Origin of the sequence: Marinobacterium iners (genome assembly GCF_017310015.1) — a bacterium.
Lineage (GTDB): Bacteria > Pseudomonadota > Gammaproteobacteria > Pseudomonadales > Balneatricaceae > Marinobacterium > Marinobacterium iners.
Genome location: NZ_CP022297.1, coordinates 3,674,027 through 3,902,599, shown reverse-complemented (window position 1 = coordinate 3,902,599; position 228,573 = coordinate 3,674,027). Strand labels below are relative to the sequence as shown.

Annotated in this window: 213 protein-coding genes, 5 pseudogenes and 1 riboswitch (2 of these 219 only partly in view); of the genes and pseudogenes, 112 read left to right on the top strand and 106 right to left on the bottom strand. The window is 57.0% G+C overall.

Translation table 11 applies throughout. The annotated features are described in order from the left end of the window. On the bottom strand, nt 1-345 hold the start of the coding sequence (locus CFI10_RS18360; protein ID WP_091826065.1) for a substrate-binding domain-containing protein. The gene continues 699 nt to the left of window position 1, outside the view; only the first 345 of its 1,044 coding nucleotides appear in the window; the start codon lies at nt 343-345; its stop codon lies off the left edge, out of view. A gap of 203 nt (nt 346-548) precedes the next feature. Between CFI10_RS18360 and CFI10_RS18355 the strand changes: the two genes are divergently transcribed. Further along, a complete protein-coding gene (locus tag CFI10_RS18355) occupies nt 549-953 on the top strand; it encodes an acyl-CoA thioesterase (protein WP_091826062.1) in 405 nt (134 codons plus the stop codon). Nucleotides 954-995: 42 nt separating this feature from the next. Here the strand turns inward: CFI10_RS18355 and CFI10_RS18350 are convergent, their stop codons facing one another. From CFI10_RS18350 to ilvD, 4 genes are all read right to left on the bottom strand, one after another. Next, complete coding sequence (locus tag CFI10_RS18350; RefSeq protein WP_091826060.1) at nt 996-2,330, bottom strand: DASS family sodium-coupled anion symporter; 1,335 nt, start codon at nt 2,328-2,330, stop codon at nt 996-998. 100 nt (nt 2,331-2,430) lie between these two features. Continuing rightward, entirely contained in the window at nt 2,431-3,660 is a 1,230-nt protein-coding gene (locus tag CFI10_RS18345) for a nucleoside recognition domain-containing protein (protein ID WP_206837443.1), read from the bottom strand. A 70-nt stretch (nt 3,661-3,730) separates the two neighbouring features. Then, nucleotides 3,731-5,833 (bottom strand): 5-histidylcysteine sulfoxide synthase, encoded by a 2,103-nt coding sequence (gene ovoA / locus CFI10_RS18340; RefSeq protein WP_206837439.1) that lies wholly within the window; start codon nt 5,831-5,833, stop codon nt 3,731-3,733. Nucleotides 5,834-6,009: 176 nt separating this feature from the next. Then, entirely contained in the window at nt 6,010-7,842 is a 1,833-nt protein-coding gene (gene ilvD, locus CFI10_RS18335; protein WP_206837436.1) for a dihydroxy-acid dehydratase, read from the bottom strand. A gap of 135 nt (nt 7,843-7,977) precedes the next feature. Here ilvD and ald point away from each other — a divergent pair, with 135 nt between their 5' ends. The 6 genes from ald (at nt 7,978) to CFI10_RS18305 (ending at nt 12,114) form a co-directional block, all read left to right on the top strand. Further along, complete coding sequence (gene ald, locus CFI10_RS18330; RefSeq protein ID WP_091826048.1) at nt 7,978-9,099, top strand: alanine dehydrogenase; 1,122 nt, start codon at nt 7,978-7,980, stop codon at nt 9,097-9,099. A 49-nt stretch (nt 9,100-9,148) separates the two neighbouring features. Next, the gene (locus tag CFI10_RS18325) at nt 9,149-9,382 is read left to right on the top strand and encodes a hypothetical protein (protein ID WP_091826045.1); all 234 of its coding nucleotides are present in this window, start codon (nt 9,149-9,151) and stop codon (nt 9,380-9,382) included. 23 nt (nt 9,383-9,405) lie between these two features. Further along, the gene (locus tag CFI10_RS18320) at nt 9,406-9,597 is read left to right on the top strand and encodes a YgaP family membrane protein (protein ID WP_206837432.1); all 192 of its coding nucleotides are present in this window, start codon (nt 9,406-9,408) and stop codon (nt 9,595-9,597) included. A gap of 116 nt (nt 9,598-9,713) precedes the next feature. Beyond that, nucleotides 9,714-10,049, top strand: coding sequence for a PepSY domain-containing protein (locus tag CFI10_RS18315; RefSeq protein WP_206837429.1), 336 nt, complete (start codon nt 9,714-9,716; stop codon nt 10,047-10,049). Then, a complete protein-coding gene (locus CFI10_RS18310; RefSeq protein ID WP_091826037.1) occupies nt 10,049-10,735 on the top strand; it encodes a response regulator transcription factor in 687 nt (228 codons plus the stop codon). The genes CFI10_RS18315 and CFI10_RS18310 overlap by 1 nt, the downstream gene beginning before the upstream one ends. Further along, nucleotides 10,732-12,114 carry an ATP-binding protein gene (locus CFI10_RS18305; protein WP_206837427.1) on the top strand — a complete coding sequence of 461 codons (1,383 nt, stop codon included), beginning with the start codon at nt 10,732-10,734 and terminating at the stop codon, nt 12,112-12,114. Before CFI10_RS18310 ends, CFI10_RS18305 begins: the two co-directional genes overlap by 4 nt. Here CFI10_RS18305 and argA read toward each other — a convergent pair. The 5 genes from argA to CFI10_RS18280 form a co-directional block, all read right to left on the bottom strand. After that, nucleotides 12,098-13,438 carry an amino-acid N-acetyltransferase gene (gene argA, locus CFI10_RS18300; RefSeq protein WP_242530054.1) on the bottom strand — a complete coding sequence of 447 codons (1,341 nt, stop codon included), beginning with the start codon at nt 13,436-13,438 and terminating at the stop codon, nt 12,098-12,100. The two genes, CFI10_RS18305 and argA, sit on opposite strands and share 17 nt — an antisense overlap. A 22-nt stretch (nt 13,439-13,460) precedes the next feature. After that, a complete protein-coding gene (argE, locus tag CFI10_RS18295) occupies nt 13,461-14,624 on the bottom strand; it encodes an acetylornithine deacetylase (protein WP_206837425.1) in 1,164 nt (387 codons plus the stop codon). A 98-nt stretch (nt 14,625-14,722) separates the two neighbouring features. After that, nucleotides 14,723-15,988 carry an inorganic phosphate transporter gene (locus tag CFI10_RS18290; RefSeq protein ID WP_206837422.1) on the bottom strand — a complete coding sequence of 422 codons (1,266 nt, stop codon included), beginning with the start codon at nt 15,986-15,988 and terminating at the stop codon, nt 14,723-14,725. A gap of 27 nt (nt 15,989-16,015) precedes the next feature. Further along, the gene (locus tag CFI10_RS18285) at nt 16,016-16,669 is read right to left on the bottom strand and encodes a TIGR00153 family protein (protein WP_242530204.1); all 654 of its coding nucleotides are present in this window, start codon (nt 16,667-16,669) and stop codon (nt 16,016-16,018) included. A 347-nt stretch (nt 16,670-17,016) separates the two neighbouring features. Beyond that, nucleotides 17,017-18,213, bottom strand: coding sequence for an RNA-guided endonuclease InsQ/TnpB family protein (locus tag CFI10_RS18280; RefSeq protein ID WP_206837416.1), 1,197 nt, complete (start codon nt 18,211-18,213; stop codon nt 17,017-17,019). 110 nt (nt 18,214-18,323) lie between these two features. Here CFI10_RS18280 and CFI10_RS18275 point away from each other — a divergent pair, with 110 nt between their 5' ends. Both CFI10_RS18275 and glnE read left to right on the top strand, forming a co-directional pair. Then, a complete protein-coding gene (locus CFI10_RS18275) occupies nt 18,324-18,977 on the top strand; it encodes a CYTH domain-containing protein (protein ID WP_206837413.1) in 654 nt (217 codons plus the stop codon). Continuing rightward, nucleotides 18,978-21,890 (top strand): bifunctional [glutamate--ammonia ligase]-adenylyl-L-tyrosine phosphorylase/[glutamate--ammonia-ligase] adenylyltransferase, encoded by a 2,913-nt coding sequence (gene glnE, locus CFI10_RS18270; protein ID WP_206837409.1) that lies wholly within the window; start codon nt 18,978-18,980, stop codon nt 21,888-21,890. It begins immediately after the preceding gene. A gap of 69 nt (nt 21,891-21,959) precedes the next feature. On the opposite strand, the gene CFI10_RS18265 is transcribed toward glnE, so the two are convergent. Further along, a complete protein-coding gene (locus CFI10_RS18265; RefSeq protein WP_206837406.1) occupies nt 21,960-22,955 on the bottom strand; it encodes a branched-chain amino acid aminotransferase in 996 nt (331 codons plus the stop codon). A 241-nt stretch (nt 22,956-23,196) separates the two neighbouring features. Here CFI10_RS18265 and CFI10_RS18260 point away from each other — a divergent pair, with 241 nt between their 5' ends. From CFI10_RS18260 to CFI10_RS18240, 5 genes are read left to right on the top strand one after another with little or no spacing between them, the layout of a single operon-like run. Next, nucleotides 23,197-24,078, top strand: coding sequence for a mitochondrial fission ELM1 family protein (locus CFI10_RS18260; RefSeq protein ID WP_242530053.1), 882 nt, complete (start codon nt 23,197-23,199; stop codon nt 24,076-24,078). Next, nucleotides 24,075-25,169, top strand: a complete 1,095-nt coding sequence (locus tag CFI10_RS18255; RefSeq protein ID WP_206837398.1) for a glycosyltransferase family 4 protein — start codon at nt 24,075-24,077, stop codon at nt 25,167-25,169. Before CFI10_RS18260 ends, CFI10_RS18255 begins: the two co-directional genes overlap by 4 nt. After that, nucleotides 25,166-26,419 (top strand): O-antigen ligase family protein, encoded by a 1,254-nt coding sequence (locus CFI10_RS18250; RefSeq protein ID WP_206837396.1) that lies wholly within the window; start codon nt 25,166-25,168, stop codon nt 26,417-26,419. The genes CFI10_RS18255 and CFI10_RS18250 overlap by 4 nt, the downstream gene beginning before the upstream one ends. Continuing rightward, complete coding sequence (locus CFI10_RS18245; protein ID WP_206837393.1) at nt 26,403-27,239, top strand: glycosyltransferase family protein; 837 nt, start codon at nt 26,403-26,405, stop codon at nt 27,237-27,239. Before CFI10_RS18250 ends, CFI10_RS18245 begins: the two co-directional genes overlap by 17 nt. Further along, the gene (locus CFI10_RS18240; RefSeq protein ID WP_206837390.1) at nt 27,236-28,291 is read left to right on the top strand and encodes a glycosyltransferase family 4 protein; all 1,056 of its coding nucleotides are present in this window, start codon (nt 27,236-27,238) and stop codon (nt 28,289-28,291) included. Before CFI10_RS18245 ends, CFI10_RS18240 begins: the two co-directional genes overlap by 4 nt. Here the strand turns inward: CFI10_RS18240 and CFI10_RS18235 are convergent. Beyond that, nucleotides 28,288-29,055 carry a glycosyltransferase family 2 protein gene (locus tag CFI10_RS18235; protein ID WP_206837388.1) on the bottom strand — a complete coding sequence of 256 codons (768 nt, stop codon included), beginning with the start codon at nt 29,053-29,055 and terminating at the stop codon, nt 28,288-28,290. The genes CFI10_RS18240 and CFI10_RS18235 overlap by 4 nt on opposite strands. A gap of 104 nt (nt 29,056-29,159) precedes the next feature. On the opposite strand from CFI10_RS18235, the gene CFI10_RS18230 reads away from it, so the two are divergent. Together CFI10_RS18230 and asnB are read left to right on the top strand one after the other, a co-directional pair. Further along, a complete protein-coding gene (locus CFI10_RS18230) occupies nt 29,160-30,236 on the top strand; it encodes a glycosyltransferase (RefSeq protein ID WP_206837385.1) in 1,077 nt (358 codons plus the stop codon). After that, nucleotides 30,236-32,083, top strand: a complete 1,848-nt coding sequence (gene asnB / locus CFI10_RS18225; protein ID WP_206837382.1) for an asparagine synthase (glutamine-hydrolyzing) — start codon at nt 30,236-30,238, stop codon at nt 32,081-32,083. The genes CFI10_RS18230 and asnB overlap by 1 nt, the downstream gene beginning before the upstream one ends. Here the strand turns inward: asnB and lpxL are convergent, their stop codons facing one another. Further along, nucleotides 32,084-32,980: an LpxL/LpxP family Kdo(2)-lipid IV(A) lauroyl/palmitoleoyl acyltransferase gene (gene lpxL, locus CFI10_RS18220; RefSeq protein ID WP_206837379.1), complete on the bottom strand. Its 897-nt coding sequence runs from the start codon at nt 32,978-32,980 to the stop codon at nt 32,084-32,086. Between the two features lie 181 nt (nt 32,981-33,161). On the opposite strand from lpxL, the gene CFI10_RS18215 reads away from it, so the two are divergent. The 4 genes from CFI10_RS18215 to CFI10_RS18200 are packed head-to-tail and all read left to right on the top strand — an operon-like array spanning nt 33,162 to nt 38,600. Next, on the top strand, nt 33,162-34,331 hold the full coding sequence (locus CFI10_RS18215) for a nucleotide sugar dehydrogenase (protein WP_206837376.1): 1,170 nt from the start codon (nt 33,162-33,164) through the stop codon (nt 34,329-34,331). Between the two features lie 9 nt (nt 34,332-34,340). Then, nucleotides 34,341-35,363: an NAD-dependent epimerase gene (locus tag CFI10_RS18210; RefSeq protein WP_206837373.1), complete on the top strand. Its 1,023-nt coding sequence runs from the start codon at nt 34,341-34,343 to the stop codon at nt 35,361-35,363. Further along, nucleotides 35,353-37,125: a lipid A export permease/ATP-binding protein MsbA gene (gene msbA / locus CFI10_RS18205; RefSeq protein ID WP_206837371.1), complete on the top strand. Its 1,773-nt coding sequence runs from the start codon at nt 35,353-35,355 to the stop codon at nt 37,123-37,125. Before CFI10_RS18210 ends, msbA begins: the two co-directional genes overlap by 11 nt. 5 nt (nt 37,126-37,130) lie before the next feature. Continuing rightward, the gene (locus CFI10_RS18200; protein ID WP_206837368.1) at nt 37,131-38,600 is read left to right on the top strand and encodes a glycosyltransferase family 39 protein; all 1,470 of its coding nucleotides are present in this window, start codon (nt 37,131-37,133) and stop codon (nt 38,598-38,600) included. A gap of 25 nt (nt 38,601-38,625) precedes the next feature. Here the strand turns inward: CFI10_RS18200 and CFI10_RS18195 are convergent, their stop codons facing one another. From CFI10_RS18195 to CFI10_RS18185, 3 genes are read right to left on the bottom strand one after another with little or no spacing between them, the layout of a single operon-like run. Further along, on the bottom strand, nt 38,626-39,414 hold the full coding sequence (locus CFI10_RS18195; RefSeq protein ID WP_206837365.1) for a ChbG/HpnK family deacetylase: 789 nt from the start codon (nt 39,412-39,414) through the stop codon (nt 38,626-38,628). Next, entirely contained in the window at nt 39,411-39,782 is a 372-nt protein-coding gene (locus CFI10_RS18190) for a GtrA family protein (protein ID WP_091825977.1), read from the bottom strand. The genes CFI10_RS18195 and CFI10_RS18190 overlap by 4 nt, the downstream gene beginning before the upstream one ends. Next, nucleotides 39,772-40,779 (bottom strand): glycosyltransferase family 2 protein, encoded by a 1,008-nt coding sequence (locus CFI10_RS18185; RefSeq protein WP_091825975.1) that lies wholly within the window; start codon nt 40,777-40,779, stop codon nt 39,772-39,774. Before CFI10_RS18185 ends, CFI10_RS18190 begins: the two co-directional genes overlap by 11 nt. A gap of 126 nt (nt 40,780-40,905) precedes the next feature. On the opposite strand from CFI10_RS18185, the gene waaA reads away from it, so the two are divergent. Further along, nucleotides 40,906-42,171 (top strand): lipid IV(A) 3-deoxy-D-manno-octulosonic acid transferase, encoded by a 1,266-nt coding sequence (gene waaA, locus CFI10_RS18180; protein ID WP_206837361.1) that lies wholly within the window; start codon nt 40,906-40,908, stop codon nt 42,169-42,171. A gap of 86 nt (nt 42,172-42,257) precedes the next feature. Here waaA and cyaY read toward each other — a convergent pair whose 3' ends face one another. Then, nucleotides 42,258-42,578 (bottom strand): iron donor protein CyaY, encoded by a 321-nt coding sequence (gene cyaY / locus CFI10_RS18175; protein ID WP_206837359.1) that lies wholly within the window; start codon nt 42,576-42,578, stop codon nt 42,258-42,260. 139 nt (nt 42,579-42,717) lie between these two features. On the opposite strand from cyaY, the gene lptM reads away from it, so the two are divergent. Genes lptM through CFI10_RS18145 form a run of 6 tightly spaced genes read left to right on the top strand, consistent with a single transcriptional unit; the run spans nt 42,718 to nt 47,279 of the window. Then, the gene (gene lptM / locus CFI10_RS18170; RefSeq protein ID WP_206842283.1) at nt 42,718-42,852 is read left to right on the top strand and encodes an LPS translocon maturation chaperone LptM; all 135 of its coding nucleotides are present in this window, start codon (nt 42,718-42,720) and stop codon (nt 42,850-42,852) included. Continuing rightward, nucleotides 42,845-44,098: a diaminopimelate decarboxylase gene (gene lysA / locus CFI10_RS18165; protein ID WP_206837356.1), complete on the top strand. Its 1,254-nt coding sequence runs from the start codon at nt 42,845-42,847 to the stop codon at nt 44,096-44,098. The genes lptM and lysA overlap by 8 nt, the downstream gene beginning before the upstream one ends. Before the next feature lie 15 nt (nt 44,099-44,113). Beyond that, nucleotides 44,114-44,944 carry a diaminopimelate epimerase gene (dapF, locus tag CFI10_RS18160; RefSeq protein ID WP_206837355.1) on the top strand — a complete coding sequence of 277 codons (831 nt, stop codon included), beginning with the start codon at nt 44,114-44,116 and terminating at the stop codon, nt 44,942-44,944. Beyond that, nucleotides 44,941-45,639, top strand: a complete 699-nt coding sequence (locus CFI10_RS18155; RefSeq protein WP_091825958.1) for a DUF484 family protein — start codon at nt 44,941-44,943, stop codon at nt 45,637-45,639. Before dapF ends, CFI10_RS18155 begins: the two co-directional genes overlap by 4 nt. 1 nt (nt 45,640) lies before the next feature. After that, nucleotides 45,641-46,552: a tyrosine recombinase XerC gene (gene xerC / locus CFI10_RS18150; RefSeq protein ID WP_206837352.1), complete on the top strand. Its 912-nt coding sequence runs from the start codon at nt 45,641-45,643 to the stop codon at nt 46,550-46,552. Beyond that, entirely contained in the window at nt 46,545-47,279 is a 735-nt protein-coding gene (locus CFI10_RS18145; protein ID WP_206837349.1) for an HAD family hydrolase, read from the top strand. Before xerC ends, CFI10_RS18145 begins: the two co-directional genes overlap by 8 nt. Nucleotides 47,280-47,285: 6 nt before the next feature. Here the strand turns inward: CFI10_RS18145 and CFI10_RS18140 are convergent, their stop codons facing one another. From CFI10_RS18140 to CFI10_RS18100, 9 genes are all read right to left on the bottom strand, one after another. Next, entirely contained in the window at nt 47,286-49,142 is a 1,857-nt protein-coding gene (locus CFI10_RS18140; RefSeq protein WP_206837348.1) for a methyl-accepting chemotaxis protein, read from the bottom strand. Between the two features lie 63 nt (nt 49,143-49,205). Beyond that, nucleotides 49,206-50,348, bottom strand: a complete 1,143-nt coding sequence (gene hemW / locus CFI10_RS18135) for a radical SAM family heme chaperone HemW (protein ID WP_242530052.1) — start codon at nt 50,346-50,348, stop codon at nt 49,206-49,208. Then, complete coding sequence (locus CFI10_RS18130; protein WP_206837343.1) at nt 50,345-50,953, bottom strand: XTP/dITP diphosphatase; 609 nt, start codon at nt 50,951-50,953, stop codon at nt 50,345-50,347. The genes hemW and CFI10_RS18130 overlap by 4 nt, the downstream gene beginning before the upstream one ends. An 8-nt stretch (nt 50,954-50,961) precedes the next feature. Continuing rightward, nucleotides 50,962-51,414, bottom strand: a complete 453-nt coding sequence (locus tag CFI10_RS18125; RefSeq protein ID WP_206837340.1) for a DUF4426 domain-containing protein — start codon at nt 51,412-51,414, stop codon at nt 50,962-50,964. A gap of 13 nt (nt 51,415-51,427) precedes the next feature. Then, nucleotides 51,428-52,018 carry a methionine biosynthesis protein MetW gene (gene metW / locus CFI10_RS18120; protein ID WP_206837337.1) on the bottom strand — a complete coding sequence of 197 codons (591 nt, stop codon included), beginning with the start codon at nt 52,016-52,018 and terminating at the stop codon, nt 51,428-51,430. After that, nucleotides 52,008-53,180, bottom strand: coding sequence for a homoserine O-succinyltransferase MetX (gene metX / locus CFI10_RS18115; protein ID WP_091825939.1), 1,173 nt, complete (start codon nt 53,178-53,180; stop codon nt 52,008-52,010). Before metX ends, metW begins: the two co-directional genes overlap by 11 nt. 19 nt (nt 53,181-53,199) lie before the next feature. After that, the gene (locus CFI10_RS18110) at nt 53,200-53,757 is read right to left on the bottom strand and encodes a YggT family protein (RefSeq protein WP_206837334.1); all 558 of its coding nucleotides are present in this window, start codon (nt 53,755-53,757) and stop codon (nt 53,200-53,202) included. A gap of 20 nt (nt 53,758-53,777) precedes the next feature. Further along, entirely contained in the window at nt 53,778-54,605 is an 828-nt protein-coding gene (gene proC / locus CFI10_RS18105) for a pyrroline-5-carboxylate reductase (protein ID WP_206837331.1), read from the bottom strand. Nucleotides 54,606-54,632: 27 nt separating this feature from the next. After that, the gene (locus CFI10_RS18100) at nt 54,633-55,325 is read right to left on the bottom strand and encodes a YggS family pyridoxal phosphate-dependent enzyme (protein WP_206837328.1); all 693 of its coding nucleotides are present in this window, start codon (nt 55,323-55,325) and stop codon (nt 54,633-54,635) included. 97 nt (nt 55,326-55,422) lie between these two features. Between CFI10_RS18100 and CFI10_RS18095 the strand changes: the two genes are divergently transcribed. Both CFI10_RS18095 and CFI10_RS18090 read left to right on the top strand, forming a co-directional pair. Beyond that, nucleotides 55,423-56,457 carry a type IV pilus twitching motility protein PilT gene (locus tag CFI10_RS18095; protein ID WP_091825928.1) on the top strand — a complete coding sequence of 345 codons (1,035 nt, stop codon included), beginning with the start codon at nt 55,423-55,425 and terminating at the stop codon, nt 56,455-56,457. A 24-nt stretch (nt 56,458-56,481) separates the two neighbouring features. After that, on the top strand, nt 56,482-57,651 hold the full coding sequence (locus CFI10_RS18090; protein ID WP_206837326.1) for a PilT/PilU family type 4a pilus ATPase: 1,170 nt from the start codon (nt 56,482-56,484) through the stop codon (nt 57,649-57,651). 91 nt (nt 57,652-57,742) lie between these two features. On the opposite strand, the gene CFI10_RS18085 is transcribed toward CFI10_RS18090, so the two are convergent. The 9 genes from CFI10_RS18085 to metK form a co-directional block, all read right to left on the bottom strand. Further along, nucleotides 57,743-59,017 (bottom strand): dihydroorotase, encoded by a 1,275-nt coding sequence (locus CFI10_RS18085; RefSeq protein ID WP_206837323.1) that lies wholly within the window; start codon nt 59,015-59,017, stop codon nt 57,743-57,745. A 4-nt stretch (nt 59,018-59,021) separates the two neighbouring features. After that, on the bottom strand, nt 59,022-60,032 hold the full coding sequence (locus CFI10_RS18080) for an aspartate carbamoyltransferase catalytic subunit (RefSeq protein WP_206837321.1): 1,011 nt from the start codon (nt 60,030-60,032) through the stop codon (nt 59,022-59,024). 20 nt (nt 60,033-60,052) lie between these two features. Further along, complete coding sequence (pyrR, locus tag CFI10_RS18075; RefSeq protein ID WP_091825917.1) at nt 60,053-60,562, bottom strand: bifunctional pyr operon transcriptional regulator/uracil phosphoribosyltransferase PyrR; 510 nt, start codon at nt 60,560-60,562, stop codon at nt 60,053-60,055. Next, complete coding sequence (gene ruvX / locus CFI10_RS18070; RefSeq protein ID WP_206837318.1) at nt 60,537-61,019, bottom strand: Holliday junction resolvase RuvX; 483 nt, start codon at nt 61,017-61,019, stop codon at nt 60,537-60,539. Before ruvX ends, pyrR begins: the two co-directional genes overlap by 26 nt. 13 nt (nt 61,020-61,032) lie before the next feature. Continuing rightward, a complete protein-coding gene (locus tag CFI10_RS18065) occupies nt 61,033-61,605 on the bottom strand; it encodes a YqgE/AlgH family protein (protein ID WP_091825912.1) in 573 nt (190 codons plus the stop codon). Between the two features lie 37 nt (nt 61,606-61,642). Beyond that, nucleotides 61,643-62,551 carry an energy transducer TonB gene (locus tag CFI10_RS18060; protein WP_242530051.1) on the bottom strand — a complete coding sequence of 303 codons (909 nt, stop codon included), beginning with the start codon at nt 62,549-62,551 and terminating at the stop codon, nt 61,643-61,645. Nucleotides 62,552-62,586: 35 nt separating this feature from the next. After that, a complete protein-coding gene (gshB, locus tag CFI10_RS18055; protein ID WP_206837312.1) occupies nt 62,587-63,540 on the bottom strand; it encodes a glutathione synthase in 954 nt (317 codons plus the stop codon). Nucleotides 63,541-63,574: 34 nt separating this feature from the next. Next, nucleotides 63,575-64,303: a 16S rRNA (uracil(1498)-N(3))-methyltransferase gene (locus CFI10_RS18050; RefSeq protein WP_206837309.1), complete on the bottom strand. Its 729-nt coding sequence runs from the start codon at nt 64,301-64,303 to the stop codon at nt 63,575-63,577. A gap of 227 nt (nt 64,304-64,530) precedes the next feature. Beyond that, nucleotides 64,531-65,721, bottom strand: a complete 1,191-nt coding sequence (metK, locus tag CFI10_RS18045; RefSeq protein WP_206837307.1) for a methionine adenosyltransferase — start codon at nt 65,719-65,721, stop codon at nt 64,531-64,533. Between the two features lie 273 nt (nt 65,722-65,994). Here metK and tkt point away from each other — a divergent pair, with 273 nt between their 5' ends. From tkt to CFI10_RS18010, 7 genes are all read left to right on the top strand, one after another. Continuing rightward, nucleotides 65,995-67,989 (top strand): transketolase, encoded by a 1,995-nt coding sequence (gene tkt, locus CFI10_RS18040; RefSeq protein WP_206837304.1) that lies wholly within the window; start codon nt 65,995-65,997, stop codon nt 67,987-67,989. A gap of 78 nt (nt 67,990-68,067) precedes the next feature. Beyond that, on the top strand, nt 68,068-69,087 hold the full coding sequence (locus CFI10_RS18035) for a type I glyceraldehyde-3-phosphate dehydrogenase (RefSeq protein WP_206837301.1): 1,020 nt from the start codon (nt 68,068-68,070) through the stop codon (nt 69,085-69,087). A 34-nt stretch (nt 69,088-69,121) separates the two neighbouring features. Continuing rightward, a complete protein-coding gene (locus tag CFI10_RS18030; protein WP_206837298.1) occupies nt 69,122-70,288 on the top strand; it encodes a phosphoglycerate kinase in 1,167 nt (388 codons plus the stop codon). 34 nt (nt 70,289-70,322) lie between these two features. Next, nucleotides 70,323-71,387: a class II fructose-bisphosphate aldolase gene (gene fba / locus CFI10_RS18025; RefSeq protein ID WP_091825889.1), complete on the top strand. Its 1,065-nt coding sequence runs from the start codon at nt 70,323-70,325 to the stop codon at nt 71,385-71,387. Nucleotides 71,388-71,690: 303 nt separating this feature from the next. Continuing rightward, complete coding sequence (locus CFI10_RS18020; RefSeq protein WP_206837295.1) at nt 71,691-71,954, top strand: hypothetical protein; 264 nt, start codon at nt 71,691-71,693, stop codon at nt 71,952-71,954. 82 nt (nt 71,955-72,036) lie between these two features. Beyond that, complete coding sequence (locus CFI10_RS18015; RefSeq protein WP_206837292.1) at nt 72,037-72,915, top strand: EamA family transporter; 879 nt, start codon at nt 72,037-72,039, stop codon at nt 72,913-72,915. 56 nt (nt 72,916-72,971) lie between these two features. After that, complete coding sequence (locus CFI10_RS18010; RefSeq protein WP_206837290.1) at nt 72,972-74,357, top strand: HD-GYP domain-containing protein; 1,386 nt, start codon at nt 72,972-72,974, stop codon at nt 74,355-74,357. 23 nt (nt 74,358-74,380) lie between these two features. Here CFI10_RS18010 and CFI10_RS18005 read toward each other — a convergent pair whose 3' ends face one another. Then, nucleotides 74,381-74,566, bottom strand: a complete 186-nt coding sequence (locus tag CFI10_RS18005) for an RSP_7527 family protein (protein ID WP_091825876.1) — start codon at nt 74,564-74,566, stop codon at nt 74,381-74,383. Nucleotides 74,567-74,694: 128 nt separating this feature from the next. Between CFI10_RS18005 and gcvA the strand changes: the two genes are divergently transcribed. Beyond that, entirely contained in the window at nt 74,695-75,594 is a 900-nt protein-coding gene (gene gcvA / locus CFI10_RS18000) for a transcriptional regulator GcvA (RefSeq protein WP_091825873.1), read from the top strand. A 42-nt stretch (nt 75,595-75,636) separates the two neighbouring features. Here gcvA and CFI10_RS17995 read toward each other — a convergent pair whose 3' ends face one another. After that, complete coding sequence (locus tag CFI10_RS17995) at nt 75,637-76,110, bottom strand: YbjN domain-containing protein (RefSeq protein ID WP_206837287.1); 474 nt, start codon at nt 76,108-76,110, stop codon at nt 75,637-75,639. 246 nt (nt 76,111-76,356) lie between these two features. Between CFI10_RS17995 and CFI10_RS17990 the strand changes: the two genes are divergently transcribed. Further along, nucleotides 76,357-77,349 carry a serine/threonine protein kinase gene (locus tag CFI10_RS17990; RefSeq protein WP_206837285.1) on the top strand — a complete coding sequence of 331 codons (993 nt, stop codon included), beginning with the start codon at nt 76,357-76,359 and terminating at the stop codon, nt 77,347-77,349. Nucleotides 77,350-77,352: 3 nt separating this feature from the next. On the opposite strand, the gene CFI10_RS17985 is transcribed toward CFI10_RS17990, so the two are convergent. After that, nucleotides 77,353-78,030 carry a 2OG-Fe(II) oxygenase gene (locus CFI10_RS17985; protein WP_206837280.1) on the bottom strand — a complete coding sequence of 226 codons (678 nt, stop codon included), beginning with the start codon at nt 78,028-78,030 and terminating at the stop codon, nt 77,353-77,355. Nucleotides 78,031-78,098: 68 nt separating this feature from the next. On the opposite strand from CFI10_RS17985, the gene CFI10_RS17980 reads away from it, so the two are divergent. Further along, a complete protein-coding gene (locus tag CFI10_RS17980; RefSeq protein WP_091825864.1) occupies nt 78,099-78,503 on the top strand; it encodes a 3D domain-containing protein in 405 nt (134 codons plus the stop codon). Nucleotides 78,504-78,518: 15 nt separating this feature from the next. Here CFI10_RS17980 and CFI10_RS17975 read toward each other — a convergent pair whose 3' ends face one another. Both CFI10_RS17975 and CFI10_RS17970 read right to left on the bottom strand, forming a co-directional pair. Continuing rightward, entirely contained in the window at nt 78,519-79,280 is a 762-nt protein-coding gene (locus CFI10_RS17975) for an SDR family NAD(P)-dependent oxidoreductase (protein WP_206837277.1), read from the bottom strand. After that, complete coding sequence (locus CFI10_RS17970) at nt 79,277-80,620, bottom strand: ABC1 kinase family protein (protein ID WP_206837274.1); 1,344 nt, start codon at nt 80,618-80,620, stop codon at nt 79,277-79,279. Before CFI10_RS17970 ends, CFI10_RS17975 begins: the two co-directional genes overlap by 4 nt. A 95-nt stretch (nt 80,621-80,715) precedes the next feature. Here CFI10_RS17970 and CFI10_RS17965 point away from each other — a divergent pair, with 95 nt between their 5' ends. Both CFI10_RS17965 and CFI10_RS17960 read left to right on the top strand, forming a co-directional pair. Next, nucleotides 80,716-81,069, top strand: a complete 354-nt coding sequence (locus CFI10_RS17965; RefSeq protein ID WP_206837272.1) for a YacL family protein — start codon at nt 80,716-80,718, stop codon at nt 81,067-81,069. A 54-nt stretch (nt 81,070-81,123) separates the two neighbouring features. Next, the gene (locus CFI10_RS17960) at nt 81,124-81,600 is read left to right on the top strand and encodes a peroxiredoxin (RefSeq protein ID WP_206837269.1); all 477 of its coding nucleotides are present in this window, start codon (nt 81,124-81,126) and stop codon (nt 81,598-81,600) included. A 61-nt stretch (nt 81,601-81,661) separates the two neighbouring features. Here the strand turns inward: CFI10_RS17960 and fghA are convergent, their stop codons facing one another. Then, nucleotides 81,662-82,513 (bottom strand): S-formylglutathione hydrolase, encoded by an 852-nt coding sequence (gene fghA / locus CFI10_RS17955; RefSeq protein ID WP_206837265.1) that lies wholly within the window; start codon nt 82,511-82,513, stop codon nt 81,662-81,664. Between the two features lie 14 nt (nt 82,514-82,527). Beyond that, nucleotides 82,528-83,643, bottom strand: coding sequence for an S-(hydroxymethyl)glutathione dehydrogenase/class III alcohol dehydrogenase (locus CFI10_RS17950; protein WP_206837262.1), 1,116 nt, complete (start codon nt 83,641-83,643; stop codon nt 82,528-82,530). Nucleotides 83,644-83,803: 160 nt separating this feature from the next. On the opposite strand from CFI10_RS17950, the gene CFI10_RS17945 reads away from it, so the two are divergent. After that, the gene (locus CFI10_RS17945; protein WP_206837259.1) at nt 83,804-84,700 is read left to right on the top strand and encodes a LysR family transcriptional regulator; all 897 of its coding nucleotides are present in this window, start codon (nt 83,804-83,806) and stop codon (nt 84,698-84,700) included. A 161-nt stretch (nt 84,701-84,861) separates the two neighbouring features. Here the strand turns inward: CFI10_RS17945 and CFI10_RS17940 are convergent. Further along, nucleotides 84,862-85,897 (bottom strand): annotated as a pseudogene (locus CFI10_RS17940) (IS5 family transposase). Between the two features lie 229 nt (nt 85,898-86,126). On the opposite strand from CFI10_RS17940, the gene CFI10_RS17935 reads away from it, so the two are divergent. From CFI10_RS17935 to CFI10_RS17890, 10 genes and pseudogenes are all read left to right on the top strand, one after another. Then, nucleotides 86,127-87,545, top strand: a complete 1,419-nt coding sequence (locus CFI10_RS17935) for a purine-cytosine permease family protein (protein ID WP_206837257.1) — start codon at nt 86,127-86,129, stop codon at nt 87,543-87,545. After that, nucleotides 87,542-88,612, top strand: coding sequence for a porin (locus CFI10_RS17930; protein WP_206837254.1), 1,071 nt, complete (start codon nt 87,542-87,544; stop codon nt 88,610-88,612). Before CFI10_RS17935 ends, CFI10_RS17930 begins: the two co-directional genes overlap by 4 nt. 156 nt (nt 88,613-88,768) lie before the next feature. Beyond that, on the top strand, nt 88,769-90,298 hold the full coding sequence (locus CFI10_RS17925) for a flavin-containing monooxygenase (RefSeq protein ID WP_206837250.1): 1,530 nt from the start codon (nt 88,769-88,771) through the stop codon (nt 90,296-90,298). Continuing rightward, a complete protein-coding gene (locus tag CFI10_RS17920) occupies nt 90,279-91,058 on the top strand; it encodes an SDR family oxidoreductase (RefSeq protein ID WP_206837247.1) in 780 nt (259 codons plus the stop codon). Before CFI10_RS17925 ends, CFI10_RS17920 begins: the two co-directional genes overlap by 20 nt. Before the next feature lie 7 nt (nt 91,059-91,065). Then, complete coding sequence (locus CFI10_RS17915) at nt 91,066-91,329, top strand: SemiSWEET family sugar transporter (protein ID WP_206837244.1); 264 nt, start codon at nt 91,066-91,068, stop codon at nt 91,327-91,329. Between the two features lie 38 nt (nt 91,330-91,367). Next, nucleotides 91,368-91,973, top strand: coding sequence for a VOC family protein (locus CFI10_RS17910; RefSeq protein WP_206837241.1), 606 nt, complete (start codon nt 91,368-91,370; stop codon nt 91,971-91,973). A gap of 30 nt (nt 91,974-92,003) precedes the next feature. Next, entirely contained in the window at nt 92,004-92,321 is a 318-nt protein-coding gene (tnpA, locus tag CFI10_RS17905; protein ID WP_206834776.1) for an IS66 family insertion sequence element accessory protein TnpA, read from the top strand. A 32-nt stretch (nt 92,322-92,353) separates the two neighbouring features. Further along, a complete protein-coding gene (gene tnpB / locus CFI10_RS17900) occupies nt 92,354-92,689 on the top strand; it encodes an IS66 family insertion sequence element accessory protein TnpB (RefSeq protein WP_206834773.1) in 336 nt (111 codons plus the stop codon). A gap of 223 nt (nt 92,690-92,912) precedes the next feature. Continuing rightward, nucleotides 92,913-94,400, top strand: a pseudogene (tnpC, locus tag CFI10_RS17895) (IS66 family transposase); the annotation flags it as partial. A gap of 47 nt (nt 94,401-94,447) precedes the next feature. Then, nucleotides 94,448-94,810: a VOC family protein gene (locus CFI10_RS17890; protein WP_425270416.1), complete on the top strand. Its 363-nt coding sequence runs from the start codon at nt 94,448-94,450 to the stop codon at nt 94,808-94,810. 39 nt (nt 94,811-94,849) lie between these two features. On the opposite strand, the gene CFI10_RS17885 is transcribed toward CFI10_RS17890, so the two are convergent. Beyond that, nucleotides 94,850-96,355, bottom strand: a complete 1,506-nt coding sequence (locus tag CFI10_RS17885; protein ID WP_206837237.1) for a PAS domain S-box protein — start codon at nt 96,353-96,355, stop codon at nt 94,850-94,852. Beyond that, the gene (locus CFI10_RS17880) at nt 96,348-96,680 is read right to left on the bottom strand and encodes a response regulator transcription factor (RefSeq protein WP_206837232.1); all 333 of its coding nucleotides are present in this window, start codon (nt 96,678-96,680) and stop codon (nt 96,348-96,350) included. Before CFI10_RS17880 ends, CFI10_RS17885 begins: the two co-directional genes overlap by 8 nt. Nucleotides 96,681-96,835: 155 nt before the next feature. On the opposite strand from CFI10_RS17880, the gene CFI10_RS17875 reads away from it, so the two are divergent. Beyond that, nucleotides 96,836-98,140, top strand: coding sequence for an IS1380 family transposase (locus CFI10_RS17875; protein WP_206837229.1), 1,305 nt, complete (start codon nt 96,836-96,838; stop codon nt 98,138-98,140). A 481-nt stretch (nt 98,141-98,621) separates the two neighbouring features. On the opposite strand, the gene CFI10_RS17870 is transcribed toward CFI10_RS17875, so the two are convergent. From CFI10_RS17870 to CFI10_RS17815, 14 genes are all read right to left on the bottom strand, one after another. Continuing rightward, nucleotides 98,622-99,926 carry an IS1380 family transposase gene (locus CFI10_RS17870; RefSeq protein ID WP_206837226.1) on the bottom strand — a complete coding sequence of 435 codons (1,305 nt, stop codon included), beginning with the start codon at nt 99,924-99,926 and terminating at the stop codon, nt 98,622-98,624. Between the two features lie 107 nt (nt 99,927-100,033). After that, nucleotides 100,034-100,930: a 2Fe-2S iron-sulfur cluster-binding protein gene (locus CFI10_RS17865; RefSeq protein ID WP_206837223.1), complete on the bottom strand. Its 897-nt coding sequence runs from the start codon at nt 100,928-100,930 to the stop codon at nt 100,034-100,036. Then, nucleotides 100,923-101,261, bottom strand: a complete 339-nt coding sequence (locus CFI10_RS17860; protein WP_206837220.1) for a non-heme iron oxygenase ferredoxin subunit — start codon at nt 101,259-101,261, stop codon at nt 100,923-100,925. Before CFI10_RS17860 ends, CFI10_RS17865 begins: the two co-directional genes overlap by 8 nt. Then, the gene (locus tag CFI10_RS17855; RefSeq protein WP_242530203.1) at nt 101,258-101,704 is read right to left on the bottom strand and encodes a nuclear transport factor 2 family protein; all 447 of its coding nucleotides are present in this window, start codon (nt 101,702-101,704) and stop codon (nt 101,258-101,260) included. The genes CFI10_RS17860 and CFI10_RS17855 overlap by 4 nt, the downstream gene beginning before the upstream one ends. 51 nt (nt 101,705-101,755) lie before the next feature. Next, nucleotides 101,756-102,100 carry a hypothetical protein gene (locus tag CFI10_RS17850; protein WP_206837215.1) on the bottom strand — a complete coding sequence of 115 codons (345 nt, stop codon included), beginning with the start codon at nt 102,098-102,100 and terminating at the stop codon, nt 101,756-101,758. Between the two features lies 1 nt (nt 102,101). Continuing rightward, the gene (locus CFI10_RS17845; protein WP_206837212.1) at nt 102,102-103,310 is read right to left on the bottom strand and encodes an aromatic ring-hydroxylating oxygenase subunit alpha; all 1,209 of its coding nucleotides are present in this window, start codon (nt 103,308-103,310) and stop codon (nt 102,102-102,104) included. Nucleotides 103,311-103,323: 13 nt separating this feature from the next. Then, nucleotides 103,324-104,658 (bottom strand): acetamidase/formamidase family protein, encoded by a 1,335-nt coding sequence (locus CFI10_RS17840; protein ID WP_206837209.1) that lies wholly within the window; start codon nt 104,656-104,658, stop codon nt 103,324-103,326. Nucleotides 104,659-104,931: 273 nt separating this feature from the next. Further along, a complete protein-coding gene (gene ahpF / locus CFI10_RS17835; RefSeq protein WP_206837206.1) occupies nt 104,932-106,470 on the bottom strand; it encodes an alkyl hydroperoxide reductase subunit F in 1,539 nt (512 codons plus the stop codon). 281 nt (nt 106,471-106,751) lie between these two features. Beyond that, nucleotides 106,752-106,982 carry a DUF2798 domain-containing protein gene (locus CFI10_RS17830; protein ID WP_242530050.1) on the bottom strand — a complete coding sequence of 77 codons (231 nt, stop codon included), beginning with the start codon at nt 106,980-106,982 and terminating at the stop codon, nt 106,752-106,754. Between the two features lie 247 nt (nt 106,983-107,229). After that, nucleotides 107,230-107,394, bottom strand: a complete 165-nt coding sequence (locus tag CFI10_RS19480) for an integrase core domain-containing protein (protein ID WP_425270415.1) — start codon at nt 107,392-107,394, stop codon at nt 107,230-107,232. Next, nucleotides 107,391-107,708 carry a hypothetical protein gene (locus CFI10_RS19475; RefSeq protein ID WP_425270414.1) on the bottom strand — a complete coding sequence of 106 codons (318 nt, stop codon included), beginning with the start codon at nt 107,706-107,708 and terminating at the stop codon, nt 107,391-107,393. Before CFI10_RS19475 ends, CFI10_RS19480 begins: the two co-directional genes overlap by 4 nt. Nucleotides 107,709-107,729: 21 nt before the next feature. Beyond that, nucleotides 107,730-107,870: a helix-turn-helix domain-containing protein gene (locus CFI10_RS19470; RefSeq protein WP_425270413.1), complete on the bottom strand. Its 141-nt coding sequence runs from the start codon at nt 107,868-107,870 to the stop codon at nt 107,730-107,732. A gap of 169 nt (nt 107,871-108,039) precedes the next feature. Then, complete coding sequence (locus CFI10_RS17820) at nt 108,040-108,801, bottom strand: ankyrin repeat domain-containing protein (protein WP_206837203.1); 762 nt, start codon at nt 108,799-108,801, stop codon at nt 108,040-108,042. Nucleotides 108,802-108,968: 167 nt separating this feature from the next. After that, the gene (locus tag CFI10_RS17815; protein ID WP_206837201.1) at nt 108,969-109,745 is read right to left on the bottom strand and encodes an HNH endonuclease; all 777 of its coding nucleotides are present in this window, start codon (nt 109,743-109,745) and stop codon (nt 108,969-108,971) included. Between the two features lie 539 nt (nt 109,746-110,284). On the opposite strand from CFI10_RS17815, the gene CFI10_RS17810 reads away from it, so the two are divergent. The 4 genes from CFI10_RS17810 (at nt 110,285) to CFI10_RS17795 (ending at nt 112,130) form a co-directional block, all read left to right on the top strand. Further along, complete coding sequence (locus CFI10_RS17810; RefSeq protein ID WP_175527703.1) at nt 110,285-110,434, top strand: hypothetical protein; 150 nt, start codon at nt 110,285-110,287, stop codon at nt 110,432-110,434. Between the two features lie 271 nt (nt 110,435-110,705). Further along, a complete protein-coding gene (gene cspE / locus CFI10_RS17805; protein WP_091827726.1) occupies nt 110,706-110,915 on the top strand; it encodes a transcription antiterminator/RNA stability regulator CspE in 210 nt (69 codons plus the stop codon). A gap of 288 nt (nt 110,916-111,203) precedes the next feature. Further along, a complete protein-coding gene (locus CFI10_RS17800) occupies nt 111,204-111,410 on the top strand; it encodes a cold-shock protein (RefSeq protein ID WP_091827725.1) in 207 nt (68 codons plus the stop codon). Nucleotides 111,411-111,506: 96 nt separating this feature from the next. Then, on the top strand, nt 111,507-112,130 hold the full coding sequence (locus CFI10_RS17795; protein WP_206837198.1) for a 2'-5' RNA ligase family protein: 624 nt from the start codon (nt 111,507-111,509) through the stop codon (nt 112,128-112,130). 17 nt (nt 112,131-112,147) lie between these two features. On the opposite strand, the gene CFI10_RS17790 is transcribed toward CFI10_RS17795, so the two are convergent. Together CFI10_RS17790 and CFI10_RS17785 are read right to left on the bottom strand one after the other, a co-directional pair. Next, the gene (locus CFI10_RS17790) at nt 112,148-114,334 is read right to left on the bottom strand and encodes a diguanylate cyclase (RefSeq protein WP_206837194.1); all 2,187 of its coding nucleotides are present in this window, start codon (nt 114,332-114,334) and stop codon (nt 112,148-112,150) included. Nucleotides 114,335-114,459: 125 nt separating this feature from the next. Further along, on the bottom strand, nt 114,460-115,281 hold the full coding sequence (locus CFI10_RS17785; RefSeq protein ID WP_206837190.1) for an NAD-dependent protein deacetylase: 822 nt from the start codon (nt 115,279-115,281) through the stop codon (nt 114,460-114,462). Between the two features lie 375 nt (nt 115,282-115,656). Between CFI10_RS17785 and CFI10_RS17780 the strand changes: the two genes are divergently transcribed. Further along, the gene (locus CFI10_RS17780) at nt 115,657-117,471 is read left to right on the top strand and encodes a TonB-dependent receptor plug domain-containing protein (protein WP_206837184.1); all 1,815 of its coding nucleotides are present in this window, start codon (nt 115,657-115,659) and stop codon (nt 117,469-117,471) included. A gap of 66 nt (nt 117,472-117,537) precedes the next feature. Further along, nucleotides 117,538-119,133 carry an alpha/beta hydrolase-fold protein gene (locus tag CFI10_RS17775; RefSeq protein ID WP_206837181.1) on the top strand — a complete coding sequence of 532 codons (1,596 nt, stop codon included), beginning with the start codon at nt 117,538-117,540 and terminating at the stop codon, nt 119,131-119,133. A gap of 22 nt (nt 119,134-119,155) precedes the next feature. On the opposite strand, the gene CFI10_RS17770 is transcribed toward CFI10_RS17775, so the two are convergent. Beyond that, complete coding sequence (locus tag CFI10_RS17770) at nt 119,156-120,052, bottom strand: LysR family transcriptional regulator (RefSeq protein ID WP_206837178.1); 897 nt, start codon at nt 120,050-120,052, stop codon at nt 119,156-119,158. A gap of 102 nt (nt 120,053-120,154) precedes the next feature. Between CFI10_RS17770 and metE the strand changes: the two genes are divergently transcribed. Beyond that, nucleotides 120,155-122,485 (top strand): 5-methyltetrahydropteroyltriglutamate--homocysteine S-methyltransferase, encoded by a 2,331-nt coding sequence (gene metE, locus CFI10_RS17765; protein WP_206837175.1) that lies wholly within the window; start codon nt 120,155-120,157, stop codon nt 122,483-122,485. Nucleotides 122,486-122,538: 53 nt separating this feature from the next. On the opposite strand, the gene CFI10_RS17760 is transcribed toward metE, so the two are convergent. Then, entirely contained in the window at nt 122,539-123,051 is a 513-nt protein-coding gene (locus tag CFI10_RS17760) for a lipocalin family protein (RefSeq protein WP_206837172.1), read from the bottom strand. Nucleotides 123,052-123,121: 70 nt separating this feature from the next. On the opposite strand from CFI10_RS17760, the gene CFI10_RS17755 reads away from it, so the two are divergent. Continuing rightward, nucleotides 123,122-123,484: a gamma-glutamylcyclotransferase family protein gene (locus CFI10_RS17755; RefSeq protein ID WP_242530049.1), complete on the top strand. Its 363-nt coding sequence runs from the start codon at nt 123,122-123,124 to the stop codon at nt 123,482-123,484. Here CFI10_RS17755 and CFI10_RS17750 read toward each other — a convergent pair. Continuing rightward, nucleotides 123,474-124,139, bottom strand: a complete 666-nt coding sequence (locus CFI10_RS17750; RefSeq protein WP_206837167.1) for a hypothetical protein — start codon at nt 124,137-124,139, stop codon at nt 123,474-123,476. The genes CFI10_RS17755 and CFI10_RS17750 overlap by 11 nt on opposite strands. On the opposite strand from CFI10_RS17750, the gene CFI10_RS17745 reads away from it, so the two are divergent. Further along, nucleotides 124,138-125,493, top strand: a complete 1,356-nt coding sequence (locus tag CFI10_RS17745; RefSeq protein WP_206834794.1) for an IS1182 family transposase — start codon at nt 124,138-124,140, stop codon at nt 125,491-125,493. The genes CFI10_RS17750 and CFI10_RS17745 overlap by 2 nt on opposite strands. 92 nt (nt 125,494-125,585) lie before the next feature. Here the strand turns inward: CFI10_RS17745 and CFI10_RS17740 are convergent, their stop codons facing one another. Next, complete coding sequence (locus CFI10_RS17740; protein ID WP_206837164.1) at nt 125,586-126,896, bottom strand: cation:proton antiporter; 1,311 nt, start codon at nt 126,894-126,896, stop codon at nt 125,586-125,588. A 162-nt stretch (nt 126,897-127,058) separates the two neighbouring features. On the opposite strand from CFI10_RS17740, the gene CFI10_RS17735 reads away from it, so the two are divergent. The 15 genes from CFI10_RS17735 (at nt 127,059) to CFI10_RS17665 (ending at nt 144,033) form a co-directional block, all read left to right on the top strand. Further along, nucleotides 127,059-127,460: a hypothetical protein gene (locus CFI10_RS17735; RefSeq protein ID WP_206837161.1), complete on the top strand. Its 402-nt coding sequence runs from the start codon at nt 127,059-127,061 to the stop codon at nt 127,458-127,460. Between the two features lie 22 nt (nt 127,461-127,482). Continuing rightward, the gene (locus tag CFI10_RS17730; RefSeq protein ID WP_206837158.1) at nt 127,483-128,286 is read left to right on the top strand and encodes a DODA-type extradiol aromatic ring-opening family dioxygenase; all 804 of its coding nucleotides are present in this window, start codon (nt 127,483-127,485) and stop codon (nt 128,284-128,286) included. 187 nt (nt 128,287-128,473) lie between these two features. Next, a complete protein-coding gene (locus CFI10_RS17725) occupies nt 128,474-130,645 on the top strand; it encodes a TonB-dependent receptor family protein (protein ID WP_206837156.1) in 2,172 nt (723 codons plus the stop codon). Nucleotides 130,646-130,917: 272 nt separating this feature from the next. Continuing rightward, nucleotides 130,918-131,148, top strand: a riboswitch (cobalamin riboswitch). 22 nt (nt 131,149-131,170) lie between these two features. Beyond that, nucleotides 131,171-133,048, top strand: coding sequence for a TonB-dependent receptor domain-containing protein (locus CFI10_RS17720; RefSeq protein WP_206837153.1), 1,878 nt, complete (start codon nt 131,171-131,173; stop codon nt 133,046-133,048). A gap of 13 nt (nt 133,049-133,061) precedes the next feature. After that, the gene (locus CFI10_RS17715; RefSeq protein ID WP_242530048.1) at nt 133,062-133,859 is read left to right on the top strand and encodes an ABC transporter substrate-binding protein; all 798 of its coding nucleotides are present in this window, start codon (nt 133,062-133,064) and stop codon (nt 133,857-133,859) included. After that, nucleotides 133,856-134,830, top strand: coding sequence for a FecCD family ABC transporter permease (locus tag CFI10_RS17710; protein WP_206837150.1), 975 nt, complete (start codon nt 133,856-133,858; stop codon nt 134,828-134,830). The genes CFI10_RS17715 and CFI10_RS17710 overlap by 4 nt, the downstream gene beginning before the upstream one ends. Further along, a complete protein-coding gene (locus CFI10_RS17705) occupies nt 134,821-135,564 on the top strand; it encodes an ABC transporter ATP-binding protein (protein WP_091827710.1) in 744 nt (247 codons plus the stop codon). Before CFI10_RS17710 ends, CFI10_RS17705 begins: the two co-directional genes overlap by 10 nt. Further along, nucleotides 135,561-136,118: an ATP:cob(I)alamin adenosyltransferase gene (locus CFI10_RS17700; RefSeq protein ID WP_091827709.1), complete on the top strand. Its 558-nt coding sequence runs from the start codon at nt 135,561-135,563 to the stop codon at nt 136,116-136,118. Before CFI10_RS17705 ends, CFI10_RS17700 begins: the two co-directional genes overlap by 4 nt. Before the next feature lie 98 nt (nt 136,119-136,216). After that, nucleotides 136,217-137,203 carry a patatin-like phospholipase family protein gene (locus tag CFI10_RS17695; protein WP_206837147.1) on the top strand — a complete coding sequence of 329 codons (987 nt, stop codon included), beginning with the start codon at nt 136,217-136,219 and terminating at the stop codon, nt 137,201-137,203. 59 nt (nt 137,204-137,262) lie between these two features. Beyond that, nucleotides 137,263-137,790 carry a bifunctional adenosylcobinamide kinase/adenosylcobinamide-phosphate guanylyltransferase gene (cobU, locus tag CFI10_RS17690; protein ID WP_206837144.1) on the top strand — a complete coding sequence of 176 codons (528 nt, stop codon included), beginning with the start codon at nt 137,263-137,265 and terminating at the stop codon, nt 137,788-137,790. Then, the gene (gene cobT, locus CFI10_RS17685) at nt 137,787-138,836 is read left to right on the top strand and encodes a nicotinate-nucleotide--dimethylbenzimidazole phosphoribosyltransferase (protein WP_206837141.1); all 1,050 of its coding nucleotides are present in this window, start codon (nt 137,787-137,789) and stop codon (nt 138,834-138,836) included. Before cobU ends, cobT begins: the two co-directional genes overlap by 4 nt. Beyond that, nucleotides 138,833-139,387, top strand: coding sequence for a histidine phosphatase family protein (locus CFI10_RS17680; RefSeq protein ID WP_206837138.1), 555 nt, complete (start codon nt 138,833-138,835; stop codon nt 139,385-139,387). The genes cobT and CFI10_RS17680 overlap by 4 nt, the downstream gene beginning before the upstream one ends. Beyond that, complete coding sequence (gene cobS, locus CFI10_RS17675) at nt 139,384-140,133, top strand: adenosylcobinamide-GDP ribazoletransferase (RefSeq protein WP_206837134.1); 750 nt, start codon at nt 139,384-139,386, stop codon at nt 140,131-140,133. Before CFI10_RS17680 ends, cobS begins: the two co-directional genes overlap by 4 nt. Before the next feature lie 56 nt (nt 140,134-140,189). Then, nucleotides 140,190-142,766, top strand: a complete 2,577-nt coding sequence (locus tag CFI10_RS17670; protein WP_242530047.1) for an EAL domain-containing protein — start codon at nt 140,190-140,192, stop codon at nt 142,764-142,766. Then, complete coding sequence (locus tag CFI10_RS17665; RefSeq protein ID WP_206837131.1) at nt 142,753-144,033, top strand: sensor domain-containing diguanylate cyclase; 1,281 nt, start codon at nt 142,753-142,755, stop codon at nt 144,031-144,033. Before CFI10_RS17670 ends, CFI10_RS17665 begins: the two co-directional genes overlap by 14 nt. Before the next feature lie 36 nt (nt 144,034-144,069). Here the strand turns inward: CFI10_RS17665 and CFI10_RS17660 are convergent, their stop codons facing one another. Continuing rightward, complete coding sequence (locus CFI10_RS17660) at nt 144,070-144,387, bottom strand: cupin domain-containing protein (protein ID WP_242530046.1); 318 nt, start codon at nt 144,385-144,387, stop codon at nt 144,070-144,072. Between the two features lie 80 nt (nt 144,388-144,467). Between CFI10_RS17660 and CFI10_RS17655 the strand changes: the two are divergent. From CFI10_RS17655 to CFI10_RS17620, 8 genes and pseudogenes are all read left to right on the top strand, one after another. After that, a pseudogene (locus CFI10_RS17655) lies at nt 144,468-144,995 on the top strand (IS5 family transposase); the annotation flags it as partial. Nucleotides 144,996-145,602: 607 nt separating this feature from the next. Beyond that, nucleotides 145,603-147,099 (top strand): group II intron reverse transcriptase/maturase, encoded by a 1,497-nt coding sequence (gene ltrA / locus CFI10_RS17650; protein ID WP_206837128.1) that lies wholly within the window; start codon nt 145,603-145,605, stop codon nt 147,097-147,099. Nucleotides 147,100-147,190: 91 nt separating this feature from the next. Then, nucleotides 147,191-147,634: pseudogene (locus CFI10_RS17645) on the top strand (transposase); the annotation flags it as partial. Between the two features lie 144 nt (nt 147,635-147,778). After that, the gene (locus tag CFI10_RS17640) at nt 147,779-148,477 is read left to right on the top strand and encodes a phosphotransferase enzyme family protein (protein WP_341868556.1); all 699 of its coding nucleotides are present in this window, start codon (nt 147,779-147,781) and stop codon (nt 148,475-148,477) included. A 17-nt stretch (nt 148,478-148,494) separates the two neighbouring features. Continuing rightward, nucleotides 148,495-149,829, top strand: a complete 1,335-nt coding sequence (locus tag CFI10_RS17635; protein ID WP_206837123.1) for an aspartate aminotransferase family protein — start codon at nt 148,495-148,497, stop codon at nt 149,827-149,829. A gap of 5 nt (nt 149,830-149,834) precedes the next feature. Continuing rightward, complete coding sequence (locus CFI10_RS17630; RefSeq protein WP_206837120.1) at nt 149,835-151,220, top strand: ethanolamine ammonia-lyase subunit EutB; 1,386 nt, start codon at nt 149,835-149,837, stop codon at nt 151,218-151,220. A gap of 12 nt (nt 151,221-151,232) precedes the next feature. Next, a complete protein-coding gene (gene eutC, locus CFI10_RS17625; protein ID WP_242530044.1) occupies nt 151,233-152,048 on the top strand; it encodes an ethanolamine ammonia-lyase subunit EutC in 816 nt (271 codons plus the stop codon). Nucleotides 152,049-152,070: 22 nt separating this feature from the next. Further along, complete coding sequence (locus tag CFI10_RS17620; protein ID WP_206837117.1) at nt 152,071-152,247, top strand: hypothetical protein; 177 nt, start codon at nt 152,071-152,073, stop codon at nt 152,245-152,247. Nucleotides 152,248-152,263: 16 nt separating this feature from the next. On the opposite strand, the gene CFI10_RS17615 is transcribed toward CFI10_RS17620, so the two are convergent. The 3 genes from CFI10_RS17615 to CFI10_RS17605 all read right to left on the bottom strand — a co-directional run bounded on the left by CFI10_RS17615 (nt 152,264) and on the right by CFI10_RS17605 (nt 154,626). Then, nucleotides 152,264-152,734, bottom strand: a complete 471-nt coding sequence (locus CFI10_RS17615; RefSeq protein WP_091827172.1) for a DUF2269 family protein — start codon at nt 152,732-152,734, stop codon at nt 152,264-152,266. Next, complete coding sequence (locus CFI10_RS17610) at nt 152,731-154,008, bottom strand: SDR family oxidoreductase (protein ID WP_206837114.1); 1,278 nt, start codon at nt 154,006-154,008, stop codon at nt 152,731-152,733. The genes CFI10_RS17615 and CFI10_RS17610 overlap by 4 nt, the downstream gene beginning before the upstream one ends. 78 nt (nt 154,009-154,086) lie before the next feature. Continuing rightward, nucleotides 154,087-154,626, bottom strand: a complete 540-nt coding sequence (locus CFI10_RS17605; protein ID WP_206837111.1) for a GbsR/MarR family transcriptional regulator — start codon at nt 154,624-154,626, stop codon at nt 154,087-154,089. A 174-nt stretch (nt 154,627-154,800) separates the two neighbouring features. Here CFI10_RS17605 and acuI point away from each other — a divergent pair, with 174 nt between their 5' ends. From acuI to CFI10_RS17585, 4 genes are all read left to right on the top strand, one after another. After that, complete coding sequence (acuI, locus tag CFI10_RS17600) at nt 154,801-155,787, top strand: acrylyl-CoA reductase (NADPH) (RefSeq protein WP_206837108.1); 987 nt, start codon at nt 154,801-154,803, stop codon at nt 155,785-155,787. 53 nt (nt 155,788-155,840) lie between these two features. Next, nucleotides 155,841-156,428 (top strand): peroxidase-related enzyme, encoded by a 588-nt coding sequence (locus tag CFI10_RS17595; protein WP_091827175.1) that lies wholly within the window; start codon nt 155,841-155,843, stop codon nt 156,426-156,428. 231 nt (nt 156,429-156,659) lie between these two features. Next, complete coding sequence (locus CFI10_RS17590; protein WP_206837105.1) at nt 156,660-157,430, top strand: hypothetical protein; 771 nt, start codon at nt 156,660-156,662, stop codon at nt 157,428-157,430. Nucleotide 157,431: 1 nt separating this feature from the next. Further along, the gene (locus tag CFI10_RS17585) at nt 157,432-157,896 is read left to right on the top strand and encodes a hypothetical protein (protein ID WP_206837102.1); all 465 of its coding nucleotides are present in this window, start codon (nt 157,432-157,434) and stop codon (nt 157,894-157,896) included. A 4-nt stretch (nt 157,897-157,900) separates the two neighbouring features. Here CFI10_RS17585 and acuR read toward each other — a convergent pair whose 3' ends face one another. Continuing rightward, nucleotides 157,901-158,554 carry an acrylate utilization transcriptional regulator AcuR gene (gene acuR / locus CFI10_RS17580; RefSeq protein WP_206837099.1) on the bottom strand — a complete coding sequence of 218 codons (654 nt, stop codon included), beginning with the start codon at nt 158,552-158,554 and terminating at the stop codon, nt 157,901-157,903. A gap of 206 nt (nt 158,555-158,760) precedes the next feature. Between acuR and CFI10_RS17575 the strand changes: the two genes are divergently transcribed. Then, on the top strand, nt 158,761-160,011 hold the full coding sequence (locus tag CFI10_RS17575) for a DUF3422 domain-containing protein (protein ID WP_206837094.1): 1,251 nt from the start codon (nt 158,761-158,763) through the stop codon (nt 160,009-160,011). A gap of 46 nt (nt 160,012-160,057) precedes the next feature. On the opposite strand, the gene CFI10_RS17570 is transcribed toward CFI10_RS17575, so the two are convergent. The 5 genes from CFI10_RS17570 to pdxR all read right to left on the bottom strand — a co-directional run bounded on the left by CFI10_RS17570 (nt 160,058) and on the right by pdxR (nt 167,382). Further along, a complete protein-coding gene (locus tag CFI10_RS17570) occupies nt 160,058-160,228 on the bottom strand; it encodes a hypothetical protein (RefSeq protein ID WP_206837091.1) in 171 nt (56 codons plus the stop codon). Continuing rightward, complete coding sequence (locus tag CFI10_RS17565) at nt 160,225-161,364, bottom strand: PepSY-associated TM helix domain-containing protein (RefSeq protein ID WP_206837088.1); 1,140 nt, start codon at nt 161,362-161,364, stop codon at nt 160,225-160,227. Before CFI10_RS17565 ends, CFI10_RS17570 begins: the two co-directional genes overlap by 4 nt. Before the next feature lie 12 nt (nt 161,365-161,376). After that, nucleotides 161,377-163,584 carry a TonB-dependent receptor gene (locus CFI10_RS17560; protein ID WP_206837085.1) on the bottom strand — a complete coding sequence of 736 codons (2,208 nt, stop codon included), beginning with the start codon at nt 163,582-163,584 and terminating at the stop codon, nt 161,377-161,379. A 290-nt stretch (nt 163,585-163,874) separates the two neighbouring features. Then, nucleotides 163,875-165,578 (bottom strand): thiamine pyrophosphate-dependent enzyme, encoded by a 1,704-nt coding sequence (locus CFI10_RS17555; RefSeq protein ID WP_206837082.1) that lies wholly within the window; start codon nt 165,576-165,578, stop codon nt 163,875-163,877. A 307-nt stretch (nt 165,579-165,885) separates the two neighbouring features. Continuing rightward, complete coding sequence (pdxR, locus tag CFI10_RS17550; protein ID WP_206837080.1) at nt 165,886-167,382, bottom strand: MocR-like pyridoxine biosynthesis transcription factor PdxR; 1,497 nt, start codon at nt 167,380-167,382, stop codon at nt 165,886-165,888. A gap of 119 nt (nt 167,383-167,501) precedes the next feature. Between pdxR and CFI10_RS17545 the strand changes: the two genes are divergently transcribed. Continuing rightward, nucleotides 167,502-168,158, top strand: a complete 657-nt coding sequence (locus tag CFI10_RS17545) for a pyridoxamine 5'-phosphate oxidase family protein (RefSeq protein WP_206837076.1) — start codon at nt 167,502-167,504, stop codon at nt 168,156-168,158. 15 nt (nt 168,159-168,173) lie between these two features. On the opposite strand, the gene CFI10_RS17540 is transcribed toward CFI10_RS17545, so the two are convergent. The 9 genes from CFI10_RS17540 to CFI10_RS17500 all read right to left on the bottom strand — a co-directional run bounded on the left by CFI10_RS17540 (nt 168,174) and on the right by CFI10_RS17500 (nt 181,390). Beyond that, nucleotides 168,174-169,058 carry a transglutaminase family protein gene (locus CFI10_RS17540; protein WP_206837073.1) on the bottom strand — a complete coding sequence of 295 codons (885 nt, stop codon included), beginning with the start codon at nt 169,056-169,058 and terminating at the stop codon, nt 168,174-168,176. Continuing rightward, a complete protein-coding gene (locus CFI10_RS17535; protein WP_242530043.1) occupies nt 169,055-171,604 on the bottom strand; it encodes a circularly permuted type 2 ATP-grasp protein in 2,550 nt (849 codons plus the stop codon). The genes CFI10_RS17540 and CFI10_RS17535 overlap by 4 nt, the downstream gene beginning before the upstream one ends. Before the next feature lie 57 nt (nt 171,605-171,661). Further along, entirely contained in the window at nt 171,662-175,042 is a 3,381-nt protein-coding gene (locus CFI10_RS17530; protein WP_206837069.1) for a transglutaminase family protein, read from the bottom strand. Between the two features lie 21 nt (nt 175,043-175,063). Next, nucleotides 175,064-175,990, bottom strand: a complete 927-nt coding sequence (locus CFI10_RS17525; protein WP_091827184.1) for an alpha-E domain-containing protein — start codon at nt 175,988-175,990, stop codon at nt 175,064-175,066. Nucleotides 175,991-175,993: 3 nt separating this feature from the next. Further along, on the bottom strand, nt 175,994-177,448 hold the full coding sequence (locus CFI10_RS17520) for a circularly permuted type 2 ATP-grasp protein (protein WP_206837067.1): 1,455 nt from the start codon (nt 177,446-177,448) through the stop codon (nt 175,994-175,996). Between the two features lie 242 nt (nt 177,449-177,690). Beyond that, the gene (locus CFI10_RS17515) at nt 177,691-178,524 is read right to left on the bottom strand and encodes an aldo/keto reductase (RefSeq protein ID WP_206837063.1); all 834 of its coding nucleotides are present in this window, start codon (nt 178,522-178,524) and stop codon (nt 177,691-177,693) included. Between the two features lie 125 nt (nt 178,525-178,649). After that, the gene (locus CFI10_RS17510) at nt 178,650-179,411 is read right to left on the bottom strand and encodes an ABC transporter permease (RefSeq protein ID WP_206837060.1); all 762 of its coding nucleotides are present in this window, start codon (nt 179,409-179,411) and stop codon (nt 178,650-178,652) included. Then, the gene (locus CFI10_RS17505; protein ID WP_206837057.1) at nt 179,408-180,343 is read right to left on the bottom strand and encodes an ABC transporter ATP-binding protein; all 936 of its coding nucleotides are present in this window, start codon (nt 180,341-180,343) and stop codon (nt 179,408-179,410) included. The genes CFI10_RS17510 and CFI10_RS17505 overlap by 4 nt, the downstream gene beginning before the upstream one ends. 129 nt (nt 180,344-180,472) lie before the next feature. Beyond that, nucleotides 180,473-181,390 carry a MurR/RpiR family transcriptional regulator gene (locus CFI10_RS17500; protein WP_206837054.1) on the bottom strand — a complete coding sequence of 306 codons (918 nt, stop codon included), beginning with the start codon at nt 181,388-181,390 and terminating at the stop codon, nt 180,473-180,475. Nucleotides 181,391-181,547: 157 nt separating this feature from the next. Between CFI10_RS17500 and CFI10_RS17495 the strand changes: the two genes are divergently transcribed. From CFI10_RS17495 to CFI10_RS17470, 6 genes are all read left to right on the top strand, one after another. Further along, the gene (locus CFI10_RS17495) at nt 181,548-182,111 is read left to right on the top strand and encodes a TRAP transporter small permease (RefSeq protein WP_206837051.1); all 564 of its coding nucleotides are present in this window, start codon (nt 181,548-181,550) and stop codon (nt 182,109-182,111) included. Further along, complete coding sequence (locus CFI10_RS17490) at nt 182,111-183,391, top strand: TRAP transporter large permease (RefSeq protein WP_206837048.1); 1,281 nt, start codon at nt 182,111-182,113, stop codon at nt 183,389-183,391. The genes CFI10_RS17495 and CFI10_RS17490 overlap by 1 nt, the downstream gene beginning before the upstream one ends. 59 nt (nt 183,392-183,450) lie before the next feature. Next, nucleotides 183,451-184,485 carry a TRAP transporter substrate-binding protein gene (locus CFI10_RS17485; RefSeq protein ID WP_206837045.1) on the top strand — a complete coding sequence of 345 codons (1,035 nt, stop codon included), beginning with the start codon at nt 183,451-183,453 and terminating at the stop codon, nt 184,483-184,485. 76 nt (nt 184,486-184,561) lie between these two features. Next, on the top strand, nt 184,562-185,803 hold the full coding sequence (locus CFI10_RS17480; protein ID WP_242530042.1) for a diaminopropionate ammonia-lyase: 1,242 nt from the start codon (nt 184,562-184,564) through the stop codon (nt 185,801-185,803). After that, nucleotides 185,800-187,041, top strand: coding sequence for a Zn-dependent hydrolase (locus tag CFI10_RS17475; RefSeq protein WP_206837042.1), 1,242 nt, complete (start codon nt 185,800-185,802; stop codon nt 187,039-187,041). The genes CFI10_RS17480 and CFI10_RS17475 overlap by 4 nt, the downstream gene beginning before the upstream one ends. A gap of 13 nt (nt 187,042-187,054) precedes the next feature. Continuing rightward, entirely contained in the window at nt 187,055-187,984 is a 930-nt protein-coding gene (locus tag CFI10_RS17470) for an N-carbamoyl-D-amino-acid hydrolase (RefSeq protein ID WP_206837039.1), read from the top strand. A 37-nt stretch (nt 187,985-188,021) separates the two neighbouring features. Here the strand turns inward: CFI10_RS17470 and CFI10_RS17465 are convergent, their stop codons facing one another. Together CFI10_RS17465 and CFI10_RS17460 are read right to left on the bottom strand one after the other, a co-directional pair. After that, on the bottom strand, nt 188,022-188,684 hold the full coding sequence (locus tag CFI10_RS17465; RefSeq protein ID WP_206837036.1) for an anthranilate synthase component II: 663 nt from the start codon (nt 188,682-188,684) through the stop codon (nt 188,022-188,024). Next, nucleotides 188,681-190,072 (bottom strand): anthranilate synthase component I family protein, encoded by a 1,392-nt coding sequence (locus tag CFI10_RS17460; protein WP_206837033.1) that lies wholly within the window; start codon nt 190,070-190,072, stop codon nt 188,681-188,683. Before CFI10_RS17460 ends, CFI10_RS17465 begins: the two co-directional genes overlap by 4 nt. A 131-nt stretch (nt 190,073-190,203) precedes the next feature. Between CFI10_RS17460 and CFI10_RS17455 the strand changes: the two genes are divergently transcribed. Further along, on the top strand, nt 190,204-191,349 hold the full coding sequence (locus tag CFI10_RS17455) for an RNA-guided endonuclease InsQ/TnpB family protein (protein WP_206837028.1): 1,146 nt from the start codon (nt 190,204-190,206) through the stop codon (nt 191,347-191,349). A 52-nt stretch (nt 191,350-191,401) separates the two neighbouring features. On the opposite strand, the gene CFI10_RS17450 is transcribed toward CFI10_RS17455, so the two are convergent. After that, nucleotides 191,402-191,656 carry a Trp family transcriptional regulator gene (locus CFI10_RS17450; RefSeq protein ID WP_206837025.1) on the bottom strand — a complete coding sequence of 85 codons (255 nt, stop codon included), beginning with the start codon at nt 191,654-191,656 and terminating at the stop codon, nt 191,402-191,404. Nucleotides 191,657-191,716: 60 nt separating this feature from the next. Beyond that, nucleotides 191,717-191,977, bottom strand: a pseudogene (locus CFI10_RS17445) (transposase); the annotation flags it as partial. A 137-nt stretch (nt 191,978-192,114) separates the two neighbouring features. Here CFI10_RS17445 and CFI10_RS17440 point away from each other — a divergent pair. Further along, nucleotides 192,115-193,470 carry an IS1182 family transposase gene (locus CFI10_RS17440; protein ID WP_206837022.1) on the top strand — a complete coding sequence of 452 codons (1,356 nt, stop codon included), beginning with the start codon at nt 192,115-192,117 and terminating at the stop codon, nt 193,468-193,470. Between the two features lie 166 nt (nt 193,471-193,636). Here CFI10_RS17440 and CFI10_RS17435 read toward each other — a convergent pair whose 3' ends face one another. Beyond that, nucleotides 193,637-194,440, bottom strand: coding sequence for an AraC family transcriptional regulator (locus tag CFI10_RS17435; protein ID WP_206837018.1), 804 nt, complete (start codon nt 194,438-194,440; stop codon nt 193,637-193,639). Nucleotides 194,441-194,538: 98 nt separating this feature from the next. Here CFI10_RS17435 and CFI10_RS17430 point away from each other — a divergent pair, with 98 nt between their 5' ends. Next, complete coding sequence (locus tag CFI10_RS17430; RefSeq protein WP_206837016.1) at nt 194,539-195,924, top strand: SLC13 family permease; 1,386 nt, start codon at nt 194,539-194,541, stop codon at nt 195,922-195,924. Here CFI10_RS17430 and CFI10_RS17425 read toward each other — a convergent pair. Further along, nucleotides 195,921-196,580 (bottom strand): DUF2238 domain-containing protein, encoded by a 660-nt coding sequence (locus tag CFI10_RS17425; protein ID WP_206837011.1) that lies wholly within the window; start codon nt 196,578-196,580, stop codon nt 195,921-195,923. The genes CFI10_RS17430 and CFI10_RS17425 overlap by 4 nt on opposite strands. 91 nt (nt 196,581-196,671) lie before the next feature. On the opposite strand from CFI10_RS17425, the gene grxB reads away from it, so the two are divergent. Continuing rightward, on the top strand, nt 196,672-197,328 hold the full coding sequence (gene grxB / locus CFI10_RS17420; RefSeq protein WP_206837008.1) for a glutaredoxin 2: 657 nt from the start codon (nt 196,672-196,674) through the stop codon (nt 197,326-197,328). A 10-nt stretch (nt 197,329-197,338) separates the two neighbouring features. Beyond that, nucleotides 197,339-197,797, top strand: a complete 459-nt coding sequence (locus CFI10_RS17415) for a c-type cytochrome (protein ID WP_206837005.1) — start codon at nt 197,339-197,341, stop codon at nt 197,795-197,797. 83 nt (nt 197,798-197,880) lie between these two features. On the opposite strand, the gene CFI10_RS17410 is transcribed toward CFI10_RS17415, so the two are convergent. Together CFI10_RS17410 and CFI10_RS17405 are read right to left on the bottom strand one after the other, a co-directional pair. Further along, nucleotides 197,881-200,058: a malate synthase G gene (locus CFI10_RS17410; RefSeq protein ID WP_206842263.1), complete on the bottom strand. Its 2,178-nt coding sequence runs from the start codon at nt 200,056-200,058 to the stop codon at nt 197,881-197,883. Nucleotides 200,059-200,392: 334 nt separating this feature from the next. Beyond that, nucleotides 200,393-203,635 (bottom strand): mechanosensitive ion channel domain-containing protein, encoded by a 3,243-nt coding sequence (locus CFI10_RS17405; RefSeq protein WP_206837002.1) that lies wholly within the window; start codon nt 203,633-203,635, stop codon nt 200,393-200,395. A 629-nt stretch (nt 203,636-204,264) separates the two neighbouring features. Here CFI10_RS17405 and ltrA (CFI10_RS17400) point away from each other — a divergent pair. Beyond that, nucleotides 204,265-205,671, top strand: a complete 1,407-nt coding sequence (ltrA, locus tag CFI10_RS17400; protein WP_242530041.1) for a group II intron reverse transcriptase/maturase — start codon at nt 204,265-204,267, stop codon at nt 205,669-205,671. A gap of 84 nt (nt 205,672-205,755) precedes the next feature. Here ltrA (CFI10_RS17400) and serA read toward each other — a convergent pair whose 3' ends face one another. The 3 genes from serA to CFI10_RS17385 form a co-directional block, all read right to left on the bottom strand. Continuing rightward, entirely contained in the window at nt 205,756-206,988 is a 1,233-nt protein-coding gene (serA, locus tag CFI10_RS17395; RefSeq protein WP_206836999.1) for a phosphoglycerate dehydrogenase, read from the bottom strand. 180 nt (nt 206,989-207,168) lie between these two features. Further along, nucleotides 207,169-207,450, bottom strand: coding sequence for a pyrimidine/purine nucleoside phosphorylase (gene ppnP, locus CFI10_RS17390; protein ID WP_206836995.1), 282 nt, complete (start codon nt 207,448-207,450; stop codon nt 207,169-207,171). A 75-nt stretch (nt 207,451-207,525) separates the two neighbouring features. Then, nucleotides 207,526-208,404, bottom strand: coding sequence for a LysR family transcriptional regulator (locus tag CFI10_RS17385; RefSeq protein ID WP_206836993.1), 879 nt, complete (start codon nt 208,402-208,404; stop codon nt 207,526-207,528). A 96-nt stretch (nt 208,405-208,500) separates the two neighbouring features. Between CFI10_RS17385 and CFI10_RS17380 the strand changes: the two genes are divergently transcribed. Further along, nucleotides 208,501-209,754: an MFS transporter gene (locus tag CFI10_RS17380; protein WP_206836990.1), complete on the top strand. Its 1,254-nt coding sequence runs from the start codon at nt 208,501-208,503 to the stop codon at nt 209,752-209,754. Between the two features lie 19 nt (nt 209,755-209,773). Here the strand turns inward: CFI10_RS17380 and CFI10_RS17375 are convergent, their stop codons facing one another. Next, nucleotides 209,774-211,387 (bottom strand): IS1182 family transposase, encoded by a 1,614-nt coding sequence (locus tag CFI10_RS17375; protein WP_242530015.1) that lies wholly within the window; start codon nt 211,385-211,387, stop codon nt 209,774-209,776. Between the two features lie 346 nt (nt 211,388-211,733). On the opposite strand from CFI10_RS17375, the gene iscB reads away from it, so the two are divergent. From iscB to CFI10_RS17350, 5 genes are all read left to right on the top strand, one after another. Further along, nucleotides 211,734-212,450, top strand: a complete 717-nt coding sequence (gene iscB, locus CFI10_RS17370; protein ID WP_242530040.1) for an RNA-guided endonuclease IscB — start codon at nt 211,734-211,736, stop codon at nt 212,448-212,450. 60 nt (nt 212,451-212,510) lie between these two features. Further along, nucleotides 212,511-213,581, top strand: a complete 1,071-nt coding sequence (locus CFI10_RS19295; RefSeq protein ID WP_242530039.1) for an RNA-guided endonuclease InsQ/TnpB family protein — start codon at nt 212,511-212,513, stop codon at nt 213,579-213,581. Beyond that, nucleotides 213,538-214,278: a hypothetical protein gene (locus tag CFI10_RS17360; protein ID WP_242530038.1), complete on the top strand. Its 741-nt coding sequence runs from the start codon at nt 213,538-213,540 to the stop codon at nt 214,276-214,278. Before CFI10_RS19295 ends, CFI10_RS17360 begins: the two co-directional genes overlap by 44 nt. Before the next feature lie 72 nt (nt 214,279-214,350). Beyond that, nucleotides 214,351-215,019, top strand: a complete 669-nt coding sequence (locus tag CFI10_RS17355) for a fumarylacetoacetate hydrolase family protein (RefSeq protein ID WP_206836987.1) — start codon at nt 214,351-214,353, stop codon at nt 215,017-215,019. Nucleotides 215,020-215,076: 57 nt separating this feature from the next. Beyond that, nucleotides 215,077-215,490 (top strand): CopD family protein, encoded by a 414-nt coding sequence (locus tag CFI10_RS17350; protein ID WP_206836984.1) that lies wholly within the window; start codon nt 215,077-215,079, stop codon nt 215,488-215,490. A 1-nt stretch (nt 215,491) separates the two neighbouring features. On the opposite strand, the gene CFI10_RS17345 is transcribed toward CFI10_RS17350, so the two are convergent. The 9 genes from CFI10_RS17345 to CFI10_RS17305 all read right to left on the bottom strand — a co-directional run bounded on the left by CFI10_RS17345 (nt 215,492) and on the right by CFI10_RS17305 (nt 225,095). After that, nucleotides 215,492-216,532 (bottom strand): acyltransferase family protein, encoded by a 1,041-nt coding sequence (locus tag CFI10_RS17345; RefSeq protein WP_206836981.1) that lies wholly within the window; start codon nt 216,530-216,532, stop codon nt 215,492-215,494. A gap of 32 nt (nt 216,533-216,564) precedes the next feature. Continuing rightward, the gene (locus CFI10_RS17340; RefSeq protein ID WP_206836977.1) at nt 216,565-217,191 is read right to left on the bottom strand and encodes a ubiquinone biosynthesis accessory factor UbiJ; all 627 of its coding nucleotides are present in this window, start codon (nt 217,189-217,191) and stop codon (nt 216,565-216,567) included. A gap of 14 nt (nt 217,192-217,205) precedes the next feature. Beyond that, on the bottom strand, nt 217,206-217,964 hold the full coding sequence (ubiE, locus tag CFI10_RS17335; RefSeq protein WP_206836973.1) for a bifunctional demethylmenaquinone methyltransferase/2-methoxy-6-polyprenyl-1,4-benzoquinol methylase UbiE: 759 nt from the start codon (nt 217,962-217,964) through the stop codon (nt 217,206-217,208). A 77-nt stretch (nt 217,965-218,041) separates the two neighbouring features. Further along, complete coding sequence (locus CFI10_RS17330) at nt 218,042-218,422, bottom strand: gamma-butyrobetaine hydroxylase family protein (protein ID WP_206836971.1); 381 nt, start codon at nt 218,420-218,422, stop codon at nt 218,042-218,044. A 47-nt stretch (nt 218,423-218,469) separates the two neighbouring features. Continuing rightward, a complete protein-coding gene (hslU, locus tag CFI10_RS17325; RefSeq protein WP_206836967.1) occupies nt 218,470-219,807 on the bottom strand; it encodes an ATP-dependent protease ATPase subunit HslU in 1,338 nt (445 codons plus the stop codon). Nucleotides 219,808-219,809: 2 nt separating this feature from the next. After that, complete coding sequence (gene hslV / locus CFI10_RS17320; RefSeq protein WP_206836964.1) at nt 219,810-220,349, bottom strand: ATP-dependent protease subunit HslV; 540 nt, start codon at nt 220,347-220,349, stop codon at nt 219,810-219,812. A gap of 76 nt (nt 220,350-220,425) precedes the next feature. Then, nucleotides 220,426-221,055 (bottom strand): SPOR domain-containing protein, encoded by a 630-nt coding sequence (locus CFI10_RS17315; RefSeq protein WP_206836961.1) that lies wholly within the window; start codon nt 221,053-221,055, stop codon nt 220,426-220,428. Nucleotides 221,056-221,057: 2 nt separating this feature from the next. Next, the gene (argS, locus tag CFI10_RS17310; protein WP_206836958.1) at nt 221,058-222,815 is read right to left on the bottom strand and encodes an arginine--tRNA ligase; all 1,758 of its coding nucleotides are present in this window, start codon (nt 222,813-222,815) and stop codon (nt 221,058-221,060) included. An 81-nt stretch (nt 222,816-222,896) separates the two neighbouring features. Then, on the bottom strand, nt 222,897-225,095 hold the full coding sequence (locus CFI10_RS17305; RefSeq protein WP_425270412.1) for a primosomal protein N': 2,199 nt from the start codon (nt 225,093-225,095) through the stop codon (nt 222,897-222,899). Between the two features lie 256 nt (nt 225,096-225,351). Between CFI10_RS17305 and rpmE the strand changes: the two genes are divergently transcribed. The 3 genes from rpmE to CFI10_RS17290 all read left to right on the top strand — a co-directional run bounded on the left by rpmE (nt 225,352) and on the right by CFI10_RS17290 (nt 227,716). Then, nucleotides 225,352-225,567: a 50S ribosomal protein L31 gene (gene rpmE, locus CFI10_RS17300; RefSeq protein ID WP_206836955.1), complete on the top strand. Its 216-nt coding sequence runs from the start codon at nt 225,352-225,354 to the stop codon at nt 225,565-225,567. Next, nucleotides 225,551-226,354: a thermonuclease family protein gene (locus CFI10_RS17295; protein ID WP_206836952.1), complete on the top strand. Its 804-nt coding sequence runs from the start codon at nt 225,551-225,553 to the stop codon at nt 226,352-226,354. Before rpmE ends, CFI10_RS17295 begins: the two co-directional genes overlap by 17 nt. Before the next feature lie 99 nt (nt 226,355-226,453). After that, nucleotides 226,454-227,716: a malic enzyme-like NAD(P)-binding protein gene (locus tag CFI10_RS17290; RefSeq protein WP_206836949.1), complete on the top strand. Its 1,263-nt coding sequence runs from the start codon at nt 226,454-226,456 to the stop codon at nt 227,714-227,716. A 70-nt stretch (nt 227,717-227,786) separates the two neighbouring features. Here the strand turns inward: CFI10_RS17290 and CFI10_RS17285 are convergent, their stop codons facing one another. Next, nucleotides 227,787-228,573 carry the end of a penicillin-binding protein 1A gene (locus CFI10_RS17285; protein WP_206836946.1) on the bottom strand. The gene runs 1,664 nt beyond the window's last position, so the window shows 787 of its 2,451 coding nt (coding positions 1,665-2,451); the start codon falls outside the window, past its right edge; it ends in the stop codon at nt 227,787-227,789.

Genomic DNA, 228,573 nt, shown 5'->3' with positions numbered 1-228,573 from the left:
GCCGTCAGAACCGATGCGGAATTCAGTGATATCGGTCACGCCGTTCTTCTGGCACAACTCAAACTCGGAGGTTTTCATGCGACGTGAAGCGTTGGTGATGTCCGGGTGCTGGGTACCGATACCCTGACAGAACAGTTTCATGCCGCCACCAGAGCCGGTAGATTCCAGCTTCGGCGTGTTGAATTCGGTGTTACTGCCGAAACGTTCGGCAACTACGGTTGCGAACGGGTAAACAGTGGAAGAGCCCACGATGCTGATGGTGTCACGGGCGGCAGCCGGTGCGGCCAGGCTGATGCCGGCAGCGGCAGTCATGGCAAGTGCAAGAGCTTTGGTGCGCAATTTCATTGAGTTACCCTCTCTGAACTGATCGTTTTTTGATGTGGCCCACTATAGGGGGCAAAGATGACTGATTTATGACAGTTGTCACAAAGCGTAAAAAAGTTTTTCAGAGAGCTTGAGCTAGTGCCGTTTGCGGCCAGATTCTCTATTATGTGCACTGCAGCAAAGAGCGCGTCGTTCGCTCTACCGAATAATAAAAGGAGACAAGCATGAGTTGCAGTGATGACACAGAGGTGCTGAAACCCGCAGGAGAGCTGACACTGCAGCTGCCTGCCGGTCATGAGGCGGTCAACATGTTTGGTGATGTGTATGGCGGTTGGGTAGCCTCACAGCTGGTGCTCGCCAGTGAGATCCGTGCCGGTCAGGAGGCGCAGGGCCGCATTGCCACGGTATCGGTTGGACGCATGAGCTTCATGTCGCCGGTTATGTGCGGCACGGTGCTGAGTTTTTACACTCGGGTATTGGAGCGGGGTAACAGCTCGTTGCGGATTCAGGTTGAAGTCTGGGGGCGCTGCCCGGACGGCAGTGAGTTGCGCAAAGTGACCAGCACCGAATGTGTACAGGTCGCCATCGATCGTCAGGGGCATATCCGCAGCTTGCCCCAGCAGGACTGATGCAAGGTTCCGGCTGCCACTGCGACAGCCGGATCTGGCCGGTCAGATCAGGAGGCTGGCGCCGCCTGCGATGATCGCAATCATCATCACGTTGAGTACCATGCCTGCGCGCATCATTTGACCCTGAGGCAAAAATCCCGAGCCATACACGATGGCATTGGGGGGGGTTGCCACCGGAAGCATGAAGGCGCAGGACGCGGCCACGGCAATGACCACCGCCATGATTTCGGTGGAGAGGCCCATGGAGCCGGCAATACCGACAAAAATCGGCACCAGCAGTGCGGCACTGGCGGTATTGCTGGCTATCTCGGTCAGCATTACCACAAAAGCCGCGACGACCAGAATGAACAGCGGAGCCGATGCACCACTCATCAGACTGCTGACAGTCTCGGCCAGGAACAGGCTGGCACCGGTGGTCGACAGCATGGCCGACAGAGTCAGCCCTCCCCCGAACAGCAACAGTACGCCCCAGTCGGCCGTTTTCTCGATCTGCTTCCAGTTCACCAGCTGCAGCATGCACAACAGCAGAATGGCGAACATTGCCACGATCGAGTCAAAGCCGCCCTTGATGCCCAAGAAACCTGATACCGGCTTGCTGAACAGCCACAGTGTAACGGTCAGCGCAAATACACCCAGCGTCATCCACTGCTTGCTGGTGAGCGGCTCGTGGCGGTGGATCGCCGGGAAACGGTGGTTCAGTTCAGGCCGCAGCAGCGCCCAAAGCACCACAATCATCAGCGGCAGTGACAGTGCAACGGTCGGAATACCGAACCGGAGCCAGTCGGCAAAGCTCAGACCCACTTCAGCGGCGGCGATGGCGTTGGGGGGCGAGCCGACCAGCGTACCGATGCCGCCGATATTGGCGGAATAGGCCACGCCCAGCAGCACGAACCAGTAGGTACGCTCATGCCCTTCATAGGGCAGTTGGCGCAGCAGGCCCAGTGCCAGTGGCAGCATCATGGCAGCGGTTGCAGTGTTGGAGATCCACATGGACAGGCCCGCGGACGTCAGGAACAGCAACACGGCTGCCATCCCCAACTTGCCTTGCGCCAGACGGATCACATGACCGGCGATGTACTTGTCCAGCCCCTGTGCGCTGAGTGCCGCCGCGAGGCCGAAACCACCCAGGAACAGGAAGATGATCGGGTTGGCGAAACTCTTGAGCGCATCGGAGACGCTGAACACGCCCGCCACCACAGTCAGCACCGGAATCAGCAGTGCCGTTACGGTAATGTTGAAGGTCTCGGTCATCCATAGAATGGCAATAACGGCCAGAATGGCCAGGCCGGTACGCAGCTGAGGCTCAAGTGGCGCCAGCCACCAGATACCGGCACCTGCCAGTACCGCCAGCAGGAAGGTGATCCACTTTCCGGGCATGGGTGTCTCCAGGGTTGATTGCAAAAGAGCGCGGATTTTACACAGTTGTCTATCAGTGGGCTACTTTAGTCGCAGGGCCTTGTTGGAAGTGTAGAAAGGCTTAGCCAAAAAACCAGTAGCCACAGGCGATGGCAGCCGTCACCCCGGCCAGGTCAGCGCTCAAGCCACACAGCACGGCATGCCGTGTACGCCGGATGCCGACTGCACCGAAATAGACCGCCAGTACATAGAAAGTGGTTTCGGTAGAGCCCTGCACGATAGAGGCCACCTGAGCGGCGAAGGAATCAACGCCATGGGTGTTCATGGTTTCCAGCATCATGGCGCGGGCACCGGAGCCGGACAGGGGTTTCATCAGTGCCGTGGGCAAAGCATCGGCAAAACGGGTGTCCAGGCCGAGCAGGCCGATTCCTTCGCGCAGCAGCCAGATGAAGCCCTCCAGGGCACCGCTCTCGCGCAGTATGCCGATCGCCACCAGCATCGCCAGGAGGTAGGGGATGATCATGATGGCGGTTTCGAACCCCTGCTTCGCCCCCTCGATAAAGGTTTCATACACGTTGACGCCGCGTCGCTGCGCCAGCAACAGGAACAGGATGATGACGCTGAACAGCAGGAGGTTGCCGGTCAGTGCTGACTGGCGCTGCAGCTCTTCGGCACTGAGCGTGGCGAAATAGCCGACGAAGGCGAGCAACAGGGCTGAGCCGACCCCGAACCAGAGCAGCAGGGTGCGTTGCAGCAGGTTGATGCGCTGAATCCAGCAGGTGACCAGCAACCCCACCAGTGTTGAGCAGCTGGTGGCGATCAGGATCGGGATAAAAACGGCGGTTGGGTCGCTGGAGCCCTGCTGGGCGCGATACAGGAAAATGGTGATCGGGAACAGGGTGACCGCCGAGGTGTTGAGCACCAGAAACAGGATCTGGGCGTTGCTGGCGGTTTCCTTGTCAGGGTTGAGGCTCTGCAGATCCTGCATCGCCTTCAGCCCCAGCGGGGTGGCGGCGTTGTCGAGACCGAGAAAGTTGGCGGACAGGTTCATGGTCATGGAACCGATCGCCGGATGTCGCGGCGGCACCTCCGGCATCAGCCGGGTAAACAGAGGGCCGAGCAGACGAGCGATGCGATCTACCAATCCCGAGGCTTCGGCCAGTTTCATCATCCCCAGCCAGAACGCCAGCGTACCGATCAGGCCGATGGACAGCTCCACGGTGAGTTTCGACATGTCGAAACTGCTCTGGATCAGGCGTTGGAACACGGCAGAGTCACCCATGACCAGCCACTGCCAGAGTGCCGCGACAAAGGCGATCAGAAAGAAACCGAGCCAGATCCGGTGCAGCATGGAGGACGTCCTGTGGAAAACCTGCCTCGATTCTAGCGACCGAAAGCAGGTCTGGCCACAGGGTTAGTCATTAACCCCGTAACCGCCAGCAGGTAACCTCCGACAGCGTATGCTGGAACTTGCGCCGGGTTTCGCGAATTACGAACGGGACAGCCTCAGGTTCGCGGATCAGTTCGAAGTGCTCGTCCAGCACTTCATGCAGACCGTCCAGTGTGGTGACATTCTCACCGTCACGCTTGAAACCTCCCAGCCACTCCTCTTTGGGGGTGTGTTCCTCCAGCCAGGTGTAGGGCGAAGCGATCAGCAGCAGGCCGCCGGGGTTCAGACGGGTATGCACCTGTGACAGGAACTGACGCGGGCTGTAAAGACGGTCGATCAGGTTGGCGGCCAGAATCAGGTCATAGCCCTTCAGGATCGGCTTGAGGTTGCAAGCATCCCCCTGCATGAAACTGACGCGATCAGCCGTATCAGCCAGCCCCAGTGAAGTCAGGTCTCGCTCGTGATAGCTGACCAGTTCACCTTCGTCTGGCAATGTATAGCGCAATCGGCCCTGCTGCTGTAGCTGTACGCCCAGATTGATCAGGCGGGCAGAGAAATCGACACCGTCTACCTGCTCAAAATGGCGCGCCAGTTCGAAGCTTGCGCGCCCGGTGGCGCAGCCCAGGTCCAGAGCCTTGCCGCTGCGTTGGCCAACCAGCTCAATCGCCAGTCGGGCCAGCGCCTGCGGAAAGTTGGCAACACCGAACTGCTCGTCACCGTAGTGGAACTCGGCGTACTGGGACGCCAGTGCATCGCTTTCATACCGTGATGAGGGCACTGCCTTTGGAGGTGCGCCGGCCACATAGCGGAAACCGGCATGCTGAAAGAAGTGGCGTCGAAAGGCGTAACGGGCGCTGCGCAGGCTCTCGTTGCCACAGGAGATCCAGCTGCCGCCCTTGATCAGGTTATGGCGATCGTCAAAGGTGGGTGTGGTGAAATCATCGTAGCAGGGGTGCACTTCAAACCCCTCAAACGGGTAGATCGGTGTTTGCGTCCACTGCCAGACATTGCCGCTGACATCGTAAAAATCACCCTGGGCAAAACGATACACCGGGCAGGATGACGCGAAGTGGTCCAGATGCAAGTTGGCATTAACCGACGCTGTGCTGTCCGGCTCGGCCACGCGGGCCAAATCGTAGAGCCGATACCATTCATCCTCGCTGGGCAGACGGATCGACTCGCCGGTCTGCTCCGATTTCCAGCGGCAGAACGCCTCCGCCTCGTGACAGTTGACCTCGACTGGCCAGTCCCAGGGCATGTAAACCTGCTCGCACATGAGGCGCAGTTGCCAGCCGTCCTCCGATTCAACCCAGAAGGTCGGATATACGGCACCGGTGAAGTCACGCCAATTCCAGCCTTCCTCACTCCACCAGCGGCGTTCGGTGTAACCGCCTGCTTCTACAAAGGCCAGAAACTCCTGGTTGGAGGTCAACATCTGTGCCGCCTTGAAGCTGTCCAGCATGATTTCGCGATGGCCGTATTCGTTATCCCAGCCGTAGCGGGAGTCTTCACGTGACTTGCCCAAAACTGCCTTGCCGGCCGGCACTTCAATCAGCTGATTTGCAGGTGCTGGCCCTGAGTCGCGACACACTGGCCAGGCAGGGTGGGGCTGTACGTACCTGAGTTCGTGCTGGCGGATCAGCACGGATGAGGTTTCCAGGTGGATACGCTCGTGCTCGATCCCCATCACAATGGTCCACCAGGGATGGTTCCAGTTGATCGGGGATGTCAGCGGCGCTTCACGAATGATCCGATCCAGTGTCTGACGCACCTGGTCACGGTAGGCCTTTACCTCAGCGACTGACGGCCAGTTGTAGTGATCATCGTTCAAATCATCCCAGCTCATCTCATCGACGCCGATGGCGAAGATCGACTCGAAGTGAGGATTGATTCGCTGTTCCACCAGTCCGCTCAGCAGTAACTTGTTGATGAAAAAGGTGGCGGTATGGCCATAGTAGAATATCAGCGGATGGCGCAGGGCGATCGGCTTGACGAAGAAGGCTTCGTCACAGGTCAATACCTCGAACAGCTGCTCGTAGCGATCGAAGGTGGTATGAAAATAGTCCAGTATCTCGTGACGCAAGGTGTCACTGTCCGGGTTGTCCAGCCGAGGGGTACGGTTAAGGCGTTCCATGTGCAGTCCTGATCCGGTTAACGACGGTAACGTCAGTTCAGTATAGACAGCCGGATAAGGGAGGAGGACAGGTGCCGGCTGCAAAATATGGGTCTTGTTACTGCCGACAGAAGGATTTGGATCAGTGGAGGACGTCGGCAGGCGGGCGCCTGCCGACGGATACAGCGGGGTTGGGCTTAGTCGAGCATACTCAGGTCACGCACGGCACCCTTGTCGGCCGAAGTGGCCAGCAGGGCGTAGGCCTTAAGGGCTGCAGATACCTTGCGTGGTCGCTCTTCGGCCGGCTTCCAGCCCAGCTTGTCCTGCTCGGCGCGACGGATCGACAGCTCCTCATCGGACACCAGCACGTTGATGGTGCGGTTGGGGATGTCGATGCGGATGCGATCGCCGTTTTTCACCAGACCGATGGCACCGCCTGCAGCGGCTTCAGGCGAAGCGTGTCCAATGGACAGGCCGGAGGTACCGCCGGAGAAACGACCGTCGGTCAGCAGAGCACACTCCTTGCCCAGTCCCTTGGATTTCAGGTAGGAGGTCGGGTACAGCATCTCCTGCATGCCCGGGCCGCCTTTCGGGCCTTCGTAGCGAATTACAACGACATCACCGGCCTTCACCTCATCGTTGAGAATTTTCCGGACCGCCTCGTCTTGTGATTCCATCACGTTGGCGTTCCCTTCAAACACCAGAATTGACTCATCGACACCGGCACTTTTTACCACGCAGCCATCCAGAGCGATGTTGCCGTACAGCACGGCGAGGCCGCCTTCCTGAGAAAAGGCGTGATCGATGGAACGGATGCAGCCGTGCTCTCGGTCACCGTCCAGTGTTGGCCAGCGCGTGGCCTGACTGAACGCTTCCTGAGTCGGGATGCCGGCAGGACCTGCCTTGTAAAACTCGATCACCTCTGGCGTGGGGTTGCGCATGATATCCCACTGGTCCAGAGCGTCTTTCATTGTCGGGGCATGGACGGTGGGTACGTCTGTGTGAAGCTTGCCGGCACGGTCCAGTTCACCCAGGATCGCCATGATGCCGCCGGCGCGGTGTACGTCTTCAATGTGGTACTTCTGAGTATTGGGTGCCACCTTGCACAGCTGGGGAACGGTGCGAGAAAGCCGGTCGATATCTTTCATGGTGAAATCGATTTCAGCTTCCTGGGCGATGGCCAGCAGGTGCAGGATGGTGTTGGTGGAACCGCCCATGGCGATATCCAGAGTGATGGCGTTTTCGAACGCTTTCAGGCCTACGGCTCTGGGTAAAATTTGAGCATCATTCTGCTCGTAGTAGAGTTTGGCCATCTCAACGATAGAACGGCCGGCACGCAGGAACAGCTGCTTGCGATCCGCATGGGTCGCTACAACCGTGCCGTTACCCGGCAGCGCCAGACCCAGCGCTTCAGCCAGACAGTTCATGGAGTTGGCGGTGAACATGCCGGAGCAGGAACCGCAGGTCGGGCAGGCGGAGCGCTCGACAGCCTCGACCTCTTCGTCAGACGCATTCGGGTCCGCAGCCAGTACCATCGCATCGACCAGGTCCAGTTTGTGCTCGGCAAGTTTGGTCTTGCCGGCTTCCATCGGTCCGCCGGTCACAAAAATGACCGGGATGTTCAGGCGCATGGCGGCCATCAGCATCCCCGGGGTGATTTTGTCGCAGTTGGAGATGCACACCAGCGCATCGGCGCAGTGGGCATTGACCATGTATTCGACTGAGTCGGCGATGATGTCGCGGCTCGGCAGCGAGTAGAGCATGCCGTCGTGGCCCATGGCGATGCCGTCGTCCACGGCGATGGTGTTGAATTCCTTGGCTACGCCACCGGCTTTCTCGATCTCACGAGCAACCAGCTGGCCCATGTCCTTCAGGTGGACGTGGCCGGGAACGAACTGGGTGAAGGAGTTGGCCACGGCGACGATCGGCTTGTGGAAATCTTCATCCTTCATACCAGTGGCGCGCCACAGTGCGCGGGCACCCGCCATGTTGCGGCCGGCGGTGGAGGTCTTGGAACGATACTCAGGCATGGGGCTCCCCTCGGAATTCGGTTGTGCAAACAAGCCTGAGTATATCAGATAAACGCCTAGCGCCGAGGGGAGTAAAAGCCGAGTCTTTTCAGCTAGACTGAAGAGCAAAACTCAGTGCACAAAGGAGAGAAGACCATGCGAGTCGGTGTGCCTAAAGAGATCAAGAATCACGAGTACCGGGTGGGAATGACCCCCATGGGCGTGCGGGAGCTGACCGAGCAGGGCCATCAGGTGCAAGTGGAGCAGAATGCTGGTGCAGCCGTTGGTTTCAGCGATGCGGATTATGAGCAGGCCGGCGCCGTGATCGTGGATGATCCACGTGCCGTGTTTACCTGGGCCGACTTGATCGTCAAGGTGAAAGAGCCGCAACCCGATGAATGCAGTTGGCTCAGTGCCGATCAGGTGCTGTTTACCTACCTGCATCTTGCCGCAGATCGCCAGCTGACGGATGCCTTGTTGGCCAGTGGCTGTACCGCCATCGGATATGAAACCGTAGAAGATCAGCACGGAGGCCTGCCACTTCTGGCGCCGATGAGCGAGGTAGCCGGGCGAATGGCTGTGCAGGCGGGTGCTCACTGTCTCGAAAAGGCACAGGGCGGACGTGGTGTGTTGCTCGGCGGTGTACCGGGCGTGAGCCCGGGGCGGGTGATGATTATTGGCGGCGGAGTAGTGGGCGAAAACGCGGCCAGAATTGCGCTGGGTATGGGCGCACAGGTATGCCTGCTGGACAAGTCCATTGCCCGACTGCGGCAGCTGGATGAGCGTTTCAACGGAGAGCTGATCACCCTTTACTCTACGCAGGAAAATATTGAGCAGCAGCTGGCTCAGGCCGATCTGGTTATTGGGGCCGTGCTGCTGCCCGGTGCGGCAGCGCCGAAGCTGGTGACACGCGGTATGCTGGGGCTGATGCGGCCAGGTGCAGTATTGGTGGATGTGGCGATCGATCAGGGTGGGTGTTTCGAAACCAGCCGCCCGACAACCCATGCCGACCCGGTGTTCGAAGTGGATGGCATCATCCATTACTGTGTCGCCAACATGCCGGGGGCGGTTGCCCGTACCGCCACGCTGGCCTTGACCAATGCAACCCTGCCCTATATCGAAGCACTGGCACAGCATGAGTGGCGCCGGGCCTTGCAGGATATCCCGGGCTTTATTCACGGGCTGAACATCCATTCGGGTCGTGTTGCCTGTGCCGGGGTAGCCGCGGCCTTTGATATGCCCTTTAACCCGCCCCAGATTGAACTGGGCAGCGCTTGAACCAAACCGCCGGCGGCTCTATGCTCGACACAGATATAAGGAGTATCTGATGCAGGAAAATAACAGGATCGGCTCTGATATCTGGCTGCGACGGTTGATGAAAACCGGCATTCCATTGGCACTGATCTGTATTCTCAGCCTGTGGCTGGGGCAGACATTTGGTGTACCGGCGCTGGGTTGGCTGTTTGTGCTCAGTGCACCGCTGGTACTGCTGATCGGATTTGCCTATAACCTGAGGTATCTGCTGCTGGTACAACGTCGCAAGCGTACCCGGCAGAGCTGAAATATCATCGAGGAGACTGCAATATGGAACGCAATATCGGTGTACTGGATCAACTGGTGCGAATCCTGATTGGATTGGTGCTGATTGTACTGATCTTTTTTGGACCTCAGACATGGTGGGGGTTGATTGGCGTGCCGATCATCGCGATCGCCATCTCCGGAACCTGCCCTCTTTACAGCCTGCTGGGCATGCGCACCTGTCGTAAGTGCGGCTGACGTTCACGCGCGATTCAGATCAGGATCTTTAGCCTATGCATCCATTGACGGGTGAAATCGGTTGCGGTTCAGCCGCAACCGTTCGCCGACCATAGAAGGTCACATGAGGTAGAACCATGCCAGCCGAGCGTCATCACCGCTCTGTACATACCGCTGTGATTACAGCCCTGTTGATTACCCTGCAGCTTTGGAGTGTAAGCCCATTGCTGTCGGCGGAGCCTGTCGAGGGTTCCGGTGCTCGTACCCCTGTGGCGGTTAATTTACTGCAGGCTTCCAAGCGTGTACGCGATGAGCTGGGAGGGGAGGTGATCAAGGCGGAACTGATTGAACACGAGGGGGTGCCTGTTTATACCATCCGCCTGCTGGAACAGGGACGTATCCGTGAAGTACTGGTGGACGCCGCCAGTGGCAAGATGTTGTTACCTGATGAGATAGTGGAGGCAGCTGACTGATGAAGGCCCTGATAGTTGAAGATGATGCCGACCTGAGAAGGCAGTTGTGCAACCTGCTGGAGCAGCGGGGTTACACTATTGAGCAGACCGGCAGTGGTCGTGAAGCGCTTTATCTCGGTCAGGAGTATGAATACGATATCGCGGTGGTTGATATCGGCCTGCCGGAGATGTCCGGTCTGGACCTGATTCGGCAGTGGCGGGAAGAGGGACACACCATGCCCGTACTGGTTTTGACGGCGCGTGGTGATTGGCAGGACAAGGTCGAAGGTCTGGAAGCCGGTGCGGACGATTATCTGGCCAAACCCTTCCACACCGAAGAGCTGTTGGCGCGTCTGAATGCATTGGTGCGCCGTGCATCCGGCCATGCCAGTCCGATATTGCGCTATGGCCCTCTGGAACTGGATACCGCGGCTCGGGTGGTGAGCCTGAACGGCACTGAGGTCAGACTGACCAGCTACGAGTACCGCACGCTTGAGTATCTGATGCTCAACGCCGGCAAAACCATCTCCAAGGCAGAACTGACCGAACATCTTTATCATCAGGACTATGACCGAGACAGCAACGTGCTGGAGGTGTTCATCCGACGCCTGCGGCAAAAGCTGGATCCGGATCAAAGTCTGCAACCGATTACCACCGTGCGTGGCCTGGGCTATCGCTTTGCCCTTGGAGGCGGATCCGCCGCGTGAGTTCAGAAGCCGCCGTATCCCTGTCACTGCGTGCACGTTTGCTGCGGGCCTCGGCGGTTATACTGCCGCTTGTGATTATTTTGGCGGGGGTGGCGCTGCTTAAAGCCTTTCATGGCAGTCTTGAAAATGCTGAAGCGTCACAGGCGCGGCTGCATGTCTACCTCTTGCTGGGGGCTGTTGAAGTGGATGGCAACCAGCTCAAACTGCCCAGCACTGTGCTCGAACCAGGGTTCAGTCGTGATGGCTCGGGTGTCTATGGCTTTATTCATAACGCAGACGGCAGTCTGCTATGGCGCTCCCGCTCCAGTCAGAGCATCGATCCGGATGTGGTGCAGCGGCTGCCGAGTTCATTGCTGCAGCCGGGACAGGCACTGTTCAGTCACCTGCCACAGCAGGGGTTGTATCTGTTCCAGTATCCGGTGATCTGGGAAGCAGACGGTACTGATATTCGCTTTCTGGTGTCGGTATTGCGCAGCGATAGCCATGTAGTCTCCGAGATGAAAGCTTTCAGTCTGCAGCTTTTGGGGTGGCTCAGCGGGGTTGGGTTGGTGGCACTGTTGGCGCAATATTTCATCATGCGATGGGGGTTACGGCCACTGGATCAGCTGGCGGCTGACCTGCAACGCATCGAGGTGGGCACGACCGATCATCTGGATGGACGCTACCCGGAGGAAGTGCAGGGAGTGACGCAGAGCCTGAATCGGTTGATTGAGTCCGAGCGGCGTCAGCGCGAGCGCTACCGCAATACGCTGGCCGATCTAGCCCATAGTTTGAAGACCCCTCTGGCGGTGATACGCGGTGCAGGTGACGACTGCGCCGATCAACACAGCTATCGCCGGCTGGTGGAAGAGCAAACCCAGCGCATGCAGCAAATTGTACAGTACCAGCTGTCTCGAGCCGTCAAGAGTGAGGGGCGGGTGTTGGCACAGGCAGTGGCAGTCGCTCCTTTGCTGGAAAGACTGGTGCGGGTGATGGAGAAGGTATACGCCGCCCAGCCGGCAGAAGTCAGCCTGTCGTTGCAGCCGGATGCAGGGTTTGCCGGTGACGAACGCGACCTGATGGAGCTGTTGGGGAATTTACTGGATAACGCCTTCAAGTATGGCAATGGACAGGTGGCGGTTGAAGCGGGTCTGGAGGCGGACCAGCTGGTGATCAGCATCAGCGACAACGGTGCAGGTGTGGCACCGGCGCAGCGGCAGGTGATTCTGCAGCGTGGCGCCCGTCTGGACAGCCAAACCCCTGGACAGGGGATCGGGTTGGCCGTAGCGCTGGATATTGTTAGCAGCTATGACGGTGCGCTGGAGGTCAGCAGCTCAACGCTGGGTGGTGCCTGTTTCCGGGTTGAGCTGCCGGGTGGGCCGGTCAGCCAAGACGCTTGAAGAACACCTTGGAGTTGCGCTGGAAGTTGTAGAGCGCCTTTTTCTCGCCCGGCAGCTCATCCAGCGGTGCATTGCCAAAGCCCCGTTCAAGGAACCAGTGGGCTGTACGGGTTGTGAGTACGAACAGTCGCTTCAACCCCAGCGCAATGGCCTGATCCTCGATTGCTTCCAGCAGCATGTCACCACGCTGTCCGCCCCGGTAGGTCTGGTCGATGGCGACACAGGCCAGCTCTCCAATCGCTTCTTCCGGGAAGGGGTAGAGCGCGGCACAGCCGATGATGGCGCCATCACGTTCTACGACCGTGAAGCGCTCGATCTCGGCTTCCAGTCGCTCGCGGGAGCGACGCACCAGTACTCCTTTCTCTTCCAGTGGGGCGATCAGCTCCAGAATACCTCCCACATCTTCAATATTGGCGGGTCGCACCTGCTCATAGGAATGACTCACGACCATGGTGCCCTGGCCGTCGCGGGTGAAAAGCTCTGCCAGCAGTGCACCGTCGTCGTGGTAACTGATCAGGTGGCAGCGCGGTACGCCCTGCTGGCAGGCGGTCGCGGCGGCTTCCAGCAGGCAGGCGGTTTCACTGTAAGGCTGTTCGGGGTCATCCAGTTTGGCCAGATATTGCTGTACCAGGCGCGCGGCGGTTGACGCCAGCAGTTCGCTGCGCAGCTCACCCTGGCTGTCCTGAATGCCGGGGCGGGAACCGAACAGAATCAGTTTGTCGGCCTTGAGGGCGATCGCAGCCTGAGTGGCGACTTCCTCTACCGATAGATTGAATACTTCGCCGGTAGGCGAGTAGCCCAGATTGGACAGCAATACGATCTGATTCAGGTCCAGCAGGCGGCGCACACCTTCATGATCGATCCGCCGCAGCTCGCCGGTGTGGCCCATGTCTACGCCATCCAGTACACCCACCGGTCGGGCCGTGACAAAGTTGCCGCTGCAGACACGGATACGTGCCCCGTGCATCGGCGTGTTGGCCAGCCCCATTGACAGTTGGGCTTCGATTTCGGTTCTGAGGCTGCCTACGGCCTCGATCACGCACTCCAGTATTTCCGGTGTGGTGACGCGCAGGTCGTGGTGCAGTCGTGTTTCCACCCCGCGTGCCTGCAGCCGCTGCTCCGCCTGCGGACGAGCGCCGTGCACCAGCACCAGTCGTACGCCGAGGCTGTTGAGCAGAGCGATGTCATGCACCGTGTTGGCAAAGTTGGCATCGGCAATCGCCTCGCCACTGAGCATCAGTACGAAGGTCTTGCCCCGGTGCGCATTAATGTAGGGTGACGAGTGGCGAAACCAGTTAACGTATTCGGAAGTCACGGCGCTCAAGTCAGGCTCCTGCTGTTCTGTATTAAAGGCAGTAGTGGGCAATCAGGTTGCGTAACAACTCCACCGTGGGGCTGATCTGATCCAGTGCCAGGTATTCGTCCGGCTGGTGGGCCTGATCAATACTGCCTGGTCCCATCACTATGGTATCCATCCCCAGCGATTGCAGGAAGGGGGCTTCAGTGCCAAAAGCTACCGCTTCGGCGCGGTGGCCGGTCAAGCGTTCGGCCAGCCGTACCAGCTCCGAGTCGGCTGGTGTCTCGAAGGGTGGAATGCCCGGAAACTGGGAGTGGGTCTCGATTTTAACGCCAAAACGGTCATTCAGCGGTCGCAACCGCTCACTGATGGCGTTGCGCAACCCGTCAATGGACATGCCGGGCAGTGGCCGCAAATCATACTCCAGCTCACAGCGACCACAGATCCGGTTGGAGCTGTCGCCACCATGAATGCAGCCCAGGTTCAGGGTGGGTATGTCGACCCGGAACTGGGCATTGCGGTGTTTCTGTTGCAGCTCGCTGCGCAGGGTCAGCAGTTCGCTCATCACTGCATGCATCGCTTCCAGTGCGTTGGCACCCAGTGAAGGATCGGACGAGTGGCCTGATCGGCCCTGTATGCGCACTGACTCCATAATGATTCCCTTGTGCATTCGGATCGGCTGCAGGCGGGTGGGTTCGCCGATCACGGCGGCACGGGCCAGCGGGCGACCCGCTTCGGCCAGCGCGCGGGCACCGGACATGGAGCTTTCCTCGTCGGCGGTGGCCAGAATGATCAACGGCTGCTTCAGGGGTTGATCGAGGAAGTGCTTGGCGGCCTCAATGGCGAGGGCAAAAAAACCTTTCATGTCGCAGGTACCCAGCCCGTACAGCCGGTTGTCACGCTCGGTCAGGAAAAAAGGGTCCGAGCGCCACAACTCCGGATCACAGGGGACGGTATCGGTATGCCCTGACAGCACCAGCCCCCCCGGGCCGCTGCCCAGAGTGGCGATCAGGTTGGCCTTTTCAGGATGTCCCGGCACCGGCATCACTTCAGTGTTAAAGCCAAGCGCTTCAAGCCATTCATGCAGCTGTTCGATTACAACCAGGTTGCTCTGGTCATGGTGTACAGATGCAGAGCTGACGGAGGGCGCGGCGATAAGCCGGCGCATCATTTCAAGGGTACTGAGCGAGTGTCGGGTCGAGTGTGTGGTCATGATGGGCTCCACTGTTTGACCCATTTTGCTACCTTTGCGGTTGCGGGTCCATGAGTGTGAAGCGAGGGGTGGTCAGATTGACCACCCCGGGCGAGCTGTCAGGAGAACATGCCCTTGAGCATGAAGAAGAACATGATCGACAGGATGGCACCGGCCGGCAGTGTCACGATCCAGGATACAAAAATGGTGCCTACAACGCGCAGGTTGAGCGCAGCCATGCCACGGGCAAGGCCCACACCCAGCACCGCACCCACCAGCGTATGAGTGGTGGAGATCGGCAACCCTGTACCTGAAGCGACCACCACGGTGCTGGCGGCCGCCAGCGTGGCCGCAAAACCGCGGCTCGGGGTCAGCTCGGTAATGTTCTGGCCGACGGTGGCGATCACCTTATGACCATACATCACCAGGCCGGCAACAATGCCAGCACCACCGAGCAACAGAATCCAGGCGGGCATGGCCGCTTTTTGCGCCACCTCACCACCTGCATTGACAATGCCGACAATGGCGGCCAGCGGGCCGACGGCGTTGGCCACATCGTTGGAGCCGTGAGCAAAGGCCATGGCGCAGGCGGTGAACATCATCAGGACGCCAAATACCTTTTCCACGCTGGTGAAATGGAAGTCGCGATTGGCTTCGGGGTCAAGCTTGATGCCGCGCTGCATAAATATGCCGATACCCATGGTGACCAAGCCGATCAACACCGAAACCGCAGCGCTTTCGCCCCAGCTCAGGTGCAGGCCTACATGCTTGAGGCCCTTGGTGAAGGTCACCATGGCGATGATGAAGCCCACCAGGAAAATATACATGGGTACATAGCGTTTGGCATTGGCGAAGGGATTCTCGGTATCAAGAATCAGCTTTTGTACACTGCGGAACAGGAAGAAAGCGATGACGCCGGCCGTGACGGGCGATACTACCCAGCTGGCCACAATATTGCCGACCTTGTTCCAGTGTACGGCCTCCATGGAGATACCAACGGCTGCAAAGCCGACAATGGCGCCGACAATGGAGTGAGTGGTGGAAACTGGCCAGCCAAAGTGGGTCGCAATCAACAGCCAGATGCCCGCTGCCAGCAGCGAGGCCATCATGCCGAAGACCAGAAGTTCCGGGTTGGCACTGAGCATGGAGGGCTCGATAATACCTTTACGGATTGTGTCGGTTACGGCCCCGCCGGCAAGATAGGCACCAGCGAATTCGAACAGAATGGCGATCAGAATGGCCTGTTTCAGGGTCAGGGCGCGGGACCCGACAGAAGTCCCCATCGCGTTGGCTACATCGTTGGCACCTACACCCCAGGCCATGAAGAAGCCGAAGATACAGGCCATAACCACCATGATGGTGCCGTACTGAGCAATGATTTCCATAGGTTTAAGCCTTGGTCGTCTGTGTAGTTAACGGGCCAGCAGCAGCTGCAGTCGGCTGCCAACCTGCTGGGCACGGTTGGCAAGATCGCCAACCCACTGGATGATCTGATAGAGAAACATGACATCGATCGGCCAGAGGTCGCGTTCAACACGGAACAGTGATGCACGCAATTCGCGCTCATGTTCGTCGGTCTTGTGCTCCAGTCGGTCCAACTCGGTAATCAGGCGTTCAACGATATCCACTTCATGGCCGCGGAAACCCGCTGCCAACAGCTCGTCCAGCTCACTCAGTGCCAGTACGGCCTGTTCAATCGTTTGCAAAGCGGTGCGGAGCAGCTCGCGCAGCTCGTCCTGGATCGGTTCCGGGATCTGCATCTGGCGACCCAGCATCAAACCGGCAATATCCTTGGCTCGGTTGGCGATCTTGTCCTGCATGCGCAGAAGGTCGAGCAAATCGGTGCGGGGGACAGGCAGAAAAATGCTGGCAGGGAGACGCTGGCGGATATCTCGTTTCATGTCATCCGCTTCACCTTCAATGGCAGCGATACGGTGCTGACATTCGGATGCCGTGTTCCAGTCGTTCGCGATCACCGCATCGAAGAAGGGGATCAGTTCTGCGGCGCTTGCCTGCGCCTTGATGATGTGCTCCTGCATCGGCTTGAACGGGGAACGGGCGAACATCTGCATAATTGGGCTATTAACCATGTTGCGTTCCTGTTGCAGGTGGAAAAAACTGGGCGCAAGTATACGTGCTGCTGTCACAGATCTGTAGTGATAGTGTCATAAAAAGTGTCACAAAATTTGCGCGATTCTGATGATGATCAGTGCTCTGGATTGGGTACACTGGTGGCAGATCAACAAGGTGTTTGAATCAAGGTGTCTGAACGTTGACCTCCTCCTCTCCCTTCGCACCTGTAGGTGACTCAGGAAGGGGATTCCCGTTACCGGGTGCCACCTAATCGCTCAGGGGGCAGGTTCCTGCTGCTGGCGGCCTCACTGCACCGCTCACTGGGCCTGAGCCAGTATGCTCAGGCACTCACAGGCGACCCGGGCGATGTCCCGCCCTTGGCACAGGTTTTAATCCCCCGTGCGAGGATGTTCAAGGCACCGACTACGTCGGCATTATTTTGATAGCCGCAGTCGGTACAGGCAAATTGCGCCTGGCTCAGACGGTTGTCCCGCGAGACATGCGCACACGCGGGGCAGGTCTGGCTGGTGTGATGCGCCGGCACCGCCAGCACTTCACCGCCGGCCCAGCCGGCTTTGTATTCCAGCTGGCGCCGGAACTCGAACCAGCCCTGATCCAGTATCGACCGGTTCAGACCGCTTTTCTGGCGCACGTTGCGCCCGGGTGTATCGAGTGTGCCTTTTGCCGATGCCGACATATTGGTCACCTGCAGATCCTCAATCACCACCATCGCGTGGTTTTGGCTGATGCGGGTTGAGGTCTTGTGCAGATAGTCTCGGCGGACATTGGCGATCCGGCGCTGCAGCCGCTGGACACGGGCTTTAGCTTTGTACCAGTTGCTAGAGAATTTGACCTTGCGGCTCATCTGCTGCTGCGCCTTGGCTAGTGCTTGTTGATGTTGCTTGAAGCTGTCAAGCGGTGCGGTGAAGGTGCCATCGCTCAGGGTGGCGAAGCGGACAATGCCCAGATCAATCCCAATCCACGATGCCGGTTTTGGATGCACCGGTGCCGACACCTCGCGCTCGGTCTGGAAACTGATGTGCCAGTGGCCAGCCTCCCAGCTAACGGTACAGTTTTTGATTGTGCCGACGATTGGGCGGGATTGCCTGAATTTGATCCAGCCCAACTTGGAGGGCAGTTTTACCCGCCGCCCATCCAGTTGGCAGTATTTGGCGAAGTTGACGAAACGGATGCTGTCGCGGTCACGACCTTTTTTCTTGAAGCGAGGCCGCTGCGCCTGCAGCTTCGGATCGAAACAACGCTGCCAAGCCGCGTCCAGATCCTTCAGTTTCTGCTGCAAGTTATCGGTATAGGCCTCTTTCAGCCACTCCGTTTCTGGCTCCCGTTTCCACGCCGTGATCCACTTAGCCATTATCTCATAGCGCGGGACGCGCTGATTCTCAGCCTGATACGCGTCATTGCACCGTGCCAAGGCCTGGTTCCAGACGAACCGAGCATGCCCGACCAGCACGCGCAAGCGCGCATCCTGCCCAGGGCTGGCATCGAGACGGAACTTGAAGCCTTGGCGTATAATCATGAAAACAATATAGCACATAATGCTGTATAAAATGACAGTATCAGCCGTCTGGCGGCTGCATCACATTCACCCCGCATCTCCATCGATGTGGGTACCCTGCGGAGGGTAGGATGGCAACAGAAACAGAACTCAAGCTGCTGATCGAACCGGCAGCGATGGAACAGCTGAGCCGGCATCCACTGCTGAGCGATGCAGTCGGGCAGGCGCCCCGACTGCTGCATAACACTTACTATGATACAGCGGCCCTTGACCTGGCCCGGGCAAAGGTGGCACTGCGGGTTCGGCGTCAGGGGGAGCGGTTTATTCAGACGCTGAAAACACGGGGGCAGAGCATCGATGGACTGCACCAGCGGGGTGAATGGGAGTGGGATTTGGCCAGCGAACAGCTCGATCCCGCCCTGCTTGAAGCCGACATCTGGCCCGCCGAGCTGATTGCGCCGGATCAATTGGCACTGATACCGGTGTTTACCACTGACTTCATGCGACGTCTCTGGTGGCTGACTTTTGAGGGTGCCGAGATCGAAGTGGCACTGGATCTGGGTGAAGTGGTGTGCGACTGCGGGGATGGTCGTCACCTGACAGATCCGATCAGTGAGTTGGAGTTGGAGCTCAAATCAGGCCCTGCCGATGCTCTGTTTGCGCTGGCACATTGGTTGGCCGAACAGGCAGAACTGCAGCCTGGCGATATCAGTAAGGCACAGCGCGGCTATCGACTGTTCAGTCAGTGTAGCCAGCACTCAATGGATTGCAGGGGAGACGCATGAATGTCGATTGATGAACAGAAATTGCAGAACGTGCCGGAAAAATTGCAGCCTCTGCTGCAGGATAACCTTGCCCGCATCGAAGCCGCCCTCGGTGAGTTGCAGGGTCAGCCGGATTGGCTGACGGGCGAGTTGCAGCGCACCCTGATTGGCAGTGATTTTGTTGCCGAGCAGCTGCAGCGTCACCCTGACTGGCTGGCTCAGCTGATTCGTAGCGGAGACCTGCAACAGGCTTACGGCGAAACCGAGTATGCCGAACGACTGCAGGCGTTGCTGACACCGATTGAGGACGAGAAGGAGCTGTACCGCCAGTTGCGCCTGTTCCGTCAGCGCGAAATGATCCGCCTGATCTGGCGTGACCTCAACCGGCTCAGCGACATGCGCGGTACCACCCGTGAGTTGTCATGGCTGGCGGATGCCTGCATTGATCGCACGCTGGAGTGGTTGTACCAGCAGGCCTGCCAGCGCTGGGGCGTGCCGCACTCGTGCCCGGATGCCAGCGGGCAGCGATATCCACAGCGGATGGTGGTGCTCGGGATGGGCAAGCTGGGTGCGCATGAGTTGAACCTGTCATCCGATATTGATCTGATCTTTACCTTCCCGGCCAATGGCGAAACCGACGGCGAGCGCAAAAATCTGGAAAATCAGGACTTTTTCATCCGGCTGGGGCAAAAGCTGATCCAGGCGCTGGATAACCTGACCATCGATGGCTTTGTGTTTCGCGTCGACATGCGCCTGCGTCCATTCGGCTCGGCTGGCCCGCTGGCGTGCAGCTTTGGAGCCATGGAGAGCTATTACCAGGATCAGGGCCGTGACTGGGAGCGCTATGCCATGATCAAGGCACGCGTTGTAGCCGGTGATCAGGAGGCAGGAGAGGAGCTGATCCAGCTGTTGCGTCCGTTTGTGTATCGCAAGTATATCGACTTCAGCGCATTCGAATCACTGCGCGACATGAAGGGCATGATCAACCGTGAAGTGAGGCGCAAGGGGTTGAGCCATAACGTGAAGCTGGGAGCCGGTGGCATCCGCGAAGTGGAGTTTATTGCGCAAGCGTTCCAATTAATCCGGGGCGGTCGCGATCATGAGCTGCAGCAGCGTGAACTGCTCAATATCCTGCCGCAGCTGCCGGAAAAGGTGGGTATGCCTGAAGCGGCCGTGACTGACCTGACCGATGCCTACACCTTCCTGCGCAATGTGGAACATGGTATTCAGGCGATCGCCGACAAGCAGACGCAGGAGTTGCCGGAAGATGACGTGGGCCGGGAGCGTCTGGCCTTTGCCCAGGGCTTTGCCGATTGGGATGCGCTGGACCAGGCGTTGCAGAAATGTCGGGCGGATGTGTCGCGTCACTTTGCGGATGTGATCGCTCCGGTGGATGAGGGAGAAGAGCAACCTGATGACCTGCGTGGTGACTGGCTGGCGCTCTGGCAGGGGTTGATGGAGGATGCCAGTGCGCTGGAGTTTCTGGCCGAACAGGGCTATCAGGCTCCTGAGCAGGCATTGAAAGCGCTGCAGGATCTCAAGGGGTTGCGCACGGTACAGATGCTGCAGAAAGTGGCGCTGGAGCGACTGGAAGCGGTATTGCCGGCTCTGCTGGAGAATGTTGGCCAGTGCAGTAATCCAGAGATTACGCTGGAGCGGGTGCTGGTGTTGATTCAGGCGGTATTGCGCCGGTCCGCCTATCTGGTGTTGTTGAACGAAAACCCTGCTGCGTTGAAACAGCTGGTTCAGCTCTGTTCTGCCAGTGCCTGGTTTGCCGAGCAGCTGTCGAAACAGCCGGTTCTGCTGGATGAGTTGATCGATCCACGCACACTTTACACGCCGCCGAACCTGACGGCGCTGCGTACCGAGCTACGCCAGCAGTTGCTGCGTATACCGGAAGATGACATCGAGCAGTTGATGGAGACCCTGCGCTACTTCAAGCATGCACACATGTTGCGGGTGGCTGCGTCCGATATTACCGGAGTATTGCCGTTGATGCGGGTCAGTGATTACCTGACCTGGCTGGCGGAAGCCGTGCTTGAAGCGGTGCTGGATATCGCCTGGCGCAACCTCACCGAGAAACACGGCGTGCCACAGAAAAGCCCCGGCGTGCCCTGTGATCCCGATTTTATCATCATCGGTTATGGCAAGGTGGGTGGCATAGAGCTGTCCTATGGTTCTGATCTTGACCTGGTGTTCCTGCACGATGCGGCTGGTAACCTGGAAACCGATGGTGGCAAGCCCATCGCCAACAGCGTCTTCTTCAACCGGTTGGGGCAGAGGATCATCCATATCCTCAACACGTTCACCCCATCCGGGATTCTGTATGAAGTGGACATGCGCTTGCGCCCGTCCGGCAACTCCGGCCTGCTGGTCAGCTCACTGAACGCCTTCCGGGAGTATCAGCAGAAGGAAGCCTGGACCTGGGAACATCAGGCGTTGGTTCGGGCGCGTGTGGTGGCCGGCAGCCCGGCCCTGGCGGAGCGGTTCCAGTCCGTGCGCCGTGAAATATTGGGACAGCCTCGGGAAGAAGCAAAACTCAAAACGGATGTGACCACGATGCGCGAGAAGATGCGCGGGCATCTGGGCAGCAAACCTGCGGCCGATGAAGAAAGTCGTGTATTCCATCTGAAGCAGGACCGTGGCGGTATCGTCGATATCGAGTTCATGGTGCAATATCTGGTGCTGCGCCACGCAGCCGAGATGCCTGCTCTGATGCGTTGGACTGACAACATCCGCATTCTGGCCAGTGTTGAAGCCGAAGGGTTGCTGGCATCCGATGAGGTGGAATTGCTGCGGGAAGCCTACAAGGCCTATCGTGCCGCCGGCCACCGTCAGACGATGCAAAACCTCTCCGGTGTGCTGGGCGATCAGGAGATGGCCGCCTATCGTGAAGGTGTGGCCGAACTCTGGCAGAGGCTGCTGGCGTCGTAATTTGGCACGAAAAAGCCGACCCGGGGTATGCCGGGCCGGCTGTTCAGAATCAAGAGCCGTGTTGTTCGATCAGAGGCTGGTCAGCCAGCTGTGCTTGTCCTCGGCTCTGCCCCACTGAATATCGTTCAGAGCGCGGCGCAGGCGCAGGGTGGTTTCGCCAATGCCGCCGTTACCGACCTCATACTCCTTGCCTTTGTAAATGAACGTGCCTACCGCTGTCAGAACCGCAGCGGTACCGGACAGCGCGGCCTCGCATCCTGGGCGTGCACTGCGCTCAAGCAGCTCTTCAACGGTAAGCTGACGCTCGGACACGGTCATGCCCATGTCTCGAGCCAGTGTCAGGATGGAATCGCGGGTGACGCCATGCAGGAAAGTCGAATCCAGCGCCTTGGTGATGATCTCATCGCCATCGATCAGCAGGAAGTTGGCCGCACCGGTCTCCTGAACATCACCGCCCGGGCAGAACAGTACCTGATCGGCCTGATACTCCGCCCGCGCTTTCATGATTGGCTGCAGTGCGCTGGCATAGTTGCCGCCACTTTTGACCACGCCCATGTGCGGCGAACAGCGCATGCCTTCATCATCCAGCAGCAGGCGTAGCGCCTTGTCACCACCGGTAAAGTAATCACCTACCGGTGACAGCAATACATACAGGCATGAAGTCAGGGACGGCACGGCAGCCTTGCCGATGGCGGGCTCGGTACCGATATGAGTTGGGCGAATGTACATGGAGCCAGGCGCCTCAGGTACCTGATCGGCGAAGCGCGTGACGATATCAACAATCATCTGCTCCAGCTGTTCAGGTGCAAACTCCGGCAGTGCCAGAATGTCTGAGCTTTGCTGCAGGCGGGCGATATTACGGTCCATGCGGAAAATCTTGACCGAGCCATCCTCATGGCGAAATGCCTTCAAGCCCTCGAAGCAACTGCTGGAGTAGTGCAGTACGTGTGCCCCGGGGTGCAGCTGAATACTGTCGCTCGATACCACCTCGGCGTTGCTCCACTGTGAGCCGTCGAACCAGGAAATTGCCATTTCAGGCATGAAAACGGAACCAAAAGCAGACATATCATCTTCCTAACAAGCTGGGCTAAGACCGAAGGCTGGCGGGGCGGAGCCAGCAGACACGAGCGATCCGAGAAATTCAGACCCTTAGATTGTATGCATTCAGCGAAAAAATGGAATTGCCTGGCGGATAAATAGTGTTGCAGCCTTCGTTGCACAGCGGCTGCAATGGTATCATTTGACGCCTATGGCAAGCGTCTGGTCTGTTGGGCCGAGCGTATGGGAAACAGCAAAGTGGGTGCGCGTGAAACAGATTCTGATCATCAATGACGGCAAGCCAGGCCACCGCAACCAGTCACTGGGGCTGGCCGAAGCGCTTGCACGCAAGACGCCGGTCGAGATCAGTGAGCGTGAACCCATGGGGCGGTTTGAAGCACTCAGACTCAGCCTGGGTGGTATGTTGCCCGAGCTGGACGACCGGCCCGATCTATTGATCGGGGCAGGCCATGCCACGCACCTGACGTTGCTGGCGCTACGTCGCTTGTACCGTGTACCCGCTATTGTGCTGATGAAACCGTCTATACCGATGGGGTTCTTTGATCTCTGTCTGGTGCCTGAGCATGATCAGCCTCCGAAACGTCCCAATATCATTGTCACAAAAGGCGCTCTGAATCGGATGCGGCCGGGCACAAAACAACCGGGCACAGGCGTGGTACTGATCGGCGGGCCGTCAAAACATTACAACTGGGATGAAACCGGCATGCTTGCACAGGTGCGTGCACTGCTGGAACATGCGCCGCGCAACTGGCTGATCGGCTCGTCACGGCGTACGCCTGCCAGCACTGAACAGGCTTTGTCAGGGTTGTGTGGGGATCGTTTTGTACCTGCCGCCGCAACCGGCCCTGACTGGCTGCCGCAACAACTGGCACAGGCTGAGGTATGTTGGGTAACGGAAGACAGCGCATCCATGGTGTATGAAGCGCTGACGGCGGGCTGCCAGGTTGGCGTTTTGCCACTGAGTAGTGAAGCGGACAACCGGATCGGCAAGGGTGTTGAGCAGCTGACAGCGCAAGGGTTGGTGGTGCGTGCACCAGACTGGTCGATGACCGGGCTCGCTGCAGAGAGCATCGTATTGAATGAAGCAGAGCGCTGTGCCGAGGAAGTACTCAGGAGGGAGTGGCTGTGAAGGTTGTACAGGTATTGCCCGCCCTTGAACTGGGCGGTGTCGAGCGAGGTACGCTTGAAGTTGCCCGTGGACTGGTTGCTGCTGGCCATGAGTCAATTGTTGTGTCGGCCGGGGGGCGCCTTGTTGCACAGCTTGAATGTGAAGGCAGCCGCCATGTGCAATGGGAGTTGGGCAAGAAATCGTTGCTGACGCTGCTGCAGGTGCCCGGGCTGCGCCGTTGGCTGGCCGAAGAAAAACCGGATATCGTGCATGTGCGCTCGCGCATGCCCGCCTGGGTTGTATGGCTGGCCTGGCGCAAGATGGCCCCGGCGACTCGGCCGCGTTTCATTACCACCCTGCATGGTATGCACTCGGTTAACCGCTACAGCGCCATCATGGGTAAGGGGGAACGCGTTATTGCCGTATCCGAGACGGCGAAACGCTACCTGCTGGACAACTATCCGGAAGTGGACCCTGCCAAGGTAACCGTGATTCATCGGGGCATTGATCCGGAAGAGTTTCCGCGTGGATATCAGCCTACAGAGGAGTGGAAAGGACGCCTCTTTGATGACTGCCCTCAGGCCCGGAACAAACACCTGATCTGCTTTCCTGGCCGCATTACGCGCTGGAAAGGGCATCTTGATCTGGTCAAGGTAGTGGCAGAGCTCAGCCAGCAGCGGCAGGACTTTCATGTCCTGGTCGTGGGCAGTGACCCCAAGAACAAATTTATTCATGAGGTAAAAGCGGCCATTAATGCAGCGGGCCTGGGCCAGTACTTTTCCTTCCTCGGTACCCGCTCGGATATGAAAGAGCTGTACGCCATTTCAGATGTGATGTTGTCCCTTACATCAACAACCGCAGAAGCCTTTGGGCGAACGGTTGTGGAGTGTTTGTCGATAGGTACACCGGTGGTGGGGTATGCCCATGGGGCAGTGGCTGAAACCTTGGGGGCTATTTATTCGGAAGGAAAAGTGCCTACAGGTCAATATTCACTGGCTGCTAAAAAAGTGAGTTTCTGTTTGGATAAGAAGGGATGTGGTGACATGCTGGAAGGGCCGTACACACTTGATAAAATGATACAGAAAACTCTTTCTCTATATGAAAACATATGAACCAAAATCTGACAGATAAAACGTTAGCGGCTTTTTTATTTAAAATAATAGGCTGTTTTTTTATCATAAATTATTTTGTTTTGCCGGGGTTGTATAAAGATTTCGTCTACCTTGTGTCTATGTTCTGCATTATTGGATTTTTTTTTGGTTTTAAAATTGATCTTCGGTTCTCGGGGCTTTTTTCCATAAGTCTTTTGATTTTTGTTCTGCCTGATATTATTAACATGGCGAGAGGCTATTCTTCGTTAAGTGATATTGAAAAAATATCACGCAATTTACTTTTGGTATTGCCGGTTGGTGCAGTTTTATATTACAGAAATATATCGAGCGATCTTTTGGTGAAGGCGATTGTTCTGATGTTTTTCTATACATTGTTCTTTCTTTTTCTTCAGGAAGAAGGAATGTTTGCAAGTCAGTCTGACCACTATGACGGTGAGTATCCAGGCTTATGGTATAACAAGGGAACATTTTCAACAGCTGTCGTGTTTTTTTATTCTTTATTGGCAGGGATGTTTTTTGTTCCTGCGAAAAAGATGCCCTTTGTCTGGCTGCTGTCGGGATTCGTGGCGGTATCGGTTATTCTGGTCATGACTGAAGCCAGAGGACCCATTCTAGCCTTTACCATCATAAATATAATCATGGTTTTCATACATTACAGGTATAACCTGAAAAGTCTTTCAAATTTCAAGATGTTGTCATTTTTTGCTCTGGTAATATTGCTTGTTATTTATTTTTTGCTTTGGGATAGAATAACTCTTGCCTATATTGAGGCAAGTAATTATTTAGTGGCAGGTGACATATCTTTTGATAACTCTATAGCAGTCAGAATAGAGTCATGGCGGCTGGCATGGGATGTTTTTATGCGCAACCCTATTTTTGGATATGGTGTAAAAGAAGCTCTGGAAGTGAAAAAGGAAATCTTGGCGTCAGGAAATTATCCTGATTATATGTTGAGTTTCCATACTCACTCCGAGTATTTTTATATGCTGGAGAGGGGTGGTATATTTGGCTTGATCTGCCTTATTTTATTTGTGTTGTTCCCCTTTTATATACTTCGTTATTACGGGGTTTCGCTTGTTGAAGCAGCGCCAACTTTTTTTGTGACAGTGTCTTTTTTGGTTATTGGTTTGACCAGTGCGACATTACGTAACAATCTCGGTGCTAACTCTTACCTTTTATGCTTGGCGTTATCAATGGCTTACTCCATCATTTCAGCGAATGGGAAAATGAAAAATGAGATCGCCAGTTAGGCTTTATTATCAGAACTCTGAAGGTAACTTCGGCGATATCCTTTCCAGAGAAATTACACAGAAAGCATCTGGCGCTGATGTTGCGTTCAGTGATTTGAAATATGCTGATCTGGTCGCGATAGGAAGTCTTGCCGAGCGTGTTGTCAAAAAGCGTTTCAAACGTTGGCTAATCAATCTTGGTCGGCCTTTGCATCTTTGGGGTACAGGCTTTTTGGCACCTGGAGAGTCAACATCTGGCAGGTTTATTCGTGCGCATGCACTTAGAGGCAAGCTGTCGGCGGCTCGCTTTAATATGGATATTGATAGAGTCTGTTTGGGAGATCCAGGGCTGTTGTGCTCTCATTTCTTTCCGTCGGATCACCTGAGTAAAGGCCAGCACGTACTATGCCTCCCTCACCTTCATGACCACCACTCCGGTAAATGGATCGATACAATTCGTTGTAAATTTCCAAATGATAACGTTGTACAGATGAGTTTGGCTGATGATCATGTGACTATTATCGAGGCGATAATATCTGCCAAGTTAGTGGTTACGACAGCTATGCACCCTTATATAGTAGCCCACAGCTATGATGTCCCCACTGCTTATCTACAAACAGGCAGCAATATTCATGTTGGTGGCGACTATAAGATATATGACTATCTCTCGGTATTTGGTCGCGACGTACTGTACTCGGTTGACTGTTGGGAGCTTACAAAGGGGAGGGTCACCGCTGAGCAACTGTATGATGTCGCGGAGAGTGATCGAGTCTCTGTTGAGGTAGTCAAGCGTATACAAGAAGAGTTGTTGGGTTCTTTTCCGCAGGAATACAAGGCATGAAAATCGTACATGTGCTTTGCTCCAGCCAGAAAGGAGGGCTGGAAACAGCTTTTTTTAATATAAACAGGTTGCTGATAAGAATGGGCCACGAAGTTGAGGTGTGGCTACCGTTTGAATCGCCCTATCGTGATTGTTTGCAACGGGATAGCCACAGTTATTACGCATTTTCTCCCCGGGGCTATTATGATGTTTTTCGTATTATTCAGGCACACCTGCGCTTGAGGACAGTCAAGCCGGATTTAGTGCTAACGCACAACGCCCGTGCAACCAGTATTCTTGGTCTGGCCTTGAAAAGTCTGACGGCGCCACTTGTTGGATTCTCTCACAGCAATAAAATACGGCGAATGCTTAAGGCAGACTACCTGATTGGTCTTACTGAAGACATGTGTCAGCGCTTTTGGAACGCTGGATACGAAAAGGATAGAACAGCGATTTTGCCCAACTTTGTATTTGAACGACCACCTTTTGTTAAAAGTATCAAAAAAGACACAGGCAATGTTGGATTTGTCGGGCGTATGACAGCTGAAAAAGGGCTGGATACGCTATTAACGGCATTTTCTCAAGTGGTTGAAATAATGCCTGACACGCAGTTACATCTTGCTGGCAGCGGACCGGATAAAGAGGATATTCTTGCTCTTGCAGAGTCCCTTTCTATCCGTCACAAGGTTCATATTCATGGTTGGGTGGAAGATATTGGTGGATGGCTTCGTGACATTGATCTTTTAGTCGTGCCGTCTTTGAGTGAAACCTTTGGTATCGTTATATTGGAAGCGGCTGTCCATGGTTGCCCAGTCATAGCCAGTGATGTGTCGGGACCTGCCAGTCAGATCCAATCAGGCAGTGACGGCTGGCTGGTGCCCCCGGGTAATGCGCAGCAGTTGGCAGACGGTATTTGTGCTGCATTGCAGCATGCAGAGCATAGAGCATCTGTTGCCACAATGGCGTATAAACGCAGTGAAAGTTACACTGTAGAAGCAATTCAGCCCCGTTTGAAAGCTATACTGGAGCAGAGTATTTATCTAGGTCGAAAAAAACAATCGCAAAAGGATTAATTTTTTTGCTCAGACTCATAAAGTTTTATCTGCCTTAAAAACCGGCTATACGCAAAGTTAACTGCATAGATATAACCCATCAGCCCGCCACGCCAGTAGCCACGGAAAAAGTAACCCACGATAAAAGCGGTCCAAAATTCGGTCAGAATGCGAAAGGTCGATGGCTTGCGGCCGCGGGCCAGCAGGTCTTTTGCCTGCGCCTCGGTGTACTCGTTCATTTTTTCTATGCGATGGTGGAAAGACTTGAGCGAATCGTGTGCCATGCGACCCTTGAGTGTGGCGGTTTTCGCCCCTGCCTCCATCTGTACGCGATCATGTACCGGGCTGGTGCTGTAGCGTCCTTTTGACTTCCGATACAACCGTACCGGTTTGTAGGGTGTGTAAGCACTCAACCGGTCGGTGCAGTAAAGACGGTCGTGAATGGCAATGAAATAGCCATCGGCATCGGGTGCCTGAGTAAACATGGCGACTATTTCCGCCTGCAGCTCAGGCAGGATACGTTCGTCCGCATCAATGTTGAAGATCCAGTCATTGCGGGCCTGATCCTCTGCAAACCGCTTTTGCAGGCCATACCCGGGCCAGTCATGATGAACGACACGCGCCCCGAGTGATGCTGCGATCTCCTGGGTTCCGTCAGTGCTGCCCGAGTCCACCACGACAACCTCGTCGACCCAGTTCCGCACACTTTCGATCGCCATGCCGATGCGGTCCGCTTCGTCCTGAGCGATGATGGTGACACTGATGGGCAGGGTGGTGTCGGTCATGTGATGCCTGTTGGTTTCAAGGGTCTGGAGGTTGCTATAATCGCGCTCTATTGTCGGGGCAAACAGGTTCGCCTGGCAAGTTTCGCACAACGACAGGAGTTCCCGTGAGCCGGATTCAAACGCTTCAGATCATCGGCAGCAAGAAACTGGGTGGCGCCGAAAGCTTTTTTGTTCGCCTTCACCATGCGTTTAACCAGACGAGTGATTTGGGTTCAACCGCCATCGTGCCGCCTGGAAGTGAACTGCTCAGTAGCCTGTCTGCGCCTGTAGCGACCAGTGCCATGCGCAGTGTGTTCGACCCTCTGTCGCGTTTCAGTCTGGGGGCCTTGATCCGGCGTGAGCAGCCCGACATAGTCCAAACCTGGATGGGACGGGCGACGCGTCTGGTTCATCTGCGCCCAGGCAAGGGGCCGGTTCATGTGGCCCGGCTCGGAGGCTTCTACAATCCGGATCACTATCGGCATGTACATGCACTGGTTGGCAATACCCGGGGGATTTGTGATTACCTGATCAGGCATGGTTACCCTGCTGATCGCGTACACTACATCAGTAACTTTGTTCCTCGTCCTGAACCGGTTGAAGCTGAACAACTGCAGCAGTGGAAGATGCGGTTAAACCTGAAAGATGACTTGGTGATCTTTGCTCTTGGGCGGCTGCATACCAACAAGGCTTTTGACACGCTGCTGGATGCCTTTTCGGCCTTGCCGGAAGAGATCGGTGGGCGTCGTGTGCAGTTGCTGCTGGCGGGGGATGGTCCTCTGGCCGATCAGCTCAAGGATCAGGCGAGCAAAAGTACGGCCAGTAACCGCATCCATTTTCTGGGCTGGCAGTCGGATCCAGCTCCCTTTTTTGCCATGGCAGACCTGTTCGTCTGCCCCTCACGGCATGAGCCACTGGGCAATGTGATTCTTGAGGGGTGGGCGCATGGTGTACCCGTTGTTTCCACTCGCAGTGATGGTGCGTTGGAGCTGATGACGGATGGCATTGACGGTGTGCTGACAGAGGTCGATGCCTGTGAGGCGCTGACCGCCGCCATGCAGCAGGTACTGGCCGCTTCTGATGATCAGAAAGCCGCGATGATCAGTGCCGGGCGTTGTACGTTGGAGCAGCGTTTTGGCCAAGAGGCCATTGTATCGGCCTATCACGCCTTGTATGAGCAGCTCTTGGCGGGGGATCGCTGATGTGCGGAATAGCCGGCATCTACACGCCAGGGCGTGACATTGATGCTGAACTTCCTGCTCGGATGGCGGCTGCGCTGTCTCATCGCGGACCCGATGGACAAGGCATGTTTGCCGAGCAGGGTGTCGCCCTCATCCATACCCGACTTTCAATTATCGATCTGGAACACGGACAACAGCCGCTGTATTCACAAGACCGGCAGCGGGTCCTGGTCGCCAATGGGGAAATCTATAACCATGTGGAGCTGAGGCAGTCGCTGCAGGGGCGGGGTGAAAGATTCAATACCGGCTCTGACTGCGAAACCATTTTGCCACTGTCTGCATCGGACTCAGGCCCCGACGCAGACTTTGCCCATCAGCTGGAAGGCATGTTTGCCTTTGCGCTTTATAACCGCAGCAACGGTGAGCTGCTGCTGGTACGCGACCGCTTCGGTATCAAACCGCTTTATTACTGCGAATTGCCCGGCGGCATTGCTTTTGCTTCGGAAATCAAGGCGTTGGTCAGGGTGTTGCCGAACAAGCCGCAGCCCAATCTGGAAGCGGTAGGGCGATTCCTGCAGATCAACTTTGCGTCCGGTGATGAAACGGCGATCGAGGGGATTCACCGTATTCCACCGGGTGGGTTTCTCAAGGTTTTGCCGGATGGAAATATTGAGACAGGCATCTGGTGGTCGCTGGAACAGTCGCTTAAAGAACAGCCGGTATTCAAGGGTGACGAGCAGGCTGCCCTGGAGACCTTTGATGAGCTGCTGCAGGATGTGCTGCAAAAGCATCTGCGCTCCGATGTGCCGGTGGGGCTCTTTCTGTCCGGAGGTGTTGATTCATCAATATTGGCTACAGAGCTCAGTCGTTGCAGTTTTGGCAAACAACTGCCCAAAGCCTGGAGTCTGGCCTTTAACAGCACAACCGTGCATGACGAGTCAGAGGCCGCCGGTGCTGTGGCCCAGGCCTGTAGCCTTGAGCTTGAGTACGTTAAATCAGAGCCGATCAGGCTGTTTGACCAACTGGTATATGCGATTTGGGCCAGTGATGAGCTGATGGGTGACTTCGCGTCGCTGCCAACGCTGGTACTGGCTGACAGAGCCTCGCAGAGTCACAAAGTGGTATTGAGCGGCGAAGGAGGCGATGAAGTGTTTGCCGGTTACGGTCGTTATCGCATGCCCATGTTTCAGCGATGGTTAGCTCAGCTGAAGACTCCCGGCAGTGGTGGTTTTAGAACCAAAGGCCGGTTTAACCGGCCGCAGGCACTGGGTTTGATCAAGCCTTCACAGCAGGCAAGTCTGTTTGGCCATTGGCGAGTGCCCTTTATCCAGAACTGGAAACGGTTTGCAGGCCTTGATCGTTTGACACGCATGCAGGCGACCGATATCGCGACCTGGCTGGTGGATGATCTGCTGGTAAAGGCGGATCGGATGATGATGGTCAAGGGTGTAGAAGGCAGGGTGCCTTTTCTGGATCATCGACTGGTTTTGTTCGGACTGTCGCTGCCGCAGTCGTCACGACAGCGTGGGCGAACCGGTAAATATCTGCCGCGCAAATGGCTTCAGACGCACCTGCCTCAGGTTGAGCAGGGACGCAAGAAAGGATTTTCCGTGCCGGTTGCCGACTGGGTCAGATCACTGGATCCTGTCAGGCTTGAGCAGGCGCTTATGGGGTCCCCGTTGTTGGCCGAGATACTGGATAGAAAGGAGCTGCAGGGCCTGCTTGCCAAACTGCCACAACTGGACAGGAAACTGGTAGAACCTGTTGCTGCGCTGATTCAGCTGGCGATCTGGTATCGCCTGTTTGTTGAACAGGCGGGGGCCAGGCCGCCTGAAACCGTAGACCCGCTGGAGTGGCTGCAGAGCTGACTATGGCTGCCTGCGATACAGGTAATTCTTGCCCTGTGGGTGCGTTTTGAAGCGACGGTGCACCCACATGTACTGCGCTGGATCCTTGCGGATGGCGCGTTCAATTTCGGCATTGACCCGGGCTGCATCGGCCTCTTCATCACCAGTCGGGAAGGGGTCAATTGCAGGGAACAGTTCCAGTTCGTAGCCCGAGTCATCCGGCAGGCGGTGCTGTGCCAGCATCAAAATAGGTGAGTTGTTCAGATTCACCATGCGTGTGGTTGCGGTAATGGTTGCCGCAGGAACACCGAAAAAAGGTGCATACACCGACTGGTGGCTGCCAAAGTCCTGATCAGGCGCGTACCAGACAATGTGATTGTTGCGCAGAGCCTTTAAAACCTTACGAATTTCCGAGCGCTCAATCACCAGCTCGAAGCAGCGCTGACGGCAACGGGTGATAATCCGTTCCAGCAATGGATTGTTGTGGCGGCGATACATGGCATCGACCGGATAAAAGTCTGAAAACAGAAGTCCGCCCAGGTCGAGGGTCGAAAAATGTGCGCCCAATAAAATAACGCCCTTGCCCTTGGCGAGCGCAGCATCCAGATGCTCTTGCCCCTTGAGTGTAAAGTGCCCCTTCAGCTTTTCCCGTGGTGTCCACCAGGCCATGGCGGTCTCGAACAGTCCGATGCCGTTGTTGGCAAACACCGAACGGACCATTCTGGCTTGCTCCGCAGGTTTCAACTCCGGGAAGCACAGGCGGATGTTGACCTCTGTCACATGGCGTCGGCGCGGGCTCAGATAAAAAAGAATATGTCCCAATATACGACCGAGACGGATCTGCCAACGCCAGGGCAGGCGATTAAGTAGCCATAAAAGACCGATACCGATTCGGGCAGGCCAGAATCGAGGGCTCATAAAGCGGTTGTCAGGTGCGGTGTGTTGGCTCACGGGCTCTCTTGCAGCAGGTCATGACAGGGCTGATTGTAAAGTGGTGACACTCAAGCGGCAAACCGATACGGGCTGTAACATCCCTGCCCGATTTTCTCATGGTATGATGCACCACTTATCTTCGGACCCGATAGCTGAAAGGTTATAGATGAAAATAGCAGTTGCAGGCACAGGCTACGTAGGGCTTTCCAATGCGGTATTGCTGGCTCAGCACAACGAGGTAGTGGCGCTGGATATCCTGAGTCATAAGGTGGATCAGCTTAATCGAGGCGAGTCGCCAATCGAGGATGTCGAGATCAGCCAGTACCTGGCCTCCGGCAAGCTGCAATTGCGTGCAACACTGGACAAGCACGAGGCGTATGCCGGTGCCGAGTTTGTCATCATTGCCACGCCCACCGATTACGACCCACAGACCAACTACTTCAACACCCGCAGTGTTGAGGCCGTGGTGCAGGATGTACTGGCGATAAACCCACAGGCGGTGATGGTGATCAAGTCCACGGTGCCGGTGGGCTATACCCGTGAGCTGGCACAGCGTCTGGGCACACACAACCTGATTTTCTCGCCGGAGTTCCTGCGCGAAGGCAAGGCGTTGTATGACAACCTGTATCCTTCACGCATCGTCGTGGGCGAACAGTCCGAGAGAGCCGAGCGCTTTGCAAGCCTGCTCAGGCAAGGCGCGCTGAAGCAGGATGTGTCGGTTCTGTTCACTGACTCCACTGAAGCCGAAGCGATCAAACTGTTTGCCAATACCTATCTGGCGATGCGTGTTGCCTATTTCAACGAGCTTGACAGCTACGCTCAGTCGCATGGCCTGAGTACCCGCCAGATTATTGAAGGTGTTGGACTCGACCCACGTATTGGTAACCACTATAACAATCCTTCTTTTGGCTACGGCGGTTACTGCCTGCCCAAAGATACCAAGCAGTTGTTGGCCAACTATGATCAGGTACCCAACAACCTGATTCGCGCCATCGTGGATTCCAATACCACCCGCAAGGACTTTATCGCCAACTCCGTGATTGCGCGTAACCCGAAAGTGGTGGGAGTCTATCGTTTGGTGATGAAATCCGGCTCGGACAACTTCCGAGCCTCTGCCATACAAGGCGTGATGAAACGGATCAAGGCCAAGGGAATTGAAGTGGTGGTATATGAGCCTGTGTTGGATGAAGACTATTTCTTCAACTCCCGCGTGATTCGTGATCTGAACGAGTTCAAACAGATCAGTGATGTAATTCTGGCCAATCGGCTGGCGGACGAGATTCAGGATTGTGAAGCAAAGGTTTTCACACGAGATCTGTTTGGCAGCGACTCCTGAGGCGATATCATGAAAGTACTGGTCACCGGCAATGCCGGATTTATTGGTTTCCATACCGCGATGAAGCTGCTCCAGCGTGGTGATGAGGTGGTCGGTTTTGACAACGTCAACGACTACTATGACACCGGTCTGAAGGAGGCTCGCCTGAGCTGTCTGGAGCAGACGGCAGCAGATACCGGCTCAACCTACCAGTTTATCCGCGCCAATCTTGCAGATCGTGATGCGGTTGAATCCTGTTTTGCCGAACACCGGTTTGACCGAGTCATTCACCTGGCCGCTCAGGCGGGTGTGCGCTACTCAATTGAAAATCCTCATGCCTATGTGGAAAGCAATCTGGTCGGTTTTGTAAACGTACTGGAGGCGTGCCGACAGCATCAGGTCGGGCATCTGACCTATGCCAGCACCAGCAGTGTCTATGGTGCAAATACCCACATGCCTTTCAGTGAACATGACGGCGTCAACCATCCGGTACAGTTCTATGCGGCTACCAAGCGCTCCAATGAGTTGATGGCGCACAGTTACAGTCACCTGTTTGGCCTGCCCACCACGGGGCTGCGCTTTTTTACGGTATATGGCCCCTGGGGTCGCCCTGATATGGCGCCTCATCTGTTTACCAGCCGTATTCTGGCCGGCGAGCCGATCAAGGTGTTCAATAACGGCAATCACTCGCGTGATTTCACCTATATCGATGACATCGTTGAAGGTGTGGTTCGCGCCAGTGATCAACCGGCCCGTTCAAACCCGGACTGGGACAGCGATCATCCTGATCCGGCCACCAGCAAGGCACCCTTCAGGCTTTACAACATCGGCAACAGTGATGCGGTCAAGCTGGGTGATTTTATCGCTGCAATTGAAACGGCCACCGGCAAGAAAGCGCGCAAGGAAATGTTGCCACTTCAGCCGGGTGATGTGCCTGATACCTTCGCCGACAGCAGTGCGTTGCAGCAGAGTGTTGGTTACAAGCCGGCCACGTCTGTTGACGAGGGGGTGAATCGATTTGTGCAGTGGTATCGGGAGTACTATGCAGTCTGACCAGACCTTGAAAAGTGAAAGTCATCCGGAAGTAGACAGCGCCTGGCAAACGTACAAACGCTTGCTGGTCTATGTGCGTCCGCTTTGGCTGATATTTTTGGTCAGCTTTATCGGTTTTGCCATCTATGGTGCAGGCCAGGCGCTCTCAGCCAAATGGCTTGAAATGGTGGTCGATACAGTACAGCGCAATGACTATGACCAGCGCTGGTTTCTGGCCGCTGCCGTGATGGGGATTTTCATTCTGCGAGGCTTGGGGGCCTTTATTGGCAACTACAGCATCGCTTATGTAGGACGGGAGGTGATCCATCGCCTGCGTACCCAGGTTTTCGAACGCCTGTTGTTGCTGCCTTCTCATTACTACAGCCACAAATCCAGTGGCGAGCTGTTGGCAAAACTGACCTACAACGTCGAGCAGGTAACCGAGGCCGTAACCAATGCAATCAAGGTTCTGTTCCGTGAAGGCCTTACGGTTGCGGGGCTTTTGGGCTACATGTTTTACCTCAACTGGAAGTTGACCCTGATATTCATTGCCGCCGGGCCATTGATCGGATTAGTGGTATCCATGGCTGCCAAGCGGATGCGCAAGTTAAGCCGCCGCATTCAGAAATCGGTGGGTGATATCACCGAGTCGGCCTCCGAATCGATCAAGGGCTATCAGGTGGTGCGCATCTTTGGTGGTGCCGAAGCCGAGCGGGGGCGCTTTGAGCAGGCCAGCCTGCACAACAAGCGTCAGTTCATGAAGCTGGTGGTGACCCAGTCGCTCAATACTCCGATCATTCAGTTGCTGGTCGCGCTGGCATTGTCGGCGCTGCTGTTTCTGGCGATGCACCCGGATGTGATGGGCAGCATGAGCACCGGTGGCTTTGTAGCGTTTCTGACCGCAGCCGGCATGATCACCAAACCGCTGCGCCTGCTTACCGATATCACGTCTATCGTGCAGAAGGGGATCGCCGCAGCAGAAAGTCTGTTTGAAGTGCTGGATGAGCCGGTTGAACAGGATAGTGGCAGCCGCACGCTGGAGCGGATCGGGGATATCGAATTCCGCCACCTGCATTTTGCCTATCCCGGCACGGACAAGGAGGTGCTGCAGGATATTTGCCTGAGCCTGCCGCAGGGGAAAAGTGTTGCTCTGGTGGGGCGTTCCGGCAGCGGCAAGACCACGATGGCCAGCCTGTTGCCACGTTTCAATGATGGCTGGACGGGTGAGTTGCTGGTCAATGGCGAGCCACTGGAATCGTTTACGCTGGATAGCCTGCGTAGCCAGATATCACTGGTGAACCAGAATGTGGTGCTGTTCAACGGCACTATCGCCGAAAATATTGCCTATGGCGCCATGGCCGGTGCCAGTGAGACCGCCATTCTGGCGGCGGCAGAAGCTGCTCACGTAACCGAGTTTGTCGAACGTCTGCCGCAGGGAATTCATACCCGAGTGGGTGAAAATGGTGTGTTGCTCTCCGGCGGTCAACGTCAGCGCATCGCCATCGCCCGCGCCATTTTGAAGGATGCCCCGATTTTGATCCTGGATGAGGCGACATCGGCGCTGGACAGTGAGTCTGAGCGGCACATTCAGGATGCACTGGAAGAGGTGATGCGTGGTCGAACCACGCTGGTGATAGCACACCGCCTGTCCACCATTGAAAAAGCCGACATCATCGTGGTGATGGAGGACGGTCGCATCATTGAACAGGGTTCTCACTCCGAACTGCTGGAGCAGCAGGGGGCCTATTCCAAGTTCCATATTCTGCAGACCGATACGGAGTAGCAGGCATGAAAACCGCGCGGTCGATCTGTTACCGCGGGCTGCTGTGGCTGCTTGCACTGCAGTTGATCAGCTGGGCACTGCTGCCGGGTTTGCTGGTTGAGAGTCTGCCGCTCGATGTGGTGGAGGGTGTCTACTGGGGGCAGGAGTGGCAGTGGGGCTATTACAAGCATCCGCCGCTTCCGGCCTGGATTCTGTACCTGTTTGAGCGCGCCCTGGGTGATGTTGGTCCCTTCCTGCTGAGTCAGCTGTGCATCGGCCTGACTCTGCTCTGTGTCTGGCATCTTGGCTGCCGCACCCTGGATCGGGAACGTGCGGCCTTTGGCGTGTTGGCGCTGCTGGGCGTGTATTTCTTTACCTGGCCCACCATCGAATTCAACCACAATGTGGCACAGATGCCGATCTGGGCGGCGGCAGTGTTGTTTTTTCACCGCGCCATCAGCCAGGATCGCTGGCTGAACTGGCTGCTGCTCGGGTTGGTGTCCGGGCTTGGACTGCTCACCAAGTATTCCTACATCATGCTGCTGGCGCCCATGTTCCTGTGGCTGGTTGTACATCCACCGCTGAGGAAGAAGCTGCTGAAGCCGCAGCTCTGGCTCGGTGTGCTGGTAATGTGGCTGGTTTTTTTGCCGCACCTGCTCTGGCTGGTGGCGCATGATTTTCTGCCGTTCAGCTATGCCGCGGCACGCTCGGCTGCAGCGTCTGCTACCGAATCCCGCTGGCTGGGGCCGCTGAAGTTCCTGCTGGTACAGCTTGTAGACCATCTGCCGTTGCTGCTGTTGCTGTTGATGGCGGGCTTCTGGCGCCGGAGTTGCTGGCAGCGTCCCGTTGAAGGCGCCGCCTTTCTGTTCTGGATCGGGCTGATGCCGGCACTGCTGACGGCGCTGGGGGCCATGATCACAGGGGCTGGCACCCGTGACATGTGGGGCGCGCCCATGTGGAACCTGTCCGGCTTGATACTGGCATCGATAATTCCGCTGGAGGTGCTGCGAGAGCGCTGGAAGCGCCTGCTGTGGGCATTTGCCATTTTCCTGTTGCTGCTGAGCGTATTGATGCTGCTCTTTGTGGGCTTCAAGGATCAGATCCGTGACAAGCCGTCTCGCACCGGTTGGCCGGATCAGGCATTGGCCAACACCCTGCAGCAACACTGGCAGCAGCATACCGACTGTCCGTTGCAGCTGGTGGCCGGTGATTACTGGCTGGCAGAGACAGTGGCGATCAATCTGAGCCCGCGTGCCTCGGCCATTCCGGATGCGGATCTGGCACTTGCGCCCTGGGCGGATCTGGCACGCGTACAACGGCAGGGCGGGTTGCTGATCTGGGAAACGAAAGACAGCCGCTGGCAGTCAGCGCTGCCGGAAGCGGGGCAATGGGATGCCGAGGGTAAATTCAGTCTGCCTTGGCCTCGTTTGCCTGACCGGGCGCCACTGTCGATCAGCTGGAGACTTTGGTTGCCTGAGGCCGATTGCAGCCGATAGACGTTTCCAGCCAGTAAACAACGGCTCAATCCAGTGCAGGTTTTACCGTAAGTGAGCGCTGACTCTGTTCCAGGGCGGCGCCGAAGGCATCACCGGCGAGCCAGTTGTATTCCTGTTGCCGTGCACGGGCCAGTCCGGATTGGCCATCGGTGTGCCCCGGGTGGCACATGATCAACGCACCTTCGGGTAGCGTTTTCAGCCAGTGTTGCAGCATGCGTTCAAAACCGACATCTGGTTGCAGCGAGTACATGCCGGCGAAACTTCGATTGCCGGCAACGGCGTGCTGTCGTCGCTGCCGCTCAAACCCCAGTCCCATCAGTCGCAGCACCAACGCCTTGAAACCCGCGTCATGGCCGCCAATGGGCGGATTGGATACTCTTATCCAGGGGCGTTGCCGCTGATAACGCTGCTGCAGGGTCTGCAGCACAATATTGCGAATGCCCGGAAACATCTGAATGTGCTGGTGGCCGTCGACAAAGTCCGGTGGCCGTCCGGTCAGGGCCTCGAAACGATCCAGCTGTTGGTTCAGCGCCTGATGTACCCTGTCGGTATCCAGCTGTCCCAGCAGGCTCTGCTGCATCAGCTTACCCAGGGGGATGGGATTATCGCCTTCGGTCAGATTGAAGTGCAGGCCCAGCGCGGCGCGGTCATGTCGTGCAATCAAAGCGGCAGCGGCGCCTTCTGTCCAGGCCGGCATGGTGGTCATGCAGCTGGTGGCCGACAGGCGACCAAGGTCGATCAGCTCTAGGATGGCGCGATTGATGCCGTCAGCCAGGCCGAAATCATCGGCACACAGCACAAGTGATCGAGTCATGCGAACGCCCAGAACTTGCCCAGCAGATAGGTCAGCACGGCCACCGTACCCAGTACCAGCAGCATGGCGATATCGTAGCGCATTGGGGTGAGAGTCAGCAGCGCCCAGTACATCGCCTCATTCACCAGAAAGCTGCTGGCCGCGACAGCCGCAAAGCGCGGCAGTGTCTGTCGGTGTGAGCGGTCACTTGCGCGAAAGGTCAGGTGGCGATGGCCAAAGTAGCTGACATTGAATGCCACCAGAAAGGCGATCACGTTGGCGATCAGCGGGTGCAGGCCGGCCAGAGGGACCAATGCAATTACTACCAACCAGTGTACCAGCAGGGCACTGACCCCGACCGCGATAAAACTCAGGGCTTCACGCGTCATCGCTGTTATCCCGAGTTTCGGCACGGTCGCGGAAGGAAACCTGACGCCCAACCAGATACAGCGGACGCGCCTTCACTTCAGAGAAGATGCGGGCAATGTACTCGCCCAGAATCCCCACCGAAAACAGCTGAATACCGCCAAGAAAAGCGATTCCTGCCGCGATGGTGGGCCAGCCGGGTACGTCTGAACCGAAAATCAGTGTGCGCAGCACGATAATGAACGCATACAAGACTGACAGCACCGAGACCCCGGCTCCGATCAACATCCAGATGCGCAGCGGCGCACTGCTGAAGCTGGTGAAGCCGGTCAGGGCCAGGGACGACAAGTGACGCAGGCGGAAGTTGGTGCTGCCACCCATGCGCGGTGCGACTTGAAAGGTCACCGCCTTGCTGGGAAAGCCGACCCAGGCATACAACCCCTTCATCATGCGCGAGCGCTCGGGCAGTTGGCGCAACGCCTGCACCACCTTGCGATCGAGCAGGCGAAAATCACCGGCATCCGGGTGGATGTCGATCTCGGCACTGCGGCTGAGGATTTTGTAAAACAGATTGGTCAGATGACGTTTGGCATGGGACTCGTCCGAGCGGTCTTCACGCACGCCATAGACCATCTCCCAGCCCTGGTGCCAGTGATGAAAGAACTGATCGACCACGGCAAGCGGATGCTGACCATCGGAGTCCATAAGCAGAACAACGTCACCATCGGCATGGTCGATCCCTGCACTGAGCGCTGCCTCCTTGCCGAAATTGCGTGACAGCTGCAGCAGCGTGACGGGATATTCATGGGTCAGGGCACTGACCAGGGCAGCAGTATCATCCTGACTGCCATCGTCGACCACCAGCAGCTCAATCTCATCGGAGAATTTCTGCAGGTACTGGCTCAACTCCGGGATCAAGTGACGCAGGTTTTCCGCCTCATTGAAGGCCGGCAGTATGCAGGTCAGACTTGGTCGCTTCGGCCGAGAGTCGGCCTCGGGCAGATGTTGAGTGTTATCCATATTCAGATCCGCTGAACGGTGGCAGTTGCCTGCATTGTCCCCGATATGCGCCGGCTGTTCCAGCGTTCGGCTGTATGCTCCGGCAGTGTTACACTGCAGGCTTTATTCAACCATGTATCGGCGCCCATGCGACAGCTCTACACTCTCCTGTTCTACCTGCTGCTGCCCATCCTGCTGCTGCGCCTCTGGTGGCGTGGTCGCAAGGCACCCGGGTATCGACAAAACTGGTGTCAGCGGCTGGGGCTTGGGCCTGCCGTCGGCCAGCCGGTGATCTGGATCCACGCCGTATCAGTGGGTGAAACGGTGGCGATTGCGCCCCTGGTGAACCGCCTGCTGGCGCGTTATCCACAGCATCGGCTGTTGATCACCAATATGACACCCACCGGTGCGGCTCAGGTGCGCACGCTGTTCGGTGATCGAGTTGAACAGCGCTTCTGTCCCTGGGACCTGCCGCTGGCGCTGCGGGCTTTTTTGCGTCGAACTCATCCCGAGCTGTGCATCATTGTTGAAACCGAACTCTGGCCCAATCTGGTCAACCAATGTGCCCGCGCCGGTGTGTCGGTGCTGCTGGCCAATGCGCGACTGTCGGCGCGCTCGGCGCGTGGCTATCAGCGCTTTTCAGCTCTGGCAAAACCGATGCTGCAGCAGCTGAGCCTGATCGCCGCACAGGGGCAGACGGATGCGGATCGTTTTGTTGCGCTGGGCATGCCACCTGAACGAGTCGATGTGACCGGCAGTATCAAGTTCGATCTCGAGCCTGACGCCGGGCAAGTTGCGTCGGGGCGCACGTTGCGGGAACAGCTGGGCCTTGAGCGCCCGGTGCTGATCGCCGCCAGTACCCATCAGGGCGAGGACGAGATTCTGCTGCAGGCCTGGCAGCAACTCAAGGCGGTGCATCCCGAGCTGGCGCTGATCCTGGTGCCTCGTCACCCGGAACGCTTCGATGCCGTGGCGGAATTATGCTGTGGCTACAGCGACAGGCTGGTGCGGCGCAGTCGCGGCGAGCAGCCGGACGAACATACCGAATTGTATCTGGGCGACAGCATGGGCGAGCTGATGCTGTTCTACGCGGTGGCGGATATCGCCTTCGTCGGCGGCAGCTTCAGCGGTACCGGCGGGCATAATCCGCTGGAGCCGGCGGCACTGGGGCTGCCGGTGGTGATGGGACCGGACTGTTTCAACTTCCAGAGCATTACCGATGCGCTGAAGGAAGCGGGTGGACTGGTGAGGGTCACCGATGCGACTGGGTTGAAGGCGCAGCTGTCAGTCTGGCTTAAAGACGCGGACCAGCGGCGTGACGCAGGGCAGCAGGCGGCGGTCTTTGTCGCCGCCAATCGAGGCGCGCTGGATCGGCTGGAGCAGGCGGTATCACGCCTGCTCACTCAGGGCTGAAGGGCAGTGACCCGTTGAATCGGGTGGGGCGCTGGTGCCGGGTTCGCCCCGTCCCGCCCCTCAACTGAATCAAATTTCACTGAAAATCAGATGCCCTGAAAATCGAAGCTTTCACCTGCCTGTTCGGCAAAGGCGGCTGTCAGCACTTCGGTCAGGCTGGCGCCATCGGTATCACGCAGCCACTGTTCGCCATCATGATCAAAATGGAAGCCGCCATTGCGGGTGGCAACCCAGAGCTGTTTCACCGGTGGCTGGCGGGTAAAGATGATCTGGCTGCCGTTTTCGCATTTCACCGTCATCATGCCGCCCTGGCTTTCATAATCCAGATCGCTCTCGGCGTCGTCCAGGATCTCTTCGATCCGTTCCAGTGTTGCATCCACTCGGCTCATGAATTCGGATTCGGTCATTGGGTCACTCTCTGCAGGTGTGTATGGGCGATGAGTATAACTCAGCCTGCAGCGGTACTCAGCCCCCGTGGCTAAGGGTATAATTGTCGGTTAAACACTGCCCCTAGTGGGTGGTCAACCGATTAAAAAGGGATTGATGATGCTGAAACGCTGCTGGCCCGCACTCCTGCTGGGCGCTCTGCTGCTGTCGGGATGTGGTCAGAAGGGCCCGCTCTATCTGCCGGACGAGACGGCGGCTCACCACATCAGTCACAACGAGAGTGTCCATGGATAACTTTGAATACCGCAACGGCCGCCTGCATGCCGAAGAAGTGGCTCTGAGCCGCATCGCTGAAGAGTTCGGCACCCCCACCTACGTCTACTCCCGCGATGCGTTGGAGCGGGCCTATCTGGATTACGCCCAGGCACTTGAGGGGCGTGATGCGTTGGTGTGCTACGCCGTCAAGGCCAACTCCAACCTGGCGGTGCTGAACGTACTGGCGCGCCTGGGGGCCGGTTTCGATATCGTCTCTGCCGGCGAGCTGGAGCGCGTACTGCGTGCCGGTGGCGATCCGCGCAAGGTGGTGTTCTCCGGTGTCGGCAAGCAGCCCGCCGAGATTCGTCGTGCGCTTGAGGTCGGTATTCTCTGCTTCAACATCGAATCCGATGCCGAGCTGGATCGGGTCAATGCGGTGGCCGGGGAGATGGGCGTCAAGGCTCCGGTCTCCTTCCGCGTCAATCCGGATGTGGATGCGGGCACACATCCCTACATATCGACAGGCCTGAAAGAGAACAAGTTTGGCATCGATATCGATACGGCCGCTGATGTCTATCGCCGCGCTGCAGCGCTGGAGCATGTGGACGTGGTGGGTATGGATTGCCACATCGGCAGCCAGCTGACCGACGTCAGCCCCTTCCTTGATGCCATCGATCGCCTGTTGGCGCTGCTGGATACATTGGCGAAGGAAGGAATTCATATCCACCATCTGGATCTTGGGGGCGGGCTTGGGGTTTGCTATACCAATGAAACACCGCCGGCACCGGGTGAATACATTGCTGCAATACTGCAAAAGCTTGCAGGGCGTGATTACAAACTGATCTTCGAGCCGGGTCGTTCCATCGCTGCCAATGCCGGTGTCATGCTGACAAGGGTCGAATTCCTCAAGCAGACCGGTGACAAGAATTTTGCCATCATTGATGGTGCCATGAATGACCTGATCCGCCCGTCTCTGTACGGTGCCTATCAAGAGATCATTCCGGTCGAGCTGCGTGAAGAGGGCGAAAGCAAGCACTGGGATCTGGTGGGCCCCGTGTGTGAAACCGGTGACTTCCTCGGCAAGGATCGTCAGCTGAACCTGCAGCCAGGTGATCTTTTGGCGGTATGTTCCGCGGGCGCCTACGGTTTTGTGATGGCGTCCAACTACAATACGCGCCCGCGCCCGGCGGAGGTGATGGTGGATGACAATCAGGCCTGCCTGGTCCGTGCGCGCGAAACGCTTAATGATCTGATGCGCGGCGAACAGCTGTTGCCTGAAGCCTGACGGAGTCTAAGCATCATGCTGGTTCGCTTTACCAAAATGCACGGCTTGGGTAACGATTTCATGGTGATCGATGCGCTGTCACAGCGGGTTCGTCTGACACCCAAAATCGTGCGCAAACTCGCCGATCGCCATACCGGCATCGGCTTCGATCAGCTGCTGCTGGTGGAGCCGCCAAGCCGACCGGACATGGACTTCCGTTACCGCATTTACAATGCAGACGGTTCCGAGGTGGAACACTGCGGTAATGGCGCTCGTTGTTTCGGTCGTTTCGTGCGCGAGCGTCGGCTCACCGTGAAGGACGAAATCCATGTGGAGACGGCTCGCGGTCAGGCCATTCTGTATCTGCTGCCTGACCGTCAGGTGGATGTGGACATGGGTGTACCCGAGCTGCGTCCCGCCGAGGTGCCGTTCAGCGCCGAGCAGCAGGCGGTTGTCTATCCAGTTGGGGTTGATGGCGAGACGATTGAATTGAGCGTTGTCTCCATGGGGAACCCCCATGGTGTGCTGTTGGTGGATGATGTGGATACGGCGGCGGTGGAAACGCTGGGGCCGGCACTTGAAGCCCATCCGCGGTTCCCGAAAAAGGCCAATATCGGTTTCATGCAGGTGATCAATCGGGGCGAGATTCGCCTGCGCGTGTATGAGCGTGGCGCCGGGGAAACATTGGCCTGTGGTACGGGGGCCTGTGCCGCTGTGGTGGCTGGGCGTTTGCGTGGGCTGCTCGATGAAGAGGTATTGGTACACCTGCCTGGTGGTGAGCTTCGCATCCGCTGGCCGGGTGAAGGCTCGTCATTGCGCATGACCGGCCCGGCAGCAACCGTTTACGAAGGACAGATCTACTTATGAATGATGCAAGCAATGTGCTGGAGGCACCCACGCTGAGCGCCGAACAGGTCGCTGACTATCTGGCGAGTCATCCGGATTTCTTTACCGAACACACCTGGCTGCTGGAAAAGCTCTATGTCCCGCATCAGCGTGGGACGACGGTGTCTCTGGTGGAACGCCAGACCTCGTTGCTGCGTGAGCGCAACCAGCTGTTGCACGGTCATCTTGCCGATATGATCGATGCTGCACGTCACAACGATGTGCAGTTCGAGAAGACCAAGCGCATGGTGCTGGCGCTGCTGGAGGCCTGGACCCTGGATGATGTGGCTGTGGCGGTTGAAGAGAGTCTGTGCCACGATTTCTATGGTGATGAAACCGCACTGCTGCTGTTCAGTGAGCGTTCGCTGGAGAGCAACAGCATCCGTACCCTGGCACGAGCCGAAGACTCGCTGGTGCAGCCGCTGATCGAGACCAATCTGCCCAGCTGCGGTCAGCTGTCGGAGGCGATGAACCGTTTCCTGTTTCAGGACCGCGCGGTCAAGGTACAGTCTGCGGCAGTGGTACCGCTGGTTAAGGGTGATACCCTCGGCCTGCTGGCGATCGGAAGTTATGATCCCAATTACTTCCAGAGCAGTCAGGGTACCCTGTTTCTGAGTTATGTGGGGGAGGTCCTCAGCCGCATCATCTTTCGCATTCTTCAGGAACAGCGGGGCTGACATGGCGGCTCCGGGCGTACATGACTGGCCCGATACCTTTCTGCACTACCTGCGGGTGGAGCGTCAGCTCTCCCCGCACACCCTCAAGAATTACCGTCGCGACCTTGAAACCCTCCATGCCGAGCTGAGCCGCACCCACCACGAGTGCTGGGACCAGCTGACCGAGTCGGTGCTGCGCCGCGCCATTGCAGGATTGCATGGTCAGGGCCTGTCAGGCCGCAGCCTGCAGCGACTGCTGTCGGCAACCCGCAGCTTCTACCGTTTTCTGGCGCGTGAAGGTTGGGTACAGAGTAATCCGGCACTGGCTGTGCAGGCCCCTCGGGCAGGACGTCGTCTGCCGCAGACACTGGATACCGAACAGGTATCGGCACTGCTGGAGGTGGAAGGGGACGAACCGCTGGATATTCGCGATCGAGCCATGATGGAATTGATCTATTCGTCCGGCTTGCGTGTATCTGAACTGGTTAGCCTGAACATGCGCGATATCGATTTGGCTGATGCCAGCCTTGTGGTAACGGGCAAGGGTAACAAGATGCGCCAGCTTCCGATTGGTCGATTGGCGGTACAGGCGATACGCCAATGGCTGGGGGTGAGGCAGGGGCTGGCCGCGCCGGATGAAACGGCACTGTTTACAGGCCAGCGAGGCAAGCGCTTGACTACACGTGCGGTAGAGCAACGCCTGCGCAAGCGCGGTGAACAACAGGGCACGCAGGGGCGGGTCTATCCGCACCGTCTGCGTCACAGTTTTGCCAGTCACCTGCTGGAATCCAGCGGTGACCTGCGTGCGGTGCAGGAGCTGCTCGGGCATGCCAATATCAGCACCACCCAGATCTACACTCATCTCGACTTCCAGCATCTGATGGAGGTCTACGAACAGGCCCACCCGCGGGCAAGGCAGAAAACGGATGATTAAGTGCGTAACCTTCGACCTGGACGATACCCTCTGGGCGGTCGACCCGGTGATCCATCAGGCAAACCGTGAGCTCTGGGATTGGCTGGAACAGAATGCGCCGCTGTTTACTCAAAACCATGTGCTGGCCGATCTGGCCGAAGGTTCGGCCATGCGTCAGCGATTGCTGCAGCAGGAGCCGGATATTGCGCACAGCATGACTCAGGTGCGCCTGCGCCTGCTGGAACAGGGGTGCCTGAGTGCCGGTTATTCTGATGATCAGGCTCGGCAGGTGGCGGCAGCGGCCTTTGATGTGTTTATCCGTGCCCGCCATCAGGTTGAACTGTTTGAGCACGCCCAGGCGATGCTGGAACAACTGCGCAGGGATGGTTATGTGATCGGTGCGCTGAGCAACGGTAATGCCGATGTAGGTCAGACACTGATCGGCAGTTTGTTTGATTTCCAGTACAACGCCGATGGGGTCGGTTCGGCCAAGCCGCACCCAGGCATGTTCGATAAAGCGCTGGAACATACCGGGTTGCGGCCGGAGCAGGTGGTACATGTGGGTGATCACCCGATCAATGATGTGCAGGCGGCTCGGCAGGTAGGCATGTGGACAATTTGGGTGAATCTGCCAGGGCAAAACTGGCCACAGCCGGCTCGTGCGGATGCGTGTGTCAGCTGTCTGTCGAAGATTCCCTTTGAGGTGCAGCGGCTTGCGTCACAGGGCGAGAGCCGAGTGACGCTCTGAAACCGTTCAGGTGCGGAAGCGGGAAACGGCCGTCTTCAGCTCGCTGGCTTGCTCAGCCACCAAGTGACTGGCATCCGCATTCTGCCCCACCTGATCATTGGCTGCTGCCATAATGCCGCGGATATACTCAATGTTGCGTGTGATCTCGGCAGCCACCGCGGCCTGCTCCTCGGTGGCCGAGGCCACTTGAGTGGTCATGTCGACGATGCTGGCAGCGCCCGTAGTGATGGTATCCAGGGCGTCAATGGTGGCACTGGCTTCTGCTGCACTCTGCTCACTGTTGCTGACGCTTTCCTGCATTAACCGGCTGACGTTGTGGGTCTGCTCCTGCAGGCTGCGAATGCGCCTCTCAATGTCAGCGGCAGACTGCTGTGAGCGGGATGCAAGGGTGCGCACCTCATCGGCAACGACTGCAAAGCCACGGCCCTGCTCACCGGCCCGCGCTGCCTCAATGGAGGCGTTCAGCGCCAGCAGGTTGGTCTGCTCGGCAATATCCTTGATCACATCCAGCATGGTGCCGATGCTGTCGCTTTCGCAGCGCAGCTGATCGACGACGCCTGCGGTTTCACGTGCCTTTTCGGCCATCAGTTGCAGGGCACTGATGTTGCCGCGCACACGGATGGCACTGTCGCTGGCATCCTGTTGTGCCCGCGAGGCGGTTGCAGCCGTGTTTTCGGTGTTGCCGGCTATCTCCTGCATGGAGCTTTCCATTTCCTGTACGGCGGCGGCAACCTGCAGTACCTGTGCCTGCTGCTGGTTAAGTCCTGTCGAGGTGTCCCGGGTTGTCGCGGACAGTTGTTCGGCCGCCGTGGCCAGTTGCCCAGAGGTTCCGGCGACTCGTGCGATCAGTGCGCGGAAGCTGTCCATCATGCTGTTGAAATCCTGCGCCATCCGACCGACTTCGTCCTTGCCATCGGAGGCTATTCTCAATGTCAGGTCGTGCTCGTCACTGGCCCGCTTCATCGTGGCGGCCAACGTATTGATGGGACGCAGGATGCTGCGCCCCAACATTAGCGCCGGAATCACTGTCGCCAGGATGGCCAGTGTCATGGCAATCAATGCGGTGGTCATCAAGCGTTGCTGTTCACGCTCCATACGATGGTTGAGATGCTCTTCAAGTTTGATCTGCAGCTCATCGGTGCTTTTGACCGCTTGGCGCATCTGGCCCATCAGGCCGCTATCTACGGTCAAGCCCAGCTGGACGTAGGCATCGACCAGACGCTGAAACTGGTCACGGTACTGCACCAATAGTGGTTCCATGGAAGCACGCTGAGACGGCGGCATTAGCCGATCGATCTGTTGGTTGAACAGAGAGATTTCTTTCAGGAAACGATCAAGATATTTGGTGTCCAAACGTAGAAGAAAGTCCTTCTCATGGCGACGCAGCATCAGCAGGGTGCTGAGCAGTTCGCTGTTGTCAGCTGATCGGATTTCATCTTCAACAGCATGAATTGCCCCCCGAAGCTGACCGAGAAGGCCGGATTTTTCGTCCAGTCCTATTTCGGTTCGCAGCTCGCTGACCGCGGCGAAAGAGCGGTCGTAAATCTGCATGCGATTGGCGAGTGTGTCGAGTTTATCCTGCAGCTCCGGTTCTGGCAGCAATTGTCTCAACTGACTCAGTTGGGTTTTGAACTCACTGTAGGTGTTGCTGAAGTGCTCAAGATAGCGTGCGTCGTGTCGTGCTAGAAAATCCTTCTCGTAGCGTCGCAGATCCTGTTTGCGAGCCTCCACATGGGCCAGAGTCTCACTGATCAGTACAAGGTCACGGTATTGCCCCAATGTGTGGAAAATGATCGCGCCCATGCCGATAAAGCCAATCAGTATGAGTGCGATCAGGGTGCCCAATTTCTTTTTTATGGTCATATGCGCGGATTTCCAGTGTCAGGTGACAGGACTAACGCAGGGGGCAGTGTATTAGCGCAATCCTCAGTTCAGAAACAGGGACAGCAGGTCATTCAGGAACAGGCGTCCCAGGGGGGTTGGTGCCAGCCGGGTTGTGTCATTGATCAGAAGTTCGCGTTGCCGTGCCTGCTGTAACAGGGTCTCAACTGAAGACAGGCTAACGCCTGTTCGTGTTTTGAACAAGTCTGAAGATACTCCTTCGCTCAAGCGCAGGGCATTGAGCATAAACTCGAAGGGGCGGTCCTCCAGTGCAATGGGCTCGTTGCCCGCCAGACGGCGTGCCGGGTCGAGATAGGCCTTGGGCTGTCGCTGCTTGTGGCGGCGTTGAATCTGCAGCTGGCCCGTGGCATCGAAACGGCTGGTTTTTCCGTGGGCTCCGGCACCGATACCGATGTAGTCACCAAACTGCCAGTAATTCAGGTTGTGTCGAGCCTGCTGTCCAGGCCGAGCGTAGGCTGAGATCTCATACTGCCGGTAGCCGGTCTTTTCCAGTAGTGCCTGCCCCTGCTCCTGAATCTCCCACAGCGCTTCATCCAGTGGCAGGCTCGGTGGGCGGGCGTGAAACTCGGTATTGGGTTCGATGGTCAGCTGATACCAGGACAGGTGACCGGGGTTAATCTCCAGTGCCTGCTGCAGATCATCCATGGCTTCGGCCGGTGTCTGCTCCGGTAGTCCATGCATCAGATCCAGATTGACCCGCGGAAAAATTTCCACTGCGGCACGAGCCGCGGCAAGGGCCTCGATCGGATTGTGAATGCGTCCGAGGCGCTGCAGATGCTCGGCATTGAAGCTTTGCACGCCGATGGAAAGGCGGTTGACGCCAGCGTTCCGGAAACCCTCAAAGCGGGCCAGTTCAAAGGTGCCGGGGTTGGCTTCCAGAGTGATCTCGATATCGTCGGCAAACGGTATTCGGGCAGCAACACCCTGCAGGATCTGTCCGATGGCCTGTGCGCTGAACAGGCTGGGTGTACCGCCACCGATGAAGATGGACTGCAAGGGTCGCCCCTGTATCAGCGACAGTTCGCTGTCCAGATCATCCATCAGGGCCTGTACATAGGTGTCTTCCGGCAGTTGCTCCGGAGCGGCATGGGAATTGAAATCACAATAGGGACATTTGCGTACACACCAGGGGATGTGTATGTAGAGCGACAGAGGCGGCAGGCTCATGCGTGCTTGAGCCAGGGGCCGATCTGTTCGATGAACTGGCGCACCGCTTTGCCGCGGTGGCTGTATTTCTGTTTCTGCTCCGAGCTGAGCTCGGCGCTGGCGCAGTTGAGTTCGGGAACGAAAAACAGCGGGTCATAGCCGAAACCATTATGACCGCGTGGAGTATCCAGAATGACACCTTCCCAGCTTCCTTGACAGATCAGAGGGGTCGGGTCCTCTGCGTGACGCATGAACACCAGCACGCATTGGAAGCGGGCACTGCGCTGCTCGGCGGGCACTTGTTCAAGCGCCTGCAGCAGCTTACGGTTGTTCTCGTCATCGCCGCAGCCGGCGCCGGCGTAGCGCGCCGAGTAGATCCCCGGTGCACCATTCAGCGCATCCACTTCCAGCCCTGAGTCATCAGAGAGTGCCGGCAGGCCGGTAACCCGAGCGGCATGTCGTGCCTTGATGATGGCGTTCTCTACGAAACTGAGGCCTGTCTCATCGGCATCCTGCACCGCAAAGTCGGACTGGGGCATTACGTCGATCTGCAGCGGTGCAAAGATTTCGTTGAACTCTTTCAACTTGCCGCGATTACCGCTGGCCAGCACGATTTTGTTGATCATGTACTCATTCAATCCGTGTAAAAGGTCTGTTCAAATTCAATATTGTAGGGAGACTCATTCGGATCAGGCTGTACTTCCAGGCTGATTTTGAGACGCTCTTCCTCAGTAAAGCGGAAACTGCCGATGTAATACAGCGCATTGCCTTCGTCGATCTTCTGAAATTCCATCTGTTGAGCCTGCCCCAGTAGATTGGCGGCCTGCCCGTTCACGATAGCGGTGACCGGTGTCTTGCTGCCATCCTCCTCAAACTTCAGTACCGACACATTCACCAAAGCGCGGTATTTGCTTCGGGTAATATTGTTGAGCTGCGCCACTTCAGGGGTGATGAAGCTGGAGTTGAAGGCGTTGTAATGAATTTCATAACGGCCATCAGAGATCATCTGTTCCGCCAGAGCCGTCGTGCTCAGCAGCAGTGTGCTGCTCAATAGCAGCCGGGTCAGGTGGGTGGTAATCAGGTTCATGTCAGGCCTCCTGTCAGCGGGTAATGCGGTAGATGGCGATTTCGCCCAGCATGTTGGGCCACAGCTTGATCCACCAGCGATGGCGATGGGCGTGGTCAACCACGGTCCGCTCCAGGATTTCGATATTGCGGTCAACACACAGTTGCTCGAAATCCTTGAAAGTACAGAAATGAATGTTCGGTGTGTTGTACCAAGTGTAGGGCAGAAACTTTGAAACCGGCATCTTGCCCCTGAAGGTAAGATAGCCACGCGCACGCCAGTGTGCAAAGTTGGGGAAGGTTACAATGCACTCGCGTCCTATACGCAGCATCTCGTCGATGATGAGATCCGGGCGGTGCATGCTCTGCAATGCCTGGGTCATGATTACGTAGTCGAAACTGTTGTTGCGAATGCTGGTCAGGCCATCGTCGATATCCTTCTCGATCACGCTGACGCCGCGCTCGACACAGGTGGTCAGATTGTCGTGGTCGATCTCAAGGCCGTAGCCACTGACCTGTTTGTGCTGCACGAGGTGCGCCAGCAGCTCACCATCACCGCAGCCCAGGTCAAGCACCCGTGAGCCGGGCTGAATCCACTCGTCAATAATTTCCAGATCAGCGCGCATTCAGTTCTCCTTCGGCCGGTGTCAGACTGTTGGCGATGCGGTTCATGTAGCCACCGAACACCTCCATGTAGCGCGGAATCGGAATCAGGAAGGCGTCGTGCCCCTGTGGTGCGTCAATTTCGGCATAACTGACCGGCTTGCCGGCGGCGATAAGACCATCCACCAGCTCACGTGAGCGCTCTGGTGAAAAGCGCCAGTCGGTGGTAAAGGAAACCACCAGGTAGTTGCAGCGGGCCGGTGCCAGGGCCGCGGCCAGGTTGTCACCCTGTTCACCGGCTGGATCGAAGTAGTCCAGCGCCTTGGTCATCAACAGATAGGTGTTGGCATCGAAGGAGGATGAAAATCGCTCGCCCTGATATTGCAGGTATGACTCCACTTCAAACTGCGGGTTGAAGTCGAAACTGAGCTTACCGTCTTTCAGTTCACGGCCAAATTTTTCACGCATGCCATCGTCCGACAGATAGGTGATATGGCCCACCATGCGAGCCAGCATCAGCCCGGTACGCGGCACAACGCCTTCCTCATAATAGTGGCCGTTATGGAACTCCGGGTCCTTGCTGATGGCCTGCCGGGCAACCTCGTTGAACGCGATGTTCTGGGCACTCAATTTGGCAGCCGAAGCGATCACGACGCAGTGGCGCAGTCGCTCGGGGTAACTGATCGACCACTGCAGGGCCTGCATGCCACCCAAGCTGCCGCCGACCACAGCGGCCCACTGAGTGATGCCGAGCCGGTCCGCCAGCCGTGCCTGACTGTTGACCCAATCCAGAACCGTCATGATCGGGAAATCGGGGCCATAGGGTTTGCCGGTGTCAGGGTTGAGGCTGTTCGGGCCGGTGGAGCCGTGGCAGCCACCCAGGTTGTTAAGGCTGACCACAAAAAAACGGTTGGTGTCGATGGTTTTGCCGGGGCCAATGGCCGAATCCCACCAGCCGGGCTTGCGTTCATCCATGTCGTGGTAGCCGGCGGCATGGTGGTGGCCGGACAAGGCATGGCAGATCAGCACGGCGTTGGATGCATCGGCATTGAGTTCACCGTAGGTTTCCACCATCAGGTCCCACCGTTCAAGGCTGCGGCCGCAGCTCAGCGCCAGTGGCTGATCGAAATGGATTTTCCGAGGTGTAACCAGACCAACGGAATCTTCAGGGATTACAGCGGGCATTTTTGTCTCTCAATCGATTTCAGAACGCCAGCAGTCGACCCAGCTGGGACTGCAGGATCTGGATCACCAGAAAAATAAGAATCGGCGATAGATCCAGTCCGCCAATCGGCGGGATTACCTTGCGCGCCAGTGCAAACAGGGGCTCGGTCAGCTGCAGCAAAAGCTGTGGTGCTGGGTGATAGCTGTCAGGCGAGATCCAGCTGATGATGACGGCACCAATCACCGCCCAGAAATAAATTGTCAGAATGGTATCAATCACCCCGACGGCAGAGAAGATCAGTAGCTGCAATGGATTGATCGATGCCTGGGCCAGTGCGCCGGCGAGCTGGAAGATCAGCAGCAGCGTTACGGCCTTGACCACCAGTGCAACGATCAGTGGCGAGGCATCAAAGCGACCACGCGGGCGCAGCAGCATTTGCAACGGACGCACCGGTGGTTGTGTCAGGCGTACCACGGCCTGGGATATCGGATTGTAATAATCAGCTCTGGCCAGCTGCAGCAGAAAGCGCAGCACCAGCATGAAGACATAAATCTCACCCAGCGTGCGAATGATGAGGGTGATCGGGTCCTGTCCCATAATGGCTCCTGTCTCGGTAATCAGTCTTGGCACAGCTCACCGGCCAGCTCCACAGAGCGGTCACGGCAAGCGGTGAGTGCGTGTTCAACCAGTGCGTCGAAACCTTCGGCCTGGAACGTTTTGATGGCGCGTTCAGTCGTACCGTTGGGCGAGGTGACGCGGCGGCGCAGCTCGGTCGGGTTCACCTCACTGTTGCTGGCCATACGTGCGGCACCCAGGGCGGTCTGAAGAGTCAAGCCGCGCGCGGTCTCTTCGCTGAGACCCAGTTTGACACCGGCAGCGGTCATTGCTTCCATCATCAGGAAATAATAGGCCGGGCCTGATCCTGATATGGCGGTAACGGCATCCAGCTCAGCCTCACTTTGTACCCAAAGTGCGATGCCGACCGCTTCCAGCACGGTGGTGGCCTGCTGGCGTTGTTCGGCACTGACACGGCTGTTGGCAAACAGGCCACTGGCACCGGTTTGTACCAGTGATGGAGTGTTGGGCATGCAGCGCACCAATGCGATCTCGCCGCCAAGCCAGCGATCAAGCGCATCCAGGCTGATACCGGCGGCGATCGATACCATCAGCGGCTGACGAGACTGAACAGCGCTTGCCAGATCAGTGACAACGGCCTTCATCACCTGTGGCTTGACTGCCAGCACTACAATATCGGCGGCGGCAACCGCGGCACGGTTGTCGCTGGTCACATTAAGGCCACGCTCGGCCAGATCCTGCAACCGCTCGGTATCCGGCTCGGAGGCCCAGAGGTCAGCGGCAGCAAAGCCGTTTTCCAACAGTCCGCCGATGATGGCGCGTGCCATGTTGCCGGCGCCGATGAATGCAATTACGGGTGACTGGCTCATAATGTCTGTCTCAATCCTGTAGGTGGCTTAACGGGTTGAAGGCGGGTTGCGTGGACCAAACAAGGCGGTACCGACACGTACCATGGTCGAGCCTTCCAGTATGGCTGCCTCTATGTCAGCTGACATCCCCATCGACAATGTGTCCAGCGCAGGTTGAGTGTGCTGCAGCTGCTCCAGCAACTGCCTCACCTGTGCAAAGACCGCTCGCTGGCGCTGCGGATTATCTTCCGGTTTCGGGATTGCCATCAGACCACGCAGGCGCAGATTCGGCAACCGGGCAACGGCGTCGGCCAGTGCGGGCAACTCATCTGGTGTACAGCCGGACTTGCTTGCCTCATCACTGATATTCACCTGCAGGCAGATGTTCAGAGGTGGCAGCTGTACCGGACGCTGTTCTGAAAGGCGGCTGGCAATTTTGAGCCGATCCACGCTGTGTACCCAATCGAAGTGCTCGGCAATCGGGCGTGTCTTGTTGGACTGTATCGGGCCGATGAAGTGCCACTCGAGATCCAGGTCAGACAGGGCGTCAATCTTGTCCAGTGCTTCCTGCAGATAGTTCTCGCCAAAGGCACGCTGGCCACAGTGGCTCAGTTCGCGTACTTCATCGGCACTGCGCGTTTTGCTCACGGCCAGCAGTGATAAGCTGTCAGGGCTGCGTGCGGCATTTTCACATGCCAGCCTGATCTGCTGGCGTACGGCTGAATATTTGTCTGCTAACATAAGGCTGTATGAATACTGACGACTGTCATTGGCAGGCTGTACCTATTCTGCTAGAACAGTAAAGTTTAAAGGAAGCTGCTGCGGATCTCGACTGATTATGGATATTACAGAACTTTTGTCATTTGCCGTACAACAGGGCGCATCCGACTTGCACCTGACCTCCGGCATGCCGCCCATGATCCGTGTAGACGGTGATGTGCGCCGAATCAAGTTGCCGGCACTGGAGCACAAACAGGTGCACACGCTGGTGTACGACATCATGAACGACAAACAGCGTAAGGAATATGAAGAGAATCTGGAAGTGGATTTCTCGTTCGAAGTTCCCAAGCTGTCCCGTTTTCGTGTCAACGCCTTCAACCAGCACCGGGGCGCGGCTGCGGTATTCCGAACCGTACCCAGCAAAGTGCTCACACTGGATGATCTGGGTATGGGCAAGGTGTTTCAGGATCTGGCGGAACAGGCGCGCGGCCTGGTACTGGTCACCGGCCCCACCGGCTCCGGTAAGAGTACCACCTTGGCGGCGATGATCGATTACGTCAACGATACCCGCTCCGACCACATTCTGACCATTGAAGACCCTATCGAGTTTGTCCACGAAAGCAAGAAGTGCCTGATCAACCAGCGTGAGGTCCATCGTGATACTCACAGTTTTGCCAACGCGCTGCGTTCGGCGCTGCGTGAAGACCCGGACGTGATCCTGGTGGGTGAGATGCGAGACCTGGAAACCATCCGCCTGGCGTTGACCGCAGCGGAAACCGGTCACCTGGTGTTCGGCACCCTGCACACCACTTCGGCGGCCAAGACCATCGACCGTATCATTGACGTGTTCCCGGCGGCGGAAAAGGACATGGTGCGTTCCATGCTGTCGGAGTCACTGCAGGGGGTTATCTCTCAGACTCTGCTGAAAAAACCGAAGGGTGGACGTGTCGCGGCGCACGAAATCATGATCGGTACTGCTGCAGTACGTAACCTGATCCGTGAAGACAAAGTGGCGCAGATGTACTCGGCGATTCAGACAGGTGCCGCCTACGGCATGAAAACGCTGGATCAGTCGTTGCTTGAACTGGTTCAGAAGGGCCTGATCTCGCGTGAAACGGCCCGTGAAAAGGCGAAGACCCCCAGCTCATTCTGAGCCTGATTCAACAGGAGCAATACAGTGGATTTTACTCAACTGCTGAAGGTAATGGTGGACCGGGGGGCATCGGATCTGTTTGTCACTGCAGGTGCCGCCCCATCGATCAAGGTAGACGGCACCATCCGGCCGCTGACCAAGGAAACACTCAAACCCAGCCAGACACGCGCTCTGGTGTACAGCACCATGAACGACAAACAGCTGGCCGAATTTGAAGGCACCAACGAGTGTAACTTCGCCATCAGTGCGCCCGGCATTGGCCGTTTCCGTGTCAGTGCATTCATGCAGCGCAATACGCCGGGGATGGTGCTGCGTGCCATCAACAACCATATTCCCACCATGGATGAACTGAAGCTGCCGAACGTGCTGCGTGAGCTCTCCATGACCAAGCGTGGACTGATTCTGTTCGTGGGTGGTACCTCGACCGGTAAGTCTACCTCTCTGGCGTCGATGATCGACTATCGTAACGATAATCACGCTGGTCACATCATCACCATCGAAGACCCAATCGAATATATCCACAATCACAAAAAGAGCATTGTCACTCAGCGTGAAGTGGGGATCGATACAGAATCCTTTGACGTGGCACTGAAAAACACGCTGCGTCAGGCACCTGACGTGATTTTGATGGGTGAAATTCGCTCGGCTGAAACCATGAAATTCGGCCTGCAGTTCGCCGAAACTGGCCACCTGTGCATGGCAACCCTGCACGCCAACAACGCCAACCAGGCGCTGGATCGCATCATCTCCTTCTTTGGGCCCGAGCATCATGACCAGATCTGGATGGACATGTCACTTAACCTGAAGGCGATTGTGGCGCAGCAGTTGCTGCCGACCGTGGATGGCAAGGGGCGTCGTGCGGCAATTGAAGTAATGATCAACTCGCCGCTGATCCAGGATCATATCCGCAAGGGTCAGGTGCACGAGATCAAGGATGTGATCAAGAAGTCTACCAACCTGGGTATGCGCACCTTCGACCAGGCGCTGTTCGAGCTGTACCGCGATGGTATCATCACCTACGAAGCGGCATTGGCTCACGCCGACTCGGCCAACGACCTGCGCCTGATGATCAAGCTGGATGAAGAAACCAGTGGCAAGGCCGATGGTGCGGCGGACGATATGCCAAGTTTCACGCTGCAGGATGAAGATGACAGTCTGAATTTGAAGGGCAATGTGGACGTGAAGGGGATGTAATCTCTTACAGATACATGATGGTTGGGCAGTCAAAAAAAGGGAGCAGCCGTATGGGCGTGCTCCTTTTTTGTTTTCAGAGTGCCTGGCGGCCTCAACGCCGGAACACGATGCGACCATCCATCAGGGTGGCTTTGACCTGTCCCTTGAGTGTCTGACCGAGGAATGGCGTATTCTTGCCGGCGGACCTCAGGCTGTCCTCGCTCACAGTCCATTCGGTTGCAGGATCAAACACGCAAATATCGGCCTGAGACCCCACTTCCAGTGTGCCGGCATCCAGACCCAGAATGCGGGCAGGGGCAATCGTCAGTGACTCAATCAGCTGCGGCAGCTCCAGCAACTGCTGTTCCACCAGTCGAAGACTCAGCGGCAACAGGGTTTCCAGCCCGCTCATGCCCGGCTCGGTCGCGGCAAAGGGTGCCTGCTTGGCGATGGGGTCATGCGGCTGATGGTCGGAGCAGATGGCGCTGATGGTGCCGGTGACCAGTCCCTGGCGTAACCCGGCCCGGTCAAGCTGGCTGCGCAGCGGCGGCTGCACATGATAGGCCGAGTTGAAGCCGTTGACGCTTTCATCGGTCAGCAACAGGTTCTGGATCGCCACATCGGCGCTGACCTGCAGACCGCGCTCACGGGCGGCTTCGATCATCCGTACCGAGCGTTCGCAGGAAAGCTGACCGAAGTGTGCGCGCACACCGGTCTGCTCCACCAGCAGCAGGCAGCGTGATACCTCGATGGTTTCGGCCGCTTCGGGAATGCCGTTCAGGCCCAGTCGGGTACTGGTGGTATCGTCATGCATGCAACCGTTCGCAGCCAGTGCAGCATCCTGTGCCTGAAACACCACCAGCAGGTCGTGGGTGGCCGCATATTCAAGGCAGCGAAGCAGGATCTGGCTGTTGCCGAAGGGACGGCGCAGGTTGGTAAAGGCGATGCAGCCGGAGCTGGCCAGACCATGCAGAGGGGCGAGCTGTTCGCCTTGCAGGCCCTGGGTCAGTGCTCCCATGGGCAGAACACGGGCAAAGCCGATATCGGCGGCGCGATCCTGAATCAGTTCGGCCACGGCGGCGGTTTCCACTATCGGGCTGGTGTCGGGCGTCACGACCAGCGTGGTGATGCCACCGGCCGCGGCCGCGGCGGTTTCGCTGGCGATGGTGCCCTTGCGGGTCTGTCCCGGCTCGCGCAGGGTAGTGCACAGGTCGATCAGGCCGGGGCAGACGATCTGACCGTCAGCATTGATCACTTCATCGGCATGAAAACCTTCGGGAGCGGCGCCAATGGCGCAAATTTCACCCTGGCTGATATACAGGTCGGTGATCTGGTCAAGCGATTGAGCCGGATCGATCACGCGGCCACCGGAAATCAGAATATTCATCAACTCAGGCCTCCCGTGATGCATTGTCAGTGGCGGCTCGCTGGGACAGCTGACCGCTCATCGCTTTGGACATGACAGCCATACGTACAGCGATGCCATTGGTTACCTGATCCAGAATCAGCGAGCGCGGGCCATCGGCGACCTCGGAGTCGATCTCGACGCCGCGATTGATCGGGCCGGGGTGCATCACCACCGCATCCGGCTTGGCATAGGCCAGTTTGTCGCGGTTCAGGCCGTAGAGCTTGTAGAACTCGGCTTCACTCGGCAGCAGGGCGCTCTGCATGCGTTCCTTCTGCAAACGCAGCATCATGATGACATCCACATCGCGCAGCCCTGATGCCATCTCGGTATACACCTTAACGCCCAGTGCCTCAATGTGGCGCGGCAGAAGGGTTTTGGGCGCGATGACGCGTATCTCGTGTACGCCCAAGGTGCGCAGGGCATGGATCTGCGAGCGGGCTACGCGGGAGTGCAGAATATCACCCACAATAGCGACCTTCAGCGGGGCGAATTCCCCTTTGTGACGACGGATGGTAAGCATGTCCAGCATCGCTTGAGTCGGGTGGGCGTGACGGCCATCACCGGCGTTGATCACGGCAACATTGGGTGTCACGTGCTGAGCGATGAAATGGGCGGCGCCGCTGTCGGCATGGCGAACAACAAACATGTCGGAGTGCATCGCCTGCAGGGTCATCAACGTGTCCTTCAGGGTTTCCCCTTTCTTGGTGGACGAAGTGTTGATGTTCAGGTTCAGCACGTCCGCCGACAGGCGTTTGGCGGCCAGTTCAAAGGTGGACAGGGTACGGGTGCTGTTTTCGAAAAAAAGGTTGGCAACGGTTTTGCCACGCAGCAGCGGGACTTTCTTCACCTGCTGCTCGCCCATGTCGACGAAGGAATCCGCTGTGTCGAGAATCTCGATCAACAGCTCTCGCGGCAGCCCCTCGGTGGTGAGGAAGTGCCGCAGCTGACCGTCAGCGGTCAGCTGAATGGAGTTCGGGTCATTGGCCTCAAACATGGATGCAGTCTCTTGTCGGTTCAGTCACGCTGACGGATGGTCAGGGTAAGGGGTTCCGGGCCGTTCAGCTTGACCAGCTGGTCCGGTCCCAGTGCCAGAGTGCCGCCGATCACATCGGCCTGAATCGGCAGCTCACGGCGCTGCAGATCCAGCAGGGTAATCAGGCTGACGGAAGCGGGACGGCCATAGTCAAACAGTTCGTTCAAGGCGGCGCGAATGGTACGACCGCTCATGATGACATCGTCCACCAGCAGAATGTCCCGGCCTTCGGTGGCGCAGGGCAGTTGGCTGGGCTGTACTTTCGGGTTGATGCCTACCTGAGTGAAATCGTCACGGTAGAAGCTGATATCCAGTACGCCCAGCGGACTGGTCAGTTCCAGCTGTCGGTGCAGGCGCTCTGCCAGCCAGACACCGCCGGTACGGATGCCGATCATCAGCGGGTCCTTGAGATCGCGACGGGTGATCAGGGCGCGGGTTTCGCTCGCCATCTTGTCGAGCAGTGCATCAACACTCAGTGTTCCCGATACCATAGAGGTCCTCCAGTCGGGTGTGGCTGGGAATGCGGTCGGGACTGTTGAACCAGTCCTCCAGAATCAGGCGGGCGGCGATACCGTCGACCGATTCCTGCTTGAAGTTGGTGCCGCCGCCGGCGTCCAGGTGAATGCGTTTGGCTTCTGCAGTGGTCAGGCGTTCGTCACAGAGATAACAGGGCAGCTGGTAGCGATCCTGAATCCGGTTGGCGAACTTGCGTGCGCGGCGTGCCATCTCTGAGATGGTGCCGTCCATGTTGAGTGGAATGCCCACTACCAGTGCGTCAGGCTGCCACTCGGCAATGGCAGCATCCAGTTGTGACCAGTCAGGCATGCCGTCGCGAGCCCGCACTGGCTCAATCGGGGTGGCAGTGGCGGTCAGGCTCTGGCCGATGGCCAGACCTATGCGTGTGGTGCCGAAGTCAAACCCCAGCACCTGTTGGGTGTCGCTGCTCATCAAGTCCGTTCAGTCAGGCGTGTCCGGCATGGGCCGGCAACAGGTTCAGGTTGATACCCAGAGTCGCGGCAGCCGCCTGCAGGCGGTCTTCCAGCGGCAGATGGAAAAGTATATCTGAATTTGCCGGACAGCTTAACCAGAGGTTGTCGCACATTTCCTGCTCCAGTTGCTCTGGCCCCCAGCCTGCGTAGCCCAAGGCTACCAGAAAAGTATCAGGGCCCTCGTTGCGTGCGATCGCCTCCAGAATATCAAGTGAAGTGGTCAGACTGATTTCGTCATTGATGGGATGGCTGGATAGCCACTGCTGCTGCGGTTCGGTGCGGTGCAGTACAAAGCCGCGATCATCCCGTACAGGACCGCCATTGAACACCGGGCGTTCGGACCAGAGTCCGGTGTTGTCTTCTAGCTCCAGGTGTGACAGTAGGTCACACAGGCGAATACCGCTGGGACGGTTGACGACAATCCCCATGGCGCCGTACTCGCTGTGGTCGCAGATGTAGACAACGGTTTGGGTGAAGGTCTCATCATGCAGATGCGGCATGGAGATCAGGAAATGATCACGAAGTGAGGTAAGTGTGTGGGACATGGTGAATCTCTCTTCGCCGCTTGGGTATGGTTAAGGCTTAGTACACCCGTGTCTGTTTCTCAAATTTCCAGGTACGAATGATTTCAAGTCGATCCACTTCCTTACGCAGCTCAATGGGAAAACTCTGGAACGGGGAGGCCAGCTGTACGATGCGAATGGCACCCTCATCAAGTGCTCGGTGGCCGGAGGACTGCAGAATTTCGATGTTTTCGACACTGCCGTCAGGGCGCAGTGCCACCAGCAGTCGCAGTTTGCCCTGCAGCCCCTGATTGCGGGCCTGCTCCGGGTAGTTCAGGTTGCCCACGGTCTCGACTCGGCGACGCCAGTTATCCAGATAGCTGGCATAGGAATGTGCCTGGGTAGAGGCTGATGTCAGGCGCAGGACACGAGGCTTTCTGGCACGCGATTCACGCTCCAGATCCAGTTGCGTCTGCAGACTGGCCATTTCCAAAGCCCGGTTTAGCAATGAAGTGGAGTTGGCGTTGACCGGTGGAGGAGCAGCCGCGGCCTGTTGTGGCTTCGGCTCGCTGGCGCGGGGCTTTTGCTCGCTCTGAGTAGCGACAATAGCCTTCTGGCCCTGTGCCTGGCTCTCCTGTTGTTCGGGGCTGTTGCCCGGCTCGGGTTCCGGTGCCGGGGGTTGCTCAGGTTCTGGCGGTGCGGGTGCCTGCTGAGCGGCCTGCTCCTGAGGTTTTTCACTGGCCAGTGGCGCCATTTCAGTGGTAGCCGGCGTGGTAGCGTCATCATTGCTCCCGCTGCCCATTTGGTTATGTTGGGCAATGAAGTCGGCCTTGTCCGGTGCGTCCTGCTGCGGATACTGCGCCAGGGTGACATCCAGTGTCTGGCGCGGAGGTTCTCGTTCAGGGAGTGAGAAGCTCAAGGCAAGCAGGAGCACACCGTGTACTGCCGTGGCAATGAACAGCATGAAGCCGAAGCGATCTCTGTTCATAATATGCCAAAGCGGCAGGTGCGTGCCCCTTTTGATCATCGTGTTTTCAATACCTCATCAATGCAGTCCATCAGTTGCATGCCGATATCCAGATCAAACTGCTGGTCCAGTTCGCGGATGCAGGTAGGGCTGGTGACGTTTATTTCGGTCAGGTAGTCGCCGATCACATCCAGACCCACGAACAGCAGGCCCTTTTCTTTCAGCGTTGGGCCGACCTGTTCACAGATCCAGCGATCGCGATCCGTGAGTGGGCGGCCTTCGCCACGACCGCCGGCGGCCAGGTTGCCACGGGTTTCACCGGCCATGGGAATACGGGCCAGCGCATAGGGTACAGGCTCACCGTTGATCATCAGGATGCGTTTGTCGCCGTCCTTGATTTCGGGGATGTACTTCTGCGCCATGATGGTCTGGGTACCGTGGGCGGTCAGGGTCTCGATGATGACGCCCAGGTTGGTGCCGTCTTCACGAATATGGAAGATGGACGAGCCGCCCATGCCGTCCAGCGGCTTGAAGATGACATTCTTGTGCTCAGCGTGGAACTGGCGCAACAGATCGGCCCGGCGTGTCACCAGTACCGGCGGGCAGCATTGTGGAAAGTGGGTGGAAAACAACTTTTCATTGAAGTCACGCAAACTGCCGGTACGGTTGACGATCAGGGTGCCCTCGGATTCCGCCATCGCCAACAGGTGGGTGCTGTAGATGAATTCGTTATCGAACGGCGGGTCCTTGCGCATCAGGATCACGTCCAGCTCGGCCAGGTCGCGTATCACATACTCGCCGCGCTCAAACCAGTTGTCCGGGTCCATGGCCACCTTCAGCGGTGCCATCTGCCCCTTCACCTTGCCGTCACGCAGGAACAGGTGCTGCTGTTCCATGTAGTGCAGCTCCCAGCCCTTGCGTTGCGCGGCCCAGAGCATCGCCAGTGAGCTGTCCTTTTTGTAGGTGATCTGCTCGATGGGGTCCATCACCACGCCGACTTTAATCGTCATCTGAAAAATTCCTGTGCTGAATGTGCGTTCAATCTTAACCCAGATCGCCCCAGAGATACTGCAGAATGGCGCAGGCGGCAACCGGTGCGGTTTCGGTGCGCATCACTCGCGGGCCAAAGGCGACCGGTTCGAAGCCGGCGGCCAGTGCCGCGTCCACTTCGGCTCCGGTCAGTCCGCCCTCGGGGCCGATCAGCAGCGCAACCGAGCCGGGCGCTTCCATCGTCTGCAGCGGGCGAGCCGTGTGGTGATGCAGTACCAGTTTGAGATCGGCTTCGACGGTTTGAATCCAGTCCAGCAGCGGGCTGACTTCGGCGATCTCGGGTACCCGAGTACGCTGGCTCTGCTCGCAGGCACTGATAGCTACCTGCTGCCAGTGACGCAGACGCTTGTCTTCACGTTCGGCCTTGAGCTTGACCTCGCAGCGTTCGCTGGTCAGCGGTGTAATGCGACTGACGCCCATCTCGGTGGCTTTCTGTACTGCATAATCCATCCGCTCACCGCGGGACAGGGTTTGCCCGACATGAATCTGCAATGTCGATTCGACCGTCGGTGTAAGTGCCGGTTCCAGCGTTGCCTGTGCCGAGCGCTTGTCGACCTGTGTGAGTACGGCAGGGTATTCATGGCCATCGCCGTTGAACAGGCAGATGCGATCGCCTTCGCGCAGGCGCAGGGCACGGATGACGTGCTGGATGGTGGTATCGCCGAGGTCGATACAGAGGCCGGGGGCCAAAGGCTGGGATTCATATACCCGGGGGATACGCATAGCGGTCCTGCTGACTGAAAGTTCAGCCGCTATTATGGCGCAGGGCAGGTGGGGGATGCCAGTTGTGGTGGGAAGGCCGAAAGGCTATCTCGGCAAAAGACTCTTCGGGTCGGTGAGGCCAAGCCTGTCTGACACGCCGTGAACCCATCCATGGGGGCTCGTCTGCCGCCGTCCTGGCGGCAGACGGTCAGCCAGACTTGGCCTCACCGCCTTGGAGTCGATCGAACTTACAGACCAGCCGCCGCACGCAAAGCGTCAGCCTTGTCGGTCATTTCCCAAGGGAAGGCCGTGAAGGTGTCGTTACCCACGGTCATCTCGAACGGGTCACGGCCGAAGTGGCCGTAGGCCGCGGTCTGACGGTACATCGGGTGCAGCAGGTCGAGCATGCGGGTGATCGCGTACGGACGCAGATCAAAGTGCTCGCGCACCAGTTCGATGATCTTGTCGTCGCTGATTTTGCCGGTGCCGAAGGTATTGATCGATACCGAGGTCGGCTCAGCCACGCCGATAGCGTAGGAGACCTGAATCTCGATGCGGTCGGCCAGGCCGGCGGCAACGATATTCTTGGCTACGTAGCGACCGGCGTAGGCAGCGGAACGGTCCACCTTGGACGGGTCCTTGCCGGAGAACGCGCCACCACCGTGACGGGCCATGCCGCCGTAGGTGTCCACGATGATCTTGCGGCCGGTCAGACCACAGTCGCCCACCGGGCCGCCGATGACGAACTTGCCGGTCGGGTTTATGTGATACTGGGTGCCCTTGTGCAGCAGTTCTGCCGGCAGTACGTGCTTGATGATCAGCTCCTGTACCGCTTCCTGCAGGTCGGCCTGGGACACGTCCGGGTTGTGCTGGGTAGACAGTACAACTGCATCGATCGCCACCGGCTGGCCGTTTTCATAGCGGCAGGTCACCTGTGACTTGGCGTCGGGACGCAGCCAGGGCAGCAGGCCAGACTTGCGTGCTTCGGCCTGACGTTCCACCAGTCGGTGAGAGAAAGTGATTGGCGCGGGCATCAGCACGTCGGTTTCGTTGGAGGCGTAACCGAACATCAGGCCCTGGTCACCGGCACCCTGATCTTCCGGACGGCTGCGGTCAACGCCTTGGGCGATATCCACGGACTGCTTGCCGATGATGTTGATCACGCCGCAGGTTTCGCCATCGTAACCCACGTCAGAAGAGGTGTAGCCGATATCACAGATCACGCCGCGTACCAGATCTTCCAGGTCGATCCAGGCCGAAGTGCTGATTTCGCCGGAGACGATCGCCACACCGGTCTTGACCATGGTTTCACAGGCAACACGGGCATACTTGTCTTCCGCGATGATGGCGTCCAGGACGGCATCGGAAATCTGGTCGGCAATTTTGTCCGGGTGCCCTTCAGACACGGACTCGGAGGTGAACAGGCTATATTCGCTCATTTCCGGTAATAATCCTCACACAGTGGTTAGGAGCAGCCGGGGCGATGCCGGGCTGATACGGTTTGGGTTGAATAAACCGCACATTTTAACGTCAGCGCAGGGGTTGTGCATAACATCTGGTTCGATTTTGGCTGAAAATTTTGCGATGACTGCATGAAAAACACTCCATTTGCACAAATGGATTTGAAGCTGGTCGCTATCTGGGCGAAAATTGCGCCTTTATATTCCGATTCCGTAAACCTCAAGGTTGGGTCCAGCCCCAGGAGTAGATTGATGTCCTCTCGCCGAGAACTTGCCAATGCCATTCGCGCATTGAGCATGGACGCCGTACAGAAAGCAAAATCCGGTCACCCGGGTGCCCCCATGGGCATGGCGGATATCGCCGAAGTGTTGTGGAACGACTTCATGAAGCACAACCCCGGCAACCCGCACTGGTATGACCGTGACCGCTTCGTGCTGTCCAACGGCCATGGCTCCATGCTGATCTACTCGCTGCTGCACCTGACCGGCTACGATGTCAGCATCGATGATCTGAAGAACTTCCGCCAGCTGCACAGCAAGACTGCCGGTCATCCGGAATACGGCTACTGCCCGGGTGTTGAAACCACCACCGGTCCGCTGGGTCAGGGTGTCACCAACGCCGTGGGCATGGCGATTGCCGAAAAAGCGCTGGCGGCCCAGTTCAACCGTGACGGTCACGACATCATCGACCATTACACTTACACCTTTATGGGCGATGGCTGCCTGATGGAAGGGGTCTCTCACGAAGCCTGTGCTCTGGCCGGTACTTTGGGTCTGGGCAAACTGATCGCGTTCTGGGATGACAACGGCATCTCCATCGACGGCGAAGTGGAAGGCTGGTTCACTGACGATACTCCGGCACGTTTCAAAGCCTACGGCTGGCAAGTGATCCGTGACATCGATGGCCACGACAGCGACCAGATTCGTGCTGCCATCGAGAATGCTCGTGAAAACACCGAGCAGCCGACCCTGATCTGCTGCAAGACTATCATCGGTTTCGGTTCGCCCAACAAGCAGGGCAAGGAAGAGTGCCACGGTGCGCCTCTGGGCCATGACGAGATCATGCTGGCGCGTGACGCGTTGCAATGGGCACATCCTGAATTTGAAATCCCCGAAGAGCTGTATGAGCTTTGGGATGCGCGTGAAGCTGGCTCCAACGCCGAAAATGACTGGAATGAGCGACTGAGCGCCTATCAGACCGCGTACCCGGAACTGGCCGAAGAGCTGCTGCGCCGTCTGTCCGGCGACCTGCCGGCCGACTTCGCTGAAAAGGCGGATGCCTGGATCGCCCAGGTGGCCGAGAAGGGCGACACCATCGCCTCGCGCAAGGCCTCGCAGAATGCCATCGAAGCCTTCGGTCCGATGCTGCCGGAATTTATGGGCGGCTCTGCCGATTTGGCCGGTTCCAACCTGACGCTTTGGTCCGGCTCCAAGGGCCTGAGCCGCAATGATGCCAACGGCAACTACATCCACTACGGTGTGCGCGAATTCGGCATGAGCGCGATCATGAACGGTATTGCCCTGCACGGAGGTTTCATTCCCTACGGCGCCACCTTCCTGGTATTCATGGAGTACGCCCGCAACGCGGTGCGCATGGCCGCCCTGATGAAACAGCGTGTGCTGTTCGTCTACACCCATGACTCCATCGGTCTGGGCGAAGATGGCCCGACGCATCAGCCGATCGAGCAGATCGCCAACCTGCGTCTGACCCCGAACATGGAAACCTGGCGTCCCTGTGACGCGGTGGAATCCGCCGTGTCGTGGAAGTCTTCCGTGCAGCGCACCGACGGCCCCAGCGCGCTGATTTTCTCGCGTCAGAACCTGCCGCACCAGAACCGCGATGCGGCTCAGATCGACGCCATTGAACGCGGTGGCTACATCCTGCGTGACTGCGCCGGTACTCCGGATGCGATCCTGATCGCCACCGGCTCCGAGGTCGGTCTGGCCATGGACGCAGCCGATGCACTGAGCGCCAAGGGCAAGCAGATCCGTGTAGTTTCCATGCCCTGTACCGAGCGTTTTGACAAGCAGGATGCGGCGTACAAGGAGCAGGTACTTCCCGCCGCCGTTACCGCTCGCGTTGCCGTGGAAGCGGCTCACGCCGATTTCTGGTACAAGTACGTGGGCCTGAACGGCGCCATCGTCGGCATGCGCAGCTTCGGCGAATCCGCCCCGGCCGGCGACCTGTTCAAGCACTTCGGCTTCACCGTTGAGAATGTGGTCAGCACTGTTGAAGGCCTGCTGTAAACCGCTGCAAAACGTACTGCCGGGCACTCTGTGCGCCCGGCGGCATGTTGTTGCAGTTCTGGTCAGCATGAGCGCCGGATGAGCTACAGAATCGCGATCAACGGCTATGGCCGTATCGGCCAGGGCGTGCTCAGGGCGGTCTATCAACGCGGCCTGCAGCACCAGTTGCAGGTGGTGGCGATCAATGAGCTGTCGGATCTGGACACGCTCACCTACCTGACCCGTTATGACACCACTCATGGGCGCTTTCCCTGTTCTGTCGAAAACGATGGCGAAGCCCTGCTGATCAACGGTGACCGTATCCGGGTATTCAGCCTGGCAGAGCCCGAGCAGATTCCCTGGGGCGAGCTGGATGTGGACCTAGTGCTGGAATGTTCCGGCGCCTTTCGCACTCGAGCCGATGCCGAGCGTCATCTGGCCAGCGGTGCCAAGCGGTTGCTGTATTCGCACCCGGCGCAGGCGGATATCGATGCCACAGTGGTATTTGGCTTTAACGAGTCCAGCCTCAAGGCAGAACACCGCATCGCCTCGGCGGCCTCCTGCACCACCAACTGTGTGGTGCCGGTGCTGGATCTGCTGGATCGCCACTTCGGCATCGAAAGTGGGGTGACGACTACCATCCACTCGGCGATGAATGATCAGCCGGTGATCGACAGCTATCACCGCAGTGACCTGCGGCTGGCGCGCAGTGCCATGCAGTCGATTATCCCCGTGGATACCGGCTTGAGCCGTGGAATTGATCGTCTGTTGCCGCATCTGGCCGGGCGCTTCGAGTGTTTGCACGTGCGGGTGCCGACCATCAACGTTTCGCTAATGGACCTGTCGGTGAACCTGCAGCAGGATACCGACCCGCAACAGATCAACGCCATGCTGCGCGCAGCGGCCGACAATGAACTGGCCGGGCTGTTGGGCTATACCGAAGAGCCACACGCGTCGGTGGATTTCAATACGGATCCCCGTTCGGCGGTGGTTGACGGTACCCAAACGCGGGTGTCCTGTGGCCGACTGCTGAAGCTGTTGTGCTGGTTTGACAATGAATGGGCGTTTGCCAACCGGATGCTGGATCTCTCCCGGTACTGGCTGCAGCTCAAGGACTGATTGACTGAACTAACAAGAAACAGGAATCCCTCTGATGAGCGTTTTGAAGATGACTGACCTGGATCTGGCCGGCAAGCGCGTGCTGATCCGTGAAGATCTCAATGTTCCGGTCAAGGATGGTCAAGTGACCTCCGACGCCCGTATCCGTGCTTCTCTGCCCACCATCGAAGTTGCGCTGAAAGCCGGTGCCAAAGTGATGGTAATGTCCCACTTGGGCCGCCCAACCGAAGGCGAATACGAAGAAAAGTACTCCCTGGCACCGGTGGCTGAACATATCAGCAAACTGCTGCAGCGCCCGGTACCGTTGGTTAAGGACTGGCTGGACGGAGGCTTTGAAGTGGGTGAAGGTGAACTGGTCCTGCTGGAAAACGTACGCTTCAATCCGGGCGAGAAAAAGGACAACGAAGAGCTGTCGAAAAAAATGGCGGCACTGTGTGATGTCTACGTGATGGATGCTTTCGGTACTGCCCACCGCGCTCAGGCCTCGACCCATGGTGTTGGCAAATTCGCTCCCATCGCCTGCGCAGGTCCGCTGCTGGCCAATGAACTGGATGCGCTGGCCAAGGCGCTGGACAACCCGGCTCGTCCGATGGCTGCCATCGTCGGTGGCTCTAAGGTATCCACCAAGCTGGAAGTTCTGAATGCCCTGTCCGAGAAGTGCGATCAGTTGATCGTCGGTGGCGGTATCGCCAACACCTTCCTCGCGGCAGCTGGTAAGCCGGTGGGCAAGTCCCTGTGCGAACATGATCTGATTCCGGCGGCCAAGGCGCTGATGGAAAAAGTCAACATCCCGCTGCCGGTTGATGTCGTTGTTGCCAAGGAATTTGCCGAGACCGCTGAAGCGGTGATCAAGTCCGCTGACGACGTAGCCGACGACGAAATGATTCTGGACATTGGCCCCGAATCTGCCAAGAACCTGGCTGCTCTGCTGACCAGCGCCGGCACCATTATCTGGAACGGACCGGTCGGCGTGTTCGAGTTCGATCAGTTCGGCGAAGGCACCAAGGCATTGTCACTGGCGATCGCTAACAGCGCCGGTTTCTCCATCGCTGGTGGTGGCGACACGCTGGCTGCGGTGGATAAATATGACATCGCTGATAAGATCTCTTACATCTCCACCGGCGGTGGTGCCTTCCTGGAGTTTGTGGAAGGCAAGGTACTGCCGGCGGTTGCCATGCTGGAACAGCGTGCAGCCAAATAAGATTTTTTGATGAACCAATTCAAAGGGTGAAACCATGGCTTTGATCTCCATGCGTCAGCTGCTGGACCATGCCGCCGAATATGGCTACGGCATTCCGGCGTTCAACGTCAACAACCTGGAGCAGATGCGTGCGATCATGGAAGCGGCGGCCAAGACCGACTCGCCGGTGATCGTTCAGGCCTCTGCCGGTGCGCGCAAGTACGCCGGTTCCAACTTCCTGCGCCACATGATTCTGGCGGCGATCGAAGAGTTCCCGGACGTGCCGGTGTGCATGCACCAGGACCACGGTACCAGCCCGGCAGTCTGCCAGCGTTCCATCGCCATGGGCTTCTCCTCAGTCATGATGGACGGCTCTCTGGGCGAAGACGGCAAGACCCCGACCGATTATGCCTACAACGTCGACGTCACCCGTCGTACCGTTGAGATGGCGCACGCCTGTGGTGTCTCCGTTGAAGGCGAACTGGGCTGCCTGGGCTCGCTGGAAACCGGACAGGCCGGTGAAGAGGACGGTATTGGCGCTGAGGGTATCCTGACCCACGACCAGATGCTGACCGATCCGGATGAAGCCGCCGACTTCGTCAAGGCCACCAACGTGGATGCGCTGGCGATCGCATGCGGTACCTCCCACGGTGCCTACAAGTTCACCAAGCCGCCGACAGGCGATATTCTGGCAATTGACCGCATCCGTGCGATCCACGAACGTATCCCCACTACCCACTTGGTGATGCACGGTTCCTCCTCCGTTCCTCAGGAATGGCTGGCGGTGATCAACCAGTTCGGTGGCGAGATTCCGGAAACCTATGGTGTACCGGTGGAGCAGATCGTTGAAGGCATCAAGTACGGTGTGCGCAAGGTCAACATCGACACCGACCTGCGTCTGGCGTCTACCGGTGCTGTGCGTCGCTTCCTGGCCGAAAACCCGGCCGAGTTCGACCCGCGCAAATTCCTCAAGGCCACCATGCAAGCGATGACCGAGATCTGTGTCGCCCGTTACGAAGCCTTTGGTACCGCCGGTCATGCCAGCAAGATCAAGGCGATCTCGCTGGAGCATATGTCCGAGCGTTACGAGCGCGGAGAACTGGACGCAAAGATCAACTGATCGGAGCGCACATGCGATACCCCAGAACCCGGCTCAGGCCGGGTTTTGTCTTTCTGGACGTTGGGTAAATGTGTGTTGCTAAAAAGGTACGACATAAGTCATTGATTTTAAATAAATAGGTTCTTCACGTCACAATATGTCAAGTATTCTGCGACACTTTTGGCAGTATTGCCTTCTGCCAAACCCCGAACGCTTATGATCTCCGCTTGATTTTGTTTATAAGCCATTGATATTAAATTGTTTTTATTAATATGGCACAGCTTTTGATATTGTTTGTTCAGAAACGATTCAAGGAGAACGTCCATGCTGCGTCTGATTATGATCCTGACAGTTATACTGACTTTTGCCGGCTTACCTCAGGTCCTGCAGCCCCTTTTGATGAGTGGTCCGCCTCGGCTGGTCATGTTCAATACTGAAGAGGTGCCGCATGTAATCAATCCACATGCCCCGCAGCGTGTGCAGACACAGAGCAGCGCAGTGGAAGAGGCCGGCAAGGTGACAGGGCCGGATCTGACATCGACCCAGTCATGGGCCGAGCTGGTAATGCAGCCGCGCTCGCAAAGTTGAACCGCTTGCTACCAAGCAGGTCTGCTCAAGGGATAAAATCCAGTATGCTTGCGGCGTAATGCCATCATGCTGGAGCATATGAATGAACTACCTGATTGCCGTCACGCTGCTGTGGGCGGTGTCTTTCAGCCTGATCGGTGAGTATCTCGCCGGTCAGGTGGACAGTTACTTTTCAGTCCTGACTCGCATTGTGCTGGCGGGGATGATATTTATCCCGCTGCTGCGTCCTGCCCGTTTTACACCCGGGTTTATGGTCGGTGTCACGCTGGTTGGGGCGCTGCAATTCGGGCTGACCTATACCTGTCTGTATCTCTCGTTTGAATATCTCAGTGTGCCGGAGGTGCTGCTGTTCACCATTTTCACGCCGCTCTATGTGGCACTGGTGGATAACGCACTGAAACGTCGTTTCAGCTTCGGGCCCATTATCTCGACGCTGGTCGCTGTGCTGGGCGCGGCAATTATCCGCTACGATGGTGTCAGCGAGGCGTTTATTACCGGTTTTCTGATTCTGCAGTTGGCCAATCTTGCCTTTGCGGCGGGTCAGGTCGGCTATGCTCATTTGGTGCGCCACTATTATCCTGATGGGCAAAATCTCTGGCAGGTGTTTGGCTTTTTCTTTATCGGAGCGTTTGCACTGGTACTGCCCGCCTTTCTGATGCTGGGTAACATGGAACGTCTGCCTCAGACGACAACACACTGGACAGTGTTGAGTTGGCTTGGGCTGGTGGCTTCAGGGCTGGGGTTCTTTTTCTGGAACAAGGGTGCGACTCAGGTGGATGCCGGTACGCTGGGCATCATGAATAATGCACTGGTGCCGGCCGGGCTGGTCGTCAACCTCGTGATCTGGAATCGGGATGCGGACATCCCGCGTTTGCTGATCGGTGGCGCGGTTATCCTGTTGTCGCTTTGGGTGAATGCTCGCTGGCGTCAGTGGACGCGGGCCGAGTTGCGGGCAGGGTGACTCAACCCGCTGCTCTGTGCGTATACTGAGTACCAGACATGTTGCTGGAGCGGTGAATGGAACGCTGGAATCTGGCCGGTACCACCGGCATGAAACTGTCAGAGCTGATCAGTGCATTGTCGCATGCGCTGGACATGACCGAGGGGCAACCACCGGGGCATTGCATGGGCTGTTGCTGGATTGGTATGCATCTGGCGGATCAGCTGGGCCTGGATGACGCTGCACGCTGGGAGCTGTATTACACGCTTTTACTGAAAGACTTGGGCTGCAGCAGCAATGCCGCGCGTATCTGTCAGCTGTATGGCACGGATGATCTTGGCTTCAAGCGTGACTTCAAATGGGTTAACGGTAGCCTGACGCAGGTGATCAGGTTTCTGCTGCAGCATACCGGGCGTGATGCCGGTGTTGCCGAACGTTTCAAGCGGCTGTTGAATATTGCCCGCAACGGTGAATCCATTGCCACTGAGCTGATTGCGACCCGCTGCGAACGGGGTGCGTCCATTGCGCGTGATCTGGGTTTCAGTGAGTCGGTAGCGGCCGGTATTCATTCATTGGATGAACACTGGAGTGGAACAGGTCAGCCTGAACAGCGGTCCGGTGAGGCCATTCCGTTGTATTCACGCGTGGCGCTACTGGCGCAGGTGGTGGAGGTGTTCCATGCCGCGGCCGGGCCTGATGCAGCGCTGGATGAGGCGCGAGCGCGCAGCGGCCACTGGTTTGATCCGGCATTGGTGAAAGCCCTTGAGCAGGCAGCAGAGTCGGCTGACTTCTGGTCGATGCTGGCCAGCCCAGAGCTGCCTGAACGCGTGCTGGCTCTGTCGCCGGCAGGACATGAAATTGAGGTGAATGAAGACTACCTGGACCGAGTGGCTGCAGCCTTTGGTCAGGTAGTGGATGCCAAAAGTCCCTACACCGCCGGTCACAGCGAGCGAGTGGCGCTCTATACCGATCTGATAGCCGAGCAGTTGGATATCGAGCCGCAACGGCGCCGCTGGCTTCGACGTGGTGCACTGCTGCACGATATCGGTAAGCTGGGCGTGAGTAACAGCATTCTCGACAAACCTGGCAAGCTGGATGCGGATGAATGGCAACAGGTACAGAATCATGCCCGCTTTACGGAAGAGATTCTGTCGCGTATTGGCGTATTCAGCGAATTGGCACAGGTGGCTGGCGCTCACCATGAACGGCTGGATGGCAAGGGATATCCCAAACAGCTCAAGGCAGAACAGATCACGCGGGAAACCCGGATTATCACAACCGCAGACATCTTCGATGCCATTACGGCTGAACGCCCCTATCGAGGAGCCATTCCGGTAGCACAGGCACTGGAGATGATGGCGGAGAACTTGCACACGGCAATCGATGCCGACTGTTTTGCAGCGCTGAAAGCCGCGATTCAGGAACTGGATGTCGCTGAAGTGAATGCAGGAGCGGGATTGTGACCCGCTCCACAGTCTACTCTGTCTCAGTTAACCAGCGCGGTGGCACCTGCCAGCGGACGACGCGGTTTCAACAGGCGAGCAACGCGGCGGTACAGTGACGCGATTCCCTGCATGATGAATTCAGCACGCTCACGGCGAGCCTGTTCAACATAGTAATCCACGTCTACCATTCCATTTTGTGTCATTACCATGCGATTGAAGTCGGACATTTTCGAGTAGAGCTCCTCAAATGGGGGTTAATTTTCAGGCGTTATACTAAGGTCTATGCTGCATTGCCACAAAAGATTGTTTTTCAGGCTATAGTTGAAAAAAACTAAACTATAAGAGGAGCGCCACCATCCGCCGTCTGCCACCGCTCAACGCCCTGCGCAGTTTCGAGTCTGCCGCGCGAAACCTGAGCTTCAACGAAGCTGCAGAGGAACTGTTCGTGACCCCGTCTGCGATCAGTCATCAGATCAAGTTGCTTGAAGAATTTTTGGGCTTGAAGCTGTTTCGGCGCGAGAAACGCAAGGTCAGTCTGACCGCGGCCGGCGAGCGCTACCTTCCTTCCGTACAGCTGGCGCTGGATGAAATTGAAAGTGCAACGCGGCGTTTGATGACATCACCGAACCTGAGTGCGGTCAACATCAGCGTAGCGCCTGCGTTTTTGACCCGCTGGCTGGTGCCGCGCATTACCCGGTTTCAGGAGCAGTACCCGGACGTGGAGCTGCGCTTCAGTTCCACCACTGGCTTTATCGATTTCGAACACTCCGATACCGATATGGCGGTGTATTACGGCGAAGGCAACTGGCGGGGGGTGGATATCCATTTTCTGCGCTATCTGGTCTCGACGCCGGTGTGCAGCCCCAAGTTGGCAGAGGGGCTGAACAGTCCTGAAGATCTGCTCAAGCGAACGCTTATTCACGTCAGTGGACGGAGGCAGGAATGGCAGCAGATTCTGCAGCAGCTGGGCGTCAGAGCCAACACATCAACCCGAACCATGTCTTTCTCCAGTACCGCACTGGCCGTGTCGGCGGCCATTGAAGGGATAGGTGTATCACTGGCTGACCGGGCGCTGGTGCAGCGCGAACTGGAAGCGGGACAGCTGGTGGTGCCGTTTGATATCACGCTGGACAAGCCGAGGGCGTTCTATCTGGTCTATCAGGAGAAGCGCCAGCTCACCTATGGCATGCAGGCGTTTCGTGACTGGATTCTGCAGGAGATGCAGCAGGACCTGACACCTGTATCCGAAGCCTGACGCTGACTCATTCCTAGATGAGTCAGCGTCAGCTATAGTGGGTCAGTTGTCCTGGATGTACTTTTCGAATTCCTTCATGGTCAGCATCCACCAGTCGATAGTGTCATCGAAGTTGCTGCTGCTGACGCCATATTTCAAATTAACGGGCATGTCGATGTTCGGGTCGCCGTCTTCGTCCAGGTAAGCCGTGCCAAAAAGCTGTGTCTCGTTCCACTCATTGATTCTCTGCAAGGATACAGGCTGGTCAGCCCAGGCAGCGGAAAATACGATGTTTTCACAGTCTTTGTTGTCTTCGCAATTGTAGAAATAGATACCATATTTGTTACTGTCAATCCGGCCCGTAATAAGCGGGTCACCATAGTCATCTGTTCCCAAAGTGGCGGAACCGAAGCCTCGGGCCAGTTGAACGATCTTCTCCGGGTCGGAGGCCTCAACAAGAGAAGACGCCTGAACGCCGGTAACGTTGCTCATGGTGCCAATTCCCGCTGCCAACAGCAGAATGGATGCTGCTTTCATAACTATCTCCCTGTTTTAAGTTGAGGTCCATTATTGTACACCTTCCCATTCGGTTATACCTTCAGTGCCGTTGGACTGATGTGACATATGGCATTTCCTGCAATTACAGAACCTGATCTTTCCTGGTAAAAGAGCAGGTTCACAATAAATCAAGGTGGTTTATCTTTGCATACCAAGTCATCCTAGCGATTCCTAAGTGGCAAATGATGATACTGGAATGCCGTTCTATCTGACTCGGGGTGACTCATGCAGCAAGAAAATCTCCAACCGTTCTACCAGTTGACGCCCGATACTGTGATTGATGCGGTGGAGTCGATGGGCTACCTCAGTGATGGCCGTATTCTGGCACTGAACAGCTACGAGAACCGCGTCTATCAAGTGGGTATAGAGGAAAGTGAACCACTGATCGCCAAGTTTTACCGCCCCTTGCGCTGGAGTGATGAACAGATCCTGGAAGAACATCAGTTCTGTTTTGAGTTGGTTGAGCAGGAGTTGCCGGTGGTAGCACCCTTGACCAACAGTGCCGGTGAAAGCCTGTTCCATTTCAAGGATTATCGGTTTTCCCTGTTCAAGCGCCGAGGTGGGCGCGCACCGGAGCTGGATGACCCCGACCATTTGTATCAGTTGGGGCAGACTCTGGGGCGAATCCACCTGGTCGGAGCTGTGCGCCCCTTCGTGCACCGCCCGGCGCTGGATATCCAGACCTACGGTCGTGACAGTGTGGCATTGATCAGTGAAGGCTTTATTCCGTCTTCACTGCGTGAGGCGTACACCAGTCTCTGCGCCGATCTGCTCGACGGGATCGATGCCTGCTTTGCCGCCGCCGGTGAGGTGAAGCTGATTCGCGCGCATGGCGACTGTCATGGCGGCAACATTCTCTGGCGTGATGATACGCCCAACTTTGTCGATTTTGATGATGCGCGCATGGCCCCGGCGATTCAGGACCTGTGGATGCTGCTGACCGGCGATGACCGCGTGCAGCAACAGCTGCAGCTGGCTGAGGTGATCGCGGGATACAGTGAGTTCGCTGATTTTGATCCGCGTGAGCTGCATCTGGTAGAGGCACTGCGCACCCTGAGAATGATGCATTACAGTGCCTGGCTTGCCCGGCGCTGGGAAGACCCGGCTTTTCCGCACAACTTCACCTGGTTCAACACCGAACGCTACTGGGGTGAGCATATCCTGCAGTTGCGCGAACAGCTGAGCGCATTGCAACAGCCGCCGCTTAAACTGTTGTAGGGCTCAGTGGGGCGGGTCGATCTGGTTGTTGATGCTGGTATTGACCCGGAACCAGCCGGCGATGCTGTAGCGATCGGCACGTGCCGGCAGTACTTCATGCGGAAAACGCTCGCTGAGGAAAACCACCAGCGTGCCCATCTGGGGCACCACCTTTTCGACCACCTCTTCGCTGTCGTGGGTCGGCCAGATCAACAGTTCGCCCCCAAGCTCAGGTTGCCAGTCAGGGTTGAGGTAAAACACCGTTGTCAGCACGCGGTTGGTTTGGCCACGGAAGGCATCCAGGTGCCGTTTGTAGAACGCGCCTTCAGGATAGTGGGCAAAGTGAGCCTCATAATCGAACAGCCCCATGAATAGCCGCCGGTTCAGCCCTTCACGCAAATCGTTCATCCACCGCAGATACTGTGCCTCGATCAGTGACTGATGGCTCAGCCAACGGATCTGATCACGGCGGATCTCGCCGTGCAGCTGGTGATCCTGTTCACGACCGATACCGGCGCGACGAAACTGCTCGTCATCCATTGCCTGCAGGTGCTGACGCAGCGCATGGCCAAGTGATTCAGGCAAGGCAGAGGGCAGAATGATATAGCCCTGCTCAACCAGTGCGTCAGCGATCTTATCGTACAGGCTTTGGGTCAGGTCGAGATCAAGTTCGGGCGGTGAATACACAGGGGTATCCTCCATAACAGAGATGATGCTATATACCCCCGGTTAGTGGTAAAGTCACGTAAAAGATTCGATCAGGGTGATAAATGCCATCTTCTTCATACAAGTGTCTGCTCTTCGCCGGTGGGTTGCTGCTCTCGGGCTGTGCCGAGTCGGCACCTGAGCAGCATGCACTTGATGTCAGGGCGTCCGCCTATAACTCGGTACCTGAGCAAACGGTGGGGAACCCGGCGATTGCCGCCTGGGGTGATCGCTTGAAACCGGGAATGAAAGCGATTGCCGTGTCACGTGATCTGCTGGAAGAAGGCCTGGATTACAACATGCAGGTACAGATCGAAGGCCTGCCGGGCACCTACCGGGTGCTGGATAAGATGCACCCCCGTTGGGAGCGCAAGATCGACATTTACATGGGCGAGGATGTTGGGGCCGCGCTCGACTGGGGTGTTCGCGATGTCACCATCCGCTGGAAGCCGGTTTCAGACGAAGGTTGAGGTCCCCGCTACCCATCAGGGCTGAATCAACTGACCGTCCCAAGCATACACATTGCCTGAATCCATTGGTGTCAGGCCATCGATCACCTGCAGCAGTGAGCGGGCCGAAAACTCGGGCGTAAACAATTTTCCTTCCGGTACACGGGCCTGGAACGGTTCTGACAGCGGTGTATCCACAGTGCCTGGATGCAACCCCGCCACCACCAGTTTGGGCCAGCGCCGTTTGGCTTCAATAGCGGTACAGCGCAGTAGCATATTTAACGCCGCCTTGCTGGCGCGGTAGCTGTACCAGCCACCGAGCCGGTTGTCTCCGATACTGCCTACCCGTGCCGACAGCGCCGCAAATACTGCTCGTTGATCCTTCGGCAGCAGTGGGATCAGATGTTTGGCCAGCAAGGCCGGTGCCAACGCATTGATCTGCATCTGCTGCTGGAAGTAGTCACTCTCCAGGTTGCGCCAGCTTTTCTCCGGCAGACTCTCCTCTGAATGCAAAAGCCCCGAGGTGATCAATACCAGATTTGGGGTTACGTCCTTGAGCTGTTCGGCACAGGCGATGATGGAGCCTTCCTGACTCAAGTCGATGGGGTGCAGGCTGAGCCGATCCGGATTGCGTTCCGCCTGTTGTTTCAGTGGCTCGGGAATCCGGCGAGCGAAAGCGTATACCCGGCTGACCCGAGGTTCGTCCAGCAGCTGTGCCAGCACCGCCTGGCCAATGCCGCCGCTGGCACCGATCAGTACAGCAGTGATGGGGGAATCGAACGAACTCAACAGGCTCATGAAAGCTCCCGATAGCGATTGAAGATGACATGCACATCGACGTTGGCACCGAGCTGGGAGGCGAGCATGAACAGCCCGCCCATCTTGCGGTGCAGAAACAGCACATCTGCCGGTGGTGTATGCCAGGCGTCCGGGTCGCTGCTGATCGCCATGCCGCGCTGATGAATCCGCTGGGCCAGATCTGAGTTGCCAAAATCATAGGCCCCCGGCGTGCGCAGCGGTTCAGTGGCTTCCATGAAAATGTCCAGCACAACCTGGCGGTTGGCGGCATCATGACGCTGACTGAAAAAGCCCAGCGTTTCCAGTGCCTGCGCCAGTTCCGTCTGGTTACGATCGGTGGCGGCACAGATGGCATGGTGATACTGCAGTACAAAGTCGATCGAGAAACGGCGCACGGCGCCAAAATCCAGCAATACCAGCCGGTCCTGCTGCAGGTTGTACTGGTAGTTGGCCGGGTTGGGATCGGTCTGCACGCAGTGCAGTTGAAACAGCTCGCAGAAGAACAGCTCCAGCAGCAGGGCGGGGATATGATCCTTGAGCGCAGGCTGTTCAGCGGCTGCCTGTTTCAGACTGACCCCCTCGATGAAATCCATGCACAGGATCTGTTCTGTGGATAACTCGGTGTCGACGCCGGGCAGTGCCAGGGCATCATAATGACGAAAGCCCAGCAGCGCCGCATCGTAGGCCAGCAGCTGTTGCTGCTCGTGCAGATAATCCGTCTCCAGCCGCAGCTGCTGCTTGGCTTCAGCCACCAGCGGGTCGATGTCCAATTCCCGCGGCAGCAGACCGCTGAGGCGCAGCAGGGAAACAACATTGTCGATATCGCTGTCGATGCTGCGACGCACACCTGGATACTGAATCTTGATCGCCAGCTCGCGTCCGCCATGGGTGCGGCCCTTATGTACCTGCCCGATGGAGGCGGCGGCCACCGGATCAAAACTGAACTGCGCCAAGCGCTGATCCCAGTCGCTGCCCCAGTTGCTTTCCAGTACGCCGACCAGCTGAGCCGCGGGCATGATCACCGCATCATCACGCAGCCGCTCCAGTACCGCTGCCAGTTCCGGTGGCAACAGCGCCCCTGAGTCCATGGAGATCAGTTGGCCAAGCTTCATCGCCGCCCCGCGCATCCGTGCCAGCTTGTCGGCGACCTGCTCCAGGTTCTTGCGGCTGAGCAGCAGCTCGGACAGCGCCGGTCGTCGGCCCTGCATCCACTGCTTGCTGCCTTCGGTAACCAGATTGCCGGCCACCCGCCCGGCCAGGCCGGTCAGGCTGGCCATGCGTGAAAAACGGCTGCTGGGCACTGCTGCAGCACGGCGGGGTTTGCTGTGGGTGTCGGTCATGGGATCTCCTGGGACATCCGGTCCCGGTTCAGGTGGTGTACTATTTCCATCTTACGCGCGTCTGGCGCGAGTGGATGCATGAGTGAGACAACGCGATGGAATATGAATTCAGACGAGATCTCTACGATCAGCCCGAAGCGATCGTCGAGATGGAACAGGCGCTGTTTGGTCGCTGGCTGAGCGAGGCGCTGGGTGATAACCGGGGCGAAGCCGAACGCATCCTGCAGCGAGCCGAAACCCTGCTGAGTGATCGTCGTGGGCAGTTTGATTGGCATGGGCAAGAGTTGAGTCTGCAGCTGGACAGCGAAAGCGCACGCGTCTGGCTCCAGGCTGAAGGCGATCTGGATGAGCTGGAAGGAGGCTTTGGTCTGGCCGATGAAGCCTGCGAGTCGGGGCTGGAGGATTTTATCGGTCTGCTGCGTGGCTGGATTGACTATCTTGATGAATAGGATCTGCTACAATCCCGAGTAAATCAGTCAACAATAACGCTGTGGAGAGACCATATGAGCATCCAGATCGGTGACACTATTCCCAATGTAGAACTGCGCGTGATGGGCAAGGAAGGGCCGGAAGCGGTTCAGACCGCTGACCTCTTCGCCGGCAAGAAAGTGGTACTGTTTGCGGTACCGGGCGCCTTTACTCCGGGTTGCTCCATGACCCACCTGCCGGGCTTCGTGGTCAAGGCTGACGAGATCAAGGCCAAGGGCGTGGACAGCATCATCTGCACCGCGGTCAACGACGTGTTCGTAATGGACGCCTGGGGCAAGGATCAGAACGTCGACGAAATTATCATGCTGGCCGACGGCATCGGTGAATTTGCCTCTGCCATGGGCCTGGATCAGGACCTGTCCGGCATCCAGTTCGGCAAGCGCAGCCAGCGCTACGCCATGATCGTCAACGACGGCAAGATCGAGCTGCTGAACATCGACGAAAAAGGCATCGACAAGAGCAGCGCCGAGACCGTTCTGGCCGCGCTCTAAGCGTCAAAGTAGTAAAAAACGCCGACATGCCTGTGCAGTCGGCGTTTTTTTATGCCGATCCTCAGGTCTGTTTCAACGCCCGGGCATGATGGCGCAGGTGGTCTTCGATAAAGCTGGCGATGAAGAAGTAGCTGTGGTCATAACCGGGGCGCATGCGCAGCTCCAGCTGATGTCCCGCCGACGCACAGGCTGCTTTCAGCGCTTCCGGCTTGAGCTGTTCCTGCATGAAATCATCCGCCTCGCCCTGATCCACCAGAATCAGCAGCCGTTCTTTCGCGGTTGCGATCAGTTCACAGCTGTCCCAGGCTTTCCATGCCTCGCGATCAGTGCCCAGATAGCCTGAAAACGCCTTTTCGCCCCACGGGCAGTTGATCGGATTACTGATCGGCGCGAAAGCCGATACCGATACATATCGGCCCGGATTCTTCAAAGCACAGATCAGCGCACCGTGACCGCCCATGGAGTGGCCACTGATGGCGCGTTTTGGGGTTACCGGAAAATGCTGTTCGATCAGTGCCGGCAGCTCGTCGGTCACATAATCGTACATGCGATAGTGAGCAGACCAGGGCGTCTCGGTCGCATTCACATAAAAACCGGCACCGGAGCCGAAATCGTAGCTGTCATGCTCGCCGGGCAGGTCGGTGTCACGCGGACTGGTATCCGGCGCAACAATGGCGACGCCCAGTTCGGCGGCAACGCGTTGGGCACCGGCTTTCTGCATGAAGTTCTCATCCGTACAGGTCAGGCCCGACAGCCAGTACAGTACCGGTACCGGCTGCGTTTGTGCCTGCGGTGGCAGGTAGATGGCAAACACCATCTCCGTGCCGGTCGTCGTCGAACTGTGTTTGTAGCGCTTGAGCCAACCGTCAAAGCATTTGTTGCTGGCGACCAGCTCGGGGGCTGCTTGAGTCATGGGACCCTCCTTGATTACTGATCGAACAGAATCACCGAGCGGATGCTCTTGCCTTCGTGCATCAGGTCAAACGCCTTGTTGATGTCCTCCAGACCCATGGTGTGGGTGATGAACGGATCGATCTCGATCTTGCCGTTCATGTAGTCCTCAACGTAGCCCGGCAGCTGGCTGCGGCCCTTGACGCCACCGAAGGCGGAGCCTTTCCAGACGCGACCGGTCACCAGCTGGAACGGACGGGTGGAAATCTCTTCACCGGCACCGGCAACACCGATGATGATGGATTCACCCCAACCCTTGTGGCAGCACTCCAGTGCAGAACGCATAACCTGAACGTTACCGATACACTCGAAGGAGTAGTCCACGCCGCCGTCGGTCATGTCGACGATCACCTGCTGGATCGGATCGGAGAAGTCTTTCGGGTTGACGCAGTCGGTGGCACCGAACTGGCGTGCCATCTCGAACTTGTCTTCGTTAACGTCGATGGCGATGATGCGCGCCGCATTGGCCATGCGGGCGCCCTGGATGCAGGACAAACCGATGCCGCCCAAACCAAAGATCGCGACGGTGGAGCCCGGTTCAACCTTCGCTGTGTTCAGCACTGCACCAATACCGGTAGTAATGCCGCAACCCAGCAGACAGACTTTCTCCAGTGGCGCATCGACATGGATTTTCGCCAATGAAATCTCCGGTACCACGGTGTACTCGGAAAAGGTGGATGTACCCATGTAATGGAACAGCGTTTTGCCGCCGATGGAGAAACGGCTGGTGCCATCCGGCATCAGGCCCTGGCCCTGAGTGGCGCGTACTGCCTGACACAGGTTGGTCTTGCCGGAGAGGCAGAACTTGCACTTGCCGCACTCGGCGGTATACAGCGGAATGACGTGATCACCCGGCTTCAGCGTGGTGACGCCCGGGCCCACTTCTTCGACCACACCGGCACCTTCATGGCCCAGAATCGACGGGAAGATCCCTTCGGGGTCCGCACCCGAGAGCGTAAAGGCATCGGTGTGGCAAACGCCGGTGGCGACGATGCGCACCAGCACTTCACCGGCCTTGGGGCCCTGAACGTCCACTTCTTCGATGGTGAGGGGCTTGCCCGCTTCCCAGGCAACGGCTGCGCGTGACTTCATGGTGATCTCCCGAGTCGAATACAGATGTTGAGATAAACGTGATGGTTCAAGTGTAGCCCCTGAACTGTTCCATGATAATGACAGCAATCGAAAAGTATTTTTGCTCAGCTGCAATAATTCTGGCATACAGGGTCTATATCAGACGGGCGGGGAACACAGAATGCGGCACTGGGAAGCTATAGAAGCCTTTGTCGAGGTAGTACAGCAGGGCAGCTTTTCGGCAGCGGCACGCAAGCTCAAGGTCTCGCCCTCGCATATCAGCCGGCTGGTAGCCCGGCTGGAGGCTGAATTGAGTACGCCGTTGTTGTATCGCACCACGCGCAAGTTTCGGCTTAGTGAAGCGGGCGAGCACTACTTTCAGCACTGCCGTGAACTGCTGCAGGGCTTCAGCGCGGCGGAAGAAGAGCTGTCCAGTTTTCAGGCAGAGCCTTCCGGTACGCTTCGCGTGACCTGTGCCACCACCTTCGGTGAGCGTTTTCTGGCGCCGCAGCTGAACGACTTCATGCTGCAGTACCCGAAAATTAGCCTCGACCTGCACCTGACCAACCGTCAGACCGACCTGATCAGCGAAGGCTATGACCTGGCCGTACGCATGGGCACGCTTAAGGACTCCTCTTTACTGGCGCGACGCCTGTGCGATCGGCGCGAATACCTCTGTGCCAGCGCCAGTTACCTGCAGCGTCACCCTATGCCACATACACTGTCAGAGCTGGGGCGACACAACTGCCTGATGGGGTCCAACAGCTTCTGGCTGTTCAGTGAAAATGGCCAGCGCAAGGAGCTGAAAGCCAGCGGCAACTGGCGTTCCAATTCTGGCCCTGCGTTGCTGGATGCGGTCAGCAAAGGGTTGGGGATCGCCCAACTGCCCGACTATTACGTCGAGCCGGCCCTGAGGCGTGGTGAGCTGATCTCGATGCTGGAACAGTACCGTTACCCCTATAGCGGCGTCTGGCTGGTGTATCCACAGGCGCGACAGCGCTCGCCACGACTGCAGCTGCTGTGTGATTTTCTGATTGAGCGTTTCAAGGGCGGGTTGCCGTGGTGTGAATGTGAATAAATATACGGGCACCTCGAAAAACCCGACTTATACGTTGCCGAACGGGCTGAGCTGACCGCAAGACTCCAGTTTTAATCGATTACGTCTCGTTTTTGGGCCCTCTGGACCTGCAGCGGTGGTCTCTGTGTGCCCATGAGGCACACCGAACCACCACCAACGGCTCAAAACGCCTTAATCCCGGCCCGCTGGAAGTACACCAGCCGCTTCAGGTTGTAGCAAGCGGCCATCATGGTCATCGCAAAGTTGGCTCTCGCTTGACCCACTGTGCGGATCAACTTGCCACCCATCTGGTCAATGCTGGCGAACACATGCTCGACACGAGCACGGGTTTTGGCAATCCGCTTATTGCGTCGTTGTTGGCACTCCGATAACGGTTTCTGACGGTGGCCTTTGCGCTGAATATGGTTGCGATAGCCGTGCTCTTTCAGCCAGGCTTCTCGCTCGGTCGAGGGGTAACCGCGATCGGCATAGACGTCCTGACTGGTGTTGTGCCGATCAAGAACAGCCTCGAAATGTTGGCTGTCATGCACTTTGGCAGTGTCACACTGAAAACGCCGGATCACCTTGTACTTGGCATCGACGTTGATTGACAGTTTGTAGCCAAAATGGCTCTTTCCGTGCTTCTTGGTCCAGCTGGCATCGGTATCCTTCTGCCGCCGTTTAGCGGGCTTCCAGTCCGCTGGCATGGCATTTTGATCCAGCAGCTCTTTGTCACTGCGTCGGTTATGCTGCTTGGGCGCTGGCACCAGAGTAGCATCAATGATCTGGCCACCACGGGCGATGAAGCCCTGCTTGAACAGTTGCGCCGATACACCATCGAACAGGGCCTGGGCACCGGCTTCACCGATGCGATTTTCAAAGTGCCAAATCGTGGTGCGATCAGGAATATTAATCGCCTGGGTCAGCCCGCAGAAGCGCTGATAGCTCATACGGTCCAGCAGTTGGTACTCCATCTGTTCATCCGACAGGTTGTAAAGGCGTGAGTACCAGAATGCGCACCATGGTTTCAGTGGGGTACGGCGGTCGTCCACCCTGCGCGCATTCGACTCGAGGCGCGATGCAGTCAACTTCAGCGGCCAGTGCGGAGAAGTTGATGTGCTGCTCAATCTCAGCCAGAGGATCGCCGATCCGGTCGATCTTTTCACGGTGATGTTCGCTGGCAAAGAGGTCGTTTTTGATTGCGCTACGCTTCTTCATGGTACTAACTGGTCGGATGATTAGTGGTTGCTTGATGCTATCACAGGGCTACCGGTGCTGTGAGGGAGGTTTTTCGAGGTGCCCATACGTACTTATCTAGATAGAATAGATATTATCAACTAAACGAATAGGTATGTTTTCTTACACCCAATAAAAGATAATACCAATTGTATGAGAGGTAGTAATAAAAGATCCTAATTTCTCGCACTAATAATAAAAGGCGAGAAACATGAACGAACTTTCTACAAATACAGATGACCATGCATTGGAAGTGGTACCCGAGTCAGAACGACAGACTTGGTTAAGGCTTTCATGGGGTACTACAGGGATAGTGACGACCCTTGTGCAGCTATTCGTAGGGGCACTGGCGACTTTTGTCGCTGGCTTCTGGATAGGGTTAATATCGGGGATATCAGTGGCTATCGTTGGCGGCTTAATGGGATGGGCTGTCGGCAATGTTGCCTACAAAACAGGGCTGTCGAGTTCAGTGCTCGCACGGTTCCATGGGTTCGGAACCAAAGGGTCCATTATTGTTGCGCTAACATTTGGCTTCATGATAACCGGCTTTATAGCATTAGAAAATGTTCTTCTATACGAAGGTTTTATATTCTGGAGTGGACTGGAAGATAATCCTGAAACAGAGTGGACATTCTATGCCGTTCTATCCATTTTATGGATACTTTTAACAGCATTTGGCTTCAAGGAGGTCACAGCTGTTGCATCGTTGACGTTGATAGCTTTCTTGGGCGTCTTGATCTATCTGATGATAGGAATTGTGCAGAGCTCAGGCCAGTCATGGGTAGAGGTGTTTACCTTTGGGGCTCAGTTACCTCCTGATGCGTTAGCGGCACTGGGCGCTGATACAACTTTTGGAAAATACGCTTTCTGTTTTAATGTCATGATTGGTGCCGCAGGTGCCTTGGCCCTTATCGATGCAGACTTGGGACGGTATTCCAAGTCGAGCAAAGATATCGGTATTGCTGCTGGACTGGGCAATCTTTTCATGAACGTCATCATGCTGGTGGTCGGTGCGGCGGTAATGTATGCCGGCTCTTCCTATCTTATTGATTACTATGTGGGACAGGGTGTTAGCCTCGATGAGGCGAAGCACAAGGTATTAAATAGCCCTCATAGTGTTGCTGCAGCATTCATCATTCTGGGTGGTGTGTTCGGAGCGATTCTACTGTTCCTGGCTCAAGGCAAAGCACAAGTGCTGAATACCTATAGCGCTTCGTTGTCGTTAACAAATATTGCAGATGTGATTTTCGGATGGAGGCCTGGTCGACTTTTTTTTGTAGTAGTGGCCAATATGATTGCTTGCCTTATGATTGCACTCTCAATTTTGGACTGGTTCAGCAATTTTATAACGGTTCTTGGTGTTCTGACCACCTCCATAGCAGCCATCATTATAGCTGATTATTACTTGGTATCAGGAGAGAGAAAAAACATACGTGATAGTAAGGCTTTCAATTGGCCTGGTATTACGACTACTTTTGTATCCTTTGTTTCTGCACATTTAATTCTTGATGACTATATAGAGATTGAGTTTATATCCTCGGTTCTAATAAGTTTCATCCTTTATCCGATGTTAAGTTTTGTTTTTAGTAAAAAAAATAAAGAAGAATCTATTAAAAGGGCTGTGTCATGAGAGCGATAGTAGCAGGTATTAGTTTATTTTATTCTATTCAGTTGATGGCTAATCCGATGCTTTTATTGCAGAGGGACGAATTAACATTGAATGGTTTTTTGATGGTTGATGCTGGCTATACTTATGTTGATAACATCAGTGGAGAATCTGAAACCGACTTTACATCCGGTATGATGTCTCCTAACCTGATTGGGTTAAGCGGCAGTTATAATACGGGTAAAGAAATTGATATTATATTCAATCTCGAGAACCAGTTTAGCTTGGAAGATGGACGGACTGTGGGCGACGATCTATTTAGCAGACAGTCATGGATCGGGCTAAAAACACCTTACGGCTCTATTACTGGCGGAAAGCAGTATGAATTCATGTTCGAATCTCTTTCTGAAAAAAGATGGGGACAAAAACTGAGTGCAGTTTCATTGCATCAGATGCAACAAGGGCCGTATCAAAGTTTTGGTTTTCCTTCGATCGACTTCAATAGAACATCTGGCGCTTTCCGAGTCGAAAGTGCAGTCAAATATGTATCACCTGTCTATAAAGGGATGAGCGCGGGCATCATGTACGGTGATGAGAGTTCGGGTGCAAAAACGTTGAGTACGGGGTTGAACTACGCAAATGAAAATTTGCGTATCAATATGGCTTATACCAAATCGGATGGTTTTCTTGGTTCTCCCAGTGAAGTTGAAAACTATGGTATAGGGTTCGCTATGGATGTCGGTAACCATACATATGATGCGATATATACAAAGACACATAATGAGCTAAACGATGCTGAAGTTGACGTATTTGGTGTAGGAATGCACTCCATGTTGGGAGGGAATTACTTTATATACACAAACTTACAGTATATGGATGGTAATGCTTCAATAGGCAATAGGGATGCAATGCAAATCGGCAGTACTCTGATGTACAAATATAGTCCAAATATAGATTTTTATGGAACTGTTGTGTATCAGGATACGAGCGGAGATGGAACAACACATGCAAATATCACAGCTGTTCCAGGATCTTCCAGTGATGGGAGCCAGCTGCTTACTCGAATTGGGGTGAGATTCATCCTTTTCTAAATAAAGTAAGGTTTGGGTGCTTGTGCACTCAGGCCTTAGCTTTTCGTAAGTGTTAACACCTATTTGGTTAGTTGTTTTCACCAATTAATTTTTATTTCTATCTATAAGATCATAATAAAAAATCCTATAAAACTATAAATAAAAATTGGAACTTTTATGTCAAAACGAGTGGCTGTTATTGGTGCTGGGTTTGCTGGATTATCAACAGGAAAGTTGCTTAAAAACCTTGGCTATGATGTAACCATCTATGAAAAAGACGCTGAGGTCGGAGGTGTTTGGGCTTCATCTCGTCGTTATCCGGGGCTAGGTACTCAGAATCCAGGCTCCACCTATGCACTGTCTGAGCATCCGATGCCAAAGAAGTATCCTGAATGGCCATCTGGCGAACAGATGCAGACGTATTTTGAGTCGTACGTGGATAGGTTTGGATTCAGGGACATCATCCGGTTCAAAACCGAAGTGGTAAACGCTGAGTATGATCACGGGACCTGGACAATCAATACGAGAGAGACCTCATCCGGAAAAAACGGCGAAGAGGATGTGGAATATTTTGACTTCCTCATTGTATGTAACGGTATATTTTCGAGTCCTAAAATTCCTCATTTCGATGGCAGTCAGGAGTGGGTTGAGTCTGGCAGAAAGATCATGCATACATCCGATTTCTTGGATATAAATGATGTTAAGGATAAAAAAGTCGTTGTTATAGGATATGGGAAATCATCATGTGATGCAGCTAACTCGATTGCAAAAAAAGCCAAAGAAACCCATGTTGTAGCAAGAAAGATTATTTGGAAAGTCCCTAAAAAAATTGGCGGAATAATTAACTTCAAGCACCTTTTTCTCACGCGTTTAGGTGAAGGGTTGTTCCCCTATATAGAATTAAAAGGCTTCGATAAGGTTATACATGGTGTTGGCAAACCAGTACGAAAAATGCTCCTTACCGCTATAGGTGGCATCATCTCCCGGCAACTAAACTTCAAAAAATGTGGTCTCTATCCATATGGACCTTTGGAAACCATAGCAAGAACCTCTATCAGCCTGGCTACGGATGGTTTTTTTGAAAAAGTTGAAAATGGATCCATAGCGGTTCATCGAGATACGCAGATATCTAAACTGTCTGATGGTGTTGTATATCTTGCCAACGGTGAGAAGATAGAGGCAGACATTATTATTGCAGGGACAGGTTTTCATCAAGAAATTCCATTCTTTAATAAGGATCTGATGCAGAAAGTTACGAAAGAAAATGGAGACTTCAAACTATACAAACAGGTAATACCTGTTGGTGTTCCAGGGCTGGCATTCGTCGGCTATAACTCTTCATTTTTCAGTCAGTTGAGTTGTGAGACAGCAGCAATGTTTGTCTCAGAATATATGCGAGGCGGCCTTAATCTTCCGTCTACTCAAGAGCAAGAAAAATATGTTGAAAAGCGTCTTGAGTGGGCGAAAGAAAGAACGAATGGAAATTATTTCAAAGGAACTTATATCGTGCCTTTCTCATTAAGGCAGATGGATGAACTTCTGGATATGATGAACTTGAAACTGAGTAAGTTCACTCGGTTTATGCAATGGTTTTTTGTTGTTGATCCATCAAAATACAGTGTTTTATACAAAGAATTGGAAAAACGAAACGAGGTTAATAAAACAGTAATAAAAGGGGTTGGCTTGCATGAAGAAGTTGGACGGTAAAGTTGTAATTGTTACGGGTGGAGCTGCTTCGATCGGTGCCGGAATCTCCCGTCATCTTCATGGGCAGGGTGCAAAGGTTGTAATTGCAGCGCGCAGCCGTTCAAAAGGCGAGGCAATGATAGAAGAGCTTGGCGAAAACGCTGCTTTCATCGTTACGGACCTGAAAAAAGATGACGACATTGCTCGCTTGGTGATGGAAACGGTATCACGGTTTGGCAGATTGGATGTCCTTGTCAACAATGCTTGTGCTTATGGTGATGCGGGCAGTGGAACCAGCCGAGAGGTATGGTTGGACACACTCAATGTGAATGTGGTCTCAAATGCGCTCCTGGGAGAGCAGGCCCGGCCTCATTTGCAGAAAAGTAAAGGCGCAATTGTCAATGTCGGCTCCGTCTCTGGACGTTTTCCACATATCGGTCGTTGGGCTTATCCTGTTTCCAAGGCGGCTCTCAGACATTTGACAAAGAGTCAGGCCGTAGAATATGCCGCAGATGGTATACGGGTGAACCTTGCGATGCTGGGCCATATTTGGTCAGATCCCATCGCCCAGCTATGCTCGGGAGACCGAGAAAAAGCGGATCGTATGGCTTCTCCTTACAACCTTTTCTCACGTGTTGCCGACCCCACCGAGGTAGCCCAAGTGGTTGCATTTCTGGCGTCCAGAGAAGCCTCATACATTACTGGCAGCGAAATTGCGGTTGATGGTGGCTACAGTGCGCTTGGTCCTGAGCAGTATAGGCCGCTGACGATACCGGAGTGATGCCCGTATGAATATGAGCACTGAGTTGATCGGTATGGTGGCAGGGGGGGTGAGTACAGCAGCATTCCTGCCTCAGGCATTGCGAATTTGGATGACAAAAAATGCTCGTGATATCTCGCTATTGACCTATTGTATTTTGGGATTGGGTAATGTTTTTTGGATAATATATGGTATTGAAAAATCATCCCTTTCATTAGTTTTCACCAATAGTTTTATATTGATCACAGCATTGGTGATCGTCTATATGAAGTATTTCATTATTAAAGACTGAAATGCTGATATAAACAAAAATAATGAGGTATTTTGAATATGAACAAAGGTGTCATACGTCCGGGGCATGTGCAATTGCGTGTTTTGGATATGGGTGAAGCGCTTGAACATTATGTTCAACTTCTGGGGTTAATTGAAACGGACCGAGATGATACTGGCAGGGTTTACTTGAAGGCCTGGACGGAGGTTGATCACTTCTCGGTAGTGCTCAGGGAGGCTGAGATTCCTGGGATGGACTTCATGGGTTTCAAGGTTCTCAACGAAGAAGTGTTGGATCGATTGAAGCTGGATTTGGAAGCCAAAGGCTATCCAGTGGAAGATATTGTTCCCGATGAACTGAAGCACTGTGGAAGGCGAGTTCGTTTTCAGGCACCAACAGGACATACTTTCGAGCTTTTTGCATCCAAAAAGCAAAGTGGCCGCTATGGTGTAGGTAACCACAACCCGGAAGCCTGGCCTCGAGGCCTAAAGGGGATGAAAGCACAGCGGTTCGATCATTGCTTACTGTATGGTGACGAACTGGAAGCGACGTATGCGCTGTTCAAGGATGTGCTCGGTTTTAACTTGTGTGAGCAGGTTGTTGAACCGGATGTAAGCGCTAGAGAATCAGCACCTTTTTTCCAGCCACTAACCGCCGCACACTGATTCCATCGTCACCTACGCGAGGAATCAGTTATGAACTCAGCCGAGCGCACACACTACTGGCAACAGTACATTGAACACTGGCGCGATACCGGGCTATCCGGCGCTGCTTTCTGCAAACAGCAATCGCTGTCCTATCACCAGTTTGTCTATTGGCGCCGCAAGCTCGAAGGTACAGATGATGCGACCGATACCGAGCGCTCACCAACACCCGGCTTTGCTCGCGTCACCCAGGTGGCCGCTTCACCGCTATCGGATGATCTGACCCTGAGGCTTCCGGGTGGCATGGCCATTACAGGCCTGCATGCCGGTAATGTTGACCTGCTCGGTGCAATCCTGAGGCAGCTCTGATGAAACCGCGGTATCTGCGTCCCTCTCGGTCCATGCCCGAGATCTATCTGTACCGTGAGCCCATTGATTTTCGCAAGCAAGCCAATGGCCTGGCGGTGCTGATTGAGCAGGAGTTAGGGCGTAGCCCCTTCACTGGTGCCCTGTATGCGTTCACCAACCGGCAGCGTAACAAGATCAAGTGCCTGATGTGGGAAGACAACGGTTTTATCCTCTATTACAAGGCGCTGGCCGAAGAGAAATTCAAGTGGCCCAGCCCGGCTGATGAGCTCATGCCGTTGACCGGCGAACAGATCAACTGGTTGCTCGATGGTTATGACATCAGCCTGCTGCAAGGCCATAAAACCTTGCATTATGAGGCCGTTGGATAGCGGGTTTTGGGTGCTTCAACTGGCTGTTTTTGATATAATTTTGCCCATGAAAACACAGCCCAAAACCACCTCAAAGACGCCTGATATCAGCAGTTTATCGACCGCTGACTTGCTGTCGATGGTGGCCGGGCTGCAGCAGCAACTGGCCTCGAAAGAGGATGAGCTTGAGCAGCGGGATCAGGTCGTCAAAGAGCGCGACCGGCAACTCCAGCAGCGCGAGCAATACATCCTGTTGCTGGAAGAGATGCTGCGTTTGCAGCGCATCCAGCGCTTCGCGGCCAGCAGTGAGAAAACGGCCCACCAGATCCACCTGTTCGATGAGTCCGAGCTGGAAGCCGAGATCGATCAGCTGCGGGATCAGCTCCCGGACGATATTGAAGTCGCTGAAGACGATACCCCTGCTGCCGCGTCTACACCCAAACGCCGTCAGCGCGGCTTCTCCGATAGCTTGCTGCGTGAGCGCATCGAGCTGCGGCTGAGTGATGAAGAGAAGGCCGGGGCCGTCAAAACCTTCTTCACCAAGGTGAAGGAAGAGTTGGACTATATCCCGGCTCAGCTCAAAGTACTGGAATACTGGCAGGAAAAAGCCGTGTTCGAGACGAACGGCGACGAGCGGATCGTAGCCGCGGCTCGCCCGACACACCCGCTGGGCAAATGCATCGCCACCCCGGCCCTGCTGGCCTACCTGATCACCTCCAAATATGCCGATGGTCTGCCGCTGTATCGTCAGGAGCAGATGTTCAAGCGTCTGGGCCATGAGCTGAGCCGCACCAGCATGGCGCACTGGATCATCCGTCTGGATGAGGTGTTCAAACCCCTGTTCAACCTGATGCGGGAGGCGCAGAACAGTGCGGCCTACCTGCAGGCCGACGAAACCCGGATCCAGGTACTCAAAGAGGACGGCAAGGCTGCCCAATCCGATAAATGGATGTGGGTGACCCGGGGCGGACCACCCAGCCAACCATCAGTCCTGTTCGCCTATGATCCTTCCCGAAGCGGAGCGGTACCCGTACGCCTGCTCGATGACTTCAAGGGTGTCCTGCAGGCCGATGGTTACTCCGGTTATGCGCAGATCTGTTCAGCCAATAAGCTGACCCGCATCGGCTGCTGGGATCACGCCCGCCGCAAGTTCATCGAAGCGACCAAAGCGGCCAAGCCGGCGGGTAAAGGCAAACAGGCCAAGCTGTCCAAAGCGGATGTGGCACTCAGTCACATCAACAAACTGTATGCCATCGAACGTCAGATCAAGGACCTGAGCATTGCCGAACGCTATCAGATCCGTCAGGCATCGAGCCTGCCTCGACTGGAAGCGTTCAAGGCCTGGCTGGACGCCAACGTGGGTCGCGTGATGAAAGGCGGGTTAACTCGCAAAGCTATGGAATACACCCTGAACCAGTGGCCCACCCTGATCGGCTACTGTGAGCGGGGTGACCTGCACATCAGCAACGTGCTGGCCGAGAATGCCATCCGTCCGTTCGCCGTGGGTCGCAAGGCCTGGTTGTTCGCGGATACCCCGCAGGGCGCTCACGCCAGCGCCACCTGCTACTCCCTGATCGAAACGGCCAAAGCCAACGACCTGGAACCCTCGGCGTACATCCGGCATGTGCTGGAGCGTATCGCCAACGCCGACACACTGGAAAAGCTGGAGCGACTGCTGCCCTGGAATGTTGAACTGGAGCGGACTTCAAAAAAAGTGGCGCAGTACAGTTAAGGGCAAGTGGGTCGTTTTAACGGCGTGTACAACCGGATGGCACACCGGTGGCTATGTTTCTGACTACATCGATGAAAGCACACGATATTGCGTTCATCAAACACCCCGAGAAAAACAAGTTCCATCATGCCTCATTCCTGTTGGAAACCTGGGAGGAGGTTCTGCGTGCGGGAGATCTTCTATCCATGACCGATACATCATTGGATATAGGTCCCACACGACATGGCATTACTCATGGGCAGACCATCTATTTCTTTGACCCCTCGGGCAATCGAAATGAGGTGTTCTGTGGCGGGGACTACTACTATCCTGATCATGAACCGATCACTTGGGATGCTGAGCAACTTGGCAAAGCCATCTTTTATCATGATCGTCAGCTCAATGAACGGTTTTTGACCGTATTGACATAATCATGTCATGGATACGGGCATAGTACTCGCTGTTGAGGACTATGCCCGTGCCACCGGAATCAGGAAGGATGCTCGTGTACCTCGGTAGCCGTCCTCTCGTGCCGTAATGGTGAGTTTTCCTCTGTGCGACTTCATGATTTTTCTGCATAGAGATAAACCGAGACCCAGGCCGCCTTCTTTGGTTGTATAGAAAGACTTCTCAATTTTGTGTGATATCATCTCTTCTGGCGGGCCTATGCCGCGGTCGTAGATTGAGACTTCGACCCAGTCGGATGCATGATCAAAGACATGGATATCAATGGATTGGCTGGCAACATCCAGCCCCTTCATCGAATCGAGCGCATTCGAGATCAGGTTAGAGATTACTTGCTGAATCAAGATCTCATCGCATAAGACTTTTTTATCAGTCGTAATGTTTATGTCGCATCTGGCGAGTCTGTTCTTTATTTGCGCATTGATGATGTCTTTTGCATTCTCTATAACTTCTTTTATGGAGATGAGTTTTGGGCTTTGCTCACTATTTTTGGTGAAATTCTTAATAACAGTCACAACTTTACCGGCCCGCTCCAGTTCGTTCTGTGCCATCTCCAGGCCATAGATAATATCCTTGCGGGAAAAGTTTTCTCGAGACAGTCGGTTGCGGCAACCTGCAAAATAGTTGACGGCGGCGCAAAGGGGCTGGTTGATCTCATGAGCAATAGCAGCGGTTACCTCTCCGGCTATCGAGAGCCTAGCAAGGTGATTCAGGTTGCGGTCTTTCTCTCGATCTTCCTCCTCTCTACGCAGGCGCTCGGTGACATCTCTGAAATTCAACAGAACGTAGTTAAAGCGGAGATTACCAAGGAAGTTCTTGAAATAGACTTCATGATTGCGCCACTGACCGCTGTTATTTTTAACACGAATTGAGATGGAGCCGGAGCGAAAGGGAGAGCCTTTTATTGAAAGGCGTTCTAACATTTTGTTGACATATATGAGGTCTTGGGGGTGAATAAATTCAACGATATTTCTACCTGTCAATGAGCGAGCGGTGCGACCTGTTATAAGTTTGATGGACTCGCTGAGGAATTCGATTCTGCCTTTTTGGTCAATCAGAGCGATGCCATCAGAAGATATACTCATCAGGCGCCTGAAGTATTTATTTCTTTCCCTCAGTTTCTGCTCGGCAACTTTACGAACTGTGATGTCTCGTGTCATTGCAAGCACGAGTTTGCTTGACTTAGAGCCTAATCTTTTTAAGTTTACTTCAACTGGTATATACCCATTTTTATGTGTGCTAATTTCCCATTCAAATGTTAGCAGTATATTTTCCTCAAACGCCTTCCTTATTGTTCTGAGTGCATTGTCATGGTTATAATGTTCGTTACCCTTTGCGAGATTACCAACCTTCATGCCAACAATTTCATCTGAGGTCATGCCATAGAGCTCGCAGGCCCTTTTGTTAACCTTTAATATGTCACCAGTCTCGGCACAATGAATGATCATTGCATCATTAGCGAATTCGAATATTTCCTTATATGAGAATTCAAGATCTTTTGTATTAATCATTTTTTAAACTGTCGAAGTAAATTTTAGTGAGCTCAGCAACACTTTTTGTATTCAGTTTCTTTCTAATATTTGTGCGATGCACTTCAACGGTTTTGTAACTTATCTCCAGAGAGCGGGCAATCTCTTTACTGGATAAACCCTCTGCCACGAATCGGAGGATTTCAGTTTCTCGATCTGTCAGTAGATGTATGGTGCTTGCCTTTTGCTGAGACTGAACGCGGTCAAGCCTGTCGATTCGGCTTCTGATGGAACGGTTTATTTTGTCAAGTAAAATTTGGTCATTTACAGGTTTTTGAAGAAAGTCATCGGCACCACTTTTGATCACCGATATCGCTTGGGGAATGTCGCCGTGGCCGGAAAGAAAAATCCTGATTCCGTGACTTAAAACTCAGCTTCGCATCTCCACACACCTGTAACCACGCGGCCTGCGGCGGTAATATGGACGCCATTCTCGATTCACCCAGACAGTGATATCTGACTATGCGTACCTTCAAGCTGGAACAGTCCAAAACCGAGATTATCACACCCCACGGCGGTCTGGCGCTGGTTGGCCACAGTGTCAACAGAATGACCTCCCTGGCCAAAACCTCGCGCGCCATCGTCAAGCGCCATGGCATCGCTAACATCGATCTTATTCGCACCTACCTGGGGTTGATTTGCCTTGGCAAGAGCGACTTCGAAGCGGTCGAGCACGCACGCCATGACCCCTTCTTTAAAGCGGCCATGGGCATCAAGCAATCACCTTCATCCGCTCGGCTGCGTCAGCGTTTTGATGAAGATGCCTGCGCACTGATCCCGTTGTTGGATGAAGCCAGTGTCGAGTTTCTGTGTAATGCGTCGGTGCCTGTCGGCACGCTTGCCACCGGTCACGCGCCGCTGGATATAGACGTATTCCCCATGGACAACAGCAACACTAAAAAAGAGGGCGTGGCCTACACCTACAAGGGGCATGACGGCTACGCCCCCATCGCGGCCTACCTGGGCACGGAGGGCTGGTGTCTGGGCTGTGAGCTGCGACCGGGTAACCAACACGCCAACAAGGAGTTTATCCACACCCTCGACCGGGTGCTGCCTCGGGTCCGTCAGCTGACCGATGCACCGCTACTGGTACGGCTTGACAGTGCCCATGATGCCGCCGAGAACCGCGCGTACTTCCGTACGCACGGGGTGGACTATCTGATCAAGTGGAACCCTCGCTCACAAGACGGTTTGGCCTGGGTGGACAAGGCTCATGCTGCCGGCGCACTCTGGTGCCATACCCGGCCGGGCAAAATGGAAACGCTGGTGAGCGAATCGCTGGATGGCACTGACGACCGCCTGATCGTCAAGGTGACGGTGCGCCACAGTGACAGTACAGGGCAGCTGTTCCTGGAGCCCGAGGTGAGCCTGGAAGGCTGGATGACTTCGCTCAAGCCGGACGCGGCGGATCATGCCAAGGTGATTGCGCTCTACCAGGATCACGCCACCAGCGAACAGTTCCACAGTGAGTTCAAGACTGATCTGGATCTCGAACGTTTGCCGTCAGGGAAGTTCGATACCAACGACCTGGTCATGGCGTTTGCCGTACTGGGCTACAACATATTGCGCTGGATGGGACAGCACGCACTGCTGGGACCGGATGCGCCGGTGCGTCATCCGGCCAAACGTCGGCGGCTAAAAACCGTCATGCAGGAGCTGATGTATATGGCCTGCCGCCTGGTCAGCAGCGGCCGCCGTCTTTACCTGCGTTTTGGCCAACATTGCCCCGGGTTCAGGGCGTTCGGTTGCATCTACGAGTCGGTCTGATCCACTCGGCTTAACTCACCTCGTTCAACCGCCAAGCCACAAAGCGCCATGCATGGCAGGATGTTTTGTGGTTCCCGATAGCATTCAGAGCAAAAAAACGTCGGAGAAGACGGTGAATGATGCTGCAGTAGCGCAGATGCGGCGGCAGAATCCGGATAAGATCGAGCGGTGTTAAAGAATGTGGTTATATTCAATGCGGTGGCACGGCAATAGCAGATGAATTCACTGATTCAGGAAAATGATACCTGAATCAGTGACTTCACCCGCTGTTGCAGCACCCAGCACTGAAGACGACCTCGCTCTTTAACACAGCTCGATCTTATCTAACGTGTACCGGGTTAATCTACGCCACTGCAGCATCGATCATGCTTCTCACCGCAGTATTTCGTCTCGATTCTGTCTGCAGGCCAAGGCATACCCTGCCATGCATGGCGCTCGGGCGTGTGGCTATTTTGAATGGCTGTAAATCCGACAGTCCGGATCAGGCCAGCCCGTAGACGCGACTGAATGCCCCGAAACCGGGACAATGTCGTCCGAAGCGCAGGTGGAGACGACGACCGCTGCTGACTAAGCGACAGGCCATATACATCAGTTCCTGAATCACGGTTTTCAGCCGCCGACGCTTGGCCGGATGACGCACCGGTGCATCCGGCCCCAATAGCGCGTTCTGTCCCATCCAACGCAGTATGTTGTAGCCCAGTACGGCAAAGGCTATGACCAGGTCGTTGGTATCGAACTTCCCTGACGGCAAACGTTCGAGATCCAGATCAGTCTTGAACTCACTGTGGAACTGTTCGCTGGTGGCGTGATCCTGGTAGAGCGCAATGACCTTGGCGTTATCTGCTGCGTCCGATGTGAGTGAAGTCGTCCAGCCCTCCAGGCTGACCTCCGGCTCCAAAAACAGCTGTCTTGAACTGTCACTCTGGCGCACCGTCACCTTGACGATCAGGCGGTCGTCCGTGCCATCCAGCGGTTCGCTTACCAGCGTTTCCATTTTGCCCGGTCGGGTATGGCACCAAAGTGCGCCGGCCGCATGAGCCTTGTCGACCCAGGCCAGTCCATCTTGTGAGCGGGGGTTCCACTTAATCAGGTAGTCTGCCCCGTGCGCACGGAAGTACCCCCGGTTCTCGGCGGCATCATGGGCGCTGTCAAGACGTACCAGTAGCGGTGCATCGGTCAGCTCTCGGACTCGAGGCAGCACCCGGTCGAGGGTGTGAATAAACTCTTTATTGGCATGTTGGTTACCCGGTCGCAGCTCACAGCCCAGACACCAGCCCTCCGTGCCCAGGTAGGCCGCGATGGGGGCATAACCGTCATGCCCCTTGTAGGTATAGGCCACGCCCTCTTTTTTACTGTTGCTGTTGTCCATGGGAAACACGTCCATATCCAGTGGCACGTGCCCGGTGGTGAGTGTGCCGATAGGCACCGAAGCGTTACACAGAAACTCGACGCTGGCCTCATCCAATAACGGGATCAGTGCGCGGGCATCTTCATCAAAGCGCTGACGCAGCCGGGCCGATGAAGGTGATTGCTTGATGCCCATGGCCGCTTTGAAGAAGGGATCATGGCGTGCGTGCTCGACCGCTTCGAAGTCGCTCTTGCCAAGGCAAATCAACCCCAGGTAGGTACGGATGAGGTCGATGTTGGCGATGCCATGGCGCTTGACGATGGAGCGCGAGGTCTTAGCCAGAGAGGTCATCCTGTTCACGCTGTGCCCAACCAGCGCCAGACCACCGTGGGGTGTGATAATCTCGGTTTTTGACTGTTCAAGCTTGAAGGTACGCATAGTCAGATATCACTGCCTGGGTGAATCGAGAATGGCGTCCATATTACCGCCGCAGGCCGCGTGGTTACAGTGTTGTAGAGGTGTGAGTGGGGTTGTAAGTCACGGAATCAGGTATCATATTCAGACAACTGCTGCCCCATACGCTCCAACATGACTTGGTGGACAAAACCGTTATCGGCTGACCCCGAGGAGGTTTCGTCCGATACAGCAGCGGTATATTGAATAATCCCCGTGCTATCTCCGACAAGCCTGCGAAACTGATCAAGTTTCAATATATCTTCATGTCGTTGACCGCCAAAGAAGAAGTACAGTTTTCGCTTAATGCCGGCCTGTACATGAGCCCGTGCAATTGAAATCATGGGCGCAAGACCCGATCCTCCCGCCACACATATGATGTCTCGCGGACTGGTTCTGCAGTAGGCGATGCCATAGGGGCCATCAAGGCTGACTTCGGTATCGGTATCGTAACGTATATCAAAAAGTGCCTGGGTGACGTGTCCACCTGGTACCTGTTTGATGAAAAATTCAACGCCTGACTGATCATCCGCCAGGTTGGCCATCGAGTAAGCACGTACATCGCCTTCAGGCAGTGTGAGGAGTGTGTATTGACCCGGTAGAAAATCCATCGGGGTATCGGGTTTGAATTTGAACGCTCTGATGTTATGAGTGAGCGTTTCGATCGATACAAGTTTGGCCTGCTGTATGGCCGGCTTATGTAAAGGGGTGTATAGAGGATCGGGCGACACCTTGATTTTAAGATCGGACATGGGCCTGCATTGGCACGCCAGCTTGCGCCCCTTGCGTTTGTCGCGATCTGACAGACCCGCGGCATCCGGGTTCAGCTCCTCGACCTCACCCTCCTCGAGGATGAATTTGCAGGTCCCACAGCCGCCTGAGTTGCATTCATAGGGTAAACCTACACCTTGACGCAGAGCGCCCTGCACCAGGGTATCGTCCTCATTGCATAGAAACAGCTCACCGCTTGGTAAATATACTTTATGCATGTTCGTTCACCATATACAGCTTATCTTCAATGACTTTGGTACGGTAAACCTTCATTGGTATCGTACAGGGTGCGGCTGTTGGCTCCCCTGTCACAAAGCTAAAGGCGCCGGCATGAAATGGACATTCCACTTCATCGCCATCGATCTCACCTTCACATAAAGACGCATCGCCGTGTGAGCATTTGTCATCCATTACGTAAAATTGGCCTTCGTACTTGAAGACGGCAACATTAGCGCGGTCGTCGAATGGGATCAGCAGGCCCGAATCCTCTTGTGGCTCTGTAATGTCACAGAGAAGAATGTAATTCTCGTTTGCGGCTGTAGATGTCATTCATATTCCTTCTTCATCGGTAGCGGGGTGTACTCACAGCTCACTTGTAGGTCAAGTTCAACCTGGTTAAACAGCCAGCGCCCCTGTTCTCGGATCAGTGCTGCACGGTAAAATCCGGCCAGCATTTTATCTTTGGTAGCTTGCTGTGTAGGCTCTGCCACACGGGCCAGTTCCCACAAAGGCCAATGGGCCTCTGCAGTTTTACGATCAGGGTGAATGTGAATCCAGGGGGTGGCCATGGCATGAAAGCTCCATACGATGGTCTGCTCAGCGATGGCTGACAAAGCGTGAGCAATATTCTCATCGCCATGAAACTCACCAAACCCATCGCAGGACCAAACCGCGTCAGATGAGAACAGAGGTTTCATGATGGCGGCGCTGTTTCTCTGATCCGCGCCGATTCCATATTGTGCGATTATGTTTCGTATCTGTTCTGCCGACATTAGAAAGTCGAGTGTAGCGCTGTGATCAGTCATGCCATGGCCTGTTAATAATCAGACGTTGATTTGGTTGCCGTGCTCTGCTTCGAACCGTGCTTCCTCAAAGGAAAACGGAACATGATTTGAGCCCTTATACAACTCAACATGAGGCGCGACTTCAGCCAGACTGAGTGACATCCAATAGAGTGGATGCAACTCCTCTGGAAGCTGACCATATGGGTGTTGGTCAAGCGTTGAAAGAAGCCCTTCCATCTGAGGCATGATGGCGTCATAAAAGGCTGTCAGCTCCTCTGGAGTGGAATGAACCCTTTCTTGCTGACGCTTACTTTCGGTACTTAAAGCCCATTTAGCGCTAAATGGCTCAAGGCTGCTGAACTGATTGGGAAGTGTATTTGACATTTCAAACCTCTTTATTGAGATATTTTTCCAGTACGTGGTAGCCATGGCGCAACAGAATTTCTTCATCCTGAAGATGCATCACTTTCTTTGATCCGGAGAGGAGTGCCGCCTGGGTATCTTCCATCGTGGCGGTATCTTCCAGCCAGGCGTTGCGCTGCAAGGTGACAGCAAATTGTTGTGCCCAGCGCTCGGCGTAGGAGTTCACTTTCGGCAAGTAGTACTTACCTTCCCAACGGGTCTTATTTGGACCCATCGGCCAGAACTGGTGGGTAAACCACACGCCTTCACTGATATGGATCAGCAGGTTCGGGAACAGAACCGATAACTCGAATGCAAAGTCATCACGGTTGGATGGATTCACGGTTTCAGGCAGCATGGTGCGGGCTTTGAAGTTGACCAAAGACGCGCCTGTAATAGAGTTTGAGAGAGCCGCCGCAGGTTTGGGTGACGCATTGTTGGTCAGACAAACCGCAGCGGTGCGGTGGTCTCCAAACAGTTCGACGTCCTGCAAACCTGAGCCGAACACATTGGGGAACGAGCCGGCATGGATTGTTTCAACATGATAGGCTTCAGCGAATGCATCGTGAGCAACTTTCCAGTTGCACTCAAGAACGGTGTTGTATGAGAAAACGTCCGACATTTGCTCATATGGGTAACCTTTCAGGTGCTTGCCCATGTCACCCAGATACTGTTCGAGGGGCTCGGTTGCCGTATCGTCCAGATTGACGAAGATAAAGCCTTCCCACACTTCTGTGCGGATCTTTGCCAGGCCGTTCTCTTCACGAACAAAACAGGGATGAAACTTGTTCTCTTCAGGTACATTGACCAGATCGCCCTTGGCGTCATATACCCAACCGTGGAATCGGCAGGTCACAACTGCAGCACGGCTGCTTCCAAAGGTTTCTTCCCCACCGGTTTCAACAACCACTTTGTTCCCGCGATGGGAGCACGTATTGTGGAATCCACGAATTTGATCGTCTTTACCGCGGATCAAAATAACGGAAGTATTGGCAAAGCTGAGTTTTTTGACCTTGTAGTCACCCTTGTTTGGGATCTCTTCAACACGCCCTACTTTAAGCCATGTTTTTTTGAAGACCTTTTCCACCTCCTGATCATATATTTTCGGTGAAATACACGGGTCAATTGGAATAGGGCCACCGCCCAGCTCCGGAAATTTCTCGTCCCAACGCAGAGATACTTTTTGATTCATGTCGTCTTACTCCTTATAAATTATATTTCTGACGCACCAGGTGCCCGATTCCCATTCGGTCGAGAATATCGAGTGGGCACAAGAAAGTTACTCGAACAGCTCCCGGCAAACGGCTAATCTCGATTGAACCGTTGATGGTTGCGCGGTTTAGAATTTCCTCGTAAGGAATCCCCGTTGCTTTTGAAGCCCGTCTTAGTCCGATCTCAGTGGCTTCGTTCAGGTTTTCGCCGGTACCAATAAACGTGACAGGGCCACTTTTTTCGATATGATCCTGGCCCCAGTGCTGGGCTAATATTTTGATCTTTTCGCGCTCTTCAGCATTTAACGGAACAGCCATGGGAGGCAGGTCTTCAATATTTTGAAGCAAAATAGGGCCTTCCAGCTCCAGCCCTTTGATCACCTCTACACTGAGCTCTGTTTCACCTGATACATCTGTGGCATGTCCGGCAATTTCACCGTTGCCTTGCTGTGCATGCATATCGCCCAAGTAGATGCCGGCACCTTTTATCTTGACTGGGCAGATGAGGATCGCTCCTTCCCGTACCGAGTTTGTGTCCATGTGTCCGTCGGTTTTGGCTGCGTACAATTCCTCTTTGCTCAAGCCATATTTATGTGGCGCATCAATCAGGAACTTGCCAAAATCGCCACAGTTATGGGAATCGGGCAGATCACGAGAGGGGGTCGTGCCGATATTACCCAAGAAAGGGATCATACGTGCCGCTACACCTGGCATGTCGGCCCGTGCTAATGACAGAATGGAGTGCTGGGCCGATGCTTCCGGCAGTCTGGAGATCTCCGGTGCCTTGCCAGCCAGCCTGTTGGCGATCTCTTGATTGACAGTCAGGCTAAGCTTGTTTTTCTCATCCAGGACGATGACGTAACCGTTGCTGAAGCGGAAAGCACTGACCTCCGCGCCGCACACATCACAATGAATCGCGTCATCACCAATGCCTTCAACATGGCTGGCAGGTTGTTCAGTGCCACAGCTGGAGCAGTACTTAGCGACAAAGGGGTCTCCGTGATAACGACCTTCAACAAATTCCATAACACCGGAAGAGGTCGCCAGGGAAGTGACTGTGATTCGGTCGATTGTTAATGCCACTGCATCGCCCACGTCGGCACCTTCTACGGCGACCGGCAGGGTAACTTCATGCCCACCCTGGAATGCGGGGGTTATCATGGGTCCCCAGCAACCGGGTGGAGTGCCAGCTTGGATCTTGCCGCCGTTTTTTACGGGCCCAAGCATCTCTTTGCTTGGGCCAATAATGCCGCCGGAGTACTCGTAGATGGATACAGAATCAAGTGCTTCTGAGGACGTGCTGTCCTGTGTCAGGCTATGTTTGTTCATGTGGAGTATTCCTTTTTCTCAGCTTCTATCATCTAAGGCATAGGAATACATTCTTCATAATTGGCCCAAGCTTGATACTGGGGTGAGCTTGTAATATTTAGGTGTAAATACCTATTTAGGCTGCCACAAGTAGTTTATTTTGCCTTCGCAAGACAAGGGTGAGGTCAATCGTGCGTTGGGTAGGACGCAGTATAGTGATAGAAAACCGCCCCGAAGGGCGGTGGAAGTCAGCAAAACGCTGAAGAGAGATAGAGTTCGCTTTGAAAGGAGTGATCAGTTGCGGATCAGGTGATCGAAGGCACCCAAGGCCGCGGTTGCGCCAGATCCCATTGAGATAATGATCTGCTTGTACGGTGTCGCGGTTACATCACCGGCCGCGAACACACCCGGCATGGAAGTGGCGCCGTGGCTGTCGATGACGATCTCGCCGCGCTCGGTCAGTTCCAGGCTGTTTTTCAGCCACTCGCTGTTCGGCACCAGACCGATCTGCACGAAGATGCCGGCCACATCCACCACATGAGACTCATCGGTCTTGCGGTCCTTGTATTTCAGGCCGATCACCTTGTTGCCGTCACCCAGAACCTCGGTGGTCATCGCCTGCTTGATAATCTTGATGTTGGGCAGAGACTCCGCCTTCTTCACCAGCACGCTGTCGGCGCGCAGGGTGTCGGAGAATTCCAGCACGGTCACGTCTTTAACAATACCGGCCAAGTCGATCGCCGCCTCGATGCCGGAGTTACCACCACCGATTACCGCCACGCTCTTGCCCTTGAACAGCGGGCCGTCGCAGTGCGGGCAGTAGGCCACGCCCTTGCCGCGGTACTCCTGTTCGCCCGGCACGTTCATTTCACGCCAGCGCGCACCGGTGGCCAGAATCACGCTACGGCTTTTCAGGGTCGCACCGCTGGCCAGTTCCACCTCGATCAGCTCGCCCTTGCGCAATTTGGCGGCGGACTGCTCGGTGATCACCTCGACTTCATACTCTTTAACATGCTGCTCAAGGCTGGCGACCAGTTTCGGGCCTTCTGTGTAAGGCACTGAGATGAAGTTCTCGATGCCGACCGTATCCATCACCTGACCGCCGAAACGCTCGGCCACCACACCGGTGCGGATGCCCTTGCGTGCAGCGTAGATCGCAGCAGAGGCACCGGCCGGGCCACCGCCCACCACCAGCACTTCGTAAGGCTCGCGCTCGTTCAGCTCAGCCGCTTTCTTCTCGGCGGCGCCGGTATCCAGCTTGTTGACGATCTCCGGCAGCGTCATGCGGCCCTGACCAAAGTGTTCGCCGTTCAGATAGACGGACGGAACGGCCATGATCTGACGTTCTTCAACTTCTTTCTGGAACAGGGCACCGTCGATCATGGTGTGGGTGATGTTCGGGTTCAGCACCGCCATCAGGTTCAATGCCTGTACCACGTCCGGGCAGTTCTGGCATGACAGCGAGATGTAGGTCTCGAAGTGGAACTCGCCCTTCAGGTTGCGGATCTGTTCCTGCAGTGCGGCATCGGCCTTGGACGGATGACCGCCGGCCTGCAGCAATGCCAGTACCAGCGAGGTGAATTCGTGTCCCATGGGGATACCGGCAAAGTTAACCCGCGGTGCCTGACCGGCGGCGCCAACGGCCATGCTCGGTGCGCGACGATCGTTGCCTGCCTTCACACTGATCTTGTCAGACAGCTCGGCGATCTCATGTGTCAGATCCGCCAGTTCCTTGGACTTGTCGCTGTCATTGGTGGTCAGCGTCAGCTCGATCGGGGTAACAATGTTCTTCAGGTAGGTGTTCAACTGCTGCTTCAGATTGGTATCCAACATGTGCGTCATCTCTCGGTAAAGTTATATGTTGCGACCGCCCGCCTGTCCTGTGGATCTCCCGTTCGGCGTTGGGCGCATTTCGAATATGGAGCTATGGTATCGAGCGGCAATGAATGTGTGAAATTAATCGTAATTAATGCTTCGATAGCTTTTATATATTAAAGACTCTGGCCTGGCCAAGATGACAAGAAGAGGCAGTTGGATGGATCGAAGGTTAGGCTGTGCCAAGGGGACAAAAGCCTGCAAGGTGCAGGCTCGAGGGGCAAACTCAGTACACTGATTTAATGAGGCAGGCTACAAATCCGACCGGCCAGCATCTGCATGCGCTTGGGCAGCACATAAATCAGCGGAAACGCGATCGGCCAGGCAATCAGAATCGCCATGCCCCAACGTGACGAGAAGCCTTCGGTGAAACCGGTGTTGATGGCGGTGATCACAAACGTCATCAGGGTAACCATGACCATCGACATCAGTAGTGTGGTGACCAGACGGGTGTAGCGTTGTGACAGCACAGTAAGCTCCTGCTTGGTAAAGTAATGAATCGACTTGATTAGCTACGGCGTGACTATTGCGTTGGACTACTTATTAGCCGTTATGCATATTCTAGTGTGAGTGACTGACAAACACAAAACAGCTGGGCAGGGCGTAACGCGATAGGGCTTGTTTAACGTTGTTTACGGGACATTACTATTCGATATATTAATGGGCTGGCGCTCATGATTGCCGGCTCCTTGTTCCTAGTGCTGCTACCTGTGAATACTAAACACGTTGTTCACGCAGCTTCGGTATTCGAGACACCGGTGGTAGATTTCCGATACTGCCATGCGGACGTTGTTTATTGTAGTGATTGATCCAGTCTGTCAGTGCCCAAGTCCTTAATATGTCGTTTGCGTAGGGCACCGCATATGCCCATTCCCGGATCATTGTTTGTATAAAACGCTCCGCCTTGCCGTTCGTTCTGGGCGCGTATGGACGCACTCATAACCCGCACCTAGCGTGTTCTGACGACGGTCGTTTGTTACGCGGTGACCAGGCCTCTCGAAGCGAGGCAGCTTCTTGATATCCATATGCAGCATGTCACCCGGCTTGGGGTGCTCGTAGCGCTGCACAGGTTGCACCGGCTCCAGGTGTGAGGCGCGATTGAGCTTCAGTCGACGCAGTACCGCTGTCACGGTGGAGTACGCCAGACTCAGTGCCTGTGCGATTTGCTTGGTGGTCCATTTGAGCGTCAGACGCATCTTCTGTATCAGCTCAACCCATTATTGTTTCGGCATCTGCCTCGGTGGGGCGTGGGGACGGCTGGATGCTGACTCAAGACCTGCTTCACCTGCCTCTCGATAGCGAGCAAGCAACTTATACACCGTACGCCTACTGATACCGAATGTGTGGGCGATATCCATGATGGATTGTTGCTGACGTATCGCGTGATCAACGATCAGGGCTCAAATATGGGGCGTGGTTCGTGCATTTTTATGGGGGTTGTTCATGTCGGTTGTTCTGTGCTGTTTGTTTGGCAATAACCAGCATCTCGAACTTAACCGGCGTGAACAACCTCCTTAGTACCCACACTTAGTCACTTTTTAAAAGATTCCCGATGATTTCACACTGACAGTCCCCCTCAAGAGCCCACTCGTAGGGAGTTTGATCTTCTTTATCGTCTTTTACTCCAATATCGGCACCATTATTAATTAGCAACTCAACAGCATCTTTTTCACATTTATATGCAGCCATATGCAATGCGGTTGATCCCCATGCACCTTTCTTATTAACATCGACCCCCTGATCAATCAAATATTTCATGATATGCATATGTTTAATTGCTGAATGTAAAATCCCCGGCGAACTAATATCTGCTCCACAATCTACCAGCATCTTCACCAGCTCAAGATCACCAGTGCCAGCCGCCCAAAGTAAAGAAGTCCCGCTTTCCGGGTTGCTCGGATTAAGGCTAGGATCTGCTCCACGCCGCAGCATCTCCTTAGCATATGCTAATTGATTTTTATAAATGGCCCGAAATAGTGGTGTCTGACCATCGTCACTAACAACATTTATCTCGGCATTTTTATTGAGAAGGAAATCTATAACAGCTATTTTTTTACGATTCACTGCTATAGATAATGAACTTTCTCCATTAATGTTTCGCGCATCTATGTCAGCACCATAGTCAACAAGCAAATTCATTATCTCAATAAGAGGCCTATACGTACAACAAGTCAAAAAAGGAGTATCGCCGTCGCAATTTTTTGCCTCAATATCTATACCATTATTCAAAATAGATCTGACTCGATCTATATCGCCTTCAAAAATAGCATCATGGATGGCGTTTATCATACTTATGGCTCTCCTTTTCACAGTGATTATATAACGAGATCAGAGTAAAATTTCTGATGTGCATGACTGGTTGCTGTCGGTCAACTAATTATTGGGGCTGGTTTCGTGAGCGGCGGCGTTGGGTTGAATCCACAGCGCAAAGCAGAATAAACCCCACGTCCATCAGATCAGCCTCCCCCCACAAAAATCTGATCCCTATGCTGCTGCATCAATCCGGGATCAGGACTAAACCGCTCAGGCATCACAATCTTTTGCCCTTCGACCGCCTGGAAAAAGCGCTGCATGGCAGGCTCTGGCTGTTTGAGTTGTGCGGACAGCACAACCCGCCAATCCTCATCAAACGTCATCAATCCCTGATCAAAGGCCCGATCATATAGCGCAGATAGGCAAAGCCCATTGCTGGGGTTGAGTCGGTTGGTTTTGTCTTGACTCCAAGGGACGATATGGCTAGCGATCAGTAGGCGTGGTTCCGAGAGGCCGGTGACGCAGCAGCGGTGGTGATAACTCGACAGCACAGCGCGGCGGAAAAACGACTGCTTGATGCGTTGCTGCGCGATTTGACTGCGGGTTTCGCCTGTAAAGTCGTCTATCAGTTCCTCACTGGCGGATTCAGTTTCCGTTGTATCGCCTGAGGTCTGTTCCAGTTCGGCTTTTATTCGGCTGCTTTCCACTACCAGTCCCTCCCAATCGGCATGAAATTCGTCCCAGATGGCTCGGTCCAGTTTTGAGGCACCTGTCAGACCTTTGCGGCCTGATGCGGTGATCGCCGGATCAAGACTGGCCAGGTTGCACAGTTTCATGGCGACCGAGTTCGCCGAGCGGCCCATCAGGTTGGCCAGAGCGATGATCTCCGGGTTGCTGCGGTGCAGACGTCCGTAAGGAAGTTGGCAGTAAAGATGAAAAGCCAGTTTTACCTGTTCTGGTGTCCAGTCTTTCCTTGGCATAGCAGGGCTCCATCCGAGTCTCAGAAAATCATGTTACCAGTATGTATCGTCGCTACGCACTAGGGCTTCCTAAAGCACCAGTTATGCACACCCACCAAACCATCCATTGCTGTGTATATCTTTTCAGTTTTCCCCACCGCCTCAGTCGAAGAAAAATTAATTCTGTGAAAACCATCCCCAGAACCCCTGAACAGTTCTGTGGAAAACCTCGGCACAACGGGTCCAAACATCGCTCTTAAGCCCTTGCAGTACGGGATCTGTAAAACTGATCAGGGGGTGATCGTTTTGATGCACAATATGGATGTCAACCCTGACGGAGTTTCTGACCGGAGGTTCGGAATGCTGTGGACAGTGATGTGTGTGCCTGTGGAGTATCCTGTTATCTGTTTTATCCACTGTGTGAATTTCGATCAGACGGTGTGGCGGGACAGGATTTACTTATATAGCTTTTGGCAATTGATATCCTAAAAACAATAAATTTCAACAAACAATCGTCAGCGGGTAATCTGGTTGCAACTGACACCCAAGGAGCCCTCGACATGACTGACGTTGCCCGCTACATCGTTTCATCCTTTGAACATTCATCACGCCCGGCTGCGGTTGCCGCCGTACCCGTGACCGAACAGGCATGCCCTGACTGCAATTACAGCAATAACTATTATGGTGATCAGGTGTGTCGGCCTAAATAACGTTAAGCGATTGAAAAGGCTGCAGTTAAATATAAGGCTGCAGTTTTTAATTGAAATAAGTTAAATAAAACTGTCACTGGCTCAATAATAGGCGTACTCTGAACTGGCTTGAGAGTAACACCTGCATTTATGCACCATTTCGACGTCCTGCCTAATCGTATGTACCTCGTTCTGTTTTCATAAGTCCTTGTATTATTAAAAGCATTACCCGAACCAGATCAGTATTTTGCTGGCTGTGTTCACACATTATATTTCGAACGAGAATACTATTATGTCTACTACTACTGGCACCGTTAAATGGTTCAACGAAACTAAAGGCTTTGGCTTCATCGAGCAGAAGAGCGGTGGACCGGACGTTTTCGCCCATTTCAGCGCCATTGCCGGTTCAGGCTTCAAAACCCTGACCGAAGGCCAGCAGGTACAGTTCAATGTTACTCAGGGCCAGAAAGGTCCTCAGGCAGAGAACATCGCTGCGATCTGAACCTTGAGTTCAGTCAGCGCAAAAAACGGGCCCTTGTGGCCCGTTTTTTGTTCACTTCTTTTGGCAATGCCTGAAAATAGTTGAAATAATGCTTTGACTCCCTACCGAATCAGCGTAGACTGCAATGGCTTGAGAGTAACACCTGCATTTATGCACCATTTCGAAGTCCTGCCTAATCGTATGTACCTCGTTCTGTTTTCATAAGTACCAGCATTACCTAAAGCATTATCGGAGCATGACCAGCATTTGGTTACGCCCAAAAATTATATTTCGAACGAGAATACTATTATGTCTACTACTACTGGCACCGTTAAATGGTTCAACGAAACTAAAGGCTTCGGCTTCATCGAACAGCAGAATGGCCCGGACGTTTTCGCCCATTTCAGCGCCATCTCCGGTTCAGGCTTCAAAACTCTGACCGAAGGCCAGCAGGTTCAGTTCACAGTTACTCAGGGCCAGAAAGGTCCTCAGGCTGAGAACATCGTCGCGATCTGAACCTCGAGTTCGATACGCGTAAAAAACGGGCCCTTGTGGCCCGTTTTTGGTTTTGGGGGCTGAAGTTCAGGCTCTCACCCGTTAACATCCTGTACCATGCCTTATTCCTCCCCTCTCTTTACCATCCCCTGCGAATTGCGTGACTATCCCGAGTGGCATTATGGCCGCCAGATGTATTGTGTCTGGACGCTGCCGGTGCGTGACAGGCTTGTGCTTGAGCGTCTGCAGGCCGCGCAGCAGCACCTTTCGCCCTGGTTGCATCAAGACTACCGTCGGCAGGCCCATATCACTTTGTTTGTCTGTGGGTTTGATGCGCTGGTGCAGTACAGGGATGATGATTTCACGCGGCAGGCACAACAGTTGCAATGTGAGGCGCTGGAAATGCTGGCACAGGCATCCTTTTCATTACAGATCGGGGGGCTGGACAGTTTTGCCAGCGCACCCTATTTGCAGGTAAGTGATCCCGAGGGTGTGTTGGCAGTGCTGCGTGAGCGGCTTGAAACAATCAGCTCCGAAGTGCGGCAAGCCGAATATGTGCCGCACCTGACGGTTGGGCTGTTCCAACAGGCGTTGTCTTGGTCGCAGCTGCAGGCCAGGATCAGTTCATTCAACCGAGCCGAGTCATTGACGCTGCGGGTGAGTGAGCTGGAGCTGAGTTGTTACCGTGCCAGTGAGCTGTTCGGGCCGCTGGCACGGATAGCATCCGTGCCACTGCTTTAGGCGTTTGGGTCAACAGGTTATGGCTGAAGCTCGGTATTAGCGCTGATGACACGGTTTCGTCCGCCAGCCTTGGCCTGATACAGCGCATTATCGGCCCGACGCAACAGGTCATCAGCGGTATCACTTTCGGGGTTCAGAGCGCTGATTCCGGCTGAGAGGGTCACGGGGCCGATTATTTCGGTACCATATGTGAATGTCTGGCTGGCCATGCTGGCGCGTAGCTGTTCAGCGCGATCCTGGCAGTCCTGCAGCGTTGCCGCAGGCATGACCACAACAAACTCCTCGCCACCAAAGCGACAGATAATGTCGGTTTCGCGGAAGGTTGTCCGCAACAATCGGGCAACGCTTTTCAGCACCTCATCACCGGCAGCATGCCCGTAGGTATCGTTGAGTCGCTTGAAATGGTCAATATCACAGATCATGACGGTCAACGGACTATGATTGCGATGTGCCAGGGCGACCTCGCGGGACAACATTTCATCAAGGAAGCGCCGGTTATTGAGGCCGGTCAGCGCATCCTCGTAGGAGAAGCGACTCAACGCCTGTTGCAGTACCACTTTGGACAGGGTCAGGTTGATCCGATCGACAGCCCGCAGGAACAGGTTTTGCAGTGTTAACGGGTTCAGCTGCTCAAAATTGATATTGCGACTGTCGAGGTTGACCACCAGCATGCCGATCAGCTGGTTGCCGTTGCGGGGGTCTTCATATTCGATGCGGAAGCTGTGCCACTCATCCCCTTCAGGCCGGGGCGTGTCAGTTAACGCATAGCGCGAGGGCAGGGTCTCCTGGCACCAGTGTAACTCCAGCTCCCAGTGATGCTGAGTCTTGCGATAAAGTCCGCCGGGCAGCGGTTCACACAAATCGGGAAGGTGCGCCGCCATCCGTTTGATGGCGTGCTCAGCAGTCTCGCTTTGCTCCATAGCGCTTATCATTTTATCCAGCAGTGCGCGTTTGCGATTGCCGAACTCCAGAGCACGCGCACGATCGGCTTCGCGCCGGGCCAGTATTTTCAACTCTGAGGTGCGCTCGACCACGCGGTTTTCAAGTGTGGCATTCAGATGTGCCAGTGCGTTCTGGGTGTGAATGAAGTGCCGTAACGATAGTGCCACAATGGCCAGTGAAAACATCAGTGAGCCCCAACCGACCGGAATCCGGCTCCAGGAGATCCAGCCATGGGCAACCGCCATATCCACCAGGAGCAGCAGCGTCAGGGTGGTGGTGGCCAGCAGCATGATACGCTGGTCGCTGTTGGCTTGCGGCAATTGATACACAGTGCAAAGCAGCATGACCGGTACCAGCACCGCGAACAGCAAGTCGAACAGAGGGTAGGTATTGGCGAGGCTTACCACACCCATGAGCGAGAGCCCCAGAGCGCCGATCAGGTAGACCAGAAACAGCCCCACCAGTGAGCGGTAAAGCCATCGCAGTCGCCCAAACCATGCCTGTAGCATCAGCGCCAGTGCGATGGGCAGCAGATAGTAGCTGCCGGCTCCAATGTATTCCCATATAAGAGCATGATTGAACAGCAACTGTTTAGCCTGGCTTGTACTCAGGGCAAGACCTGCGCTGGCCAACGAGAACAACCCCAGAGCAAGCAGGGTCAGACGGCCGGATTTGAAAAGTGCAAACAGCAGTGCCAGAGCGGCAATTAACAGGTTGAACAGGGTGATGATCAGGCTATCGATCGATTCCTTCAGAATTTGCTGATAAAGCTCAAGCCGGTCCATGATCTTGACCTCACCCCAAAGACCGATGTCCATGTAATTGGAGTAGACACGAAAATGGATCGGCTTGCCTGCGGCATCTTCGGGCAGCGGGATCATGTGCCAGGGCCAACCCTCGAAACGGCCCTTGCCCTGGGCATCAAATTCGCCGTAGTGGTAGATGCGCTCACCCTCAAGGTACACCTCGAAAATCAGATCAACACTGAAGATGTACAGTACCGGGTCGCGCCAGTCATCTTCAGGGATTTGGGTGCGATACCAGATGTTTTCGCGCCCATCCCGCCCTGGTGGGTTGGATGGAAAGCTGATGGGGTGCCATTGGGCCTCATCGGCCTCAATGGTCCAAACGGGTGTGTCATCCTTGAACGGTGAGTCGCCCCAGCGGTATTCCCAGTGCTGGTTCAGTGGCACAGTTTCTGCCTGTGCTCGCGTCAGGCCAAGCGCCAACAGGCAAAGCAGACACAGCCACAGGTATCGCATGAGGGCTGCTGATTGATCAGATCTGGCCGAACAAATAGCTGAATTCATCAGCTGCGGCTCCGTCAACAGTGTTAATAGGGCCGATTATATAGGGAGAGTGGCTACTATATCACCTGTTGTGTATGTCATTTGATACTCAGTTGTTCCAATGCAGCACTCAGAACCGGCCTGATGGGCTGGTTGATTTTCAGACTGAGCAGCTCATCCGCGCGGGTTTTGCCCAGGGTCAGTGCCGCAATCGGCTTGTCCCACTCATGGGCACGGCGGCAAAAGCGAAAGCCGGAATAGACCATCAGCGACGAGCCGATCACCAGCAGACCGTCGGCTTGCTGCAAGGCGTCCAGTGCATCCACTACCCGCTGTTTGGGTACATTATCGCCGAAGAACACCACATCCGGCTTCAAAATTCCGCCACAGTGAGGGCAGTCGGGAATGCGGAAGTCACTGAAATCCACCTCCAGGTCCGCATCGCCGTCTGGGGCGGTCTCGGCGCTGAAGTGGGTGAAGGCTGGGTTCAGGTCGGAGCTTTGAAGGTGCACCTCGTCACGGCTGCAGCTGAAGTCACAGCTCATGCAGATCACCCGATCGGAACGGCCGTGCAGGTCGATAACCCTCTCGCTGCCGGCCCGCTGATGCAGGCCGTCCACGTTCTGCGTTACCAGCAGGTTGATATGGCCCAGCCGTTCCAGTTGTGCCAAGGCATCATGTGCCGCGTTGGGCCGGGCATCACGCATCACCGGCCAGCCTACCAGGCTGCGACCCCAGTAACGCTTACGGGTGTGCTCGCAGCGCATGAACTCCGGGTGCTGTACCGGCTGCTTGCGCTTCCAGTCACCGTTGCTATCGCGGTAGTCGGGGATGCCAGAGTCGGTGCTGATACCGGCACCGGTCAACACCAGCAGGCGGGGGTGGCTGTGGATAAAATCACTCAATGCCTGGTAAGACATGATTGGATCTCAAGCGGAAAAGAATCTTTCTAGGATACGTCATTGTGTGGGAAATGAATCGCCGGGGCTAGGCTGGGCGTTAGTACAGAGTATTCGGCGCTGGGCAGCGCGCATCCAATACAATCTATTGATTACCTAAATGATAACAATTAGCATTAAGCTTAAGTGTTTGGTGCTCTGAGCCCTTCCAGGGCGCCACACGCTCTCACTGTACTCAAGAAGCCCTCCGCCGCATGGCCAACAAGGGGCTCACACACATTCTTACAGGTATAAGACAAAATGTATCCTTCAAAGCCGCTTCGGGCGTTTGCCCTTTCTACGCTTTCAGCCGGGTTGATGCTAGCGCACCAATCTGCATTTGCTGCCACTCAGGAAATGGACACGGTCGTCATCAGTGCCTCGGGTACCGAACATACTCAGATGACCGCGCCGGCCTTTACCACCGTGATCAATGCCGATGCGCTGCGCGACAATCCGACCGAAAGCGTGGCTGATCTGGTCAGCCGTAGCGCCGGTGTGATCAACACCACCGATAGTGCGGGCCGTGATGAAGTGCGCATGCGTGGCCTGGATGCCGGCTATACCCTGATTCTGGTGGATGGCCGCCGCATTTCCTCCGGCAATGCCCTCTGGCGTGGCGGTGATTTCGACTTCAGCGCGGTTCCACGTGCCAGTATTGAGCGGATCGAAATTGTGCGTGGTCCCATGTCGTCGCTTTATGGTGCCGACGCCATGGGTGGTGTCATCAATATCATCACCAAGAAGGGTGCGCAGGACTGGGCCACCAATGTGGACGTGGTCTACGAACACATCACCGAGGGTGAAGAGGGTGACCAGTTCCGTACCAACCTGTCCACCGCCGGCTCCCTGACAGACAATCTTTACCTGCGTCTCAGTGGTGAGTTCTACAACCGTGACGCCTGGTATATTAACGATGTTGATACGGTGCCGGAGCGTGAAGAGAAGGAAGCGCGTAACCTGTCCGGCTCGCTGAGCTGGGATCTGGATGAACGTCAGACGGTGAATGCGGATCTGATGATCAACCATGATGAGCGCCCTTATAACAATTACGCCAGTGGCTCATACCGCGAGCAGGAAATCGAGCGCACTACCTACGCTCTGAGCCACGAGGGTAACTGGGACTGGGGCCGTACCCTGCTCAGCGTCAACTATGAAGATGGCGAAATCGACGATTACAACAGCCGCTATCCGGACCCCAAGCAGCGCAACCTGGAAGAGACCAACCTGACGCTGTCCGGTAGTGCCAGTATGAACTTGGGTATTCACGGCCTGAGCATGGGCTACGAATACCGCAATCAGGAAGTCAGCGACAAGGTCGCCTTTACCCAATCCGGCAGCAGCGACGCCAGCCAGCAGGCCCTGTTTATGCAGGATGAAATGCAGCTGACCGACAAGTTGCGCCTGACCCTGGGTGGCCGCTATGAGGACCATGATGACTTCGACGGTGAGTTCACCCCGCGTGGTTACCTGGTGTATGAGTTGAACAACGCCGTCTCCATCAAGGGTGGTGTCAGCAAGGCGTACAAGGCACCGCGGCCACACCAGATTATCGAGGAATACCAGATCGTCAGCTGTGGCGGTTCCTGCTTTATCCCGGGTAACCCGGACCTGACGCCGGAAACCAGCGTCAACTATGAGCTGGGTATTGAAACCCGTGCCACCAACTGGCGCATGAGTGCAGTGGTGTTCCGCAATGATGTGGAAGACATGATCACCGCCACCTACGATGCCGCGACCCAATCCCGTGCCTGGGTCAACCTGAATGAGGTTCAGGTCACCGGCCTGGAAGTGGAGGGTCAGGTTGATCTGAACCGTGTTCTGAGCCTGGATGCGGCCTACACCTACATGGATACCGAAGAGAACGGCGATGCCGAGCTGGCCTTCCGCCCGCGCCACAAATTGAACGCCGGCTTGAACTGGCAGGCCACCGCCGATACCGGCTTGCGTCTGGGTGTGGATTACTTTGGTGAGCAGAAAAACTGGGATAACGAGGCCCAGTCGGCCTACACCCTAGTGAGCCTGGCGGCCAACTCCCGTGTCACACCGGATCTGACCCTGCGTGGCGGTATCAACAACCTCACCGACGTGGACCTGAATGACGACGATGATGACTACTACAGTAATGTGGTGGGTCGCAGCGTCTACGTGGGTCTGAGCTACGACTTCTGATTACTTGTCTCTCCCCGGGGCGGTGTTCCTGTTACCTGAGCACCGCCCTTTTTTATGAGTGAACCTATGTTGAAAAGGATGAATACGCTGGCACTGGCCGTGGCAAGCGCCGCGCTGGTGACAACGGCTGCATGGGCGCTGCCGCTGCAGCAAACGCTGTCCCTGCCGGCCGGCGAAACGCGGGTGGTGGACCTGGAGTTGGCACAGGGGGACTACCTGCGTGGGCAACTCAGTGGCAACGGCCCGGTCAACGCACTGCTGGTCGATTCCGAAGGCGCGCCGGTGCGCCATCTGACCCGAGCGGGTGATGTGGATGCACGGGTGGCCTTTCGTGCTCCTCAGGGGCAAGCCTATCAGCTGGTATTGAGTGCCGGTGATACACCCGTGCAACTGTCGCTGGCGTTGGAAAAGGCACCCTTGTTGGCACCGGGGGAGGTGAATGCTCCCGAGATGGACAGCCCTCAGGTGCGCCGGGCATTGGCTGCATTGCAAGCAGGGCAGAGTGTCGATGAGGTCTGGTCTGGATTGACGGCGTCAGGCACTCCCCTGATTGAATGGCCGCAGGATGTGCCAGAGGCAGAATTGGCTGCGGATGAACGTCTGGTCACCTTCATTTGGCGCGGTGCCCGTGAGCGGGTGTTGATGCTGGGTGCGCCGGGTTATGAGCATGATCCGCTGTTTCGCCTGGGGAATTCGGATATCTGGTTTCGCAGCTATCGTTTGCCCAGCGATACGCGCATGAGCTACAAGCTGGCGCCGGATGTGCCGCAGGTCGCAGGAACGGAACGCGAGCAGCGGGTCGCCATTATGGCGACGGCACAAAGAGATCCGCTGAATCCGAACCAGTGGTCGCCGGATGGTCTGAATGATCGCTATAACCTTAACTCCATTCTGGAGCTGGATCAGGCACCTTCCGACCTGCTGCTCAAGGGGGATCGATCGCTGCCAAATGCCCGGCACTACCGTTTGAGCAGTGAGCGTTTGGGCAATACCCGTGATGTGGATATCTGGCTGCCCGAAGGCATTGAAGCGGGGTCGGGTGAGCAGGTACCGCTGGCCATTTTCTTTGATGGTGCTGAGTACCAATCACGAGTACCCACGCCCCGTATTTTGTCGAATCTGATCGAATCGGGTCAGATACCGCCCACGGCAGCGGTTTTTGTCAGCAACCCCAGTCGTGCAGCACGGCGTACGGAGCTGCCCTGCAACGCAGACTTTGCTGACTTCATGGCAGAAGAGCTGCTGCCCTTTGTTGTGGATAAAACCGGTTTGCGTTTCTCTGGGGATAAAACCCTCTTGGCCGGTGCCAGTTTCGGTGGCTTGGCATCTGCCTGCACGGCCTATCGTTATCCACAACACTTTGGTCTGGTGCTGAGCCAGTCAGGGTCGTTCTGGTGGAGCCCGGCGGATGCGGAACGTCCTGAATGGCTCAATGCGCAGCTGGCCAAGTCTGAATGCTTGCCCATCCGCTTCTACCTCAGTGCCGGCCGTTTCGAGACCGACTTTGGCGAAAGCGGTATTCTCAATGCCAACCGCCAGCTGGAGCAGATCCTGCAGATAAAAGGCTATCCGGTGAAACTGGAAGAGTTCAGCGCTGGCCATGACTACTTCCACTGGCGCGCTACTCTGGGGTGGGGGCTGATACACCTGTTGGGTGACTAATCAGAGTTTGTTGTTTGAGGTTTTACGTTGGTGGCTGATTATACTGGCGTGCCAGTTCGACAAAGGCGTTCAGGTAGTCAGTCTCCACATCCTCTTTACGTAGACCAAGGAAAATCTGTTTGGCGACGCCTGATTTTCCCAATTGTAGCGGGTGCAGCGGCAGCCTTTGTTGGTACTCACTGACCAGCCAGCGCGGCAGTGCTGCGACACCACGCCCGGCAGCTACCATCTGCAGCATGATGTCGGTGGTCTCGATCTGCTTGTGGCGGCGCGGTGCACAACCTGCCGGGGTCAGAAAGCTGTTGAAAATATCCAGCCGTTCCGGCTCAACCGGGTAGGTGATCAGAGTGTCGTTGAGCAGCTGTTTCGGTTCAACCTGAGGTTGCCCGTACAGTGGGTGCTCAGGACCCACCACCAGCACCTGTTCGTAATCGAAAACCGGCTCGAAGACGAGGCCACTACGGTGCAGCGGGTCAGGCGTGACCAGCAGGTCGATCTCGTGGCCATACAGGGCGCCCATGCCGCCAAACTGAAATTTCTGCCGCACATCTACATCGACACCGGGCCACTGCTGCAAGTAAGGGTTCACTATCTTCAACAGCCACTGGTAGCAGGGATGGCACTCCATGCCGATGCGCAGAGTGCCGCGCTCGCCACTGGCAAACTGCTGCATCACCGCTTCGGCGTGCTCGAACTGAGGCAGCAGCCGCTCCGCCAGTCGCAGCAGATAGCGGCCGGCCTGAGTCAGGCGCAGGCGACGACCTTCCTTCTGCCACACGGGGGTACCCAGCTGCTGCTCCAGTTTGCGTACTGAATGACTCAGGGCGGATTGGGTGAGGCACAGGGTATCGGCGGCGGCAGTCAGCGAACCTTGTTGGTCCACGGCACGCAGTATCATCAGGTGGTGGCGGTCAAGCATGTTAATCCATGATCATAATTAATGTGTTGATGAGATAATGCCATTATTTTTCATCATTCATAAGGGCTAGCATCGACTCCGAATTGAATTTTGGAGAGTGTTATGAGCCTTCAGCGACAAAACAAAAGCCTTCAGCCACAGACAAAAAGCCGTTTACACAACTTGGGTTTTCCGCGCATCGGCGCACGGCGCGAACTCAAATTTGCCCAGGAAGCCTTTTGGAAAGGCGAGAAAAGCGAATCCGAGCTGCTGCAAACCGCCTCAGAGCTGCGGGCGCAGAACTGGAAGCGTCAGGCGGGACTCGATTTGATCCCGGTGGGGGATTTTTCCCTCTACGATCAGGTACTGGATCTGAGCTTTACCCTCGGCAACCTGCCGGCCCGAGTGCAGGGGCTGCAAGGCTCGGAACTGGATCAGTATTTTCGTGTCGCCCGCGGGCGCTCCGCCAACGACAGCGGCTGCAACTGTGTCCACGCTGGCGAGATGACCAAGTGGTTCGATACCAACTACCACTACATCGTGCCGGAGTTCAGCGCCGAGACCCGCTTCAGCCTGAACCCGAGTCGCCTGCTGGCGCAGATTGAAGAAGCTCAGGCACTGGGTCACAACGCCAAGCCGGTGCTAATCGGTCCGGTGACCTATCTGTTGCTGGGCAAGAGCAAGGACGCAACCGATCCGCTGAGCCTGCTGGCGCAGCTGTTGCCGGTTTATGCCGAACTGCTTGGACTGCTGGCCGAGAAGGGCATCGAGTGGGTGCAGATCGATGAGCCGACACTGGTCACTGAGCTGGCACCGCAATGGCAGGAGGCGTTCCGCACCGCTTATGGGGCGCTGACCAACACGGGCGTGAAGCTGCTGCTGACCACCTATTTCGGTCAATTGAAAGAAAATCTGGCGCTGGCCTGCAGCCTGCCGGTTGATGGACTGCACCTGGATGCGGTCAATGCCCGCGATGAAGTCGAGCCGGTGATCGAGCAGCTGAGCACGGATAAGGTGCTGTCATTGGGTGTGGTCAATGGTCGTAATATCTGGAAAACCGATCTGAGTGCATTGTTGGACTGGCTGGAACCCGTGGCGGCAAGGCTGGGGAGTCGCCTCTGGATCGCACCGTCCTGCTCGCTGTTGCATGTGCCGGTGGATCTTGCGAGCGAACAAAAGCTGGATGCCGAGATTCGTTCCTGGCTGGCCTTTGCGCAACAGAAGCTGGATGAAATTTGGGTTATCCACAGCGCATTGAACAATGGTCGGGCATCTGTTGCCGCTGAGCTGGCCGAGAATCTCGCAGCGCTGAACAGCCGCCGTACCTCACCGCGGGTGCACAACCCCAAGGTACAGAACGCCGTTGCCGCCATCGATCCGGGCCTGGGCAAGCGCAAGAGTGCCTATCCGCAGCGGGCAGCACTGCAGCGCCAGACGCTGAACCTGCCGCTGTACCCGACCACTACCATCGGTTCCTTCCCGCAAACGCAGGAGATCCGCCAGGCGCGGTTGGCGTTCAGGAAGGGTGAGCTGGATGCTGGAGACTATACAGTCCGCATGCAGCAGGAGATCAAATTTGCCGTCAAACAGCAGGAGGCTCTGGGGCTGGACGTGCTGGTACACGGTGAAGCTGAGCGCAACGACATGGTGGAGTACTTCGGTGAGCAGCTCGACGGCTATGCCTTCAGCCAGTTCGGCTGGGTGCAGTCCTACGGCTCCCGCTGCGTCAAGCCGCCGATCCTGTTCGGTGATATCAGCCGCCCGAAGGCGATGACCGTGGAGTGGATCAAATATGCCCAGTCACTGACGGATAAAAAGATGAAGGGCATGCTGACCGGCCCGGTGACCATTCTCAACTGGTCCTTCGTGCGTGATGATCAGCCGCGCTCACTCAGCTGTTACCAGCTGGCGCTGGCGATCCGTGAGGAAGTGCAGGACCTGGAGCGTGCCGGTATCGATATCATTCAGATCGATGAAGCTGCGCTGCGTGAAGGCTTGCCACTGCGCCGCAGCCAATGGGCCGAGTATCTGAACTGGGCGGTGGAGTCGTTCCGCATCAGTGCCAACGGTGTGTCGGACAGCACTCAAATTCATACCCACATGTGCTATTCGGAGTTCAACGACATCATCGAGGCGATCGCGCACATGGATGCGGACGTGATCACCATCGAGACCTCCCGTTCCGACATGGAGCTGCTGGATGTGTTCGACGAATTCCACTACCCCAACGAGATCGGCCCGGGCGTATATGATATCCACAGCCCCAACATCCCGTCGGTGGAGCAGATGGTGAAACTGATGCGTCTCGCGGCGCAGCGCATCCCGGCAGAACGCCTCTGGGTGAACCCGGACTGTGGCCTGAAAACCCGCCAGTGGAGTGAGGTAATCCCGGCACTGCAGAACATGGTGGATGCCGCCAGAGTGCTGCGTGAGAACCGAGCGGCTGCGGCCTGAAAATCAAGGTACCCGCTGTCAGGGCGGGCACCTTTGTATCCGCTCAAAACTGATCAATGGTTCACATAAATCAGCTCATCCACCTGATAACCTGCCTTGCAGGCGATGGCAACCAGCCGCTCCAGCGTATCGGCATCCATCTTCGGCGTGCGCGACAATATCCACAGGTAATCTCGATCCGGGCCGCTGACCAGTGAGTACTGATAGCCCTTGTGGTCCAGTTCCATGATCACATAGGCACCATAGAAAGGACCGAAGAACGACACTTTCAGGTAGCCGGTGTTGCTGTCCTCAACGAAATACGCCTTGCCCTCGGCCTCGCGCCACTCACCTCGGGCGGCGTCGAAACCCCGGTTGATCACTTTCACCCCGCCATCGTCTCTCAGACTGTACTCGGCCTGCACCTGGCTCAGGTCGCGCTCGAACGAATGATCCAGCCGTGCGATCTCATACCAGGTGCCCAGATAACGGTTCAACTCGAAGTTGCTCACCGGCTCGACTCGATCGGGCAGGCTGGTGCAGGCGGTCAGCGTCAGCAGTATCAGACCGAGAAAAAACGTGCGCATGGGATCTCCTTGCTCAATGGCCTTAAGGTATTTAAGAATAGCTGACCCGTTCATACGCAGAGGATTGGCAATGGAGCAGATTCGGGTCGCCGTATATGGCACTCTCAAACAGGGGCAAGGCAACCACCACTTTCTCAGCGGTGCCGAGTATCTTGGTTCAACACGGCTGGATGGCTTCGCGCTCTATGACCTGGGGCCTTGGCCGGCGGTTAAGCGGGAACCGGGCCAGACGCAGGTCGAGGTGTACCGTGTGAATGCGGCGACTTTTGCCGCTCTGGACGAACTGGAGGAATACTGTGCCCATGCACCGCACACCGGACTGTATGACCGAATTCAGGTGGACACCCCCCATGGCCGTGCTTGGCTCTATCTCTACAACCCGACGGTTGAGCCGGGACAACGGCTGACATCAGGTAACTGGGTCAGCCGCTGATCTCTCGGACCTTGCCGTTTGCCGCTTTTTCGGCGGTATCCAGATAGATCAGGGTCCAGTCCGCCCCCGGACCGACCTCATCGGAATCGGACAACAGCCGCAGATGCCGGTCCGGGCTGATCAGCGCGACGGGCATGCGTACGCCCGACGCATCCTGCTGCTGCCACTGTTTGAAGTCATAGCTCTCGCTGAAACGTGTAGCCCTGAAGTGTGCCCCGCGACTGATCAGGCCGGCGAGCTGGCCGAAGTTCAGTGGCTCGGGCCCCAGTGGCTGACCCTGATGCTCTTCTGCCAGCTTGAGTCTCGCCTGTTGGTGTTTTTCCGTGCGGATCGTGAAGATCTGCCGAGCCGGAAAGTCGCGTCGGAAATGCTGGCACAGCAGGGCGTTCCATTCCCGCTGTGGTGTCAGCGTCAACAGATGCCCCAGTCCGGCCAGGTCCAGCCGATCATCGACCACCGCGGCCAACGGGTTGCCGCACAAGGTTCTGAGTCCGCGCATGCGGGCATCCCGAATCGCATCCCAGAGGGTGTCCACCACCAATAGAGGCACCTCCTCTTTCTGCAGGCACTCGGCCAGTGCTAGCAGTCTGTCGGGTTTTCGATAGCCCTGTGAGATAATCCACCTGTTATCGAGCCATGACCGGAGCGTCATCATGAGTCGCTTTATTCCAGTAGACCGCCAGACCGACTACCTGCTGCCACCTTCGGTTGATGAGTGGTTGCCTGATGAGCACCTGGCGCGCTTTGTCGTCGATGTGGTCGAACAGCTGGACTTGTCTGCGTTGACACAGCAGTACGCTGGCCGAGGCCACAAGGCGCATCATCCTGCGGTATTGCTGAGCCTGCTGATCTACGGCTACGCCACTGGCGTGATCTCCAGCCGCAAGATCGAACGCGCCACCTACGACTCGATTGCCTTCCGCTACCTGGCCGCGAACACCCACCCCGACCACGATACGCTGGCCACTTTCCGCCGTCGCTTTTTACCTGAGCTGGAACAACTGTTTGTTCAGGTACTGTTGCTGGCACGTGAGATGAAACTGCTCAAGTTCGGCACCATCGCCCTCGATGGCACCAAGGTTAAAGCCAATGCCAGCAAGCACAAGGCGCTGTCCTATGGACATGCCAAGAAGCTGGAGGCTCAGCTCAAGACCGAGGTAAACGCCTTGATTCAACGGGCCGAGGCGGCCGACAACGATGTCGCGACCGATGGTATGGACATTCCGGCCGAAATCGCGCGGCGTGAAGCCCGTTTGGCGGCCATTGCAGAGGCAAAGCTCAAAATCGAAGCCCGTGCGCAAGAACGGGATGCCGCAGAACAAACCGCTTACCAGGATAAAACAGCCAATCGCGATGCGCAGCGAAAGGCAGGCAAAAAGCCGCGTGGGCGTGACCCCAAGCCCCCGATGGGTGGTCCACGCGATAAGGATCAGGCGAACCTCACGGATCCGCAGTCACGCATCATGCCGATCACGGGTAAGGGCTTTGATCAGTGCTATAACGCCCAGGCAGCGGTGGATACTGAGAGCATGTTGGTCACCTCTGTCCACGTCACGCAGGCGACGAATGACAAGCAACAAGTCATGCCGCTACTGAACGCATTGACCGCCTTGCCAGCCTCATTAGGCAAGGTGACCCATCTGCTGGCGGATACCGGTTACTTCAGTGCGGAGAATGTTAAGGTGTGCGCTCAGCAAGGTATTGAGCCTCTTATTGCCATGAAACGAGACGTTCACCACCTGCCGCTCCTTGAGCGCTTTGCAGCCGAGCCGGTGGCACCGGACAGTGATGACCCCGTTGAGCAGATGGCCTATCGTCTGAAAACACAGGCGGGACGGGCCCGTTATGCCCTGCGCAAACATACTGTGGAACCCGTGTTCGGCATCCTCAAACACGTTATGGGGTTCAGGCAGTTCTCACTCAGAGGGCTGGACAACGTCAGTGGTGAGTGGCGTTTGGCGACCTTGGCATGGAATATCAAGCGTATGCATCGCTTAGTAGTGAGCTGACAGACACTGCTGGAAATGAGCGCCTGTGACAGCCGCATAGGGGGTCGAACAGCGGTAAAGCGAATGCACAGGTCATGATGGCTGTTTGGCGATCATTGAAAGCGATAAAGGGCTCTGTCACTCCGACGAGCCACGTTAATCCGACAGACTGCTAGAGCGGCCGGGTTGGCACCTATAAGCAACAGGCCGCGCGGCTCCGGTTCAGTCACGCTCAGCGCCTTGGCAACCGGGCGAGCCGTGGCGCTCTGAAACACTACAGTGCCGATGATGACGGCAAAGGTCAGTGCACTGATCAGTCCGGCGTCTTCATATCCGGCCTGCTCAAGCTTGAGAGCAAAGAGGGCCGAGACCGCCGCTGCGACAATGCCGCGTGGGCCGATCCAGGCGATCAATCCTCGCTCCGGCCAGCTCAGATTACTGCCGAGCGTGCTGGCCCAAACCGATAATGGGCGTGCGATGAATTGAATGACGGCCAACAGCACCAATGCCGGCCAGCCCAGTGCCAGCAATGCCTGCAGATCCAGCCGGGCAGCCAGTAGAATGAAAAGCCCAGAAATCAGCAGGGTGGCAAGGTGTTCCTTGAAGGCCAGAATTTCGTCGATATCGATCCCCTTGGCATTGGCCAGCCAGATCCCCATCAGCGTCACGGCCAGCAGACCGGACTCATGAGCGAGATGGTTGGACAGTGAGAAGGTCACCAGCACAGCGGCAATGGCGGCCAGCACTTCCAGATACTCCGGAATCCAGTAACGCCGCAATGCCAGAGCCAGCAGCCAGCCCGCCAACAGGCCAATGATGGTGCCGGCCAGCGTGACTTTGAAAAAGATCATCAGGCTGGCGAGAAAACCGTTTTCGCCACTGCCGGTGGCAATCAGCCACTGGAATACTAACACCGCCAGCAGAGCACCCAGAGGGTCAATCAATATACCTTCCCAGCGCAGCACTTCGGCAATGCGGGGTTTGGCGTGCAGGGTGCGCAGCATGGGCACAACAACGGTCGGGCCGGTAACGACCACCAGTGCACCGAACAGGGCGGACAGCGCGGGCGACAGCCCGATCAGCCAGTGGGTTGCGAAACTGATCACGGCCCAGGTCACCAGTGCACCCAGTGTCACCAGTCGGCGGACGACGGTGCCGGTCTCGCGCAGTTCACTGAACTTCAGTGTCAGGCTGCCCTCGAACAGGATCAGGGCGACGCTGAGTGACACCAGTGGGAACAGCAACTCATCCAGAAAAAGATCCGGTGACAGCCACCCGCCGATGGGGCCCACCAGAATGCCGGTCAACAACAGAAACAGAATCGCCGGCAGGCGCAGTCGCCAGGCCAGCCACTGGCAGGCCAGACTTGCCAGTGCCAGAGTGGCGAAACCCAATGCAGGGGTGAAAAGATCGTTCAGGGTCACGGGCTATCCTTGTTGGCAGGTTGGGTGTCTTCGGGGCGGTTCCCCGTCGTTACTGTATAGTGTTTCCAGCACGCGGTTTCCAGCCGCGGGCAGAGAGGCTGTTGAATATGCGCCACTGCAGTCCAATATACTGAGTGGTCACAGGTATGAGGAGAGTGGCAGGTGTTTCGATTTCCCTCCGAACCGTTGAGTGAACACAACCTGGTGGAGCAGCTTGAAATGCTGGGCGGCCTGCTGGTTCAGCAAGGCGACGTGCTGCAGTTCTCACTGCTGGATCATCACTTTGCGCTCACGCGTATCGAGCAGCCGGGAGCGCTGGTCCGCTGGCTGGAAAAGGCCGCCGACACCGCGCCCGATCTGCGAACCCTGTACATCGAGCTGCCGGCCGGCGAGCGTGCAAGCACAGCGCCGCCCACCCGCTTTGAGCACTGCCGAGTATCCGGCGTTGAGGCCGCCTTTGACCGCCACCGCATGGCGGCCGGAGCACTTGAATGTGACCGTGTTCTGATCAGTCTGGCGTTGCAGGACAGCTCTGCCACCCTGGTCTGTGAATATATCGTTTAAATCCGCAACAGGAGTGATCCCCATGTCATCCACTCAGCCCACCTTTTTTGTGCCGCACGGGGCAGGCCCCTGTTTTTTCATGGACTGGAATCCGCCCGATGCCTGGGATCGGATGGAAGCGTTTCTGCGTGGCATTCGCGAGACCCTGCCGGAACAGCCCAAGGCGATCCTGCTGGTATCGGCCCACTGGCTTGAGCCCGTGTTCAGCACTACCTCGGGTGAACAGCCGGATCTTATCTATGACTACTACAATTTTCCACCACACACCTACGAGCTGACCTACCCGGCTCCCGGCCAGCCGGCATTGGCACAGCGTGTGGTTGAGCTGCTGCAGCAGGCCGAGCTGCCGGCTGCAACCGATGCCGGCCGGGGCTTCGACCATGGCATGTTCATTCCGCTCAAGCTGATGTTCCCGGAGGCGGAGATCCCGGTGGTACAGCTGTCACTGCGTCGGGATCTGGATGCTGAGGCGCATTTGCAGGCGGGCCGAGCACTGCAATCGCTGCGGAATGAGGGCGTATTGATCGTGGGCAGTGGCATGAGTTTCCACAACATGCGTGGCTATCGCGACCCGCGTTTTGGCCCGATCTCGGATGAGTTTGATGTCTGGCTGGCGCAGACGGTCGAGGCCGACCCTGCTGTGCGCTGGCAGGCGCTGGCGCGCTGGGATCAGGCTCCGAGGGCGCGTGAATGCCATCCGGAGCGGCAAGAGGAGCACTTGCTGCCACTGATGCTGGCGGCGGGTGCTGCCGGTGATGATCAGGGGCGGCACGTGTTTGTAGATCGGGTACTGGAGACAAGCCTGTCCGGGTACCGTTTCGGCTAATATTAACCGGGAATTTTTCCCGTCAGATACAGGATTTTTTCGCTCTGTTGCGGGCGTAGTACCAAAGTACGCCAGTACCGCTACCTGTTGCCGACGACAGCGTTTTGTTGCTCATCACATACTGCTGCAACAATTTTGCCAGCCCTCTCATTGGCAGAGGCTGTCCTCTCGGCAACAGGAGTGACCCATGTTTTTTCGCAAGAAACTGCTCAGCAGTGCCATCGCCTCTTCGCTGATGCTGGTCCCATTCGCCTTGCAGGCGGAGCAGGTGGACAGCATAAACACACTGACGGTTACCGGCATTTTGCCCGACCGACTGGAAGCGGTTCCCGGTTCATTTGATATTGTGGACGAGCGTGACCTTGAACGTCGTCGGCCGTTTACCGTGAAGGAAGCACTGAAAACCGTCCCCGGTATCAATGCGGTTGATGAAGACAGCTATGGCCTGGCGCTCAACATCGGGGTGCGTGGCCTCAACCCCCGCCGTACTTCCCGCACCCTGTTGATGGAAGATGGCATGCCGCTGTTTCTGGGCCCTTATGGCGACCCATCAGCACACTACTCGACCCCGCTGGACAGAGTTGAGCGCATCGAGGTGGTAAAAGGCTCGGGGCAGATACTGCACGGGCCACAAACCGTGGGTGGCATGATCAACTTCGTGACACGCCCGGTGCCGACCGATGGCTTTGAAGGCGCTGTCACTATGGACGCCGGTAATCAGGGGTTCCGAGGTGCGCATACGCGCCTGGGCTACGGAAATGACACCGGCGGTATCATGATTGATGCACTGCAGAAGCAGGGTGATGGCGTTCGTCGTGGGCATGACTTTGATGTCACCGAATTTTCCATCAAGGGGCAGCTCAACCTGACGGATCGGCAAACGCTGATTGCCAAGGTCAGTCGCTTTGAAGAAGATTCGGCCATTACCGAAACCGGCCTGGGGCAGCTGGAGTACGCTCAGGACAAATTTCAGGCACCCACCTCCGATCATGACCGTTTCGAGCATCAGCGCGACAGTGTGCAGCTGAAGCACATCTTTGATATCAACGACAGTGCCACGCTCAATACCCAAGCCTATTATGCGGATGCCTATCGCTCGTCTTTCCGGCAGGTCAATGAGCCGGGCGATGGCAGCTACATTATTGACGGTACTGCCTATTCAGAGTTGGATCGCTGTGGCACGGCGGCGACCGCTGCCAACGCAGACGCCTGTGGCGGACGTCACCGTCCCCGTGACTATGAATACTGGGGTATTGAATCCCGTTTGGACTTCAATCACACCCTGTTTGGCCTCGACAGTGATGCTGTCGTCGGCGTTCGGTACCACGAAGAGGACATTCGTCGTCGTCAGTTCCGTGATGGTGACCCGCGTGCTCGCGATCTGGACTGGCTCAAGTCCTTTGGCACGGACTATCTGCGTGAAGATATTCGCATCGATGTCGAAGCGATCTCCTACTTCGCCCAAAACACGTTCCACCTCGGTGACTGGTCCTTTACTCCCGGTGTTCGAATCGAGGATCTGAGCATCAAGACCGATGTGGTCTGGGCGGAAGGCGACCCGCAGGACATTCGTCAGACCAACCGTTCAACCGATGTTCTGCCAGGCTTCGGTATCGCCTGGAATGGCATCGACAACACAACCGTTTTTGCCGGTGTACACCGCGGTATTGCCCCTCCGCGCCCTGATCGTGATTTGGGAGAGGTGGGTGATGGTGTGGTGCTGTCCAAAACCAGCCCCGAAAAAAGCACCAACTGGGAACTGGGTTTGCGCAGTGACTACTTCGATGGTGTCTCCCTGGCGGGAACGCTGTTCTATACCGATTTCCAGGAGATCGTAATTCAGGACAGCGGCCGTTTCTTCAATGCCGGTGAGTCGGAGCAGGCAGGTATCGAGTTGGCGGGCCGAATCGATTTCGGCACCTTCTATGACAGTGCTCACAACGTCTATTTAACGGGTTCCTATACCAACCTGTTCAAGGCCGAGTTCAGCAAGGCCGTACCGTCGGAGAATATTGCAGCGGGTAACCGCATGCCGTATGCCCCCCGTCACATGGCCTCACTCAGCCTGGGTTACGAAAACCCATACGGGTTGGATACCCGCATCGGTGTGGACTACATCAGCCGACAGTTTGTGGATGGCGAGAACACGCGTGTCGAAAGTGCCAATGGTCAAGAGGGCATGATTGACGGCTACAGCCTCTGGAACGCTTCCATCAACTACACAAAGCCCGGCAGCGATATCACCCTGTTCGGCAGTGTGTACAACCTGACCGATCGCGAATATCTGGTCAGCCGGGTGGATGGCAAGGTGGCGGGGCGTCAGCGTCAGTTCTTTGCCGGTATTCGCTACGAGTTTTAGCCCCTTGAGCCTTCAGCCGCCAACTCTGTTTCCCCGGGGTTGGCGGTTTTTTCACTATTGGCTTAATTTTTTGTTGCAAATAAGAATGATTATATTTAAGATTACTCTCGTTCATTGACAGGTCTAGCTCACTGTAGGCACTGCAGATGTGTGCCGAAGGTGATTGGCGCCGCTTCCTCCATCTCCCCGGGGGAAGCGGCATTTTTTTTGTTCGTTTTCGTTCAACTTCACTTGAACAGCCTCCGTTTGACCTCTTCCTCCTGAGTGCCTATTATCCGCGGCTTGCTTCCGGTGTACTGAACAGCTGTTCAGGACTTAAACGGGAAGTTGGTGCGCATCGTTTTATGAAAGTCGATGCAATGCCGACGCTGCCCCCGCAACGGTAGAGGCGTGAGGCGATGACGACAGGCCACTGTATCGATCCGATATGGGAAGGTGTCATCCCTCCTGACTGCACAGTCTGACGCCTGAGCCCGGAGACCGGCCAGAAGTGATCATTCATCCATCAGTGTGCGGGTGGCACACATGAGAAAGGTCTTTCCCATGCCGAAACGTTCCACGTTGGCGCTGGCCATTACGCTCGCGCCCAGTATTGCCTTTGCTGCTGAAACCTCGCTTGATGAGCAGCTGAAACTCTCCACCATCGTGGTGACCTCTTCCCGCCAGCCACAGCTGCAGCAGAACACAACTGCCGCTACCCAAGTGTTCACTCGTGCGGACATTGAACGCCTGCAGCCTTCAACCGTTGTTGAGCTGCTTGATCGGGTACCCGGCGTACAGATGACCCAATCCGGCGGTCGCGGCAGTATGACCAGCCTGTACATCCGTGGCACAAAATCATCCCAGAGCCTGGTACTGATTGATGGTGTGCGTATCAACGGCGCCGACAGCGGCAGTGCCGCGCTGGAAGCACTGTCGGTTGATCAGATCGAACGCATCGAAGTGTTGCGAGGGGCCCGTTCCGCCATTTACGGGGCAGATGCCATTGGCGGTGTGGTTCAGATCTTCACCCGTCGTGGGGAAGGAGATGGCCTGCGTGCCCGTGTACATCTGGGCTACGGTACAGAGCAAACCTGGGAGCGCAGCCTCGGGCTGTCAGGTGGCAATGCTGATACGCGTTTCAACCTGAGCCTCAGTAATGACGAGACCAATGGCATTAACCGCACTTATGAAGCCACCGGCCCGGACAGTGACCGTGATGCCTATCGCAATACGGCTGCCAGCTTCAACCTCAACCACCGTTTCAGCGACCGGTTTGACGCCGGCGTCAGTCTGCTGGATCAGCGGGGCGAAAGCGAATTCGATCTGAGCTGGGGCGGTGACTATCCCTATAATGATTTCCAGCTGAGCACCGCGTCCGTTTATGCCAATCTGCAGGTCAGTGAGCTGTGGCACAGCCGTCTGGAATTGGGCCATGCAGAAAACCGCAGCTGGACGCGATTTGACGATCACGCCGGCAGTGATGCCTTCAATACCTATCGTGACAGCCTGGCCTGGCTCAACACCCTGCAGCTGACCCCGGCACAGCAGTTATTGGTTGGTTTCGATGGACATAAGGAGCGTCTAAACGGCAATGACAGCTTCGCTGAAACCAGCCGCTGGAATCGGGCGGCGTTCGTTCAGCACCGCTATGATCATGCACGCTTCAGTACCGAAGTTGGCCTACGGCATGACGATAACGAACTGTACGGCAGTGAAAATACGCTGAGTGCGGCACTGACCTGGCGACTCAATCAAGACAACGATTTGATCGTCTCCTACAGCGAAGGCTTCAGGGCACCCACGTTCGTGGATCTGTACTACCCGGGCTATGACAATCCTGCCCTGCAGCCCGAAACCTCAAAGAGTTATGAGCTGCAGTGGCGCAGCCGACTGGGGCAGAGCACCGAGCTGCAGGCGTCTATCTATCGTACCGATATCGATAATGCGATTACGCTGGATTCGACCTTCACTCCGCAGAATATTGGCACTGCACGTATCAATGGTTTCGAGGCACGCCTGCAGCACGAACTGTTCGGCTGGCAGACCGCATTGGCGCTGGAGCTGGTCGACCCTGTTGATCGGGATACCGGCAAGACTCTGGCCCGGCGTGCCAAGCGCAGCCTGAGCCTGGACCTGGATCGCACGTTCGGAGATCTGTCTGTGGGCGGCAGCTGGCAGCTGGCCGACAGCCGCTGGGATGATGCCGCCAATACGCGTGAAATCGCCGGCTATGGACTGGTGAATCTGCGCAGCCGCTGGCAGCTGAACCCTGAACTGGCGCTCAAGCTGAAAGTTGATAACCTGTTCGATAAAGAGTACGCCACCGCGCTGTACGGTGTGGGCTGGCCCTCAACCTATCACCCCTATCGTGAAACAGGACGCACAGCATTGTTGTCACTGACATGGACACCTGCACTCTGATTCTGGAAACGGCATGTCTGGCCTGATGCTCCGCTGCTTGCGGGGCTTCGGGCGGTCTCTGTTGCTGGGGCTGCTGCTTGCCAGCGCCAGTGCCCAGTCAGCCCCCCAGCGCATCCTGTCGCTGGATCTGTGCATGGACTGGCTGTTGGCGTTGCATGCAAAACCTGAGCAGGTTGCCGCCTTGTCGCCAACTCATCGGCGCTATCAGCTGCCTTTTGATATGCCTGACTGGCCGCTGCACGATGGCTCGCTGGAGCAGATTTATCAATTGCAGCCAGACCTGATTCTGGTGGGTGAGTACAACGCATTGCTGTTGCGTCGCCGTCTTGGGGCGCTGTCCCTTCCGGTGGTGGACCTGTCCCTGCCGACCAGCCTTGCTGAAATCGAGGTCTATGAGCGTCAGTTTCTTGAGCTTATAGGCCAGCCGCCCTCGCGGGCACGACCGGCTCCAGCACCTGCGCAGCCAGCGGGTGATGCGCCTCGGCTGTTGCTGCTGGGCGCCAACGGCATCGGTACGGGCGCAGGTACCTTTGAAGACCAGATTCTGCGTCAGGCGGGTTGGCACAACTATCTGCGTGATGCCGGTTATGTCCGCCTTGATCTAGAGCAGTTGGTAGCCGATCCGCCTGATGCGATTCTCTGGTCGGCTCCGGCGAGTCCATCACTGGCGAGCCGGTTTGCTGAGCATCCGGCCCTGCAGCAGGTTGTCACCCAGGAGGGATGGCTGAGCACCGACTACTGGCGCTGGCAGTGTCCCGGCCCCTGGACCTGGGAGCTGATCGAACAATTGAAACGGAAGCGAGTGCAATGAACGGGATACTGGCGTTGCTGGTGCTGCTGACGGCGCTGCTGTCACTGGCCACCGGCAGCACCGATATAGCACCTTTGACGGGCCTGCTCGACTGGGCACGAGGGGTGCAGAGCATTGATGCCATTGTCAGCGGTGAAATTCGCCTGCCACGCACCCTGTTGGCACTGTTGGTCGGTGCTTCGCTGGGGCTCAGTGGCGCTGCGTTGCAGGGGCTGCTGCGCAACCCGCTGGCAGATCCGGGGCTGACCGGCGCCAGTCAGGGGGCGGCACTGGGTGCAGCCTGCGTGTTCTATTTTGGTCTGTTTCCGGCACTGGGTGTGGCGGCACCGGCACTGGCGGGGCTGGTGGGCGCAGGATTGGCGCTGCTGATCATGCTGCTGCTGGCAGGCCCCGCCGGGCAGGCGATGGTGATCATGGCGGGGCTGGCCATCTCGACGCTGACCGGCGCGCTGCTGGCAGCGGTGCTCAATTTTGCCCCCAACCCTTTCGCCATGCAGGAGCTGGTGTTCTGGCTGCTGGGCTCGGTGTCCGAGCGCGGGCTGGATCATCTCTGGTTGCTGCTGCCCGCATTGCTGGTCGGTGGCGGTCTGATCTGCAGTCAGCGGCGTCTGCTGCTGGGACTCAGTCTGGGCGAACAGGTGGCACAGAGCATGGGGTTGTCCCCCCGGCGCGGAAGCCGCCTGATTGTGCTGGGCGCTGCGTTGTTGGTGGGCACCTCGGTAGCCGTGGCGGGAGCCATCGGTTTTGTCGGCTTGATTGTGCCGCATCTGGTGCGGCCCTGGGTGCAACACCGGCCCGACAGAGTGCTGTTGCCCTCGGCCCTGCTGGGTGCGGTGCTGGTGTGTCTGGCGGATATCGTGGTGCGTCTGCTGCCGCCGGGGCAGGAGCTGAAACTGGGGGTGCTGACCTCTCTGATCGGCGCCCCCCTGTTCATCTGGCTGGTATGGAAGGAGCGCCGACGATGGATCTGATTCGGGTAGAAGCTCTGTCGCTGGCACAGCGTCTGGTATCGGTCAGTCTGGATCTACAACCGGGCGAGCTGCTGGGCATTATTGGCCCCAATGGTGCCGGCAAATCCTCTCTGCTGGAGTCACTGGCCGGCATCCAGCCCTGTTCCGGCGTGATCAGTTTCGAAGGCAATAACCTGAGCACGTTTGAACCGCTGGAACGGGCGCGCAAGATCGCGTTTCTGCCACAGCGATCCATGGCGGCCTGGACCTTGAGTGTGCGTGATGTGATCGCGCTGGGGCGTCTGCCTTGGGGGGATGAGTCAGCGCAGATTATTGATCAGGCGGCACGCAGTACCGGCGTAGACGAATGGCTGAACGTACCGGTGGATCAGCTCTCCGGCGGCGAGCAGGCACGGGTCTGGCTGGCACGACTGCTGGCAGGGGAGCCGCGCGTTATTCTGGCCGACGAGCCTTTGGCCAGTCTGGATCTGTATTATCAGCAGCAGGTGCTGAAACTGCTCCGCAACTACACCAGTCGAGAACGTGCCGTGATCCTGTCGCTGCATGATTTGTCACTGGCGGCGGCGTGGTGTGACCGGCTGGTATTGATGGACGCTGGTCGTGTCATTGCCGTGGGTACGCCACAGGCGGTACTGACGACGGAAAATCTGCGTCAGGTGTTCCGGGTCGAGGCCGAAATTGATTTCAGCGCCGCAGTGCCACTGCTGCGCATGCAGGGGAGAGAACCCATATGAGCATTGCCAACAGCCGCGATCTGGATGAACTCTGTTACCCCTTCATCCATGAAACCTCCTGGCTGTGTGATTATGAACTGCTGACCGACGAACTTTGTGCCCAGATTGGGGCGGTACTGGCGGCGCTGCCGAATGAGTGGGATGACCTGCGCCAGGATCTTGAACAGCTGCAGCCGCTGGTGTTGCACGCCAACGGCTCAATTCGCGGCCGGCTGGCCCTAAAGGAGGCTGACCTCGTCTGGCTCAAGTCGAGACTGCAGCACTTTCGCCAACAGCTGGTTACGCCACCACAGGGGTTTGTGTTGCCTCGGGGCTCAGCACCGGTGCCTCAACTGCATATCGTGCGCTCCAACTGTAAAAAAGCGATTCGGGCGCTCGTGCGCGTTAGTGAAGAGGGGCGGGAGGTGGCGGATATTCTGCCGCGCTTTTTGAACCTGTTGTGCAACTTCAGTTTTACCCTGACACTGGTGATCAACCAGCGCCGGGGCGAAGCGGAGACGGCGTTTGCCAGCCTCAGTTACGGGCCGGTGAAACCGGCATCCGGTCAGGTATAGAGTGACCGAAGCCTGGGCTGTTTTCCGGTGTTATTGGCATTGACACCAGAACAGTCTGAACCGATGCTTGTTGCAGTGCACAATACAAGGGGCTGCGCATGTCTGAAGTGAAACTGAATCTGGCGTTGCAGGGGGGAGGGGCTCACGGTGCCTTCACCTGGGGGATGCTGGATCGTCTGCTGCAGGAAGATGACATCCGCTTTGACGGCATCAGCGGTACCAGTGCAGGCGCCATGAACGCCGTGATGCTGACGGCGGGCTGGCAGCAGGGCGGCGCGGCGGGTGCGCGCGCATTGTTGTCGGAGTTCTGGCACCGATTGATGTTGCCCGACAGCTTTGACCCGGCGGGATGGAGCCGTCACTGGCCAACCTGGTGGAGTGGGGTGACCCGGCACCTCTCCCCCTATGACCTGAACCCGTTTGATATCAATCCACTGCGAGACCTGCTGAATGATCTGGTCGATTTTGATCGGCTGAGGCGTGATGCGCCCTTTCAATTGTTCATTGCCGCCACCGAGGTCGAAACCGCCAAACTGAAACTGTTTCGTGAACACGAACTGAGCACTGAGCACCTGCTGGCGTCCGCCTGCCTGCCGGCGCTCTATCAGGCGGTGGAGATTGAGGGCGCGCATTACTGGGATGGTGGCTTTGCCGGCAACCCGGTGGTGTACCCGCTGCTGTTCGACTGCAAAGCACGCGATCTGCTTCTGCTGTTACTGCACCCGCAGCAGCCGGCTGCACCGCCGGTCAGTGCCCAGGCCATTGCCGACCGGGTGGCTGAACTGGGGTTTCAGACCACCTTCATGCGCGAGATGCGGGCGCTGGCGGCCATGCATCAGCGGGCACGTCGCTCGCCCTGGCGGTTGGGGCGGCCTGAGCGCCGGATACGGCAGATGCGGCTGCACGTGTTGGGGCCTGATGAGGGCTTGAGTCAGCTGCACCGAAGCAGCAAGCTGGATGTGCGGCCTGATTTTCTGCTTGAGCTGATGCAGCGTGGTCAGGCGCAGATGGACCGCTGGCTGCAGCAAAACCGCTCGGCGCTGGGGCGTAGCAGCAGCTGCGATATTGAAGCCGAATTTCTCTGACGCCCGCTGCGGCAGGTACAATCTCTTTTTTATCGGCAATACAGGCAGATACAAGGCAGATGATCAGATTGATTCTCGGAGGCGCTCGTTCCGGCAAAAGTCGGCAGGCGGAGCAGTTGGCACAGGCCTCGGGCCTTGAGGTGATCTATATTGCCACTGCACAGGCGCAAGACCGCGAGATGCAAGAACGCATCAACCGCCACCGCGATGATCGTCCCCATCACTGGACAACCATTGAGGAGCCGTTGCAGCTGACGGACGCGATTCTGTCACACCAGGCGCCTCACCGCTGTCTGTTGATCGACTGTCTGACCCTTTGGGTTACCAACCAGTTGCTGGCCAAGGCTGAAATGCACGCCGAACGGGAAGCGCTCTGTGCGGCCCTGCGCAATGCCCGTGGCGACATCATTCTGGTCAGTAATGAAACCGGCATGGGTATTGTCCCCATGGGGGAGTTGAACCGTCGTTTCACTGACGAAGCCGGCTGGCTGAATCAGTCCGTGGCCGCGCTGGCTGATCAGGCCCTGTTGATGGTGGCGGGGATACCGATGCGACTGAAGGGGGCGGGACTGGAGGTGTCTGCATGAGCTGGATAACCCATGCGATCAAGCCGATTGACACCCAGGCTGTTGCGGCGGCACAGGCACGCCAGCAACAGCTGACCAAACCGGCAGGCTCGCTGGGCCAGCTGGAACAGCTGGCGATTCGATTGGCCGGGATGCAGGGCAAAGCCTGTCCGCAACTGCAACGGGTCAGCATCGCCGTATTTGCGGCCGACCATGGTGTTGCAGTCGAAGGCGTGTCCGCTTATCCACAGGCGGTCACCGCTGAGATGATTCGCAACTTCTCCCGTGGCGGAGCTGCCATCAGTGTGGCGGCCCGGGTACTGGGGGCCGAGCTGCGAGTCTGGAATCTGGGTACCGTGGTGGAGCTTGAGCCTTTGCCGGCGGTTGAGCCCCGCGTGATTGCAGCGCAGAGCGGCAATCTGCTGCATGAGCCTGCGATGACGGCAGTACAGTTGCAGCAGGCGCTGGCGGCAGGACGAGAAGCGGTGCTGCACACCCCGGCCGAACTGTTCATTGGCGGCGAAATGGGCATTGGCAATACAACGGCGGCCACGGCACTGGCGGCGATGCTGCTGGAAAAGCCGGTGGCGGAGCTGGTGGGCCCGGGCACCGGGCTTGATTCGATGGGCATGGCGCACAAGTGCCGAATCATAGAACAGGCTCTGCTGCGTCATGGCCACAACAACGGAGACACGCAAGAGCCAATGACCATGTTGGCCTCGCTGGGCGGGTTTGAAATTGCAGCGTTGACAGGGGCTTACGTTGCCTGCGCTCAGGAAGGTCTTGCAGCACTGGTGGACGGTTTCATCTGCACGGTTGCAGCTCTTTTGGCCTGCCGGATCAACCCGGCTGTCGCTGACTGGCTGATTTTTTCCCATCATTCGGCAGAGCCGGGATACAGACATTTGAGGCCTGCATTGCCATCACCGCCCCTGCTGGATCTGGGGTTGCGCCTGGGTGAGGGCAGTGGCGCCGCCACGGCAGTGCCACTGTTGCGTATGGCCTGTGAACTGCATGCCGGTATGGCAACCTTCGCTGAAGCGGCAGTGTCGGAGAAACCGAGTTGAGCGTATTCAGAATAGATCTGCTGCGTCATGGTGAAACCGAGGCCGGTCAGTGCTTTCTGGGCCGTACGGATGCGGCCCTGACCGATAGGGGCTGGCAGCAGATGCACGCAGGTTTGGAAGGGGTAAGGCCTGAGGATTATGAGGGGGTTTTCAGCTCACCTCTGCAGCGCTGTTCTGCTTTTGCCGAGCAGTGGGCCGGCTCTGATGGCTTTGTGACTGACGCTCGCTTGAGAGAATACGATTTTGGCCAGTGGGACGGGCACACGGCGGCCCACATTCACGCAACCGATCCGGCTGCACTGGGTCGCTTCTGGCAGGATCCCTGGCACTGTCCACCGCCACAGGCCGAATCACTGGCCGATTTTTTTGTTCGTCTTGAAGCTCTGGTGGATCAACTTCAGCAGGAACATTCCAGTGCCGTGCTGCTGATCTGTCACGGCGGTGTCATTCGTGCCTTGCACTGTATTCTCAACGGGCTTCCGGTCAGTGAAATGTTCAGTTTTCCGGTAGCGCATGGCAGTTTGCATCGGCTGCAAGATGCACGCCAATGAAAACTGGGTGGCAGGCGTTACTCTGTGCGCTGCAGTTTCTGACCCTGATTCCGGTGCGTTTGGCTGTACCGCCCGATGAGCGAACTCAGGCGCGGGCTCTGCTGTTTTACCCGCTGGTGGGCGGGTTGATCGGGCTGTGTTTGCTGCTGCTGGGTACTGTTTTGCAGGGGGTACCGACCGGGCTGAGCGCGGCACTGCTATTGCTGGTTTGGGCCGGGCTGACCGGAGGGCTGCATCTGGACGGGCTGGCTGACAGTGCCGATGGCTGGATGGGCGGACTGGGCAGCCGAGAGCGTACTCTTGAAATCATGAAAGATTCTCACCTGGGGGCCAGTGGAGCGCTGGTGCTGATACTGGTGTTACTGCTGAAGTGGAGTGCGCTCGCCGCTCTGTTAAGTACGGCCACGTTGTGGCCTCTGCTGCTGGCCCCTGTAGCGGGTCGTGGTGCTGCGCTGTTGCTGCTGGTCACCACCCCCTATGCCCGACCCGACGGTATCGCGTGTGAAATGCTGCCCCTGTTGCAGCGTCGGCATGCATTTTGGGTGTGTGCTGTCGTAATACTGCTGTCGGGCCTGTTCAGCCTGTGGTTGCCACTATACCTGTTGCTTGTCGGTGCGGGGCTGAGATGGCTGATGCTGCGCCGTCTGGGTGGCACCACCGGTGACACCGCCGGAGCCTCGATCGAGTTGATCGAAACCCTGTTGCTGGTGCTGGCCGTGATTATCCAGAGCGACACTGGTGGTTAATTAATGCTCTGGCGTATAGTCTTGTAGAGGTCCCCCAAGTAAGCAGGGAAGATGCAGTGAGAAAACCCTTGTCCACTCCGATGCTGCGGTACGTGATGCTGTTGGCTGTGACGCTGTCCAGCGCCTGTATGGCGACACCCGACAGAGTCGTGCGGGTAGGCGTGTATGAAAATGAACCCAAAATCATGCCGGCAGCTGATGGTCGGCCCAGTGGGCTGTTGGGCGACTTGCTGCAGGCAATAGCTGAACGTGAAGGTTGGCAACTGGAACCGGTACAGTGTGAATGGCAGCGTTGCCTGAGCTTGTTGTCACAGGGCGATATTGACCTGATGCCGGATGTGGCCAGCAGCCCGGCGCGGCAGGAGCTTTACGACTTTCATCAGGTACCGGCGTTGCACAGCTGGTCTCAGCTGTTCAGCCGGCCCGGCAGCAATATCCATTCGCCACTGGATCTGGATCGGAAGCGGGTCGCGATTCTGGCCGATGGTGTCCAGCATGAATACCTGCAGCAGTTGATGGACGGATTTGATATCAGTCCTCGCATCATGCCGGTGAGCACCCTGCAGGAAACGTTACAGGAGTTGCAGCAGGGCTATGTGGACCTGGCGGTCAGCAACCATCTGTACGGCAACTATCACGCAGCTGAATACGGCATCATCCCGACCTCTATCGTGTTTCAGCCCAGTCGGCTTTACTACGCGGCTCCACTCGGGAAAGGGTATGAGTTGCAGTCACGAATCGACTACTGGCTGCAACGTTGGCGTGATGATGCGAACTCCCCCTACTACAACTTGATGAAACGCTGGGGTGGCGAAACCCCAGCGGCACTGGTGCCTCCTGCTCTGGTGTGGGGACTGTCGGTTTCTGCCCTGCTGCTGTTGCTGGCGCTGGCCTTTGTCTGGCTGCTGCAGCGACAGGTACGGGCACGTACCCGTGCCCTTGAGGCAAACGAAGCGCACTTGAATGACATCCTGTCCAATATTCAGGCATTTATTTACCACAAGGGCAGGGACTACCGTTACGAGTATGTAAATGCTGCGCTGTGCAGTTTCCTGGGTCGCACTGAAGAGCAGTTAACCGGGGCCAGCGACGCCGATTTCTTCGACCAGGACACCTTGCAGGATATCCGCCAGGCCGATCGACAGGTGATTGAACAGGGCAAGCGAGTGGTGGTTGAGGAAGTGATCACGCCGGTCAACTCAACCGAGCCCCGTGTGCTGATGACGGTCAAAATGCCGCTGTGTGATGCCAAGGGAAGGGTGCGCGGGTTGTGTGGCGTATCCACCGATATCACTGAACAGCGCAAGCATCAGCAGCAGTTGCACCAGTTGTCTCATTTTGACCCGCTGACCGGGTTGCCCAACCGGCGCCAGCTGCAGGAGCGGCTCAAGGTGGCACTTATGGCGGCAGAGCCCAATGGTCAGGAAGGGGCGATCCTGTTTATCGACCTGGATAACTTCCGTGACCTGAACGATGATCAGGGCCATGAGGTGGGTGACCAGTTGTTGCAGGCTGTGGCGGCACGGCTGAATCAGTTGCCGCTGGAACATTTCATGCAGGCCCGTTTCGGCGGAGATGAATTCATTCTGCTGCTGGAAGGGCTCAGCCCCTTCCGTGATCGTGCTTTGATTCAGGTGGAACAGCATGTAAACACGACATTGCTGGCGCTGAGTGAACCCTTTGAGCTGAGTGATGGCAACACCCATACCGGAACCGCAAGTATCGGCGTGGCCATGTTCTCCGATGCGCCCGGTGATATTCGTGAACTGATCAAAAAGGCAGAGTTGGCCATGTATGCAGCCAAAAGCGCCGGGCGCAGCGGATTCAGCTTTTTCGATCCTTCCATGCAGGCGCAGGTGCGGCTCAGAGCCGAGCTGGAAGCCGGCCTGCGCCGCGGGCTGGAACAGGATGAATTCCGACTCTGGTATCAGCCCCAGTTCAACCTGGAGGGCAAATTGATCGGAATGGAAGCGCTGGTCCGCTGGCAGCATCCCGCGCAGGGCATGGTCTCGCCGGCCGATTTCATTCCGGTTGCCGAAACCAGCGGTTTGATTCTGCCACTCGGGCGTTGGATCCTGCGGACCGCCTGTGAACAGCTTGTCGCCTGGCAACAGCATCCTGTGCTTGCGAACGTTCGTATCGCCGTGAATATCAGTGCCCGTCAGATGCAGGATGAGGGGTTTGTCGCCGAAGTATGTTCGATTCTGGATCAAACCGGGGCCGATGCATGTGCGCTTGAGTTGGAGCTGACCGAAAGCATGCTGGTGCAGAGCATAGAGCAGACCATCGACAAAATGCAGGTACTTCGCCAGCGAGGCGTTCATTTCGCCCTTGATGATTTTGGCACCGGCTATTCCTCCATGAGTTATCTCAAGCGCCTGCCGCTGGATAAATTGAAAATTGATCAAAGCTTTGTGCGTGACCTGATGACGGATCCCAACGATGCCGCCATTATCCGTACCATTGTGGCGCTGGGCCAAAGCCTGGATCTGTCCGTTGTGGCAGAAGGGGTCGAAACGAATGAACAAAGACAGGCACTTGTGACGTCGGGTTGCCAGGGTTTTCAGGGCTACCTGTACAGCCGACCGGGCTCGGCACAGGAGCTGGAGCGCAGTATACATGGACAGAGGTAACCCGTTGCAGGATGCATTTTTCACACGTCTGTTTCATGGTGTGAGTGATGCGATTTATGTGATTGACCCCGACAGCTCATCGATACTTGCGGCCAATGAGGCGGGCTGTCGAGCGTTGGGCATGAGCCCAGAGGAGCTGATTGACCAGAGCGTACTGAGTCTGAATCAGGATGTGACCGGCCCCAACCAGTGGCGTGAAATATCGGCTGCCATTATCGCTGCGGGCAATTACACCTTCATGGGGCGGCATGTGCGCAAGGATGGCACCGATTTCCCGGTTGAGGTGGTCACAGACTATCTGGAATATAAGGGACGTGGCTATCTGGTCTCGGTGGCACGTGACCTGAGCGAGCACCACCGACATCGCGAACACCTGACGGATGATGAGCTGATTCGTGCGCTGTTGCTGAATGAGTCCAGTGACGGCCTGTGGGACTGGAACCTGCAGGACCATAGCCTCTTTCTGAGTCCGCAGTGGTTCCGCATGCTGGGCTATGGTCCGAACGAGATCAGCTCACCCACTCTGGATACATGGCGCAACTCAGTACATCAGGAAGACCTGGAGCGCGTTATCACGCTGCTGCAGGATCATCTGCAGGGCAAGTCGTCGCGCTATGAGGCCAAATACCGCCTGCGCAGCCGTGACGGACACTATCTCTGGGTACATGACCGAGGGATGGTGGCACAGCGCGATCTGGACGGTCGTCCGCAACGCATGATCGGCCTTGTGCTGGATATCACAGAGTCCGAGCATTATGCCGCCGAGCTGCTCGAGCGATCCCAGCGAGATGAGCTGACAGGGCTCTATAATCGGCGCACGGGGTATGAGCTGTTTGAACGTTTTCTGCGTGACTGCCGACGCGACAATCAGTCCCTGCAAGTGGTGATGCTCGACATCGACCACTTCAAGCCGCTCAATGACGATTATGGTCATCTGGAAGGTGATCGGGCCATTCGACATGTGGCCGATGAACTGCGCCGCAGCCTGCGCGCTGATGAGTGGCTGTTCCGCTGGGGAGGCGAAGAGTTTCTGCTGCTGTTCCCGGGGATGGATCGCAGCTCCGCTCACGGCATGATGCAACGCCTGCTGAAACACTTCAATGCCGTACCCTTTGTTACCCAAGGGGGGAAGTCGCTGGAACTGACCTTCAGCGCGGGCATCAGTGGTTTTCCGGAAAACGGTAACAGTATCCGTCAGCTGGTGGGGGCCGCAGACCGCGCCATGTATCGTGCCAAATCATCCGGGCGAAACCGGGTAGAAGGATAGGCTGAGAGTCTTGATCCGAAAACGGCAGGCTTACATCTACTGGTCATCATAATGAATGATCGACAACAGCTGGATCGGAACTTCCAGCAACTCTTCAGGCCCGTGGGGAATCTCTGCATCGAATGAAAGCGCATCCCCGGGCTCCATGTCGTACAGATGGTTGCCGTGCCGGTAGCGAATCTGTCCCTGCAGCAGGTAGATGAACTCCTGACCGGGGTGAGAAAAGGTCGGGAACACCTCGCTGGCATCATCCATGGTGATCAGAAACGGCTCGTAGCTTTTCTTCTTGCCGCGGTGGTAGCTGAGCAGCTGGTAAGTATGGCCCTTCTCGGTCCCGCGGCGCACCACCTCCATCCCTTCACCTGCCTTGGGGAAGCTGCGAATAAGTCTACTGCATGGGATAATGCCCGCTGCACACGATTGAGGACGCAGAGATGGATCAGCAACTTACATTCGCGGACAGCGAGTTCAGCAACAAGCGCCGTCAGACCCGTAAGGAAAAGTTCCTTGGCCGAATGGACAAGCTGATCCCGTGGGTGCGTCTCGAAGCCGTGATCGAGCCCTACTATCCCAAAGCCGGTAATGGCCGCCGGCCATATCCTTTATCCACCATGCTTCGTATTCACTGCATGCAGCAGTGGTATAACCTCAGTGATCCAGCCATGGAAGACGCGTTGTATGAGATTGCGTCCATGCGACTGTTTGCTCGATTGTCACTGGATAAGGCCATCCCGGATCACACCACTATCCTGAACTTCCGTCATCTTTTGGAGCGCCACGGTCTGGCTCGACAGATTTTTGAAGAGGTAAACCAATGGCTGTCTGAAGCCGGAGTCCTATTGAAAGAGGGCTCACTGGTCGATGCCACCATTATCGAAGCTCCCAGCTCCACCAAGAACAAAACGGGCGAACGCGATCCCGAGATGCACCAGACCAAAAAAGGGAATCAATGGCACTTCGGGAGTGCGACCTGAAAGTCGCCTGTATTTCTGTTTTGCAGGGGGAAACTCCTGATGAAACCGGTTGTTTCACCAACCGTTCCCTACCCGAACGTGCGGAGCTGGTAACGGCACTGTGCGAAGCTTCGGGGACAACGTAGCCACCGATTCAGTCGGTATGTCAAACCGTGAGGCAAGACATAATCTGCCAGCATCGAGGTGGGAAGGCGCTAGGGACGAGCGGCTACGGCCAACATACGTGAATCTCTTATAAACGTCGTCATGCCAGACAAGCCAAAGATGCTGACAGGCTTGAACCAAAAGGTGTGCGGATAGGCACGAGCTCTTACCGATAGCTCGTCGTGAACACGATGCCGCCGGCGAAATTGAGAGGTCCGACCCGCTCTGAAATACAGGTGGAACAGGGTAAGCCCGTAGCGCTGCCGTAATCGGCAGGTGAACCGCGAGGAACACTGTCGGTGCTGCGGGTAAAGGAATGTGGAAAAAGCGAAGGTCTCTCTGTAATCGAGGGAATACGGGTTGAAATATCATCCGGCGCGAAAGCGAGCTGACTTCCACGAGGTCTTTCATGGCGAGATAACTTGAATAATCGTTTAACGAGGGAAAGCAGATGACGGTATCGACAATCAGCGTGAAAACGTTCAGGTCTGATACTGGTGCACCTTCGCTCACCGACAAGGTTTGGCTCCGGGCGAACTGGCACCAGATCGAGGAGGATGTGAAGCGACTCCAAGTGCGTATCGCTAAGGCAACACTAGAAGGCAGATGGGGCAAGGTTAAAGCCTTGCAGCGCCTGCTGACTCGTTCCTATTGCAGCAAAATGCTTGCTGTAAAACGAGTGACGGAAAATCGAGGTAAACGAACACCGGGGGTCGACGGCAAAATCTGGTCGACACCCGCCGCCAAACTAAAAGGAGCACAGGCGTTGAAGCATCGCGGCTACCGTCCGCAACCGCTGAGACGTATCTACATACCTAAGAGCAACGGAAAGAAACGTCCGCTTGGGATACCAACAATGCGGGACAGAGCAATGCAGGCCTTGTGGAAGCTTGCTTTAGAACCGGTTGCAGAGACCCTTGCAGACCCGAACTCCTATGGATTCAGGCCAAACCGCTCAACAGCAGACGCCGTAGCACATTGTTTCAATGCGCTTGCTAAACACACCTCCGCCCAATGGGTGTTGGAGGCTGATATTCGAGGCTGTTTCGATAATATCAGTCATGATTGGTTAGTCAGAAACATTGCTATGGACAAAGTCATTCTGCGCAAATGGCTTGAAGCGGGGTATGTAGAGGAAGGAACCTTCTTCGCAACCGAAGCTGGTACGCCACAAGGCGGCATCATCTCCCCGGTATTAGCGAACTTGACGCTGGATGGCTTAGAACAGGTGATCAATCTGAGCGTGGCTTCAACGGACCGCACTCGACGACCGTTCAAAGTTCACGTCGTGAGGTATGCAGATGACTTCATCGTGACAGGTGTCTCCAAAGACCTTCTGCAACACCGGGTACGCCCCGCAATCGAAGCATTCCTGGCAGAGCGAGGTCTTGAACTCTCAAACGAGAAGACCCAAATCACGCATATCTCAGAAGGTTTTGACTTCCTGGGTCAAAATGTCCGTAAATATTCGGGTAAGCTGCTCATCACACCGGCCCGCAAAAGCGTGAAAGCGCTCATGGATAGAGTCCGGCAAGTGGTGAATGGCAATAAGGCAGCGACACAGGCGAATCTGATTCTAACCCTCAACCCCATTATCCGGGGATGGGCGATGTATCACCGCCACGTTGTGTCAAAGGCCCGATATGCATGGGTTGACCATCAGGTTTGGCGGGTTCTATGGCGATGGGCTGTACGCCGGCACGCCATGAAGGGTGCGAAGTGGATTAAGCAAAAATATTTCCACATCGAGGGGGCAAACCACTGGGTGTTTGCATCAGATGAGAAGGTTAATGGCATCAGCCAACGATTGCGGCTCTTTTCAGCCGCGTCCGTTCCTATCGTTCGTCACATCAAAATACGCAGCGCCGTAAACCCCTTTGACCCGGCGTGGGCCGTTTACCTAGAGCGCCGCCAACGATCGTTCCGTAGTGATGCTCGGTTTTACTAATAGCTGTTGAAAGGCTTGAGCCGTATGAGGGGTGACTCTCACGTACGGTTCTTAGGGGAGGATGGTGTGGTAACACACTGTCCTTACCCGACTGAAGGCTCACATCGGGGTTGATGCCCGCACCGGCATCACGCACAGTTTCACGACAACTGCGGCCAATGAGCACGACCTTAATCAGGCTGATCAACTGCTACACGGTGAAGAAGCATTCATCTTTGCTGATGCGGGTTACAGGGGCGCCGAAAAGCGAGACGAGCTGAAAGATGTCAGTGCGGACTGGTACATCGCAGAACAGCCAGGGAAGCTGAAGACACTGAAAAAACACCCTCGGATCAATAAGGTCAGAATCCGCACCGAGTATCTGAAAGCCAGTATCCGTGCGAAAGTTGAGCATCCGTTCCGGATCATCAAGTGCCAGTTTGGTTTTGTAAAAGCCCGCTACCGTGGCCTGAAGAAAAACGACAGCAAGCTGGCCATGCTGTTCGCACTGGCCAATGTTGTGCGGGTGGACCAGATGCTGAGGGCACAGGGTTAATCCGTCTGCACTGCCTGAAAAGGTGGTTGCAGCTGGTTAAAAAGGGTTAAAAGTATTGAATTTCCGCCGCTGAGGCAGTGATAACGACATTTCAGAGCCTTGGATCGGACTTATTCGTAGCTTCCCCAGAACGGCAGCTCGGTTATCAGCCTGAATGCCGAAGGGCGCGACTTTTTTGCCGTGGGCTTTGAGCATGTGAAGGGGGCCGAGCCCGATGTCGGGCAGAGTCTGCCCCACTGGTTCGAGAAGCTGGGGGCGGTGACGGCCAGACTACATCAGCACAGCCGAGACTGGCAGCCGCCGGATTGGTTCGTGCGCAAGCGCTGGAATCTGGACACCATGATCGCCCCTGACGGCCTGTGGGGCGACTGGCGTGATGCCCCGGGGCTGACGTCGGGTGATGAAGCCCTGATTAATCAAGCGATCGGGCACATTGAGCAGGCAATTATGGACTATGGGCAGAGCGCTGATCGCTATGGGCTGGTGCATGCGGATCTGCGTCTGGCCAACCTGCTGGTGGACGGAGACCGACTGTCGATCATTGACTTCGATGACAGCGGCTTCTGCTGGTATGCCTATGACTTTGCAGCCGCGATCAGCTTCTACGAGCTGGACTCGATCATCCCGCAGCTGCGCAAGGCCTGGGTACAGGGTTATCGCTCGATCGCCGAATTTACCGCGGCGGATGACGCGATGCTGGACACCTTCGTCATGATCCGGCGCATCATGCTCAGTGCCTGGCTGGCCTCGCATGCCGACAGCGAGGCGGCACAGGGCTTGATTGATGGTTACATCGAAGGGACAGCCCAGCTGGCCCGGCAGTATCTACAGAATAATGGCTGAAGCGAGGAGACATTACCGTGAGCGATATCCGTGGAATTCTGGATCAGAATGCGTTCAGTTTCGACCGTCTTCAGCAGGCCGATGAGCGAATCGGGGCGTTGGTGCGCAAGCGTCTGGAAACCGTTGGCCCCACCTCAATGCTGTTCTATGAGGAACCCTTGCACATTGTTCGGGGCGAAGGGGTCTGGCTGTTTGACGATCAGGGGCAGCGCTATCTGGATGTGTACAACAATGTACCCTCTGTTGGGCATTGTCACCCAAGAGTGGTGCAGGCGGTGGCCGAGCAGATGGGCACGCTGAATGTACACACCCGTTATCTGCATGAAGGCCTACACCGATATGCAGAGCGTCTGCTGGCCACGCTGCCACCACCTTTGAACCGTCTGGTGATGATGTGTACCGGCAGTGAAGGCAACGATATGGCCCTGCGTCTGGCACGTCAGTGGACCGGGCATCAGGGCATCATCGTTACCGAGGCGGCCTACCACGGCAACACCTCAGCCGTGACCGAGGTGTCGCCCTCATCCTTCAAGAAAGGCTCGCTGCCCGAGCATGTACATATCATCCCGATTTCGCAGATGCCTGAGCAGGCCGACCCTTCCGGCTGGTTTGCCGATCAGGTGCGTGCTGGTGTGGCGCGTCTGGATGCGCTGGGGTACGGCTGTGCCGCGCTGCTGGTGGATTCGATCTTCTCCAGCGACGGCATCTTTGCTGACCCGCCCGGCTTCCTCAAGCCGGCGGTGGAATGGCTCCAGGCCAAGGGCATGCTGTTGATTGCCGATGAGGTACAACCCGGTTTCGGTCGCACCGGCCATAGCATGTGGGGCTTTGAACGTCATCAGATTACGCCGGACGTGGTCACCATGGGCAAACCGATGGGGAACGGCTTCCCGATGGCAGGGCTGGCAGCGCGGGAAGAGCTGTTGGCTGCCCTCAATGAGGATGTGGGCTACTTCAACACTTTCGGCGGCTCGACCGTTGCGGTGGCTGCCGGTATGGCGGTGCTGGATGTACTGGCAGAGGAAGCACTGATCGCCAATGCCCGTCAGCAGGGTGATTACCTGAAGCAGCAGCTTGAGGGACTGCAGTCTACCTTTGATGAGGTGGCTGCGGTGCGGGGTGCGGGTCTGTTCATCGGCCTTGACCTGTGCAACCCGGCCCGGGATGGCGCGCCGGATGCGGCCCGGACCACGGCGGTCATCAATGCCCTCAAGCGTAACGGTGTGTTGATCGGTGCCGCAGGCAAGACCGGTAGCACGCTGAAAATCCGTCCGCCGCTCTGTATTGCACGGGCTGAAGCGGACCTGTTTCTGGATCGGCTTGAACAGTCGATCAGGGCAACGGCGGGGTAAATAGCATGAACTATCACGTCGATATTGGCCAGACTCGATACTGTTTCCTGGACCTGAAAACCCTGATGGCAAAGGCGACGCCGCTGCGCTCCGGCGATTGCCTGGCGGGCATCGCGGCGGAGAACGCCACCGAGCGGGTGGCGGCGCAGCGCTGCCTGGCCGAGGTGCCGCTGAAACAGTTCCTGCACGAGGCGCTGATCCCCTATGAACAGGATGAAGTCACCCGGCTGATTTTCGATACGCATGATGCTGCCGCCTTCACGCCGGTGGCGCATCTGACGGTGGGCGACTTCCGTGACTGGCTGTTGTCCGATCATGCCAGCCGCGAGAGCCTGAGCGCACTTGCGCCGGGGCTGACGCCGGAGATGGTGGCCGCCGTGTCCAAGATCATGCGAATACAGGACCTGATTCTGGTAGCGCAGAAAACTGAAGTGGTCACCCGCTTTCGCAACACCATCGGTCTGAGCGGCAGGATGTCCACGCGGCTGCAGCCCAACCACCCCACCGATGACCCGGCCGGCGTTGCCGCCAGCGTGCTGGATGGCCTGCTCTATGCCAATGGCGATGCGGTGATCGGCATCAACCCGGCCACCGACAACTACCATGCAGTGACCCGGCTGATGCACTTGCTCGACGACGTGATCCAGCGCTACGAAATTCCGACCCAGTCCTGCGTGCTGACCCATGTCACCACCCACCTGGAGGCGATCAATCGGGGCGCGCCGGTGGATCTGGTATTCCAGTCGATCGCCGGTACTCAGGCGGCCAACGACAGTTTCGGCATCAACCTGTCGATTCTGGACGAGGCGCACAAGGCGGCGCTGGAGCTGGGGCGTGGTACGGTGGGCCAGAACGTCATGTACTTCGAGACCGGTCAGGGCAGCGCGCTGTCGGCCAACGCACATCACGGCGTCGATCAGCAAACCTGCGAGACCCGCGCCTATGCCGTGGCACGCCGTTTCGATCCGTTGCTGGTGAATACCGTGGTCGGCTTTATCGGCCCCGAGTACCTGTACGACGGCAAGCAGATCATCCGTGCCGGGCTGGAGGACCACTTCTGCGGCAAGCTGCTGGGCCTGCCGATGGGCTGTGATATCTGCTACACCAACCACGCCGAAGCGGATCAGGATGACATGGACATGCTGCTGACCCAGCTGGGCGTGGCCGGGATCAACTTCATCATGGGCATTCCCGGTTCCGATGACATCATGCTCAACTATCAGACCACCTCGTTTCACGACGCCCTCTACGTGCGTGAGGTACTGAACAAGCCGCCGGCACCTGAGTTTGCCGCTTGGCTGGAGAAGATGGGTATTTTCGGTAAGGACAATCGGCTGGCCAGTGGTTCGACGCTGCCGCCGCCCTTTGCCCATCTTCAGGACAGGTTGTAAGGAGGCCTGATTGTGGAAAAGAATCCTGTGGATAAACATCAGATCGTAACGTCCAACAGCTGGGCCAGCCTGCGCCGCCATACCGATGCCCGCATCGGACTCGGCCGTAGCGGCATCAGCCAGCCGACGGCGCCTCAGCTTGAATTCCAGCAGGCGCATGCCCGTGCACGGGATGCCGTGCATATACCGCTGGATGTGAAGCAGCTGCAGTCTGAATTGGCACAGGTCGGGCTGCAGAGCCTGTTGCTGCACAGTCAAGCGGAGGATCGCGCAACCTACCTGCAACGGCCGGACAAGGGACGACGGCTGGATGCCGACTCGGCGGCATTGCTGAAACAGCTGAGCGAACAGCAACCCGCCAGTGACGCGACCATCGTGATCGCCGACGGTCTTTCGTCCACGGCGGTACAGCGCCATGCAGCGCGGGTCGCGGCCGAGGTGGACCAGCGTCTGGCGGCTGAAGGGCTGACCCGATCACCGGTCTGTATCGTGCAGCAGGGCAGAGTCGCAGTGGGAGACGAAGTGGGCGAGTTGCTGGACAGTCGAGTAGTGATTCTGCTGGTGGGTGAGCGACCGGGGCTCAGCTCGCCGGACAGTCTGGGCATCTACTACACCTACAACCCACGCGTCGGTTTGACCGATGCCGCACGCAACTGCATTTCCAATATCCGTCCGGCCGGTATCTCGCCGCAGGATGCGGCCGAACGCCTGCTTTGGCTGGTCAGGGAGTCCCTGCGGCGCAAACTCTCAGGTGTCGAGCTGAAAGACGAATCCGGTGACGCCGAGGCCCTGGAAGGGGAAGGCCAGCGCAATTTTCTGCTGGAGTAATTTGGAACAGCAGGCCGCTCCTGTGCCCGAACAATTGCGACGCTACACCCTGCAGCTCTGTGGCGTAGCGCCCGTTGAACACAGTCTTTTCGGCTCGCTTATTCTCTCCAGCAAAGCAGAGCGCGAGAGCTGGGCTGCGACAGTCAGAGAGCTGGGTCATCGTGAGTCCAGTGAAACGCTTGCGATCGAGTGTGCCTGATCGCGGGTATCTGTCGTCAGAAGTACGGCTTGAACACCATTAATCCGACTACGATGACCATGGCTAAAAAGGCGGGCACCCCCAGCCAGAACCAGTAGCGGCTGTAGCGATGGTAGCTGTCCGGCAGCGGCGCATTATCCGCAGCCGCCTGCCGGGACAGCGCTTTCATCCTCAGCTGCAACCACACCACAGGCAACCAGCACAGGCCCGCCAGCAGGTAGAGGGCGAAGGTAAGCATCACCCAGGGGGTGGTGATCGGCAGGCCTATAACCCACAACATCGCCACACCGGTAAGTGGCTGAATCAGAATGGTCGGGGTGGTGAACAACCAGTCGGCCAGCACCACCAACCGGTCGGTTTCGGCAATGGCGGGAACCTGTCCGCTGCGGTAGCTCATGTACTTGTAAAAAGCGCTGCCCAGACCGGTGCCGAACAGCAGAAAAGCGCTGAGTATATGGGCGGATTTCAGGATCAAATAGATACTCATTGTGCGTCTCCTTCGCGAACATACAGCATCAGACTGGCGGCAATCAGTGGCAGGTTTTTACTGATTGGACCGAAAGGGTGGAGCCAGAATTCGGGCAGGCAAAAGGTGAGAATCAGGCTATAGCCCAGCATCATGGCGATCTGGGTCAGCAGAACGAGCCGAAGCCGATAATTCAGAAGCAGCGCCAATCCCAGCAGCGTATCCAGTAGCGCAGCAGTGTAGAGGGCGATGGGCAAGGCGACACCTGACAAGCCTACTGCCGCAAGCATCTGATAGCTCTCATCCACTGGGTACCAAAGGGCCGAGGTCAGCCCTGTCCAGATCCACATGAAGGCCAGGCTCAAGCGCAGTAATGGCCAGAGGAAGAATAACCCGGCCTGCTGGCGCTCGGCACGACTGGCTGGCATCTGTTCGATACTGTGCTCGAATGGCTGAGGCGTAAATCCAAATGCCTGCTTAAAGGGTTCGACCGGCGCAGCATTACCTCGTTGTAGCATCTGCAAACTCTCAGCATCCACCGGCAGGCGGCTGAAGGGTGCGCACACACGAGCACCTGACTGGGCGAGGGCTAAGGGTACTCGTATCGATGGAGCGGTGGCTTTACCCAGCCACTCTCGCCAGCCGTTGAGCCAATTCTGGAAGCTCAGGGCTGAGGGGCCGACACAGTCGATCCGTTGCCGAGAGGGCGACTCGCTTGTCAGAGCGGTCAGCACCGCTTTGACCAGATCATCGATATGAATCGGCTGCACTGGCTGTTGGCCGTCACCGATCAACGGCGTGAGCGGCAGTGCGGCAAGGCCGGCAAAGAGCTCACTGCTGGCAGAGCCGGGTCCGTACACCAGAGAAGGGCGAAGGATCAGCCAGTCCAGCGGCTGCTGGGCGAGATAATCATCGGCTTCCCGCTTGCTCAGGTGGTAGGCGGTTTCAGCCTGCTCATCAGCGCCCAGTGCTGAAATCTGGATTACACGGGTGATACCCTTTTGAACACAGGCATTGAACAAGGCCTTGGGAGCCTGCGTATGCAGGGCGTTAAAATGTTGGCCCAAACCTTCCAGAATAATGCCCACCGCATTAATGACAGCATCCAGGTCGCTCAGACGGGAAAGCCAGTCCTCGGGACTCAGGTCGTGTGAGAAATCACAGGGGAAAAAGTCCAGGCAGGGCAGGTCAGGGGGCTGACGGGAGCAGGCGACCACTTCATGTCCCTCTGCCAACAATGCGCGGTGCAGGTGTTGGCCAATAAAGCCGGTGGCGCCGGCCAGCAGTACACGCATGAGGTACCTCCAGTGCAGATCCGTTGCGTAGTGGTTTTTGTTATTTCTGTCAAAACAGAAATAAACGGGTAAATTTTTTTACTTGCCCATCAGGCTCTGTACACGGGCACCCAGTTTCATCAGCTTGATCAGCGTATTGCGGTCGACCGATTTCATCTGGCCATACCACTTGATCAGCTGCTCCAGAAAATCAAGGGTGTCATCAATACGGGCCTGTACCTCGGCGGGTGTTTGGCTGTCTTCCTTGCCTTCAACCGAGCAGCTGCGCAGGGTGGTCAGCGTTGGGTCCAGCTCGCGTTGCTTGCGGCCTTCCATGATGGTCATGAAGATATCCCACACATCCTGCTGAGAGGCGAAATAGTCGCGTCGGTCGCCCAACTTCTGGGAGGTATGAACCAGTCCCCAGGACTGCAGCTCTCGCAGGCTGGTACTCACATTCGAGCGTGCCACGCCCAGCGTTTCGGTAATGGTTTCAGCTGTCAGGGGTTCGCCAGCCAAATAGAGCAGCGCATGAATCTGTGCCACGGTACGGTTCACCCCCCAGCGAGAGCCCATCTCTCCCCAGTGAAGAATAAAGGTTTGCATGGTCGGACTGAGCTGCATGATGGTGCCTTTCATTTATTTCTGTCATTACAGAAATTAGTGCAAACATCCAAAATCGTCAACATCGGTTATGCACAATCGCATGAAAGTGTCCAAAATAGGTGGACAGCAAGACTGATTACTGGCATTAATTAGACAGTCGTCTAATTATGGCCGCCCGGCCGAAATGCTCAATCCGCAGGAGGATCTATGTTCAAAGCGATCGTACTCGACAAGGCAGAAGACCAGCAGACCGTTGCCTTCAAGGAACTGGATGATGCCCAGTTGCCCGAGGGTGACGTGACCGTGCGGGTGGCGTATTCCACCATGAACTACAAGGACGCGCTGGCGTTGACCGGCAGTGCACCGATCGCCAAGAGTTATCCCATGGTGCCGGGCATCGACTTTGCCGGCGTGGTCGAATCGTCTGACAACCCGGATTTCAAGCCGGGCGATCAGGTGGTCCTGAACGGCTGGGGCGTGGGTGAGAAGCACTGGGGCGGTCTGGCCGAGAAGGTCCGTGTACCGGGCGACTGGCTGATCCCGCTGCAGGCGCCGTTTACCGAGCGTCAGGCGATGGGGCTGGGGACTGCCGGATACACGGCGATGCTCTGTGTGCTGGCGCTGGAGAAACAGGGCGTGAAACCTGAAGACGGCCCGATTCTGGTCACCGGTGCCGCTGGCGGCGTCGGCAGTGTGGCCGTGGCGGTTCTGGCCAAGCTGGGTTACGACGTGGCGGCCATGACCGGTCGCCCGGAAGAAACTGACTTCCTCAAAATGCTGGGAGCATCCAGCATCGTAGACCGTGCCGAGTACAGCGAGAAAGGCCGTCCGCTGGCGAAAGAGCAGTGGGCCGGTGCCATCGACGTGGCCGGTGGCCAGGTGCTGGCCAACGTCTGTGCTGCGATGAAATACCGTGGTGTGGTGGCGGCCTGTGGACTGGCGGCCGGTATGGGCTTCCCGGCCACAGTGGCGCCGTTCATTCTGCGTGGCGTGACGCTGGTCGGTGTTGACAGCGTGATGGCTCCCAAGGCCGAACGTCTGGAAGCCTGGCAGCGTTTGGCAAAGGACCTGGATATCAACAAGCTGGAAAGCCTGATCACCGACGTGCCGTTCGAGCAGGTGATTGATCAGGCCGCGCTGATGATGAAGGGCCAGATCCGTGGCCGTATCGTGGTGCCGGTTGCCGGCGAATAATGATCAGGGATGAGAGTCCCGACAATTGAGTCCCGACAATCAGGAGAGTCGTAATGAGTGAAGTGAAACAACAGGCGATCAGCCGTTTCCCGGTGCCGGAGCTGTCCGATATGCCGGAAGATATCCGTGAGCGGATTCTGGCGGTGCAGGAAAAGGCCGGTTTTGTTCCTAACGTGTTTCTGGTGTTGGCACATCGGCCGGAGGAGTTTCGTGCCTTCTTTGCCTACCATGATGCCTTGATGGAAAAGCCGGGCAATTTGACGATTGCCGAGCGTGAAATGATCGTTGTGGCGACCAGCAACCTGAACCAGTGCCAGTACTGCGTGGTGGCCCACGGGGCCATCCTGCGCATCCGGGCCAAGGACCCGCTGATTGCCGATCAGGTGGCGGTCAACTATCGCAAGGCTGATATCACCGAACGTCAGAAGGCGATGCTGGATTTCGCCGTCAAGGTGTCGATGCAGGCTTACGCGGTGGGTGAAGAGGACTTTGCGGCTCTCAAGGCGCAGGGTTTTGACGAGGACGATATCTGGGATATCGCGGCGATATCATCCTTCTTCGGCCTGTCGAACCGTATGGCCAACGTGACCAGCATGCGCCCGAATGCCGAGTTCTACAACCTCGGTCGCCAGCCGCGCTGAGTTGATTCACCAGGGGCAGGATGCGCCTGGTGATCTTCATTTTTGGTGGATATGTCAGTCGCTGCGAGCATTGCTGGATGAGTCCGGGGACAGATCGCGATCTATAAAGCCAGTTGCTTCAGTCATCGCCTGCTGACATTGAGGAGATCAATCAGGCCTGTGAATTGACAGGGCGATCCCGTGTTAAGATGCTCGGCCAGAATGTGACCATCAATGACTCAGGGAAGGGCTATGTCGCAACAGGCGGACTATCTCGCGTTAAGCAAGGGTGCTCGAATGCACCTGAAGCGAACGTCTGACAACCAGTTCTATTTCAGAACCTCAGGCCAAGTGAAATGGATTATCTGGGGTGTTATTGCGCTGGTCTGTTTGCTGGGATCCTTGCTGATGTCAGTCGTGCTTGATGGCATCGAGCAGGTTTTCTACATCGGCACTTCTGTTTTTCTCATCTTCTTTACGGCTCTTGCGTTGGGTGTACGACGACACCTGGTGCTGGACGCTGCTGGTCGTGCGATACAACTTGAAAAGTCCTGGTGGGGACTCGGCAGATCCGTGCAGTCGCAAGGGACGCTGGCAAACCAGCGTGCGGTGGTTGCGCCCATAGCGGAACTCTCGGAAGGCTGCCTGCTTGAGATTGCCGGTCAAAAATACACCATTGGCAGCCTCGACGAGACGCGTCAGCTGGCAAGATTCATTCACCAGTATTTCGCTGTGCCCGCGTTTGATCGCGTGTCCCAGTGGCCTGAAGAAATTGAACTTCAAAGCCAACGGGAAACGAGCTCACTTAACGATGCAGATCCTGAAAAGGTCGCTCACGGCTCCAAATCTCACTTGGCTGACAGCAGAGCTGAGTACGAATCCAATGCCTCCATCACGGACGCCCAGATGAAATACGCTTCTGTTTGGGATCAGCGGATATTTCTCAAGCTGGCACTACCTTTCCCGGTCTTTCTTGTGTTGGGTGTGATATTGAGCCTGCTTGTGAACAAGGGAGGGGGCTAGGATGAGTGCCTGGACGTCGTCGTCACCTAATATCGGTAAGCTTGTTCTGACGCGCAAACTCCGGATTGTCGCGATTCCATTCATGCTGGCGGCACTGCTGATGGTGTACCTGGGCCTCTCCAGTGAGTTTCCGGTTATCCTGAGCTGGGCCCTGTTAGCGACTTTGGCCTTGCATGGCTTATGTGTGCGTCACTACCTGTTGATCGACAAGAACAAGGGGACGTTGACGCATCATCTCAGTAGCCTGTATCCCATTGCGCGGTCAGAGTTGCCGCTGGATCGGATTGCGGGTTTTTGTGTGACTAAAACTTTTCTCGAGCGACATGGTTTCAGCTTGGTTGTGATCATGGACGATGGACAACGGGTCATCCTGATGCGCAAAAGAGCGCTCAGCGAAATGGAAGAGCATGGCCAGTCTCTCGCAAAATTCTGTCAGCGGCCCTTCAAAGTGGAACTGAGTCAGTGACGGCTTAATCGGCACCGGGCTGCAGCAGCTGGAAAAAGCCGCTGGCAAAGCGCTGCAAGGGGGCGGGTGACGCCTCCAGCTTGGCTCTGAGTACTGCGCCTTCCCAACCGATCCAGAACCACTCGGCCAGCTGGTCGCAGTTCTGAGCGGTCGATAGCTCGCCACATGCCTGAGCCGCTCTCAGGCAGTCCGCTGTTCTCTGTTGCCAGTCCTCGAACACCGCTTTCAGTTGTCCCCGGAAGGACTCCGGCAGCAGGCTCATTTCCTGGCCCAGGTTGCCGATCAGGCAGCCGCGTCGGAACTGGTGGCGTGTCATGCCCTCGCTGGCATCCTGCACGAAGTTGCGGATGCGTTGCAGCGGTGCAAAGGCGTCATCCAGCAGAAAGCGGTCCAGCTTGCGGGCAAAATATTGACCGTAGGCGCCAATCAGCTCCTGGCCGAACTCTTCCTTGCTCTTGAAGTAGTGGTAGAAGGACCCCTTGGGGACATCGACAGAACGCAGGATCTCGTCGATACCGACGGAGCTGTAGCCCTTCTCGGTCAGCATGGCGAGCCCCGACTGGACCAGTGCCTGGCGCACTTCGGAGTAGGGGCGGGCGCTGTTCTTGGGTGGCCGGCCGCGGCGGCGTGCCGGGCGTTCGGGTGTTGTCAAATTCATGTGGGCTCGTTCTGTAACGGATGCACGAATTATCGGAATAATTAGACCAAGTGTCTAGTTTTGGCTGGAGGGACCTGTGTATAACCTGGTGCTCAGTCTTGCAGGGTGTGCGTTTCATCCAAAGACATCCGTGCATAACTCCTTAATCCGTGTCTGGTATGCTGCCTGTTAACACTTTCACCCTGCTGTCCGGGAGCTTCGCCAGTATGCACGACCATTCACTGCGTGACAAAATCGTTGCTGAAGTCCATGCGCGCCCGTTTCATAAACTCAGCGGCCCACTGGCGCTGTGTCACCAGGCAATTCTGTACGAGGGTGTGGCAGAGGAAGCGGTGAACCGCAGTGTGCGACAGCTGGCCAGCCTGAAAGGCCTGCCGCTGCCGCAGAACAGCGAAGGCTTTTTCTTCACGCGGAATGACCGCTGGGCGTTGCGCTTTGAACCGCATGGCGAATTTTACAGTCTGACCCTCTATGCGCTGGCAACCACAGAACCTCCTGCCTTCACCGATGAGGAACGCGAACAGCTGCCGGGAGCCTATCTCTGTGGTGTGGAGGTGATCTGCCAACCCGATGTGGGAACTGATCCGGAGCCGTTGCTGGAGCAGCACTTCAACGATCACCAGGTGTCCGGTTCCTCGGTGATGGGGGCGGCGGGGCAGGTGTTCACTGACTTCCGTGAACGTTCCGACAGTCGCATGAGTCGTGTGCTGGTGCTGCAGCAGCCTAAGATGATCGACTACCGCTGTGGGCGGCTGTTGCAGCGCATTTGTGAAATCGACACCTACCGGCATATGGCTTTGCTGGGGCTGCCCTTGAGCAATGAGGTGATGCCCGAGGTGACCGCGCTGGATCAGGCACTGGCGGAAACCGTGGCCTCGATTGCCGAAGCACGCCGTGAACCGGCAGAGCTGATACACCAGCTGATGCAGCAGGCGGCGCGGGTGGAGGATCTATCCGCCCGCAGTGCCAACCGTCTGGCGGCTTCAGAGGCCTATTTTGCCCTGATGTACAGTCGCATCGAAGAGCTGCGCGAGGAACGGCTGGAGGGGATTCAGACCATCGAGCAGTTCATGGATCGGCGGCTGGACCCGGCCCGGCGTACCTGCAAGGCAACCGGTGAACGTATTGAACGGCTGTCGAAGCGGATCGCCCGTTCCACCGACCTGGTCCGCTCTCAGGTGGATCTCTCCATCGAGGGGCAGAACAAGGACCTGCTGGAAGGGCTGAACAAGCGTGCCCGTCGTCAGATCCGCATGCAGGCCAAACTGGAAAGCTTCACCGTCATCGTGGTGACCTACTACGCCTTTGACCTGATCGACCGTACGCTGAGGAACATCCTCGGGGATACCGAACTGGAACGCCAGCTGTCGCTGGGGCTGAGCCTGCTGGTGCCGTTGTTGGCAGTGGGACTGTTCTGGTATTTGCGTCGCCTGCTCAAGGGCTACGACGAGGAGTGAGGTACCTGCCGGGTCTCTCGGTCGAGAGGGACCCGGCAGGTACCGACTAGCGACGTGGGGGCTGGCGCAACAGGAAGATCAGTATCGGCAGCAGTCCCGCGCCGCAGGCCAGTGCCGGCAGCAGATCCTGTTCCGAGCTGGCCAGCAGAGTGGTGGCGAAGCCGGCGGCGGACACCAGGCCGATGATGATCGGCCAACCAAAGATTCGCCAGATCATGCCGTTTGTTCCTCAAGTGATTGTAGATCGCTTGTGACTTTGGAGCGGCCAGTACCGCGTTTGAGCCAGAGATAGAGGCCGGAAATCAGCACGGCGATCAGGACCAGATCAAGCAGAGCCCAGATCACTTTCAGCGTCATCCCGCCGTAATCGCCAAAGTGTAGCGGCCCCGACAGGGCCAAAGTTTTGGCGTACCAGGGCATCTCGCGGCGCCCTTCAACTTCGCCGGTACGGGCGTTGACCAGTACTGGCAAGATGATGTGTTCGGTCACCGGCGTGCGCCCGTGCAGAAACACGGCGAAATGCCCGGGCGTGGAATAGCGTGCGCCGGGAAACGCGATGAACTGGGGTTCCATATCCGGTGCCAGCGTCAGGGCGCTGGCCACGGCCTCATCCACCGAGGCCCAGTGCTCGATGCTTTCGACGGATTGATGCTGCTTGATCAGGTCATCCAGTTCGGCGTTGCGCCAGCCATCGATTATCGGTTCCTCCAGAGTGTTCACCACCCCGGTCAGACCGACCAACAGTGCCCAGACAATCGTCACCACGCCCAGCAGGTTGTGATAGTCCAGCCAGAACAGTCGGCGGGACTTTTCACGTCGCAGGGTCCCGAACGGAATCTTGCGCATGAACGGCGCGTAGAGCACGATGCCCGAGACCGTGGCGACTGCAAACAGCAGGCCCATAAATCCCAGAAACAGCATGCCCGGCAGCCCCAGGAACATGTCTGTATGCAGTTGCAACAGGAAGTGCATCACTGCCGAGCTGGCATCTTCCGGGAAGGGGACCTGATCGCCGCTGGTGAGGTCATAGGGCATCAGGTGAAAGTCCGGCTGGTTGCTGTCCGTTGGCGGTGCGGTGGTCACATTGACCACCGGCCGGTCGATATCGAAACTCAGGTACAGCGGCCGTTCTCCGGGGCGGTTGTCCTGCGCAATGCGGACAATCTGGTCCAGCGACATCAGCTCCGCCCCCGGATTGGCGGGCTGCCAATCGGACGGGGAAAAGAATTCATCGATCTCGTCATGGAAGATCAGCGGTAGCCCGGTCAGACACAGCATCAACAAAAATGCCGTGCAGACCAGACTGCTCCACTTGTGCACCCAGGCCCAGGTTTGCATGGCGGTATAGTGCATGTTCAGTACCGCTTAGAAGCTCAGGGTGGCGTTGAGTGAAAGAGTACGCGGGCTGCCGAGCGTCAGGTAGTTATAGCTGTCACCCGAACCACCTACGCTGCTCCAGTAGGATTCGTCGAACAGGTTTTCGACACGGGCTCGAAGGGTCAGCTGCTGCTGGCCCACTTGGGTGACATAGCGCACACCAGTATCAACTCGGGTCCAGGCATCGATCTTCTGCGTGTTGGCCAGGTCGGCCTGCTGGCTGCCGGTGTAGATCAGGCCCGCATCAAAGGTGATGCCGTTCAGGCTGGCAGGACTGTACTCGCCGGACAACTTGGCCTGCCATTCGGGCACGCCGATCGCCGTTTTACCGTCGTTAATGCCGTCCTGGGTATCTTCATAGGTGGCATCTATCCAGGTCAGGCCGCCCAGCAGGCGCAGGCCGGGCACGGGCTCGCCGAAAGTGGTGATCTCCACGCCCTGACTGACGCGTTCGCCGTCATTGGTAAAGGTGTAGCTGCCGTTGCCGTTGTCACGATAGATGCCGTTCTGGCGGTTCACCGTGAACAGGCTGAAGGTAGCACCCAGGTTGCCCAGATCCAGCTTCACACCCGCTTCCATCTGTTCGCCGCGGAAGGGATCGAGAATGCTGCCGGCATTGGTGACCGGCTGGGCACCATAGGTTGAGCTGGCCGATGAGCCTTTCTGCAGGTTTTCCGCATAGTTGGCGTACAGGGAAACTTCCGGGTTCAGGGCGTACACCACACCCAGCGCCGGGGTCCAGGCGTGTGCGGACTGCTCGGACAGGGCGTCGTTGGTGTTGATGTCGTAGTCACGTGTCTCCAGATCCTGGTAACGCAGGCCCAGGGTCAGGGCGAGGCGGTCGTCCAGCATGCGCAATGTATCGGCCAGGGCCAGGCTGCGCTGGATGGAGACTTCGTCACGCTGGGGATTATCCAGGCTGCCGCCGGGGTAAAAGGGCGTCATCGCCGGCAGATTACTGGTATCCGGGGCATCCAGCGAACCCATCGGTGAGCGGGTGAAACTGCTGAAGTTCCAGCCGTTGCGTACTTCCTGACGGCTAATGGCAGCCGAGACGACAAACTCGTGCGACAACTGTTCGCCATCCACGAACAGGCGTACACCGGCATCGGCAGAGCGGACAGAGTCTTCACGAGCGTTGTCGAAACGGTAACCGCTCAGCGTGCCGTCGGCCGTACTTCTGGGGTTCATCAGGACGTTGCGCTCCTCGCTCTCGCGGAAGCCGCCAGCGACCCAGGCGGAGGCGTTATTGGACAGCTGCCATTCGCCGCGCAGGGTACCGAACAGGTCCTCCTCTTCGGAGTAGGTGCCGTCCTGAGCGTAATTGCTGTCGGCATCCGGGGCATCGGGAAGGGCACCGGTCGGAGTTACCTGCGGCCGTGGGGTGTCGAGACGGTCCTTCTGATAGCCCAGGTTGGCGCTCATCAGAAAATTGTCGGACTCATAATCGGTGGCCAGCGACAGCGCATCCAGGGAGCGGTCTTCATCTTCGATCGCACCTTCGCCGTTGGTGGTCAGGCCGTTGACCCGGACCCCCCACTGTTCATCCTCACCGAAACGACGCGAAGCATCGACGGCGGTGGTGTAACGGGTGCCATCTTCATAGCCGATGCTGATATCGGTAATCGCTTCGTTACCCGGACGCTTGGGAATGATGTTGATCGAACCGCCGACACCGCTGCCACCGGGAGCCGCACCGTTGACGAAAGCAGAGGAACCGCGGAACACCTCGACCCGCTCCACCATGGCGGTGGACAGCATCTGACGCGGCAGAATGCCGTACAGACCGTTGACGGTGATGTCATCCGAGTAGGTCGGAAAACCACGCAACATGTAGACTTCCTGAAAGTTGCCGTACCCTTTGGTCAGCTGGACACCAGGATCGCGTGCGAGCACTTCGCCGACGCTGCCAGCCTGCTGATTGTCGATGAAATCCGCCGTGTAGGCGGTGCTGCTGAACGGCGAGTCCATGTAGTCGATATTGCCCAAAATGCCGTTACGGCTGCCACGTGCCACCTGACCACCAGCAAACTCGTCGGTCAGATGGACCTGGGCACCGGAGCCGGTGATTACCAGCGTTTCCTGGCTCATGCGGGCCGGTTCTGTTTCGGTGTTGGCCAGTGCCAGGCCACTGCCTGCCACAAGCGGAAAAGATAGACCTGCTGCCGCCAGTCGTTTGGAAAAATCCTGTGCCATTGTTATGCCTGTTGTCTTGCTGGTGTCGAATTTAAGAACGATAGTTCTGAGCGCTTTGGTTTCCAGAGGGAGACAGAAACGATTCAGAGGTCATGATAATGGCCTTAAAGCTAAATTCAAATACAAATTATTATCATATAGATATATCCATATTTTAACATCAAGGCTGAAAATTAGCCGAACGCGGAAATATCAATGGTGATATGGCGGTGGACAGGGCCGGGTCGATACCGGCCCATTTGGAGTGAAAGAGGGGGTAATCAGTTGATACGCTTCAGCTTTTCATAATGTTAGGCGTTATCATACGGCACCTGTGCCGATTCCAGCGGTCCCTGCGGATGAATAAACGGCCAGGGTGAACTCTCAAGGCCGCGTTCGGACTGGATCTCGATCAGGCAGGGCTGGTTCAGTTCGATGCACTTTTCCAGCACGAGCTTGAGCGCCTGAGGGCTGTCGACACGGTAGCCACGCCCCCCGAAACTATCCGCCAACTTGACGAAGTCCGGTGTCTTCAACTCGGAGCCGCTGAAGCGGCTGCCAAACCCCATTTGCTGATCGCGGCGCACATTGCCGTAGGAGCGATTGTTAACCACGATGCTGACCAGTCCGATATTGAACTCGGCGGCGGTCATCAGTTCCTGCACGCCGAACATGAAACCGCCATCACCGCTGACGGAGACCACGGCCTTGTCCGGGTTGGCCACTTTCACCCCCAGCGCGGTAGGGAAGCCGTAGCCCAAGGTCCCTTGATAGCCGCCTTCAACGTAGGTGCGTGGCTTGAGTACCGGCAAGCCGCCGACCCAGCTGGTGAAGCCCATCTGTGACAGTTCAGGCACGTAAAAACCGTCGCGTGGCAGCACCTGCCGGATCACATCGAGATAAGCCATCTGCGGTTGTACGCCTTGCAGCGCGTCCCGGGCCATCACCTTGGCCCGGGCAATCTCGTCCAGACGATTTTCATCGGGTGACACCTTATCCAGCAACAGGTCGTGCAGAATTCGGCACGCCTGCGCCGAGTCCCCCACAATGCCGATGTCCGGCTCGAAGATGTTCATCTGCTCAGGATCGATATCGATACGGATCAGCTTGGGGCCACTGCTTGGCTTGCGCTCGTAGGTCATGTAGTTGCCCCAGCGCAGGTAGGGCATCTCCAGACGGGAGCCGATGCCGATCAGCAGGTCGCAGTCATCCCAGAGCTGGCGTGCGGCCACTGCTGACAGGCCCAGAGGATGGTCTTCAGCGACTACGCCGCGACCACTGCGAAAAGCCGTGACCGGTGCATTGAGCAGTTCGGCCAAGGCAGTTACTTCCTCGGAGGCATGCAGCGCACCGGCGCCACACATGATCATCGGCCTGCGGGCACCGGCAATCATCTCGGTGGCGGATTTGAGGGCATCCGGATTGATTTCGGGCAGCGCGTCGTCGACTGGGGACAGTGTCAGCGATTCAAATTCGGACTCGGTGGCCATGGTATCCCAACACATCTCAACGGTAACCGGTCCCGGCCGACCGCTGCGAGCGGTCTGGTAGGCCTGATTCATTACCGCAGCCGTGTCTTTCGCTTGTTGGATGCTGAAGGCGTCTTTGATGATCGATTTCAGCGTGCCGGCCTGATCCTTGAGTTCATGCAGGTGGCCTCGGCCCCGACCCAGGAAAGACGATGGCACCTGACCGGTCAAACCCACCACCGGGCTGCAGTTGCCCATGGCGGTACACAGAGCGGCAGTGGTGTTGAGAATACCAGGGCCGGGCACCACGGCGAAGGTGCCGGTTTTGCCGGTGGATTTGGCATAGCCCATGGCCATGTAGGCGGCGCTCTGTTCGTGGCGCGGCACGATCAAATTCAGCCCCTGTTTGTGGATACCGTCAAACAGCGGGTAGATCTGGGCACCGGGTATACCGAATAGGGTGTCGACGCCATTGGCCATGGCGGATTCGATCATGGCTTCGCCGGCGGTCATGGTTCGCCGGGTGTTCTTGATTGCAGCGTTCATAAGGCAGACAACTCATGTCAGGTGAAAAATGAAACCTTTGGTGAGTGATCTGGCCAGCCACACAGGGGCCAAGAGCAGTCGGCATATGATGCCGAGCCGATGCCTTAGCCGTAAAAAGTGGAGATGTGAGCAAGCGTGGCCAGATCAGATCTGTCCATTGACGCGGGGAGGCGGGATGGCGATGCCACGAATACTGCGCGACCAGTGTTGGCCGATCGAGAGTCGCCATTGATGTTTATGCATTGAACCGTTGAGCATGCCTTGCAGCCATGGTTACTTTCCACCCACCTTAGCCAGTTCGGGCGTATTAATCCAGTAGTGCGCTCAGTCGGGTAGCCAGAGTGTGCAACAGAGTTCGCATGTTGTCTTCATCAGGGCGGGTGTAGCCTAGAATAAAGCCTGCCGTTGGTATCAATGCGTCATCCGGTTGCTGAAGCAGCTGCTCTTCCCAGGCTGCATAGTATGTGGAAAGGGGCTCCAGTTTGATGCCATCCTGTCGGAGTTGTGTGGCCAACTGCTGATCGAGGGGGCCATCGCCCAGCAGTGCATGTAATCGGGTTGTTGTCTCTGAGGTGAAGCGAATAATCAAATGCATGCCACCCTGCGGTACCTGCCATTCAAACCAGCAAGAGAGGTACTGTTCCAACAGAGTCAGCAGGTGATCTCGTTTATGTCGATAATGACGACGCATGCGATTGATATGACGGCCAAACTCACCGCTGTTCATGAAATCGGTCACAACCGGCTGCATCGGCAATGCAGCAGCCCCGCCAAGTTGTATGCGGCTCTGCCTTAATGCAGGCATATGAGTACGAGGGGCAACTATGAATCCCAGCCTGAGCCCTCGAAACAGCACTTTGGACAGGCTGCCGACAAAAAACACACGTTCCGAGCGGTCAGCCTGCATAAGCGGTACGCCGGTGCGGCCTTGAAAGCAAAAATCATTGTCATAGTCATCTTCGACCACCCAGATAGACTGCTCTTGTAAACGTTGCAGCCACTGCTGGCGCCGCTGCGATCCAAGAGCAATGCCCGAAGGGTACTGACGGTTGGGGGTCAGTACCACTATGGGTGGTGACGCCTGAGCATCAAGCGATGGCAGCATGCAGCCTTCAGCGTCCAGCGGTAACAAGAAACGAACCTGATCGTTGGTCGCCCAGTTTGCCAGTAGGCGGCGGATGGGGGGGTAGGATGGGTTTTCGGTCAGCCATTGGCTGGCAGGGCTGATCAATCTGAAGGCATGACGCAGTAATGTCAGTGAATCACGGTTGCCGGCTGTTATCAGAACCTGCTCGGGGCTGCATTGCAGCACGCGTAGCTGATACAGGTAATCGGCAATCGCCTGTTGCAGCCCGGGATATCCAAAGGGGTAAGCATCCTCGAGTATACGAGGGTCGGGCTTGCGCCAACTGGCACGCAGGCTTTTTTGCCAACTTTTGTGGGGAAACACACTTGGGTCAGCACCGGAATCGAATGCCAGCAACAGTTCTGACGGCTGAGTTACTACAGATCGCGGTAACGCAATGGCGGTTTGTGGCTGGTCTGCCACGAACACACCACTTTTGGGGCGACTGATCAGTATGCCCTCGGCAATCAACCGTTCGTAGGTGCTGACCAGGGTGCTGCGGGAAACACCCAACATGTGTGCCATGGCACGACTGCCAGGCAACCGGTCACCTGGCTGCAGAAGACCCTGGTTGATGGCCTGTTGAATTTGCTCCATCAACTGCCGGTAGAACGGTCCCTCGCCTGGCTCCAGCGAGAATGGGATATGGCCGCTGCGAGTATTGCCCGAAGTACTCATCTGGTATGTATAAATAATCAAGAACTGGATATTTTTAAGAATACCTGATGCCGCTAGAGTGTGTCTTCAAACCATTTTTGGCAGGTCTTCGGATCTGCCTTGGACACAGGAGTCATGCGATGTCACACACTTCAACGGGAACGCTTTCGGCGACAGAGCTGACACGTATCAAACGCGGAGCCAAACGGGCGGTCAGTGACCGGCAAAACATGTTGGATTTCATTGATCAGTCGCTGTTGTGCTTCGTGGGGTTTCAGCTTGACGGACAGGTGCGTGTCATTCCGACCTGTCACTGGCGTGAGGGTGACTACCTGTATTGGCATGGCCACAGCCGAGCAGCCAATATCCATGGCTGTGAAACCGAGGCACAGAAAGTTTGCGTTACGCTGGCAACTCTGGATGGGCTGGTGTTGGCGCGTTCAGCGTTTCACCACTCAGTGAACTATCGTTCGGTGATGGTATATGGTGTGCCGGAAGCGGTGACGGACCCGGCTGAGAAGCGGCATCACTTTGAGCGTTTCATCAACAAGATCAGCCCAGGGCGCTGGCCGCAGCTTCGGCCGGTAACAGACAGCGAAGTGCAGGCAACCGGGGTGCTCCGGATCAGGCTGGATGAGGCGTCAATGAAGGTTCGTGCCGCAGGCGTTGCTGATGATGAGGCGGATATGGACTGGCCGGTCTGGGCCGGGGTTGTGCCAGTAGCGGCTGGCTGGGCCGGATTTCAGCAGGATCAACGGCAGGATCAGGCTTATGAGAAGCCCGCCCTGCCTCGGTAAAGGGTTGACGGGTGATCAGCCCTGCAGCCGAGCAACATCCACTGAAACCTCCAGCGTCTGTTCGCCGCCACCGTCAAATATGATGCCGCGCAGCGGCGTAACATCCGCATAGTCGCGACCCCAGGCGGTCACGATATGCTGGCCGGCGGGCATGTTGTTATTGGTGGGGTCAAACTCGAACCAGCCATCACCCGGTGAATACACGGCAAACCATGCATGAGAGGCATCGGCCCCCACCAGCTTTTCCTGACCGGGCGGCGGCAGTGTTTCCAGGTAGCCGCTGACATAGCGGGCCGGGAAGCCCAGCGCGCGCAGGCAACCGATCGCCAGATGTGCGAAGTCCTGGCAGACGCCGCGTTTGTGTCTCAGCACATCATGCAGTGGCGTGGCGATTGTGGAAAACTCCGGGTCGTAGGTGAAGTCCTCGTAGATGCGCTGGGTCAGCTCGCGAACGGCCGAGAGCAGGGTGCGTTCGGTGGAAAAGCTCGGTGCTGCATACTCACGCAGTTGTTTGCTGGCGCGGATCATGGGCGAATCCAGCAGGAATTCTCGCGCCAGCAGGGTCTCTTCGTCAGCGGCCAGGTCGATGCGGGCACGGGCCTCGCTGATGCTGCAACCCAGGTCCAGCGCGCTTTCGGGCTGTCCCGGATTTACGTCGATGCGGCTGGTGATGTCGATTTCGAGCAGCTTGTGCGGTTCCTGCAGCATGAAATAGCAGTAGCGATTGCCAAAATAGTCCAGGTGTTCGCGCAGCCAGCCTGTCTTGGGCGTCACTTCAATACGGCTGTCCAGACAGCGCTGGGAGGGCGTATTGCGCGGCAGCAGGTGCGCCTTGTTGAAACATTGGCTGACCGGCTGCTCATAGGTATAGCGCGTGATGTGGCGGATACGGTAGATCATTCCTCGTCACCCCATCGGGTATTTACCAGCTGCTGCGGATTGCGCTGATGCTCAAAGTAATGGCCGGCAATCAGGGTGGCGGTTGCCGTCAGGCGCTCAAACAGCTGGCTGAGCAGTGTATCCAGTGCCTGGCGCTGTCCCTGATCATCCAGCTCGGCCAGTTGCTCGGCACGGGACAGTTGCAGCAGGGTACGGGCCTCCAGCAATGTGCGGCGCTCTTCGCTCAGCAGAGACGTTGAGGCGCCACCCTGCAATTCGTAAAGATGCTGAGTCAGCTGGTCCAGCTGATACTGCAGCGAGCGCGGGTTGCTTCGATCGAGCAGGAGAAGCACCAGGGCGTTGCGCAGCTCGGGCTGACTGCGGTAGCGGCGACGGTAGGTGACCAGCACTTCGCCGCACATGAGGGCGGCTTCAAGCAGCTGTTCTTCGGCATCGTCGTCCAGTACCGGCACCAGCAGGGCGCGCAGCAGCAGGGTGGTCTGCAGGGTACGCTCCAGGCGTCGGCCCATTTCGAGGAAGCGCCAGCCAAAGCCGCGAATCATGCTTTCCTGACTCAGGCCTGAGAGAGCGAGCAGGCTGGTAATCAGCGGGTCCAACGCTTCTTCAGGGGCTGCCAGACTGTCCGGTTGTAGCTGAGCTGGCAGATCATTGAGGGTGTCCCTCAAGTCGCTCAGGACCCGGTGGGTATCACCGGACAGCATCTCGCGGGCCTCTTCTGTACAGCTGAGCATGGCCTGTACGTTGCTGCAGACGCTGCCGAAGCGGCCGCTGTCGAGAATGACGTTGAGCAGCTCGGTTTCAGGGTCATCGAAGGTCTGTGGGTCCTGTGGGCTGAAACCAGGCTGTGTGCCCGTGACTTCGGTCACGCTTTGCAACAGCTGGTGTCGCACGCTGTCCGGCAGAGTGCTGGCGCTGTTCAGTTGCATGAAGGTGGTACGCAGCAGCCGCGTGGCTGACTCGGCGCGTTCTGAGTAGCGTCCCATCCAGAACAGGTTTTCAACCACACGGCTGGGCAGATCGCTGCTCTGTTCGCCGCTGAGCAGAGAGGTTTGTTGCTCTCGCAGCGTGGTCAGGCGCTGAGGCTCAGACGCCAGTACCCAGGTGTCCTTGCTGGTGGCACCGAGCTGATTGCTGACCACCATCTGCCGGTCAGAGCTGGCCACTCGCGTCAGACCACCGGACATCACGGTGTAGGAACCTTCGTCGGCTACGGCAAAGCCGCGCAGTACCGTTGGGCTGGGGCGCAGCCCACCTCTTTGAAGAGTGGGTGATGTCGATGGAAGATTGGCTTCCTGTGCGACCCATTGAGCGGGGTTGCGGGTCAGTTCACGATACCAGTGTGCCAGTCCCTTTTCATCCAGCTGTGCTCCATACACGCTTTGCTGTCCGGGGCGGCGGCTGGTGGGTTTGATGATCAATTCCGGCAGGTGGGTCAGAACATACTCACGGTCGGCTGGATCACCCAGCCACCAGGTGCGGGCACTGGGCAGGGTGAGTGGATGACCGAGGAAAAATTCACTGATGCGTGGCATGTACTTGAGCAGGGCCGGATTTTCCAGAATGCCCGAACCCAGCGGATTTGCAACCACCACATTGCCGGCACGAACAGCCTCCAGCAGCCCGGGCACGCCGAGATGGGAGTCGCCGCGCAGCTCGACCGGATCGCACCAAATATCATCCACGCGACGCAGGATGACGTCTACGCGGTGCAGACCATCCAGGGACTTCATCCACACGAAGCCATCACGTACGGTCAGGTCGCCTCCCTGTACCAGCGAATACCCCAGATAGTTGGCCAGGTAAGTGTGCTCGAAATAGGTTTCGCTGTAGGCCCCGGGGGTCAGAATGACGACTCTGGGAGTGCCGCCATTGGGCGCCAGGCTGTTCAGCTTGCGTCGAAGTGCTTGAAAGAAGAGGGCAAGGCGATGCACCTGACTGTCGCGGATCAGGCTTGGCAAGATGCGTGACATCACGGTGCGGTTTTCCAGCGCGTAGCCGGCACCACTTGGAGCCTGAGTGCGATCGGCAACGACCTGCATCTGGCCATCAGGGCCACGCACCATGTCCACCGCATGCAGGATCAGCTGCTGCTCGCCCGGCATGTTGAGTCCCTGGCAGGCACGCAAAAAACCGCTGTGAGACAGAATCAGCTCCGCCGGCAGTATGCGGTTGCGGATCAGTTCACGCGGACCATACAGATCGCGCAGAATCAGATCGAACAGCTCGGCCCGCTCGCTCAGCCCCGCCTCAATACGGCTCCACTCTTCGCTGCCGATCAGCAGGGGTACCGGGTCCAGCCCCCAGACACGGGTTTTCTGGGGCTGGCCCACCATGTTGTAGTTGGCACCATCGTCACGCAGGATGCGTTGTGCCTTGTGCTGACGGTTCTGCAACCCTGCGATGCCAAGCCGGCTCAGGGCATCCAGTACATATTGCCAGTGAGGCCGGATACGGCTGTCGGCGGCAAACGCCTCATCAAAGCGTCCGTCCCGCGGTGCATACTGCAGCAGGGCCTCAGGCGGCGGAGTCAAATTGTCGGTTGCCACTGTACAGGGGCCTCTGGCTTGGAGTCAGCGGGCATCATAGGTGTTTTTTTGCACAGTTCAAGAACTTCGCCTCAGGTCGAGAGTATGCGGGTACTCGGCAAGCAGTTCCTCCAGCGGTGGTGCCATGGGGCGTGGTGCCACATCATGCGGGAAAAATTCACGCAGCGCTCCGTAAAATGGCGGTGGCGTAACCGGGCCCGGCGTATAGCCGTAATTGTGGAAGCGGTTGACCCGACGTGCCTCGGCCTCGAAGGCGTTGACCGGCTGGGTATCGTAGCTGCGTCCCCCCGGATGGCTGACGTGATAGGTGCAGCCACCGATGGAGTGACCGTTCCAGCTATCAATCACATCAAACACCAGTGGGGCATGCACGCCGATGGTTGGGTGCAGGGCCGAGGGCGGGCTCCAGGCACGATAGCGGATGCCGGCCACGTATTCGCCCTGTACCCCGGTTGCCCTGAGGGGAACGCGGCGACCGTTGCAGGCTAGCAAATAACGTCCCTCGGTCAGGCCGCTCAAGCGTACCTGCAGTCGTTCCACTGACGAGTCCACGTAGCGAGCGGTGCCAAAGCTGGACACTTCCTCGCCCAGTACATGCCAGGGCTCGATCGCCCAGCGCAGCTCTAGCTCCATGTCATCGATCTGAACCCGGCCGTAGTGAGGGAAGCGGAACTCCTCGAACGGCGCCAGCCATTCCAGCTGGAACGGCAGACCGTGATACTGCAGGTCCCTGACCACGTCCTTCAGATCTGACCACACATAGTGCGGCAGCATGAAACGATCGTGCAGTTCAGTTCCCCAGCGTACCAGTGGCTTGTGGTAGGGCTGTTTCCAGAAGCGAGCGACCAGCGCGCGCAGTAGCAGAGTCTGGACCAGCGACATCTGTGGATGCGGCGGCATTTCAAAACCGCGGAACTCCAGAATGCCCTGACGACCCGATGCCGAGCCGGCTGCATACAGCTTGTCGATGCAGAACTCGGAGCGGTGCGTGTTGCCGGTGATGTCCACCAGCAGATTCCGCATCAGCCGGTCTACCAGCCAGGGCTGCTCCACCAGACCATCCGGCATCTGCTGGAATGCGATCTCCAGCTCGTAAAGGGCTTCGTCACGGCCTTCATCCACACGGGGCGCCTGACTGGTCGGGCCGATGAACATGCCCGAGAACAGATACGACAGGCTGGGATGATGCTGCCAATAGGTTACCAGCGAGCGCAGCAGGTCAGGCCGGCGCAGCAACGGGCTGTCGGCGGGTGTCACCCCGCCCAGTGTGACGTGGTTGCCGCCACCGGTACCGCCGTGGCGACCATCCAGCATGAACTTTTCGGTGCCCAGTCGGGCCAGGCGTGCCTCTTCGTACAGAGCGGTCGTGTTGTCCACCAGCTCCTGCCAGCTGCTGGCCGGGTGAATATTCACCTCGATAACGCCGGGGTCAGGCGTGACCAGCAGTTTCTGCAGGCGGGGATCACGTGGCGGCTCATAGCCCTCGATGACCACCGGCAGCTTGAGTTCGGCCGCGGTGTGTTCGATATGGTTGATCAGGTCGACGTAATGTACCAGATGACTGATCGGTGGCAGGAACAGGTGCAGGCGTCCCTCACGGGCTTCAATGCACAGTGCCGTGCGCAGAACATCGGTCCAGACCTTTGGTGTCTCGCTGTCGCTTTCCTGATCGGCCGGGACATCCATCATCTGGCGGTTGTCAGCCGGGTTGGGCTGTGCCACCGACGTCATGTCGGCAAAAGGACGATAGGCGGGCAGCGGAGCCTTTTCGGCAAAGGGATCTGCATCGGACTCAAAGTAAAGTTCGTCTTCTGCCGTCGTTGGCAGACTGCCCAGCGGCAGCCGGAATCCCAGCGGGGAGTCGCCCGGAATCAGGATCAGCTGTTCACTGCGCAGTGGCCAGGGTGTTGAGCGCCAGCGTTGAGTGCTGTAGTTCCAGCCCAGTGGCAGCACCATACCAGTGGGCGTGTCCAGACCACGACTTAGCAGGCGTGCCAGACGCTTACGTTCCATGTCGTCCTTGAGGTCGAACGTTTTCGGGTCCACGTTAGCGGGCAGTTGTTGCTCTTGCCACAGATAGTAGAGGCTGTCTTCGAACGCCTCGACCAGATAGCGCGAGGGCAGCCCCAGATTGCGACAGAGGGTGTGCATGAAGCGGCGTGCCTCTTCCAGCCCGTGGCCATAATCCCGGTCAACGCGTGCCAGCAACTCGGTGTCGTGCCAAAGAGGCTCGCCATCCGTGCGCCAGAAACAGCCCAGTGCCCAGCGCGGGACCTCCTCACCGGGGTACCACTTGCCCTGTCCGTAGTGCAACAGACCGTTGGGCGCGAAACGGCGGCGCAGCCGCAGCAGCAGATCCTTGGCCAGGCTGAGCTTGTCATCACCCAGCGCTTCAATGTTCCACTGTGCCGAATCCATGTCGTCAATGGATACGAAGGTCGGCTCGCCCCCCATGGTCAGGCGAACATCACCGGCCTCCAGCTCCCGGTCGATCATCTGGCCCAACGCGTCAATGGCCGCCCACTGGTCATCGCTGTAGGGTTTGGTGACACGGGGATCTTCGTGAATGCGGGTGACCCTGTTGCTGTAGCTGAACTCCACTTCACAGGTGTCAGACGCGCCGGTCATCGGTGCGGCTGACTCGGGAGACGGGGTACAGGCCAGTGGTATGTGCCCTTCACCCGCGAACAGCCCTGAAGTTGGATCGAGACCAACCCAGCCCGCACCGGGGATAAAGACCTCGCACCAGGCGTGCAGGTCGGTAAAGTCCTGTGCGGCGCCCGAGGGACCATCCAGTGCCTCCTGATCCTGCTTCAGCTGCACCAGATAACCCGAGGCAAAGCGGGCGGCCAGTCCCAGCTGGCGCAGTATCTGTACCATCAGCCAGCTGGTATCGCGGCAGGAGCCCTTCTTGAGCGTCAGAGTTTCTTCCGGTGTCTGTACGCCAGGCTCAAGGCGGATGCCGTAGTCGATCTCCTGCTCCAGCCGCTGGTTCAGGCTGACCAGGAAATTGATGATGGACGTCTTTTCACGTGATACTGATTTAACCCATTTACTCAACAGAGGTCCGTTTTCTGTCACTTCCAGATAGGGCTGAAGCTCTTTTTCCAGTGCCTTGTCGTAACTGAACGGATAGTGTTCGGCATACTCTTCAACAAAGAAATCGAATGGGTTGATCACGGTCATGTCCGCAATCACCTCGACCTCAACCTTCAGTGACGTCGTTTTCTCCGGGAAGACCAGACGAGCGATATGGTTTCCGAACGGGTCCTGTTGCCAGTTGATGAAGTGCGTTTCCGGCTCGATGCGCAGCGTATAGCCGTGAATATGGGTACGGCTGTGTGGCGCCGGGCGCAGCCTCAGTTGATGCGGTGACAGGCTCACCGGACGATCAAAGCGGTATTCGGTAACGTGGTTGATCGCTATGCGTATGGTCACGATAAGGGCCTCTGTGCAGACTCAGGCGGGAAACCAGGTCTGGGAAATCCGGTTGCTGAGCTGGCAGAGCTGTATCTGCAGATCGTTAAGAAAGCTGCGAAACGCCGGGCCCAGGTCCGCCTCGGTTGTGATCGGATAGACGCTGGGATTGATCTCACGAATCAATTCCACCACGTGATGTCCCTGCGGCAGTTTGCCGGCGGAAATCTCCAGTTGGGTCAGACAGGCCTCGACACTACGCGGAAAGTGCGCATCTTCCAGCAGGTAGCAGGCCACGTCCGGGCCGGTGACCGACATGCGAACGCTGCGGCGGTAGCTCATATAGGCGCTGGCGGAGCGCAGTACGTTACCCCAGACCACCTGACGCAGGTTGACGCTGGCATCGCCGTTGGCCGCGATCAGGGCCGCGGCACCGGCATCCAGAATGCGCGTGGTCATATCGGATCGCTCCAGATCACGCCCCAGCTTGACGAACTGCCAGGGTGCGTCGTGGCTCATGGTGCCGGACAGCATGCCGAACAGCATCTGACAGCGACTGACGACTTGGTCGAGAAATTCGTAGCGTTTGCTGCGATTGATGCCCAGACGGATGTTGTTCTGGGCATACAGGTAGAGCTCGTTGATCTGTTCCCAGCTTTCCACCGGCAGTACATCGCGGCTGGTGCGGATGTTCTCACGCAACATGCGCAGCGCCGACAGCATTGAGCTGGGGTTGGTATCGTCGGCCAGAATGAACTTGACCACGTTGTGCTCGTCACGAATGCGGTAGCGCTCACTGAAGAGATCACTGGCACTGTTGAGCTCGACCAAGGAATACCAGCTGATATCGACCTCTCGTGGCAGGTCGAACAGCAGCTTGTCATAGACACTGACCAGGCGGGCCGTGTTTTCAACACGCTCCAGATAGCGGGCGGCCCAGTAAAGACGTTCGGCAACTTTTGACAGCATGGCTTATTCCTCCCCCCCATCGACAATCCAGGTATCCTTGCTTCCCCCGCCCTGAGAGGAGTTCACCACCAGTGAGCCCTTCTTCATGGCGACGCGGGTCAGTCCTCCGGTGGTGACGTAGGTGTCGCGTCCCTGCAGGATGAAAGGGCGCAGATCCAGATGACGCGGTTCCAGACTGCCGTTATCGACCAGCGTGGGGGCGGTTGAAAGTGCCAGCGTGGGCTGTGCGATGTAGTTGCGTGGGTTGTCCTGAATCAGTTTGGCGAACTGGGCCTGTTCCTTCTTGGTGGAGTGAGGCCCCACCAGCATGCCGTAGCCACCGGACTCATTGGCGGGCTTGACTACCAGCTTGTCCAGATTCTCCAGCACGTAGGCACGATGCTCGGGGTCGTCACACAGGAAGGTTTCAACATTCTTGATGATGGGTTCTTCGTTGAGGTAATAGCGGATGATCTCGGGCACGTAGGCGTACACAACCTTGTCATCGGCCACGCCGGCACCGGGCGCATTGGCCAGGGCGACCTTGCCTTTCTGCCAGGCGCGCATCAAACCGGGAACGCCCAGTACGGAGTCCTTGTTGAACACGGACGGGTCCAGAAACAGATCATCGATACGGCGATAGATGACATCTACCCGCTCAGGGCCGCTGATCGTTTTCATATAGACACAATTATCGTCACCGACCATCAGGTCTGACCCTTCTACCAGCTCGATTCCCATTTGCTGGGCAAGGAATGCGTGCTCGAAGTAGGCCGAGTTGAAGATGCCGGGGGTCAACACCACGATGACGGGCTTGCGGACATCCCGGGGCGACAGGGACGCCAACATGTCGAACAGGCTGGCACAGTAACCGTCGATGGGCAGGATATCGTCCTTCTCGAACAATTCGGGCAGGACGCGTTTGGTGATGGCGCGATTCTCCAGCATGTAAGACACGCCAGATGGCACGCGCAGGTTGTCTTCCAGCACGTAGAACTCGCCGTCACCGTCACGCACCAGATCGGTACCGCAGATATGCGCCCACACACCAAGTGGTGGTGTGATACCGATGCACTCGGGGCGGAAGTTGCGCGATTCGGTGATGATCTCGGCTGGGATGATGCCGTCCTTCAGGACCTGCTGTTCATGGTAGAGATCATTGATGAAGAGGTTCAGTGCCTTGAGGCGTTGTTCCAGCCCGGCGGCGGTGGTACGCCACTGTTTGGCCGAAATGGTGCGGGGCACGATGTCGAATGGCCAGGCACGGTCGATGTTGCCTTCCTCGGTATAGACCGTGAAGCTGACCCCCATCTCCTGAATGGTCGCCTCCGCCATCTGGCGGCGCGATTCGATCTCTTCAGGAGGAAGGGATTCAAGGTAGTGGATCAGTTGCCGTGCAGGGGGGCGAATACTGCCGTCGCGGCATACCAGTTCATCAAAAAACCCATTCGGGTCATACGATTTCCAATCCATCGTCATAGCCTGACCTGCCTATCATGCGGTAGCGGTGCACTCTGATGGTGCCGGTGCGCGCTCGGTATGTGCACCTTTGGTGCTCTATCGGCATGGAGCGTCAGCGATGCCCTGTAAAAGTGCAGCTGTCGATCTGTTAGCCGTTGCCTCTTGTGCATACAGCAATTAACAGGCCAAAAGCGAAAGGCTGATACTAAGGTCGTGAGGAGAGGTGCCGCCTCCTGGATCGGAGGCGGTGTGAGCGGGGGTTAGTGACCGAACTGATCCGCATCCAGCATATCCGGATCATCGCGACCGAGGCTGTTCAAGCTGGACATCTCTTCAGTCGTCAGGCTGAAGTCAAAAATGTTCAGGTTGTCGGCCATGCGCTGTGGATTGGATGACTTGGTTGCGGTAGCAAAGCCCTGCTGCACTGCCCAGCGCAGCACGATCTGGGCGGGTGCCCGCTGGTGTTGCTCCGCGATGGCAAGAATGACGGGGTCTGCCAACATGGCATTGCCACAGCCCAGTGGGCGCCAGGACTCAGTGACGATGCCGTGGCGCTGGTGCAGCGCAATCAGGTCATCACGACGATGATAGGGGTCAAGCTGGATCTGGTTCAGGTGTGGGGTCAGGCCCAGATCCAGCAGTCGCTGCAGATGGGCAGGCTTGAAGTTGGAGGTGCCGATGGCACGCACCAGTCCGCGATCCAATAGATTAAGCAGCCCCAGATAGGCTTCCACGAAACGACCCTGATCCGGGTTGGGCCAATGGATCAGCAGCAGGTCGATATAGTCCAGCTCCAGCCGTTTCAGACTCGCTTCGCAGGCGGCTTTGGCGCCGTCAAAACTGTGCCACTCACGATTGAATTTGGTAGTCACGAATACCTGATCACGGGGCACAGAGGCGTTGCGAATGCCCCGACCAACACCACGCTCGTTCTGGTAGTTCTCGGCAGTGTCGATCAGGCGGTAGCCCAGCTCCAATGCGGTGGTAACCGTTTCGGCGGCTTCGGAATCGTTCATCGGCCAGGTGCCGAGGCCCAGCTGGGGCATCTCGACACCGTTGGCCAGTGTCAGGGTCGGGGCCAGGGTTTTGCTCATCTGCAACGCTCCAATGTTGTTAGTGTCATTCAAGGGTGTTTTGAGGCCGATATTACTACGCCGGTGGTTGGTGGCCTATCCGTGTACTGAAACCGCGCAATCCACCGCGCAATTAATTCAGCCTGTCACGGCTTGATGCGATAACCGGTGCGGAAGATCCACCAGACCGCTGTCAGGCAGGTCAGCAGGAACATCAGCGTCATACCCAGGCTCATGCCCATATGCACGTCGGCGACGCCGTAAAACGCCCAGCGGAAACCGTTGATCAGGTAGACCACAGGATTGAACAGGGTCAGGGTTTGCCAGGGTTCGGGCAGCATGTTGATTGAGTAAAAGGCGCCACCGAGGAACGTCAGCGGTGTGATCACCATCAGTGGGATCACCTGCAGCTGCTGAAAGTCGTTGGCCCAGATGCCGATGATGAAGCCGAACAGGCTGAAAGTCAGGGCGGTCAGCAGCAGGAAGGCGAGCATCCAGAAAGGATGGGCGATGCTGTAGTCGACGAACAATCGCGCCGTGAGCAGAATCAGGGTGCCGATGATCAGCGATTTGGTCGCCGCGGCACCGACATAGCCGGTGATGATTTCAAGCGGTGATACCGGTGCCGACAGTACCTCGTAAATGGTGCCGGAGAACTTGGGGAAGAAGATGCCGAAGGAGGCGTTGGATATGCTTTCACTGAGCAGAGACAGCATCAGCAGGCCGGGAATGATGAAAGCGCCGTAGCTGACGCCGTCGATCTCGCCCATGCGCGAGCCGATGGCCGTGCCAAAGACGATGAAATACAGTGAGGTGGACAGCACCGGGGAGATGACGCTCTGCATCAGCGTGCGTCGGGTGCGGTTCATCTCAAACTTGTAGATGGCGCGTATGCCGTTGAAATTCATTGGGCTTGCTCCGATCGGTGGACGAGGCTGACGAAGATCTCTTCCAGTGAACTTTGTTGTGACTGCAGGTCCTTGAGATCGATACCCTCGGCACTGAGGCTGCGCAGCAGCTCGGCGATACCGCTGGTTTCATGATGGGCATCGAAGGTATAGGTCAGTTGGCTGCCGTCTTCGCTCAGAGTCAGGTTGAAAGCATGCAACCCCTCGGGCAGCGCCGCCAAAGGCGTCTGCAGATGCAGGTGCAGCTGTTTCTGCCCCAGTTGCTGCATCAACGTTTCCTTTTCTTCAACCAGCATCAGTTCACCGCGGTTGATGACGCCGATGCGGTCGGCCATCTCCTCGGCTTCCTCGATGTAGTGGGTGGTCAGGATCACGGTCACGCCGTTGTCGCGCAGTCCACGCACGATCTCCCACATGTCGCGGCGCAGCTCCACATCAACGCCGGCACTGGGTTCGTCGAGGAACAGAATGCTCGGCTCATGCGACAGTGCCTTGGCGATCATCACCCGGCGTTTCATGCCGCCGGACAGCGCCCGCATCATCGACCGGCGCTTGTCCCACAGCGACAGCTGGCGCAGGATCTTTTCGATGTAGGCGGGGTCGGCGGGTTTGCCGAACAGGCCGCGACTGAAACTGACGGTATCCCAGACGGTTTCAAAGGCATCGGTGGTCAGTTCCTGGGGCACCAGCCCGATCAGGCTGCGTGCCCGGCGGTAGTCTTCGACAATATCGACGCCATCGGCCAATACCCGGCCGGAACTGGCGTTGACCAAGCCACAGATAATGCTGATCAGAGTGGTTTTGCCAGCGCCATTGGGCCCGAGCAGGGCGAAAATCTCGCCGCGGTGGATCTCAAGATCGACCGACTTGAGTGCAGTGAATCCCGAAGCATAGGTCTTGCCGATGCCCTGGATTTGAATAATGGGTTGCACGGGGGCTCCTTGGACTGTTTCAAAGGGTGTGGCCTGAGTGTAGCGATAGCCGGAGCAAGGTGGCCACTGATTCAGCCTGGAAGTTCTGCTCCGTACCTGTCCGGGTTGAGCCAAGCATAGTCAAGAGGGTCAGGATTCGCTCAGGTCGAACGCGCTGAACAGCCGTCCGGGGTGGGGCGGGTGCACGCCTGCGACTTTGAGTTCACCCAGCTCTTCGTGTACGGACTCGATCTGTCGCAGGCGCTGCTGGCTGCGCGCCAAGTCCTCGCGCATGGTCAGGTTGATCAGCAGGGTAAGTACACTGCTGACACTTGTGTATGAATCGAACACGGAGGTGCTTTGTACCTGACATTGCAACATCCAAGTGGCGAGCTCGTGCAGCTCTGTGGCGGACGGGTCTGCGATCAGCACGCAGGGGATCTGATTGTTCCGTGCCAGCTGCATCAGGTCACGGATTTGGCTCATGCGCCTCCGCATGGCGAGGACCACCAGAAGATCTTTACTGCCCAGATCAATCAAATCTTCGGCCAGTGTTTGTCCGGCACCCGGCAAAAGGGTGACATCTGGTCGCAGCAGGCTGAGCTGGCGATGGAAGTATTCAGCCAGAAAGCGGCTGTTGCGAAGCCCGGCGATTGCAATACGGCGTTGTTGTGACAATTCGGCCGCAACGGCGCGCAGTGTATCCGGGCTGAGGGCTTCCAGTGTGCGCTGCAGGTTCACTGCTTCACGTTCCAGGTGCGCACTGATGGTTTGGCTTCGGTTGTGGTGAGCATCCTTGGCATTGTTATTGCTTTGATACAGGGGTGAACCCCAGCGTTGAGCTTCGCGTGCCTGCACACGGGCCTCATTGAAATCCTTATAGCCAAGACGACGAAAGAAACGGGTGGCGGCTGCCTTGGAAGTTTTTGCGAGGTCTGCCAGTTCCGTTGCTGAGTAGTTGGCGATATCACCCGGGAAGTTCAGCAGTAGATCGCCTAACCGCCTCTCGGCGGGTGGCAGGTCGTCATAGCATTCCTGAATACGGGTATCGAGTTGCTTGGGTTCCATGGTGTGGCGGGTCTCTTGAATACCTGAGCGTCAGTTTCAATTTTCGCCCATCTCAAACGGGAAGTGAAATTTATTTTTCAATCTGTGTTGACGAGGTGAAAAAATAGTTTCAATATCAATTCAAATTGGTACAAAAATTTCAAAGTGAGCGAATGCCATGTCATCGCAAACCCTGTCAAAAACACGATTCAAAACGACCCAGAGTCGGTTTATCAGCCTCAGCTATCGGTTGAACTGGCTGGTTGAGCGCCTGTGCGCGTTATTGATCGGCGGGATGGTCTTGATCGTTTGGTTCGGCATTGTGAACCGATACTTTCTTGAAACAAACGTTACATGGACCGAAGAGGCAGCCCGTTACCTGATGATCTGGTCTGCACTGCTGGCCATGTCCTGTTGTGCCCGTTACCGCGAGCACATCGGCTTCGATATGCTGTTCAACCGCTTTCCGCAACGCATGCAGGTCGGGCTACGCTGGGCTCTCGACGGGATGGCAATCGCATTCTTCACGTACCTCGTGGTGTATGGGGTGGGCATGACGTCAGCCGGCGCGCACCAGTACGCCACTATTTTCGGACTCACCATGATGTTGCCGTTTGCGGCAGTGCCTGTATCGGCCTTGTTGACGGTGATCCAGATTCTGGCCTCGGCAGTGCGACTGCATGCGGTAGATCTGGTGCTGGAAGACCACGAAGCCATTGATAACCGTGAAGGGGTCGCATAATGATCACCGTGGCAATCTGCTTTTTTGTTCTGATGCTGCTGGGTATGCCGGTCGGATACGTTCTGGGCATAGCTGGTGCGCTGGGACTGTTTCAGCTGGGGGGCAGCAACTTCCTCGAGATGGGTCCCAAGCGTTTTTTCGAAGGACTCGACCTCTTTACCTTCATGGCGATGCCATTTTTTATTCTGGCCGGCGAGATCATGAACCGCTCCGGCATCACACATCGCCTGATCGGTTTTGCCGATGCGCTGGTGGGATACCTCAGGGGTGGGCTGGCGCAGTCCAATATGCTGGCTTCGGTCCTGTTTGCCGGTATGACCGGTGCAGCGGTTTCAGATGCAGCGGCGTTCGGTAATACCTTGGTCCCTGCCATGGTGAAGAAAGGCTACAGCCGCCCGTTCGCCTGTGCGGTGACGGCGGCCGGTTCGATTATCGGGCCGACCATCCCACCCTCCAACCTGATGGTGATTTACGGTTCACTGATGGGGGTCTCCATCTCAGGGTTGTTTGCCGCCGGTATCCTGCCGGGGCTGTTAATAGCGCTGACCTGTATGGCCCTGATCGCCGCGTTTGGGCGCCGCTGGAAACTGCCCAAGGGTGAACAGCGCCCGAGCCTGAAGCACATTTTGTATAGCTTCCGTTCCAGTATTCTCGCCATCATCATGCCCCTGATTATTCTGGGCGGCATTATCGGCGGTGTCGTAACCCCGACTGAAGCCGCAGCCGTCGCTGTGTTCTACGCATTGGTAGTGGGCGCCGGTCTTTACCGCTCCATTACCTGGGTAGACCTGCTCGAAATGCTGATCCGGACCGCCAAGATCACCGGCATTGTGTTCCTGATTATTGCCTCCGCCTCCATTTTGGGCTGGTGGATGACATTCAACCAGATTCCACAGATGGTGGCGGATGGTTTCCTTTCGATTTCACGCGATCCGACGCTGGTCACCCTGATGATTCTGGCTTTGCTGATCGGCATCGGAATGTTCATGGACATCAATGCCGTCCTGATCATCCTGGCCCCGGTGCTGGTGCCGCTGACCACGACCATCGGCATGGACCCGGTGCATGCCGGCATCATGATCGTGCTGGCCCTGAATATCTCGCTCATGACACCGCCGGTAGGGGCCTGCCTGTTCGTCCTTTCATCGGTGACCGGTGAAAAGATCGAACGGATCAGCCTGGCACTTTGGCCTTTCCTGTTGGTACAGCTTGGGCTGCTGTTGCTGATCGCCTTCTGGAGTGACCTGACACTGTTCATCCCGGGTCTGCTGGGCATGTAAAGACTGAAAAACCTGAAACCAGACACACGTGCATAACGGTTAACATTGGAGACTGAACCATGAAACTGATGAAAAAACTGCTCGTTACCTCCATGGCCATTGGCCTGACAGCCGGCCTGATGGCGGCACCAGCGGCTTATGCGGAGAAGGTGCTGAAACTGCACCACCTGAACAACAATGATCCGTTTGATAACCCAACCGGTGCCATGGCCAGCGTGTTCAAGAGTTTGGTCGAATCAGGCACCAACGGTGAGGTGAAGGTTCAGCTGTTCCCGAACGCTCAGCTTGGCAAGGATGCAGCAGTGCTGCAGCAGGTCAAGAGTGGGGTGGTGCAGTCCGGTATTCACTCCGTGGGCGGCTTTGCCAGTGCCTACCCGCTGATCGGCGTGTTGGACGTGCCTTTCGCTTATCCCAATATCAGCACTACCTACAAGGTGTTTGATGGCCCGTTCGGCAAACAGCTGTCAGCCGATATCGAGAGCAAAACCGGATTCAAGGTGCTGGGCTTTGGTGACTCGGGTGGCTTCTTTGCCTTGACCAACTCCAAGCGTCCGGTACGTTCGCCGGAAGATATGAAGGGGCTGAAGATTCGTACCATGGGGCTGGATACCCACAAGGCCGTGATCGAGTCTCTGGGTGGGCAGCCTGCGGCCATCGCCTGGTCAGAAGTCTACACCGCACTGCAGACCGGTGTGGCTGATGGGCAGATGAACCCGGTGCCGATTGTCTCCTTTGCCAAGTTCGACGAAGTTCAGAAGTACCTGACGCTCACCGGACACCTGTTTACCCCTTATGTCTGGGTGATTAATCAGGACTTTTACAAGGATCTGACACCGACTGAACAGTCCGTGGTGGATTATGCTGCTCGCTCCGCCATTGTGGCCGGGCGCGGCATGGCACGTGCGATCGAAGCCTCCGAGCGCGGGCTGCCGTCACTGAAGAAGAACATGGAAGTGTACAGCCCGACACCGGAAGAGAAGGAGGCCTTCCGTGAGGCCTCTCAGCCGATGGTGAAGAAGGTCATTGCCGAGAAGTATGGCCCTGAAGGCGAAGCGCTCATGAATGATTTTCTAAGTGCGATCGAACAGCAGTAAGGCGGCTATAGACCGTCAACCGGGCCGCTCTGGGAGCGGCCTGCCCCGTAACGTCAATACGCAGGAATCAGTGTTCATGAGTCTGCTTAATACAGATTATCCGGTACAACTCACCCACAACGGACAGGCAGTCGAAGCTGCCGAAATCGGTGCTCGTCAGTTGGCAGTGCTCAACCCTGATGGATTTGCCTGTGCACGGGATGAAATCAGCCAATGGCCGGGTTACAAGCCATCGCCCCTGTATGAGCTGGACGCCGTGTCACGTACTTTGGGGGTGGGGGGCGTCTGGTACAAGGATGAGTCAGAGCGTTTTGGGTTGGGCAGTTTCAAGGCGCTGGGCGGTGCTTATGCTGTGGTGCGCTTGCTGAAACGTGAGTTAGTCAGCCGCGGTATCTGCAACAACGAGCCCAGTACCCAAGCACTGCTAGACGGTGTGTACCGGGGGCACTTGCGGGAGATCGTGATTACCTGCGCCACGGATGGCAACCATGGTCGCTCCGTGGCCTGGGGCTGTCAGCTGTTTGGCTGCGGGTGTGTGATCTACATCCATGCCACCGTCAGTGAGGGACGTCGCAAGGCGATTGCAGCCTATGGGGCCGATGTAGTACGCGTGCCAGGCAACTACGACGATGCGGTACGTCAGGCGGCTAAGGATGCTGCTGAACTGGGCCGCTTTGTGGTGTCGGATACTTCCTATCCGGGGTACATGGCGGTGCCGCGTGATGTGATGCAGGGCTATACGCTGATGGCCGAAGAAGCGTTTAACCAGCTGCCTAAGGGGATTATACCCACGCATATTTTTTTGCAAGGCGGCGTAGGTGGTTTGGCCGCCGCTGTCACTGCACAAGCCTGGATTCGTTATGGTCATCAACGCCCGCGCTGCGTTGTAGTGGAGCCTGATCAGGCAGCCTGTCTGTATGAAAGTGCCAACCGTGGTGAGCCGGTCGTGGTTCACGGTGAGCTGGATACGCTAATGGCAGGCCTTGCCTGTGGAGAAGTTTCGCTACTGGCGTGGGATGTGCTGAGTGAAGGGGCCAGCGACTTTATGACGGTTACCGATGACGCGGCGGTTGATTGCATGCGACTGATGGCCGATGGCAGGGCGTGTCATCATCACCCGCTGGTGGCCGGTGAGTCGGCTGTCGCCGGTATGGCCGGCCTGATACTGGCCGGACAGCGTGATGAATTGCGCAATGCATTGGGCCTGAACGCCGACAGCCAGGTGCTGTTGATCGGCAGTGAAGGCGCGACTGATCCTGAACTCTACACACAGCTGGTCGGCCGCAGCGCCGAAGCGGTTCTGGGAGAGACAGTATGAGCTACACCCTGAGCATCAACGGTACTCGTTTGCAGCAGCGATTGAAGGTGCTGGGCGAGTATGGTGCGCTTCCGGGCGGGGGCGTTTCGCGCCTAGCCCTCACGGATACGGACCGACAGGGACGTGACTGTGTGGTGGGCTGGATGCGTGAGCTGGGGCTGGAGATCAGTATTGACCAGTTTGGCAACGTGGTGGGCCGACGTGCAGGCCTTGAAGATGGCCCTGCCGTCATGACTGGCTCCCATATCGATACAGTCAGCACCGGCGGACTCTACGATGGCAATCTGGGTGTGTTGGCAGGGCTGGAAGTGATCGAAACTCTCAATGATGCCGGTATTCAAACGCGGAAGCCGCTGGCAGTGGCATTTTTTACCAACGAGGAGGGTGCGCGCTTTGCGCCCGACATGATGGGAAGCTGCGTGTTTACCGGGGTGCTGGATCTGGAAACGGCACTGGCCACCGAAGGTATTGATGGCACTTGCGTCGGCGATGAACTGGCGCGTATCGGCTATCGGGGGGATGCCCCGGTCAACCGAGCATCGGAGCAGGCGAGTGCTTTTGTCGAGCTGCATATCGAACAGGGCCCGATACTTGAGCAGGATGGCGTTCGTATCGGTGCGGTCGAAGGGGTACAAGGCATCTCCTGGACCGAATTTGTTATTCGGGGCACTTCCAACCATGCGGGCACCACACCGATGAATCTGCGCCAGGATGCAGCGCTGGTGGCGGCGGAAATCACCGTCTTCGTGCGTCAGTTGGCAGACCGCATGGGAGGGCGGCAGCTGGCAACCGTGGGGCACTGCGAGTACCGCCCCAACCTGGTGAACGTGATCCCAAACCTGGTCACGCTTACGGTTGACCTGCGCAATACCGATGAGGCTCTGCTGCAGCAGGCCGAGGCAGAGCTGTTCGCGTTTGTGAATGCTCTGTCCGATCGTGAGGGCGTGAAGATCAGCCAGCGCTCATTGGCGCGATTTGAGCCAGTGGTGTTCGATGCAGAACTGGTGGCACGTATTGATCGCATTGCACGGGAGCAGGGCAATAGCGTAATGCGGCTGCCATCTGGCGCGGGTCATGACGCCCAGATGTTTGCACCCATTTGCCCTACCGCCATGATTTTTGTCCCCAGCGCCGACGGCATCAGCCATAACGTGCGCGAACATACCGATTCAGACGACCTTGAGGCTGGTGCCAATGTCTTGTTACAGACATTGCTGGAGCTGGCCGAGCAAGCGTAACGGGAGATATGAAATGTCCAGAGTTGTAACAGCTGCAGTGGCCCAGCTGGGGCCGATTGCGCGCAGTGAGAGCCGCGCAGAAGTGGTTGAGCGTTTGCTCGTGATGATGCGGGATGCCAGCCGCGCTGGCTGTACCCTGATTGTGTATCCGGAACTGGCATTGACCACGTTTTTCCCGCGCTGGTATATGCCGGACCAGTCGGAGGTCGATCAGTTTTTTGAAACAGAAATGCCGGGGCCGGATACCCGCCTTCTGTTTGAAGAGGCGGCGCGCCTGAAGATCGGTTTCTACCTTGGCTATGCCGAATTGTGCAAAACCGAACAGGGTGAGATCCGCCATTTCAACACTTCCATTTTGGTGGACGACACCGGAAACATTGTAGGGAAATACCGTAAGATACACTTGCCTGGTCACCCTGAGCATGAGCCCTGGCGTCCGTTCCAGCATCTGGAAAAGCGCTACTTTGAGCGTGGTGATTTGGGCTTTGGCTGCTGGGATACGCTGGGCGGGCGCATGGGCATGGCCTTGTGTAATGACCGACGCTGGCCTGAAACCTACCGGGTGCTGGCCCTTCAGGGGGCCGAGATGATCATGCTGGGTTACAACACCCCCATGCATTATCCACCGGTCCCTGAACATGATCACCTGCAGGGGTTCCACAACCACCTGTGCATGCAGGCATCAGCCTATCAGAACGGCTGCTGGGTGCTGGCAGCTGCAAAAGCGGGTAAGGAAGAGGGGTGTGACCTGCTGGGGCAGAGTTGCATTATTGCCCCCACTGGCGAGATCGTGGCGCAGGCTTCAACGCTTGAGGATGAGCTGATCATCGCGCGCTGTGATTTGGATCGCGTGAAAGAGATTCGTGAGAATATCTTCAACTTCAGCCTTCATCGCGCACCGGAAGAGTACAGGATTATCTGCGAGACACCGAAAGTCGTTTAAGTGTGCAGATGCAGGGCGGCCTGAGCCGCCCTGTGTATCAGGCCTGAAACAGGAAGTTGGCGATCAGTTCCTTGCCGCCTTCGGTGGCGAAGGATTCCGGGTGGAACTGTATGCCGTGGATCGGGTGTTCACGGTGGCGAACCCCCATGATCTCGAAATCACCGCCCTGATGGATGCGGGCATGGTCGGTGAAACTGTCCACAGGCAGGTCGCCCACCACGGCGGTCACATCCAGACACTCCGGCAGGCTTTCCGCCTCGGCCATCAGCGAGTGATAGCGCATGATCTCCAGCTGATCCGGGGTATTGGCGAACACGCCTTCCGCGGTGTGACGGATCGGGCTGATCTTGCCGTGCATTGGCAGCGGTGCCTTCACTACCTTGCCGCCGAATACGTGTACGATGCCCTGCATGCCGAGGCACACGCCCAGCAGCGGAATCTGCGGCCCCAGCTCGCGGATCACCTCGGCACAGACGCCAAAGTAGGCCGGGTCTTCCGGCGAGCCCGGCCCTGGGGAGATGATGATGCGATCCGGCGCGGCGGCAAGCAGATCGGCCAGGGTTACTTCATCGTTGCGCTTGACCACAATCTCGAAACTGTCGAGACGCCCCTGATGCTGTTCGGTGCTCAGAATCTCGCCGATATACTGGTAGAGGTTGTAGGTGAAGGAGTCGTAGTTGTCGATGATATAGACCTTCATGCCTCATCCTCCGCAATAAACTGATCCAGAACCTTCTTGGTGCCGGCAAACTTGCGCCGAATCTCTTCGTATTCGTCCTCCGGGTTGGAGTCATAGACGTTGCCGCCGCAGGTCTGCACATAGGCGTTTTCGCCGTTGGCGAACACGGTGCGGATCGGGATGGCGAAGGTGCAGTCACCGTTGAACGAGAAGTGGCCCACGGCACCGCCGTAGGGGCCTCGACCGTCTGATTCCAGATCATCGATGATCTTCATCGCCTCGATCTTGGGCGCACCGGTCAGAGTTCCGGCAGGGAAGTTGCTGGCCAGTGCGGAGAACATGTCGTGATCTTCTGAAATAATGCCGACGATCTCGCTGGAAATGTGCTGCACGTGGCTGAACCGCTTGATATCCATCAGGCTGCGTACCTTCACCGTGCCGAAACGGGCCACGCGGCCGATATCGTTGCGGTGCAGGTCGACGATCATGTTGTGCTCGGCGATCTCTTTCGGATCGTTCAGCAGGGCACGGGCGTATTGGGTGTCTTCCACCGCGTTGGCGCCACGTTTGGTGGTACCGGCCAGCGGGAAGGTCTCCATCTCCCCCTGACGCAGGCGGAACAGCAGTTCGGGGCTGGCGCCGATCAGCTTCTGCTCGCCGAACTTGACGTAGTACATCTGCGGCGAGGGGTTCACCTCGCGCAACTGTTCGTACAGGTTGATGCTGTCGCCTTCCAGACGGAAGCGCTTCTTGAATCCTACCTCGCACTGGAAAATCTTGCCGTCGATGATGTCCTGCTTCACCTTCATCACCGCAGCGGCATGCTCGGCCTGGGTCATGGTTTCGCCCATGGGTGTCACCGTAAGCGGGCCGTTTTCCACGGCAGGTTCGGCCAGAATCTGCTCGATCATCGCCATGCGGCTGTCATCATAGTGGAAATAGATCACTTCGCCGGTCATCTTGTCGAGAATCAGACCATCCTTGAACACGCCGAAACGGAACACATCGAACATGTCGCTGTGCTGCAGGTTCAGGCTTGGCTCAAAGTAGTTCATGCAGTCGTAGCCGATGTAGCCGGTCAGGCCGCCGGCATACTTCCGCGAGATGATGTTCTGCGGCACGATCTCGCGCAGCAGATAGTAGGGGTTGTCACTGGCGTAGCTTTGTACTTCACCGTCGCGGCCCTGCACATGCAACTCGCCTTCGGTGGCCCAGAGGATCTGCTCCGGATCAAAGCCGATGATGGAGTGGCGCGAGATGAAGCTCTCCTCACCCAGTGACTCCAGCATGAAGCAGTTTTCGAAGCGTTTCTCAATCTTCTTGAACAGGCCAAAGAAGTCGATGTCTGCCGCTAGTGTGACGTAATGTGGCTTGCGCGGCAGTGTGATGCGGGCCGGTTTCTGGCTCATCTGTCTTGCGCGAGATACCCCGGACTTCTAGGCCGGGGAGGGATAGCGCGGCGTCTGTAGGACGCCCCTGTTCCCGCGACTCTCCTCTAAGTTGATTGCTATCTTACATTAAGTTTTCTATTATGTGAGATATGACTAAGCGCACCTACAAATACCGCTTTTACCCAACGCCTGAGCAGGAGCAAATTCTGTCCCGGACGTTTGGCTGTGTGCGTTTCGTTTACAACTCGGTCCTTCGTTGGCGCACCGATGCGTTCTATCAGCAGCAACTCAAAGTCGGCTATGTTGAAGCCAACGCGCAGTTGTCGCGGATGAAGAAAGACCCCGAGTTGGCGTTTTTGGGCGAAGTCAGCTCGGTTCCGTTGCAGCAGTGTTTACGTCATCAGCAAACCGCCTTTAAAAATTTCTTTGAAGGCCGCGCCCAGTACCCAACATTCAAAAGCAAGCGGCACCGTCAGTCGGCGGAGTTCACCCGTTCGGCCTTTAAATACCGGGACGGCAAGCTGTATCTGGCCAAAAGCAAAACCCCGTTGGATATTCGGTGGAGCCGCGAACTGCCCGGCGCACCTAGTACCGTAACGGTTTCCAAAGACGCGGCTGGCCGCTACTTTGTGAGCTGCTTGTGCGAGTTTGAACCCAGTAAGTTGCCGGTCACACCTAACATGACCGGCATTGATCTGGGCCTGAAAGACCTGTTTATCACTGACAAGGGTGAACGTGTCGGCAATCCCCGCCATACCGCGAAATACGCTACCAGACTGGCTAAGGCGCAGCGCCGACTGAGCAAGAAAAAGCTCGGCTCGGCCAACCGCGCCAAGGCCCGCCAGAAGGTGGCGAAACTTCACGCCAAAATCTCCGATTGCCGGCAGGATAATTTGCACAAATTGTCCCGCAGATTGATTAACGAGAACCAAGTGATCTGTGTCGAATCTCTGAAAGTGAAAAACATGATCCGCAACCCCACGCTGAGTAAAGCGATTGCCGATGCCGGATGGGGTGAGTTCGTGCGCCAGTTGGCGTACAAAGCCGATTGGGCCGGGCGCTCGCTGGTCGCCATTGACCAGTGGTTTCCAAGCTCGAAACGGTGTTCAGGTTGTGGACACACCTTGTCGTCACTGCCGTTGTCGATCAGGCAATGGGACTGCCCTGAATGCGGCATGTCCCATGACCGAGACATAAACGCAGCGACCAACATTAAAGCCGCCGGGCTGGCGGTGTTAGCCCTTGGAGAGAATGTAAGTGGCATAGGTCAAGTACCTGTGTCCGGTTCTCGGTGAATTGGGAATCCCCTTCCTCAGCGCACCCTTTGGGTGTCAGAGAGGGGAGCAGTCAAGGTAGCCTCTGTTGCTGTTTGATCTTCAGGGCGCGTGCCCCGCGAGTGACGGTGGCGATACCGACGCCGAGCTGCTTGGCGATCTCCCGCTGCGGCACGCCGGCTTCCAACATGCGCAGAATCTGCAGCCGATTGCAGACTTCAGTCAGTTCAGCCGGAGTCAGCAGGTCGCGCAGCGCTTCTTCAAGGGAGTCCCGATTCCGCATTTGCAGCAGGTGATCGAGCAGCTCATTCAAGTGAGTTGTATTCATGTACTAGTACGGTATCACAATGCTGGATTAGGTCAACTGTGAAGTAATCAGAACTCTTGTGATGGAAGCAATCTCATACAGCGCGTCTTCCATGGCGGGGTCACTGAGGTTATACCACTGTTGCATACAGTGAATGCGAAGCATGGTAGACAAAGGGTACGGCCGACGGCCATTCCCGGCTTTGGGATAGTGAGGCTTAATGACGGCTTCGAGACGCGCCCAAGGGATCAGCTTGTCCATTCGGCCTAGGAACTTCTCCTTACGGGTCTGACGGCGCTTGTTGCTGAACTCGCTGTCCGCGAATGTAAGTTGCTGATCCATCGGTGCGTCCTCAATCGTGTGCAGCGGGTATTATCCCATGCGGCGGACTTATTCGCAGCCTCCCTAGCAGTCTGTCGGGTTTTCGATAGCCCTGTGAGATAATCCACCTGTTATCGAGCCATGACCGGAGCGTCATCATGAGTCGCTTTATTCCAGTAGACCGCCAGACCGACTATCTGCTGCCTCCTTCAGTTGATGAGTGGCTGCCTGACGAGCACTTGGCGCGCTTTGTTGTCGATGTGGTCGAGCAGCTGGACTTGTCTGCGCTGACACAGCAGTATGCTGGCCGAGGCCATAAGGCGCATCATCCTGCGGTATTGCTGAGCCTGCTGATCTACGGCTACGCCACTGGCGTGATCTCCAGCCGCAAGATCGAACGCGCCACCTACGACTCGATTGCATTCCGCTACCTGGCCGCGAACACCCATCCCGACCACGATACGCTGGCCACTTTCCGCCGTCGCTTTCTACCCGAACTGGAGCAACTGTTTGTTCAGGTACTGTTGCTGGCACGTGAGATGAAGCTGCTCAAGTTCGGCACCATCGCCCTCGATGGCACCAAGGTTAAAGCCAATGCCAGCAAGCACAAGGCGCTGTCCTATGGTCATGCCAAGAAGCTGGAAGCTCAGCTCAAGACTGAGGTAAACGCCCTGATTCAACGGGCCGAGGCGGCAGACAACGATGTCGCGACCGATGGTATGGACATTCCGGCCGAGATTGCTCGGCGTGAAGCCCGTCTGGCGGCCATTGCAGAGGCGAAGATCAAAATCGAAGCCCGTGCGCTAGAACGGGATGCCGCAGAGCAAACCGCTTACCAGGATAAAATAGCCAAACGCGATGCACAGCGAAAGGCAGGTAAAAAGCCGCGTGGGCGTGACCCCAAGCCTCCGATGGGAGGTCCACGCGATAAGGATCAGGTGAATCTCACAGATCCACAATCACGCATCATGCCGGCCACGGGTAAGGGTTTTGATCAGTGCTATAACGCCCAGGCAGTGGTGGATACTGAGAGCATGCTGGTCACCTCTGTACACGTCACGCAAGCGACGAATGACAAGCAACAAGTCATGCCACTGCTGAACGCATTGACCGCCTTGCCAGCCTCATTGGGCAAGGTGACCCATCTGCTGGCGGATACCGGTTACTTCAGTGCTGAGAATGTTAAGGTGTGCGGCCAGCAAGGTATTGAGCCTCTTATTGCCATGAAACGAGACGTCCACCACCAGCCACTGTTCGAGCGTTTTGCGGCCGAGGCGATGGCACCGGACAGTGAAGATCCCGTTGAACAGATGGCCTATCGCCTGAAAACACAGGCCGGTCGGGCCCGTTATGCCCTGCGCAAACATACTGTGGAACCCGTGTTCGGCATCCTCAAACACGTTATGGGGTTCAGGCAGTTCTCACTCAGAGGGCTGGACAACGTCAGTGGTGAGTGGCGTTTGGCGACCTTGGCATGGAATATCAAGCGTATGCATCGCTTAGTAGTGAGCTGACAGACACTGCTGGAAATGAGCGCCTGTGACAGCCGCATAGGGGTCGAACAGCGGTAAAGCGAATGCACAGGTCATGATGGCTGTTTGGCGATCATTGAAAGCGATAAAGGGCTCTGTCACTCCGACGAGCCACGTTAATCCGACAGACTGCTAGACAGGGCGTTATTTACCGCGCGTGTCGAAAATACTGTCCGGGTGATTTCCCCAACGCCTTCCTGAACATCGCCACAAAAGCGCTTGGGCTGCGGTAGCCCAGCTCCAGCGCCACGTTCATAACCGATTCACCCCGCCCCAAACGATCCACGGCCTCATGCAACACGAGCTGGCGGCGCCATTGCAGGAAGGTCATGCCGGTTTCACGGATGAACAGCCGCCGCAAAGTGCGCTCGCTGGCGCCGACTCTGGTGGCCCAGTAACCGAGACGGGTATCGGTCTCAGGATGATCGATCATGTGCTGCATCACACGTTGCAAGCGGCGGTCACTGGACAGTGGCAGGTGAAGCCGCGACGGCTCCAGTGCCTCTAGCTGGTCGAGGATGACGCCGCAGATGCGGCTGGCTGCACTGTTCGGAGGGTAATCCTCGCCGAAATCGGCTACACGCAGGATCAGTTCGCGCAGCAGGGGTGAAACCTCGACCACACTGCACTGGTCGGGGAAGCGGTGAAGACAGGAGGGATCAATAAACAGATGACGAAGCTCCGAGGTAACTTCCGGGTTTACCGAGTGGCGAATGCCGCCGGGTATCCATACGGCCTGAGAGGGTGGCACGATCCAGCTGCCACTGTCGGTATGGACCTTGATCACGCCAGAGGCGGCATAGGCGAGCTGACCACGGGGATGGCTGTGAAAGTCGAACTCAAAGTTGCTCAGGATCAGATCGTGCAGACCGAGTATCGGTCGAGCCGAGTCGACGATCATGCCCAGTTTTGACCGAAAACGCTTGGGTGCAAGGGTGGGGCGCAGGCTCATATGTCCGATATTCTACATTGGTTGTCTATATGTCGACTTAAACCCTAGCGCTTCTCTGGCACAATCACCAGAATCCAGTCACCGGATAGAGAATTCACATGACCATTGCGCTGAAACGCCCGCAATTGATTGCACTGATCCTGATCCCCCTGCTGTCAGCTCTGCTGTTGCTCACACCGGTTGCAGAGCTGTTTACCGGTCAGCAGCAGCTGTCGGCTCTGCTGATCATGGCCGGTATGGTGCTGTTTGCCACCGGAGCACTGCCGGAGTTCGTCAGTGCTCTGTTGGTACTGGTGCTGGCCATGCTGCTGTCGCTGGCACCGGCAGAAGTCGTATTTTCGGGTCTGACCTCGACAGCCTGCTGGCTGATTTTTTCGGGATTGGTAATCGGTATCGCGATAGCGGAAACCGGGCTGGCGCAGCGCATCTCGGATCGTTTCACGCGTTATCTGGACAGCAGTTATGCACAGCTGATTACTGGCATCGTCTTCATGGGAGTGCTGCTGGGGTTTGTGATGCCTTCTTCAGTGGGGCGTGTGGTGCTTTTCATCCCGATTGCGTTGGCGATCGCTGAAAACTGTGGTTTTGCCAGAGGCAGCAAGGGCCATTACGGCGTGTTGCTGGCGGCGGCCTTTGGCTGTCACCTGCCTACCTTTGCAATTCTGCCGGCCAATATCCCCAACATGATCATGATCGGTTCAGCTGAGAGTATCCATGGATGGACGCCGATGTTCACCGAGTATCTGTTGCTGCATTTCCCGGTGCTGGGTCTGTTGAAGGCGGTGCTGTTGATCGGGGTGATCCTGCTGCTGTATCCAGATACCCCTCGGCGCGCAGCGCCAATCAGCCGTAACGGAGGGTTCAGCTTCCGAGAAAGCCGACTGATGTTGATTATGCTGACAACGCTCGGATTCTGGCTGACAGATTCCATACACCACATCTCGGCGGCATGGATCGGGCTGGCGGCGGCTACCGTTCTGTTGCTGCCCGGCGTGGGAATGGTGTCGCCCAAGAGTTTCAACGACAAGGTGAATATCAGCTCGATTCTGGTTGTGGCCGGGCTGTTGGGCATTGCCAGCTTGATTAACTACAGCCAGATCAGTCAGGTGGTGGGGGAGCGGGTGCTCGACTGGTTGCCACTGGAGCCGGGCCGTGATGCGGTCAATTTTTTCTCCCTGTCGCTGGCGGCGATGCTGACCGGGGTGGTGGCCACCCTTGCGGGTGTGCCTGCAACCCTGACCCCGCTGGCCGGGCAGATCAGTCAGATGACGGGCTTCAGCCTGGAGGCGGTACTGATGACTCAGGTGTTCGGTTTTTCCACCATCGTGTTCACCTATCAATCCGTGCCGCTGATGATGGCGATGCCGCTGGCCGGGATCTCAATCGGCCATGCCGCTCGGCTGTGTCTGATTCTGGCCGCGTTGACGGTGGTGGTTTTGTTGCCACTGGATTATCTCTGGTGGCAGCTGCTGGGCTGGATCTAGCGTCGAAACAGCTGCGGATTGCGGGCGACGAAAGCGTCGATCCAGCGCTCAAGCATCGATTTCTGGCCCGGGTTTTTGAGATATCGCCAGCCCAGTATCGAGATCACCAGTGCGCCGACAGCATCCACGATCAGGTCCCACATGGTGTCGGTCAATCCGGAGGGGTCCCCCAGCATTGGCTTTTGCATGTTCATGCCGAGCAGGGAGTCCATGGCAAACTCGAAAATTTCCCAGAGCGCACCCATGCCGAGGGCAAACATAAAGGCAAAAAAGGCGACAAAGCCGGGCTTCATATGGACATGGATGTCATCAATCTCATTCATGATGTGCACCAGCAGAAAGCCGACAATGCCCAGCAGAAAGCCGGAAAGCGTGTGCAGCGCCATATCCCACCACCAGAAGCGGGTGTAGTAATCGCGAATCTCACCCAAAAACAGGGATGCAAACACAAAGCAGATTGCGGCCAGTTGCAGATCCGGTGGAATGTGAATTCTGAAACGGCGCTCAAATACCAGTGGCAGAAGTGTGATCAGAATGATCATGCTGCTGAGAAAGGCGGTAAACCAGCGCTGGCTCCAGACGGCCAGCACTGCCTCCAGCAACAGTATCAGCTGCAGTACCAGTGTGATTCTTTGGTGAGTGATGCGAATCCTCATGGGGTATCCCTGTACTCCCTTGTGGGGTCATTGGCTCAACGCTCGGATATACTCTCAGCATAACGCGTTTGTGTAGCCTTGGAGATAGCCTGTGTCACGATTGTACGTTTACGACCACTGCCCCTTTTGCATTCGCACCTTGATGGTGGCGCACTACCGACAGGTCAGCGATCTTGAGCAGGTGGTGTTGCTCAATGATGATGAAGCGAGCTGCCAGCGTCTGATCGGCAGGAAGATGGTGCCGATCTTTGAGCATCAGGGGGTGGCCATAGGTGAGAGTATGGATATTGCCAAACTGCTGGATGAGCTGGGAGAGGGGCCCAAGGCACTACGTCCACTGCAACTTGCTGAAGCGATCCAGCCTCGGCTGCAGCCGGTTCAGGCGCAGAGCTGGGCGCTGACCTTTCCCCGAGTTACTCAAATCGGTATGAAAACCTTCGCAACTGAATCGGCGCGGGACTATTTCCGTCACAACAAGGAAGCGATGTTGGGGCACAGCTTTGAGCAGGCGTTGGCTGAAACCGAAGCGCATAAGGCTGTTATCGAGCGTGTGTTGGCGGAACTGCCGCCGTTAACGCTGCCGTCAGAGCAAGGCCACACCTTGAGCTGGAACGATGTGATGAATTTTCCGCCGTTGCAGTATCTTACGATGGTGAAAGGCCTGACGATCCCGCCACGGTTGCAACAGTGGTTACAGGAGGTCGCCGAGCTGGGTGGTGTAGAGCTGTATTTTGATCGTGCGATTTAAGGTGAAGCGAATGAACATTAAAGCTGTCTTGCTGGGTGTGGTGTTGAGTGTGTCGATACCACCCGTGATGGCCGAGTCGGATCTGGACGCCGCCATTGAGTACCGCCAGGGTGTGTTCACGGCGATGGAGTGGAGTCTTGGGCCGCTGGCCGCGATGGCGCAGGGACGGGTGGCGTTTGATGCCGAAGAGTTCGCGCAGCGTTCTGAACGGCTGGTATTCCTCAGTCATCTCACGGGGGAAGGCTTCACGGATCCGGCGAGCGGTCGAAGCAGCCACGTGGAAACAAGAGCGTCATGGCAGATATGGGAAGCAAAATCGCGCTTCGACAACCTGATGAGTGAGATGCAGGTTCGTCTGATGACATTGAATGAAGCGGCTTCACAGGGGCAGGGGCGCGAACAACTGAGGCCGCTGCTGGGGCGCGTGGCACAAAGCTGTAAGGCCTGCCATGACAAGTTCAGGGACTGATCAGGCATAGCCTTTATTCATAAACAAAAGCCCCGCTGACTCTCGCCTGCGGGGCTTTTGTTGCATGCACGATTGAAGCTGGATCAGCCGGCCTGCTTGGCCTTCAGCTCCAGACGACGACGGTGCAGCACCGGCTCGGTGTAGCCGCTGGGCTGTTCACAACCCTTGAGCACCAGTTCGCAGGCAGCCTGGAACGCGATGCTGTCATCGAAGTTGGGCGCCATCGGCTGATACAGGGCATCACCGGCGTTCTGACGATCTACCACCGCAGCCATGCGCTGCAGGGTTTCCATCACCTGCTCTTCAGTGCAAATGCCGTGGTGTAGCCAGTTGGCAATGTGCTGGCTGGATATACGCAGGGTTGCACGGTCTTCCATCAGGCCCACATCGTTGATATCCGGCACTTTTGAGCAGCCCACACCCTGATCAACCCAGCGCACCACGTAACCCAGAATACCTTGGGCATTGTTGTCCAGCTCCTGCTGAATCTCTTCGGCACTCCAGTTCGGATTCTGCGCCACCGGAATGGTCAGAATATCGTCCAGGCTGGCGCGGGTGCGGTTCTTCAGCTCTTGCTGGCGTGCAAAAACGTCCACCTGGTGATAGTGCAGGGCGTGCAAGGCAGCGGCCGTCGGGGACGGAACCCAGGCGGTGTTGGCACCGGCCAGCGGGTGGCCGATTTTCTGTTCCAGCATGTTGGCCATCAGATCCGGCATCGCCCACATGCCCTTGCCGATCTGGGCACGGCCGCTGAGGCCACAGGCCAGGCCGTTGTCGACGTTCCAGTCTTCGTAAGCCGTGATCCAGGCGGCGCCTTTCATCTCGCCCTTGCGGATCATCGGGCCGGCTTCCATGGAGGTGTGGATCTCGTCACCGGTGCGGTCAAGGAAGCCGGTGTTGATGAACACCACACGTTTCTTGGCGGCACGGATACACTCTTTCAGGTTGACGGTGGTGCGGCGCTCTTCGTCCATGATGCCCATCTTCATGGTGAAGCGGGGCAGGCCAAGGGCGTCTTCCACACGGCCGAACAGCTCGTCGGCGAAGGCCACTTCTTCCGGGCCGTGCATCTTCGGCTTCACGATGTAGATGGAACCGGTGGTGGCGTTGCGGAACGGTCCGTTGCCCTTGATATCGTGCAGCGAGATCAGGGTAGTGACCACGCCGTCCATGATGCCTTCAGGGATCTCGTTGCCGTCACGGTCGATGATCGCAGGGTTGGTCATCAGGTGGCCTACGTTGCGCACGAACATCAGGCTGCGGCCCTTCAACGCCAGGCTGCCGCCGTTGGCAGCGGTGTACTCGCGATCCGGGTTCATGCGGCGAGTGAAGGTTTTGTCACCTTTCTGGATCTCTTCAGTCAGGGTGCCCTGCATCAGGCCCAGCCAGTTGCGGTAGGCCAGTACCTTGTCTTCGGCATCGACGGCGGCAACCGAATCTTCGCAGTCCATGATGGTGGTCAGCGCCGCTTCCATCAGGATGTCCTTCACGCCGGCAGCGTCGGACTTGCCGATCTGGCTGTCGCGGTCGATCTGGATTTCGAAATGCAGACCGTTGTGCTGGATCAGAATGGCGGTCGGGTTGCTGGCGCTGCCGTTGTAGCCGATCAGCTGGGCACTGTCCTTAAGACCGGTTTCACCACCATCACGCAGCACGACACACAGCTGGCCGTTCTGAATGCTGTAGCCGGCCGAATCCTTGTGCGATGCATCCTTGAGCGGGGCGCTCTGATCAAGGAAGTCACGACCGAAGGCGATCACCTTGGCGCCACGAGCCGGGTTGTAGCCCTGTCCCTTCTCGGCACCATTCGTTTCCGGTATGGCATCGGTGCCGTACAGGGCGTCATACAGACTGCCCCAGCGGGCATTGGCCGCGTTCAGTGCGTAGCGGGCGTTCATCACCGGTACCACCAGCTGGGGGCCGGCCATGGTAGCCATTTCCGGGTCCACGTTCTCGGTGGTGGCGGTGAAGTCGTCCCCTTCCGGCAGCAGGTAGCCGATCTCCTGCAGGAAAGATTTGTAGGCATCAAAGCTGAAGCGATCACCGCGGTTGTCGCGGTGCCAGGCATCGATCTGTGCCTGCAGGGCGTCACGTTTGGCCAGCAGCTCACGGTTACGCGGTGCGAGGTCGTGCACGATGCTGTCGAAGCGGCTCCAGAACTGCTCTACCTCGACGCCGGTGCCCGGCAGTGCTTCAGTGTTGATGAAATCGTAAAGCTCTTTGGCGACCTGCAGGCCACCGACCTGTACCCGTTGGCTCATCTTCTTGCCCCAATTGATTGAATCATCTGCGCCGGTGCAGGCCGGCAGCAGCAGGAATAACTGTCCATCAAAGGATTGTGCATTGCGAAAATAGCGCAAAAAAACACGCCTGTCCCGCGTTTGCGCCTAAAGTATGAAGAAGTGGCTCGATGGTGGGATTTTAGTGAAAGATCGCGGGTTGTTGACAGTTTTTCGTGAATTTTTGGTTGTTTTTTTACACGGTAGCGGCCTGTGACACCGTAATGTGTGCATCTGCACTGTACCAGGTGGCCCATGTCGTAAATTTAAAACAACCGACCCTTGAGCCGGTTGTGCCGTCAGACGGTGCTGCACCTCAGGCCGTATCAGGCCCCGGTGCCGGTTTAACGCGGTGCAGATGGACATCCAGCTGCGGGAAAGCGATTTCGATATCGTGTTCATTGAAGGTTTTGTTGATCGCCTTGTTGATTTCATCCGTGACCGGGATACGATCGGACATAGTGCTGACAAATACACGCAGATCGATCTGCAGGCTGCTGTCGGCAAACTCTCTGAAATAGGCATCGGGTTCGGGATCGTCCAGCACGCGCGGGTTGGCGCGCGCGACATCCAGCAGCAGACGTTCAGCCAGCTCGGCGTCGCTGCCGTAGGCGATACCCACCGTGATCACGACCCGTGTTATGGCATCGCTGAGCGACCAGTTGATCAGCTGATTGGTGATGAACGTCTTGTTGGGGATGATCACCTCCTTGCGGTCCCAGTCTGTAATGGTGGTGGCGCGGATCTGGATGCGTGACACCGTGCCCGTGACATTTCCGAGGGTGACGGTATCACCGATCCGGACCGGCTTTTCAAACAGGATGATCAGGCCCGAGACGAAATTGGCCACAATCTCTTGCAGGCCAAAGCCCAGGCCTACCCCCAGGGCTGCAATCAGCCATTGCAGTTTGCCCCATTCCAGCCCGAACTGACTGATGGCAACCAGCACCCCAACCAGAATCAGGGTGTATTTCAGCAGGGTGGTGATGGCGTAGCTGGTACCGGGTGTCAGGTCGAGATGGCGCAGGGCCAGCAGTTCCAGCAGCCCTGGCAGGTTCTGGGCGGCCATAATGCTGATCCATAGCACCAGCAACCCCAGGATAAGATCACGCAGCGTTACATGGGTAAGTATCTGTTCCGCCCCCTGCTGAGAGAGGCTGCTCCATAGCTGGACACTTTCCAGTACCTGTAGTGTTGGCAGGAAATCGCCCAGTGTCAGCCACAGCATGATGCCCAGCAGCAGCAGGGTAAGGCTTTTCAGCAGTATCCGAGACTGATCGGAGATGGTCTGCAGATCGAGATAGTTTTCCTTCAGCGGCGTAGAGTTGTCTTCGCTGTTTTCCCGTGCGGCCACCAGCTCTGCTCTGCGAGCGCGGGCGCGGCTGAACGCCAGACGGCGTTCGGCGATCAGCAGCCAGCGCAACCCCAGCTTGAACACCAGAAAGGCACCCAGTACCTGCAGAATCACCACCAGCAGAATCAGCATGAAGAACAGGGCGGTGAGGATATAACCCCAGACACCCAGCAGGAACATGGCGATGTTGAACAGAACCAGCAGCGTGATCCAGAGCTGAGCGTTTTGCCACCAGCGACGGCCGAGTGTCATCTGGTTCAACTCATGGCTCACGCGCCAGATACCTCGCCAGAACAGGACAAGCGTCAGTGTCAGCAGCAGGAATATCAATCGGCCCAGCCCTGTCTGCAACTCGGGTGAATTGTAGCTGTCGATCAGCAGCCACAGGCTCAGTAACGGGGTGCCAAGCCAGAACAGCAGATGCAGCTGACGTTTCAGGCGTTTGGCAAGCGCTTCGGGGGTTGTAAAATGACCACAAAAGAGACCGTCGGGTACGCGTAGCCACTGCAGTACGGTGCCATACAGCAGCAAGCTGGTTGCCCAGAACAGCATCAGCTGCTGCAGTGCAAAGTGATCGGGGTGGACTGGATTGAGGCTGTGCTCGCGCAACAGAATCAACAGCAGCGGCAAGGGGGCTGCAATCAGAGGGGCGAGCAGACACAGACGCAAGGTGCGGGCAAAACGGTCATGCACTACGTTGCCCAGCTCGCGTACCCAGCGGGCGCGATGCTGGCGCTGATAGCGCTGCAGCCAGAATGCCAGCAGCAGGCTCATGACGAACATGATCACGCTCAACCCCAGCTGCGGAGTGTCATTCCATACCGAGGTTTGCAACATGGACTTGAGCTGCTGGGACAGCAGACTGAAGCCGGAGACAACCTGCCCCGGCCAGGAGGCGGATATGGGTGTGACCACCGGCAGCCACAGCAGCTGGCGTGCAATCAGGCCTCGGGCCTGTGAAATACGGTCATTGAGCTGCTCCTGGACGGTAAGAAGCTGTGACAGCTCGCCGATCAGCTGCTGTCGACGCTCCTGTATCCGGCTGAGCAGATTTTCCTGACTGGCCTGCAGCTGTGCCAGCTGTTGCTGCTGTGCAGCGGACAGGGAAGCGTGCTCGGTGTTGGTCTGTGCATCCTGTTGTGCCCGCAAGCGATTGAAGTCGAGGCTGCCAAGGCGTAACGAATTCAGCATCTGCCGTGTGGACAGCGTGTCGACCGGCCGTGACAGCGACTGGGTGAAACGGCGCAGCTCATAACTGGCGCTGTAGCTGTCCAGCTCCAGCTGTTGCTGGACGGTCTTGAGGCTTTGGCTGACCAGGTTCAACTCCTGCTCCAGCGCATTGCGGCTGCGGGTAGCGGCGGCACTGCGCTCGTTGAGTTGCCCAAGCTGCTCGGTCAGTTCGCGATTGCGCTCGATCAACTCCCGTATCGGCCCGGGCTGTGTGGCTTCGGCACCCGCCTGAATCAGGTTGCTCAGGGTGCTTTGCAGTTCATCCTGTCGTTTCTGTTCCAGCAGCTGCTGCATCTGCGTCAGCTGTTCGCTCTCGGCGGTCAGTTGCTGCTGCAAATGACGCAGCTCCAGCCGGGCGCGTTCGCTTTCACCCGGCAGTGCCAGCAGCTCCAGCTCCAGCGCCTGTATCTGGCTGTTGTGACGTTCCTGCAGTGCATTTCTCAACTGCAGACGCGCATCGGTCAGCTGGCGGTCGCTGTCACCGGGAAGGTCGGGAGTGCGAGGTGTTGTCTGTTTCAGGTCTGCCAGCTGCTCACGCAGGGACACCAACTTCTGCTCATTGAGCTCGGTCTGCTGCAACAGTTGGTCACGGCGCTGCTCCAGCTGCAGCAGGGCAGCGCGCTTGAGAGTCAGTCGCTGCTCAAGACTGGCGGTATCGAGAGCCTGCAATGACTGCATGTCGATCGGTGTCAGGGGGCGTTCCAGTTGGCGCTGCTGCTCTTCCAGTGCGGCGGGTTGACGTTCCAGCTGCTGCTGCAGGGACTCGGCACGCTGCTGATACTGCTGCTGGTCCTTGATGGCGGTGAGGGTGCGTTGATACAGATCGCGCAACGGGGATTGGCTGCTGTCATCCGGGCTGAGCTGCTCAATCTGTCTTTCCAGCTGCGTTACCAGCTCTGGTGTTGCCGCCGAAAGAGAGGTGGTTAGCCCCAGCAGAAGAAACACTATCAGCGTCAGCAGTCTTGATCGGATCATCCAGGAGGTCCGCACAGGGTATAGGAACAGAAAGGCACAATGCCCTTTCGAGCATTCTAGCGCGACTCAGTGAATTTTAGCTGACTGTGACATGGTTTGGTGTGGCTGGGAAGCTGACCGCAGCTGGTCGCGGCCCAAACGCAAAAGGCAGGCCTGAGGCCTGCCTTTCAGAAGTGCGTGCGCCAGGCATGGCGCGTAGCGCCGTGACGGGCGCTGTTCCGATGCGCGTGGTGGCGGTCGGATGACTTGGAGGTGCAAGTCCTCTGTGGGCCCGGCAAGGGGAACCACTAGCCGAACGGCAAGGGTGTCCATCGCGAGGTGGAATCTGAAGGAAGCCGAAGGCAAAGCACTGACCTGACGAACAGAAATCGCATACGAGGCGGCAGCTGTGGGTGAGGAGTCGCATATCTCCAAAGCCCGGTACTTGCACGGAGCAGCGGTCGTATATGCGGCAGGTATAAGTGTGAAGGTCACGTGTCTTACCCTGGGAGGTCTGCTGTCCTGCCTCTGGCTACGGCTGTCGTGAGGCGGCTGGATGGGACTGCAGAATTCAGCAGACGCCATAGTAGGTGACTTACCGGTCACTGAAGGGCTGAACATGATAGACGAATCGGGAGCCCTGCCCCTTGATGACCCTGAACAACACTGAACGGATGGCTGAGACGTCATTGCTTGCCGAGGAGGTGTCCGGGCAGAACCCGGCTGCGGTCCCGTGCGAGGTGTTGCCGGTTACAGCGGGTGCAGGATCACTGCCGAGCGAAGCTGACAGGGATCTGATGTCAGCGGTACTGGCTCGCAGCAACATGCTGCTGGCCTACGATCGGGTTCGTCGCAATAAAGGCGCGCCCGGGGTGGATGGGATGACAGTCGAGGCGCTCAAGCCTTACCTGAAAACCCATTGGCCTGAGATCAAACAGCAACTGTTGGAGGGGTGGTACACACCCCAGCCGGTGCGCAAGGTTGAAATCCCCAAGCCCGGGGGAGGCATCCGTATGCTGGGTATTCCCAGTGTTCTGGATCGCCTGATCCAACAGGCATTGCATCAAGTGCTTAGTCCACGCTTTGAATCCACGTTCTCTGATCACAGCTACGGCTTCCGACCGGGACGCAGTGCTGCTCAGGCGGTATTGCAGGCTCGGTCCTACATGGAAGAGGGGCGTCGCTGGGTGGTCGATATCGATCTGGAAGCGTTCTTTGACCGGGTCAACCACGACATCTTGATGTCGCGGTTGGCGCGCGGGATCACGGATACACGTGTCCTGAAACTGATCCGTGCCTATTTACAGGCCGGGATCATGGAGGGAGGTGTGGTGACGGTACGGCAGGAAGGCACGCCACAAGGCGGCCCTCTCTCGCCGCTGCTGTCCAATATCCTGTTGACGGATCTGGATCGAGAGCTGGAACGGCGGGGCCACCGGTTCTGCCGGTACGCGGACGACTGCAACATCTACGTGAAAAGCCGGAAGGCGGGAGAGCGTGTGCTTGCATCATTGACCGACTATCTTGAGCAACGACTCAAACTTCGCGTCAACCGGGGCAAGAGCGCGGTCGATCGACCCTGGAACAGGAGTTTTCTGGGCTATAGCGTGGATAACCGCAAGCGGAATATCCGGCTCAAAGTGGCAGACAAGTCTCTGAAACGGCTCAGAGCCACGATCAAGGGGGTGCTTCGCAGAGGTCGAGGACAGAGGATCTATCGGACGGTCGAGATACTGACCCCGAAACTGCGGGGCTGGATCAACTACTTCCGTTATAGCGATGTGAAAGGGAGCTTCGAGGCGCTGGATGGCTGGATTCGCCGGCATCTGCGCAAAATCCTCTGGCGTCAATGGAAACGGCCGTTCACCCGGGCCAAGATGCTGATGCGACTGGGGCTATCTGAAGGCAGGGCTTGGCGCAGTGCCACCAATGGGCGTGGTCCTTGGTGGAACTCATGCGCCTCGCACTTGAATCAGGCGCTGCCGAAGAAAGTGTTTGATCGAATCGGACTGGTATCGCTAATGGATCAATATCACCAGCTTAAATGTGTATCATGAACCGCCGTATGCGGAACCGCACGTACGGTGGTGTGAGAGGACGGAGGTCGCAAGACCTCCTCCTACTCGATACTGGGAAGGGAATCAGAACAGGCGGCGGCAGCGAATGGTACCGTTGACCTGCTGCAGTTTTTCCAGTGCCAGCTTGGAGTAGTCGGCATCCACATCGATCACCACGTAGCCGACCTTGTCGTTTGTCTGCAGATACTGGCCGGAGATGTTGATGCCGTTTTCGGAGAACACCGTGTTGATCTGGCTCAAAACGCCAGGGATGTTCTCGTGTACGTGCAGCAGGCGGTGCTTGTTCGGGTGTTCCGGCAGCGCCACTTCCGGGAAGTTGACGGAGGTGATGGAAGAGCCGTTGTCGCTGTACTTGATCAGCTTTTCGGCCACTTCATAACCGATGTTTTCCTGCGCTTCCATGGTGGAACCACCCACGTGCGGGGTCAGGATCACATTGTCGAACTCACGCAGCGGGCTGATGAACTCGTCATTGTTGGTACGTGGCTCAACCGGGAATACATCGATGGCGGCCCCCAGCAGTTTGCCGGATTTGAGCGCTTCACACAGGGCGTCGATATCGACCACGGTTCCACGTGCGGCGTTGATGAAGATCGCATCCTGTTTGATCTGGTCAAACTGGGTGGCGCCCATCATGTTCTTGGTCGACGGCAGCTCAGGTACGTGCAGGGTGACGATGTCACACATGCCCAGCAGCGCAGGCATTGAGCTGACCTGTTTGGCGTTGCCCAGCGGCAGCTTGGTGACGACATCATAGAAATAGACATCCATGCCCAGGCCTTCGGCCAGTACACTCAGCTGAGAGCCGATGCTGCCATAGCCGACAATACCCAGCTTCTTGCCACGGATTTCGTAGGAGTTCTTCGCGCTTTTCTGCCATTCGCCACGATGAGCCTTGGCGTTCTTCTCGGCCACGCCGCGCAGCAGAATGATCGCCTCGGCCAGCACCAGCTCGGCAACGGAGCGGGTGTTGGAGTAGGGCGCGTTGAATACGGCAATACCGCCTTCAGTGGCTGCCTGCAGGTCGACCTGGTTGGTACCGATGCAGAAGCAGCCCACGGCAACCAGCTTCTCCGCCGCTTCGAACACCTTGCGGGTCAGCTGGGTGCGGGAGCGGATGCCGATGAAGTGAGCATCGCGCACCTTTTCGATCAGCTCTTCTTCGGGCAGTGATCCGGTGTGGAATTCGATGTTGGTGTAGCCCTGCGCGTTCAGCGTGTCGATCGCGGACTGGTGCACGCCTTCCAGCAACAGAATCCGGATCTTGCTCTTATCCAGAGAAGTAGTTTTGCTCATCGTCTGTGACTCATGCTGCAGCTGGGCGGAAACTCGTCCAGCCAGGAAAATTAAAGCGGGGATTCTAGCACAAACCTGACCCGCTTGTGTGCCGAGACAGAGCGTTGCGAGCGGGAAAAATATTCAGCCGTGCTTGAATGAAAATGCAGCAGGGAGCCGGGCAGGCCGGCTCCGGCTCGCTCAGCTGTAATAGCAGAGGTACGCGGTGGGGGTTTTGACCTGCAGGTCGAAGGAGTCGCCGGCAGTGATGTTGAACTCGGTTCCGGCCGGGAACGAGGTCCACTCTTCGCTGCCCGGCAGACGCACGATCAGTTCGCCGGCGGTGACGATCATGCGCTCGTTCTGGCTGGTACCGAAAGTGTATTCGCCGGTGGCCATGACGCCGGATGTGGCGGGGCCTTCAGGGGTTTCAAACGCGATGGAGACGACCTTGCCGTCGAAGTAGCTGTTGGTGCTGAGCATGTGCTCTCCTTAAAACAGAGGCCATGAGGCCGGGATAATGGGACAGCATGATAATCCTGACGGCAGCGGCTGTCATCAGCTCCTGCTGGCCTGCTCCAGTACGAAATCGACGAAGGTGCGATTGGCGCGTGACAGCAGATGGCCCTTGCGCCAGGCCAGTGAAAGGTCGAGCCAGACCGGCTGCTCAAACGGCAGGGCGACAAGCTGTGGGTCGTCGGCTACCACCATCTCCAGCAGGGTGGTGATGCCAAAGCCGTGGCTGACGATCTGCTTGATCAGCGGAATCAGATTGGTTTCAAAACCGATACCGGGCGTGACGCCGGCCTCGGCGCTGAGTCGGTCGATCACCTCACGGTGAAAATAGCCCTCCTTGAACAGCACCAGCTCCTCGGCGAAGAAGGCGTCGTAGCTGATGCTGTCACATCCGGCCAGGGGATGATCCGTTGGCATGATGGCCATCATCTGGGCCTGCAGAAAACTGTGAGTTTCCAGATCATCCGGCGGCGTATCCGCCACGATCACGCCCATATCGATTTCACCCCGGTGAATCATCCTCTGCAACTGCCGTGTTCCGGCCTCGACCACTTCCAGCCGTAGTTGCGGGTAACGATGGCGAAAGGCCATCAGAATGGGCGGGAAGTAATAGGAGCCCAGCATACTGGGAATGCCAACGCGTACCTCCCCGCGCTCCAGTGCATGCAGCTCGTGCATTTCACGCTCGGCATCCCGTACCGCCTGCAGAATGGCGTGGGCGTGGCGCAACAGCACCTGACCTTCATCGGTGAGACTGATGCGGCGCTCATGACGGTGAAACAGCTGCAGCTGCAGCGACTGCTCCAGCTTGCGAATCGCCATGCTGACGGCGGGTTGAGCGATATGCAGCTGCTCGGCAGCGGCACTGAAGCCGCCCAGTTCAGCCACGGCCACAAAATAACGCAGACTGCGGACGTCCATATAAGCAATTCTTATGCAGTGGATAATAACTATATATTTTATTGATCATATCCCGACTGCTAGGGTGGCACCAGTTTTCACCATCTGGAGTGCTCGATGATCGAGTCCGGCAACCCCCTGTTCTGGCGTGCCACACTGGCACTCTGTCTGGGGTCGTTCATGATTTTTGCCAATGTCTATGTGACTCAGCCGCTGCTGCCGATGCTGGCGCAGGCATTTGAAGTCTCGCCACTGGAGGCGGGCTGGACCTTTACCGTCACCACTTTGACACTGGGGCTGTCGCTGCTGCTCTGGGGGCCGTTATCGGATGCTCTGGGGCGACGCTGGATCATGCTGCTGACGATGAGTGGCGCCACGTTGGTGACGTTGCTGCTGTCGTTCACTGATGACTACACCGGCATGCTGGTGCTGCGCGCTGTGCAGGGTGTTCTGTTGGCGGGTCTGCCCGCCATCGCCATCGCCTGGATGGGGGATGAGTTCAGCCGCAAGGCGATGTTGCTGGCAGTCGGGCTCTATATCGGTGGCAACAGTCTTGGCGGGATTAGCGGCCGCCTGATAGGTGGCTTTGTGGGTGACTGGCTGGGCTGGTCTGAAGCATTTCTGGTCATGACACTGCTGAGCATCATCTGTCTGCTGCTGTTTGCCCTGTTGCTGCCACCGTCGCAACATTTTGAGCCGCGCCCGCTGCGGCCACGCCAGATGGCGGCTGATCTGGGCGGGCATCTGCGTAACCCACTGCTGTTGCTGGCGTACCTGATTGGCGGCTTCAACTTCTTCATCTTCGTGAATCAGTACAGCTATATCACCTTTGTACTGGCCGATGCGCCTTATAACCTGCCGGCAAGCCTTCTGGGCATGTTGTTTCTGACTTACCTGAGCGGCACGTTCGGCTCTTCCATATCGGGCAGGGCTGGGCAGCGCTGGTCGCAGCCGGTCTGTATGGCAGCGGGTACCCTGATCCTGATGCTGGGGTCGTTGCTGACACTGGTCGACTCCTTGTTGATGATCGTGCTGGGGTTGCTGGTCAATAGTTTCGGTTTTTTCTTTGCTCACTCCAGTGCCAGCAGCTGGGTGAGTCAGAATGCACAACGTGCCCGTGCCAGTGCTTCTTCTCTCTATCTGCTGTTTTACTACAGCGGCGCAAGTGCCGGTGGCTTTTACCTGAACCCGTTCTGGGAGTGGCTCGGCTGGCCAGGGGTTATTCTGGGCTCATGGCTGATCCTGTTGCTGACCTTCGGGCTCAGTATACGGTTGCGAGCACTTAAGTCGGCGGTCGAGACGGGGCGTGATTCTGCTAAGATTGCGTTAGATGTCCAGCCGGAGCAGACGAAGTCAACTACCCCTCCCTAAAGAGGGTGTCGCAAATCGCTTAGCGCGGCATTAGGCAGCAGGTGTTCGGCGATGTCGCGGGCTGGTACGCTTCGCTATTGAGCACCCGTGCGGCCGAAAGCATTTTCCAAGCCAGGCAAACGTCCCTCAGACATGTCCACCTGTAAACCCAGATAAGACAATAAAGGCTTAGCGAGACGGCGCGAGCCACATTATAGGCCAGAACATGCAGGGCAAACTCGCGCTTGACACCCGCCAGTCCTCGGCGTCGGAAGCGTGTCAGACCCTGCTGCTGACGTAGTGCGGAAAATACCGGCTCGACCATGGCCTTGCGCTGTCGAAAGACGTTTTGGGCACCCGGATGTGTCATGACCTGCTGCAGGGCCAGACGGACCTCATCTTCCGGGTAACGCTTGATTCGGCGTCCTTGGGCAGAGCGGGTACACGCCGTGCGTTGTGGGCAGGCCGCGCATTGATCACACGCATAGACGAACTGTTCACGCGTGCGTGCCGATGCACGTGCATGACTGATACACCGAAGCCGCTGTCCTGCCGGACATAGGTAGACGTCCTGATCTGCATCGTAGGCGAACTGGCTTTTATGATAAAGGCCACCCACTTTGTCTGTGGTGCTGGGTTTGGGCGGGCACAACAGGCTGACATCACGCGCCAGTGTTGCCGCAATGACGCCATCATCAAAATAGCCAGCATCCAGTAGCAGTTCGCGCTGAGTCTCTGGAACCACGCGCTCACTCTGATCCAGCAGTTCTCCGACCACGCGTGTCTCACTCGTGGGATCTATGGCATGCGCCACGATAATACGTACCTCATTAGCCAGAACGGAGGGCGTATAAGCCGGTGCAAAGCCGCGCCCTCGCTTCTGACGCTGTACAGCGGCCTCTGGTTCGGTGGGACTAACGCGCACCGTATCGACACGCTTGCCGTGGCGCCGTCGTGCCGCGATCCGCGCGTCAAGAACCTTTTCACAGGCCTGCACTTTCTCCAACTGCTGCTGCGTTTCATCCTGCTGCTCAGGAGAGGCCTGTTGATGGTCTTTCAGGGCTTTACTGACTCGAGCACGTACCGCCTCGTCTTTAAGCAGGCGGTAGTGAGAACAGGCTGCTTCGATCACTGTCCCATCACCTGCCAGGCATGTGGTCGAAGCTCCGATTCTGGCCAGAATGGTGCGGGTCAGCGCTTCGAAAAACGCCTCTGAAAGTGATTGTTCATGCAGGCAGATAAAGCGTCCGATGTTGGCATGATCGGGGGCAATACCTCCGGTCACCCACATAGCCCCCAGGTCTACACGAGCCAGCCGCTCCAGCGAGCGCAACGACGAAGCCCCGTTCATGATCCCGTAGAGAATCAACCCCATCATCGCGCGTGGCGCATAGGGGGCGCGCCCCGTGGCTGCATAACGATTCTCAAAGGGCTTCCAATCCTGGTCATCCAACAGGTCGGCCACTACAAAAGGGGCGCTAATTCCTGACAGCCGTAGATGATCTTCAAGCGGTGTCATGCCCAGGAAAATCGCCTTGGCATCACCTTGTATGAAGCGCCGTCCTGACGATGCAGTCGTAACACGGGAGGGCGGAGGAGGCGAGGCAGGCAATGCCTGAAAAAGCGCGAACTGCCTGTCATCAGGTGTGGGCATACATGCTGTCGACACGGTAAGCTCTCGGGCAGATAAAAGGTTTATTTTAAGGCTTTACCCCTTTCGCGACACCCTCTAAAGGAAGGGGCTTGTGAATACAAGCCGGGTTGACCAGGGCAAGCGGACACCAGTCCGCTACGTTGATAACAGGTCGCGAAGACTCACCTGCGAATGCTTCCTCAGTTCGCAGCTCTGAAAGGTCAGAATCACGCAGGCGCAAGGTAAAACGCCAAAGGTTCTGATCGCTGTGGCAACACAGGAGCCGGTTATCGACATGCCCGAGGGGAGACGGGGCGCAAGCCCCGCGACACCAGGCCCGTAAGGGTATTGATCAGGAAGAAATCGCATGGCGGTTTTCGTATGGGATAAGCACAAGCAGCCGTTGATGCCGTGCAGCGAAAAGCGTGCACGGTTGCTGCTGCAGCGTGGTCGTGCGGTGGTGCATAAGCGCTACCCGTTTACCATCCGACTGAAAGATCGGGTGGGTGGTGAGACACAGCCGCTATGCTTGGGTATCGACCCCGGCAGTAAGACCACTGGGTTGGCGCTGATGCGTGAGGCGAACAGTGAGCAGCGGCATCTGTTGTGCCTGTTCGAGCTGGTACATCGTGGCTACAAAATCAAACAGGCACTACAGCAACGGGCGGCTTTTCGGCGCCGTCGCCGCAGTGCCAACCTGCGCTACCGAGCGCCGCGCTTTAAAAACCGTACCAAGCCCAAGGGCTGGCTGGCGCCAAGCTTGCAGCATCGTGTCGATACCGTCACGGCCTGGGTGAACAGATTAAGTCGTTTGGCGCCTGTAACAGCCATCAGCCAGGAGCTGGTGCGGTTTGACACGCAAAAGCTCGACAACCCCGAAATCTCAGGTGTGGAGTATCAGCAAGGCACCCTATTGGGGTACGAGGTCCGCGAGTACCTGCTGGAAAAATGGGGGCGTGAGTGTGCGTATTGCGGCACCGCCGATACCCCAGTGGAAATCGAGCATGTGGTACCGCGTTCGCAGGGCGGTTCTAACCGCGTTAGCAACCTGACCACAACGCGCGACAAGCCCCGTATCTTTTAGTGCGGGGAAGGATAGCGCAACCGGCGCAGCCGGTTTGATAATGCTGTATACTTCCACAGTATGAAACACACCAAAACCCTCAAGGTTCGGATCAAGGATCGCCACCGGCCGCTGCTTCAGCAGATGGCGTGGTCGGTCAATCAGGTCTGGAACTATGTGAACGAACTGAGCCAACGCTCCATCCGTGAGCGCGGTGTGTTTCTGTCCGCCTACGATATCCAGCCCTATACCAACGGTGCCGGAAAAGACCTCGGCCTGCACAGCCATACGGTGCAGGAAGTCGGCCGTGAGTACGTCACCCGCCGACAGCAGTTCAAAAAGACGCGGCTGCAATGGCGCAAGAGCGGCGGCGTGCGCCGCTCGCTGGGCTGGATACCGTTCAAGTCCGGTGCCGTGACCTGGAAACAGGGGCAGGTTTACCACAACGGCCACTTCTTCAAAGTCTGGGACAGCTACGGGCTGGCTCAGTACCGGTTCCGTGCCGGCAGCTTCTCCGAAGATGCGCGGGGCCGTTGGTACCTCAATGTGGTCGTTGAGGTTGAGGCTGAGGTTCCGGCCGGTCAGGATGCGATCGGGATCGATCTTGGCTTCAAGGATACGGCGACGTGTTCGGATGGGACCACGCTGGAAGCCGCGCGTTTCTACCGCGATTTGGAGCCGGCGCTGGCCCGCGCCCAGCGGGCGCGCAAGAAAGCCCGCGTGAAGGCGATCCACGCCAAAATCGCCAATCGGCGCAAAGACGCCTTGCACAAGTTCAGCCGCCAACTGGTGAACCGCTGCGGCGTGATCATCATCGGCGATGTAAAGTCTCGTTCATTCACCCGCAACCGTAAAAGCGCCAAGACGGTGTACGACACCGGCTGGGCGATGCTGAAACAGTTCCTGTCCTATAAGAGCGCATGCGCCGGGATCGTGTTTCAGGCGGTGAATGAAGCCTACACCACCCAGACCTGTTCGTGTTGCGGCGCTATCAGCGCCAACAGTCCGAAAGGTAGAGCCGGTCTTGGAATAAGAGAATGGACCTGTGAGTGTGGTGCCACTCACGACCGCGACATCAATGCGGCCAGGAACATACTCGCGCTCGGGCATGAGCGTCTCGCAGGAGGAATCACCGTCTCTTCAGGGCGGTGAGGATGTCAATCTGGCCTGCAACGCTTGCAATAGCGAAAAAGCCCGCTGGGCACTCTCTGACTTTTTCGCCACGAGTAAAGGCCTGAAAAAGCGCCTTAAAGCCAACGGCCTGTCAGCGGATGCACGGCTGGGACGCGTACAGCGCCAGCTCAAACAACCGTTGCGCGATGCCAGTGCGGTCAATGCGACGCGCTGGGCGCTGTTCAATACCCTTAAGACTGCCACTGGCTTGCCAGTGGCAGTAGCCAGCGGCGGCCGCACTAAATACAACCGCCAGCGCTTGGGCGTCCCCAAGACCCATGCGCTCGATGCGGCCTGTGTGGGCGCTTTCGACATGCTGCACGACTGGACAGCGCCGACGCTGATGATTAAATGCACCGGGCGCGGTAGCTATCAGCGCACGCGCTTGAATCGGTTTGGATTCCCGCGCGGTGTGTTGATGCGCCAAAAGCAGGTACACGGCTTTCAGACCGGGGACATGGTAAAAGCCGTGGTGCCGAATGGCAAGAAAGCTGGCGCTCACACGGGACGTGTGGCGGTGCGCAAGACTGGCAGCTTCAACATCCAAACAGAACAGGGTGCGGTGCAAGGCATCTCGCACAAACACTGCACCGTGATACAACGCGGTGATGGCTACGGCTATCACTACACACCATCCATCAACAACAAAGGAGGAGCGGGAGACGCGGTGGCGTAATCCACGTCACCTTTTGGGTGACGCGCTATCCCTCCCGGCACTAAAAGTACCGGGTATCCCGCGCAAAATCTGATGAGTTATCAACACCGCAACGCCGATGCCAGCCTGATTGAGTTACCCACAGGCAAGGTGGTGTGTGTCGGACGCAACTATGCCGACCATGCCAAAGAGCTGAACAACCCGGTGCCGACCGAGCCGATTCTGTTTATCAAACCAGTCACCTCGCTGGTACCGTTGGAAGAGCCCTTCGATATTCCTGCCGGTTTGGGCGCCGTGCATTTCGAGACTGAACTGGCGGTGCTGATTGGCGAAACCCTGACTCAGGCGGATGAACAGCGTGCCCAACGTGCCATTGCCGGTATTGGTGTAGGGCTGGATCTGACCCTGCGTGAAGTACAGGATCAGCTCAAGCAGAAAGGGCATCCCTGGGAGAAATCAAAGGCATTTGATGGTGCCTGCCCGCTCTCCGCATTTCTGTCGCCGGCGACAGCCGGTGATCTGACCGATGTGCAGATCCGTTTAAGCGTCAACGGTGAGGTACGTCAGGATGGTAACAGCGCCCGGATGCTCACGCCTGTGCTGAAGCTGCTGAGCTACATCAGCCAATGGTTTACGCTGCTGCCGGGCGATGTGGTGCTGACCGGCACGCCGGCAGGGGTTGGGCCGGTACGACCGGGCGACGAACTGCGGGTGGAACTGGTTGATCTTTTACGGGTCGATACCCGGGTCAACAATCGCTGATACGTTCCGCACGGCGGCGCATGTTCAGATAGTGGCAGGATCAATCAAGGAGACTTCATGCTCTGGTACAAAATGCTTCATATACTGGCAATGACCAGCTGGATGGCCGGTATTTTCTATCTGCCGCGCATCTTTGTGCACTACGTCGAGGGCCGAGAGGCCGGCCAGGATGTATCCCGGCTGGAGATCATGGCGCGCAAGCTCTACGGCTTTATGACGATCATGGCCGTATTTACGCTGGCCCTGGGGCTCTGGCTTTGGCTGGGATATGGCTGGAGTGGTGGCTGGTTGCACGCGAAACTGCTATTTGTCGGTTTTCTGATCGGCTACCACTTCTGGTGTCGTGCCTATCTGAAACAGATGCAGCGTGGAGAGCTCCAGCGCAGCGGGCGTTATTTCAGACTCTATAACGAACTGCCGCTGCTGATCTTTATTCCCATTCTGATCTTCGTTGTGGTCAAACCCTTCTGAATTAAACTCTTCCGGTGCTTTCCACTTTCGCATGGGGGCGGAATCGCCCTCTGAACCAACTGAGAGCCGGTTGTTCGATCAGCCGGTGAATCAGCATGGCCAATCCAACTGCCGCGACCAGCGCCAGTATGATCCCCACCCAGCCGGGCAGTCCTGCACGGTAGGCGGCAGAGATGATGCCGTAACCGATGTTCTGATGCACCAGATACAGGCTGTAGGACAGTCGTCCCAGCCAGAGCAGGGGTGCACGACAGAGCCAGTCCAGCCGCCCGATTACGGCCAGCATGAAAATGCCGTAGCCGGCAAACACCAGCAGGTTGAACGGGGTCTTGTAGCTGAGCAGGCTGTGCCCGATCGCCACCGCCAGCAGCGCCTGCTCGGTCAGGTCCGGGCGGCCGTGACGGTACCAGCGGTAGATCAGCATGCCGCTTATAAACAGGGGCGCATAGCGGGTGAACAGCAAATCCTTGAGGATGAACGCCAGGCTGTCAGGTATCTGTTTCCATGTCAGTACCGCGGCATAGCTGATCAGCACCCAGCCCCATAACACCGGACGAATACGCTTCCAGTCACGTACCCCGTAGTGCAGCAGTGCGATCCAGACGTAAAAAGTGGCCTCGATCACAAGGCTCCAGTAAGCACCGTCCACATGTTCAAGGCCCAGGTACTCGTGCAGCAGGGTGGTGTTGAGCAGGGCTGTGCCGAGGCTCACGGCTCTGTCTTCCGGCCCCAGCCAGTGAACGCTGGCAAAGGTAAGTGCTATGCTGGCCCAGAGTGCCGGCAGCAGGCGAAAGGCCCTTGCCATGGCAAACAGATGAGGGGCCGGGGTGCGCTCCAGTGTCATGAATATGACAAAACCGCTGAGCATGAAGAACAGGTGTACCCCATAGCGACCGGCTTCAACCAGGGCCCAGGGGGTAAAGTTATGCCCGTACAGGCGGTCATACCAGTAGATGTAGTGAAACAGCACCACGGCCAGCGCGGCCAGTCCGCGCAGTGCATCCAGCGCACTCAGGCGGTCAGCACTGGCTGCTGTGTTCATGCAAAGGGTCTCGGGGAGGGCATCAAGGAAGGTCAGTCTTTCGCTGAGGTACGCAGCCGTTCAAGTCGGCTGATACGGGCGTCCAGTCGATCGGTGGCGGCGCGCAGGGCATCGACCTCGTCCTGTGCGATTTCAATCTCGACCCGTGTGGGCAGCAGTCGTGCTTCTTCGTGCAGGTACTCTTCCAGGCTGTGCATGAGGCTTGAACCCGTGTGCTGCAGCTGCTGACTCGTGTTGCGCAGCAATTGTGCCAGCGGGTGTGCGGCCGTATCGCCGATCAGATTGCCAAGCCAGGCTTCCCAATCGATTTGGCTGTCGGCCAGAATCCGCTGCAGCTTGTGCGCCAGGGCGCTGTCACCCTCGATACGAACACCCTGCCCGAACAGAACCGCATTGCCGGCGGAGGGCAGGCGCATCAGGTTAAGTGCCGATCCGTGCAGGGTGACATCAGCAGCCGTGGCACTTTGACCCAGCAGGTCGATGCCCTGTGCGTGAGGCAGCAGATAGACCTGAAATTCGGGAGCGGTGCAATGAACGGCGATTTCGCGGCCTGACAAGGCATCAAGCCGCTGCAGTGTAAGCGGGTCCTGAGCCAGAATCCGGTTGAGACTTTCTTCTGCCAGTGTCAGCAGTGTTGCGCCGATCATCCCCGTTACCATGCAGAGACCTCCGCTCAGGGCTTGATGCCGGTATGCAGCGCGACCACGCCGCCGGTCATGTTCTGGTAGCGACAGTTGACGAAGCCGGCCTGCTCCATCATCCCCTTGAGCGTTTCCTGATCCGGATGTTTGCGGATCGACTCGGCCAGATAACGGTAGCTGTCGGCGTCACCCGCAACCACCTTGCCGATCTGCGGCAGGATGTTGAAGGAATAGAAGTCATACAGCTTGGTAAAGGCCGGGTTATTGGTCTTCGAGAACTCCAGAATCATCAGCTTACCGCCGGGCTTGAGGACCCGCAGCATCGAGGCGATCGCCGCATTCTGATCGGTCACGTTACGCAGACCAAAGGCGATGGTGATGACATCAAAGGTGTTGTCTTCAAATGGCAGGCATTCGGCGTTGGCCTGAACATATTCCACATTACCGCCCACGCCTGAATTCAGCAGCTTGTCGCGGCCCACCTTCAGCATGGAGTCGTTGATGTCGGCCAGGATGACCTTGCCCTCATGGCCCACCATACGGGCAAACTTGCGCGTCAAATCGCCGGTTCCGCCGGCGATATCGAGCACCTTGTGGCCCCGGCGCACACCGCTTTGGTCGATGGTGATGCGCTTCCACAGACGGTGAACGCCGCCGGACATCAGGTCATTCATCAGGTCATACTTGCCTGCAACCGAGTGAAAAACATCGGCCACACGTTTAACCTTCTCTTCAACCGGTACATCCTGATAGCCGAAGTGAGTGGTCTTGTTCTCTTTCTGCTCTGACATGCTGTTCTGTCCGACTTAAACTCTGTTAGAGGGCATTCTACTCCGCATGTCGGCGTTTGTCGCACCGGTTGCGGGGACTAGCCACGCGCGATCAGACCGTTGTCGCGGGAGGCACCGGCGGCCTTGAGCTGATCCAGGTAGCGCTGCCAGTAGTCGGCCTGATTATGGGCCAGGTCATGCAGATATTCCCAGGTGTACAGCCCGGAGTCATGACCGTCATCAAACGTGATTTTCAGCGCATAGTTGCCGGCGGGTTCAACACCCTTGATGCCAACATGCTTTTTGCCGGTCTGCAGTACACCGTTGCCGATGCCGTGGCCGCGTACTTCGGCAGAGGGTGAGTGTACCCGCAGGAACTCGGCCGTGAGTTCAAAGGTGCCATCGGCATAAACCAGCTCCAGGGTGCGAGACTTGAGGTGCAGGCGGATATCGGAGGGCAGGGGAACCTGTATGGTCATGGTGTGGCTCCGGTATGCCGGGGCACGGTGCCCCGGCCGGGTTGTCATCAGAGGATGTAGTGACTCAGGTCCTCGTCCTGGCTCAACTCGCCAAGTTGCTGATCCACATACGCGGCATCGATCAGAACGGTTTCACCCGATTTGTCGGAGGCCATGTAGGACAGCTCATCCAGCAGACGCTCCATCATGGTGTGCAAGCGGCGCGCACCGATGTTCTCGGTCTTTTCGTTGACCTGGAACGCCAGCTCGGCGATGCGGGCGATACCGTCGTCGCTGAAGTCGATGCTGACACCTTCGGTGGCCAGTAGCGCCTTGTACTGCTCGGTCAGTGATGCCTTGGGTTCGGTGAGAATGCGACGGAAGTCCTCTGGCGTCAGTGCATTCAGCTCGACACGGATCGGCAGGCGGCCCTGCAGCTCGGGGATCAGGTCTGACGGACGCGCCAGATGGAAGGCACCGGAGGCGATAAACAGAATATGATCGGTTTTCACCATGCCATATTTGGTGCTGACGGTGCAGCCCTCAATCAGCGGCAATAGGTCACGCTGTACGCCTTCGCGGGAGACATCACCACTGCCGTTGTCGGAGCGCTTGCACACCTTGTCGATCTCGTCGAGGAACACGATACCGTTCTGTTCCACCATCTCGACCGCTTTCTGCTTGGTCTCTTCTTCCTTGACCAGTGCCGCGGCCTCCTCATCGGTGAGCAGCTTGAACGCTTCCTTGACCTTCAGGCGGCGGCTTTTCTTGCGCTCCTGCCCCAGGTTGGAAAACATGTTCTGCAGCTGGCTGGTCATCTCTTCCATGCCCGGAGGGGCCATGATCTCGACACCCACCTGCGGCTGAGCCACTTCGACATCGATCTCCTTGTCATCCAGCTGGCCTTCACGCAGTTTCTTGCGGAATACCTGACGGGTGGCGCTGTCGGTCTTGCTCGGCTGCGGCTCGTCACCAAAGCCGGTCGGGCGGGCTGGCGGCAGCAGGGCATCCAGAATACGTTCTTCGGCGGCTTCTTCGGCACGGAAGCGCACCTGCTCCATCGCCTGTTCGCGCACCATCTTCACGGCCATCTCGGTCAGGTCGCGCACGATGGTTTCCACATCACGGCCCACGTAGCCCACCTCAGTGAACTTGGTGGCTTCCACCTTGATAAAGGGGGCATTGGCCAGTTTGGCCAGGCGACGGGCGATTTCGGTCTTGCCCACGCCGGTGGGGCCGATCATCAGGATGTTTTTCGGTGTCACTTCCGGTCGCAGTTCTTCATTCAACTGCATGCGGCGCCAGCGGTTGCGCAGCGCGATGGCGACAGAGCGCTTGGCATCGTCCTGACCGATGATGTGGCGGTTAAGCTCATGCACGATTTCGCGCGGGGTCATGTTGGACATATTCACTTCTCCTCGCGGCTGTTCGCCAGTTGTTCGATGGTCAGGTTGTCGTTGGTGAAGACACAGATGCCGGCCGCAATGTGCAGGCTTTTTTCAACAATCTCACGGGCACTCAGGTCTGTGTTGTCCACCAGTGCGCGGGCGGCGGCGAGGGCAAAGTTGCCACCGGAGCCGATGGCGATAACGCCATCTTCGGGCTCGATCACGTCACCATTGCCGGAAATCAGATAGGTCTTTTCATGATTCGCAACCAGCATCAGAGCCTCCAGCCGGCGCAGAACCCGGTCGGAACGCCATTCGCGAGCCAGATGAATCACGGCGTTGACAATATTGCCCTGGTGTTTGTCCAGTTGCTGCTCGAACAGGTCGCGCAGGGTGATGGCATCGGCAGTGCCCCCGGCAAAGCCGGTGATCACCTTGTGCTTGGCCAGCATATTGACCTTGCGTGCACTGCCTTTCATCACGGTATTGCCAAGCGAAACCTGACCGTCACCGCCGACCACAACCTGATCGCCACGGCGTACTGATACTATCGTTGTCATAACAGAAAAATCCTTCAGCCCGATAATTGAAAGAGATATGGATGCATGCGGGTGGATTTCAAGGGGGAAGCCCGGATCAGTCGATCCGGACTTCCATCGGGATGATGCTCAGCTTGCCGAGTCGGTTGCTGGCCTGGTTCATGGCGGTCCGGTTATCAAACGGCCCGATGCGGACTCGATACCAGGTACCGTTGCTGCCTTCGCTGCGGTCAGTGCGTACACCCGGCAGCCCTTCAAGGATCAGCCGGGCCCGCATACGCTCGGCATCGGCCGGGTCGCGGAAGGATCCTGCCTGCAGCAGATAGCGGTGCTCCATAACGGCGTCTTTGGGCGTTGACTTGTAGGCCTCGACCTTGGGTGCCACGATTTCTGCCTTGGGCAGCTTCTCGTAAAACTCGAAACGGCTTTCCTTCGGCTCGACCACCGGCACCGGCTCGGATTTGACTGCCGGTTTGGCAGGTGCTGGCTGCACCGCTTTGGCGGCCGGTTCTGTTGCCGGTGCGGCAGCGTCCGGAGGCGTATTCAGCAGGAAGTACAGCAGATAAGCCAGCCCGGCTACCACCGCCAGAGTGACCAGCGTCAGGCCCAGAGGCAGACGTCGGGGGGGGGGCGGAGGAGGTGCACGCCGCGGTGCTGGCTGGCGTGCCGGCTTGCGACTGGCGCTGCTGCCGCTGCGACGCTTCTGGCCGTAGTCCTGTTTTGCCATGCTTACATCTGCTCCGGTGCGGATACACCCAGCAGCTTCAGGCCGTTGGCCAGCACCTGACGCACGGCCACGCTCAGCGTCAGACGGGCGTTACGCAGCTCGGTATCGTCGATGATCAGCTTGTGGCCGTTGTACCAGGTGTGGAAATCACCTGCCAGATCACGCAGATAGTTGGCCAGCACGTGCGGCTCGAAGTTGAGTGCCGCGTGCTGCAGGGTTTCCGGGTATTTGCCCAGCTGCATCACCAGATCCTTTTCGGTTTCACTCTCCAGTCGCTCCAGTGCCTCAAGACCGGCGGCCTTGTCCCAGGCCATGCCTTCGCTTTCCAGCTTGCGCAGTACCGAGCAGACACGGGCGTGGGCGTACTGAATGTAGTACACCGGGTTGTCCTTGGACTCGGATTTGGCCAGTTCCAGATCGAAATCCATATGCTGATCGGCCTTGCGGGTCACATAGAAGAAGCGGCAGGCATCGTTGCCCACTTCATTGCGCAGCTCGCGCAGGGTGACGAAAGAGCCGGATCGCGTGGACATCTGTACACGCTCACTGCCACGGTAGAGGATGGCAAACTGAACCAGTTTGACCACCAGCTTTTCGGGATCGTATCCCAGCGCCTGAATCGCCGCCTTGACGCGGGTGATGTAGCCGTGATGATCGGCACCCCAGATGTTGACCACCTGATCAAATCCGCGCTCGAACTTGTTCATGTGGTAGGCAATATCGGATGCAAAATAGGTGGTCTGGCCGTTGGCGCGCTTGACCACACGGTCCTTGTCGTCGCCGAAATCGGTGGAGCGGAACCAGAGGTTGCCCTCCTGCTCATACAGATAGCCCCGCGCTTCCAGTTGCTCCAGTGCACGTTCAACATCGCCGCTGTGGGTCAGTGAGCGCTCGGAGAACCAGACCTGATAATCAACACCGAATTCGGACAGATCCTCACGGATATCACCCAGAATGGCGTCAAGACCTGCGTTGAAGACATGTTCGTAGTCATCAGCCAGCATCTGCTGTGCGCGCTCGATCAGTGCATCGATATGCAGTTCCTTGTCGCCACCGGCAGGCTCATCGGCAACGATGTCGAAGAACAGCTCGGCAACGGGGACGTTGAAGCGATCGCCATGTGCTTTCAACAGATCATGAGCAATATCACGGATGTAGTAGCCCTGGTAGCCGTTGCTGGGGAAGGTCAGTTCCTGGTCGTTCAGCTCCAGATAGCGCAGCCAGACGCTGACTGCGAGAATGTTCATCTGACGACCGGCATCGTTGACGTAGTATTCGCGCTCGACTTCAACCCCGGCCGCTTCCAGCAGGTCGGCCACGGTCGCACCATAGGCGGCACCGCGACCATGTCCCACATGCAGCGGACCGGTGGGGTTGGCGGACACAAATTCCACCTGAACCCGTGGTCCGGTATTGGGCTGTCCGCGACCGAACGCGTCACCCTGCTCAAGAATATCGCCGACGACGGTAAAGATGGACGCCTGGCTGACGAAGAAGTTGATGAACCCGGGGCCTGCAATCTCGGTTTTTTCAACGCTGTTGGAGGCAGGCAGTGCGGCACAGATCTGCTGCGCCAGTTCGCGCGGATTGCGTCGGGCAGGCTTGGCCAGAGTCAGGGCGATGTTGCTGGCAAAGTCACCATGCGACTTGTCGCGAGTGTTCTCCACCTGAATGCTCGGTGCGATATCGGCCGGCAGGGTGCCGTCAGCTATCAGGGAGGCGAGCGCCGTTTCGATCAACTGGGCAATCTGTTCTTTCATCGGGGTACTCTGGCTGGAATTGAAGATCAGAATGATGCAATAAACCGAGTATTATACGGCCTCGCTGTGGTCAATTGCCAATCAGTAACTGTCAATGGGATCGACGTCGATACTCCAGCGTACCCGGCGTGCTTCAGGGTGCTCCTGCATCAGCCCGGTCAGCAGTGGCAGCGCATGCTGCAGCGCGGGACGGTGCGGGCTTTGCAGCAGCATCTGGGCGCGGAACAGGCCGGCACGCTTTTCCATTACCGCCGGGAAGGGGCCGATGCACTGTACGCCCTGGGGCAGCAGCTGTTGCTGTTGCGCGAGTTCACGCAGGCTGATCAGGAAGCTCTCAGCCAGCCCCTGTCGGTTGGCTTCGGCTCGGATCAGGGCGTGATGGGAAAAGGGCGGCAGATAACCGGCATGCCGCAGCTGTAACTCCTCGCTGGCAAAGGCCTCATAGCCGGCGTGTACCAGCGTATTGAGCATCGGGTGCTCTGCATGCAGGGTTTGCAGCACCACTTCACCGGGGTGATCGGCACGACCTGCACGACCGGCGACCTGCAGAATCAATTGAGCGGTTTTTTCCATGCCGCGAAAGTCCGCACTGAACAGGCCCGCATCCGCATCCAGCACTGCTACCAGCGTTACCTTGGGGAAATGATGCCCTTTGGCCAGCATCTGGGTGCCCACGAGAATGCAGGGCTCGCCCTGATGTACCTGCTGCATGATTCGCTCCAGCGCGTGCTTGCGCTGAGTGCTGTCGCGATCGACCCGCAATACGGGGGTGTCAGGAAAGTGTACCTGCAGGCGATCTTCTACCCTTTCGGTGCCGCTGCCGGCGGGTCGCAGCTGGTTGCTGCCGCACTGAGCGCAAGAGCGTGGAATGGGTGTTTGACGATCGCAGTGATGGCAATGCAGGTGGGGGGGCTGACGGTGCAGGGTCATGCGCGCATCGCAGCGGGTACAGTCGACCGGAGTACCACAGTCGTGGCAGATCAACGCCGGTGAGAAGCCGCGTCGGTTCAGGAACAGCAACACCTGGGTGCCCTGATCAAGATGTGATCGGATCTGGCTGATCAACGCTGCCGAGAGACCGGCGTCCAGCGTCTGCTGTCGAATGTCCAGCAGTTTGAATACGGGAGGGGTGGCATTGCCGGCGCGACGGGTCAGGTGCAGATGCTGATAGCGACCACTGCGTGCGTTCTGCAGGCTCTCCAGTGACGGAGTGGCGCTGCCCAGTACAACGGGGATCTTGAGCTGATTGGCGCGGAAAATCGCCAGATCGCGGGCATGGTAGCGAAATCCGTCCTGCTGCTTGAACGAGCTGTCATGCTCTTCGTCCACAATGATCAGGCCGGGACGGCTCAGGGGCGTGAAAATGGCTGAACGCGTACCGATCAGAATGCGGGCGCTGCCTTCATCTGCCCAGAGCCAGGCATCCAGGCGCTGGCGGTCGGTCATGCCGGAGTGCAGTGCCAGCACCGGCACCCGAAAACGTGCCTTGAAACGGGACAGTGTCTGTGGCGTCAGGCCGATCTCGGGTACCAGTACCAGTGCCTGCTGGCCGCGCTCAAGGCAGGACTGAATCGCCTGCAGATAGACCTCGGTCTTGCCTGAGCCGGTGACGCCCTCAAGCAACAGAGGGCTGAAACCCTGTGCCGCTCGAATGGCCTCAACCGCCTGTGCCTGCTCATCATGCAGTGTCAGTGGCGCTTCACGGATAACCCCGTCGGTGAGGTCGGCATGCGGCAGGTCAGGGTGGTGCTCGAATGACTGTGCGAGTCCCTTCTGCTGCAGCGATTTGAGCAGTGCCGGATCACCGCCTTCGGCACGCAGAGCATCTGTGCTGATGCCGCCGGGATGCTCCAGCAGCAGTTGCAGCAGCTCTCGCTGACGGAATGCACGCGCACTGACGGTCTCCAGTGTTGCGCCGGGGGCTGCTTGCCACAGTGTCTGGTGTGCAAAGCGTGCAGGCTGTCCCTGGCGCAGCAGTATTGGCAGGGCCTGTTGCAGCGCATCGCCAAGAGGGTGTTGATAGTAGCCGGCGGCCCAGCGTGTCAGCGCAAACAGGACATCACTGAATACCGGAGCCTGATCCAGTACCTCGCTGACCGGCTTGAGCTTGTCGAGGGGGAACTCACTGGTGTGCTCGATCGAGACCAGAATGCCAATGGCCTCGCGCCGGCCAAAGGGGACCCGTACTCGGCAACCCGGCTGGGCACAGGCCCCATTCAGGGGCGGTCGGTAGTCGAACAGCCGGTGCAGAGGCGTTGGAATGGCGACGCGGTAGATCAAGATCGGGGTCCTGTCAGTGAAGGGTGTCGGTCGGCAATGCTGTGGCCTCGAGTCTAGGGCTTTTGAGCGTTACAGGGAATGGTTGAACGGTGCGCGCGAATTGGCTTGCTCGCAGAGGGTCGGCTGCGTATAATTTCGCGCCTTAACTGTAAGCATCGCGGTGCTCTGCTATTGGAGCGCTGACTATTAAATGTGCGGTGCCTGGCGTCAATGAATACGACCGGGTGGCGGCACGCCAATTTTATCGAGGTTCAAGATGAAAGCTGGTATCCATCCGGAATACAACGAAGTTACCATCACCTGCTCTTGCGGCAACGTGATGAACACCCGCTCTACCATGGGTCAGGACATGCTGGTCGACGTGTGCAGCCAGTGCCACCCGTTCTACACCGGCAAGCAGAAAGAAGCGACTTCTGGCGGCCGTGTTGACCGCTTCAACAAGCGTTTCGGTGGTCGTGGCTTCAAGTCTTAATCGACTGCGCCAGCGCACATCAAAAAAGGCACTCCATGTGGGTGCCTTTTTTGTATCCGCGTTTTGGCTTCTGTTGTCTCCTGCGGCCTGGGCACAATGCCCGCTGCTGCCGGGTGGCTTTGATGCCGAAGTCGTGCACGTATATGACGGAGATACCGTCCGTCTGAAGTCAGGGCAGCGGGTGCGGCTGATCGGGATTGATACACCTGAAATCGGGCGTGACGGGCGCCCTGATCAGCCCGGTGCGCGTGAGGCGGGTCGTTGGCTTGAGCGGCGCGTAAAGGGTCAGCAGGTCTACCTCCTGCCCGGGGTTGAGCGTCAGGATCGCTATGGCCGGTTGCTGGCACACCTGTATTGGCGCGATGAACTGATAGCGGAAAAAATGTTGCAGCAGGGGCTGGGCTTTGCTCTGGCCGTGGGTGCCAATACCCGCCTTGCCGATTGTCTTTTCAGCGCAGAAACGCCTGCACGCATTGCATCTGAAGGTGTGTGGCGGCGCGCGCCTCGTGCTGCAATGGAAATTGATAAACCCGGTTTTGCACTGGTCAGGGGGCGTATCAGCCGAATCACGCAAGCCCGTGCCGGCTACTACATCGATCTGGATGATCATCTGGCCCTGTTTCTGCCGGAAAAACTTGGGGCAGATCATGCGCGAATGCAGGTGGGGGACCGGATCGAAGCCCGTGGCTGGGTGCAGGATCGCCTGCAGCGGCAGAATCGGCTGAGTCATGGCCAGCAGCGCTGGCTGCTCAGAATTACCGCAGACCGGCACCTTCAGGCCAACTGAAGTCTATATTTGCATCGCCTAAAGTGCGGTTGTTGTCTATATGGCTTTTATATATGATGCAAGACCGTCTATTTACAACCTTAGTTGGAAACAGCAACCATGTCTCAAGATTTCAAACAAGCCGCCCTCGATTACCACGAGTTCCCTCGTCCGGGTAAGATCAGTGTAGAGCTTACCACCTCCGCTGAGACTTCCCGCGACCTTTCTCTGGCCTACTCTCCGGGTGTGGCCGAGCCCGTGCGTGAAATCGCGAAGGATCCTGATGCGGCTTACCGTTACACCGCCAAAGGCAACCTGGTTGCTGTTATCTCCAACGGTACCGCGATCCTGGGTCTGGGTGATCTGGGGCCTCTGGCTTCCAAGCCGGTCATGGAAGGCAAGGCGCTGCTGTTCAAGCGCTTTGCCGGTATTGATTCAATCGATATCGAAGTCGATGCAGAAAGCCCGCAGGCGTTCATCGACACTGTTGCGCGCATTGCTGAAACATTCGGTGGCATCAACCTGGAAGATATCAAGGCGCCGGAGTGCTTCGAGATCGAGCGTGTTCTGATCGAGCGCTGCAAGATTCCGGTCTTTCATGACGATCAGCACGGTACGGCCATCGTAACGGCTGCCGGCATGATCAACGCACTGGAGCTGGCCGGCAAGAAACTGGCCGATGCGCAGATCGTGTGTCTGGGTGCCGGTGCTGCTGCCAGTGCCTGCATGAAGCTGCTGATCAATATGGGTGCCAAAGTCGAGAACATCTACATGATCGACCGCAAGGGTGTTATCCACTCGGGTCGTGATGATCTGACTCCGGAAAAGGCCGCTTTCGCGACCGAGACCGACAAGCGCACGCTGGAAGATGCCGTCACCGGCGCTGACGTATTTGTAGGCCTGTCTGGTCCGGATCTGTTGTCACCGGAAAACCTGCTGAAAATGGCTGACAATCCGATCGTCTTCGCCTGTGCCAACCCGGATCCTGAAATCAAGCCGGATCTGGCGCGCGCGACTCGCTCTGATGTGATCATGGCAACCGGTCGCTCAGACTACCCGAACCAGGTGAACAACGTGCTGGGCTTCCCGTTCATCTTCCGTGGCGCGCTGGACGTTCGTGCAACCGCCATCAACGAAGAGATGAAAGCGGCAGCCGTGCGTGCGCTGGCTGATCTGGCCAAGCAGCCGGTTCCGCAGGAAGTGTTGAATGCCTACAACCTTATGGAGATGGAATTCGGTCGTGAGTATATCCTGCCGAAGGCGACTGACCCGCGTCTGCTGGGTGCAATCTCCAATGCGGTCGCCCAGGCTGCAGTCGATACCGGTGTTGCGCGTCTGCCGATGCCCTCGCACTACCCGATTCAGAGCGTGAAAGACATCTGATCACGGACTGAAATACGGACATTAAAAAACCGCCAGCTGGCGGTTTTTTAATGTCCAATGCAAGCGTGGGCTAGTAGCCGAAAATGGCCTCGGTTGGTGGTGCCTGCATCTGTTGCTCTGGGCTGCGGGCTGTTTCCGTGGGGACATCCTCGGTGCGGAAGTATTCGCTGATCGCATTGCTCTGACCGGGCCAGGCACGCAGGCCGCTGGCCGGATCGATGGCGATGCGGACAACGCCTTCAGGCGCAGCAGGGGGGCGATCAGGCAGCCCGGCAAGCGCCTCTTCCATGTAGTCGATCCAGATCGGCAGGGCGGTGCTACTGCCGTACTCGCCTCGTCCAAGGGGGGAGGGCTGGTCAAAGCCAACCCATACCGTTGTCACCAGATCGGGGCTGAAACCGCTGAACCAGGTGTCCTTTTGCTCATTGGTAGTACCGGTTTTGCCTGCCAGGTCTGAGCGTTCCAGGACGCGAGCTCGCGTGCCAGTGCCACGTGTAATTACGTCGCGCATCACATCGTAGATCAGAAATGCATTGCGCTCGCTGATGACGCGAGGTGCAACAGGTGTGGGTGCGTTTGTAGAGCCCTGTGATGCTGCAGCAGGCATTGGCTCGGAGGTATCGGTCAAAACCGCTGTTGCAGTTGTGGCTTCGATGTTGGGTGCATCACAGTTGTGGCATACCGTTACGGGATTGGCCTGCTCCAGCACTTCGCCTTCGGCATTCTCGATTCTATCGATCAGATAGGGCTCTACCAGATAGCCGCCATTGGCAATGGCAGCATAACCGCGTGCAATCTGCAATGGAGTGGCGCTGGCGCTGCCAAGCGAGAGTGACAGGTTGGCAGGCAGTTTATCG

Excerpts from the sequence above, each read along its gene's own strand:
- CFI10_RS18355 (WP_091826062.1), top strand. The coding sequence starts at position 549 with ATGAGTTGCAGTGATGACACAGAGGTGCTGAAACCCGCAGGAGAGCTG.
- CFI10_RS18350 (WP_091826060.1), bottom strand. The coding sequence starts at position 2,330 with ATGCCCGGAAAGTGGATCACCTTCCTGCTGGCGGTACTGGCAGGTGCC.
- CFI10_RS18345 (WP_206837443.1), bottom strand. The coding sequence starts at position 3,660 with ATGCTGCACCGGATCTGGCTCGGTTTCTTTCTGATCGCCTTTGTCGCG.
- ovoA (WP_206837439.1), bottom strand. The coding sequence starts at position 5,833 with ATGGAACGCCTTAACCGTACCCCTCGGCTGGACAACCCGGACAGTGAC.
- ilvD (WP_206837436.1), bottom strand. The coding sequence starts at position 7,842 with ATGCCTGAGTATCGTTCCAAGACCTCCACCGCCGGCCGCAACATGGCG.
- ald (WP_091826048.1), top strand. The coding sequence starts at position 7,978 with ATGCGAGTCGGTGTGCCTAAAGAGATCAAGAATCACGAGTACCGGGTG.
- CFI10_RS18325 (WP_091826045.1), top strand. The coding sequence starts at position 9,149 with ATGCAGGAAAATAACAGGATCGGCTCTGATATCTGGCTGCGACGGTTG.
- CFI10_RS18320 (WP_206837432.1), top strand. The coding sequence starts at position 9,406 with ATGGAACGCAATATCGGTGTACTGGATCAACTGGTGCGAATCCTGATT.
- CFI10_RS18315 (WP_206837429.1), top strand. The coding sequence starts at position 9,714 with ATGCCAGCCGAGCGTCATCACCGCTCTGTACATACCGCTGTGATTACA.
- CFI10_RS18310 (WP_091826037.1), top strand. The coding sequence starts at position 10,049 with ATGAAGGCCCTGATAGTTGAAGATGATGCCGACCTGAGAAGGCAGTTG.
- argE (WP_206837425.1), bottom strand. The coding sequence starts at position 14,624 with ATGACCACACACTCGACCCGACACTCGCTCAGTACCCTTGAAATGATG.
- CFI10_RS18290 (WP_206837422.1), bottom strand. The coding sequence starts at position 15,988 with ATGGAAATCATTGCTCAGTACGGCACCATCATGGTGGTTATGGCCTGT.
- CFI10_RS18285 (WP_242530204.1), bottom strand. The coding sequence starts at position 16,669 with ATGTTCGCCCGTTCCCCGTTCAAGCCGATGCAGGAGCACATCATCAAG.
- CFI10_RS18280 (WP_206837416.1), bottom strand. The coding sequence starts at position 18,213 with ATGATTATACGCCAAGGCTTCAAGTTCCGTCTCGATGCCAGCCCTGGG.
- CFI10_RS18275 (WP_206837413.1), top strand. The coding sequence starts at position 18,324 with ATGGCAACAGAAACAGAACTCAAGCTGCTGATCGAACCGGCAGCGATG.
- glnE (WP_206837409.1), top strand. The coding sequence starts at position 18,978 with ATGTCGATTGATGAACAGAAATTGCAGAACGTGCCGGAAAAATTGCAG.
- CFI10_RS18265 (WP_206837406.1), bottom strand. The coding sequence starts at position 22,955 with ATGTCTGCTTTTGGTTCCGTTTTCATGCCTGAAATGGCAATTTCCTGG.
- CFI10_RS18250 (WP_206837396.1), top strand. The coding sequence starts at position 25,166 with ATGAACCAAAATCTGACAGATAAAACGTTAGCGGCTTTTTTATTTAAA.
- CFI10_RS18245 (WP_206837393.1), top strand. The coding sequence starts at position 26,403 with ATGAGATCGCCAGTTAGGCTTTATTATCAGAACTCTGAAGGTAACTTC.
- CFI10_RS18240 (WP_206837390.1), top strand. The coding sequence starts at position 27,236 with ATGAAAATCGTACATGTGCTTTGCTCCAGCCAGAAAGGAGGGCTGGAA.
- CFI10_RS18235 (WP_206837388.1), bottom strand. The coding sequence starts at position 29,055 with ATGACCGACACCACCCTGCCCATCAGTGTCACCATCATCGCTCAGGAC.
- asnB (WP_206837382.1), top strand. The coding sequence starts at position 30,236 with ATGTGCGGAATAGCCGGCATCTACACGCCAGGGCGTGACATTGATGCT.
- lpxL (WP_206837379.1), bottom strand. The coding sequence starts at position 32,980 with ATGAGCCCTCGATTCTGGCCTGCCCGAATCGGTATCGGTCTTTTATGG.
- CFI10_RS18215 (WP_206837376.1), top strand. The coding sequence starts at position 33,162 with ATGAAAATAGCAGTTGCAGGCACAGGCTACGTAGGGCTTTCCAATGCG.
- CFI10_RS18210 (WP_206837373.1), top strand. The coding sequence starts at position 34,341 with ATGAAAGTACTGGTCACCGGCAATGCCGGATTTATTGGTTTCCATACC.
- msbA (WP_206837371.1), top strand. The coding sequence starts at position 35,353 with ATGCAGTCTGACCAGACCTTGAAAAGTGAAAGTCATCCGGAAGTAGAC.
- CFI10_RS18200 (WP_206837368.1), top strand. The coding sequence starts at position 37,131 with ATGAAAACCGCGCGGTCGATCTGTTACCGCGGGCTGCTGTGGCTGCTT.
- CFI10_RS18195 (WP_206837365.1), bottom strand. The coding sequence starts at position 39,414 with ATGACTCGATCACTTGTGCTGTGTGCCGATGATTTCGGCCTGGCTGAC.
- CFI10_RS18190 (WP_091825977.1), bottom strand. The coding sequence starts at position 39,782 with ATGACGCGTGAAGCCCTGAGTTTTATCGCGGTCGGGGTCAGTGCCCTG.
- CFI10_RS18185 (WP_091825975.1), bottom strand. The coding sequence starts at position 40,779 with ATGGATAACACTCAACATCTGCCCGAGGCCGACTCTCGGCCGAAGCGA.
- waaA (WP_206837361.1), top strand. The coding sequence starts at position 40,906 with ATGCGACAGCTCTACACTCTCCTGTTCTACCTGCTGCTGCCCATCCTG.
- cyaY (WP_206837359.1), bottom strand. The coding sequence starts at position 42,578 with ATGACCGAATCCGAATTCATGAGCCGAGTGGATGCAACACTGGAACGG.
- lptM (WP_206842283.1), top strand. The coding sequence starts at position 42,718 with ATGCTGAAACGCTGCTGGCCCGCACTCCTGCTGGGCGCTCTGCTGCTG.
- lysA (WP_206837356.1), top strand. The coding sequence starts at position 42,845 with ATGGATAACTTTGAATACCGCAACGGCCGCCTGCATGCCGAAGAAGTG.
- dapF (WP_206837355.1), top strand. The coding sequence starts at position 44,114 with ATGCTGGTTCGCTTTACCAAAATGCACGGCTTGGGTAACGATTTCATG.
- CFI10_RS18155 (WP_091825958.1), top strand. The coding sequence starts at position 44,941 with ATGAATGATGCAAGCAATGTGCTGGAGGCACCCACGCTGAGCGCCGAA.
- xerC (WP_206837352.1), top strand. The coding sequence starts at position 45,641 with ATGGCGGCTCCGGGCGTACATGACTGGCCCGATACCTTTCTGCACTAC.
- CFI10_RS18145 (WP_206837349.1), top strand. The coding sequence starts at position 46,545 with ATGATTAAGTGCGTAACCTTCGACCTGGACGATACCCTCTGGGCGGTC.
- CFI10_RS18140 (WP_206837348.1), bottom strand. The coding sequence starts at position 49,142 with ATGACCATAAAAAAGAAATTGGGCACCCTGATCGCACTCATACTGATT.
- hemW (WP_242530052.1), bottom strand. The coding sequence starts at position 50,348 with ATGAGCCTGCCGCCTCTGTCGCTCTACATACACATCCCCTGGTGTGTA.
- CFI10_RS18130 (WP_206837343.1), bottom strand. The coding sequence starts at position 50,953 with ATGATCAACAAAATCGTGCTGGCCAGCGGTAATCGCGGCAAGTTGAAA.
- CFI10_RS18125 (WP_206837340.1), bottom strand. The coding sequence starts at position 51,414 with ATGAACCTGATTACCACCCACCTGACCCGGCTGCTATTGAGCAGCACA.
- metW (WP_206837337.1), bottom strand. The coding sequence starts at position 52,018 with ATGCGCGCTGATCTGGAAATTATTGACGAGTGGATTCAGCCCGGCTCA.
- metX (WP_091825939.1), bottom strand. The coding sequence starts at position 53,180 with ATGCCCGCTGTAATCCCTGAAGATTCCGTTGGTCTGGTTACACCTCGG.
- CFI10_RS18110 (WP_206837334.1), bottom strand. The coding sequence starts at position 53,757 with ATGGGACAGGACCCGATCACCCTCATCATTCGCACGCTGGGTGAGATT.
- proC (WP_206837331.1), bottom strand. The coding sequence starts at position 54,605 with ATGAGCCAGTCACCCGTAATTGCATTCATCGGCGCCGGCAACATGGCA.
- CFI10_RS18100 (WP_206837328.1), bottom strand. The coding sequence starts at position 55,325 with ATGTTAGCAGACAAATATTCAGCCGTACGCCAGCAGATCAGGCTGGCA.
- CFI10_RS18095 (WP_091825928.1), top strand. The coding sequence starts at position 55,423 with ATGGATATTACAGAACTTTTGTCATTTGCCGTACAACAGGGCGCATCC.
- CFI10_RS18085 (WP_206837323.1), bottom strand. The coding sequence starts at position 59,017 with ATGAATATTCTGATTTCCGGTGGCCGCGTGATCGATCCGGCTCAATCG.
- CFI10_RS18080 (WP_206837321.1), bottom strand. The coding sequence starts at position 60,032 with ATGTTTGAGGCCAATGACCCGAACTCCATTCAGCTGACCGCTGACGGT.
- pyrR (WP_091825917.1), bottom strand. The coding sequence starts at position 60,562 with ATGGTATCGGGAACACTGAGTGTTGATGCACTGCTCGACAAGATGGCG.
- ruvX (WP_206837318.1), bottom strand. The coding sequence starts at position 61,019 with ATGAGCAGCGACACCCAACAGGTGCTGGGGTTTGACTTCGGCACCACA.
- CFI10_RS18065 (WP_091825912.1), bottom strand. The coding sequence starts at position 61,605 with ATGTCCCACACACTTACCTCACTTCGTGATCATTTCCTGATCTCCATG.
- CFI10_RS18060 (WP_242530051.1), bottom strand. The coding sequence starts at position 62,551 with ATGAACAGAGATCGCTTCGGCTTCATGCTGTTCATTGCCACGGCAGTA.
- gshB (WP_206837312.1), bottom strand. The coding sequence starts at position 63,540 with ATGACGATTAAAGTCGGCGTGGTGATGGACCCCATCGAGCAGATCACC.
- CFI10_RS18050 (WP_206837309.1), bottom strand. The coding sequence starts at position 64,303 with ATGCGTATCCCCCGGGTATATGAATCCCAGCCTTTGGCCCCCGGCCTC.
- metK (WP_206837307.1), bottom strand. The coding sequence starts at position 65,721 with ATGAGCGAATATAGCCTGTTCACCTCCGAGTCCGTGTCTGAAGGGCAC.
- tkt (WP_206837304.1), top strand. The coding sequence starts at position 65,995 with ATGTCCTCTCGCCGAGAACTTGCCAATGCCATTCGCGCATTGAGCATG.
- CFI10_RS18035 (WP_206837301.1), top strand. The coding sequence starts at position 68,068 with ATGAGCTACAGAATCGCGATCAACGGCTATGGCCGTATCGGCCAGGGC.
- CFI10_RS18030 (WP_206837298.1), top strand. The coding sequence starts at position 69,122 with ATGAGCGTTTTGAAGATGACTGACCTGGATCTGGCCGGCAAGCGCGTG.
- fba (WP_091825889.1), top strand. The coding sequence starts at position 70,323 with ATGGCTTTGATCTCCATGCGTCAGCTGCTGGACCATGCCGCCGAATAT.
- CFI10_RS18020 (WP_206837295.1), top strand. The coding sequence starts at position 71,691 with ATGCTGCGTCTGATTATGATCCTGACAGTTATACTGACTTTTGCCGGC.
- CFI10_RS18015 (WP_206837292.1), top strand. The coding sequence starts at position 72,037 with ATGAACTACCTGATTGCCGTCACGCTGCTGTGGGCGGTGTCTTTCAGC.
- CFI10_RS18010 (WP_206837290.1), top strand. The coding sequence starts at position 72,972 with ATGGAACGCTGGAATCTGGCCGGTACCACCGGCATGAAACTGTCAGAG.
- CFI10_RS18005 (WP_091825876.1), bottom strand. The coding sequence starts at position 74,566 with ATGTCCGACTTCAATCGCATGGTAATGACACAAAATGGAATGGTAGAC.
- CFI10_RS17995 (WP_206837287.1), bottom strand. The coding sequence starts at position 76,110 with ATGAAAGCAGCATCCATTCTGCTGTTGGCAGCGGGAATTGGCACCATG.
- CFI10_RS17990 (WP_206837285.1), top strand. The coding sequence starts at position 76,357 with ATGCAGCAAGAAAATCTCCAACCGTTCTACCAGTTGACGCCCGATACT.
- CFI10_RS17985 (WP_206837280.1), bottom strand. The coding sequence starts at position 78,030 with ATGGAGGATACCCCTGTGTATTCACCGCCCGAACTTGATCTCGACCTG.
- CFI10_RS17980 (WP_091825864.1), top strand. The coding sequence starts at position 78,099 with ATGCCATCTTCTTCATACAAGTGTCTGCTCTTCGCCGGTGGGTTGCTG.
- CFI10_RS17975 (WP_206837277.1), bottom strand. The coding sequence starts at position 79,280 with ATGAGCCTGTTGAGTTCGTTCGATTCCCCCATCACTGCTGTACTGATC.
- CFI10_RS17970 (WP_206837274.1), bottom strand. The coding sequence starts at position 80,620 with ATGACCGACACCCACAGCAAACCCCGCCGTGCTGCAGCAGTGCCCAGC.
- CFI10_RS17965 (WP_206837272.1), top strand. The coding sequence starts at position 80,716 with ATGGAATATGAATTCAGACGAGATCTCTACGATCAGCCCGAAGCGATC.
- CFI10_RS17960 (WP_206837269.1), top strand. The coding sequence starts at position 81,124 with ATGAGCATCCAGATCGGTGACACTATTCCCAATGTAGAACTGCGCGTG.
- fghA (WP_206837265.1), bottom strand. The coding sequence starts at position 82,513 with ATGACTCAAGCAGCCCCCGAGCTGGTCGCCAGCAACAAATGCTTTGAC.
- CFI10_RS17950 (WP_206837262.1), bottom strand. The coding sequence starts at position 83,643 with ATGAAGTCACGCGCAGCCGTTGCCTGGGAAGCGGGCAAGCCCCTCACC.
- CFI10_RS17945 (WP_206837259.1), top strand. The coding sequence starts at position 83,804 with ATGCGGCACTGGGAAGCTATAGAAGCCTTTGTCGAGGTAGTACAGCAG.
- CFI10_RS17935 (WP_206837257.1), top strand. The coding sequence starts at position 86,127 with ATGAACGAACTTTCTACAAATACAGATGACCATGCATTGGAAGTGGTA.
- CFI10_RS17930 (WP_206837254.1), top strand. The coding sequence starts at position 87,542 with ATGAGAGCGATAGTAGCAGGTATTAGTTTATTTTATTCTATTCAGTTG.
- CFI10_RS17925 (WP_206837250.1), top strand. The coding sequence starts at position 88,769 with ATGTCAAAACGAGTGGCTGTTATTGGTGCTGGGTTTGCTGGATTATCA.
- CFI10_RS17920 (WP_206837247.1), top strand. The coding sequence starts at position 90,279 with ATGAAGAAGTTGGACGGTAAAGTTGTAATTGTTACGGGTGGAGCTGCT.
- CFI10_RS17915 (WP_206837244.1), top strand. The coding sequence starts at position 91,066 with ATGAATATGAGCACTGAGTTGATCGGTATGGTGGCAGGGGGGGTGAGT.
- CFI10_RS17910 (WP_206837241.1), top strand. The coding sequence starts at position 91,368 with ATGAACAAAGGTGTCATACGTCCGGGGCATGTGCAATTGCGTGTTTTG.
- tnpA (WP_206834776.1), top strand. The coding sequence starts at position 92,004 with ATGAACTCAGCCGAGCGCACACACTACTGGCAACAGTACATTGAACAC.
- tnpB (WP_206834773.1), top strand. The coding sequence starts at position 92,354 with ATGCCCGAGATCTATCTGTACCGTGAGCCCATTGATTTTCGCAAGCAA.
- CFI10_RS17885 (WP_206837237.1), bottom strand. The coding sequence starts at position 96,355 with ATGATTAATACAAAAGATCTTGAATTCTCATATAAGGAAATATTCGAA.
- CFI10_RS17875 (WP_206837229.1), top strand. The coding sequence starts at position 96,836 with ATGCGTACCTTCAAGCTGGAACAGTCCAAAACCGAGATTATCACACCC.
- CFI10_RS17870 (WP_206837226.1), bottom strand. The coding sequence starts at position 99,926 with ATGCGTACCTTCAAGCTTGAACAGTCAAAAACCGAGATTATCACACCC.
- CFI10_RS17865 (WP_206837223.1), bottom strand. The coding sequence starts at position 100,930 with ATGCATAAAGTATATTTACCAAGCGGTGAGCTGTTTCTATGCAATGAG.
- CFI10_RS17860 (WP_206837220.1), bottom strand. The coding sequence starts at position 101,261 with ATGACATCTACAGCCGCAAACGAGAATTACATTCTTCTCTGTGACATT.
- CFI10_RS17855 (WP_242530203.1), bottom strand. The coding sequence starts at position 101,704 with ATGTCGGCAGAACAGATACGAAACATAATCGCACAATATGGAATCGGC.
- CFI10_RS17850 (WP_206837215.1), bottom strand. The coding sequence starts at position 102,100 with ATGTCAAATACACTTCCCAATCAGTTCAGCAGCCTTGAGCCATTTAGC.
- CFI10_RS17845 (WP_206837212.1), bottom strand. The coding sequence starts at position 103,310 with ATGAATCAAAAAGTATCTCTGCGTTGGGACGAGAAATTTCCGGAGCTG.
- CFI10_RS17840 (WP_206837209.1), bottom strand. The coding sequence starts at position 104,658 with ATGAACAAACATAGCCTGACACAGGACAGCACGTCCTCAGAAGCACTT.
- ahpF (WP_206837206.1), bottom strand. The coding sequence starts at position 106,470 with ATGTTGGATACCAATCTGAAGCAGCAGTTGAACACCTACCTGAAGAAC.
- CFI10_RS19480 (WP_425270415.1), bottom strand. The coding sequence starts at position 107,394 with ATGATCCGGGAATGGGCATATGCGGTGCCCTACGCAAACGACATATTA.
- CFI10_RS19475 (WP_425270414.1), bottom strand. The coding sequence starts at position 107,708 with ATGCGTCTGACGCTCAAATGGACCACCAAGCAAATCGCACAGGCACTG.
- CFI10_RS19470 (WP_425270413.1), bottom strand. The coding sequence starts at position 107,870 with ATGGATATCGCCCACACATTCGGTATCAGTAGGCGTACGGTGTATAAG.
- CFI10_RS17820 (WP_206837203.1), bottom strand. The coding sequence starts at position 108,801 with ATGATAAACGCCATCCATGATGCTATTTTTGAAGGCGATATAGATCGA.
- CFI10_RS17815 (WP_206837201.1), bottom strand. The coding sequence starts at position 109,745 with ATGCCAAGGAAAGACTGGACACCAGAACAGGTAAAACTGGCTTTTCAT.
- CFI10_RS17810 (WP_175527703.1), top strand. The coding sequence starts at position 110,285 with ATGACTGACGTTGCCCGCTACATCGTTTCATCCTTTGAACATTCATCA.
- cspE (WP_091827726.1), top strand. The coding sequence starts at position 110,706 with ATGTCTACTACTACTGGCACCGTTAAATGGTTCAACGAAACTAAAGGC.
- CFI10_RS17800 (WP_091827725.1), top strand. The coding sequence starts at position 111,204 with ATGTCTACTACTACTGGCACCGTTAAATGGTTCAACGAAACTAAAGGC.
- CFI10_RS17795 (WP_206837198.1), top strand. The coding sequence starts at position 111,507 with ATGCCTTATTCCTCCCCTCTCTTTACCATCCCCTGCGAATTGCGTGAC.
- CFI10_RS17790 (WP_206837194.1), bottom strand. The coding sequence starts at position 114,334 with ATGCGATACCTGTGGCTGTGTCTGCTTTGCCTGTTGGCGCTTGGCCTG.
- CFI10_RS17785 (WP_206837190.1), bottom strand. The coding sequence starts at position 115,281 with ATGTCTTACCAGGCATTGAGTGATTTTATCCACAGCCACCCCCGCCTG.
- CFI10_RS17780 (WP_206837184.1), top strand. The coding sequence starts at position 115,657 with ATGGACACGGTCGTCATCAGTGCCTCGGGTACCGAACATACTCAGATG.
- CFI10_RS17775 (WP_206837181.1), top strand. The coding sequence starts at position 117,538 with ATGTTGAAAAGGATGAATACGCTGGCACTGGCCGTGGCAAGCGCCGCG.
- CFI10_RS17770 (WP_206837178.1), bottom strand. The coding sequence starts at position 120,052 with ATGCTTGACCGCCACCACCTGATGATACTGCGTGCCGTGGACCAACAA.
- metE (WP_206837175.1), top strand. The coding sequence starts at position 120,155 with ATGAGCCTTCAGCGACAAAACAAAAGCCTTCAGCCACAGACAAAAAGC.
- CFI10_RS17760 (WP_206837172.1), bottom strand. The coding sequence starts at position 123,051 with ATGCGCACGTTTTTTCTCGGTCTGATACTGCTGACGCTGACCGCCTGC.
- CFI10_RS17755 (WP_242530049.1), top strand. The coding sequence starts at position 123,122 with ATGGAGCAGATTCGGGTCGCCGTATATGGCACTCTCAAACAGGGGCAA.
- CFI10_RS17745 (WP_206834794.1), top strand. The coding sequence starts at position 124,138 with ATGAGTCGCTTTATTCCAGTAGACCGCCAGACCGACTACCTGCTGCCA.
- CFI10_RS17750 (WP_206837167.1), bottom strand. The coding sequence starts at position 124,139 with ATGATGACGCTCCGGTCATGGCTCGATAACAGGTGGATTATCTCACAG.
- CFI10_RS17730 (WP_206837158.1), top strand. The coding sequence starts at position 127,483 with ATGTCATCCACTCAGCCCACCTTTTTTGTGCCGCACGGGGCAGGCCCC.
- CFI10_RS17725 (WP_206837156.1), top strand. The coding sequence starts at position 128,474 with ATGTTTTTTCGCAAGAAACTGCTCAGCAGTGCCATCGCCTCTTCGCTG.
- CFI10_RS17720 (WP_206837153.1), top strand. The coding sequence starts at position 131,171 with ATGAGAAAGGTCTTTCCCATGCCGAAACGTTCCACGTTGGCGCTGGCC.
- CFI10_RS17715 (WP_242530048.1), top strand. The coding sequence starts at position 133,062 with ATGTCTGGCCTGATGCTCCGCTGCTTGCGGGGCTTCGGGCGGTCTCTG.
- CFI10_RS17710 (WP_206837150.1), top strand. The coding sequence starts at position 133,856 with ATGAACGGGATACTGGCGTTGCTGGTGCTGCTGACGGCGCTGCTGTCA.
- CFI10_RS17705 (WP_091827710.1), top strand. The coding sequence starts at position 134,821 with ATGGATCTGATTCGGGTAGAAGCTCTGTCGCTGGCACAGCGTCTGGTA.
- CFI10_RS17700 (WP_091827709.1), top strand. The coding sequence starts at position 135,561 with ATGAGCATTGCCAACAGCCGCGATCTGGATGAACTCTGTTACCCCTTC.
- CFI10_RS17695 (WP_206837147.1), top strand. The coding sequence starts at position 136,217 with ATGTCTGAAGTGAAACTGAATCTGGCGTTGCAGGGGGGAGGGGCTCAC.
- cobU (WP_206837144.1), top strand. The coding sequence starts at position 137,263 with ATGATCAGATTGATTCTCGGAGGCGCTCGTTCCGGCAAAAGTCGGCAG.
- cobT (WP_206837141.1), top strand. The coding sequence starts at position 137,787 with ATGAGCTGGATAACCCATGCGATCAAGCCGATTGACACCCAGGCTGTT.
- cobS (WP_206837134.1), top strand. The coding sequence starts at position 139,384 with ATGAAAACTGGGTGGCAGGCGTTACTCTGTGCGCTGCAGTTTCTGACC.
- CFI10_RS17665 (WP_206837131.1), top strand. The coding sequence starts at position 142,753 with ATGGACAGAGGTAACCCGTTGCAGGATGCATTTTTCACACGTCTGTTT.
- CFI10_RS17660 (WP_242530046.1), bottom strand. The coding sequence starts at position 144,387 with ATGGAGGTGGTGCGCCGCGGGACCGAGAAGGGCCATACTTACCAGCTG.
- ltrA (WP_206837128.1), top strand. The coding sequence starts at position 145,603 with ATGACGGTATCGACAATCAGCGTGAAAACGTTCAGGTCTGATACTGGT.
- CFI10_RS17630 (WP_206837120.1), top strand. The coding sequence starts at position 149,835 with ATGAACTATCACGTCGATATTGGCCAGACTCGATACTGTTTCCTGGAC.
- CFI10_RS17615 (WP_091827172.1), bottom strand. The coding sequence starts at position 152,734 with ATGAGTATCTATTTGATCCTGAAATCCGCCCATATACTCAGCGCTTTT.
- CFI10_RS17610 (WP_206837114.1), bottom strand. The coding sequence starts at position 154,008 with ATGCGTGTACTGCTGGCCGGCGCCACCGGCTTTATTGGCCAACACCTG.
- CFI10_RS17605 (WP_206837111.1), bottom strand. The coding sequence starts at position 154,626 with ATGAAAGGCACCATCATGCAGCTCAGTCCGACCATGCAAACCTTTATT.
- acuI (WP_206837108.1), top strand. The coding sequence starts at position 154,801 with ATGTTCAAAGCGATCGTACTCGACAAGGCAGAAGACCAGCAGACCGTT.
- CFI10_RS17595 (WP_091827175.1), top strand. The coding sequence starts at position 155,841 with ATGAGTGAAGTGAAACAACAGGCGATCAGCCGTTTCCCGGTGCCGGAG.
- CFI10_RS17590 (WP_206837105.1), top strand. The coding sequence starts at position 156,660 with ATGTCGCAACAGGCGGACTATCTCGCGTTAAGCAAGGGTGCTCGAATG.
- CFI10_RS17585 (WP_206837102.1), top strand. The coding sequence starts at position 157,432 with ATGAGTGCCTGGACGTCGTCGTCACCTAATATCGGTAAGCTTGTTCTG.
- acuR (WP_206837099.1), bottom strand. The coding sequence starts at position 158,554 with ATGAATTTGACAACACCCGAACGCCCGGCACGCCGCCGCGGCCGGCCA.
- CFI10_RS17575 (WP_206837094.1), top strand. The coding sequence starts at position 158,761 with ATGCACGACCATTCACTGCGTGACAAAATCGTTGCTGAAGTCCATGCG.
- CFI10_RS17570 (WP_206837091.1), bottom strand. The coding sequence starts at position 160,228 with ATGATCTGGCGAATCTTTGGTTGGCCGATCATCATCGGCCTGGTGTCC.
- CFI10_RS17565 (WP_206837088.1), bottom strand. The coding sequence starts at position 161,364 with ATGCACTATACCGCCATGCAAACCTGGGCCTGGGTGCACAAGTGGAGC.
- CFI10_RS17560 (WP_206837085.1), bottom strand. The coding sequence starts at position 163,584 with ATGGCACAGGATTTTTCCAAACGACTGGCGGCAGCAGGTCTATCTTTT.
- CFI10_RS17555 (WP_206837082.1), bottom strand. The coding sequence starts at position 165,578 with ATGAACGCTGCAATCAAGAACACCCGGCGAACCATGACCGCCGGCGAA.
- pdxR (WP_206837080.1), bottom strand. The coding sequence starts at position 167,382 with ATGAGTACTTCGGGCAATACTCGCAGCGGCCATATCCCATTCTCGCTG.
- CFI10_RS17545 (WP_206837076.1), top strand. The coding sequence starts at position 167,502 with ATGTCACACACTTCAACGGGAACGCTTTCGGCGACAGAGCTGACACGT.
- CFI10_RS17540 (WP_206837073.1), bottom strand. The coding sequence starts at position 169,058 with ATGATCTACCGTATCCGCCACATCACGCGCTATACCTATGAGCAGCCG.
- CFI10_RS17525 (WP_091827184.1), bottom strand. The coding sequence starts at position 175,990 with ATGCTGTCAAAAGTTGCCGAACGTCTTTACTGGGCCGCCCGCTATCTG.
- CFI10_RS17520 (WP_206837067.1), bottom strand. The coding sequence starts at position 177,448 with ATGACGATGGATTGGAAATCGTATGACCCGAATGGGTTTTTTGATGAA.
- CFI10_RS17515 (WP_206837063.1), bottom strand. The coding sequence starts at position 178,524 with ATGAGCAAAACCCTGGCCCCGACCCTGACACTGGCCAACGGTGTCGAG.
- CFI10_RS17510 (WP_206837060.1), bottom strand. The coding sequence starts at position 179,411 with ATGAATTTCAACGGCATACGCGCCATCTACAAGTTTGAGATGAACCGC.
- CFI10_RS17500 (WP_206837054.1), bottom strand. The coding sequence starts at position 181,390 with ATGGAACCCAAGCAACTCGATACCCGTATTCAGGAATGCTATGACGAC.
- CFI10_RS17495 (WP_206837051.1), top strand. The coding sequence starts at position 181,548 with ATGTCATCGCAAACCCTGTCAAAAACACGATTCAAAACGACCCAGAGT.
- CFI10_RS17490 (WP_206837048.1), top strand. The coding sequence starts at position 182,111 with ATGATCACCGTGGCAATCTGCTTTTTTGTTCTGATGCTGCTGGGTATG.
- CFI10_RS17485 (WP_206837045.1), top strand. The coding sequence starts at position 183,451 with ATGAAACTGATGAAAAAACTGCTCGTTACCTCCATGGCCATTGGCCTG.
- CFI10_RS17480 (WP_242530042.1), top strand. The coding sequence starts at position 184,562 with ATGAGTCTGCTTAATACAGATTATCCGGTACAACTCACCCACAACGGA.
- CFI10_RS17475 (WP_206837042.1), top strand. The coding sequence starts at position 185,800 with ATGAGCTACACCCTGAGCATCAACGGTACTCGTTTGCAGCAGCGATTG.
- CFI10_RS17470 (WP_206837039.1), top strand. The coding sequence starts at position 187,055 with ATGTCCAGAGTTGTAACAGCTGCAGTGGCCCAGCTGGGGCCGATTGCG.
- CFI10_RS17465 (WP_206837036.1), bottom strand. The coding sequence starts at position 188,684 with ATGAAGGTCTATATCATCGACAACTACGACTCCTTCACCTACAACCTC.
- CFI10_RS17460 (WP_206837033.1), bottom strand. The coding sequence starts at position 190,072 with ATGAGCCAGAAACCGGCCCGCATCACACTGCCGCGCAAGCCACATTAC.
- CFI10_RS17455 (WP_206837028.1), top strand. The coding sequence starts at position 190,204 with ATGACTAAGCGCACCTACAAATACCGCTTTTACCCAACGCCTGAGCAG.
- CFI10_RS17450 (WP_206837025.1), bottom strand. The coding sequence starts at position 191,656 with ATGAATACAACTCACTTGAATGAGCTGCTCGATCACCTGCTGCAAATG.
- CFI10_RS17440 (WP_206837022.1), top strand. The coding sequence starts at position 192,115 with ATGAGTCGCTTTATTCCAGTAGACCGCCAGACCGACTATCTGCTGCCT.
- CFI10_RS17435 (WP_206837018.1), bottom strand. The coding sequence starts at position 194,440 with ATGAGCCTGCGCCCCACCCTTGCACCCAAGCGTTTTCGGTCAAAACTG.
- CFI10_RS17430 (WP_206837016.1), top strand. The coding sequence starts at position 194,539 with ATGACCATTGCGCTGAAACGCCCGCAATTGATTGCACTGATCCTGATC.
- CFI10_RS17425 (WP_206837011.1), bottom strand. The coding sequence starts at position 196,580 with ATGAGGATTCGCATCACTCACCAAAGAATCACACTGGTACTGCAGCTG.
- CFI10_RS17415 (WP_206837005.1), top strand. The coding sequence starts at position 197,339 with ATGAACATTAAAGCTGTCTTGCTGGGTGTGGTGTTGAGTGTGTCGATA.
- CFI10_RS17410 (WP_206842263.1), bottom strand. The coding sequence starts at position 200,058 with ATGAGCCAACGGGTACAGGTCGGTGGCCTGCAGGTCGCCAAAGAGCTT.
- CFI10_RS17405 (WP_206837002.1), bottom strand. The coding sequence starts at position 203,635 with ATGATCCGATCAAGACTGCTGACGCTGATAGTGTTTCTTCTGCTGGGG.
- ltrA (WP_242530041.1), top strand. The coding sequence starts at position 204,265 with ATGACCCTGAACAACACTGAACGGATGGCTGAGACGTCATTGCTTGCC.
- serA (WP_206836999.1), bottom strand. The coding sequence starts at position 206,988 with ATGAGCAAAACTACTTCTCTGGATAAGAGCAAGATCCGGATTCTGTTG.
- ppnP (WP_206836995.1), bottom strand. The coding sequence starts at position 207,450 with ATGCTCAGCACCAACAGCTACTTCGACGGCAAGGTCGTCTCCATCGCG.
- CFI10_RS17385 (WP_206836993.1), bottom strand. The coding sequence starts at position 208,404 with ATGGACGTCCGCAGTCTGCGTTATTTTGTGGCCGTGGCTGAACTGGGC.
- CFI10_RS17380 (WP_206836990.1), top strand. The coding sequence starts at position 208,501 with ATGATCGAGTCCGGCAACCCCCTGTTCTGGCGTGCCACACTGGCACTC.
- CFI10_RS17375 (WP_242530015.1), bottom strand. The coding sequence starts at position 211,387 with ATGCCCACACCTGATGACAGGCAGTTCGCGCTTTTTCAGGCATTGCCT.
- iscB (WP_242530040.1), top strand. The coding sequence starts at position 211,734 with ATGGCGGTTTTCGTATGGGATAAGCACAAGCAGCCGTTGATGCCGTGC.
- CFI10_RS19295 (WP_242530039.1), top strand. The coding sequence starts at position 212,511 with ATGAAACACACCAAAACCCTCAAGGTTCGGATCAAGGATCGCCACCGG.
- CFI10_RS17360 (WP_242530038.1), top strand. The coding sequence starts at position 213,538 with ATGAGCGTCTCGCAGGAGGAATCACCGTCTCTTCAGGGCGGTGAGGAT.
- CFI10_RS17355 (WP_206836987.1), top strand. The coding sequence starts at position 214,351 with ATGAGTTATCAACACCGCAACGCCGATGCCAGCCTGATTGAGTTACCC.
- CFI10_RS17350 (WP_206836984.1), top strand. The coding sequence starts at position 215,077 with ATGCTCTGGTACAAAATGCTTCATATACTGGCAATGACCAGCTGGATG.
- CFI10_RS17345 (WP_206836981.1), bottom strand. The coding sequence starts at position 216,532 with ATGAACACAGCAGCCAGTGCTGACCGCCTGAGTGCGCTGGATGCACTG.
- CFI10_RS17340 (WP_206836977.1), bottom strand. The coding sequence starts at position 217,191 with ATGGTAACGGGGATGATCGGCGCAACACTGCTGACACTGGCAGAAGAA.
- ubiE (WP_206836973.1), bottom strand. The coding sequence starts at position 217,964 with ATGTCAGAGCAGAAAGAGAACAAGACCACTCACTTCGGCTATCAGGAT.
- CFI10_RS17330 (WP_206836971.1), bottom strand. The coding sequence starts at position 218,422 with ATGACCATACAGGTTCCCCTGCCCTCCGATATCCGCCTGCACCTCAAG.
- hslU (WP_206836967.1), bottom strand. The coding sequence starts at position 219,807 with ATGTCCAACATGACCCCGCGCGAAATCGTGCATGAGCTTAACCGCCAC.
- hslV (WP_206836964.1), bottom strand. The coding sequence starts at position 220,349 with ATGACAACGATAGTATCAGTACGCCGTGGCGATCAGGTTGTGGTCGGC.
- CFI10_RS17315 (WP_206836961.1), bottom strand. The coding sequence starts at position 221,055 with ATGGCAAAACAGGACTACGGCCAGAAGCGTCGCAGCGGCAGCAGCGCC.
- argS (WP_206836958.1), bottom strand. The coding sequence starts at position 222,815 with ATGAAAGAACAGATTGCCCAGTTGATCGAAACGGCGCTCGCCTCCCTG.
- rpmE (WP_206836955.1), top strand. The coding sequence starts at position 225,352 with ATGAAAGCTGGTATCCATCCGGAATACAACGAAGTTACCATCACCTGC.
- CFI10_RS17290 (WP_206836949.1), top strand. The coding sequence starts at position 226,454 with ATGTCTCAAGATTTCAAACAAGCCGCCCTCGATTACCACGAGTTCCCT.